The 185,319-nt window shown below is 37.5% G+C and carries 191 protein-coding genes, 7 tRNA genes, 3 rRNA genes, 4 pseudogenes and 4 other annotated features (1 of these 209 cut by a window edge); of the genes and pseudogenes, 172 read left to right on the top strand and 33 right to left on the bottom strand.

Annotated features, from left to right (window positions below):
• Positions 1–280, top strand: a sequence feature (16S ribosomal RNA rRNA prediction is too short).
• A 4-nt stretch (positions 281–284) separates the two neighbouring features.
• Positions 285–932: a sequence feature (16S ribosomal RNA rRNA prediction is too short), on the top strand.
• Between the two features lie 125 nt (positions 933–1,057).
• From CEF18_RS18505 to rpsI (CEF18_RS18145), 72 genes are all read left to right on the top strand, one after another.
• Positions 1,058–1,134: transfer RNA gene (locus CEF18_RS18505), tRNA-Ile, on the top strand.
• 19 nt (positions 1,135–1,153) lie between these two features.
• A tRNA-Ala gene (locus tag CEF18_RS18500) sits at positions 1,154–1,229 on the top strand.
• A gap of 310 nt (positions 1,230–1,539) precedes the next feature.
• Positions 1,540–4,479, top strand: a 23S ribosomal RNA gene (locus CEF18_RS18495).
• Between the two features lie 77 nt (positions 4,480–4,556).
• Positions 4,557–4,672: ribosomal RNA gene (gene rrf / locus CEF18_RS18490) — 5S ribosomal RNA — on the top strand.
• 731 nt (positions 4,673–5,403) lie between these two features.
• Positions 5,404–5,877, top strand: coding sequence for a CtsR family transcriptional regulator (locus CEF18_RS18480; RefSeq protein WP_110938017.1), 474 nt, complete (start codon positions 5,404–5,406; stop codon positions 5,875–5,877).
• A gap of 18 nt (positions 5,878–5,895) precedes the next feature.
• A complete protein-coding gene (locus CEF18_RS18475) occupies positions 5,896–6,438 on the top strand; it encodes a UvrB/UvrC motif-containing protein (RefSeq protein WP_110938016.1) in 543 nt (180 codons plus the stop codon).
• Positions 6,439–6,440: 2 nt separating this feature from the next.
• Positions 6,441–7,511, top strand: a complete 1,071-nt coding sequence (locus CEF18_RS18470; RefSeq protein WP_110938015.1) for a protein arginine kinase — start codon at positions 6,441–6,443, stop codon at positions 7,509–7,511.
• A gap of 22 nt (positions 7,512–7,533) precedes the next feature.
• A complete protein-coding gene (gene clpC, locus CEF18_RS18465; protein ID WP_110938014.1) occupies positions 7,534–10,002 on the top strand; it encodes an ATP-dependent protease ATP-binding subunit ClpC in 2,469 nt (822 codons plus the stop codon).
• Between the two features lie 181 nt (positions 10,003–10,183).
• On the top strand, positions 10,184–11,590 hold the full coding sequence (radA, locus tag CEF18_RS18460; RefSeq protein ID WP_110938013.1) for a DNA repair protein RadA: 1,407 nt from the start codon (positions 10,184–10,186) through the stop codon (positions 11,588–11,590).
• Positions 11,565–12,647 carry a DNA integrity scanning diadenylate cyclase DisA gene (disA, locus tag CEF18_RS18455; RefSeq protein ID WP_110938012.1) on the top strand — a complete coding sequence of 361 codons (1,083 nt, stop codon included), beginning with the start codon at positions 11,565–11,567 and terminating at the stop codon, positions 12,645–12,647. The genes radA and disA overlap by 26 nt, the downstream gene beginning before the upstream one ends.
• 192 nt (positions 12,648–12,839) lie before the next feature.
• On the top strand, positions 12,840–13,922 hold the full coding sequence (locus tag CEF18_RS18450; RefSeq protein ID WP_110938011.1) for a PIN/TRAM domain-containing protein: 1,083 nt from the start codon (positions 12,840–12,842) through the stop codon (positions 13,920–13,922).
• 209 nt (positions 13,923–14,131) lie between these two features.
• Positions 14,132–14,830 carry a 2-C-methyl-D-erythritol 4-phosphate cytidylyltransferase gene (gene ispD / locus CEF18_RS18445; RefSeq protein WP_110938010.1) on the top strand — a complete coding sequence of 233 codons (699 nt, stop codon included), beginning with the start codon at positions 14,132–14,134 and terminating at the stop codon, positions 14,828–14,830.
• On the top strand, positions 14,824–15,306 hold the full coding sequence (gene ispF / locus CEF18_RS18440) for a 2-C-methyl-D-erythritol 2,4-cyclodiphosphate synthase (RefSeq protein WP_110938009.1): 483 nt from the start codon (positions 14,824–14,826) through the stop codon (positions 15,304–15,306). Before ispD ends, ispF begins: the two co-directional genes overlap by 7 nt.
• A 156-nt stretch (positions 15,307–15,462) precedes the next feature.
• Entirely contained in the window at positions 15,463–16,917 is a 1,455-nt protein-coding gene (gene gltX / locus CEF18_RS18435; RefSeq protein ID WP_110938008.1) for a glutamate--tRNA ligase, read from the top strand.
• 50 nt (positions 16,918–16,967) lie between these two features.
• Positions 16,968–17,202, top strand: a binding site (T-box leader).
• Positions 17,203–17,295: 93 nt separating this feature from the next.
• The gene (gene cysE, locus CEF18_RS18430) at positions 17,296–17,979 is read left to right on the top strand and encodes a serine O-acetyltransferase (RefSeq protein WP_110938007.1); all 684 of its coding nucleotides are present in this window, start codon (positions 17,296–17,298) and stop codon (positions 17,977–17,979) included.
• Positions 17,976–19,379, top strand: a complete 1,404-nt coding sequence (gene cysS, locus CEF18_RS18425; RefSeq protein WP_110938006.1) for a cysteine--tRNA ligase — start codon at positions 17,976–17,978, stop codon at positions 19,377–19,379. The genes cysE and cysS overlap by 4 nt, the downstream gene beginning before the upstream one ends.
• Positions 19,379–19,792, top strand: coding sequence for a Mini-ribonuclease 3 (locus CEF18_RS18420; RefSeq protein ID WP_110938005.1), 414 nt, complete (start codon positions 19,379–19,381; stop codon positions 19,790–19,792). The genes cysS and CEF18_RS18420 overlap by 1 nt, the downstream gene beginning before the upstream one ends.
• Position 19,793: 1 nt before the next feature.
• Positions 19,794–20,549, top strand: coding sequence for a 23S rRNA (guanosine(2251)-2'-O)-methyltransferase RlmB (rlmB, locus tag CEF18_RS18415; protein ID WP_110938004.1), 756 nt, complete (start codon positions 19,794–19,796; stop codon positions 20,547–20,549).
• A 1-nt stretch (position 20,550) separates the two neighbouring features.
• On the top strand, positions 20,551–21,060 hold the full coding sequence (locus CEF18_RS18410; protein ID WP_110938003.1) for an NYN domain-containing protein: 510 nt from the start codon (positions 20,551–20,553) through the stop codon (positions 21,058–21,060).
• A gap of 175 nt (positions 21,061–21,235) precedes the next feature.
• Positions 21,236–21,889, top strand: a complete 654-nt coding sequence (gene sigH, locus CEF18_RS18405; protein WP_407690433.1) for an RNA polymerase sporulation sigma factor SigH — start codon at positions 21,236–21,238, stop codon at positions 21,887–21,889.
• A 141-nt stretch (positions 21,890–22,030) separates the two neighbouring features.
• Positions 22,031–22,186: a 50S ribosomal protein L33 gene (gene rpmG, locus CEF18_RS18400; protein ID WP_407690425.1), complete on the top strand. Its 156-nt coding sequence runs from the start codon at positions 22,031–22,033 to the stop codon at positions 22,184–22,186.
• 36 nt (positions 22,187–22,222) lie between these two features.
• The gene (gene secE / locus CEF18_RS18395; protein ID WP_110938801.1) at positions 22,223–22,405 is read left to right on the top strand and encodes a preprotein translocase subunit SecE; all 183 of its coding nucleotides are present in this window, start codon (positions 22,223–22,225) and stop codon (positions 22,403–22,405) included.
• A gap of 140 nt (positions 22,406–22,545) precedes the next feature.
• On the top strand, positions 22,546–23,079 hold the full coding sequence (nusG, locus tag CEF18_RS18390) for a transcription termination/antitermination protein NusG (protein WP_110938000.1): 534 nt from the start codon (positions 22,546–22,548) through the stop codon (positions 23,077–23,079).
• A gap of 222 nt (positions 23,080–23,301) precedes the next feature.
• On the top strand, positions 23,302–23,727 hold the full coding sequence (rplK, locus tag CEF18_RS18385) for a 50S ribosomal protein L11 (RefSeq protein WP_147422022.1): 426 nt from the start codon (positions 23,302–23,304) through the stop codon (positions 23,725–23,727).
• A gap of 123 nt (positions 23,728–23,850) precedes the next feature.
• Complete coding sequence (rplA, locus tag CEF18_RS18380) at positions 23,851–24,543, top strand: 50S ribosomal protein L1 (protein ID WP_110937999.1); 693 nt, start codon at positions 23,851–23,853, stop codon at positions 24,541–24,543.
• A gap of 37 nt (positions 24,544–24,580) precedes the next feature.
• Positions 24,581–24,728: a sequence feature (ribosomal protein L10 leader region), on the top strand.
• A gap of 45 nt (positions 24,729–24,773) precedes the next feature.
• Positions 24,774–25,277, top strand: a complete 504-nt coding sequence (gene rplJ / locus CEF18_RS18375; protein WP_110937998.1) for a 50S ribosomal protein L10 — start codon at positions 24,774–24,776, stop codon at positions 25,275–25,277.
• 70 nt (positions 25,278–25,347) lie between these two features.
• A complete protein-coding gene (gene rplL, locus CEF18_RS18370; protein WP_110937997.1) occupies positions 25,348–25,707 on the top strand; it encodes a 50S ribosomal protein L7/L12 in 360 nt (119 codons plus the stop codon).
• 95 nt (positions 25,708–25,802) lie between these two features.
• Positions 25,803–26,405 carry a class I SAM-dependent methyltransferase gene (locus CEF18_RS18365; protein ID WP_110937996.1) on the top strand — a complete coding sequence of 201 codons (603 nt, stop codon included), beginning with the start codon at positions 25,803–25,805 and terminating at the stop codon, positions 26,403–26,405.
• Positions 26,406–26,947: 542 nt separating this feature from the next.
• Positions 26,948–30,493, top strand: coding sequence for a DNA-directed RNA polymerase subunit beta (rpoB, locus tag CEF18_RS18360; protein WP_110937995.1), 3,546 nt, complete (start codon positions 26,948–26,950; stop codon positions 30,491–30,493).
• Positions 30,494–30,529: 36 nt separating this feature from the next.
• Positions 30,530–34,141, top strand: coding sequence for a DNA-directed RNA polymerase subunit beta' (rpoC, locus tag CEF18_RS18355; protein ID WP_110937994.1), 3,612 nt, complete (start codon positions 30,530–30,532; stop codon positions 34,139–34,141).
• A gap of 82 nt (positions 34,142–34,223) precedes the next feature.
• Positions 34,224–34,472, top strand: coding sequence for a 50S ribosomal protein L7ae-like protein (locus CEF18_RS18350; protein WP_110937993.1), 249 nt, complete (start codon positions 34,224–34,226; stop codon positions 34,470–34,472).
• 113 nt (positions 34,473–34,585) lie between these two features.
• Positions 34,586–34,999: a 30S ribosomal protein S12 gene (rpsL, locus tag CEF18_RS18345; protein WP_110937992.1), complete on the top strand. Its 414-nt coding sequence runs from the start codon at positions 34,586–34,588 to the stop codon at positions 34,997–34,999.
• A 50-nt stretch (positions 35,000–35,049) separates the two neighbouring features.
• Entirely contained in the window at positions 35,050–35,520 is a 471-nt protein-coding gene (rpsG, locus tag CEF18_RS18340; protein WP_110937991.1) for a 30S ribosomal protein S7, read from the top strand.
• Between the two features lie 96 nt (positions 35,521–35,616).
• On the top strand, positions 35,617–37,695 hold the full coding sequence (gene fusA, locus CEF18_RS18335; RefSeq protein ID WP_110937990.1) for an elongation factor G: 2,079 nt from the start codon (positions 35,617–35,619) through the stop codon (positions 37,693–37,695).
• A 104-nt stretch (positions 37,696–37,799) separates the two neighbouring features.
• On the top strand, positions 37,800–38,990 hold the full coding sequence (tuf, locus tag CEF18_RS18330; protein ID WP_110937989.1) for an elongation factor Tu: 1,191 nt from the start codon (positions 37,800–37,802) through the stop codon (positions 38,988–38,990).
• 333 nt (positions 38,991–39,323) lie between these two features.
• A complete protein-coding gene (gene rpsJ / locus CEF18_RS18325) occupies positions 39,324–39,632 on the top strand; it encodes a 30S ribosomal protein S10 (protein ID WP_110937988.1) in 309 nt (102 codons plus the stop codon).
• A gap of 37 nt (positions 39,633–39,669) precedes the next feature.
• The gene (rplC, locus tag CEF18_RS18320; RefSeq protein ID WP_110937987.1) at positions 39,670–40,299 is read left to right on the top strand and encodes a 50S ribosomal protein L3; all 630 of its coding nucleotides are present in this window, start codon (positions 39,670–39,672) and stop codon (positions 40,297–40,299) included.
• A gap of 26 nt (positions 40,300–40,325) precedes the next feature.
• Complete coding sequence (rplD, locus tag CEF18_RS18315; protein ID WP_110937986.1) at positions 40,326–40,949, top strand: 50S ribosomal protein L4; 624 nt, start codon at positions 40,326–40,328, stop codon at positions 40,947–40,949.
• Positions 40,949–41,239 carry a 50S ribosomal protein L23 gene (gene rplW / locus CEF18_RS18310; RefSeq protein WP_110937985.1) on the top strand — a complete coding sequence of 97 codons (291 nt, stop codon included), beginning with the start codon at positions 40,949–40,951 and terminating at the stop codon, positions 41,237–41,239. The genes rplD and rplW overlap by 1 nt, the downstream gene beginning before the upstream one ends.
• Positions 41,240–41,268: 29 nt before the next feature.
• Complete coding sequence (gene rplB, locus CEF18_RS18305) at positions 41,269–42,099, top strand: 50S ribosomal protein L2 (RefSeq protein ID WP_110937984.1); 831 nt, start codon at positions 41,269–41,271, stop codon at positions 42,097–42,099.
• A gap of 60 nt (positions 42,100–42,159) precedes the next feature.
• On the top strand, positions 42,160–42,438 hold the full coding sequence (gene rpsS, locus CEF18_RS18300) for a 30S ribosomal protein S19 (RefSeq protein ID WP_110937983.1): 279 nt from the start codon (positions 42,160–42,162) through the stop codon (positions 42,436–42,438).
• Between the two features lie 21 nt (positions 42,439–42,459).
• Positions 42,460–42,801, top strand: coding sequence for a 50S ribosomal protein L22 (rplV, locus tag CEF18_RS18295; RefSeq protein WP_110937982.1), 342 nt, complete (start codon positions 42,460–42,462; stop codon positions 42,799–42,801).
• 2 nt (positions 42,802–42,803) lie between these two features.
• Positions 42,804–43,463 (top strand): 30S ribosomal protein S3, encoded by a 660-nt coding sequence (gene rpsC / locus CEF18_RS18290; RefSeq protein WP_110937981.1) that lies wholly within the window; start codon positions 42,804–42,806, stop codon positions 43,461–43,463.
• A gap of 2 nt (positions 43,464–43,465) precedes the next feature.
• Positions 43,466–43,900, top strand: coding sequence for a 50S ribosomal protein L16 (gene rplP, locus CEF18_RS18285; RefSeq protein WP_110937980.1), 435 nt, complete (start codon positions 43,466–43,468; stop codon positions 43,898–43,900).
• Positions 43,890–44,093 carry a 50S ribosomal protein L29 gene (gene rpmC / locus CEF18_RS18280; protein ID WP_110937979.1) on the top strand — a complete coding sequence of 68 codons (204 nt, stop codon included), beginning with the start codon at positions 43,890–43,892 and terminating at the stop codon, positions 44,091–44,093. Before rplP ends, rpmC begins: the two co-directional genes overlap by 11 nt.
• A gap of 21 nt (positions 44,094–44,114) precedes the next feature.
• Entirely contained in the window at positions 44,115–44,378 is a 264-nt protein-coding gene (rpsQ, locus tag CEF18_RS18275; RefSeq protein ID WP_110937978.1) for a 30S ribosomal protein S17, read from the top strand.
• Between the two features lie 44 nt (positions 44,379–44,422).
• Positions 44,423–44,791 carry a 50S ribosomal protein L14 gene (rplN, locus tag CEF18_RS18270; RefSeq protein WP_110937977.1) on the top strand — a complete coding sequence of 123 codons (369 nt, stop codon included), beginning with the start codon at positions 44,423–44,425 and terminating at the stop codon, positions 44,789–44,791.
• A 63-nt stretch (positions 44,792–44,854) separates the two neighbouring features.
• Positions 44,855–45,166 (top strand): 50S ribosomal protein L24, encoded by a 312-nt coding sequence (rplX, locus tag CEF18_RS18265; protein WP_110938799.1) that lies wholly within the window; start codon positions 44,855–44,857, stop codon positions 45,164–45,166.
• Between the two features lie 29 nt (positions 45,167–45,195).
• Complete coding sequence (gene rplE, locus CEF18_RS18260) at positions 45,196–45,735, top strand: 50S ribosomal protein L5 (RefSeq protein WP_110937976.1); 540 nt, start codon at positions 45,196–45,198, stop codon at positions 45,733–45,735.
• Between the two features lie 29 nt (positions 45,736–45,764).
• A complete protein-coding gene (locus CEF18_RS18255; RefSeq protein WP_110937975.1) occupies positions 45,765–45,950 on the top strand; it encodes a type Z 30S ribosomal protein S14 in 186 nt (61 codons plus the stop codon).
• Between the two features lie 27 nt (positions 45,951–45,977).
• Positions 45,978–46,376: a 30S ribosomal protein S8 gene (rpsH, locus tag CEF18_RS18250; protein WP_110937974.1), complete on the top strand. Its 399-nt coding sequence runs from the start codon at positions 45,978–45,980 to the stop codon at positions 46,374–46,376.
• Positions 46,377–46,406: 30 nt separating this feature from the next.
• Complete coding sequence (gene rplF, locus CEF18_RS18245; protein WP_110937973.1) at positions 46,407–46,943, top strand: 50S ribosomal protein L6; 537 nt, start codon at positions 46,407–46,409, stop codon at positions 46,941–46,943.
• A 33-nt stretch (positions 46,944–46,976) separates the two neighbouring features.
• The gene (gene rplR, locus CEF18_RS18240) at positions 46,977–47,339 is read left to right on the top strand and encodes a 50S ribosomal protein L18 (RefSeq protein ID WP_110937972.1); all 363 of its coding nucleotides are present in this window, start codon (positions 46,977–46,979) and stop codon (positions 47,337–47,339) included.
• 25 nt (positions 47,340–47,364) lie between these two features.
• Positions 47,365–47,862 (top strand): 30S ribosomal protein S5, encoded by a 498-nt coding sequence (rpsE, locus tag CEF18_RS18235; RefSeq protein WP_110937971.1) that lies wholly within the window; start codon positions 47,365–47,367, stop codon positions 47,860–47,862.
• 13 nt (positions 47,863–47,875) lie between these two features.
• Positions 47,876–48,064 (top strand): 50S ribosomal protein L30, encoded by a 189-nt coding sequence (gene rpmD, locus CEF18_RS18230; RefSeq protein WP_110937970.1) that lies wholly within the window; start codon positions 47,876–47,878, stop codon positions 48,062–48,064.
• Positions 48,065–48,094: 30 nt separating this feature from the next.
• Positions 48,095–48,535, top strand: coding sequence for a 50S ribosomal protein L15 (rplO, locus tag CEF18_RS18225; protein ID WP_110937969.1), 441 nt, complete (start codon positions 48,095–48,097; stop codon positions 48,533–48,535).
• Positions 48,535–49,827 carry a preprotein translocase subunit SecY gene (gene secY / locus CEF18_RS18220; protein WP_110937968.1) on the top strand — a complete coding sequence of 431 codons (1,293 nt, stop codon included), beginning with the start codon at positions 48,535–48,537 and terminating at the stop codon, positions 49,825–49,827. The genes rplO and secY overlap by 1 nt, the downstream gene beginning before the upstream one ends.
• Before the next feature lie 61 nt (positions 49,828–49,888).
• A complete protein-coding gene (locus CEF18_RS18215) occupies positions 49,889–50,542 on the top strand; it encodes an adenylate kinase (protein ID WP_110937967.1) in 654 nt (217 codons plus the stop codon).
• Positions 50,539–51,294: a type I methionyl aminopeptidase gene (map, locus tag CEF18_RS18210; protein WP_110937966.1), complete on the top strand. Its 756-nt coding sequence runs from the start codon at positions 50,539–50,541 to the stop codon at positions 51,292–51,294. Before CEF18_RS18215 ends, map begins: the two co-directional genes overlap by 4 nt.
• 13 nt (positions 51,295–51,307) lie before the next feature.
• Entirely contained in the window at positions 51,308–51,610 is a 303-nt protein-coding gene (locus tag CEF18_RS18205; RefSeq protein WP_110937965.1) for a KOW domain-containing RNA-binding protein, read from the top strand.
• 4 nt (positions 51,611–51,614) lie between these two features.
• On the top strand, positions 51,615–51,833 hold the full coding sequence (gene infA / locus CEF18_RS18200; RefSeq protein ID WP_003322635.1) for a translation initiation factor IF-1: 219 nt from the start codon (positions 51,615–51,617) through the stop codon (positions 51,831–51,833).
• 45 nt (positions 51,834–51,878) lie between these two features.
• A complete protein-coding gene (rpmJ, locus tag CEF18_RS18195) occupies positions 51,879–51,992 on the top strand; it encodes a 50S ribosomal protein L36 (protein ID WP_003322638.1) in 114 nt (37 codons plus the stop codon).
• A gap of 20 nt (positions 51,993–52,012) precedes the next feature.
• Positions 52,013–52,378, top strand: a complete 366-nt coding sequence (gene rpsM / locus CEF18_RS18190; RefSeq protein WP_110937964.1) for a 30S ribosomal protein S13 — start codon at positions 52,013–52,015, stop codon at positions 52,376–52,378.
• Positions 52,379–52,396: 18 nt separating this feature from the next.
• Positions 52,397–52,789 carry a 30S ribosomal protein S11 gene (gene rpsK / locus CEF18_RS18185; RefSeq protein WP_110937963.1) on the top strand — a complete coding sequence of 131 codons (393 nt, stop codon included), beginning with the start codon at positions 52,397–52,399 and terminating at the stop codon, positions 52,787–52,789.
• A 178-nt stretch (positions 52,790–52,967) separates the two neighbouring features.
• Positions 52,968–53,912 carry a DNA-directed RNA polymerase subunit alpha gene (locus CEF18_RS18180; RefSeq protein ID WP_110937962.1) on the top strand — a complete coding sequence of 315 codons (945 nt, stop codon included), beginning with the start codon at positions 52,968–52,970 and terminating at the stop codon, positions 53,910–53,912.
• A 72-nt stretch (positions 53,913–53,984) separates the two neighbouring features.
• A complete protein-coding gene (gene rplQ, locus CEF18_RS18175) occupies positions 53,985–54,347 on the top strand; it encodes a 50S ribosomal protein L17 (RefSeq protein WP_110937961.1) in 363 nt (120 codons plus the stop codon).
• A 214-nt stretch (positions 54,348–54,561) separates the two neighbouring features.
• Complete coding sequence (locus CEF18_RS18170; protein ID WP_110937960.1) at positions 54,562–55,401, top strand: energy-coupling factor transporter ATPase; 840 nt, start codon at positions 54,562–54,564, stop codon at positions 55,399–55,401.
• On the top strand, positions 55,377–56,258 hold the full coding sequence (locus tag CEF18_RS18165) for an energy-coupling factor transporter ATPase (protein ID WP_110937959.1): 882 nt from the start codon (positions 55,377–55,379) through the stop codon (positions 56,256–56,258). The genes CEF18_RS18170 and CEF18_RS18165 overlap by 25 nt, the downstream gene beginning before the upstream one ends.
• A complete protein-coding gene (locus CEF18_RS18160) occupies positions 56,242–57,054 on the top strand; it encodes an energy-coupling factor transporter transmembrane component T family protein (RefSeq protein WP_407690424.1) in 813 nt (270 codons plus the stop codon). Before CEF18_RS18165 ends, CEF18_RS18160 begins: the two co-directional genes overlap by 17 nt.
• Positions 57,055–57,067: 13 nt before the next feature.
• Entirely contained in the window at positions 57,068–57,841 is a 774-nt protein-coding gene (truA, locus tag CEF18_RS18155; protein ID WP_110937958.1) for a tRNA pseudouridine(38-40) synthase TruA, read from the top strand.
• A 168-nt stretch (positions 57,842–58,009) separates the two neighbouring features.
• Positions 58,010–58,447, top strand: a complete 438-nt coding sequence (gene rplM, locus CEF18_RS18150) for a 50S ribosomal protein L13 (protein WP_110937957.1) — start codon at positions 58,010–58,012, stop codon at positions 58,445–58,447.
• Between the two features lie 19 nt (positions 58,448–58,466).
• Positions 58,467–58,859, top strand: a complete 393-nt coding sequence (rpsI, locus tag CEF18_RS18145) for a 30S ribosomal protein S9 (protein WP_110937956.1) — start codon at positions 58,467–58,469, stop codon at positions 58,857–58,859.
• Positions 58,860–58,959: 100 nt separating this feature from the next.
• On the opposite strand, the gene CEF18_RS18140 is transcribed toward rpsI (CEF18_RS18145), so the two are convergent.
• Entirely contained in the window at positions 58,960–60,120 is a 1,161-nt protein-coding gene (locus tag CEF18_RS18140) for a site-specific integrase (RefSeq protein WP_110937955.1), read from the bottom strand.
• 368 nt (positions 60,121–60,488) lie between these two features.
• Between CEF18_RS18140 and CEF18_RS18135 the strand changes: the two genes are divergently transcribed.
• The 8 genes and pseudogenes from CEF18_RS18135 to CEF18_RS18110 form a co-directional block, all read left to right on the top strand.
• On the top strand, positions 60,489–60,755 hold the full coding sequence (locus CEF18_RS18135; RefSeq protein ID WP_110937954.1) for a MerR family transcriptional regulator: 267 nt from the start codon (positions 60,489–60,491) through the stop codon (positions 60,753–60,755).
• A gap of 89 nt (positions 60,756–60,844) precedes the next feature.
• Positions 60,845–61,057 (top strand): hypothetical protein, encoded by a 213-nt coding sequence (locus CEF18_RS18130; protein ID WP_110937953.1) that lies wholly within the window; start codon positions 60,845–60,847, stop codon positions 61,055–61,057.
• Positions 61,044–61,253, top strand: coding sequence for a hypothetical protein (locus tag CEF18_RS18125; RefSeq protein WP_147422023.1), 210 nt, complete (start codon positions 61,044–61,046; stop codon positions 61,251–61,253). The genes CEF18_RS18130 and CEF18_RS18125 overlap by 14 nt, the downstream gene beginning before the upstream one ends.
• A gap of 217 nt (positions 61,254–61,470) precedes the next feature.
• Positions 61,471–62,307, top strand: coding sequence for a conserved phage C-terminal domain-containing protein (locus CEF18_RS18120; protein ID WP_110937951.1), 837 nt, complete (start codon positions 61,471–61,473; stop codon positions 62,305–62,307).
• Positions 62,258–63,001 carry an ATP-binding protein gene (locus CEF18_RS18115; RefSeq protein ID WP_263053812.1) on the top strand — a complete coding sequence of 248 codons (744 nt, stop codon included), beginning with the start codon at positions 62,258–62,260 and terminating at the stop codon, positions 62,999–63,001. Before CEF18_RS18120 ends, CEF18_RS18115 begins: the two co-directional genes overlap by 50 nt.
• Positions 62,998–63,162 carry a hypothetical protein gene (locus CEF18_RS26080; RefSeq protein WP_183041204.1) on the top strand — a complete coding sequence of 55 codons (165 nt, stop codon included), beginning with the start codon at positions 62,998–63,000 and terminating at the stop codon, positions 63,160–63,162. The genes CEF18_RS18115 and CEF18_RS26080 overlap by 4 nt, the downstream gene beginning before the upstream one ends.
• Positions 63,159–63,302 carry a hypothetical protein gene (locus CEF18_RS26075; protein WP_190238705.1) on the top strand — a complete coding sequence of 48 codons (144 nt, stop codon included), beginning with the start codon at positions 63,159–63,161 and terminating at the stop codon, positions 63,300–63,302. Before CEF18_RS26080 ends, CEF18_RS26075 begins: the two co-directional genes overlap by 4 nt.
• Positions 63,303–63,374: 72 nt before the next feature.
• A pseudogene (locus CEF18_RS18110) lies at positions 63,375–64,643 on the top strand (DNA primase family protein); the annotation flags it as partial.
• A gap of 277 nt (positions 64,644–64,920) precedes the next feature.
• Here the strand turns inward: CEF18_RS18110 and CEF18_RS18105 are convergent.
• Together CEF18_RS18105 and CEF18_RS18100 are read right to left on the bottom strand one after the other, a co-directional pair.
• Positions 64,921–65,553, bottom strand: a complete 633-nt coding sequence (locus CEF18_RS18105) for a hypothetical protein (protein WP_110937948.1) — start codon at positions 65,551–65,553, stop codon at positions 64,921–64,923.
• Positions 65,546–65,929 (bottom strand): helix-turn-helix domain-containing protein, encoded by a 384-nt coding sequence (locus CEF18_RS18100; RefSeq protein WP_183041206.1) that lies wholly within the window; start codon positions 65,927–65,929, stop codon positions 65,546–65,548. Before CEF18_RS18100 ends, CEF18_RS18105 begins: the two co-directional genes overlap by 8 nt.
• A 137-nt stretch (positions 65,930–66,066) precedes the next feature.
• Here CEF18_RS18100 and CEF18_RS18095 point away from each other — a divergent pair, with 137 nt between their 5' ends.
• The 19 genes and pseudogenes from CEF18_RS18095 (at position 66,067) to CEF18_RS18005 (ending at position 86,555) form a co-directional block, all read left to right on the top strand.
• Positions 66,067–66,387 (top strand): helix-turn-helix domain-containing protein, encoded by a 321-nt coding sequence (locus CEF18_RS18095; RefSeq protein ID WP_110937946.1) that lies wholly within the window; start codon positions 66,067–66,069, stop codon positions 66,385–66,387.
• Between the two features lie 260 nt (positions 66,388–66,647).
• Positions 66,648–67,730, top strand: coding sequence for a DNA/RNA non-specific endonuclease (locus CEF18_RS18090; protein WP_110937945.1), 1,083 nt, complete (start codon positions 66,648–66,650; stop codon positions 67,728–67,730).
• Positions 67,731–68,131: 401 nt separating this feature from the next.
• Positions 68,132–68,584 carry a GNAT family N-acetyltransferase gene (locus CEF18_RS18085; RefSeq protein WP_110937944.1) on the top strand — a complete coding sequence of 151 codons (453 nt, stop codon included), beginning with the start codon at positions 68,132–68,134 and terminating at the stop codon, positions 68,582–68,584.
• A 136-nt stretch (positions 68,585–68,720) separates the two neighbouring features.
• The gene (locus CEF18_RS18080) at positions 68,721–70,007 is read left to right on the top strand and encodes an IS110 family RNA-guided transposase (protein ID WP_110937943.1); all 1,287 of its coding nucleotides are present in this window, start codon (positions 68,721–68,723) and stop codon (positions 70,005–70,007) included.
• A gap of 495 nt (positions 70,008–70,502) precedes the next feature.
• The gene (locus CEF18_RS18075; RefSeq protein WP_110937942.1) at positions 70,503–70,736 is read left to right on the top strand and encodes a DUF3953 domain-containing protein; all 234 of its coding nucleotides are present in this window, start codon (positions 70,503–70,505) and stop codon (positions 70,734–70,736) included.
• 37 nt (positions 70,737–70,773) lie between these two features.
• Complete coding sequence (locus CEF18_RS18070) at positions 70,774–71,409, top strand: uridine kinase family protein (RefSeq protein ID WP_110937941.1); 636 nt, start codon at positions 70,774–70,776, stop codon at positions 71,407–71,409.
• Positions 71,410–71,587: 178 nt separating this feature from the next.
• Positions 71,588–72,700, top strand: coding sequence for a DNA polymerase III subunit gamma/tau (locus CEF18_RS18065; protein ID WP_110937940.1), 1,113 nt, complete (start codon positions 71,588–71,590; stop codon positions 72,698–72,700).
• A gap of 327 nt (positions 72,701–73,027) precedes the next feature.
• Positions 73,028–73,849, top strand: a complete 822-nt coding sequence (locus tag CEF18_RS18060) for a replication-relaxation family protein (RefSeq protein ID WP_110937939.1) — start codon at positions 73,028–73,030, stop codon at positions 73,847–73,849.
• A gap of 491 nt (positions 73,850–74,340) precedes the next feature.
• On the top strand, positions 74,341–74,718 hold the full coding sequence (locus CEF18_RS18055; protein WP_110937938.1) for a helix-turn-helix domain-containing protein: 378 nt from the start codon (positions 74,341–74,343) through the stop codon (positions 74,716–74,718).
• Between the two features lie 78 nt (positions 74,719–74,796).
• Positions 74,797–75,177 (top strand): hypothetical protein, encoded by a 381-nt coding sequence (locus tag CEF18_RS18050; RefSeq protein WP_110937937.1) that lies wholly within the window; start codon positions 74,797–74,799, stop codon positions 75,175–75,177.
• A gap of 582 nt (positions 75,178–75,759) precedes the next feature.
• Positions 75,760–76,284 (top strand): annotated as a pseudogene (locus CEF18_RS18045) (type I restriction-modification system subunit M N-terminal domain-containing protein); the annotation flags it as partial.
• A gap of 943 nt (positions 76,285–77,227) precedes the next feature.
• Entirely contained in the window at positions 77,228–77,980 is a 753-nt protein-coding gene (locus CEF18_RS18040; RefSeq protein ID WP_110937936.1) for a hypothetical protein, read from the top strand.
• A gap of 180 nt (positions 77,981–78,160) precedes the next feature.
• A complete protein-coding gene (locus CEF18_RS18035; protein WP_110937935.1) occupies positions 78,161–78,856 on the top strand; it encodes a hypothetical protein in 696 nt (231 codons plus the stop codon).
• Between the two features lie 407 nt (positions 78,857–79,263).
• On the top strand, positions 79,264–80,073 hold the full coding sequence (locus CEF18_RS18030) for a hypothetical protein (protein WP_110937934.1): 810 nt from the start codon (positions 79,264–79,266) through the stop codon (positions 80,071–80,073).
• Positions 80,027–81,073 carry a toll/interleukin-1 receptor domain-containing protein gene (locus CEF18_RS18025; RefSeq protein WP_183041166.1) on the top strand — a complete coding sequence of 349 codons (1,047 nt, stop codon included), beginning with the start codon at positions 80,027–80,029 and terminating at the stop codon, positions 81,071–81,073. Before CEF18_RS18030 ends, CEF18_RS18025 begins: the two co-directional genes overlap by 47 nt.
• 473 nt (positions 81,074–81,546) lie before the next feature.
• On the top strand, positions 81,547–82,878 hold the full coding sequence (locus CEF18_RS18020) for an AAA family ATPase (protein WP_183041167.1): 1,332 nt from the start codon (positions 81,547–81,549) through the stop codon (positions 82,876–82,878).
• The gene (locus tag CEF18_RS18015) at positions 82,879–83,805 is read left to right on the top strand and encodes a DUF4435 domain-containing protein (protein WP_110937931.1); all 927 of its coding nucleotides are present in this window, start codon (positions 82,879–82,881) and stop codon (positions 83,803–83,805) included.
• A 172-nt stretch (positions 83,806–83,977) separates the two neighbouring features.
• A complete protein-coding gene (locus CEF18_RS18010; protein WP_110937930.1) occupies positions 83,978–85,339 on the top strand; it encodes a hypothetical protein in 1,362 nt (453 codons plus the stop codon).
• Entirely contained in the window at positions 85,326–86,555 is a 1,230-nt protein-coding gene (locus CEF18_RS18005; RefSeq protein ID WP_110937929.1) for a TOPRIM nucleotidyl transferase/hydrolase domain-containing protein, read from the top strand. Before CEF18_RS18010 ends, CEF18_RS18005 begins: the two co-directional genes overlap by 14 nt.
• Positions 86,556–87,217: 662 nt before the next feature.
• On the opposite strand, the gene CEF18_RS18000 is transcribed toward CEF18_RS18005, so the two are convergent.
• The gene (locus tag CEF18_RS18000; RefSeq protein ID WP_110937928.1) at positions 87,218–87,766 is read right to left on the bottom strand and encodes a chlorite dismutase family protein; all 549 of its coding nucleotides are present in this window, start codon (positions 87,764–87,766) and stop codon (positions 87,218–87,220) included.
• Positions 87,767–88,216: 450 nt separating this feature from the next.
• Between CEF18_RS18000 and CEF18_RS17995 the strand changes: the two genes are divergently transcribed.
• The gene (locus CEF18_RS17995) at positions 88,217–88,582 is read left to right on the top strand and encodes a Fic family protein (RefSeq protein WP_110937927.1); all 366 of its coding nucleotides are present in this window, start codon (positions 88,217–88,219) and stop codon (positions 88,580–88,582) included.
• Between the two features lie 9 nt (positions 88,583–88,591).
• On the top strand, positions 88,592–88,756 hold the full coding sequence (locus CEF18_RS27265; protein WP_110938797.1) for a Fic family protein: 165 nt from the start codon (positions 88,592–88,594) through the stop codon (positions 88,754–88,756).
• A gap of 455 nt (positions 88,757–89,211) precedes the next feature.
• Here the strand turns inward: CEF18_RS27265 and CEF18_RS26890 are convergent, their stop codons facing one another.
• The gene (locus CEF18_RS26890) at positions 89,212–89,337 is read right to left on the bottom strand and encodes a hypothetical protein (RefSeq protein ID WP_259457962.1); all 126 of its coding nucleotides are present in this window, start codon (positions 89,335–89,337) and stop codon (positions 89,212–89,214) included.
• A 405-nt stretch (positions 89,338–89,742) separates the two neighbouring features.
• Between CEF18_RS26890 and CEF18_RS17985 the strand changes: the two genes are divergently transcribed.
• Positions 89,743–90,009, top strand: a complete 267-nt coding sequence (locus CEF18_RS17985; protein ID WP_110937926.1) for a hypothetical protein — start codon at positions 89,743–89,745, stop codon at positions 90,007–90,009.
• Between the two features lie 1,022 nt (positions 90,010–91,031).
• Positions 91,032–91,319, top strand: a complete 288-nt coding sequence (locus tag CEF18_RS17980; protein ID WP_110937925.1) for a hypothetical protein — start codon at positions 91,032–91,034, stop codon at positions 91,317–91,319.
• Positions 91,320–91,342: 23 nt separating this feature from the next.
• Here the strand turns inward: CEF18_RS17980 and CEF18_RS26070 are convergent, their stop codons facing one another.
• Positions 91,343–91,510, bottom strand: coding sequence for a hypothetical protein (locus CEF18_RS26070; RefSeq protein WP_183041168.1), 168 nt, complete (start codon positions 91,508–91,510; stop codon positions 91,343–91,345).
• Between the two features lie 522 nt (positions 91,511–92,032).
• Positions 92,033–92,245 carry a hypothetical protein gene (locus tag CEF18_RS17970; RefSeq protein ID WP_110937923.1) on the bottom strand — a complete coding sequence of 71 codons (213 nt, stop codon included), beginning with the start codon at positions 92,243–92,245 and terminating at the stop codon, positions 92,033–92,035.
• A 219-nt stretch (positions 92,246–92,464) separates the two neighbouring features.
• On the opposite strand from CEF18_RS17970, the gene CEF18_RS17965 reads away from it, so the two are divergent.
• From CEF18_RS17965 to rpsI (CEF18_RS17950), 4 genes and pseudogenes are all read left to right on the top strand, one after another.
• The gene (locus CEF18_RS17965; RefSeq protein WP_110937922.1) at positions 92,465–93,091 is read left to right on the top strand and encodes a hypothetical protein; all 627 of its coding nucleotides are present in this window, start codon (positions 92,465–92,467) and stop codon (positions 93,089–93,091) included.
• A gap of 568 nt (positions 93,092–93,659) precedes the next feature.
• Positions 93,660–94,136 (top strand): Panacea domain-containing protein, encoded by a 477-nt coding sequence (locus CEF18_RS17960; RefSeq protein WP_110937921.1) that lies wholly within the window; start codon positions 93,660–93,662, stop codon positions 94,134–94,136.
• A gap of 50 nt (positions 94,137–94,186) precedes the next feature.
• Entirely contained in the window at positions 94,187–96,169 is a 1,983-nt protein-coding gene (locus tag CEF18_RS17955) for a hypothetical protein (RefSeq protein ID WP_110937920.1), read from the top strand.
• 514 nt (positions 96,170–96,683) lie between these two features.
• A pseudogene (gene rpsI, locus CEF18_RS17950) lies at positions 96,684–96,749 on the top strand (30S ribosomal protein S9); the annotation flags it as partial.
• A 293-nt stretch (positions 96,750–97,042) separates the two neighbouring features.
• Here the strand turns inward: rpsI (CEF18_RS17950) and CEF18_RS17945 are convergent.
• A complete protein-coding gene (locus CEF18_RS17945) occupies positions 97,043–97,528 on the bottom strand; it encodes a DUF2798 domain-containing protein (protein WP_110937919.1) in 486 nt (161 codons plus the stop codon).
• A gap of 444 nt (positions 97,529–97,972) precedes the next feature.
• On the opposite strand from CEF18_RS17945, the gene CEF18_RS17940 reads away from it, so the two are divergent.
• Entirely contained in the window at positions 97,973–98,923 is a 951-nt protein-coding gene (locus tag CEF18_RS17940) for a glycoside hydrolase family 43 protein (RefSeq protein WP_407690423.1), read from the top strand.
• Between the two features lie 333 nt (positions 98,924–99,256).
• On the opposite strand, the gene mbcS is transcribed toward CEF18_RS17940, so the two are convergent.
• Positions 99,257–100,828 carry an acyl-CoA synthetase MbcS gene (gene mbcS / locus CEF18_RS17935; RefSeq protein ID WP_110937918.1) on the bottom strand — a complete coding sequence of 524 codons (1,572 nt, stop codon included), beginning with the start codon at positions 100,826–100,828 and terminating at the stop codon, positions 99,257–99,259.
• 555 nt (positions 100,829–101,383) lie between these two features.
• Complete coding sequence (locus CEF18_RS17930) at positions 101,384–102,388, bottom strand: DoxX family membrane protein (RefSeq protein ID WP_110937917.1); 1,005 nt, start codon at positions 102,386–102,388, stop codon at positions 101,384–101,386.
• Positions 102,389–102,768: 380 nt separating this feature from the next.
• Here CEF18_RS17930 and CEF18_RS17925 point away from each other — a divergent pair, with 380 nt between their 5' ends.
• Entirely contained in the window at positions 102,769–103,587 is an 819-nt protein-coding gene (locus CEF18_RS17925) for a hypothetical protein (RefSeq protein ID WP_110937916.1), read from the top strand.
• Positions 103,588–103,937: 350 nt separating this feature from the next.
• Here CEF18_RS17925 and CEF18_RS17920 read toward each other — a convergent pair whose 3' ends face one another.
• Positions 103,938–105,299 carry an FAD-dependent oxidoreductase gene (locus tag CEF18_RS17920; RefSeq protein WP_110937915.1) on the bottom strand — a complete coding sequence of 454 codons (1,362 nt, stop codon included), beginning with the start codon at positions 105,297–105,299 and terminating at the stop codon, positions 103,938–103,940.
• A gap of 231 nt (positions 105,300–105,530) precedes the next feature.
• On the opposite strand from CEF18_RS17920, the gene CEF18_RS17915 reads away from it, so the two are divergent.
• The 7 genes from CEF18_RS17915 (at position 105,531) to CEF18_RS17890 (ending at position 111,207) form a co-directional block, all read left to right on the top strand.
• Positions 105,531–106,514 (top strand): ABC transporter ATP-binding protein, encoded by a 984-nt coding sequence (locus tag CEF18_RS17915; protein ID WP_110937914.1) that lies wholly within the window; start codon positions 105,531–105,533, stop codon positions 106,512–106,514.
• Positions 106,492–106,743 carry a hypothetical protein gene (locus CEF18_RS26590; protein ID WP_223292399.1) on the top strand — a complete coding sequence of 84 codons (252 nt, stop codon included), beginning with the start codon at positions 106,492–106,494 and terminating at the stop codon, positions 106,741–106,743. The genes CEF18_RS17915 and CEF18_RS26590 overlap by 23 nt, the downstream gene beginning before the upstream one ends.
• Positions 106,744–106,748: 5 nt before the next feature.
• Complete coding sequence (locus tag CEF18_RS17910) at positions 106,749–107,279, top strand: ABC transporter permease (protein ID WP_259457964.1); 531 nt, start codon at positions 106,749–106,751, stop codon at positions 107,277–107,279.
• Positions 107,280–107,347: 68 nt separating this feature from the next.
• Entirely contained in the window at positions 107,348–108,265 is a 918-nt protein-coding gene (locus tag CEF18_RS17905) for a cell wall-active antibiotics response protein (RefSeq protein WP_110937913.1), read from the top strand.
• Positions 108,258–109,382: a sensor histidine kinase gene (locus CEF18_RS17900; protein ID WP_110937912.1), complete on the top strand. Its 1,125-nt coding sequence runs from the start codon at positions 108,258–108,260 to the stop codon at positions 109,380–109,382. The genes CEF18_RS17905 and CEF18_RS17900 overlap by 8 nt, the downstream gene beginning before the upstream one ends.
• Before the next feature lie 14 nt (positions 109,383–109,396).
• Positions 109,397–110,017: a response regulator transcription factor gene (locus tag CEF18_RS17895; RefSeq protein WP_110937911.1), complete on the top strand. Its 621-nt coding sequence runs from the start codon at positions 109,397–109,399 to the stop codon at positions 110,015–110,017.
• A gap of 206 nt (positions 110,018–110,223) precedes the next feature.
• A complete protein-coding gene (locus CEF18_RS17890; protein WP_110937910.1) occupies positions 110,224–111,207 on the top strand; it encodes an acrylyl-CoA reductase family protein in 984 nt (327 codons plus the stop codon).
• 69 nt (positions 111,208–111,276) lie between these two features.
• Here the strand turns inward: CEF18_RS17890 and CEF18_RS17885 are convergent, their stop codons facing one another.
• On the bottom strand, positions 111,277–111,618 hold the full coding sequence (locus tag CEF18_RS17885) for an ASCH domain-containing protein (RefSeq protein WP_110937909.1): 342 nt from the start codon (positions 111,616–111,618) through the stop codon (positions 111,277–111,279).
• Between the two features lie 699 nt (positions 111,619–112,317).
• Here CEF18_RS17885 and CEF18_RS17880 point away from each other — a divergent pair.
• The 4 genes and pseudogenes from CEF18_RS17880 (at position 112,318) to egtD (ending at position 115,684) form a co-directional block, all read left to right on the top strand.
• Positions 112,318–112,932: a polysaccharide deacetylase family protein gene (locus CEF18_RS17880; RefSeq protein WP_223292397.1), complete on the top strand. Its 615-nt coding sequence runs from the start codon at positions 112,318–112,320 to the stop codon at positions 112,930–112,932.
• Positions 112,920–113,155: pseudogene (locus CEF18_RS17875) on the top strand (MBL fold metallo-hydrolase); the annotation flags it as partial. The gene CEF18_RS17880 and the pseudogene CEF18_RS17875, both read left to right, overlap by 13 nt.
• Positions 113,156–113,463: 308 nt before the next feature.
• Positions 113,464–114,714: an ergothioneine biosynthesis protein EgtB gene (gene egtB / locus CEF18_RS17870; protein ID WP_110937907.1), complete on the top strand. Its 1,251-nt coding sequence runs from the start codon at positions 113,464–113,466 to the stop codon at positions 114,712–114,714.
• 1 nt (position 114,715) lies between these two features.
• Positions 114,716–115,684 carry an L-histidine N(alpha)-methyltransferase gene (gene egtD / locus CEF18_RS17865; protein ID WP_183041169.1) on the top strand — a complete coding sequence of 323 codons (969 nt, stop codon included), beginning with the start codon at positions 114,716–114,718 and terminating at the stop codon, positions 115,682–115,684.
• 107 nt (positions 115,685–115,791) lie between these two features.
• Here egtD and CEF18_RS17860 read toward each other — a convergent pair whose 3' ends face one another.
• Positions 115,792–117,147, bottom strand: a complete 1,356-nt coding sequence (locus tag CEF18_RS17860) for a C40 family peptidase (RefSeq protein WP_110937905.1) — start codon at positions 117,145–117,147, stop codon at positions 115,792–115,794.
• 264 nt (positions 117,148–117,411) lie between these two features.
• On the opposite strand from CEF18_RS17860, the gene CEF18_RS17855 reads away from it, so the two are divergent.
• The 3 genes from CEF18_RS17855 (at position 117,412) to CEF18_RS17845 (ending at position 120,539) form a co-directional block, all read left to right on the top strand.
• The gene (locus tag CEF18_RS17855; RefSeq protein ID WP_110937904.1) at positions 117,412–117,867 is read left to right on the top strand and encodes a MarR family winged helix-turn-helix transcriptional regulator; all 456 of its coding nucleotides are present in this window, start codon (positions 117,412–117,414) and stop codon (positions 117,865–117,867) included.
• 374 nt (positions 117,868–118,241) lie between these two features.
• Entirely contained in the window at positions 118,242–119,660 is a 1,419-nt protein-coding gene (locus CEF18_RS17850; protein WP_110937903.1) for a cryptochrome/photolyase family protein, read from the top strand.
• 87 nt (positions 119,661–119,747) lie between these two features.
• Positions 119,748–120,539 carry an HAD family hydrolase gene (locus CEF18_RS17845; protein ID WP_110937902.1) on the top strand — a complete coding sequence of 264 codons (792 nt, stop codon included), beginning with the start codon at positions 119,748–119,750 and terminating at the stop codon, positions 120,537–120,539.
• Positions 120,540–120,659: 120 nt separating this feature from the next.
• Here the strand turns inward: CEF18_RS17845 and CEF18_RS17840 are convergent, their stop codons facing one another.
• Positions 120,660–121,523, bottom strand: a complete 864-nt coding sequence (locus tag CEF18_RS17840) for a methyl-accepting chemotaxis protein (protein ID WP_110937901.1) — start codon at positions 121,521–121,523, stop codon at positions 120,660–120,662.
• A complete protein-coding gene (locus tag CEF18_RS17835; protein ID WP_110937900.1) occupies positions 121,487–121,966 on the bottom strand; it encodes a protoglobin family protein in 480 nt (159 codons plus the stop codon). Before CEF18_RS17835 ends, CEF18_RS17840 begins: the two co-directional genes overlap by 37 nt.
• A gap of 295 nt (positions 121,967–122,261) precedes the next feature.
• On the opposite strand from CEF18_RS17835, the gene CEF18_RS17830 reads away from it, so the two are divergent.
• From CEF18_RS17830 to CEF18_RS17820, 3 genes are all read left to right on the top strand, one after another.
• Positions 122,262–122,699, top strand: a complete 438-nt coding sequence (locus CEF18_RS17830; RefSeq protein ID WP_110937899.1) for a DUF2521 family protein — start codon at positions 122,262–122,264, stop codon at positions 122,697–122,699.
• A gap of 255 nt (positions 122,700–122,954) precedes the next feature.
• Positions 122,955–123,677 (top strand): N-acetylmuramoyl-L-alanine amidase CwlD, encoded by a 723-nt coding sequence (gene cwlD / locus CEF18_RS17825; protein ID WP_110937898.1) that lies wholly within the window; start codon positions 122,955–122,957, stop codon positions 123,675–123,677.
• A gap of 146 nt (positions 123,678–123,823) precedes the next feature.
• Positions 123,824–124,870, top strand: coding sequence for a P-loop NTPase (locus CEF18_RS17820; protein WP_110937897.1), 1,047 nt, complete (start codon positions 123,824–123,826; stop codon positions 124,868–124,870).
• Between the two features lie 194 nt (positions 124,871–125,064).
• Here CEF18_RS17820 and gerD read toward each other — a convergent pair whose 3' ends face one another.
• A complete protein-coding gene (gerD, locus tag CEF18_RS17815; protein WP_183041170.1) occupies positions 125,065–125,676 on the bottom strand; it encodes a spore germination lipoprotein GerD in 612 nt (203 codons plus the stop codon).
• Between the two features lie 182 nt (positions 125,677–125,858).
• Between gerD and CEF18_RS17810 the strand changes: the two genes are divergently transcribed.
• Positions 125,859–126,494 (top strand): KinB-signaling pathway activation protein, encoded by a 636-nt coding sequence (locus CEF18_RS17810; RefSeq protein WP_110937896.1) that lies wholly within the window; start codon positions 125,859–125,861, stop codon positions 126,492–126,494.
• Positions 126,495–126,573: 79 nt separating this feature from the next.
• Here the strand turns inward: CEF18_RS17810 and pdaB are convergent, their stop codons facing one another.
• Entirely contained in the window at positions 126,574–127,335 is a 762-nt protein-coding gene (pdaB, locus tag CEF18_RS17805) for a polysaccharide deacetylase family sporulation protein PdaB (RefSeq protein WP_110937895.1), read from the bottom strand.
• Positions 127,336–127,528: 193 nt separating this feature from the next.
• Between pdaB and rrf (CEF18_RS17800) the strand changes: the two genes are divergently transcribed.
• The 11 genes from rrf (CEF18_RS17800) (at position 127,529) to glmM (ending at position 134,181) form a co-directional block, all read left to right on the top strand.
• Positions 127,529–127,644 (top strand): 5S ribosomal RNA (rrf, locus tag CEF18_RS17800).
• 103 nt (positions 127,645–127,747) lie between these two features.
• Positions 127,748–127,822: transfer RNA gene (locus CEF18_RS17795), tRNA-Asn, on the top strand.
• A 1-nt stretch (position 127,823) separates the two neighbouring features.
• A tRNA-Thr gene (locus tag CEF18_RS17790) sits at positions 127,824–127,899 on the top strand.
• Between the two features lie 275 nt (positions 127,900–128,174).
• Positions 128,175–128,249 (top strand) — tRNA-Glu (locus CEF18_RS17785).
• Positions 128,250–128,391: 142 nt separating this feature from the next.
• Positions 128,392–128,466, top strand: a tRNA-Gln gene (locus CEF18_RS17780).
• Positions 128,467–128,601: 135 nt separating this feature from the next.
• Positions 128,602–128,677: transfer RNA gene (locus CEF18_RS17775), tRNA-Lys, on the top strand.
• Positions 128,678–129,029: 352 nt separating this feature from the next.
• Entirely contained in the window at positions 129,030–129,593 is a 564-nt protein-coding gene (gene sigW, locus CEF18_RS17770) for an RNA polymerase sigma factor SigW (RefSeq protein ID WP_110937894.1), read from the top strand.
• Positions 129,594–129,615: 22 nt separating this feature from the next.
• Positions 129,616–130,269 carry a zf-HC2 domain-containing protein gene (locus tag CEF18_RS17765; RefSeq protein WP_110937893.1) on the top strand — a complete coding sequence of 218 codons (654 nt, stop codon included), beginning with the start codon at positions 129,616–129,618 and terminating at the stop codon, positions 130,267–130,269.
• A gap of 198 nt (positions 130,270–130,467) precedes the next feature.
• Positions 130,468–131,295, top strand: a complete 828-nt coding sequence (cdaA, locus tag CEF18_RS17760; RefSeq protein WP_110937892.1) for a diadenylate cyclase CdaA — start codon at positions 130,468–130,470, stop codon at positions 131,293–131,295.
• On the top strand, positions 131,288–132,757 hold the full coding sequence (locus CEF18_RS17755) for a CdaR family protein (RefSeq protein WP_110937891.1): 1,470 nt from the start codon (positions 131,288–131,290) through the stop codon (positions 132,755–132,757). The genes cdaA and CEF18_RS17755 overlap by 8 nt, the downstream gene beginning before the upstream one ends.
• Before the next feature lie 62 nt (positions 132,758–132,819).
• Positions 132,820–134,181 (top strand): phosphoglucosamine mutase, encoded by a 1,362-nt coding sequence (gene glmM / locus CEF18_RS17750; protein WP_110937890.1) that lies wholly within the window; start codon positions 132,820–132,822, stop codon positions 134,179–134,181.
• 548 nt (positions 134,182–134,729) lie between these two features.
• Here the strand turns inward: glmM and CEF18_RS17745 are convergent.
• From CEF18_RS17745 to CEF18_RS17710, 8 genes are all read right to left on the bottom strand, one after another.
• Positions 134,730–135,866: a mannitol-1-phosphate 5-dehydrogenase gene (locus tag CEF18_RS17745; protein ID WP_110937889.1), complete on the bottom strand. Its 1,137-nt coding sequence runs from the start codon at positions 135,864–135,866 to the stop codon at positions 134,730–134,732.
• Complete coding sequence (locus CEF18_RS17740; RefSeq protein ID WP_110937888.1) at positions 135,867–136,304, bottom strand: PTS sugar transporter subunit IIA; 438 nt, start codon at positions 136,302–136,304, stop codon at positions 135,867–135,869.
• A gap of 3 nt (positions 136,305–136,307) precedes the next feature.
• The gene (locus tag CEF18_RS17735) at positions 136,308–138,431 is read right to left on the bottom strand and encodes a BglG family transcription antiterminator (protein ID WP_110937887.1); all 2,124 of its coding nucleotides are present in this window, start codon (positions 138,429–138,431) and stop codon (positions 136,308–136,310) included.
• Positions 138,432–138,465: 34 nt separating this feature from the next.
• Positions 138,466–139,887, bottom strand: coding sequence for a PTS mannitol transporter subunit IICB (locus CEF18_RS17730; RefSeq protein WP_110937886.1), 1,422 nt, complete (start codon positions 139,885–139,887; stop codon positions 138,466–138,468).
• A 510-nt stretch (positions 139,888–140,397) separates the two neighbouring features.
• A complete protein-coding gene (locus CEF18_RS17725; RefSeq protein ID WP_110937885.1) occupies positions 140,398–141,246 on the bottom strand; it encodes an ABC transporter ATP-binding protein in 849 nt (282 codons plus the stop codon).
• On the bottom strand, positions 141,246–142,277 hold the full coding sequence (locus CEF18_RS17720) for a FecCD family ABC transporter permease (RefSeq protein ID WP_110937884.1): 1,032 nt from the start codon (positions 142,275–142,277) through the stop codon (positions 141,246–141,248). The genes CEF18_RS17725 and CEF18_RS17720 overlap by 1 nt, the downstream gene beginning before the upstream one ends.
• Positions 142,274–143,314, bottom strand: coding sequence for a FecCD family ABC transporter permease (locus CEF18_RS17715; RefSeq protein WP_110937883.1), 1,041 nt, complete (start codon positions 143,312–143,314; stop codon positions 142,274–142,276). The genes CEF18_RS17720 and CEF18_RS17715 overlap by 4 nt, the downstream gene beginning before the upstream one ends.
• Entirely contained in the window at positions 143,307–144,416 is a 1,110-nt protein-coding gene (locus CEF18_RS17710; protein WP_110937882.1) for an iron-siderophore ABC transporter substrate-binding protein, read from the bottom strand. Before CEF18_RS17710 ends, CEF18_RS17715 begins: the two co-directional genes overlap by 8 nt.
• A gap of 122 nt (positions 144,417–144,538) precedes the next feature.
• On the opposite strand from CEF18_RS17710, the gene CEF18_RS26885 reads away from it, so the two are divergent.
• The 9 genes from CEF18_RS26885 to CEF18_RS17670 all read left to right on the top strand — a co-directional run bounded on the left by CEF18_RS26885 (position 144,539) and on the right by CEF18_RS17670 (position 158,215).
• A complete protein-coding gene (locus tag CEF18_RS26885; RefSeq protein ID WP_259457965.1) occupies positions 144,539–144,664 on the top strand; it encodes a hypothetical protein in 126 nt (41 codons plus the stop codon).
• A gap of 702 nt (positions 144,665–145,366) precedes the next feature.
• A complete protein-coding gene (gene glmS, locus CEF18_RS17705; RefSeq protein ID WP_110937881.1) occupies positions 145,367–147,169 on the top strand; it encodes a glutamine--fructose-6-phosphate transaminase (isomerizing) in 1,803 nt (600 codons plus the stop codon).
• 444 nt (positions 147,170–147,613) lie between these two features.
• Positions 147,614–148,420 (top strand): TnsA endonuclease N-terminal domain-containing protein, encoded by an 807-nt coding sequence (locus CEF18_RS17700; RefSeq protein ID WP_110937880.1) that lies wholly within the window; start codon positions 147,614–147,616, stop codon positions 148,418–148,420.
• Between the two features lie 18 nt (positions 148,421–148,438).
• Positions 148,439–150,625: a Mu transposase C-terminal domain-containing protein gene (locus tag CEF18_RS17695; protein ID WP_110937879.1), complete on the top strand. Its 2,187-nt coding sequence runs from the start codon at positions 148,439–148,441 to the stop codon at positions 150,623–150,625.
• Entirely contained in the window at positions 150,618–152,315 is a 1,698-nt protein-coding gene (locus CEF18_RS17690; RefSeq protein ID WP_110937878.1) for an ATP-binding protein, read from the top strand. The genes CEF18_RS17695 and CEF18_RS17690 overlap by 8 nt, the downstream gene beginning before the upstream one ends.
• Before the next feature lie 30 nt (positions 152,316–152,345).
• On the top strand, positions 152,346–154,202 hold the full coding sequence (locus tag CEF18_RS17685; RefSeq protein ID WP_223292437.1) for a TnsD family transposase: 1,857 nt from the start codon (positions 152,346–152,348) through the stop codon (positions 154,200–154,202).
• 70 nt (positions 154,203–154,272) lie between these two features.
• A complete protein-coding gene (locus tag CEF18_RS17680; protein WP_110937876.1) occupies positions 154,273–156,096 on the top strand; it encodes a TnsD family Tn7-like transposition protein in 1,824 nt (607 codons plus the stop codon).
• A gap of 122 nt (positions 156,097–156,218) precedes the next feature.
• Positions 156,219–157,007 carry a spr1630 family ClpXP-sensitive toxin gene (locus tag CEF18_RS17675; RefSeq protein ID WP_110937875.1) on the top strand — a complete coding sequence of 263 codons (789 nt, stop codon included), beginning with the start codon at positions 156,219–156,221 and terminating at the stop codon, positions 157,005–157,007.
• A gap of 23 nt (positions 157,008–157,030) precedes the next feature.
• Positions 157,031–158,215 (top strand): spr1629 family repressor/antitoxin, encoded by a 1,185-nt coding sequence (locus tag CEF18_RS17670; protein ID WP_110937874.1) that lies wholly within the window; start codon positions 157,031–157,033, stop codon positions 158,213–158,215.
• Positions 158,216–158,839: 624 nt separating this feature from the next.
• Here CEF18_RS17670 and CEF18_RS17665 read toward each other — a convergent pair.
• Positions 158,840–159,181 (bottom strand): nuclear transport factor 2-like protein, encoded by a 342-nt coding sequence (locus CEF18_RS17665; protein ID WP_110937873.1) that lies wholly within the window; start codon positions 159,179–159,181, stop codon positions 158,840–158,842.
• A 433-nt stretch (positions 159,182–159,614) separates the two neighbouring features.
• Here CEF18_RS17665 and CEF18_RS17660 point away from each other — a divergent pair, with 433 nt between their 5' ends.
• From CEF18_RS17660 to CEF18_RS17635, 6 genes are all read left to right on the top strand, one after another.
• The gene (locus CEF18_RS17660) at positions 159,615–160,205 is read left to right on the top strand and encodes a DNA-3-methyladenine glycosylase I (RefSeq protein ID WP_220693836.1); all 591 of its coding nucleotides are present in this window, start codon (positions 159,615–159,617) and stop codon (positions 160,203–160,205) included.
• Positions 160,192–160,506 carry a nucleoside triphosphate pyrophosphohydrolase family protein gene (locus CEF18_RS17655; protein ID WP_110937871.1) on the top strand — a complete coding sequence of 105 codons (315 nt, stop codon included), beginning with the start codon at positions 160,192–160,194 and terminating at the stop codon, positions 160,504–160,506. Before CEF18_RS17660 ends, CEF18_RS17655 begins: the two co-directional genes overlap by 14 nt.
• A 21-nt stretch (positions 160,507–160,527) precedes the next feature.
• Positions 160,528–161,445, top strand: a complete 918-nt coding sequence (locus CEF18_RS17650) for a helix-turn-helix transcriptional regulator (RefSeq protein WP_110937870.1) — start codon at positions 160,528–160,530, stop codon at positions 161,443–161,445.
• Between the two features lie 628 nt (positions 161,446–162,073).
• On the top strand, positions 162,074–163,114 hold the full coding sequence (locus tag CEF18_RS17645) for a saccharopine dehydrogenase family protein (RefSeq protein ID WP_110937869.1): 1,041 nt from the start codon (positions 162,074–162,076) through the stop codon (positions 163,112–163,114).
• A gap of 346 nt (positions 163,115–163,460) precedes the next feature.
• Positions 163,461–163,952 carry a DinB family protein gene (locus tag CEF18_RS17640; protein ID WP_190238704.1) on the top strand — a complete coding sequence of 164 codons (492 nt, stop codon included), beginning with the start codon at positions 163,461–163,463 and terminating at the stop codon, positions 163,950–163,952.
• Positions 163,953–164,385: 433 nt separating this feature from the next.
• Positions 164,386–164,934, top strand: a complete 549-nt coding sequence (locus tag CEF18_RS17635; protein ID WP_110937867.1) for a chlorite dismutase family protein — start codon at positions 164,386–164,388, stop codon at positions 164,932–164,934.
• A gap of 494 nt (positions 164,935–165,428) precedes the next feature.
• On the opposite strand, the gene ilvD is transcribed toward CEF18_RS17635, so the two are convergent.
• Together ilvD and CEF18_RS17625 are read right to left on the bottom strand one after the other, a co-directional pair.
• Positions 165,429–167,096: a dihydroxy-acid dehydratase gene (gene ilvD, locus CEF18_RS17630; RefSeq protein ID WP_110938794.1), complete on the bottom strand. Its 1,668-nt coding sequence runs from the start codon at positions 167,094–167,096 to the stop codon at positions 165,429–165,431.
• A 30-nt stretch (positions 167,097–167,126) separates the two neighbouring features.
• Positions 167,127–167,795 carry a GntR family transcriptional regulator gene (locus CEF18_RS17625; protein WP_110937866.1) on the bottom strand — a complete coding sequence of 223 codons (669 nt, stop codon included), beginning with the start codon at positions 167,793–167,795 and terminating at the stop codon, positions 167,127–167,129.
• A gap of 561 nt (positions 167,796–168,356) precedes the next feature.
• Between CEF18_RS17625 and CEF18_RS17620 the strand changes: the two genes are divergently transcribed.
• The 10 genes from CEF18_RS17620 to CEF18_RS17575 all read left to right on the top strand — a co-directional run bounded on the left by CEF18_RS17620 (position 168,357) and on the right by CEF18_RS17575 (position 173,275).
• Positions 168,357–168,860 carry a GNAT family N-acetyltransferase gene (locus CEF18_RS17620; RefSeq protein ID WP_110937865.1) on the top strand — a complete coding sequence of 168 codons (504 nt, stop codon included), beginning with the start codon at positions 168,357–168,359 and terminating at the stop codon, positions 168,858–168,860.
• Between the two features lie 388 nt (positions 168,861–169,248).
• Complete coding sequence (locus tag CEF18_RS17615) at positions 169,249–169,671, top strand: MarR family winged helix-turn-helix transcriptional regulator (RefSeq protein ID WP_110937864.1); 423 nt, start codon at positions 169,249–169,251, stop codon at positions 169,669–169,671.
• A complete protein-coding gene (locus CEF18_RS17610) occupies positions 169,662–170,009 on the top strand; it encodes a DUF3147 family protein (RefSeq protein WP_110937863.1) in 348 nt (115 codons plus the stop codon). The genes CEF18_RS17615 and CEF18_RS17610 overlap by 10 nt, the downstream gene beginning before the upstream one ends.
• A gap of 228 nt (positions 170,010–170,237) precedes the next feature.
• Positions 170,238–170,552 (top strand): MazG nucleotide pyrophosphohydrolase domain-containing protein, encoded by a 315-nt coding sequence (locus tag CEF18_RS17605; protein WP_110937862.1) that lies wholly within the window; start codon positions 170,238–170,240, stop codon positions 170,550–170,552.
• Between the two features lie 30 nt (positions 170,553–170,582).
• On the top strand, positions 170,583–171,155 hold the full coding sequence (locus CEF18_RS17600) for an LOG family protein (RefSeq protein WP_110938793.1): 573 nt from the start codon (positions 170,583–170,585) through the stop codon (positions 171,153–171,155).
• 276 nt (positions 171,156–171,431) lie between these two features.
• Complete coding sequence (locus CEF18_RS17595) at positions 171,432–171,632, top strand: hypothetical protein (RefSeq protein ID WP_147422011.1); 201 nt, start codon at positions 171,432–171,434, stop codon at positions 171,630–171,632.
• A gap of 133 nt (positions 171,633–171,765) precedes the next feature.
• On the top strand, positions 171,766–172,155 hold the full coding sequence (locus CEF18_RS17590) for a hypothetical protein (RefSeq protein WP_259457968.1): 390 nt from the start codon (positions 171,766–171,768) through the stop codon (positions 172,153–172,155).
• A gap of 114 nt (positions 172,156–172,269) precedes the next feature.
• Positions 172,270–172,530 carry a hypothetical protein gene (locus CEF18_RS17585; protein WP_110937859.1) on the top strand — a complete coding sequence of 87 codons (261 nt, stop codon included), beginning with the start codon at positions 172,270–172,272 and terminating at the stop codon, positions 172,528–172,530.
• Between the two features lie 52 nt (positions 172,531–172,582).
• Positions 172,583–172,948 carry a hypothetical protein gene (locus tag CEF18_RS17580; RefSeq protein WP_110937858.1) on the top strand — a complete coding sequence of 122 codons (366 nt, stop codon included), beginning with the start codon at positions 172,583–172,585 and terminating at the stop codon, positions 172,946–172,948.
• A 90-nt stretch (positions 172,949–173,038) separates the two neighbouring features.
• Positions 173,039–173,275, top strand: coding sequence for a DUF3953 domain-containing protein (locus tag CEF18_RS17575; RefSeq protein ID WP_110937857.1), 237 nt, complete (start codon positions 173,039–173,041; stop codon positions 173,273–173,275).
• 330 nt (positions 173,276–173,605) lie between these two features.
• On the opposite strand, the gene CEF18_RS17570 is transcribed toward CEF18_RS17575, so the two are convergent.
• The gene (locus tag CEF18_RS17570) at positions 173,606–173,734 is read right to left on the bottom strand and encodes an anti-repressor SinI family protein (RefSeq protein WP_110937856.1); all 129 of its coding nucleotides are present in this window, start codon (positions 173,732–173,734) and stop codon (positions 173,606–173,608) included.
• 404 nt (positions 173,735–174,138) lie between these two features.
• Between CEF18_RS17570 and CEF18_RS17565 the strand changes: the two genes are divergently transcribed.
• The 5 genes from CEF18_RS17565 (at position 174,139) to CEF18_RS17545 (ending at position 177,438) form a co-directional block, all read left to right on the top strand.
• Complete coding sequence (locus tag CEF18_RS17565) at positions 174,139–174,534, top strand: hypothetical protein (RefSeq protein WP_110937855.1); 396 nt, start codon at positions 174,139–174,141, stop codon at positions 174,532–174,534.
• A 112-nt stretch (positions 174,535–174,646) separates the two neighbouring features.
• Positions 174,647–175,099 carry a hypothetical protein gene (locus CEF18_RS17560; RefSeq protein WP_110937854.1) on the top strand — a complete coding sequence of 151 codons (453 nt, stop codon included), beginning with the start codon at positions 174,647–174,649 and terminating at the stop codon, positions 175,097–175,099.
• A 116-nt stretch (positions 175,100–175,215) separates the two neighbouring features.
• Complete coding sequence (locus CEF18_RS17555) at positions 175,216–175,602, top strand: hypothetical protein (protein ID WP_110937853.1); 387 nt, start codon at positions 175,216–175,218, stop codon at positions 175,600–175,602.
• A 305-nt stretch (positions 175,603–175,907) separates the two neighbouring features.
• A complete protein-coding gene (locus CEF18_RS17550) occupies positions 175,908–176,429 on the top strand; it encodes a sigma-70 family RNA polymerase sigma factor (RefSeq protein ID WP_223292436.1) in 522 nt (173 codons plus the stop codon).
• Positions 176,419–177,438: a DUF4179 domain-containing protein gene (locus CEF18_RS17545; RefSeq protein ID WP_110937851.1), complete on the top strand. Its 1,020-nt coding sequence runs from the start codon at positions 176,419–176,421 to the stop codon at positions 177,436–177,438. Before CEF18_RS17550 ends, CEF18_RS17545 begins: the two co-directional genes overlap by 11 nt.
• Before the next feature lie 451 nt (positions 177,439–177,889).
• On the opposite strand, the gene CEF18_RS17540 is transcribed toward CEF18_RS17545, so the two are convergent.
• Positions 177,890–179,164 carry an IS110 family RNA-guided transposase gene (locus tag CEF18_RS17540; RefSeq protein ID WP_110937850.1) on the bottom strand — a complete coding sequence of 425 codons (1,275 nt, stop codon included), beginning with the start codon at positions 179,162–179,164 and terminating at the stop codon, positions 177,890–177,892.
• 299 nt (positions 179,165–179,463) lie between these two features.
• Between CEF18_RS17540 and dfr the strand changes: the two genes are divergently transcribed.
• Positions 179,464–179,967, top strand: a complete 504-nt coding sequence (gene dfr / locus CEF18_RS17535) for a DfrD/DfrG/DfrK family trimethoprim-resistant dihydrofolate reductase (RefSeq protein ID WP_110937849.1) — start codon at positions 179,464–179,466, stop codon at positions 179,965–179,967.
• 630 nt (positions 179,968–180,597) lie between these two features.
• On the opposite strand, the gene CEF18_RS17530 is transcribed toward dfr, so the two are convergent.
• On the bottom strand, positions 180,598–181,872 hold the full coding sequence (locus CEF18_RS17530; RefSeq protein ID WP_110935630.1) for an IS110 family RNA-guided transposase: 1,275 nt from the start codon (positions 181,870–181,872) through the stop codon (positions 180,598–180,600).
• 185 nt (positions 181,873–182,057) lie between these two features.
• On the opposite strand from CEF18_RS17530, the gene CEF18_RS26065 reads away from it, so the two are divergent.
• The 3 genes from CEF18_RS26065 to CEF18_RS17520 all read left to right on the top strand — a co-directional run bounded on the left by CEF18_RS26065 (position 182,058) and on the right by CEF18_RS17520 (position 183,974).
• A complete protein-coding gene (locus CEF18_RS26065; RefSeq protein ID WP_183041252.1) occupies positions 182,058–182,213 on the top strand; it encodes a hypothetical protein in 156 nt (51 codons plus the stop codon).
• A 284-nt stretch (positions 182,214–182,497) separates the two neighbouring features.
• Entirely contained in the window at positions 182,498–182,998 is a 501-nt protein-coding gene (locus tag CEF18_RS17525) for a GNAT family N-acetyltransferase (RefSeq protein ID WP_110937848.1), read from the top strand.
• 178 nt (positions 182,999–183,176) lie between these two features.
• Positions 183,177–183,974, top strand: coding sequence for a class I SAM-dependent methyltransferase (locus CEF18_RS17520; RefSeq protein ID WP_110937847.1), 798 nt, complete (start codon positions 183,177–183,179; stop codon positions 183,972–183,974).
• Positions 183,975–184,299: 325 nt separating this feature from the next.
• On the opposite strand, the gene CEF18_RS17515 is transcribed toward CEF18_RS17520, so the two are convergent.
• Both CEF18_RS17515 and CEF18_RS17510 read right to left on the bottom strand, forming a co-directional pair.
• Positions 184,300–184,695 (bottom strand): RidA family protein, encoded by a 396-nt coding sequence (locus CEF18_RS17515; RefSeq protein ID WP_110937846.1) that lies wholly within the window; start codon positions 184,693–184,695, stop codon positions 184,300–184,302.
• Between the two features lie 36 nt (positions 184,696–184,731).
• Positions 184,732–185,319 carry the 3' portion of an oxidoreductase gene (locus CEF18_RS17510; RefSeq protein ID WP_110937845.1) on the bottom strand. 507 nt of this gene lie beyond the right edge of the window, so only the last 588 of its 1,095 coding nucleotides appear in the window; its start codon lies off the right edge, out of view; it ends in the stop codon at positions 184,732–184,734.

Here is a 185,319-nt window from a genome sequence, read left to right as displayed (position 1 = left end):
GATGTGAAAGCCCACGGCTCAACCGTGGAGGGTCATTGGAAACTGGGGGACTTGAGTGTAGGAGAGGAAAGTGGAATTCCACGTGTAGCGGTGAAATGCGTAGATATGTGGAGGAACACCAGTGGCGAAGGCGACTTTCTGGCCTACAACTGACGCTGAGGTGCGAAAGCGTGGGGAGCAAACAGGATTAGATACCCTGGTAGTCCACGCCGTAAACGATGAGTGCTAGGTGTTAGGGGTTTCGATGCCCTTAGTGCCGAAGTTAACACATTAAGCACTCCGCCTGGGGAGTACGACCGCAAGGTTGAAACTCAAAGGAATTGACGGGGGCCCGCACAAGCAGTGGAGCATGTGGTTTAATTCGAAGCAACGCGAAGAACCTTACCAGGTCTTGACATCCTCTGACCACCCAAGAGATTGGGATTTCCCCTTCGGGGGACAGAGTGACAGGTGGTGCATGGTTGTCGTCAGCTCGTGTCGTGAGATGTTGGGTTAAGTCCCGCAACGAGCGCAACCCTTGATCTTAGTTGCCAGCATTCAGTTGGGCACTCTAAGGTGACTGCCGGTGATAAACCGGAGGAAGGTGGGGATGACGTCAAATCATCATGCCCCTTATGACCTGGGCTACACACGTGCTACAATGGATGGTACAAAGGGCTGCAAGACCGCGAGGTCAAGCGAATCCCATAAAGCCATTCTCAGTTCGGATTGCAGGCTGCAACTCGCCTGCATGAAGCCGGAATTGCTAGTAATCGCGGATCAGCATGCCGCGGTGAATACGTTCCCGGGCCTTGTACACACCGCCCGTCACACCACGAGAGTTTGTAACACCCGAAGTCGGTGAGGTAACCTTTTTGGAGCCAGCCGCCGAAGGTGGGACAGATGATTGGGGTGAAGTCGTAACAAGGTATCCCTACCGGAAGGTGGGGATGGATCACCTCCTTTCTAAGGAGCATTTAAGCTCAACTTATTGAATCGAACTTTGTCTTGGACTTTTTGTTTAGTTTTGAGAGGTTACTCCTTTCAAAATAGGATTTATCTTAAACTCATTCATTATGGGCCTGTAGCTCAGCTGGTTAGAGCGCACGCCTGATAAGCGTGAGGTCGGTGGTTCGAGTCCACTCAGGCCCACCATAATTGAATTGGTTTTTTTGGGGCCTTAGCTCAGCTGGGAGAGCGCCTGCCTTGCACGCAGGAGGTCAGCGGTTCGATCCCGCTAGGCTCCACCAATTAAAATATCTTTTGTAATACCGCGATATATTGCGGAGTTGATCTTTGAAAACTGGATAACGAAATGACTGAAAAGAATCACCGGTTACACCCTTTGAATACGTTCAAAGAAAGTGAACCGAGTGTCTTAGATGTAGGCTAAGAAAGACGCCACCAATTGTGAACCTCTTCGGAGGTATTGGCAAGCAGGACCGAGAAGTTCGCGGAAGCAAGCAATGAGTCACCGGAACGTACTTAGGTACGTGAGGATGATGAAGAGTGCAGCTGACAAAGACATTCAAAGGTCATGTGTAGTCAAACGCAAAAAATGGTTAAGTTAGAAAGGGCGCACGGTGAATGCCTTGGCACTAGGAGCCGAAGAAGGACGGGACGAACACCGATATGCTTCGGGGAGCTGTAAGTAAGCTTTGATCCGGAGATTTCCGAATGGGGGAACCCCTTATCCGTAATGGGATAAGATCCACACTTGAATACATAGAGTGTGAGAAGGCAGACCTGGGGAACTGAAACATCTTAGTACCCAGAGGAAGAGAAAGCAAATGCGATTTCCTGAGTAGCGGCGAGCGAAACGGAAACAGCCCAAACCAAGAGGCTTGCCTCTTGGGGTTGTAGGACATTCCATATGGAGTTACAAAGAGTCTGTGTAGATGAAGCGACCTGGAAAGGTCCGCGAGACAAGGTAAAAGCCCTGTAGTCGAAATGCAGACTCCTCCGGAGTGTATCCTGAGTACGGCGGGACACGTGAAACCCCGTTGGAAACTGGGAGGACCATCTCCCAAGGCTAAATACTACCTAGTGACCGATAGTGAACCAGTACCGTGAGGGAAAGGTGAAAAGCACCCCGGAAGGGGAGTGAAATAGATCTTGAAACCGTGTGCCTACAAGTAGTTGGAGCCCGTTAATGGGTGACAGCGTGCCTTTTGTAGAATGAACCGGCGAGTTACGATCCCATGCAAGGTTAAGCTGAAAAGGCGGAGCCGCAGCGAAAGCGAGTCTGAATAGGGCGAATGAGTATGTGGTTGTAGACCCGAAACCGGGTGATCTACCCATGTCCAGGGTGAAGTCCAGGTAACACTGGATGGAGGCCCGAACCCACGCACGTTGAAAAGTGCGGGGATGAGGTGTGGGTAGGGGTGAAATGCCAATCGAACTCGGAAATAGCTGGTTCTCCCCGAAATAGCTTTAGGGCTAGCCTCGAGGGAAGAGTTTTGGAGGTAGAGCACTGATTGGACGAGGGGTCCCCACAGGATTACCGAATTCAGTCAAACTCCGAATGCCAAAAACTTATCCTCGGGAGTCAGACTGCGAGTGCTAAGATCCGTAGTCAAGAGGGAAACAGCCCAGACCATCAGCTAAGGTCCCAAAGTATACGTTAAGTGGAAAAGGATGTGGAGTTGCTTAGACAACCAGGATGTTGGCTTAGAAGCAGCCATCATTGAAAGAGTGCGTAATAGCTCACTGGTCGAGTGACTCTGCGCCGAAAATGTACCGGGGCTAAACGTATCACCGAAGCTATGGACAGACACCTTCGGGTGTCCTGTGGTAGGGGAGCGTTCCAAGGGCGTCGAAGCATGACCGGAAGGACATGTGGAGCGCTTGGAAGTGAGAATGCCGGTATGAGTAGCGAAAAGAGGGGTGAGAATCCCCTCCGTCGAAAGCCTAAGGTTTCCTGAGGAAGGCTCGTCCGCTCAGGGTAAGTCGGGACCTAAGCCGAGGCCGAAAGGCGTAGGCGATGGAAAACAGGTTGAAATTCCTGTACCACCACGTTTCCGTTTGAGTAATGGGGGGACGCAGTAAGGTAGGGTAAGCGCACCGTTGGTTGTGTGCGTCGAAGCAATTAGGCTGACAAGTAGGTAAATCCGCTTGTCGTGAAGGCTGAGTTGTGATCGCGAGGGAAATTTAGTACCGAAGTTCCCAATCCTACACTGCCAAGAAAAGCCTCTAGCGAGGAAGCTGGTGCCCGTACCGCAAACCGACACAGGTAGGCGGGATGAGAATTCTAAGACGCGCGGGAGAACTCTCGTTAAGGAACTCGGCAAAATGACTCCGTAACTTCGGGAGAAGGAGTGCTCTATTAGGGTGCAAGCCCGAGAGAGCCGCAGTGAATAGGCCCAAACGACTGTTTATCAAAAACACAGGTCTCTGCCAAGCCGCAAGGCGATGTATAGGGGCTGACACCTGCCCGGTGCTGGAAGGTTAAGAGGAGGGGTTATCCCGTAAGGGAGAAGCTCTGAATTGAAGCCCCAGTAAACGGCGGCCGTAACTATAACGGTCCTAAGGTAGCGAAATTCCTTGTCGGGTAAGTTCCGACCCGCACGAAAGGTGCAACGATTTGGGCACTGTCTCAACGAGAGACCCGGTGAAATTATATTACCAGTGAAGATGCTGGTTACCCGCGACAGGACGGAAAGACCCCATGGAGCTTTACTGTAGCTTGATATTGGATGTTGGAACAGCTTGTACAGGATAGGTAGGAGCCTTGGAAACCGGAGCGCTAGCTTCGGTGGAGGCATTGGTGGGATACTACCCTGGCTGTTTTGACATTCTAACCTCGGACCGTGATCCGGTTCAGGAACAGTGTCAGGTGGGCAGTTTGACTGGGGCGGTCGCCTCCTAAAGAGTAACGGAGGCGCCCAAAGGTTCCCTCAGAATGGTTGGAAATCATTCGTAGAGTGCAAAGGCATAAGGGAGCTTGACTGCGAGACATACAGGTCGAGCAGGGACGAAAGTCGGGCTTAGTGATCCGGCGGCACCGTATGGAAGGGCCGTCGCTCAACGGATAAAAGCTACCCTGGGGATAACAGGCTAATCTCCCCCAAGAGTCCACATCGACGGGGAGGTTTGGCACCTCGATGTCGGCTCGTCGCATCCTGGGGCTGAAGTAGGTCCCAAGGGTTGGGCTGTTCGCCCATTAAAGCGGCACGCGAGCTGGGTTCAGAACGTCGTGAGACAGTTCGGTCCCTATCCGTCGCGGGCGCAGGAAATTTGAGAGGAGCTGTCCTTAGTACGAGAGGACCGGGATGGACACACCGCTGGTGTACCAGTTGTTCCGCCAGGAGCATCGCTGGGTAGCTACGTGTGGAAGGGATAAGTGCTGAAAGCATCTAAGCATGAAGCCCCCCTCGAGATGAGATTTCCCATCACGTAAGTGAGTAAGATCCCTCAGAGAAGATGAGGTAGATAGGTCTCGTGTGGAAGCATGGCGACATGCGGAGCTGAGAGATACTAATCGATCGAGGACTTAACCAAATGTTTTACTCTAAGCAACGATTCTTTTCAGTCCATCACGTTATCCAGTTTTGAGAGGTCAACGACCACTCACTATGTCCAGTGACGATCGCGGAGAGGTCACACCCGTTCCCATGCCGAACACGGAAGTTAAGCTCTCCAGCGCCGATGATAGTTGGGGGTTTCCCCCTGTGAAAGTAGGACGCCGCTGGGCAATTATGAAAAGACATTCTCTTTGGAGAATGTCTTTTTTTGTGGTTTTAAAGGGTTGTGCGGCTATAATATTAGAGGTAGGTGCTACCGTCGTAGCACCTACCAGCGATACTGGAAGAAATCAAGAGCGAAAACTTAGTCTTAAATAAAAAGTACTCTTCGCCTACACTTATCTTTGAGCGACTTGATGCATAGGATAAGTCTGTAAGTAACTAACCTCATTACATAGTGACGCTTAATACAACTTCCTCATCTGACTATCATATCCATCCTAAGAAAAGAATTCAAACCTGCACTGCAGTATTTCTATCACACCTATGCATATAGATACCTAGGTACGAACGATAGATGAAAGGACTTAAAAGCACGTCTCATGTATTCCGAATTATATGAATCAGGAATTAATAAGCAGTTTTTTCGACAACCTATTTCAAAACTTGAATAAAATCATGAGATTGAACCTTGGTGTTTAGTGGAATAGATATAAGAAAGGTTTTGGAACGTGAGATACATACATGATGAATATAATTGAGAAAATTGTAGCTGATTTTAGTGCAAAACATTTTGAAATTTTAGTTCAAAATATTTGCTTAGGGAAAAAAAATAGTTATAATAGTATTAAAGTCAAATATAGTCAAAGTCAGATCTTTATTATGAATATTTTAATGAAGTACTGTTTTTTGCATATCATATATAATGGCATCAACTGTGCAAGGTGAGGAGTGCGATGCGATGAGAAATATTTCTGATCTAATCGAGCATTATCTGAAGGAAGTAATAGCAGGAAATGAGAAAGCTTTAATCGAAGTGAAAAGAAGTGAACTAGCAGAACAGTTTGAATGCGTACCATCGCAAATAAATTATGTCATTCGAACGCGTTTTACTGTCGAGAAGGGTTATATCGTGGAAAGTAAGCGCGGTGGTGGTGGTTATATTCGTATCATAAAAGTTCACCACCATAATCAGCTTGCTTTATATGATCAACTAATTGAATTAGTCGGGCAAGGGATTTCCCAAACGGCTGCAATGAATATGATCAAACGATTAGTAGAAGAAGAAGCGATCACCAAAAGAGAAGCAAACCTTATGGTCAGTTGCATGCATAGGGAAGTTATCGCTTTAAAATTACCATATCGGGATGAGTTACGTGCCAACCTTTTAAAAGCAATGCTGGCTACTTTGAAATATGAGGAAAAGAATGAGTAAAGATGAGGAGGGGAATCGATGCTTTGCCAGGAATGTCAATCGAAACAGGCGAGCTTACACTTTACAAAAATAATTAATGGCGAGAAGACTGAATTTCATATTTGTGAGACTTGTGCCAAAGACAAAGGGGATTATATCCCTGGATCAAATAGCTTTTCTATTCATCAATTACTATCTGGACTACTGGATACGGAGCAGCCTTTTTCTACGACAAAAGAAAGTCCTTCCTTAAAGACTCAGCGGGAAGAACTCACATGTAAAAACTGCGGGTTGACGTACCAGCAGTTTGCGGAGATTGGAAGATTCGGTTGCGCAGAGTGCTATCGGACTTTTGATGAAAAGTTAGACCCTATCTTCAGACGAATTCATGGAGGAAACGCGGAGCATGCGGGTAAAATACCTAAAAGAAAAGGGAAGGATTTGCATGTTCACCGGGAAATAGAGAATCTAAGAAGTACTTTGAAGACCCAAATAGAAAATGAGGAGTTTGAGCAGGCTGCTAAGATAAGAGATAAAATCCGTTCTCTGAAAAATAATTTGCAGGAAAAGGAGGGTGATTGATCATGTCTATCGAATCCTTTATGAACGATGCGATTAGCCCTTGGATGAAAAATGAAGGGCCAGAGTCAGATATTGTGATTAGCAGTAGAGTTAGATTAGCAAGAAACTTACAGCATATACCCTATCCAATTATTGCGAAAGAAAACCAATTAGGAGAAATTATCTCTCAGGTAAAGGAGAAATATGCTGGTCAAAACCATATAAAGTTTGGAGTGTTGGAATTACTCCAGATGAATGAATTAAAAGAAAATGAAAAACGTGTGTTAGTGGAAAAACATTTAATCAGTCCTAACCTTTCTAGAGAAACAAAAGCAGGCGCTGTTTTATTAAGCGAGGATGAGTCATTAAGTATAATGGTTAATGAGGAAGATCACTTTCGTATTCAATGTTTGCTCTCCGGGTTTCAACTTGATGAGTCATTGAGATACGCCAACGATATGGATGACTGGATGGAAGAAAAACTTGATTTTGCCTTTGATGAGAAACGTGGATACTTAACAAGTTGCCCTACAAATGTGGGAACAGGCCTTCGATCCTCGGTCATGATGCATTTACCGGCTTTAGTTTTAACAAAGAAGTTTAATCGAATTTTACCAGCAATTAATCAACTTGGCCTTGTTGTGAGAGGTATTTACGGCGAAGGTAGTGAGGCTCAGGGAAATTTATTTCAGATTTCAAACCAGACTACTTTAGGAAAAAAGGAACAGGATATTGTAGAAGATTTGCGTAGTGTTGTGAGTCAGTTGATCCAACATGAGCGTGCGGCCAGAGAATCACTTCTTCAGCAATCACAAATTTTATTGGAAGATCGTATTTACCGCTCATATGGTATTTTGGCTTATAGCCGCAGGATTGAATCTAAAGAAGCAATGAAGCGATTGTCAGATGTAAGATTGGGAATTGATATGGGTTTAATTAAAGACGTAAAAGGAAATATTTTAAATGAACTCATGATTTTAACTCAACCTGGGTTTTTACAGCAGTATGCAGGTGAGGCGCTATTGTCAGAAGATCGGGATCAACGAAGAGCAGCGCTTATTAGAGAGCGATTAAAACTGGAATTAGCAGATTGATTATATCACGGAGGTGCAGCATATGATGTTCGGGAGATTTACAGAGAGAGCTCAAAAAGTATTAGCATTAGCCCAAGAAGAAGCAAGTAGATTAGGGCACAGTAATATAGGGACAGAACATATTTTGTTAGGTTTAGTTAGTGAAGGTGAAGGAATTGCAGCAAAGGCCTTAACGGCTTTGGGCTTAGGTGCTGAAAAAATTCAAACAGAAGTAGAAAATCTTATAGGGCGTGGAGAAGAAACTACAAAGCAAGTTCACTACACTCCAAGAGCTAAAAAAGTTATTGAATTATCTATGGATGAAGCCAGAAAGCTTGGTCACTCATATGTTGGAACAGAGCATATTCTATTGGGCTTAATTCGTGAAGGAGAAGGCGTAGCTGCACGAGTTTTGAATAACCTTGGCGTAAGTTTAAATAAAGCAAGACAGCAAGTGCTTCACCTCTTAGGAAGTAGTGAGTCGGCGAACAGCCAACAACAATCTTCTTCAGGAGCAGGCTCATCAAATGTGAATACACCAACACTTGACGGCTTAGCAAGAGACTTAACGGCCATTGCGAAAGAAGATCAAATTGATCCGGTGATCGGAAGGGCTAAGGAAATTGAACGTGTGATTCAAGTGCTTAGTCGACGTACTAAAAACAACCCCGTTTTAATTGGGGAGCCAGGTGTAGGTAAGACGGCGATTGCGGAAGGACTTGCACAGCAAATTGTAGATAACGAGGTTCCTGAAACACTTCGCGGTAAACGCGTAATGACATTAGACATGGGAACTGTCGTTGCGGGGACAAAATACCGCGGTGAATTTGAAGATCGTTTAAAGAAGGTGATGGAAGAAATCCGTCAAGCCGGGAACGTTATCTTATTCATCGACGAATTGCATACGTTAATTGGTGCAGGTGGAGCAGAAGGAGCAATTGATGCTTCTAATATTTTGAAGCCATCCCTTGCAAGAGGCGAACTTCAATGTATCGGTGCTACTACGATTGATGAATACCGTAAATATATTGAAAAAGATGCTGCACTTGAACGTCGATTCCAGCCAATCCAAGTGGATGAGCCGACACCTGAGCAGTCTATTCAGATACTTAGTGGTTTACGTGATCGTTACGAGGCTCATCACCGAGTAACAATTACGGATGAAGCGATTGAGGCTGCTGTTCAAATGTCTGATCGTTATATTGCGGACCGATTCCTGCCGGATAAAGCAATTGATTTAATTGATGAAGCTGGTTCGAAAGTTCGTTTGCGTTCTTATACCGCACCACCGAATTTAAAAGAGAAAGAACAAACTCTTGATGAACTTCGCAAAGAAAAGGATGCAGCAGTGCAAAGCCAGGAATTTGAAAAAGCAGCATCTTTAAGGGATAAAGAACAAAAGCAGCGAGAAGAGCTGGAAACTCTAAAAAATGAGTGGAAAGAAAAGCAAGGACAAGAAAATTCAGAAGTAACAAAAGAAGATATTGCATCAGTAGTATCTATTTGGACAGGAGTTCCTGTTAACAAGTTAGCAGAGGAAGAAACAGAACGACTTCTGCGTATGGAAGAAATCTTGCACAATCGTGTAATAGGTCAAGATGAGGCAGTGACTGCTGTTTCTAAAGCCGTTCGTCGCGCAAGAGCTGGTTTAAAGGATCCGAAACGTCCAATTGGATCGTTTATATTCCTAGGACCTACTGGTGTAGGTAAAACAGAACTTGCAAGAGCAGTTGCGGAATCGCTATTTGGTGATGAAGATGCGATCCTTCGTATAGACATGTCGGAATATATGGAAAAGCATTCGACGAGCAGATTAGTTGGAGCCCCTCCAGGTTATGTAGGTCATGAAGAAGGTGGACAGCTGACAGAAAAAGTTCGCCGCAAGCCTTACTCTGTTATTTTGTTAGATGAGATAGAAAAGGCTCACCCGGAAGTATTCAATATTCTTCTTCAAGTGCTTGAAGACGGATTCTTAACAGATTCAAAAGGACGTCGTGTGGATTTTAGAAATACTGCAATTATCATGACTTCTAACGTGGGGGCTAGCACACTTAAACGATCTAGCCTTGGTTTTACTGCTCAACAAGAAGGCGCAGAGTACAAGGATATGAAGGGAAAGGTAATGGAAGAATTGAAGAAAAGCTTCCGGCCTGAATTCCTAAACCGTATCGATGAGATTATCGTGTTCCATTCCTTACAGAAATCTCATATTCAACAGATTGTCACACTTATGGCAAATCAATTGACCAAGCGATTAAAAGAGCAAGGAATTGGATTCGACCTTTCAGAAGAAGCGAAAACGAAAATCGCTGATGAAGGTTTTGATCCTGAATATGGAGCAAGACCATTACGTCGCGCTCTGCAAAAACAAGTAGAAGACCGGTTATCCGAAGAACTTCTTCGAGGAAATATTTCCAAAGGTGAATCCGTTAAGCTGGAACTAAAAGACGGAGAATATGTTGTTACCTCCCAAGGTAAACTTGAACCAGAACCAGAACCAGAAAAAAAATAAGAATTGAAACGGGAGAAGTCGCTTATTGAGGCTTCTCCCTTTTACATCTTTGAAACAAGCTCTAAAAGAAGATTCTTGTTATAATGAGAAAGAAAAGGTTGTTTGACAAGGTAAAAGGACATAGATTTTAATAAGATACTATCGGAAATCTGAAAATTCATCATGTAAAGGAGACAGCCAGATGGCAAAAAGAAAAACAAAATTTGTATGCCAGGACTGCGGGTATGAATCAGCAAAATGGATGGGGAAATGCCCTGGATGTCAAAGTTGGAACAGCCTTGTAGAAGAGGTGGAGGCTGAAACCACAGCGAGAAAAAGAGGGTTTGGTTCGGCAACCGCAACGAGGGTAACGAAACCTCAACCGATTACAAAAATTGAACGCACAGATGAAGAAAGAATAAGCACGCATATCAATGAACTTAACAGAGTTTTGGGCGGAGGGATTGTACCTGGCTCTCTTGTTTTAGTTGGTGGCGATCCGGGTATTGGAAAGTCCACATTACTTTTACAAGTTTCGGCAACATTATCTGAGCGGAAAGAGCGGGTTCTCTACATTTCCGGAGAGGAATCGGTGAAACAAACAAAACTCCGTGCCGACCGTTTAGGAATTGGGAATGATAATTTATTTGTACTAGCTGAAACAGATGTAGAACATATTGAAAAGGTAATCGATGAGATGAATCCTTCTCTTGTCATTATTGATTCTATTCAAACCGTTTATCTGGATGGTGTGACAAGTGCTCCAGGAAGTGTTACGCAAGTACGTGAATCTACGTCGGCCTTTATGCGTATTGCAAAAACAACAGGTATTGCCATATTCCTTGTAGGTCACGTGACAAAACAAGGATCTATTGCAGGACCGAGAATTCTTGAACATATGGTCGATTGTGTTCTTTACTTTGAGGGTGATCGTCATCATAGTTATCGCATTTTAAGAGCTGTGAAGAACCGGTTTGGTTCCACAAATGAGATCGGTATTTTTGAAATGAAAGAGTTAGGTTTAGAAGAGGTGTTGAACCCCTCCGAAATATTTCTTGAAGAAAGATCCTCAGGAGCTGCAGGCTCAGCAGTTGTTGCCTCCATGGAAGGTACTCGCACAGTCTTAGTGGAAATCCAATCACTTATATCTCCAACAAGCTTTGGTAACCCTAGAAGGATGGCTACTGGTGTTGATCACAATCGGATATCTTTAATTATGGCTGTATTAGAAAAAAGAGTAGGTATGATGCTCCAGAATCATGACGCTTATGTAAAAGTAGCGGGGGGAGTTCGTTTGGATGAACCGTCGATTGATCTTGCTATAGCCGTATCAATAGCTTCTAGTTTTCGTGATTCACCTACAGCACCGGCAGATGTGATCATTGGAGAAGTGGGGTTAACAGGAGAAGTCCGGCGTGTGTCTCGAGTAGAACAACGCGTGCAGGAAGCTTTAAAATTAGGGTTTAAGCGCGTCATTATTCCTAAAAAGTGCCTTGGAGGCTGGAAAGTACCTGATGGTATTGAAGTCATAGGTATTAACAGTGTAAATGAAGCACTAAATCTAACGTTAGGGGGAGTTTCAAGTGGATCACCAACGTTTGAATTATGATTCAAGTTTTATAAATAATGTCTTGAGACTCGTGGCGCCCGGAACAGCGTTGAGAGAAGGTATTGATAACGTTCTTCGAGCAAAAACAGGAGGACTAATTGTTCTAGGTTACAATAATGAGATGACGAGGCTTGTTGATGGCGGGTTCTTTATTAATAGTGACTTTTCACCTGCCTATTTATATGAGTTAGCTAAAATGGACGGGGCGATTATATTAAGTGAGGATGCGGGCAGAATTCTTTACGCGAACACGCAGCTCGTTCCAGATAACATGATCGAATCGACAGAAACAGGAATACGCCATCGAACTGCTCAACGTGTAGCCAGACAAACAGCAAACCTGGTGATTTCTATTTCACAAAGACGAAATGTGATCACGTTATATCAGGGGGAGTACCGATATGCATTAAAAGATATTGGTGTTATCTTAACGAAGGCCAATCAGGCTATTCAAACTTTGGAAAAGTATAAATCAGTCCTGGATCAAAGTATTACCAATTTAGGCGCACTCGAGTTTGAGGAATTAGTTACTTTCCAAGAGGTTTCTCAAGTCATGCACCGAATTGAAATGGTCCTTAGAATTAAGAGTGAGATCTTAAACTACGTCAATGAACTTGGGAATGAAGGAAGACTTATTTCGATGCAGTTGGAAGAACTCGTTATGAATACTGAAAAAGAAGCGATACTTCTGATCAAGGATTATAGGAAAGAAGGAAAGCATACCGCGGAAGATATATTGAAAAAGTTGACAAAGCTTTCTAATGATGAATTACTTGAGGATCAAGTAATTGTAAAATTGTTAGGTTACGGAAAAAATCTAAATTTATCCGAACACTCCATCTGTCCAAGAGGGTATCGCATTTTAAATAAAATACCTAGAATTCCTCCGTTGGTGGTAGAGAATCTTGTTGATCGATACAAAGATCTACCTAAAATTATGCGAGCGACCATTGAGGAATTGGATGAAGTGGATGGGATTGGCACGGCAAGAGCAAAGAAAATAAAAGAGGGTTTAAGAAGAATTCAGGAGCAGTTTTTTGTGGATAGACACATCTAATATTGGCTTGTCAAAAATAAACAAGTGTTGACGTAAGAACTAAATAACGATATAATTACTAATTTACTTTTATTGACAATTAAGTAAGCTGGTGATAAAGTATTACTATGAATTTAGTATTTTTTTGTAATTTTAATGTTTTATGTTTGGAAAATTTTCTATTGTCTATAATAAGTATAGGAGGTGAAGTATATGCTTCATAAAATTGTACAAATAGTGATTCTATTTATCGGTGGAACAGTCGGATACATTTTTATGCCTGAATTATTCCAGGTTATTGATGTAGACTCCATACCAAATTGGTTGGCAAACGCTTATACTGGCGCGATTTTAGGTGCACTTATATTATTCTTATTACTTTATTGGTTTGTTGACAGTATTGTTAACTTTATCCGGCTAATAGAGGAAACTCTTCTTAAGTTCCCGATAACAGATCTTTTGTTTGGAACAATGGGATTAGTGGTAGGTTTAATGCTTGCATTTGTAATTTCGTGGGCATTTAATCAAGTAGAAATTCCCATTTTGAGCTCTATCCTTCCAGTCTTGATTACTTTATTATTTGGTTATCTGGGTTTTCAGGTTGGGTTTCAAAAGCGTGACGAGTTATTGGGTTTATTCCCTAGGGCAGGATCCAAAAAGAATCCTGAAATCGAAGGAAATGATCATAGTAAACTTAAAATCTTAGATACAAGTGTTATTATTGATGGTCGAGTTGCGGATATATGTCAGACAGGATTTATTGAAGGTACGCTTATTATTCCAGAGTTCGTACTAGAAGAATTGCAGCATATCGCTGATTCATCTGATGTATTAAAACGCAATCGCGGAAGAAGAGGACTCGATATTCTAAACAAAATTCAAAAAGAACTTGATGTGAATGTGGAGATTTATGAAGGTGATTTTGAGGAAATACAAGAAGTAGATAGTAAGCTTGTTAAATTAGCTAAGCTTATGAACGGATATGTTGTAACAAATGATTTCAATTTAAATAAAGTTTGCGATCTTCAAGGGGTAGCTGTTTTGAACATCAATGATTTAGCAAATGCTGTAAAACCTGTTGTTTTACCCGGGGAAGAAATGGGTGTACAGGTAATCAAAGATGGAAAAGAACAGAATCAAGGCATCGCATATTTAGACGATGGGACAATGATTGTTGTGGAAGAAGGACGAAATTATATTGGTAAAAATATAGAAGTAGTCGTTACTAGTGTATTACAAACATCTGCAGGTAGAATGATATTTGCCCGTCCGAAACTAATGGAAAAAGCGCTATAAATTTTTAGAAAACCTGTTTATCGAAAAATAATTGTTTACGTTTAGACTGATGCAATAAACCTGGACGCTTTCTGCTCGTTAAGAGTATTTGCATGTATTACTTGCAAACTAGTGAGGTTTATTGCATTTTTTTGACTACAGACTTGCTATAAAGCTAATCTGCATGCGAGAATAAACATAGAAGTAAGTTTTAAAAAGGAATGGTACCGATGAAAAACTATCATGTTGTAATTCCTGCAGCTGGGCAAGGGAAGCGAATGAAGACGGGAAGAAACAAGCAATTTTTATTAATCGATCATATTCCCCTTCTCGTTCACACGCTTCGTGTGTTTGAGGAGGATCTTCTATGTTCGGAGATCGTTCTAGTAGTAAATCAAGAAGAAATAGCTATGATGAAAGACTTGATGAAAGAATACAGTATTGCTAAAGTGAGCCATTTCGTTGTTGGAGGAAAGGAACGACAAAACAGTGTCCATGAAGGCTTAAAAGTTTTGTCCGGAAACCCGGTCGTATTAATACACGATGGAGCGCGTCCATTTATCCGAATCCAAGTGATCAAAGAGTTGGTTGCTAGTGTAGAAGAAACAGGCGCAGCCATTGTTGGTGTCCCGGTGAAAGACACGATAAAACAAGTGAACGGAACTCTTGTAGCGAAGACGGTGGAACGCAACCATTTATGGTCAATACAGACCCCACAAGCTTTTTACTTAAAAAATATTCTTCAGGCACACGAAACAGCCGTGAAACAAGGTTACATAGGGACAGATGATGCAAGTTTAATGGAATACATGAACCAGCCGGTTTCGATTATTGAAGGCGGATATGATAATTTCAAAGTAACCACTCCCGAAGATCTGCTTTTCGCAGAAGCAATCATTCAAAAACGAAAGGGTGAAAAGGAATCATGAGAATTGGACAAGGTTTTGACGTTCATCAATTAGTAGAAGGAAGACCTTTAATACTAGGTGGAATTACCATTCCGCATCCCAAAGGTTTATTAGGACATTCCGATGCAGATGTGCTGCTACATACGATTGCCGATGCCTGTTTAGGAGCAATTGGAGAGGGAGACATAGGTAAACACTTCCCGGATACAGATGAAGCATTCAAAGGTGCAGATTCTGCAAAACTATTAGAGCACGTGTGGCAAATTGTTAAAAAGTCAGGTTTTAAACTTGGAAATATTGATTGTACAATAATGGCGGAAAAGCCAAAGATGGCTCCCCACATTCAGAAGATGCGGGAGCAAATTGCTGAATTACTACAAGCGGAGGTTTCGCAAATAAATGTGAAGGCAACAACCACAGAAAAACTCGGTTTTACCGGAAGAGAAGAAGGAATAGCAGCTCAGGCAGTGGTTTTACTTGTGGAAAACAACAAATAAAGAAAGTATCTTTGGAAAACAACTTGATGTTAGAATGTAATTACTGAAGAAAAGGGAAAGACTTGAAAGCTCTTAGCAACATGAAACAAATCTAATTCATTTCACCATTGAACATTTTAATACAGTAATGAATATAAGAATGGAAGGTGTCATACTATGAGTCAGGAAATTCGAGTAAGGTTTGCCCCTAGTCCTACGGGCCATTTACATATTGGAGGAGCTAGATCAGCACTCTTTAACTATCTTTTTGCCCGCAATCTAAACGGGAAGTTCATTGTACGGATTGAAGATACAGATCAAGCCAGAAATGTGGACACGGCAATGGAAAAGTTAATGGAAAGTATGAAATGGTTAGGGATAAATTGGGATGAAAGCATCGACATTGGCGGTCCCCATTCCCCTTACCGAAGCATGGAGCGTTTAGACATCTATAAAAAGTTTGTTGATCAGCTTTTAGATGAAGGCAAGGCTTATCATTGTTACATGACTACAGAAGAGCTTGAGGCAGAGCGTGAAGACCAACGATCTCGTGGAGAAACTCCGAAATATAGTGGGCGTGACCGTAATTTGACTGCTGAACAGAAGCAAGCCTATGAAGCGGAGGGACGGAAACCCGTCGTACGTTTTCTTGTGCCGGAGAAAGAAGAAATTCATGTGAATGATGCGGTGCGTGGAGATGTAACCTTTGAGTCCGACGGTGTTGGCGACTTTGTTATTGTTCGCCAGGACGGCATACCTACGTATAATTTTGCAGTAGTAATTGATGACCACTTGATGGAAATTTCCCATGTTATTCGTGGAGAAGAACATTTATCGAATGCTCCACGACAAGTCTTGCTTTTTCAAGCATTTGGATGGACGCCTCCGGAGTTTGCTCATGCTTCGTTAATCTTGAATGAAGACAAGCAAAAAATGAGTAAGCGTGATGAATCCATTATTCAGTTTGTCGAACAATATAGAGATCTCGGCTATTTACCAGAGGCAATCGTGAATTTCATTGCCTTATTAGGCTGGTCTCCAGGCGGAGAAGAAGAAATCCTGTCCATCGATGAACTAGCTGAACAATTTTCATTAGACAGAGTGATTAAAGCACCAGCTGTGTTTGACACACAGAAGCTAGCGTGGATGAATAACCAATACATGAAAGAAGCAGCAGAAGATAGAGTAGTAGCGCTTGCTCTTCCTCATCTTATTCAAGCAGGACGATTACCAAAAGATATGTCCGAAGCTCAAACACAGTGGGCGCATGACTTAATTATCCTCCATCAGGAGAAAATGAGTTATGGAGCGGAAATTGTTGAGTTAACAGAGTTGTTCTTCCGTGCAGAAATCGATTATAATGAAGAAGCAAAGGAAATTCTTGCAGAGGAACAAGTTCCGGAAGTTATTGCTGCATTAAAAACAAAACTAAATGATTTGGAAGAATTCACTGCAGAACATGTGAAAAAAGCCATTAAAGCAGTACAAAAGGAAACGGGACATAAAGGGAAAAAGTTATTTATGCCTGTTCGAGTTGCTGCAACTGGTCAAATGCATGGACCGGATTTACCTCAAGCTATTGCTTTATTAGGGAAAGCTGTTGTAAACCAAAGATTAGCCAAATTACTCTAAATGTGTTTCTTTTAATAGAGAGTCAATGACTAAATTTCATTATTTTTATAGTTAAATCGCTGAAGAGGAAAAGTAAAAAGGATGTGTCATCTTATTAGAGAGAGTCACCGTGGCTGAAAGTGACTTAAGATAATCTCCTTTCGAATGCCCCTCTGAGTCCTATTTCCAAACGGATAACTTTCCAAAGTAGTTTTAGGCGGGTGAAAGACCGTTATCTTTCAGAGTGGAGCACTTTGTTTTTTTGTGCTCAAACAGAGTGGAACCGCGCCAAAAAGCGTCTCTGTGTCCTATTAGGGCACATAGGCGTTTTTTGGCATTTTTAGAGGTTTTTAAACAATATTCTTCATAAATATTATAAGTAGAAAGGGGGGACCTTTCATGTTTAAGACGCTTAGAAACGATGTTGATGTTGTCTTAGAACAGGATCCTGCAGCAAGAAACAGATTTGAAGTCATGATAAATTATTCTGGAGTCCACGCAATATGGTCTCATCGCTTTGCTCATTGGTTATGGAAAAAGAGGTTATTTTTTATTGCGAGATTTGTTTCCCAAGTAAGCCGATTTTTAACTGGGATTGAAATTCACCCAGGGGCAGTTATCGGTCAGCGATTATTTATAGACCACGGTATGGGAGTGGTCATTGGTGAAACCTGTGAGATCGGCAATGATGTCACTATTTTTCAAGGAGTAACGTTAGGCGGTACAGGGAAAGAAAAAGGAAAACGTCATCCAACCTTAGAGGATAACGTCCTGGTAGCTACAGGTGCTAAAGTGTTAGGCTCTATGCGAATAGGGAAAAACTCTAATATTGGCGCGGGTTCTGTTGTATTAAAAGAGGTCCCGCCAAACTCAACAGTGGTCGGTATTCCAGGCAGAATAGTCGTTCAAGATGGCATAAGAATAGATCATGACCTTAATCACATCAATTTACCGGACCCGGTAGCTGATAAATTTAGATCTTTGGAACAAGAACTTATCCGATTGAAAAAAGAAGTGAAGGAATTGAAAGAAATAAACGAAAGACCAATGGTTACCGAGAATTCAGGGAGGAAAAATGGATGACGATACAATTATATAATACGTTAACAAGACAAAAAGAGACATTTAAGCCTATGGAAAAGGGCAAAGTAAAAATGTATGTTTGTGGACCAACTGTATACAACTATATTCACATTGGTAATGCAAGGCCCGCAGTCGTATTTGATATGGTACGAAGGTACTTTGAGTACCGAGAATATGAAGTGCAGTACATCTCCAACTTTACTGATGTGGATGACAAGATTATCAAAGCTGCCGAAGATATGGGTGAGGATGTTATGGGTATTGCAGAGCGATTTATCGAAGCATATCATCATGATACAGCATCTTTAGGCGTAAAAAAGGCCGATTTGCATCCACGTGTTACAGAATCTATGCCGGAAATCATTTCGTTTATTGAGCAACTTGTAGAAAAAGGATATGCCTATGAATCTGCTGGGGATGTCTATTTCCGTACACGCAAATTTAATGGTTACGGGAAGTTGTCCCATCAATCGATCGATGATCTTCGGGTAGGCGCAAGAATCCAGGTAGGGGACAAAAAAGAAGATCCATTGGACTTTGTATTATGGAAAGCTGCGAAGACTGGTGAAATCTCCTGGGAGAGTGAGTGGGGAAAAGGAAGGCCAGGCTGGCACATAGAATGCTCGGCGATGGTGAAGAAGTACTTAGGGGAAACAATTGATATTCATGCGGGTGGTCAGGACTTGTCGTTCCCGCACCATGAAAACGAAATTGCTCAATCAGAAGCTTTAAATGAGAAAAAAATGGCTAATTATTGGATTCATAATGGATATATTAACATTGACAATGAAAAAATGTCGAAATCACTGGGGAACTTTGTGCTCGTAAAAGACATCATTCAACAATTTGACCCGGAAGTCGTGCGTTTTTTCATCGTAAATTCGCATTATAGAAGTCCAATTAACTTTAATGATGACCAGCTTAGCAGTGCGAAAAGTAGTTTAGAACGCATTAAGACAACGTACTTCAACCTATCGCACCGTTTATCTGAAACAGTGGGACTTGGTGAAAAGAACGACCGTTGGTTGAAACAAATCACAGAACAAAGAGACCGTTTTACGGAAGCGATGGACGATGATTTTAATAGTGCAAATGCCGTTTCCGCAATGTTTGATTTAGTTAGAGTAAGTAATTCTTATTTGGAAGAAAAACATTCGAATCCGGAAATACTTCAAGCTTTCCTCACTCAATTTGATGATATGGCCTTCGTTTTAGGCATGCAATTAGGAGCGGAGGAGTTACTGGATGGTCAAATTGAAGCATTGATTGAAGAACGTATTCAGGCTAGGAAAGATCGTAATTTTTCTAGAGCCGACGAAATTCGCGATAGTTTAAAAGAGCAAAGTATTATTCTCGAAGATACGCCTCAGGGAACTCGTTGGAAGAGGGGTTCTGAGTGATGAAACTAAAAGAAGTTGTCCAAGAACCGGAACAGTTAAATGCCTTAGCCTTAGCGTACATGGGAGACGCCGTACTTGAGACGTATGTTCGCTACAGACTCATCTCTAAAGGGCGAGTGCGGCCAAATAGATTACACAAGGAAGCAACAAGCTATGTTTCGGCCAAAGCGCAGGCAAAGGTGCTTCACATCTTGCTGGAGGAGGGGTTCTTAGCGAAAGAAGAAGTGTCGGTAGCAATGCGTGGCAGAAATGCGAAGTCTGGCACAGTTCCTAAGAATACTGACCATACGACATACCGATACAGTACAGCCTTCGAAGCATTAATTGGTTATTTGTATTTAACGGAAAAACAGGAGCGAATGGATGAAATCGTTTCGATGAGTTTCGATATTTTAGAAAGGGAGGAGGGATAAAATGGCAGAGAACTCAGATTATATAGTAGGAAGAAATCCAGTATTGGAAGCTTTAAAAGGGAATCACCCGATCAACAAGATTTGGATTGCTGAGGGTTCCTTAAAAGGTTCGATGACGAATGTCATTCAAGCGAGCAAAACGAACAAGGTACAAATCCAAAGCGTTCCTAGAAAAAAACTAGATCATATGGTGCCAGACTCGAATCATCAAGGTGTTGTCGCGCAAATTGCAGCCTATGAATATCAGGATATATCGGTACTTTTAGAACGTGCTGCTGAAAGGGGAGAATCCCCCTTCTTGATCATGTTAGATGAGCTGGAAGACCCTCACAATTTAGGATCAATTTTAAGAACGGCAGACGCAGCGGGCGCGCATGGTGTAATCATCCCAAAGCGAAGGGCAGTCGGTTTAACATCGACGGTTGCCAAAGCTTCGGCTGGTGCAATTGAACATGTTCCAGTTGCCCGGGTAACGAATCTGGCGAGGACAATGGACGAGCTTAAAAAAGATGGAATGTGGTTTATCGGTACAGATGCCAAAGGGCAGGATGATTACAAAAAAGTTGAAGTAGATATGCCTTTGTGTCTGGTTATTGGGAGTGAAGGAAAAGGAATGAGCCGTCTCACGAAAGAGAAGTGTGATTTTCTTATTAGAATTCCTCTCATGGGTAAGGTGACATCCTTGAACGCCTCCGTTGCAGCAAGTCTTCTCATGTATGAAGTTTTAAGAAGGCGTCCGACTGCGGAGAACAGGTAGAATGAGAAAAGTATTACTAGTGGATGGCTACAATATTATTGGAGACTGGCCAGAACTTCGAGAATTACAAAAAAAGGATCTTGAAGGTTCGAGGGACATTCTTATTGAAAAAATGGCGGAATATCAGGCATTCACTGGAATAGAAGTAACAATTATCTTCGATGCTCACATGGTTCCTGGCGTTGGTAAAAAATATAGTAATTTTTCTTTAAATGTTATTTATACAAGAGAAAAGGAAACAGCGGACGAACGGATTGAGCGATTAGTCATTGAATGGAAGCGGATAGACACGCAAATCTACGTCGCAACTTCAGATTTCGTAGAGCAACGGGTTATCTTTGCCAGCGGTGCTTTCAGAAAATCTGCACGAGAGTTACGGACAGAAATGCTTCAAATTGAAAAAGGAATTGAAACAGAAGTAAACAATACGAAAAAAGTAAAAGCTAAAACAAAATTACCGATTACTGATGAAATGGCAGAAATTTTTGAAAAATGGCGCAGAGGTAACTGATAACACCTTGACGTTATCGATTTTACCCATGTATAATATTGTTATAATTAGACAATTAAAATAATTCGCAAAATATTCGCAAAAATTTTTCTTTGAACACTTATGAGTGGAGTCATGGGAGTGACTAACTTTTTCGAATGACAGAAAAAGATAGGTCGGAGGGATTGCGGTGGCTTTGAAATTCATCGAGAAGGGCATACTACAAGAGAATTTTCGCCATCTAGACGATGAAAGTCTTGTAGAATACGTACGTGAAGGCGACAGTGCTGCGCTTGAATATTTAATTACTAAGTACAAAAATTTTGTGCGTGCAAAATCGAGATCTTACTTCTTAATCGGAGCAGATCATGAGGACATTGTGCAAGAGGGCATGATCGGTTTGTATAAGGCTATACGTGATTTTCAAGGGGACAAGCTTTCCTCGTTTAAAGCCTTTGCAGAGCTTTGTATTACGAGGCAAATTATAACCGCCATCAAGACAGCAACTAGACAAAAACACATCCCGTTAAATTCCTATGTCTCTTTGGACAAGCCCATTTACGATGAAGAGTCAGATCGGACACTTCTTGACGTTATTTGTGGGACCAAGGTGAGCAATCCTGAAGAACTTCTAATCAATCAAGAGGAATTTGACCATATCGAGCTTAAAATGAGTGAAATTCTTAGTGACTTGGAGCGGAAGGTACTCATGCTTTATCTTGACGGCAGGAGTTATCAGGAAATATCCGTCGATCTAAAAAGACATGTGAAATCGATTGATAATGCGCTGCAACGTGTAAAAAGAAAACTCGAACGCTTTGTTGAAATAAAAGACATGAAATTATCTTAAGCAGGGGCGACCCTGTTTTTTTGTATTACATGTTATGAAATAATTCTCAGACGTCTATGCTGATGATGAACAAGCATTGACACCAAAGGAACCAATGTGATAAATTTTATGGGTATGTATTAAACGTGAAATAAAAGGAGAATGGTCATGTCACATAAAGTGACGCTTGCTTGCGAGTATTGTCATTCAAGGAACTATTCAACAACGAAAACAACTCAAGGTCGGACAGAGCGACTTCAGATAAATAAATATTGTAGCACTTGCGAAAAGCATACAACTCATTCGGAGACGAAGTAGTTACATATATTGGAGGTGGAATAAGTGGCCGACACAATGAAAAAGCCATTAAAGTTTTTGAAAGAAGTTTCAACTGAAATGAAACGAGTATCTTGGCCGAATCGAAAAGAATTAACTCGATATACCATCGTCGTTGTTTTTACAGTAATTTTTATTGCAATTTACTTTGCAATAGCTGATTATGGGATCTCATCCCTTATTCGATTAATTACGGAATAAGTTATGTTAGAAGAAGTTTTATACGAACATCAAGTAATGTTTCGGAAATGAATCGGTTATCATCCTTTTAGAGGGCGCTGGCTATACTATCAAATATGATTTGGTTAGAGGAGGGAAGGACTTTATTGTCCTGAACACACATGGAAATGAATTGGTATGTCGTTCACACTTACTCAGGTTATGAGAATAAAGTGAAAACAAATTTAGAAAAAAGAGTAGAAACAATGGGGATGACGGATAAAATTTTCCGTGTTCTAGTTCCGGTTGAGGAAGAAACAGAAATTAAGAACGGAAAGTCAAAGCAAGTTACGAAGAAAATATTTCCCGGTTATGTTATTGTAGAGATGCTCATGACAGATGATTCTTGGTATGTTGTTCGTAACACACCTGGTGTTACCGGATTTATCGGTTCTTCTGGCGGAGGTTCAAAACCTACTCCATTACTTCCTGAAGAAGTCGAGGCCATTTTACGACAAATGGGCGTGGAATCTCCACAACCGGAAATAGATTTCGAATTGAAACAATCGGTAAAAGTTAAAGAAGGACCATTTGCTAACTTTATCGGTACAATCGAAAATATATCTATTGAAAAACAGAAGCTAAAAGTGCATGTAAACATGTTTGGTAGAGAAACTCCAGTAGAGCTTGAATTCACTCAAGTAGAAAAACTTTAACTTTACAGAGAAAACTTCTTGCTATCTTGTCATTGAAGTGATAAAATTTGAATGTTGTTTAAACAACGTGGACATTCTGTTCACGTTTTTTCCTGCAAAAAAGTAGGATTTATGAGTGGGAGAGCAGTAATTGAAATCAGAGTTTCGACAGGCTTTGCCTCAGATCTTCTGAATAACTTATATGCTCGGTTACCACATCACGGACTTAAGGAGGTGTGTCGCGTGGCTAAAAAAGTCATTAAAGTAGTTAAATTGCAAATTCCAGCTGGGAAAGCGAATCCAGCACCACCGGTTGGGCCGGCTCTAGGTCAAGCAGGGGTTAACATTATGGGATTTTGTAAGGAGTTTAACGCTCGTACGCAAGAAGACGCGGGCTTAATTATCCCAGTTGAGATTACGGTATTTGAAGACCGTTCATTTTCTTTTATCACAAAAACTCCACCTGCAGCAGTTCTTCTAAAGAAGGCAGCTGGTATTGATTCAGGTTCTGGTGAACCGAATCGCAATAAGGTGGCAACGTTAAAGCGTGATAAAGTAAAAGAAATTGCAGAAACAAAGATGCCTGATTTAAACGCAGCTGATGTAGAAGCAGCGATGCGTATGGTTGAAGGTACTGCCCGTAGCATGGGAATCGTTATTGAAGACTAATGGACCGATGTTAGAAGATTGAGGTTGCGATTACAGGACATAGGTCCTGCCTGAAACTTTCAGGTTCGCAACCTTTAATAGTGGGAGGTCTAACCGCTAAAACCACATGAGGAGGAAAGAACAATGGCTAAAGGTAAAAAATATCAAGACGCGATCAAACAAGTTGACCGCGAGAAATTATATGATGTAGAAGAAGCAATTGAGCTTGTGAAAAAGACGGCTACTGCAAAATTTGATGAAACGGTTGAATTAGCAGCTCGTTTAGGAGTGGATCCTAAAAAAGCGGATCAACAAATTCGTGGAGCAGTCGTTCTTCCTAACGGAACAGGTAAGACACAAAGTGTTCTTGTTTTCGCTAAAGGAGACAAAGCAAAAGAAGCTGAAGCAGCTGGTGCTGATTTTGTTGGGGAAGAAGATATGATCAATAAAGTAACTCAAGGTTGGTTAGACTTTGATGTGGTTGTAGCTACTCCAGACATGATGGCTCAAGTTGGTAAACTAGGACGAGTATTAGGACCTAAAGGTTTAATGCCTAACCCTAAAACTGGTACAGTAACTTTTGATGTTGAAAAAGCTGTTAATGAAATCAAAGCAGGTAAAGTTGAATACCGCGTTGATAAATCAGGGAATATTCACGTACCAATTGGTAAAGCTTCCTTTGATAACGACAAGCTTGTTGAAAACTTCAAAACGATGATGGATACGTTGTTAAAAGTTAAGCCTTCAGCAACAAAAGGGACTTACATTCGTAATGTTGCAATTGCAGCTACAATGGGACCTGGCTTAAAAATTAACGCATCTAATTATAAACTGTAGTTGACTTCCCTGTCATAGGGAGTTATACTCGTAATTGTGAATTTAATCGATCATACCGTAGACAGTAGGTGCACACAGTGCTTAATTTCCTGCCGAGGTTTGTAGCGTCGAAAACCTATTAATACAATAGGGAATAGATTATACTTGCCTCCATGTCTATACATGGGGGCTTTTTTATAGCTTTCAAACGGTAAACGGTGTGTGACAAAATGTCATTGGGAGGTGTCAGTATGAGTACAGTGATCGAAAAGAAGAGTCAAGTTGTAAATGAGATCGCAGGTAAATTAAAAGATAGTGTTGCTACGATCGTAGTAGACTATCGCGGGTTAGATGTATCTGAAATTACAGAGCTTCGTAAGCAATTACGTGAAGCGAATGTTGATTTTAAAGTATATAAAAACTCTATGGTACGTCGTGCAACTGAAACAACAGACTTGTCAGGAATTGATGAGCAGTTAGTTGGGCCGACGGCGATTGCTTTTAGTAATGATGATGTTATTGCTCCGGCAAAGATTCTTAATAACTTTGCAAAAGACCACAACGCATTAGAACTTAAAGCAGGTATTATTGAAGGACGTGTTGCATCACTAGAGGAGATCAAAGCATTAGCATCTCTTCCATCACGCGAAGGTTTACTATCTATGCTACTCAACGTTATGCAAGCTCCAATCCGCGGATTTGCAGTGGCTACTAAAGCAGTTGCAGATCAAAAAGAAGAAGAGCAAGGTGCGTAAGCAATCTTGTAACACTATATTAAAAAAATTAGCCTAACGGCAGAACTATCAAAATAGGAGGAATAATATTATGACTAAGCAAGAAATGGTTGACGCGATTAAAGAAATGTCAGTATTAGAATTAAATGATTTAGTAAAAGCTATTGAGGAAGAATTTGGTGTTTCTGCAGCAGCTCCTGTTGCAGCTGCTGGTGGCGCTGCTGAAGCAGTTGAAGAGCAAACTGAATTTGATGTTATCCTTGAATCAGCTGGATCTGCTAAAATCGGAGTAATCAAAGTTGTTCGTGAAATCACAGGTCTTGGTCTTAAAGATGCTAAAGGACTTGTTGATGGTGCTCCAGCTCCAGTTAAAGAAGGCGTAAGCAAAGAAGACGCTGAAGAAATCAAAGCTAAGTTAGTAGAAGCAGGAGCTTCTGTAGAAGTTAAGTAATTTAGTTTTTAGATAAACAAAGAAAGCTCGCTTTGGATCCCAAAGCGAGCTTTCTTTATCCAAATGAATAGAGATGTAAAGGGCGTGAACGAAGGATGTCTGATCATTATTATTCTAAAAAACCTGCTGTTAAAAGCAATATTAAACATATCCAAGTAAATGTGAAAGATGAAACATTTAAGTTTAGTGTGGATAGTGGCGTATTCTCCAAAGGTGGACTTGATTTTGGAAGTAGATTATTAATTGAAGCTTTTCGTGAGCCCGATATTAAGGGACCAATACTAGATATAGGTTGTGGATGGGGGCCAATTGGAATTACTGTTGCAAAACTGATACCTGATCGAACAGTTCACATGGTAGATATTAATGAGAGGTCCGTATCACTATCAGAGGAAAATGCTAAATTAAATGGTGCGAAAAATGTCTCTATATATCAAAGTGATCTACTAGAGAACGTAAAAGAAGATTCTTTTGCAGTTGCGATAACAAATCCTCCAATTCGAGCCGGTAAAGCAGTTGTTTTTCAACTTTATGAACAAACCGCACTTGCACTTCATGAAAAAGGTGAAATTTGGGTGGTTATTCAAAAGAAGCAAGGTGCAGCATCTACCAAGAAAAAACTCGAACAGTTAAACTTTGAAGTTACGACGGAAGTGAAAGAAAAAGGTTATTTTGTTTTCCATGGAAAAAAATGTTGACTATGGATTTTGTTTGTGATAGTGTTATTTAATGCGTATGAACATAAAAATCGAGAATAGGGTTTTTATGCTCTATTAATGTCTCTAAAAGTAGAAAACGTTGAATTGTCGGTGAATTAAAGAGGTTTTTAATAAATATTGATGTATATAAAAAGGGTGATTTGGACAAACTATGAACGTCTTTTATGCAGGAAAGTGATAGGAGACTTTATAACCCTTTTTTTCTTTATTTAATAATCTAATTTTCTCACCACATATCAATATTCTACAAAGGTTCTCTTAAAACCTTTTATTTTGGTTATGTGAAAGATTCATGTTGATAGTGAAAGTAGAGTAACTAATTAGCGTTAGGCAAAAATCTGTCCGAATGCTAATTATTGGTTGCTTATCAGCGATGTTTTTTAACAGGACAAATTTTTTAGAAGTATGGCAAGCTATTCGGTAAGGTTAGCAAGAATTAATTACGTATCTGTCAAAGGAAGAGCCAAGTATCTTTGGATTCCTTTTGATGATAAAAACGTTAGGTTTGAGGGGTGAATAAGTTGACAGGTCAACTAGTTCAGTATGGACGCCACCGCCAGAGGAGAAGTTACGCAAGAATTAATGAAGTTTTGGATCTTCCAAACTTGATAGAAATTCAGACGGCTTCTTATCAATGGTTTCTTGATGAGGGTATACGAGAGATGTTTCAAGACATCTCACCAATTGAAGATTTTACAGGAAATTTAGTTCTTGAGTTTATTGATTATAGCTTAGGAGATCCAAAGTATCCTGTGGATGAATCGAAAGAACGTGATGTCACGTATTCTGCTCCACTTCGAGTAAAGGTTCGCCTTATTAATAAGGAAACCGGTGAAGTAAAAGAGCAAGAAGTATTTATGGGAGATTTCCCTCTCATGACAGACACAGGTACATTCGTTATTAACGGTGCAGAGCGAGTTATTGTTTCACAGCTTGTTCGTTCACCAAGTGTGTATTTTAGTCAAAAAATAGACAAAAATGGGAAGCGCGGCTTCACTACAACGGTAATACCGAATCGTGGTGCTTGGCTAGAATTAGAAACTGATGCCAAAGATGTTGTGTATGTTCGTATTGACCGTACACGAAAAATCCCGGTAACAGTTTTATTGCGTGCGCTTGGGTTTGGCTCTGATCAAGAGATCATTGACTTGTTAGGAGAAGATGAGTATTTACGTAATACGCTTGAAAAAGACAATACTGACACTGCAGAAAAAGCGTTGTTGGAAATCTATGAGCGTTTACGTCCGGGAGAACCACCAACTGTAGATAGCGCCAAAAGTCTACTAGAATCCCGCTTTTTTGATCCGAAAAGGTACGATCTAGCAAATGTAGGTCGTTATAAAATGAATAAAAAGCTTCATATTAAAAATCGTTTATTTAACCAGAAATTGGCTGAAACGTTAGTTGATCCAGATACTGGTGAAATACTGGCAGAAGAAGGTTCCCTAATTGATCGCCGTCTTTTGGATAAACTTATTCCATACTTGAATAACAATGTTGGTTTCAAACACATTACTCTTCAAGGCGGAGTTATTAACGATGAAGAAGTAGAGCTTCAGTCTGTTTTAATTTATTCACAGCAAGCTGGAGATGATGAATTACCAATTCGGGTAATAGCTAATGGCCAAATTGATGAAAAAATTAAAAACATTACACCGGCGGATATTATCTCGTCTGTCAGTTACTTCTTTAACTTGTTGCATGGCGTTGGTAATACCGATGATATTGATCATCTAGGAAACCGCCGTTTACGTTCTGTAGGGGAATTACTGCAAAACCAATTTAGAATTGGTTTATCTCGAATGGAACGTGTAGTTCGTGAGCGCATGTCGATTCAGGATGCAAATATGATTACACCACAAGCGTTGATTAATATTCGACCTGTTATTGCTTCTATTAAAGAGTTCTTCGGTAGCTCTCAGCTATCTCAATTTATGGACCAGACAAACCCATTAGCGGAATTAACGCATAAGCGTCGTCTCTCTGCCCTTGGACCTGGTGGTTTAACTCGTGAGCGTGCTGGCTTTGAAGTGCGAGATGTTCATTATTCCCACTACGGACGTATGTGTCCGATTGAGACACCTGAAGGACCGAACATCGGTTTAATTAACTCATTATCAAGTTTTGCGAAGGTCAACCCATTTGGTTTCATAGAGTCGCCATATCGTAAGGTTGATCATGATGCCGAACTCGTTTCCAAACAGGTAGACTACTTAACTGCTGACGAAGAGGATAACTATGTAGTTGCTCAGGCAAATGCAAAGTTAGATGAGAATGGTGCTTTTATGGACGATGATATTATTTGTCGTTTCCGTGGGGAGAACATTATTGTTCCTCGTGATCGAGTAGATTACATGGATGTATCACCAAAACAGGTTGTTTCCGCCGCTACTGCGTGTATTCCTTTCTTAGAAAACGATGACTCTAACCGTGCGTTAATGGGTGCCAACATGATGCGTCAAGCAGTTCCGCTCTTAGAACCACATTCTCCATTAGTAGGAACTGGTATGGAGTATGTGAATGCGAAAGACTCGGGTGCTTCTGTTGTTTCCGCGACGAAAGGTAGAGTTGAACGAGTATCAGCTAGATATATTGATATTCGCGTAATCGAAGAAGTAGATGGCAAAGAAGTAGAAGGTAATCTAAAACAATATAAATTAATGAAATTCGAACGTTCGAACCAAGGTACTTCCTATAATCAGCGCCCAATCGTAAGTGAAGGTATGATTGTAGAAAAAGGCGAAATCCTTGCTGACGGTTCTTCTATGGAAAAGGGAGAAATGGCACTAGGTCAGAATGTTCTAGTCGGATTTATGACATGGGATGGTTACAACTATGAGGATGCGATTATCCTTAGTGAGCGTCTTGTAAAAGATGATGTATATACATCTATTCATATTGAAGAATTCGAATCTGAGGCTAGAGATACAAAGCTCGGACCAGAGGAGATTACCCGCGATATTCCGAACGTAGGGGAAGATGCGCTTCGTAACCTGGATGAACGCGGTATTATTCGAACAGGTGCTGAAGTGAAAGATGGAGATATTCTATGCGGAAAGGTTACGCCTAAAGGGGTAACGGAACTAACTGCAGAAGAGCGATTACTTCATGCGATTTTCGGTGAAAAAGCAAGGGAAGTTCGTGATACATCACTAAGAACTCCACATGGTGGGGACGGTATCGTTCTTGACGTGAAGGTATTCAACCGTGAAGACGGGGATGAACTTCCACCTGGTGTAAACCAGCTTGTTCGTGTCTATCTCGTACAGAAGCGTAAAATTCACGAAGGAGATAAAATGGCAGGGCGACACGGTAACAAAGGTGTTATTTCCCGCATTTTACCTGAGGAAGATATGCCATATATGCCTGACGGTACTCCCATTGATATTATGCTTAACCCACTAGGGGTTCCATCGCGTATGAATATCGGGCAAGTATTAGAGCTTCACATGGGTATGGCTGCTAGACAACTAGGAATTCACATCGCTACACCAGTTTTTGATGGAGCAGAAGAAGAAGATGTATGGAGTACGATTGAAGAGGCTGGTATGTCCAGAGATGGTAAAACGGTCCTTTATGATGGTCGTACTGGAGAAGCATTTGATAACCGTGTTTCTGTGGGTATTATGTACATGATTAAACTTGCTCACATGGTTGATGATAAATTACATGCACGTTCAACAGGACCTTACTCTCTCGTTACACAGCAGCCTTTAGGTGGTAAAGCACAATTTGGTGGTCAACGTTTCGGTGAGATGGAGGTATGGGCATTAGAGGCATATGGTGCCGCCTATACACTGCAAGAAATCCTAACGGTTAAATCAGATGACACGATCGGCCGTGTGAAAACGTACGAGGCAATTGTCAAAGGAGAAAACGTTCCAGAACCAGGTGTTCCAGAATCTTTCAAAGTATTGATTAAAGAACTTCAAAGTCTTGGTATGGATGTGAAAATGCTATCTAGTAATGACGAAGAAATCGACATGCTAGAGCTTGATGATGATGATGATCAATCAAATGATAAGCTTAACTTAAACCTAGAGTCCAGTGGAGAATCCAACGGGTAACGTAAGAACTTGAATGCTGAAAGGGAGGTTAACCCCTTGATAGATGTGAATAATTTTGAGTATATGAAAATCGGTCTTGCATCCTCAGATAAGATTCGTTCTTGGTCTCGAGGAGAAGTCAAGAAACCGGAAACGATTAACTACAGAACATTGAAGCCAGAAAAAGACGGGCTTTTCTGTGAACGGATATTTGGACCTACAAAGGACTGGGAATGTCATTGTGGAAAATACAAACGCGTCAGATATAAAGGTGTCGTTTGTGATCGCTGCGGTGTTGAAGTTACTAGATCAAAGGTTCGTCGAGAGCGCATGGGGCATATTGAATTAGCTGCCCCTGTGTCTCACATATGGTATTTCAAAGGGATTCCGAGTCGTATGGGTCTTGTATTGGATATGTCTCCACGGTCACTCGAAGAAGTAATTTACTTTGCATCTTACGTTGTAACTGAGACTGGAGATACACCATTAGAGTTGAAACAGTTGCTCTCTGAAAAAGAGTACCGGGCTTACCGAGAGAAATACGGTCGTACATTCTCTGCACAAATGGGTGCAGAAGCGATTCGTAAACTTTTAGAAGACATTGAACTCGACAAAGAAGCAGTAAGTTTAAAAGAAGAGTTAGAAACAGCCCAAGGACAACGAAGAACGAGAGCCATTAAACGTTTGGAAGTTATCGAGGCTTTTCGACACTCAGGAAACGATCCTTCTTGGATGGTGCTAGATGTCCTTCCTGTTATACCACCAGAGTTACGACCAATGGTTCAACTTGATGGAGGAAGATTCGCGACATCTGATTTAAACGACCTTTATCGCCGTGTTATTAACCGTAACAATCGATTAAAGCGTCTGTTAGATCTAGGCGCACCAAACATTATCGTTCAAAATGAGAAGCGTATGCTGCAGGAAGCTGTAGATGCCCTTATTGATAACGGTCGAAGAGGTCGTCCAGTTACTGGACCGGGTAACCGTCCATTGAAGTCCCTTTCGCATATGTTGAAAGGTAAACAAGGACGCTTTCGTCAAAACTTATTAGGAAAACGTGTCGATTACTCAGGTCGTTCCGTTATCGTAGTTGGACCTCATTTAAAGATGTTCCAGTGCGGGCTTCCAAAAGAAATGGCGTTGGAGTTATTCAAGCCTTTCGTTATGAAAGAGCTCGTCAGTAAAGGGTTTGCTCATAACATCAAGAGTGCGAAAAGAAAAGTCGAGCGTGTCCACCCTGAAGTGTGGGATGTTTTGGAAGAAGTAATTAAAGAACATCCGGTTTTATTAAACCGTGCACCAACGCTTCACAGATTGGGAATTCAAGCTTTCGAACCAACGTTGGTTGAAGGTCGTGCGATTAAACTCCATCCACTCGTTTGTACAGCATATAACGCTGACTTTGACGGTGACCAAATGGCAGTGCACGTTCCATTATCTGCTGAAGCGCAAGCGGAGTCTCGTATCCTTATGCTTGCGGCTCAAAACATTTTAAACCCAAAGGATGGTAAACCTGTTGTTACACCATCTCAAGATATGGTATTAGGTAACTACTACTTGACCATTGAGAGAAAAGGTGCAATTGGCGAAGGAAGAATTTTTAACGATCCTAATGAAGTAATGACCGCATATACAAATGGATATGTACATCTTCATACAAGAATCGCTGTCCCTGTTTCATCATTAAGTAAATTAAACTTTAGAGATGAATTTGAAGACCAACTTATCCTTACATCGGTAGGTAAAGTGATTTTCAATGAAATTCTTCCAGAATCGTTCCCTTATATTAACGAACCTACGATTGAGAATCTTGAGTTAGAGACTCCGTCGAAGTTCTTTGTACCAAGAGGGACGGATGTGAAAGAAGAATTTAAAAAACGTGATCTTGTCCTACCATTTAAGAAAGGTTTCCTAGGTGACATCATTGCGGAGGTCTTTAAGAAATTCAAGATTTCTGAAACATCTGTGATGTTGGATAAGATGAAGGATTTAGGGTTCTTTTATTCAACGAAAGCTGGAATCACTATTGGGGTTTCCGATATTGTTGTTCTTGCTGACAAACAAGCGATCCTTGATGATTCTGAAGAAAAAGTACAGCGGATCTTAAAACAGTTTCGTCGTGGTCTAATCACGGAAGAAGAGAGATATGATAAAGTAATTGCTATCTGGAGTGCAGCAAAAGATGTGATTCAAAATAAATTGATGGGCACATTGGATATTAATAACCCTATCTTTATGATGAGTGATTCTGGAGCGCGTGGTAACGCCTCTAACTTTACCCAGCTTGCTGGTATGCGTGGTCTGATGGCTAACCCGTCCGGAAGAATTATTGAGCTTCCGATTAAATCCAGTTTCCGTGAAGGTCTAACAGTACTGGAGTACTTTATCTCCACTCACGGTGCTCGTAAAGGTCTTGCAGATACTGCTCTTAAAACAGCGGACTCAGGGTATCTCACTCGGCGCCTAGTAGACGTGGCTCAAGATGTTATTATTCGTGATGACGATTGTGGCACTGATCGAGGGTTAATTGTTAAAGCAATAAAAGAAGGTAATGAAATCATTGAAAGTTTATACGATCGTTTAGTTGGTCGCGTATCTTTCCAAAGACTTTACCATCCTGAAACGAATGAGATCCTCGTTGAACGTAACCAGGACATTACAGAAGACATGTCCAAAGTAATTGAAGATGCTGGAGTGGAAACGGTACTAATTCGTTCCGCATTCACATGTGATACGAAACATGGTGTATGTAAGAAGTGCTACGGTCGAAACCTTGCTACTGGTTCTGAAGTAGAAGTTGGTGAAGCAGTAGGTATTATCGCAGCGCAATCTATTGGTGAGCCAGGTACACAGTTAACAATGCGTACTTTCCACACCGGCGGGGTAGCTGGAGATGACATTACTCAAGGTTTACCGAGAATTCAGGAAGTCTTTGAAGCTCGTAATCCTAAAGGTCTTGCGATTATTTCCGAGATTGAAGGGGAAGTTATCGAAATTAAAGAGGTTAACGATAAGAAAGAAATCGTTGTACAGGGTGCTATTGAGGTACGGAACTATCCAACACTTTACGGCTCCAGGATGAAAGTAGAAGTCGGAGAGAAAGTGTTGCCTGGCCAAGAACTAACAGAAGGTTCTATCGATCCTAAAGAACTCTTGATTGTATCAGGTGTTCAGGGAGTTCAGGAGTATCTGCTGAGAGAGGTACAAAAAGTTTACCGTATGCAAGGTGTTGAAATCGGAGACAAACACGTCGAAGTTATGGTTCGTCAAATGATGCGTAAAATTCGTGTTATTGATGCAGGTGATACAAATGTATTACCAGGCTCACTCGTGGAAATCCATCAATTCAACGATGCAAACCGTGATATACTTCTAAGAAATGGCCGCCCTGCTTCAGGTCGTCCGGTTCTACTAGGTATTACGAAAGCATCGCTTGAGACGGATTCTTTCTTATCTGCAGCTTCCTTCCAAGAAACAACACGTGTTTTGACAGATGCGGCTATTAAAGGTAAACGCGATGAATTAGTCGGGTTGAAGGAAAACGTTATAATCGGTAAATTAGTTCCAGCCGGTACAGGTATGCAACGTTACCGCCAAATGTCAGCAGCTGATAAATCAAAAACAGATAAAAATGAAGTTGTTGAAGAAGTAGCAATGAAGGAATAAGTGAAATAGGTATTGACACTGAAATACGACGGTGGTACTATATCCTAGTGTGCCAAATACCTGATGCTTTGGAGGATTACAGATGTCTTATGAAAAAGTAGCCCAGGCAGCTAATAAAGTCGTAGGCACGAAGCAGACGCTTAAAGCACTGGAAAATGAGCTGGTAAAAGAGCTCTTTGTTGCAGAAGATGCTGATCATCAAGTGTTAGACAAGGTCATGACTTTGGCAAATGACAAAGGTGTTCAAGTTAATTCCGTTGATTCTATGAAAAGGCTTGGAAAAGCCTGTGGTATTGACGTAAATGCAGCAATCGTAGCTATTAAAAAGTAAAATAGTTTTTACCAACAGGCTCGCCCCTGTTGGTGAAAGCTTTCCTTTTACCCATTTGTGGACCACCTGGACCAGTGGTCTTGCATATTTCAATTAAGAGAGGAGGAAAACCAATGCCTACAATTAACCAATTAGTGCGTAAGGGACGTCAGTCGAAGATTAGAAAGTCTGACTCTCCAGCTTTAAATAAAGGTTATAACAGTTTTAAAAAGATTCAAACAGATGAGGATTCACCACAGAAACGTGGAGTTTGTACTCGTGTAGGTACGATGACACCGAAGAAGCCGAACTCGGCACTTCGTAAATATGCCCGTGTTCGTTTGACGAACCAAATCGAAGTAACTGCATACATCCCTGGAATTGGGCACAACCTGCAAGAACACAGTGTTGTACTTATCCGTGGCGGACGTGTGAAAGACTTACCGGGGGTACGTTATCATATCGTACGTGGAGCTCTTGACACAGCTGGTGTTGAGAACCGCATGCAAAGCCGTTCTAAGTATGGAACGAAGAGACCTAAGAAATAAAGATTTTCAGAAACAAAAACTACTATTAATTCGTGAAAGGAGGGACTTCAATGCCTCGTAAAGGACCCGTACCTCGTAGAGACGTACTAGCTGACCCGATTTATCAATCTAAATTAGTTACGCGTTTAATTAACCGTATTATGTCTGATGGTAAAAGAGGAAAAGCACAAACTATACTTTATAAAGCATTTGATCTTGTCCGTGAACGTGGAGGTAATGATCCACAGGAAGTTTTCGAACAAGCATTAAAGAATATCATGCCAGTACTTGAGGTTAAAGCACGCCGAGTAGGTGGAGCAACGTATCAAGTACCTATCGAAGTGAAACCTGAGCGTCGTACGACATTAGGACTTCGTTGGTTAGTAAGCTACGCTCGTCTTCGTGGAGAGAAAACAATGGAAGAGCGTCTTGCAAATGAAATTATGGATGCTGCTAATAACACTGGCGCAGCTGTTAAAAAGCGTGAGGATACTCACCGTATGGCTGAAGCGAATAAAGCATTTGCTCATTATCGCTGGTAGAATTAAAGGTTTGGATAAGGAATCAATTCAATTGCGAATTGGTTCCCCTTCAATACAACTAAACGTTTTCATAATAAGGGAAGGAGAAATTGACTAATGGCAAGAGAATTCTCCTTAGAAAAGACTCGTAATATCGGAATCATGGCTCATATTGATGCCGGTAAAACGACAGCTACAGAGCGTATTCTTTTCTATACAGGGCGCATTCACAAAATTGGTGAAACTCACGATGGCGGTTCTCAAATGGACTGGATGGACCAAGAGCAAGAGCGTGGGATCACAATTACGTCTGCTGCCACAACAGCACAGTGGAGAGGTCATCGGATAAATATTATCGATACTCCTGGACACGTAGACTTCACAGTCGAAGTTGAACGTTCATTAAGAGTATTAGATGGTGCAGTAGCAGTATTAGATGCTCAGTCCGGTGTAGAACCACAAACTGAAACAGTTTGGCGTCAAGCAACAACATATGGTGTGCCAAGAGTCGTCTTTGTAAATAAGATGGATAAACTAGGTGCAGATTTCGTATATTCACTCAAAACGTTAAAAGATCGTTTAGGAGCTAACGCTGCTGCGATACAGTTACCAATTGGTGCTGAAGACGATTTTGAAGGAATTATTGATCTCGTTACAATGGAAGCATTCTTCTATTTAGATGACCTAGGAACTCGTAGTGAAGCTCGTGAAATTCCAGAAGAGTATAAAGCTCAGGCGGTAGAGTATCGTGACAAACTTGTAGAAGCTGTGTCTGAATTAGATGAAGATCTCACTATGAAGTATTTAGAAGGAGAAGAGATTACGGAAGCTGAGTTAAAGCAAGCTATTCGTACTGCTACACTTAGTGTAGAGTTCTATCCTGTTCTATGTGGATCGGCTTTTAAAAATAAAGGTGTTCAACTGTTGTTGGATGGCGTTATTGATTACTTACCAGCTCCAACAGATGTTGAAGCTATCAGAGGTATCAAACCAGATTCTGAGGAAGAAGTTATCCGTAAAGCCGGGGATGACCAACCTTTTTCTGCTTTAGCATTTAAGGTTGCTACAGACCCGTTTGTTGGTAAACTAACATTCTTCCGAGTCTATTCTGGTAAAGTAGATGCTGGTTCCTATGTTCGCAATACTTCCAAAGGGAAGCGTGAGCGTATGGGACGAATCTTACAAATGCACGCAAACCACCGTGAGGAAATTCCTACTTGTTATTCCGGTGATATTGCTGCAGGGATTGGTTTGAAGGACACATCAACAGGGGATACGTTAAGTGATGAAAAAAATCACGTTATCCTTGAATCTATGGAGTTTCCAGATCCAGTTATCTCATTGTCTGTTGAGCCAAAATCAAAAGCCGACCAAGATAAGATGGGTATGGCACTTGCTAAACTCGCAGAAGAGGATCCAACTTTCAAAACGCACACAGATGACGAAACAGGTCAAACTATCATCGCTGGTATGGGTGAGCTTCACTTAGATATCCTTGTTGATCGTATGAAACGTGAGTTTAATGTAGAAGCTAATGTAGGTGCTCCTCAAGTATCTTATCGTGAAACAATTCGCCAAGCTGCGAAATGTGAAGGTAAGTTTGTACGTCAATCTGGTGGACGAGGTCAGTACGGTCACGTATGGATCGAATTCTCACCTAATGATGAGGGTGCAGGTTTCGAATTTATTGATAATGTTGTAGGTGGGGTAGTACCACGTGAATATATCAATTCAGTTCACGCCGGGGTTAAAGATTCTTTAGACAACGGTCTACTCGCAGGTTTCCCTGTAATTGATGTTAAAGCAAGATTATATGATGGTTCTTACCATGATGTTGACTCGAATGAGATGGCATTTAAAGTAGCTGCATCAATGGCATTTAAAGAGGCTAGAACTAAATGTAACCCAGCTCTACTTGAACCACTAATGAGAGTAGAAGTTGTTATCCCTGAAGAATACATGGGTGACATCATGGGTGATATCACTTCCCGTCGTGGTCGTGTAGAAGGTATGGAAGCTCGCGGTAATGCACAAACAGTTAAAGCGATGGTTCCTTTAGCAGAGATGTTCGGATATGCGACATCCCTTCGTTCAAACACACAAGGTCGCGGAAATTATACAATGACTTTCGACCACTATGAAGAAGTACCGAAAAGTATTTCAGAAGACATCATCAAGAAAAGCACAGGACGATAATCGTCCCTATCAGTGATTTATTGTAAGAAAAGAAAGGTGTTAAGATACAGTCTTTCATCTTTAAAAAATAAAAATATCTAAAAATATTAAGGAGGATTTCGATCATGGGTAAAGAAAAATTTGATCGTTCCAAAACGCATGCTAATATCGGTACAATTGGTCACGTCGACCACGGTAAAACTACACTAACAGCAGCAATCTCTTCTGTACTTTTCAAGAAGTCAGGTAAAGGTTCTGCAATGGCGTATGACCAAATTGACGGAGCACCAGAAGAGCGCGAGCGTGGAATCACTATCTCCACTGCACACGTTGAATATGAAACTGATTCTCGTCACTATGCACACGTTGACTGCCCAGGCCACGCTGACTATGTAAAGAACATGATCACTGGTGCTGCACAAATGGACGGAGCTATCCTAGTAGTATCTGCTGCTGATGGCCCAATGCCACAAACTCGTGAGCATATCTTGCTTTCTCGTCAAGTAGGTGTACCTTCAATCGTTGTTTTCTTAAACAAAACTGACCAAGTTGACGATGAAGAGCTACTTGAATTAGTAGAAATGGAAGTTCGTGATCTACTTTCTGATTATGATTTCCCTGGTGACGATGTTCCTGTAGTAAAAGGTTCTGCTCTTAAAGCACTTCAAGGTGACGAAGAGCACGAAAACATCATCCTAGAGTTAATGCAACAAGTGGATGACTACATTCCAACTCCGGACCGTGACAAAGATAAGCCATTCATGATGCCAATTGAGGATGTTTTCTCTATCACTGGTCGTGGTACTGTTGCTACTGGTCGTGTTGAGCGTGGAAAACTAAACGTAGGTGACGAAGTTTCAATCATCGGTCTTACTGAAGAACCTAAGAAAACTACTGTTACTGGTGTTGAAATGTTCCGTAAGCTTCTTGACTATGCTGAAGCTGGAGACAACATTGGTGCACTTCTTCGTGGGGTTGCTCGTGAAGATATCAACCGTGGTCAAGTACTTGCTAAGCCTGGAACAATCACTCCGCATACAAAGTTCAAAGCGGAAGTTTATGTTCTATCAAAAGAAGAAGGTGGACGTCACACTCCATTCTTCACAAACTACCGTCCACAATTCTATTTCCGTACTACAGACGTAACTGGTGTTACTCATCTTCCTGAAGGTGTAGAAATGGTTATGCCTGGAGATAACGTAGAAATGGTTGTTGAATTAATTTCACCAATCGCTATCGAAGAAGGTACTAAGTTCTCTATCCGTGAGGGTGGACGTACTGTTGGTGCTGGTGTCGTAGCTACAATCACTGAGTAAGATATTTGATTGAATAGCAAGAGACAAGTGAAAGCTGATCGGGGTGAGCAATCATCCTGATCAGTTTTTTTATTAGAAAATTTCTCCTTTCTAAAAAGACTTCTTGAATTATTTTAAATCACCTTGTATAATAGGCAAAGTGTGCTAATAAAGTTTTTTTAAATAAATGTTGCATGTGATCAATGAATCTTGTATAATATTTAATGTTGGTCACTGACAGGCATTGAATCGGAAGGTTGTCGACACACCAGGCCCCTTTGCCATGGGACGGCGTAGAGAAATTTCCGAGGAGCAAGTCTATTTCCAAAAATGGGCGAAAAAGGAGGTAATATTATGGCAAAACAGAAAATTCGCATTCGATTAAAAGCGTATGATCACAGAATCTTAGATCAATCAGCGGTGAAGATTGTGGAAACAGCTAGTCGTTCAGGCGCGAGTGTTTCAGGTCCAATCCCACTACCAACTGAAAAATCAATCTACACGGTTCTACGTGCTGTACACAAATACAAAGATGCTCGTGAGCAGTTTGAAATGCGCACGCATAAGCGATTAATCGACATCATTGACCCTACACCACAAACTGTAGATGCGTTAATGCGATTGGATCTTCCGTCAGGCGTAGATATCGAAATTAAATTATAAATAATATTATAGAATAGAATTATAGGAGGTGTAACTCATGACTAAAGGAATCTTAGGTAGAAAATTAGGTATGACTCAAATTTTCTCTGAAACTGGAGAGGCAATTCCGGTAACAGTTATCCAAGCTGAACCTAACGTTGTTCTTCAAAAGAAGACAATCGAAGGTGAAGGCTATGAATCAATTCAACTTGGTTTTTCAGACGAGAAACAAAATCGTGTGATTAAACCTGCAAAAGGTCATGCGGAAAAGGCGAAGACAACCCCTAAGCGCTTCGTTAAAGAGCTGCGTGATGTTACAGTTGCGGACTATGAAATTGGTCAGGAAATTAAAGTAGATACATTCACTGAAGGTGAAACTGTAGATGTAACTGGTACTTCTAAAGGGAAAGGTTTCCAAGGTGCTATCAAGCGTCATAACCAATCTCGAGGACCAATGTCTCACGGTTCGCGTTATCACCGTCGTCCTGGTTCAATGGGACCTGTTGCCCCTAACCACGTACGCCCTGGTAAATTACTTCCTGGTCGCATGGGTGGAGAGCAAGTTACCGTTCAAAATCTTGTAGTAGTAAAAGTAGATACAGAAACTAATTTGTTATTAGTTAAAGGAAATGTTCCTGGAGCTAACAAAAGTTATATTACTGTGAAATCAGCGATCAAAGCTGACTAATATTGAAAAGGAAAGGAGGAGCCCAGATGCCTAAAGTTACTTTATATAACCAAGCTGGCTCAGAAGTAGGCGATATTGAACTTTCAGCCGATGTTTTCGGTATTACACCAAATGAAAGTGTCCTATTTGAAGCAGTTTTGATGCAACAAGCATCTCAACGTCAAGGAACGCATTCAACAAAAGGTCGCGCAGATGTTCGCGGTGGTGGTAAAAAACCATGGCGTCAAAAAGGAACGGGACGTGCTCGTCACGGATCTATCCGTTCGCCAATTTGGGTTGGTGGTGGAGTTACATTCGGTCCAACACCGCGTAAATATGGTTTTAAAATGCCTAAAAAGCAACGTCGTTTGGCTTTAAAATCTGCTCTTTCTTCCAAGGTGAATGATGAAAACATTCGCGTAGTGGAAGGATTGAGCCTTGAAACTCCTAAAACGAAGGAAATGAAAGTAATTCTTTCAGGATTATCTGCAGAAAAGAAGACACTAGTTGTAACATCTGATTACAACGCTGCTGTTGCATTATCTGTTGGTAACCTTCCAGGAGTAAAATTCATAACAGCTGATGGAGTAAATGTACTTGATATTCTTAAACATGAGAAGCTAATCATTACTCAAGATGCTGTGAAACAGGTAGAGGAGGTGCTTGCATAATGGCAGACGTAAGAGATATTATTAAGCGCCCGCTCATCACTGAGCGAACAACAGACTTGATGGCTGATAAGAAATATACGTTTGAGGTAGACCCTCGTTCGAATAAATCTCAAATCAAAGATGCTATTGAAGAAATCTTCAGCGTGAAAGTAGTTAGTGTTCACACGATGAACTACAAAGGTAAATTCAAGCGTTTCGGCCGTCATTCAGGCTACACTCCAAAACGCAAGAAAGCAATTGTAAAACTTTCTGCTGATAGTAAAGAACTAGAGTTCTTTGAGAGTGTATAACAAATAATTAGAGAAGGAGGGAAAAGCTGATGGCTATCAAAAAGTATAAACCAACCACACCGGGTCGTCGTGGTATGACTACTCTTGACTTTCAAGAGTTAACTACAGATCGACCAGAGAAATCATTGCTCGCTCCAGTTAAGCGAAATGGTGGACGTAACAACCAAGGTAGATTGACAGTACGTCATCAAGGTGGCGGACACAAACGTCAATATAGAATAATGGATTTTAAACGTGATAAAGATGGAATTCCAGGGCGCGTTGCTACGATTGAATACGATCCGAACCGCACTGCAAATATCGCTCTTATCAACTACGCAGACGGAGAAAAGCGTTACATCATAGCTCCTAAAAACTTGAAGGTTGGTACTGTAATTCTGTCAGGTAAAGATGCGGATATCAAAATTGGTAACGCACTTCAACTGCAAGACATTCCGGTAGGTACTATTATTCACAACATTGAGCTTCGTCCAGGTAAAGGTGGACAGTTAGTCCGCTCTGCTGGTGCAGAGGCACAGGTTTTAGGTAAAGAAGGTAAGTATGTTCTTGTTCGCTTACGCTCTAGCGAAACGCGTTTAATCTTAGCAACTTGCCGTGCGACAATTGGTCAGGTTGGTAATGTTGAACACGAACTCGTGAATGTCGGTAAAGCTGGTCGTTCACGTTGGAAAGGTATTCGTCCTACTGTTCGTGGTTCTGTTATGAACCCGGTTGATCACCCACACGGTGGTGGTGAAGGACGTGCGCCAATCGGACGTAAATCACCAATGTCTCCTTGGGGCAAACCAACCCTTGGATATAAGACTCGTAATAAAAACAAAGACACGGATAAATACATTGTGCGTCGTCGTAAAAAATAACGCGGTTGTGCTACGGTTCTTCAGACGAACCGTAGGTCAATCACGAAGGGAGGTACACTTATGGGTCGCAGTTTGAAAAAAGGACCATTCGTCGATGATCATCTTATGAAGAAAGTGGAAGCAATGGGTGAAGGCGAGAGTCGTAGAGTTATCAAGACTTGGTCTAGACGTTCTACAATTTTTCCACAATTTGTCGGTCACACGATTGCAGTATATGACGGTCGTAAACATGTACCAGTTTATATTTCGGAAGATATGGTTGGACACAAGCTTGGTGAGTTTGCACCATCAAGAACGTACAAAGGCCATGCATCTGACGATAAGAAAACACGACGTTAATAAAGAGGGGAGGTACTATTCATGGAAGCAAAAGCAATTGCAAAACAAGTGCGTATTGCTCCTCGCAAAGTTCGCTTAGTCGTTGACTTGATTCGAGGCAAAAAAGTTGGCGAAGCCGTATCTATTTTACGTCTTACACCTCAGAAGTCATCAATTGTAGTTGAGAAACTTTTGAATTCAGCCATTGCGAACGCAGAGCATAACTATGAAATGGAACCTGACAATTTAATTGTTAGTAAAGTATTTGTAGATGAAGGTGTTACATTAAAGAGATTTCGCCCACGTGCTATGGGACGTGCGAGTCGAATCAATAAACGTACGAGCCATATCACGCTCGTTCTATCAGAAAAGAAGGAGGGATAAGTGTGGGTCAAAAGATAAATCCTAATGGACTTCGTGTCGGCGTTATTCGCGGCTGGGAGTCAAAGTGGTACGCTGATAAAGACTATGCTGACCTACTTCACGAAGATATTAAAATTCGTGAATACTTGGAGAAGCGTTTGAGCGAAGCTTCTGTCTCTACTATTGAAATCGAACGTGCAGCAAATCGTGTGAACGTAACGGTTTTCACTGCTAAGCCAGGTATGGTAATCGGTAAAGGTGGATCTGAAGTAGAAGCTCTACGTAAAGCTTTAAATCAATTAACAGGCAAAAAAGTTCACATTAACATCAACGAAATTAAGAGACCTGATCTTGATGGAAAACTTGTTGCTGAAAACATTGCTCGTCAATTAGAAAACCGTATTTCATTCCGTCGTGCGATGAAACAAACTATTCAACGTACAATGCGTTCAGGCGCTTTAGGAATTAAAACAGAAGTTTCTGGTCGACTTGGCGGTGCTGATATTGCTCGTTCTGAATCATATAACGAAGGAACTGTTCCTCTTCATACATTAAGAGCAGACATAGATTACGGATTTGCAGAAGCAGATACGACTTATGGAAAACTCGGTGTGAAGACTTGGATCTACAAAGGTGAGGTCCTTCCAACGAAAGGAACGAAACAAGAGGAAGGAGGAAAATAATCATGCTTATGCCAAAACGTGTTAAATACCGTCGTGAACACCGTGGTAAGATGCGCGGTCGTGCTAAGGGCGGAACAGAAGTAAACTTCGGTGAGTATGGTTTGCAAGCTTTAGAAGCTTCGTGGATCACGAACCGTCAAATAGAAGCTGCACGTATTTCCATGACACGTTATATGAAGCGTGGTGGTAAGGTGTGGATCAAAATTTTCCCAGATAAGCCTTATACAGCTAAACCTCTAGAAGTAAGAATGGGTTCCGGTAAAGGGGCACCAGAAGGTTGGGTTGCGGTAGTGAAGCCAGGGAAAATATTGTTTGAAATCGCAGGTGTATCTGAGGAAGTAGCTCGTGAGGCATTACGTCTTGCGTCTCATAAATTACCAATTAGAACAAAGTTCGTAAAACGTGAAGAAGTGGGTGGTGACGCAAATGAAAGCTAATGAGATTAGAAACCTAACCACTACCGAAATCGAACAGAAATCGAAATCGTTAAAGGAAGAGCTTTTTAACCTTCGCTTTCAGCTTGCGACTGGACAGCTTGATAATCCAGCCCGCATTCGTGAAGTGAAAAAAGCAATTGCTCGTGCAAAGACAGTTTTACGTGAACGAGAACTCGGAATCACGAACGAATAGTCCGGAGAGGAGGTTTGCACAGTGGAAGAACGTAATAACCGCAAAAGCTATGTTGGTCGTGTAACATCTGATAAGATGGATAAGACGATAACAGTAGTTATAGAAACTTATAAAACACACTCGCTCTACGGAAAGCGTGTTAAAGATTCTAAAAAGTTAAAAGCGCATGATGAAAATAACTCAGCGAAAATAGGTGACGTTGTACGTGTAATGGAGACTCGTCCATTATCTAAAGACAAGCGTTTCCGTCTTACTGAAATCGTTGAAGAGTCAGTCATCGTTTAACTTCATATTTATGTTTACTTACCTGAAGGGAGGTAAAGAAGTTTATGATTCAACAAGAAAGCCGATTAAAAGTAGCCGATAATTCTGGAGCTCGTGAAGTATTATGTATTAAAGTTCTTGGTGGCTCTGGCCGTAAAACTGCGAACATTGGAGACGTTATCGTCTGTACTGTAAAGCAAGCAACACCTGGTGGCGTTGTCAAGAAAGGTGAAGTTGTTCGTGCAGTAATCGTTCGTACAAAGAGCGGTGCACGTCGTCAAGATGGATCTTATATCAAGTTTGATGAAAACGCAGCGGTAATCGTCAAAGACGACAAAGGACCTCGAGGAACTCGTATCTTTGGACCAGTTGCACGTGAATTACGTGAAAACCAATTCATGAAGATCGTTTCTTTAGCTCCTGAAGTACTTTAATGTTAGATAAAATAAATGGATATATACGTCTTAAGAGGAGGTGCCCTCATGTCTCAAACTAAATTGCATGTCAAACAAGGAGATAACGTAAAAATTATTTCCGGTAAAGACAAAGGCAAAGAAGGTAAAATCCTTGAAGCATACCCGAATAGTTCTCGTGTGCTAGTGGAAGGCATTAACATGGTTAAAAAACATGCTAAACCATCCCAATCAAATCCTCAAGGTGGAATTCTTAATCAAGAAGCAGCTATTCATGTATCTAATGTGATGCCAATTGACCCTAAATCGGGTGAACCAACACGCGTTGGATATAAAGTAGAGAACGGTAAGAAAGTACGCATTGCTAAAAAATCTGGCGAATCTTTAGATAAGTAAGCGCTAGTGGCTGGAAGGAGGTTAACTCAATGAGTCGATTGAAAGATAGATTTAATCAGGAGATTACTCCTGTATTAACAGAGAAATTCAATTACACTTCTGTAATGGAAGTACCACATATTGAAAAAATTGTTATTAACATGGGTGTTGGAGAGGCTGTGCAAAACTCTAAGGTTTTGGATAAAGCTGTTGAAGAACTCAGATTAATCACTGGTCAAAAGCCTTTAATCACGAAAGCTAAAAAATCTATTGCAGGTTTTAAACTTCGTGAAGGTATGCCGATCGGTGCAAAAGTTACCTTACGTGGAGAGCGTATGTATGATTTCTTGGATAAGCTAATTTCAGTATCCTTACCACGTGTTCGTGACTTCCGCGGTGTTTCTAAAAAAGCATTTGACGGTCGTGGAAATTATACAATGGGAGTTAAAGAACAATTAATTTTCCCGGAAATCAATTATGATAATGTAGACAAAATTCGAGGTATGGATATCGTTGTTGTTACTACAGCGAACACTGATGAAGAAGCACGAGAGCTTCTCACTCAAATGGGCATGCCGTTTCAAAAATAAGATGATTGCCGAAGAAAGGAGTGAAGACCTTGGCGAAAAAATCTATGATCGCAAAACAAAAGCGCACGCAGAAATTTAAGGTTCAAGAATATACAAGATGCGAACGTTGTGGACGCCCTCACAGTGTTATACGCAAGTTCAAGCTTTGCCGTATCTGCTTCCGAGAACTTGCACATAAAGGTCAAATTCCGGGCGTAAGAAAAGCTAGCTGGTAATTCCGTTTAGGGAAGGAGGTAAATACGATGGTAATGACAGATCCTATTGCTGATATGCTGACTCGTATTCGTAATGCGAATACAGTACGTCATACAAGTTTGGAGCTTCCGGCTTCAAAGGTTAAAAAAGAAGTAGCAGATATTTTAAAGCGCGAAGGATTTATTCGCGATTATGAATTCATTGAGGATAGCAAACAAGGTATCCTTCGTATTTTCCTTAAGTACGGTGCAAATAACGAAAAAGTTATCACTGGACTTAAGAGAATTAGTAAACCAGGTTTACGCGTTTACGCAAAATCTGATGAACTACCAAGAGTACTTGGTGGATTAGGAATCGCGGTTATCTCTTCATCAACTGGAGTAATCACGGATAAAGAAGCTCGTCAACAAAAAGTAGGCGGCGAAGTACTAGCTTATATTTGGTAAGTAGAACGTAAGAGAATGGAGGTGTAAGGCATGTCTCGAATTGGTTTAAAGCCAGTTGAGATTCCTTCTGGAGTAGAAGTGAAAATCGACAATACGACAGTATCGGTAAAAGGACCAAAAGGTGAATTGACTCGTCAAATTCATCACGAAATGATTGTTAAAGTTGAAGACAATCAAGTCGTTGTAGCACGTCCTTCTGACCATAAAGATCACCGTGCTCTACACGGAACTACTCGCAGCGTCATCAACAACATGGTTGAAGGTGTAACAAAAGGCTTTCATAAGAAGCTTGAGCTTGTGGGTGTAGGTTACAGAGCGCAAATGTCAGGAAATAAATTAGTCCTTAATCTTGGACTTTCTCATCCAGTAGAATTCGTACAAGAAGATGGTTTGGAAATTGAAGTTCCGAAAAACACGGAGGTTATCGTGAAAGGTATCGATAAAGAACGTGTCGGAGCATTGGCTTCAAACATCCGTGCAACAAGAAAACCTGAACCTTACAAAGGTAAAGGTGTTCGCTACGAAGGTGAATATGTACGACGCAAAGAAGGTAAAACAGGGAAGTAATTCCTAATAACGGAAAGAAAGGAATGACGTTCGATGATCACAAAGACTGACAAGAACGCGGTACGTAAGAAACGACACGCACACGTTCGTCGTTCGATCACAGGAACTGCTGAACGTCCTCGCTTGAATGTTTTCCGTTCTAATAAGCACATTTATGCACAATTAATCGATGACGTTTCTGGTGTCACGGTTGCAGGTGCTTCAAGCTTAGATAAAGAACTAAACATAGAAAAAGGCGGGAACAAAGAGGCAGCGCAACAAGTCGGAGAACTTGTAGCTAAGCGTGCCCTTGAAAAGGGTCATGAATCCGTAGTATTTGATCGTGGCGGTTACCTCTACCACGGTCGCGTACAAGAACTTGCAGACGGTGCTCGTAAAGCTGGTCTGAAGTTTTAATCAAGGCTAAAAGGAGGGAAACACTTTGCATATCGATGCATCAAAATTGGAAATTGAAGAAACAGTTGTAACGATTAACCGAGTTGCTAAAGTAGTAAAAGGTGGACGTCGCTTCCGCTTTTCAGCACTAGTTGTCGTTGGTGATAAAAATGGTCACGTTGGTTTTGGAATGGGTAAGGCACTTGAAGTACCTGAAGCTATTCGCAAAGCTATCGAAGACGGTAAGAAAAATATGATTCGCGTACCTGTTCAAGGTACAACTATTCCTCACCAAATTACTGGGAAATTTGGCGCAGGTAGTGTATTTCTAAAACCAGCATCTGAAGGTACTGGAGTTATCGCAGGCGGACCAGTTCGTGCGGTGCTATTATTAGCTGGAGTAGGCGATGTCCTTTCCAAATCACTAGGGTCAAATAACCCAATTAACATGGTACGTGCTACTATCCAAGGACTTGAAAGCCTAAAAAGTCCGGAAGAAGTTGCGAAACTACGCGGCAAATCTGTTGAAGAGTTGCTAGGTTAAGGAGGGATTTGGCATGGCAAAGAAGTTAGAAATTACCCTCGTAAGAAGTCTGATCGGTCGTCCAGAAGATCAGCGTGTGACTGTGAAGACTTTAGGTCTTCGTAAAATGCACCACACGGTAGTTCAAGAGGATAACGAAGCAATGCGCGGAATGGTAAACAAAGTTTCCCATCTCGTTAAAGTAACAGAAGTAGAAGCGTAATTCAGAATTAACAGTTGAGGAGGTGTCAATATGCAACTTCACGAATTAAAGCCTTCAGTAGGCTCTCGTAAAGAACGTAAGCGTAAAGGTCGTGGAATCGGTACTGGTAATGGTAAAACTGCTGGTAAAGGTCACAAAGGTCAAAACGCTCGTTCGGGTGGTGGTGTTCGTCCAGGATTTGAAGGTGGTCAAATGCCTATCTTCCGTCGTTTACCAAAACGTGGATTTAACAACCCTAACCGTACAGAATACGCTATCGTGAACCTTGACACATTAAATCGTTTTGAAGATGGTACAGAAGTTACTCCGGCTCTTTTAGTAGAATCGGGTGTAGTGAAAAACGAAAAAAGTGGTATCAAGGTACTTGGAAAAGGAACTCTAGAGTCTAAACTTACAGTTAAAGCTCATAAATTCTCAGGATCAGCGAAGGAAGCGATTGAGGCTGCCGGCGGAACGACTGAGGTGGTTTAATGTTCCAGACGATCTCCAATATTATGCGAGTGGGTGATTTGAGAAATAAAATTCTCTTCACTTTAGCGATGTTAATCGTTTTCCGCATTGGTGCCCACATCCCTGCTCCGGGAGTGGATGCTGACATTTTGGATTTTCAGGGTGAGATGAATGCCTTTGGATTTTTAAATACCTTTGGCGGTGGAGCGCTTGAAAACTTTTCTATTTTTGCGACAGGTATAATGCCTTACATTACGGCATCCATTATCGTACAATTGCTACGAATGGATGTTGTTCCCAAGTTTGCCGAATGGTCTAAACAAGGGGAAGCAGGTCGTAAAAAGTTGGCACAGGTTACGAGATACGGTACAATCGGGATCGCGCTTATTCAAGCTTTAGGAATGTCTATTGGCTTTAATAACTTGTTTCCAGGTCTCGTACCGGACCCGACAATCTCAACTTACTTGATGATTGCTCTTACATTAACTGCAGGTACTGCTTTCTTACTTTGGTTAGGTGAGCAGATTACTGCACATGGTGTAGGGAATGGGATTTCGATTATGATTTTTGGTGGGATTGCTGCTGGGATTCCGAATGGAGTTAATCAAATTTATGTAACTCAATTCGAAGACGCAGGAGATGCCTTGTTTATAAACATCATAACCGTATTGTTACTTCTGTTGGCAACTTTAGCGATCATTGTAGGGGTTATATTTGTTCAACAAGCATTAAGAAAAATACCTGTTCAATACGCCAAGCGATTGGTTGCTGGGAAGCCGCAAGGAGGTCAATCGACCCACTTGCCGTTAAAGGTTAACTCAGCCGGGGTTATTCCAGTTATATTTGCAATGTCACTCTTTATTTTCCCTCCTACTGTGGCTGGATTTTTTGGAGATGATAATGCAATAGCCGGTTGGATTACGACGAATTTTGATTACAGTCAGCCATTTGGTTTGTTAGCCTATGCGATTTTAATCATTGGTTTTACGTACTTCTATACGTTCGTTCAGGTTAACCCTGAACAAATGGCGGATAACTTGAAAAAACAGGGTGGTTACGTTCCTGGCATCCGACCCGGTAAAACGACTCAGGTCTACATTACTCGTATCCTTTATCGTTTGACATTCGTCGGGGCCCTATTCCTAGCGACAGTAGCTACGATACCTGTGTTTTTTACTGAATTAGCAGGTCTTCCTCCAGCAGTACAAATTGGAGGAACCGGGTTATTGATTGTTGTTGGTGTAGCGTTAGATACGATGAAACAAATAGAAAGTCAACTAATTAAACGATCATATAAAGGTTTTATTAAATAAAAGGGACACTTTTCCCTTTGCCTTCGATCGTAGAATTAGAAAGACGATGGAGGAGAAGCAGATGAACTTAATCTTAATGGGACTTCCAGGCGCGGGAAAAGGAACACAGGCAGAAAAAGTTGTCGCTAAATACGGCGTTCCCCACATTTCAACAGGAGATATGTTTCGAGCTGCAATTAAAGATGGCACGGAACTAGGTCTGAGAGCAAAGGCTTTTATGGACGAAGGGAACTTAGTTCCTGATGAGGTCACTGTTGGAATTGTTGAGGAACGATTAAGTAAAGATGATTGCCAAAAAGGTTTTCTGCTGGATGGTTTTCCCCGGACTGTTGCACAAGCATCCGCACTAGAGGAAATTCTGAAAAGTCTAGATCGTCAATTGGATCATGTTTTATATATTAAAGTACCAGAAGAGGATCTTTTCAAACGTCTCACTGGTCGTTGGATTTGTCCAGAATGTGGCGCGACTTACCATGAGATTTATAATCCTCCTAAGGTACAAGGTAAATGTGATAAAGACGGAAGTGACTTGACTCAACGAAAAGATGATAAGCCTGATACAGTTAAAAAGCGAATAGATGTTAATATGGAGCAAACACAGCCCCTTGTTGACTTCTATAGTGAAAAAGGCTACCTTCGTAATATTAACGGGCAAAAAGATATTCAAGACGTTTTTGAGGATATTGATCAACTTCTGAAAGGAAGTCATCAATGATAATCTGTAAGACAGCTCGAGAGCTAGAGATCATGCGGCAGGCTGGTAATATTGTTGCACTCACGCACAGAGAACTTCAAAAACACATCAAGCCCGGTATTACGACGAAGGAATTGGATCACATTGCCGATACATTTATTCGATCGTATGATGCGATTCCATCTTTTAAAGGCTATAATGGATTTACTGGGAGTATTTGCGCTTCAGTGAATGATCAATTGGTACACGGGATTCCAGGAGATCGGGCTTTGAAAGACGGTGACATTATTAGTATAGATATTGGCGCTGACTTTCAAGGATACCACGGAGACTCCGCATGGACGTATCCAGTGGGAACGATTGATGATAAGACAAGTAAGCTCCTTGAAGTAACAGAAGAATCATTATACAAAGGACTTGCTGAAGCGAAACCTGGTGAAAGACTCTCTAATATTTCTCATGCGATACAAAAGCATGTAGAGGCTCATAACTTTTCTGTAGTGAGAGAGTATGTCGGTCATGGGGTTGGACAAAGTCTGCACGAGGATCCTCAAATTCCTCACTTCGGTCCTCCAGGGAAAGGACCACGCCTGAAAGAAGGTATGGTTTTAGCCATTGAACCAATGGTGAATGCTGGAAAGAGACATGTCCGGACGTTGAGAGACAATTGGACTGTTGTAACGACCGATGGAGAAATGTGTGCCCATTTCGAACACACAATTGCTATTGTTGACACAGGATATGAGATTTTGACAAAAGCCAAAGAAAGTTGAAGGTGGTCATTAAATGAAAGATCCTGACTCGATTCCACAAGTTGGTGAACTTGTGCGGATTCTTAACGGAAGGGACAAAGAGCAATTCGCTTGTATTATTGAAATTCTGGATGAACGTTTTATTCGGATCGCGGACGGGGATAAAAGGAAAGTTGACCGTGCGAAAAGAAAAAACCTCCAGCATGTAGAGCGAATGAACATTGTTGTTCCAGAAGTGAAGAATAGTATTGTAGAAACGGGCCGTGTTACTAATGCTAAATTGCGGTTTGCAATTTCAACATATATTGTTGGTAATTTACTGAAGGAAGGAGAGTAAATTCATGGCCAAAGAAGATGTAATTGAAGTAGAAGGAACGGTCATTGAGCCGCTTCCAAATGCTATGTTCCGCGTAGAGTTAGAAAACGGTCATAAAGTCTTGGCCCATGTTTCCGGAAAGATTCGAATGCACTTTATTCGCATTTTACCTGGAGACAAGGTTACTGTAGAATTATCTCCGTACGACTTAACTCGCGGTCGTATCACATATCGTTATAAATAAACTGGCAAGGTTATAGTCACTCCGTACTATAAGGAGGTAGAAAGCATGAAGGTAAGACCATCAGTGAAACCGATTTGTGAAAAATGCAAAGTTATTCGCCGAAAAGGTACCGTCATGGTAATTTGCGAAAATCCTAAACACAAACAGAAGCAAGGATAACAACCCAGGAGGTGTAAAGTATGGCACGTATTGCTGGTGTCGACATTCCTCGTGATAAGCGAGTTGTCGTATCTCTCACGTACGTTTTCGGAATTGGTAAGTCAAGATCTATCAAAATTCTGGAACAAGCTGGTGTCTCTGAAGACACACGCGTTCGTGATTTAACAGAAGATGAATTAGGTAAAATCCGTGAAGTAGTAGACGGAGTAAAAGTTGAAGGGGATCTTCGCAGAGAAGTATCTCTTAATATCAAGCGTCTCATTGAAATTGGTTCATATCGTGGTATTCGCCACCGTAGAGGACTACCTGTTCGTGGACAAAAGACGAAGAACAATGCAAGAACACGTAAAGGTCCTCGTCGAACTGTTGCGAACAAGAAAAAGTAAAGGAGGTCATGTTAGATTATGGCTAAACCAAAAACGACTCGTTCAAAGCGTCGTCAACGTAAAAATATAGAGTCCGGAATTGCGCACATTCGTTCAACGTTTAATAATACAATCGTCACAATCACTGACCCACAAGGAAATGCAATATCTTGGGCAAGTGCTGGTGCACTTGGCTTCAAAGGTTCTCGTAAATCGACTCCATTCGCTGCACAAACAGCTGCAGAAACAGCTGCTAAAGCTGCAATGGATCATGGAATGAAATCTGTAGAAGTCTCCGTTAAAGGTCCTGGAGCTGGACGTGAAGCAGCAATTCGTTCGCTTCAAGCTACTGGCTTAGAAGTGAACATGATTAGAGACGTCACCCCGGTTCCACATAACGGTTGCCGACCACCAAAACGTCGTAGAGTATAGTACATCAGAGGTATGAATATTCATGCCTATGTCAATAATGGTGTAAGAACCTAGGTCCATAAAATGGACACGAAAAGGAACTATAGTTTCGTGACAGGTCAAGGTGTGCCCAATGAGGGATTCCGGTTGTGCCTAATTCACAACCGGGGTTTCGACGTTTTGAAGGAGGGTTTGTTTAATGATTGAAATAGAAAAACCGAAAATTGAAGCTGTCGAAATGAGTGAAGACGTAACCTACGGTAAATTTGTCGTAGAACCTCTAGAACGAGGTTATGGAACAACGCTGGGGAACTCCCTTCGCCGAATCCTGCTTTCGTCATTACCCGGATCTGCAGTGACAAGCGTTCAGTTTAATGGAGTGCTTCACGAGTTTTCAACCATTGAAGGTGTCGTAGAAGATGTTACATCCATCATTCTCAGCTTGAAGAAACTCGCACTAAAGATTTATTCAGATGATGAAAAAACACTAGAAATTGATGCTTCGGGAGAAGGAATTGTTACTGCAGCAGATTTGATGCATGACAGCGATGTAGAGGTTCTAAACCCTGACCTGCACATTGCCACTCTTTCTAAAGGAGCACAGTTCCAGATGAAAGTGACGGCAAGTCGTGGAAGAGGATATGTTCCTGCAGAAGGAAACAACTCTGACGATTTACCAATCGGGGTTATCCCAGTGGATTCTATCTTCACACCTGTTTCACGTGTGAATTTCCAAGTTGAAAATACTCGAGTTGGTCAAATTACTAACTTCGATAAATTAACTTTGGACGTGTGGACAGATGGAAGTATTCGTCCGGAAGAAGCTGTGTCACTTGGTGCAAAAATCATGAATGAACATTTAAATATCTTCGTAGGTTTAACCGATCAAGCACAACATGCAGAGATCATGGTTGAAAAGGAAGAGGACCAGAAAGAAAAGGTTCTTGAAATGACCATCGAAGAATTAGACTTATCTGTTCGCTCATACAACTGTCTTAAGCGAGCAGGTATTAACACCGTACAAGAATTAACACAAAAATCAGAGGAAGACATGATGAAAGTTCGTAACCTTGGACGCAAGAGTTTAGAAGAGGTGCAAGAGAAACTTGCAGAGCTTAGTCTTGGTCTTCGAGACGAAGAATAAATCTACCCATGCCAGTTTGAGTGATCAAACTGTTCCTGTAGATGTATATTCACCTGAGAAGGAGGGACTAACATGGCATACAGAAAATTAGGTCGTAACAGTAGTGCCCGTAAAGCACTATTCCGTGACTTAGCTACTGATTTAATCATTAACGAAAGAATTGAAACTACTGAGCCTAAAGCGAAGGAGCTTCGTTCAATCGTTGAGAAAATGATCACATTTGGTAAGCGTGGTGACTTGCATGCTCGTCGTCAAGTTGCAGCATTTATCCGTAATGAGATTGCTGATGAAGAAACTGGACAGTACGCAGTCCAAAAACTTTTTGATGATGTAGCAAAACGATATGAAGACCGTCAAGGCGGTTATACTCGAGTTATGAAGCTTGGACCTCGCCGTGGAGACGGTGCAGAGATGGCTATTATTGAGCTCGTTTAACTCGTGATGCATTGATTCTTCAAAGGGCGAGACACCACGTCTGGCAACAGATGTCGGTCTTGGCCCTTTTTTAGTATTTACGTTGAGTGAGATTAGATACAATAATAAACATATTTTCTGAGTAGCACCTACGTATTTTAGTAGGTGCTACTGTTGAAAGTAGAGATTTTTTTTCAATGTTATTACACTTGCTTTCTTTAGAAGGAGTACTTTAATGCCTAATGAAATTAGTGTTTGTAATTTGAGTTTCAGATATCAGGATAGTACACCGTATGTGTTGAAGGATATCTCCTTAACTGTCAAAAAAGGTGAGTGGCTTACCATTCTCGGTCCAAATGGTTCTGGTAAATCCACCTTAGCGAAGTTTTTTAATGCCCTATTGATACCTCTGACAGGGGAAGTAGTTTCATGTGGTAAGAATACTGTTGACTCAGCAGAATGGTCTTCCATTCGAAGAGATGTATCGATGGTTTTTCAAAATCCAGATAATCAGCTTGTGGCACCGACTGTTGAGGATGATGTGGCGTTTGGGCTAGAAAGTGCGGGAATACCGTATGACGAAATGCATCAACGTGTAAAGGATTGTATTCAGCGGCTAGGTCTCGAAGGATTTGAGAAAACAGAGCCGCATAACTTATCAGGTGGACAGAAGCAACGTGTGGCTTTAGCTGGCGCACTTGCGCTTAAGCCGAAGGTTATTGTATTAGATGAAGCAACATCGATGCTGGACCCTCAGGGCAGAAACGAAGTGCTTACTATTGTTCGAAAACTGAATAAAGAGGACGGTGTAACCATCATTGCAATCACACATGATGTGAATGAGGCTATCGCTTCTGATCGGGTTATTGTGCTAAATGACGGGAGTATTGTCTATGAAGGAATACCCAGGGAATTACTTGCAAACAGAGAAATTTTGAGGGCAAACAATCTTTCGTCTCCATTTATAGTTGATGTTGCGAGGGAACTTCGAAAATATCAAATATTGATAGATGAGAATGTGTTAACTCATGAAGAGTTGGTGAATGCTATATGCAGTTACAAACGAATAATCTAAGTTATACGTATATGAAGGATACACCGTTTGAGAGACAAGCATTAAGTGGTCTAAATATAAAACTTGATTCAGGGCAATTCACTTCTATTATCGGTCATACAGGCTCAGGTAAGTCCACTTTCCTTCAACACATCAATGGTCTCATTAAACCATCCAAAGGTGAAATTAAGGTAGGAGATTGGACCATTAGCTCTGATACAAAACAAAAGCAACTCTTTGATTTACGTCGGCAAGTGGGGATGGTATTTCAATTCCCAGAGCATCAATTGTTCCATGAGACGGTATTACAGGATGTTGCATACGGTCCGATAAATTTTGGTCTATCAAAAGTAGAAGCCGAAAGAAAAGCTACTGAATATTTGGAATTGGTTGGTATCGGAGCTGATTTATTTACTCGTTCCCCTTTTGAATTAAGCGGAGGCCAAATGAGAAGGGTAGCAATTGCCGGTGTTCTAGCAATTGAACCTCTTTTACTTGTTTTAGATGAACCAACAGTTGGATTGGACCCTCAAGGTCAAGCTGCAATGATGGCATTGTTTTCAGAATGGTATAAAGCAAAAGAAAAAAGATCGATCGTTTTAGTGACGCATCGTATGGAGGATGCTGCAAAGTTTTCTGATCAGGTCATTGTGATGAGTTCGGGTAAGGTTCTGGAAATTGGGACGCCTGAAAAGATCTTTTCTCAAGTCGAGAAACTTAAGGAGAATGGTCTATCGGTACCAGAGTCTGTAAAGCTTCTCTCGGCTATTCAGTCCAAGTCAGGGATCGAACTGGAAACAGGTAAGTTTACGAAAGAGGCAACGGTAGAAAGTATCCTTTCATTTCTAAATGTGAAGGGTCGTGATCACGATTTTTGATAATGTGATTATCGGACAATACGTCCCTCGAGAATCGTTTATACACCGAATGGACCCCCGCGCGAAAATTATTGCGATTTTTATCTTTATCGTTTTTCTTTTTATCAGTCGTCACCCAGTTGTTTTAATGTTGGCAGCGATTCTTACAGGAGTAACATTTTTATTGGCAAATATACCTTTTCGTTATTACATAAAGGGAATGCATTTTATTGCTATTATTATACTATTAACATTTTTATTGCATTTATTTATGACTAATGACGGAAGGGTGCTTCTGGATCTCTCGTGGATTACTATTTATTCAGGTGGCGTAATCGAGGGAAGTTTAATAGCCTTGCGATTATTTTTGTTAGTGCTGATGGCTTCTCTTCTAACATTATCAACGATGCCTATGGATCTAACGGATGGATTAGAACGATTAATGAAGCCGTTAGCAGCTATGGGAGTTCCGACGCATGAATTAGCATTAATGATGTCTATTGCTTTGAGGTTTATTCCTACATTATTGGAAGAAACTTCTAAAATCATAAATGCACAAATGGCACGAGGCGCCAACTTCTCTAAGGGTTCGCTGTGGACACGATTAAAAGCGCTTATTCCAATTTTGGTGCCACTTTTTATACAGTCGTTTAAGCGTGCGGAAGATTTAGCAACAGCTATGGAGGCTCGTGGTTATAATGGTAGTAAAGGACGGACTAAATTTCGGCGGTTACAATGGAAGCGTAACGATACTATTGCAATAGGTGTATTGCTGATTTTTGCTTTAATAACGGTTATTTTTAGGGTCTACACATAAGGAGTGACGCTTCATGCAGAGAGTACTTGCGATCTTATCGTATGACGGGACAAATTTCCATGGGTATCAACGGCAGCCGGTATCACGTTCTGTGCAGGGAGAAATAGAAAAGGCATTACGTATTATTCATAAAGCAGAATTCTGGCCTTCTACTTCTTCAGGAAGAACGGATGCAGGAGTCCATGGGCTGAATCAACCAGTTCACTTCGATACACCCCTATCGATACCTGAGGATCGCTGGGCAGTGGCCCTGAATAGTATCCTACCAAATGATATGCATGTTAAGTCTTGTCAGTATGTCCCTTCCGCCTTTCATGCACGTTATGATGCGGTTGGGAAAGAATACGTTTATCGCATGAATACAGCTGTTCAACCAGATGTTTTTAAACGCAACTACGTCTATCATTTACCAAAAAATTTAGACCTGTCAGCTATGAGTGAAGCCGCTGAGTATTTATTAGGCACACATAATTTCACGAGCCTGTCGTCTCCTAAAACTGATGTGATAGATAAAGTACGTACGATCTTTAGAGTTAACATTACGAGATACGAGAATGAGTGGACGTTCCGGTTTATAGGCAGTGGCTTTTTATATCAAATGGTACGTATTTTAATGGGTACGATTATACAGGCTGGACTTGGAGACATTAAACCATCAGATATCTCTCAAATTATCGTAAGTATGGACAGAACGTTAGCTGGACCAACAGCTCCTGGCTGTGGGTTATATTTGGCACAAGTTTTTTATGAAAGAGATCATTTGGAAAAGTATATAGAAGAATTATAAAAAAATTGAATGACAACGAATCCTGGTGTAACATTTTGTTGACATCAGCTTTCAGATGTTATATGATGATCTATGGTATTCTTATGCCCACTAGCCCCGGGTACGGAATCGAACGTTGAAATGTTGGAAAGTTTTTGTGATAGTTATAGTTAATTAGGAGGGAAACACATGCGCACAACATATATGGCAAAGCCAAGCGAAGTTGAACGTAAATGGCATGTGGTTGACGCTGAAGACAAGACACTAGGTCGTTTATCGACTGAAGTAGCTAGCCTTCTTCGCGGAAAGCACAAGCCAATGTTCACACCGCATATTGATACAGGAGATCACGTAATCATTATTAATGCGGAAAAGATTCATTTAACAGGAAATAAATTACAGGACAAAATGTACTATCGTCACAGTCAATACCCTGGTTCATTGAAGTCAATGAGTGCAGGAGAAATGCGTGACCGTAAACCAGTTAAACTTCTTGAACTTTCTATTAAAGGAATGCTTCCTAAAGGATCTTTAGGTCGTCAAATGTATAAGAAGCTTAACGTGTACACTGGTACTGAGCATCCACACGCTGCTCAAAAGCCTGAAGTTTTTGAATTAAAAGGTTAATATAGAAGGAGGGATTTTCTTGGCACAAGTTGAATATTATGGAACAGGTCGTCGTAAGAACTCTGTCGCACGTGTACGTCTCGTACCTGGAGATGGTAAGATCGTGATCAACAATAGAAACATCGACGAGTACTTTGACCTTGAAACATTAAAAGTTATCGTTAAACAACCACTTAATGAAACACAAACAGAGGGTACGTACGATATCCTTGTTAAAGTTGAAGGTGGAGGTTACACTGGTCAAGCTGGAGCAATCCGTCACGGCGTTGCTCGTGCACTTCTTATTGCAGATCCAGAATACCGCGGATCACTTAAAAAAGCTGGTTTCTTAACTCGTGACTCTCGTATGAAAGAGCGTAAGAAATACGGACTTAAAGGTGCACGTCGTGCTCCTCAGTTCTCAAAGCGTTAATATCCCTTTTATATCAAGGGTTCAACCCTCTTTGCTCATTGCGAGCAAGGAGGGTTTTTTCGTGGTTGATTATAAATTCACCCACTTTTCACCCACTTTTCTATTCATCCATGTAATTCTGGAATTGTATGGCTGTTTTATCTTTTGCTTCGTTTGTTACGTGAGTGTATATATTCATCGTTGTTTTAATATCAGAATGACCTAGCTGATATTGGACATCTTTAATAGATGCTCCTGACACAAACAACAAACTAGCATTAGTGTGCCTAAAACCATGCACAGTAATTTTAGGTAGGTCTGGTTGGTCTTTGTATATACTGATCAGTTGGTCATTAAGGTAGGCTAATCTGCAGTAATCCATGCTTTTTGCAAAATAAGTTGTAAATACAGGTTGTAAGTGATCGGATTTTAAGAGAACAGCATGTTCCTTATAAAACTCAGTTTGTTCTTTTCGCCATTCTTTGAGGACATGAATTGTTTGATCACTAATTGCGATTCTACGATAAGATGACTTGGTTTTCGGAGTACATAGTTCTTTTTTGCCGTTTAGAGTACTTAATGTCTTATTGAATTCAATAGTTTTTAAATGAAAATCTATGTCAGACCAATGAAGCGATTGTAATTCCCCCTTACGAGCTCCTGTATATCCGAGAAGGTGAAACATGGTATAAGGCATAGGTTTATGTTTTATCACTTTCAAAAATAGCTTCAGGACGTCTTTAGTATAAAATCTCTCCTTACTATCACCCCCAAGGACAATGGTTGTTTCTTGTTTCCTCTTAGGTAATGTAACCTTATCCATGGGATTCCTATTAATGAATTCCATACGCAAGGCATAATTAAAGACCAAGTTAGCTTGTATCTTATAGTCTTTAAAAGTTTTTAACTCAAGTGCCCATTTGTTTATAACTCTCTGGCAATCAGTCCCTGAGATATTTTTAATTTTGAGGTGTCCGAATTCAGGTAAGATTCTGTTGAACTTAGACTTAATAGCATATTCAGTAGTAGGCTTAACTTCTTTTGAATGTTGAGTAAACCATTCTTCAAAGGCTTCTTGAAATGTAATATTTTCATTTGTAAAGCCCCCATAGTCTTCTAAATCCCTTTGCATCTGAGTTAAAAATAATTTAGCCTCTTTTTTAGTTTTAAATCCCATCTTTGTTGTTTGAACTTTTTCACCAGTTTTTTGGTTAATACCTATATATCCCTTTATCATATAAGCTGTCCCATTCTTCTTTTCGTATTTAGTGATCTTAGCCAATTTTCTCCTCCTCATGCTGGCGAGCAATAAAAGGAGAGGAATGAATAACATAGAATTCACTAAGTGTGCAATAGATCCAATGTTATTAAATAATAGTTTACAGTAATATCCATACTTTTATCAATGTATACAGCTTGGGACTTTTGCCTTGATTTATGAAATATAGCAATATCTAGTTGTAAATTCAAATGATAATCAATTATATTGGTAATAAGGAAACGATCACTTAAAGATATCTGATTAATCCTTTATTAATAGTAGTTACAAGCAACTACAATTAGTTTATAGCAGTTAATATTACTTTTAGTAATATAGATAAAGGAGGTGAAATATATCTACTTTATTACTAGGTAAAAGGAGGTGAGAAAATGGAAGAGTATATCCCACTACAAATTTCAGATGAATTTAAATCGAGTTACTATAATTTGTTTTATCAACTAAGTAAAGAAGCATTTGAAACTGCTAAGGAGCATGCAGGACATAAACGGTATATGACAAAGAAAGAGGCATGCGAATATATTGGAATTTCCTTTACACATTTAAAAAAGCTTGAAATGCCAATTATTGAAATTCGCGGAAAATTTTTAATCGATCGAGAGGACATCACTGCATTTATGAATAAGCATAAGAAATAACAAAAATGATATGCTGGCGGGCTAGATGATAAGAATGTGAAGACTAACTATTTTTAATAGTCTTAAGTTATTTAGAGAGGATGAAGTCATTGATAGATTCTACAAGTTTTTTGAAAGAGCTATATGAAGGACAAGAGGGATACGTTGTTATAAGTCCTGCTCTTATCGATGAAAGTGGCAACAAAGGACCAAGCAAGTTTTTAGAATCTTACTCATTTAAGATCGATAAATCATATGAAGCATCTATGATGATCCAGAAGCTTAAACTTAAGCACCATGTATATCGGTTTGAGGCAAAGTAAACCAATTGGTTATTCTAGAGGTGGAAATGATGAAGTACTTTCTATTCCAGCAGTATGGATTGATATAGATACTTCTGATGGGAAGCATTCAGCAATTAATTTACCGCAAAAAAAAGAAGGTTTATCCCTTCTAGAAAGCTTTGGGATAAAGCCGACAATGATTGTGGACTCCGGTGGAGGATATCATATTGTTTGAAGCGAAATGGGAAGAACCACCAATCATTTGTAAGAATTGTGGTGAATCGACAAAGTATGAAAGCTCGTACCCGAAAGACAATCCAAGTTTTTGTAATTCACACTGTTTTGAAAGGTATACAAAATAACCCTCTAACCACCAAGTAAGAGGGCGCAAGCTAAAACATTCTTAACTACATTTTACCACATTAAAAGGATTATATACAGAGGTGAGGACAATGGGCATCTACAGAGATAAAAAAGAAAATAACTACGTTGTAATGAATCGAACCGCATTAAATGACGTTGAATTAACTTGGAAGGCAAAAGGGTTACTTGCTTATATGTTATCCATGCCTGATGACTGGACATTTTATGATACCGAGTTAGAAAAACATGCTAGAGACGGTAAAGACTCCTTGAAATCAGCCATTAAAGAATTGAAGTTAATGGGATATATGAAGAGATACCGCAAGCGAAATAGTGAAGGTAAACTTGATTGGGAAACGTCAGTATTTGAAACACCATATAGGGATAAACCATACATGGATAAACCACTAGTGGATAAACCATACATGGATAAACCATCAATGGATAAACCATCAATGGATAATCCGCAACTACTAAGTACTGATGAACTAAGTACTGATGAACTAAGTACTGATGAACTAAGTACTGATGAACTAAGTATTGATGAACTAAGTATTGATAAACCAAGTAATGATATACCTTATGTCGAGATAGTCACCTATCTCAACGATGCGACTTCATCTAAATATAAACATACGACTAATAAAACGAAAGACTTGATAAAAGCAAGATGGAACGAAGGATTCAGACTAGAGGACTTTAAACGAGTGATCGATGTGAAATCAGGTGAATGGCTAAAGAAAGATGATATGAGTAAGTACCTTCGACCAGACACGTTATTTAGTTCTAAGTTTGAAGGATACCTAAATCAAAAGGGTGATGTAAATGGATGGAATGGAAAGAATGGAAAAAGTTATCCAAAGGATGAAAGAGAAGGTGCCATCCTCGGCAATAGAACAGGGTGGATCGGAAGAGATAGAGTGTGAAGAATGTAATGATTTCATGGGATTCATTATTAAAAATGCAGAGGGTTATGAGTTTTGGCATGATTGCGAATGTGTAGAAAGAAAACGCACAGAACGGATTATGAAGAACAGCGCTATAACGAAAGAGTTTGCTAAACTCGGATTTCAGAATTTTGACACAACGGATAAAGACTCTCAAATAAAAGACATGTATCAATGTGCGATGTCGTACCTCAAAGAATTTAAAGACATACGAGAAGACAGAGGTAACAGCATAGCTTTGTTAGGCCAATCAGGCGCAGGGAAGACGCACATACTCATGGCAGTATCCAACAACCTTATGCGTAAAAATGTATCTGTCCTCTACTTCCCTTATGTAGAAGGATTTAGCGACTTGAAGGATGACTTTCAAAAGTTGGAAGCAAAGATACACCGTATGAAAAAAGTGGACGTGCTATTCGTAGATGACTTATTCAAGCCGGTAAAGGGTACGCCACGCGCTACAGAATGGCAATTAGAACAAATGTACTCGGTCATCAACCACCGATACTTGAATCATATGCCCGTCCTTATCTCGTCAGAACTAATTATTGATGACATGTTCGAATTAGACGAAGCACTAGCAAGCCGGATATACGAAATGTGCAAGAAGTTCATCGTGGTAGTAAAGGGTGACCGAAAGAAACTCAACCACAGACTGAGGGGTTTGTCATGATTAAGTGCGATAAATGTAATGACCAAGGGAAAATAGTTGAAGATGCTTTCTTAGGTGCTTATCGATTGATCAGTTGTAATTGTGAGGGTGCGAAGGAATTGAGAAAGAAATCCATAGAACGATTCGACCGAAAATACAAACACTTGGTAGAAAAAGTATGAGAAGTTCAGAAGAAAAAGCACTCGACTCCATCAACTACCACATGAAATATAACTCTGGTGAAACGGCTATTGTTTTAGAAGATTTAGACTTCACCTTCACACGGTCACAGTTGGACCATATAAGAAAACTAGTTGGCTAGGTGGGTAAAACCACCAATGATAGCCCAAGAGATTCAGAGGGATGAATATAAAATTCGTTCTGCAATGAACGAGGTTGGCTAGTATGGTCTGGAAAAAGATGGGTTGAATATCGAAAAAAAGAGATCGAAACCATTACAAACCGGACATTTAGTCTAATTTATCAAGAAGCTAAAAGAGTTGATAATGATGATTATAGAAAAGCAATGTTTAAATGGGCAGAACGTTGTGAGACTAGAAGTCTTCGAATACACAGCATTCAAGATCTTAAGCCTATGGTAAGTGTAGTAAACGATTAGCCAGATGTAGACCCAGACTTGTTGAATGTTAACAATGGAATTATCGACTTAAAAACTGGAAACCTACTGCCACATGATCCATCAAAGTATATTACTAAAATTGCACCGGTAGATTATTATCCGAATGCGAAAGCTGATAGATGGGAGAAGTTTCTGAAGGAGGTTTTTATTAACAAGTTAGGTGAAACAGATTATGAACTTATACACTTTGTTCAGAAAGCAATAGGATACTCGTTATCTGCTAATACCTCAGAAGAAGTTCTCTTTTTCTTAATAGGTAATGGGGGAAATGGAAAATCAAAGTTTATAGAGGCTATTCAAGATATTTTAGGTGGATATGCTAAACAGACTAATCCAGAAACATTTATAACAAAGCAATATGAAAATACAATAAATAGTGATATTGCAAGACTAAATAAAACACGTTTTGTTGTAGCAGTTGAATCTGAAAAAGGTAAAGTTTTAGCGGAGGCGCAGGTTAAACAACTAACGGGAGGAGACAAAGTTACAGCTAGGTTCCTAAGAAAAGAATACTTTGAGTTTAAACCGGAATTCAAGATTTTCTTTAGCTCAAATTACAAACCTGTCATACTAGGTAATGATGAAGGAATATGGCGAAGACTCAGGATCATCCCTTTTAATATGAATCTAGAAACGGAGAAAAAAGATCGGAATCTCTCTGATAAGCTTAGAAGTGAACAACAGGGAATTCTAAAGTGGGCAGTAGACGGCTTCAAATTGTGGAAACAAGAAGGGCTAAATGAGCCTGAATCGATTATGCAGGAAGTAAACAAGTATAGAGAAGACATGGATCCACTCAAACAATTTCTAGATGAAATGTGCTCAATAGCTAATCTTGTTAATGTAGAAATTAAAGTACTGTATGAGCAATATAAAAGTTTTCGAGCAACTAATAACGAATCTGTTTTAACAAAGACAGAATTTATTGCTTCACTAGAAGAAAGGGGGTTTAAAAAGAAGGTCGGAGCAAAGAATAAACGATTTATGGTTGGATTGACCTTGAATACTAATACTACGATCTAAGAGAAATAGAAGGCAACAAAGTCGCAATGGCTTTGGTTGTCTTCTATTTTTATTTTTCTAGTGATAAGGTTAACAGGGTTAACAGGGTTAATGGTTTATATATTAAAGTTTAATAATAATTTATGATATTAAGTATAAAATATAATCTATAATATAAATGTGATTAACCTAATTAACCCAATTAACCTCTTGTCTTAGTTTCAATAGTATTAATGGTTTAAGCTCGAATTTAATTTAACTATAGAAATTGTATTGATAATTTCTCCCATTGTTACTCTTAATTAGATCCTTGTGTTTTAATACGGTTAATTAGAGTACTAATCTGTTCAACAAATGGGCGAATAGAGTCTTCTAGTAAGGGCTTTGAATATTGAATAGAGTCATTTATCACCATGCTAAACTTTTTTTTACTCTTAAACCATCCTAGGTCGTAATTTGTTAGGTTGAATAAGCTTGAGGGATAGTTACTGCCTTTTTTTATCGTGCGCTTCGATTTACTGTCCCATAGATTGGTGATTAGTGTTTCCGTTAAGAAAGGATTGAGGCTTTCTATCGTGTCTACTAAAACAACAGCACTCTCATAATCCCTTTCATGTTCTTTTATGCGTATGTCTATTTTACGTCGAGTCTGACCGAGATAATACTCATAGCCATTTGCAATATCGTAGTTAAGAAAATGCAATAAGTATACATGACCTAAGTGATATTGCCGATCATATTCTTCTTTGTGCTCGAAGAAAGTAGAAATGTTACCCGAAAATATTTTTCCTGTTTCACCAAATACTTCATAAAGAATAAAGTTTAGTTGTTTTTCTGTGAGGGATTCAGTGTGATAACGTATTAAAGATCGAACGAGTTCTATTACATTTTTGCTGACTAGGTTTATTTGAGGATCCACATTATTATTCAATAGCGACATTCCTACTAGATAGATAAATTCGTGCTAACAACTTTAATTCTTCTAGTGTTGCTTTTGTTAGTAGATTTCGTACAGAAGGTTCATTAATTAGTTTTTGCATTTCTGACGGTTCTTCAGTGACAGTAGAAGTTTTATTAGTTATAGCTAGTAGGTCACTCATTGAGACATCATAGAAAACTGCAAACTTGTATAACGTTTCGAGTGTTAATTCGCGTTTTCCCGTTTCCAACATATTAATATGAGATTGGTTATGTCCTATAGCTTTAGCTATTTGTCTCTGAGATAAATTGTGTGATTTTCTTAGATCAAATAATTTACGGCTAACATCCGATGAAACGTCTTTGTAAGTATAAATTGTATTATGCATATATATAATCATCCCTTTCTTTATTCACTAAAAGTGAACTTATATTAAATATTAGTTCACTTTTAGTATTATGTCAAACATTTAGTCCGTGTTAATAAGCTTCGTTTCGATTAGAATAGAAAGAGAAGGTGATATAGATGATAGGAAAAAAGGTTTCAATGTTAAGAAAAGAAATAAATTTGAGTCAAAAAGAGTTAGCGGATAAGTTAGAACTGAATAAAAGTCAAATAACTAGCTATGAGCTAGGAGATCGAACACCACCAATAGACAACTTGATTAAAATAGCAAATTTTTTCAATGTCTCCTTGGATTTCTTAGTTGGATTAAATGATGAGGAAATATCAAAAGAAATTGAACTAAATAATTTAAAGTATCGCCCGCTAAAGTATAAAGGAGAGAATTTATCCGAAAAAGATAAAAAGAAGCTTTTTGAGTTAATTGAAGTATTTATGAAATAAGTAGATTTGAGGTTTGCTCATCTTACAATGATTATTTGATTTATGGTTTTAAGTTATCCTCAGCATCTATTAATCAAGATTAAAAAGCTCAGAGATTAATAAAGAAATTCACATTTCGAAACGCATTGGATTTCACATTGGAATTCTCTTGCGAATGCTGATGTTCGTAAAGTAATTGGAAGTATCAATAGGTTAACTTATGTTAACCTTCCGAGATTTTTAGAATGAACAACATGAAACTATTATAGGAGAGTCCTAACATGAAAAAGAAAATGAACTATTTAATCTTACTTTTAACGACCATCTTTATGTTTGGTTGTACCAACGTAGAAGATGCATCCAATACAGATGGAGAAACAGATCTACAAGAAGTAACCACAGTTAATACAAATAACAATAGTCAAACAAATGGAGAACTAGATGGAGAAACAGATCTACAAGAAGATACCACTGCTAATACAAACAAAAATAGTGAAACAGATGGAGAACTAGATGGAGAAACAGATCCACAAGAAGTAACCACAGCTAATACAAATAACAATAGTGAAAAGGAAGAAGCTACCACTAAGGTTGTTGATGAACCAGTAGTAAAGGAAACACCACCTGAAACAAATGAAGATCTGTTCTCAGGATACAAACTTATTGAAGTTGATGGTGGTGATTTGTCTGGATATCGTGAATCTAACGTCGTCGTTGACATTGGTTATGGGGACCGTGAATATTGGGCATTTACTAATGAATACGGGCAACTAGTACGTGTCATTGCTGACGAAATCATTATACAAGATGACAATAACGAACCTGTATTATCGTCTGGTAGATACTACTCTGATGAGGCAAAGGTTCTTGGTGTCGAAAGTGACGTTTTAGATGAAGGACATATTATTGCTGATTCTCTCGGAGGGGTATCGAATGCTTATAATATTACCCCACAAGAAAGTACGCTCAACCGACATGGTGATCAAGCTTATATGGAAAATGCGATCCGTAGCGGAGGTGGAGCCACTAGTTTTGAAGCAATTATTACTTATCCGAATACGGAAACGCAGATTCCTTCAAGTTATCAGTATACCTATACTTTAATGGGTAACGAAATCGTTGATACATTTGACAATGTGAATCCTGATGAAGTAAACGAATCACTCGGTTTAACAGAGAGTGAGCCTTCCGATTCAACTACCTCAAGCACAAACGGTGATGTTTCTAGCGTTGATACTAACGGTAATGGACAGGTGACAATTAAAGAAGCAAAAGCAGGTGGTTTCAGTATGCCAATAACGAGTGATCATTGGTTATACCCCTATATGCGAGATAATGATGGAGATGGGATGGTTGGAGAGTAAGCCTCTAGAACTTTGAGACAAAATAAATGAATGAAAGAACATTTTCCGAATGGGTGTCTCAGGAACAATTGAAGTTAATGGTCATATCATCTAAATTTGTATGGTGAAAATATAATTATTTTGCACTAATGGGCAAGCGTTAGTGCAATAAGCTAGGTTACTTTTACCAAATTGCTAGCGATTCATTCTTCAACAAACAGGCGCAAATCTGTAATAAGATTTGCGTTCTTTCTTTGTGTATAGGGGCAAATGGTTGAAGAGTAGTTCCTAAGAGTTTGAAAAGTAATTAGGGGATTTATGTTAAAATGATACTAGAATATGTGAGAGTTTATAAAACTTTTCACTTAGACAAACTGGGAGAATAGTTCAACAAAAATTACGTAATTCGAAGGGTGGGTAAATTGGGGGAATATGAGGTAAAGCAAATAAATCTGTTGTATTGTGATTTGGATAGTTTGGTAAAGCAAAGCAAAGAAGATGGCTTTCGTTTTGTAGAAAGATTAGTAAATGATTATAAAAGTGGCAGTAATACTTTTAATCATTCTGGAGAAGGTTTATTTGGCGTGTTTAGTAAGGAAGGTGTTCTTGTTGCTATTGGTGGATTAAATAAAGACCCATTCTCAAATGAACAATCTATTGGTAGGTTGAGAAGGTTTTATGTTAGAAGAGAGTATAGGAGAAACGGTATTGGAAGCCTTTTAGTAAAAAAAATAATTGACGATGCAAAAAGACATTATAAAATTTTGGTGCTTCATACAGATACGGAACAGGCTGATAAATTTTATACTTCTTTAGGATTTTCGAAGGGAAATCTCTATCCCAATTCAAGCCACTTTATAGAGTTTAAAAGTTAACTAAACTAACGGGGAGCATTCCTGTAATTAAAGAATTTAGAGTTTGATAGAAAAAGAGTCCTCTTGGTATGATACGAGGTGTCCAAAGCTTTGCGCGCAAAAGGACCCTTAATTGATAACCAAGGAGGACTCACTAATGAATTATAACCAAAATCACAAAATTGCTCAAATCACAGCTGAAACACTAATTATAGGTGTTGATATTGCAAAGTTTAATCACGTCGCAAGAGCACAGGATTTCAGAGGAATGGATCTAGGGAAATCTATTACTTTTGAAAATACTCAATCAGGGTTTGATGGCTTAATAGGTTGGATTAAACAACTTCAAGTTGATAATCAAATGAATAAAGTCTTCGTTGGTATGGAGCCAACAGGACATTACTGGCTTAACCTTGCACATTATTTAAAAGAGTTAAATATCAAGTGTGTTGTGGTCAATCCATTGCACACTAAGAAAAGCAAAGAATTAGACGATAATTCACCAACAAAAAATGACGTGAAAGATGCCAAAGTCATAGCACAGTTGGTCAAAGACGGTCGCTACGCTGAACCAAGTATCCCTGAAGGTGTTTATGCAGAACTTCGAGGAGCAATGAAAGTGCGCGAGCTATTATCTACTGACCTACGTTCTGTACAAGGTAAGATTCACAATCGGCTAGACCGCTATTTCCCTGAGTTTTTTACAGCCTTTAAAGACTGGGAAGGAAAAGCTGCACTTCGTACTTTAAAGCTTAATCTACTACCACATGAGCTACTGAAACTATCTGATGGTGAAATTTTAAAACACCTCAAAAAGGGCGCCCAAAGAGGTGTTGGTTTAAGTAGAGTGAGGAGATTAAAAGAGGCGGCTTGTTGTTCAGTCGGCATTAAACAAGGAAATAACATGGCTAAATTAGAGCTTAAAACCTTATTAGCTCAATATGACTTATTGAAAGAAAAGTTCGAAGAACTAGATGCTCATTTAGATGAATTGCTTAAACAAGTTCCTGGTGTTCATAATATGGTGGCAATCACAGGAATAGGGAAAGATACGGTCGCTGCATTTTTAGCTGAAGTAGGCGATCTAAGAAACTATTCTCATCCAAAACAAATTATTAAACTAGCTGGACTAAACTTACGGGAAAATACATCAGGACTTCATAAAGGACGCACAACCATTACAAAACGAGGGAGAAAGAAGCTCAGAGCTCTCCTCTTTCGAGTTGTAATGCCGTTAGTCGCTAAGAACCAAGCCTTTAAAGATCTGCATGAGTATTATACGACCCGTCCAGACAATCCGTTAAAAAAAATGCCGTCTTTAATTGCCATATGCAATAAACTAATACGAATCTTATTTACAGTAGGCACTAAACAGTGTGAGTTCAGTGAAGAAAAGATGCTTAGTGATATTCCACACTTTAATAACTTACAGGAAGCTGCATAACTCAAATACCATGTTTTATTAAACTCTATTAACCTAAGTGATTTTAAACAACTTACTTATTATCAAAAGACATTTGAAGCACGGAGAAGTCAGAACATAAACTAAAACTACGGGCAGAGACCCTGGCGGGGAGCATATCTGACCTCCACCCTCATGGCAAGGTTGAACGAAGGAATGTAGGAGCATTGACTCTGGGAGACATGGGAGGGTTAACCCCATGAGAAACGTGGAGATCCATCGTTGCGATCATACGTAAAATTCCCCTCTACTTTTAAAAAATTACTTAAGTGGAGCTGGTCAATCAGCCCCCTAACATCCATTTTTTAAAAGATAAGTTAAAACTAACCATGTAAATAATGTCTAGTGGTAAAGAGTAGCTATGAAATCCTTAGATAAACGGAGTTTTCGTAAGAAAACAAAAAGATTATAGAGGGAGGATAGTTTAACAAGCAATTAGGACTTTATGATAACAGGAAAAAGGTGGTGAAAAATCAATTGTTAAAGATTTTGCACATTATTTTAACAATAACAGTTATTTTACTTGCAGGGTACAGTTTGATTACTGGGAATTTTAAACTCCTACCATATAACATGTTTTTTTTGAGTTTGACGATGTTAGTAATGGGATTAAGGGAGTTTCAAAAGGGGAATAAAGGTTACGGCTGGTTAGGAACAGTTACATTTTTATTTCTCTTTTTTGTATCCATCCGGGGTTTCTTATTGATGTAAAGGGTGCGATAGTTGAAGTAAAATAAGGGAGGCAATAATGGAAAAACTTTTATATAAGCTAGCCAATTTGATAAATAAGAAAGGTGAAAGAATTATCATTGGTATATCAGGACATGGTGCTTCTGGTAAGACAACATTTGCAAATAACCTTATAAAGCTCTTGGGGAATAATGTGAATTATATAAATACTGACCCATATATAATTACTGATGTCAGGAAGTACACGAGTATAGATTATGAATATAATAAAGAAAATCACTCTTATAAAATGACAGCTTGTCACCCAACGGCTCATAATTTGTTGGCTTTGAAAAGAGATATAATGATGATAAGAGATCCTTTAGATTTTTATACAATAGGTACGCATTACTTGAAGAGGACTTTAATTTCTACACAAAATAATATTAACATTGTTGAGGGCATGAGTGTTGCGTTTTTAAATCCAAGTTTGTTTGATTTAACAGTTTATTTATATACTGATGGAGAAACTGAGTTAATACGAAGACGAGTTCGTGATGTTTCTGAAAGAGGGACAGATCTTAATTATTTAAAACAATCTCACGTACAACGTAGAATTCAATATGATTTATTTATGCATCCTTATCATGAGAATTTTGATATTGTTATAAAAAACTCTAATGAAGAGTTCTACATAGAAAAATGCAAAATTTGAATTCATTACAAAATCAATCTTAATCTTCCATCCAACAACTGGAAGTCTAATTACGAATTAACGAAAGTATGTGAATAATTGTACTTAAAGTAACGGAGAGCGATAGTTTAAGAATGTTAAGTGTAAAATCGGTAGAAGGAAATCATTGAATATTACATAGTTTTGGGGTAGGTAAATCATGGGGAATTCTGCAATAGAAACAGCTTATTATGATCTTTGTGGCATAGCTTATTTAATTAGGTTAAAAGACAACAAAAAGTTTTCCAAAGTACCTGTGTATTCTCTTGCAAGGGATGCGTGCCTAATTATTTACCAAATTAATAAAGAAATTTTTAATAATGAATTCACCTTGCATCAGAATATTAAAAATATAAGACATAAGGTTAAACTTTATAACAAGGGTAATAATCGTCAAATATATGAGAATATTCTCCAAAACTCTATTAAACAATTTGGAGATGATGTTGACAATATTGGACTGTTTATAGAAAATGATATGCTTGTAGGTAGTACAATTTTTCAACAATACCTATTTATAGATACGAATATCTTAGAATCAAATCCAAGAATTAATCAAAGAAATGCATTAGAGTTTTTTAAATATGTAGGAGCAACTGCTTATGAGTTTTCAGTAAGTTTAGAAGGTATAACAAAATCAAATGTCATATCTTTTGAATTATTACCAACTTTTAACTATAGCGATGATTCTGATTATTCATCCAAAGATATTCATCATTCTCAGCTGTATAAAGAAGAAGAGTCTCTAAATATAATAATTACTCGTCTTTTGTTAATATTGCAAGAAACTACTTTTTGCTTATGGTTAAGTCATGGTGTTAGATTTGATAATGATGATTTAACTATAGATATATATATAACCTTACGCTTAATTTCAATAAAGTCAGATGAGGTTATGGATAACCTCTTAAATATGAAGAAATTTTTAAAAGAAGATTTTGATAAAATAGATCAATCATGTAATCAAGAACTCTCCAATATTATTGAGCATTATAATATAGAGTTAAAAGATGAGTGTAAAATACTTAGAAACTTTCTCCACTATAATTTTAAAGGTGAAAATTTTCTCGATTATGTTATAAAAAAAACAAAAGAAAATCCTGATTATAGTGAAGAGATAGTAGAAAAAATAAATCACGGTGTAATGAAGCCATTATCCAAAGTTTTATCACATTACTTTGAAATTGATCGCATGAAAAGTATGAGTGAGTGGGAAAAAATCCGGAATAGGATAATTACTTTATCTAAAAAAGCTTATAAGAGAAAAATATAGGTAGGTTAACATGGTCACTGACCTAAATGAGGTAAATATCATCTTAGATATAAAATAATTAATAAGTGGTTCATCTATCAGTGAATTTTAAGGCTAGTTCTAACGGGTAGCGGAAAATACCTGTCATTAAGAAGAGCTGAATTAAGAGAAGAACGATAGAAAGAGACTCAAGAGAAATGATGATTAATAATGGAGTCTGTGTAATATGAGTATTTAAGAGAAAAATCGAAGAAAAAATATAATTCATTAGCAATTTTCTATAATAAATGAATGCAATTAAGGCGTTATTATCTCCCGACTCAGCACTAATTGAAAGGGGGATTTTTTATGCTAATGGAACTCATTACTAGAGAAGATTTATCAGTTCAAGAAAAAATGATTTTTATTATGTTTGATTGTGGATTCGTTACGAGAAACCAATTGCAAGTTCTTCTGCAAGCAAATCAGGGTGAGGTTAACAATCAATTGTTTCGTTTAATGAAAACTCGTGGGGAATGGTTTAGAGTTATCGATCTCCAGACGAAAACTCGTGGGAGACCTACTAGAGCTTATGGACTTAGTAACATAGGAATAAATGAAGTTAAGATAGTGAGAGGGATCGATCAAAGAATTAGACCAGCCAAGGATTACCAAGTTGCGCATTATCTCGGGATTGTAGATATACTAGTGCGTATTCTTGAGAGCCTGTCCACGAATAACAGAAATAAAATAACATGGGTAAATGAATATCAAGCACAATCATTTATTTTTCGAAATTGGTCTAGAAAATTTCCAGACTATAAAGTAATAAAGAATCAAAAAAAACTTATGGTTTCGCCAGATGCTCTATTAAAATTAGGGTCTCAATCTTATTGGATAGAGTTCGATCGAGGGACTGAGCGAATAGATAAATTAAGAGAACGGTTTAAACGTTACATTAAAACAATCCGTCCGCACTATAATGGGGACTCATACCATGTGAAAGAGATTGATATTCCAATAGTTTGGATAACTATCTCAAAGACTCGTGCAAAACAAATGTTTACGATATACGAAGAATTGAAAAAGGAAATCAGTCGTGATCGAAGACAGTCTAGAACTATTTTTCCAGAAATGGAGTTTTGTGAAGTGGGCATGGAGATAGAGAAATATAAAAAAATAATGGATTAATCATAGTGGAGAGATAAGAAAAAGGATAAAATTAATAAAAAAACAATTGTAAGTCTAACGAATGTATAGAGTGTTAAAAAAAGCCCGTGATATAAGGTATAATTACGATATGTTCGTGTTGTACTCTTTACCATAGTAAATAGATATTATTCGCATTGTTAATCGTAGAGTCTTGCTTACTCAATTTAGCGTATATAAGTAGTGTATGGTTAAATAATTTTTGCGGATGATTATAAGTGAGTTAAAACAAACTAGTTATTATTTATTAATAGCTGGTTTGTTTAGCGTGAGGGTGAAACTCCAAAACTAAAACGCATTACGCACATAATGAAAAAACATATAAGCAGAGTTATATGTTTAATGTACTGGAGAATTGACAGTTGAAGATATACAATAAATATAATATTAACATTGAGGAAGTTAATGATATGAGTTTGGATGTATATAAATGGAAGGTGTCTCATGAAACATCTGGTAATAGGAGGTAAAGAATGAAATCTAGTGATGATACATTTGTTTATGTGAAAGAACGTATAAAAGATAATCTGATTAACCTGAGAAAAGAGAGAGGAATGAGTCAGCGTGATCTTGCAGGTGATATTGGTCTTTCACAATCTTTTATAAACATGATTGAACAAGGAAAAAGAGACTTACATATCAAAACTTTACACAAAATTGCTACTTATTATGACGTTCAAATTCATGATCTTGTTTGCATAGACAAGAATTATGAAAATCTGAATAATATAGATAATGATTTTAAAAATAAACAGTATTCAAATACTGTAGTAGACTTTTTGAACCAAGTTCCTGAGTCCACGCTTGAAGCTATTGCAAGAGCATACATATCGGGAAAGAAAGAACGTTAGGGATATTATTGACTATTAATTAATTTTAACTATCGTCTGCCTTTTGTTTTATGGTGATAGAACTAAAGGAGAGAGTTTATGAAAAAAATTGAATATGAAGATGATAAGTTGAAGCATCCATTTAAAATAAAAGGTATGTCCGCAGATTTCTATGGTTTAAACGTAGACCACATTCAGCTAATTTTAGAGAAACATATTTTACAAGTAGTAGTTAAAAAAGATAACGATAACATGTTCTATGGAAGCATTAAAGAACTTATGATAACAACACAAGGGAGTACTATTACTGATCTTGTTACTGACGTTGCTATTCAACTTAAAGAATATGCTGATGACTACTTTAATAACTTTGATAGGTATTATCATTCTCGAAATCGTAGATCTCACTTTCCTTTTTTATTAAAAGTAGTTGTGCAGAAGGATGTTAAGGCAATAGAGCAACTAATTATAATAGCATAGAGAAAGAGAGAAAGATAAAAGTAGAAGTTTTTAAATAACCAATCATAGGATTTATCCTATGATTGGTTATTTGTATTAAGTGCTTATTTATAAGGTTATTTTTGATTATTTTTCTATAATCCTATGATTAATCATAGGATTATATCTGATCCAAAAACCTTTAAATATGACAAAGTGGCGCATTAAAATATCGTAAAATAAGTTACTTAAAAAGTTGTTAAAAAATTAGATGTTTCTTCTTATCCAAAATTATTATATACAACAAAATGAAATGAAGTTACTCTAGTAAATCACTTTAATAATAAAGAATGAATTGTATGACCTTGAGAAAACATTTCATAATTATAGGTTATTTGGGAAAAAATAATAATATATGTTCCATTTATTGTAACGAAACAATTGGCTGAATTTATTTATCTATTAGAAGGAGTTTATCAGTTCATTATTCATAGAATCACATGGATCATTTACTAGTATTAAAAATGAACGTATAATAATAGTAAATATGTACTAAGAGAAAGTTGCATTAATTATGTTTTATTCATGATTGCGACAGATAGAGAAAATAGTGGAGGAATTAAAATGGCTAAAGTAACAGGAAATATAGGGTTTGAAGAAAAGTTATGGGGGATGGCAGATAAACTTCGGGGAAGCATGGATGCTTCGGAGTACAAGCACGTGGTACTTGGCTTGCTTTTTCTAAAATACGTATCGGATTCTTTTGAAGAAAAGCACAAAGAGTTAGAGGGAGATGAATATGCAGATCCTGAAGATAAAGATGAATACTTAGCAGAGAACATCTTCTGGGTTCCAAAAGAAGCACGTTGGACTTATATTAATGAGAGCTCAAAGAAGCCAGAAATCGGACAAGTTATTGACGAAGCAATGATTGCAATTGAGAAGGAGAATGACTCCTTAAAGGGGGTTCTTCCTAAAAACTATGCGCGTCCAGACCTTGATAAGACACGTCTTGGTGAAACGATTGATATGTTCTCATTCCAAGTAGGTGACAAGGAAAGTCGGTCAAAAGACGTTCTTGGTCGTGTATATGAATATTTCCTTTCGAAGTTTGCTAGTGCAGAAGGAAAGAACGGTGGAGAGTTTTACATATGGTAAAAGTATAGTTTGTACAATTAATTAGGTGGCAATACGTTAAATAAAAGCGGATAAGTTGAACAGTTAGAGTAGCAAGATGAGATATCTTAATTTGTTTTTTGTTTCAATGCTCTTTAGTTATTGAAATAAACAAGAGGTTGAGAATTTGATATAGTATCAGATTTAGATTGTGAATATTGTAGTACAGTTGTATCCAATGAAGAGGAGTACCTTTTTAAGGGATCGTGGTTGTGTCAAATGTTTATCACTCCTTACTTTGGATTATGAGTAAGACCCTTATGATATTTCCAACGTAAGCGTCAAATGATCACCACTTTCAATAGAAGATGATTTGACGCTTACTTAATTATAAATTTCATTAAAGATACTTTGCTAGATATTTGGTCACATAGATAGATGACATTTATTGAAAAAAGTAACCCCTCATGATAACACTAACGGTTTTACTTCAGAGGTACAAACAAGCCATTCACACTTCAAAACGCATGGGATTTCATATTGAAAACCTCACGCGTTTTTTCTTGTTATATCAAGTGATTTGAGCTTTTTCAAGAGAAATTACTTAGAAATTCACACCTATTTTCACTAGGCATGCAACAATTATTAGAAGCCATGTGAATTCACTGCGATATAGTATGTGAAGTGTCAACTTAATTTAAAGCAGTTTGGATATATATGTTAAAATAAAAGTAGAAATATAGTGACATTGTGAAGTCGTTCACTTAAACAAACGGGGAGAACCCTTGAATAAGGTATACCATTTTTTATTGAACTAATGAATCCTTATATGTTTAATGAGACTTTTTTGAAGGAGCCCATCAAATGGACAAGGAAACCGTATGTTCTTAGAAGATTTAATTGTATAGATAATAAAATTACTGTCTACAAAATAACAAATTAGTAATCCATGACAAAAATAGAAAGGATGTGCAGAATGAGTAAGAATCAAAAATACCAAGATAACATAGAGCAAACATGCTTGGATTTAGTAAAAAACAAAATAAATATGAAAGATTGTTTTGGTATGTCAAGTCAACAATATATTGAATTACAAAAATGGTTAAAGGATGCTAAGCCTAATCACAATAGTAATGAATTTCCAGATTTTATATTTGAAGATGGCTTTATTGAACAATTTGCAGTTACTTCATCATCAGAGAGGAGAAAAGGGGCAAAACAGAAGCAAGAATCCTTGATTTTTAAAAGGGAAAGTGAAACTACTTTTTTAAGTAATCTTGATAAGAGTGAAGAAGATACGCTAGTAAGCAAATCAATTTCTCGCCCATTTGAACAACACACACATCTTAATATTGTAAATTCAATAAAGAAAAATTGGCTAAAACATATAAAAAGTTATGAGAAAAAAATCTCTCCATCTAAACATGGTATTTTTCTACTTGATTATATAGATGTTAATATTCAAACTGCAATTAGCAGAGAAAATGAGCCAGCAGAAATTTTTGATTCATATAGAATAAGTGCAGACAAGAATTTATTAGAGTGGATACTTACATTTAAAGAAAAAATTGAATATGTAATCTTGAGTAATCCTTACTCTATTGAAGTAATAAGAATAGACCAAATACACAACATTATAGAGAGCATTCCCAGAGTTACATATGCACCTATTATAGGCATGGAATCTCATAAATATATAGGTTATAAAATTAAGAAAAGAGATATTTAGCAACATAAGGCAGACTTGTTTCATAAGATATGAAAAAAAGAAAAACATTTAATTACCTATTCCTAAAACTCTTTATTAATGAACAGAAAGTTAACAAAGACATTGTACTTTCGGTTGCGTTAGTTTAACAGGATAGAACTCTTATTGTTCTAAAGGGCAGGTATGGAGGGTCTAAAAACAATGGAAAGTGTTGAGACGTTAAAACCTATTGAGAAAAAAATTCAGCAGTGGATGTATTACGAAAATAACAAACCTAAAGTGCCATATAAAGGAAATGAAAAACTGCATGATAATTTTAGAAAAGAAAATGATTTGGATTGTCAATTAACAGATGGAAATTTAGAAGCAGACACAATTATTTCTTTGTGGTTACCACTAAGATTTTCATTAGTAAGACTCAATCAATATCCATTTTTAAAGAAAATAGGAAATATAAATAATAAAATGGCTTTTTTAAACGAATTTATTAAACATGATTTAGAAGAATTTCTCCCAGTTAATGAACCAATAGTTGTAAAACTCTCAGAATTATTTAGGCGAGGAATGAAAAGAGAAAATGTTATGATTTTACCTAATAGAAGAATAAATTGTGAACGTAGTGCAAAACCGTATTTTGATTATGTTCCCCATTTTCTTCATGATTGTTTTCAAGGTGGATATTTTGGTAAGTATTTTAGTAATGATAATGAATTGGATAAATGGATAGAAGAGGAAAACTTGAAAATGTTTTTTGAGAATGAAGAAAAAAGTAAATTCATGCTTAAGGATTTATCTGGAAGTGGAAGTGTGAAAAACAATAGACATGAGAAAGTAGAGACAATGTTGGATAATTATATTTGTGTACTTAAGGCAAGAGGTAGAGCTGAATCAGTATAATTTTAGCTTCAGTTATGTCGTGCTTTTCTTATATTATGATATAGTATCTCATTTAACTTCAAAAACGAGTTTGTGAAACAATGTACGTTAACTATAGGAGGAGCTTTAGTTGAATAAGGAGTATAAATGAAAACAATGAAAAACGCTTGGATACATAACTTATCCAAGCGTTTTTGCGTGTTAAATCAATTGTTAAAATGGTTGTTAAAAGGACTTCGAAACCATATGCTATTTGTTATGTGCTTTGATGTTTTCTCCACGGTAAATGAACTACTTAAAATATGCATCCTTTTTAATATTGTACTCTAACGAAGATAAGGTTTGTATGAATTTCAGTTCCAGATTATTTTCCCAAGTGGTACAATTATTAAAGAAACTAATAATAACACTTTCAGGGGGCATTTACGATGGACAATCTTCTAAACCGAGTAAAATCTCTAGATAGAAAGTTAACAGTTATGTTGGAGCTTGGCGAAGCACAGACTTCTTTACATACTACAAAAGAAATATCGGAATTATTATATGACACTTTAAGTTGTCTACATAAAGAAAGGCAGAAGAAAGTTGAAAGCAATATTCAATCGTTTATTACATCTAGGATAGATACTATTAAGAACAATGAACTTCCAATAGAATTTGAATCAGATACAAAAGCGATTTTTCATCTAATTCCTCTAAATGTGTTTGAACAAGAGGAACAGCAATTAGATATTTCAGTTCTGCAACATAAAGCACCACAACTCCCTCCATTCGGATATGGAGCATACGATTATCGGTATAATTACGATGGATATCTAACTCATAATAAAAATGTCTATACACAGGTGTTTAGAAATGGTTGTATCGAAGCTGTTAGTGACCGATTTTTTAATGTAAGTGAGAAAAAATTATTTGCATCAAGATTTGAATCATCGGTTATTGATATTACAAGTAAATATATTAAGGTTTTAAATGAATTAGGTATAAAGGGTCCATTCCGTATCCACATTACATTAGTTGGAACTCTAAACTATAACCTAGAACTTCCATTCGAATATTTTGTTGACCATTATAGGATTGATAAAAACGAAATTACTCTTCCAAGGGTAGCAATTGAAGAAGAACAACAAGAACAAGTGACTATCCCCCTAAAAAAAGCCTTTGATGTTTTATGGAATGCAGGAGGGGTGTTTGGGTCAATTAATTATAAGAATGGTGAGTGGAAACCAAGTTATTAAAAATATCATAGAAATAAGGGGAGTTTTGATGGAACAAAGTACAAGAACAGCATTTGTTAGTTATAGTTGGGATAGTGAACAACATAAACAGTGGGTAATGGATTTTGTTAATAAGTTAAGGGGAAACGGGGTGGATGCTACAATTGATAGGCATCTTACACAATCAAGTACGATAAATCTGAATCAAATGATGATAACCAATTTACAAAAGAATGACTTCATAATTATTGTTTTGACTGAAAAATACGCTGAAAAGGCAGATAGCTTTCAAGGGGGAGTTGGGTTCGAGACAATTTTATCCCTTCCACTTTTACAAGAAGACCCAGACAAAATAATCTTTATAACTAAGCATCAAGGGGAATTTCAAAAAGTGATTCCTTTTCATCTAAGAGGCTACTATGCGATTGATTTTTCGGATGAAAGTACATTCAATGAGGCTTTCGATGAACTATTACATCGAATATATGGGGAACTGTTATATGAGATAGAACCATTAGGTAAAGCTCCGATATTAAAACCTAGACAATCCACTCAACAACCAAAAAGCACTTTTTCGGACATGGAAATACCTAACTTAAAACGGTTCACAGATAAAGACATAGAAGAATTTATGAATCAAAGTTATAAGGACATTGTTCAATTGCTATCAGAGTTATTTGTACAAATAAAATCTTCAAACCCTAATTTTGAATTTCAAGAAAATCGAATGGACAATACAAAAACAGTCTTCAATTTATATGTAGATGGGGATTATAAAACGGGAATCAAGCTGTGGTTAGGAGGAATGTTTAGACAAAATACTATACATCTTTCTTATGGAAGGCATATGACTTTCTCTAATAATAACTCGTACAATGAAGCTATATCACACGAATTTGATAAAAAAAATAAAATTACCCTAAAGATGACAATGAATATAATGGGGAACAATGATGCTAATAGCCCTGAACTTATAGTGAAAGAAATATGGAAAAATCAAATTTCACTCCACTTAAAATAAGTGATTCAATATCAGACCAAATAAAAACCCTAGAAGTATTCTACGGTTTATGCCATCAAAAGTACATTTGATGGCATAAAAAAATGTCTCAATTTACGAATGGGTGTCTCAGGAACAACGGAAGTTAATGGTCATATCATCTAAATTTGTATGGTGAAAATATAATTATTTTGCACTAACCGGCAAGCGTTAGTGCCATAAGCTAGATTCCTTTTAGTACCTAATTCCTAGCGATTCAATCTGCAACAATCAGGCGCAATTCATAATAAGAATTGCGCTTTTTCTATGTGAATAGGGCCAGATTATCGAAGAAGTAGGTTATTTAAGTTTGAAATTAAACTGTTAAATATATGTTATATGATAATAGAGATAAGTTAATATAACTGCTAGAAAGAAATTAATTAACTAATTTGAGGTTAACATGTTAAAATTTACTATATAGAGATTATAAACATATGGGATGGGATGATGAGATGAAATTAAAAGAAATATCTGTGGCAAAATTATTTGGAATATTTGATCATGAAATAAAACTTAAAAATGAACGTGGGATAACAATTATAATAGGAGAAAATGGACTAGGTAAAACTATAATATTAGAAATGGTAGAATCATTCTTTAATGGTAATATTTTTCGTTTTAAAAATATTGATTTTAAAGAATTAATGTTTAAATTTGATGATGATACTTCTTGGACTATTTATAAGCAATATGAGAACGAAAAAGAGATTTCATTGGTAGTAAGTCAAAGTAATTTAGACGAACTATTTATAATGCGACTAGATGATTTGACTCCTGAGAGACATAAAAGGGATGCTATGCAAATCGCACGAGCGAAAAATGGATATTTAAGAAGAGCAGGCCCTACTCATTGGGAACATAGACATAGTGGAGAACTATATAATCATAGAGAAGTTATTGAAAAGTATGGTGCAGATTATTCAACATATATTAGTCAGGATCTCATTAAAGAATCACATCCTCCGGAATGGTTTCTGGAGAGGTATGAAAATTTAAATGTCACATTGATCGAGACTCAAAGGGTATTAGACTTTGATTATTCAGATAGAGCTCCTATTGAAACAGTTAAAAAAAATTCTAAAGAATTAACAGATTTGATAAAACAAAAGTTAACAGAATCCACAGAACTATCTTCTAAGTTAGATAGAACATATCCTAACCGGTTATTAGATAAACTTAAAAATGGAAGACATAATATTTCAGAAGATGATTTAAATAATAAACTTAAAGCATTGGAAGATAAGCGCAATTTACTTGATGAAGTGGGATTAGTTGAAACTGAAAAAAATTCAGATCTATTTTCAATTGAAAATACAGAGGAAGTTGTAAAGGATGTCCTTATGCTTTATGTTGAAGATAGTTTTGAAAAACTGAGTATATTCGATGAAGTAGCAGGAAAAATTAGATTACTTTTAAATATTATTAATGAACGATTTAAACATAAAACATTATACGCTAACAAGGATGATGGTTTTTTATTCAAGTCTAGTGTTATTTCGGATGAAAATAATAAATATAAATTAATACCCCTAGAACAACTTTCATCAGGAGAAAAAAATGAATTAATTCTATTTTATAAACTAATTTTTAATTCTTATCCTAACTCCCTAATATTAATTGATGAGCCAGAAATTTCTTTACATATTTCATGGCAAAATAAATTTATTTCAGATTTAAAAGAAATTCATAAATTAAATAAATTAGACATTCTTATAGCTACACATTCGCCTGATATAATTTCCAACAATTGGGACCTGCGAGTTGAGTTAAAAGGGGTGGAATAATTGTTTAAAGATATGACAGCAGATAGAACTGCAAATGCAATTATGCAAGATCCTACATTTGAAGGAACATACTTGGTGGTTGAAGGAATGAAAGATTATAAACTATATACTAAGTTTTTAAACATGGGTAATCAAGTTGAAATTAAACAAGTAGGTGGAAAAGATAAAGTTCAAACAGTTATTAAAATATTAAATAATCGTGGATTTAATAAAAAGGTTGGAATAATTGATTCAGATTTTTCTAAACTTACAAAAAATGAAGCGAATGTAGATAATCTATTTTTAACAGATTATCATGATATTGAAGTAATGATGTTTGAATCTCCAGCTTTAGAGACAGCTATAAATATGTACGTTACAACAGAAAAATTAGAAACCTTTTTAAATGGAATACAATTAAGAGTAATTATTTTGATTATTGCTGAGCAAATAGGTTTACTAAAACTAGCACATCATATTCATAATCTAGGATTAGCATTTAAACCTGAAAAAATAGATGGAAATGCTTTGAAATACAAAGATTTCATTGATGATAGAACATTGAAGTTTAGAGGAAGAGAAAAATTAATAAAGGCCGTTTGTAACTACTCATTTAACAGAGGTAATTCGGTTGCAGAAGCGAATTTCATTGAAGAAAAGATAGATGAACTATTAAAAAACAAATATGACTTATTACAGTTAGTAAATGGTCATGATTTATCGAATATTGTATTTTACTTATTAAAGAAAGTTTTAAGAAGTCAGAATAAATCATTATATGACTACAATTCCATTGAGGATTCATTTATTATGTCTTATGAAGCAAGATATTGGATCAAAACACAGCTGTTTAAAAATATATATGATTGGGCAGAGTTAAACGATTCAAATTTATTGAAAGAAGATATTAAAGACTTGTATATTAAAATGTTCCCTGAAGAAGTTTAATCAAACTTTATTCCAAATCAAGAATCCCTTCATATATAAAGGAAAAATGAGTGCAAAAGATAGCACCAAATGAGAAATGTTCAGGTGGAAGTAAAAAAAATTGAAAAAGGTGTTGTGAGTAAAAACAGCACCTTAGCTGATGGATATTAGATTAAAGGTGAGGTGGGAAAAAATGCAGTATGATTTTCTAAATAAGTTCGAAAACATTTCAAAGTTGGAAGAAGTGTTCGATGTTATTGAAAATATTTTTCGTGAGAATTTTGTTAATGCTTATATTCCTAGTCTTATTAATGAGGGGAAGTTTATCGGAGAAGATGGAAAAGATTTTTATTTAAAATTAGTTTTAATGCATCAAAACAACAAAATTAATAGGACATGGCTATTAAATAATTTAATTTTTAACTTACCTGATCCAGATCATATGGATGAAGAGAGCCCCTTCTTGTATAACTTAATAGTCTATAGAAATTACAAGAATAAAAAAATTTATCAATTGCATCCTCTGTTAACTAATGATGAGAGATATGTTGAATACGGAGTAGCAAACAACAAGTATGTAGAAGCCTATTTTAATAGTGAATATCATGAGAGACAAGGTCAGCCAATATTTTTTGTGAACAATGATGATAATTATTACATTTTAAAAGAATTGCTATCTGATTATGTAAATGAACCCCAAAGTAATGTGTATCCTAAATACGAATTAGTAGCAGAGTTTGAGTATAGAAATACCAATAAACATATAGTGAGTGATATATCAGAAATAAGGAACGAAAAGGGATTTATAGATTTTAATTCGAATGAGAAAAATATATGGGTGCGTGGAAGTATAAGAATTCCGTTAAAAGAAATTAAATCAGAAAATCATCGGAACATTCAAGTAATAGACCTAGGAATAGGTCATATAAGAATTCATAACCCTAGTAACTATACAGGGGACAAGGAAGATGGTTTTGTTGTTTTCAAAAAAGAAGTAATAAAAATATTGACTCAATTTTATTATTTATACGACATTGAGCTAATTGAAAAAGAAAATAATGGTAATCGAATTCTTGTAGATTATTTTGAGGATAAAGTAGTTTTATGGGAAGGTGAATATAATAAATTACCAAATGAAATAAAAGACAAAATAGATGTTTTTAATTATGTTCCTTCAGATGAAGACAAAGAATTAATTAGCCCCGCAATGTATACAATGCAGATAGAAGGTAGTTGGAACTGGGATGAAAAGCTGTTACCAGATAAAAAACTTGCCTATGAAATAAAAAGTATGTTTTTTGAGAGAGCAATAGATATGCAATTATCATTCTTGTATCCAGAACAGTTAATAGATTTACAGAATTTCATAAGAAAAATAGAAAGACTTACAGATATAAAATTGGAGAATTTTAATTTAGTGAAGGATGTACGATCTCTTATTCAGATAAGAGACAGTGAATTAAAAGAAGAGAGGTTGCAACGAGTGGATATTTTAGAATTATATATGAAATATTGTCATGCTGTTGCAAAAAGGTTGGAAAATGTTAGAAAGTAAAGCTTTACCGCTATATTTTTTAGTGGGTAAAAATGGTTGTGGAAAATCATACGTACTTCGAGAGTTTTTACGTAATAATTCCTACACTGTTTTAATTGATGAGGAAGGGTTACCAAATTTTTCGACTTCTAAAAAGAGTGTGAAAATAGATTATGCTGAGTGGGATTACATTTTCCAAAATGAAGAGAATCGAGGATTAAGTGAGGAACTCTTCGAATTAGAAAAGATACAGCCAAATATTATCAATGCAGTTAATTATGCTAACGATGTTAAAAAGAAGCTCAGTATATTCAAGACCAAATCGAGAGGGCAAGAAAAATTATATAATTTGATGTCAATTTTTACAGATTATAGTTTTAATAATGTAGAATATATTTGTTTTGATGAACCTGAAAATTACTTAGATGAAGACTTTATTAAAGTGATAGGTAAATTTGTGAAAATTCTCATTCAAAATAACTTCTGTGTCCGTATAGCAACTCATAGTGTAAGGTTGCTATCGGAATTAAAAGCTGATTTAAAAGAAGTTATACTCTTTAATAATTTTAAAATGAATCAGTTATCGTTAGAAGATATTAAAGGTATGTTCAGAGAAACTAAAAATAAAATTGAAAGTATTCGAAAAAGAGATGGATATAACGAAGATGCTAATATTCGGAGTAAATTAAATATCGATGAAAATGAAATTTTCTTTAGGATATTTTTAGAACAAACATTAAAATCTGAAAATTTTTATAGATGTCTTTTTAATGAAACAATTGTTATTGTCGAAGGAGAATCAGAAGTAATAGCTTTACAAAATATAAAAACAAAATTTGAAACTTCCGTAGAAATATATTCTCCTTATGGAAAAGCTCATATTCCTTTCTTTACAAAGTTATTTTTATCCATAAATAAAAGAGTCGTTGTAGTAATTGATGAGGATACTCATAGTGAAAAACATCCAATAGTTCTTACAAAATATTTAACAGAAATAGAGGCACAATTACAAGGTTTAAAATTAATTATACATGCTCCAGATCTTGAAAATTTCTATGGTATAGACTTGCAGTTAATTGCTAGTGAAATAGGTATGAGTAAAAATGCGAGTAAAATTAATCAAGGATGGCTTAAGACTCTTTCTTCTATGATTTTCTTCGAGCATGAAGAAAACCGAATGAAATTAGAGGAATATATTTGGAGAAAAGAAGAAGATTATTCGTTTGAATTTGAATGAGTCAAATTATTTTTAATCTTAAATATTACCATTGGAATGTAATATTGTATACAGTAACTAAAAAGTAAGTATTTTTTGTCGGTGGTTTTAGACTTTTTTAATATGAAAAGCGAACAAAGATCCCAATAGAGTACACCCTATTGGGGTTATTTTTATGAATTAGTCGTCACTCTTAAGGGAGACAGAGAAAAATAAGATTTTTAGATTTTAAATTTCATGAAGATTTAATTATTTAGTTATGGATAATTTTGTATGGTTCGACAGCGAAAGTATATTATTGAATGTAAAAAATATACAATAAATAAAATTTTAAGACATGAAAATCAAAGATTTCATTAAGGAGTAAAAAACGAACAAGCAAATTCTAGTATTTTTTTTTACTATCACTACTTTCACAAACCAATCTATCGTTTATGCTTGATTACAGCCAAGTAAATTTACCACCTACGCCATGTTTTTTACCACCAAATGACAAGTATTTTACCAAACATCGCCAATACATTTACCAATGAAATAAAAAGCATTCCTGAATAACTAAAAAGCCCAAAATGCATAAAATAATGCATATTTGGGCTTCTTTGAAATTTAAGGTTATATCACTAACGCCTTCTTATTTTTAAATTATACTTTTAAAAACGATTATTGGTTTATCTTATGGAAAATTAGTCTAAAACCAATCTAATATCAACTTCTCGCTCTACATACTTCCACTCAAGTGTAGTACGAAGACTTGATACTAACTCTTCGAACTCCCTAGAATAATCTGGAGAATACTCAAACCAAGTGACAAAATCAAAAGGTTCACCAAGGTCACGCGAGTGGTGTAATCTTCGTGCAATGGCAGGCAAGTATCGTAGTCCTAGTTTAATATGTTGAGACTGTTCCTCCAAAATCTCACGTCTTTCGTCCTGTGCAAGCTCCCACCATTCGACTGATTTCTTTATTGGTATCAATGCAGCACAAGTATCTTCTTTTCTACCAAGTGTCGGTGAATGTTTATTTAAATGTTCTTTCTCTTGACTTGTGGTATAACGCAAGTTGCTTGTTACACCCCGTAGTATCCAATTTGTGTTGAAAGAAGGAATTTCTATAGAACCATCAACTATTTGGATTTTCTCAACTGGTTCCAAGGGTTTTCCAACTACATTTTCAATTCGGACAACTTTCCAAGGTCCTTGAACTCCACCAACAAATGAAACTATTTTTGACATTTTCTACTCCAATCCCTCAATAAATGAGAACCTAATAATATGGGTTCATACTACTATAATCTGGAAAACATATCTATTTTGTTGTAAGTAAATCTACCAATTATTTTAAGTAACCAGTTGTCAGTATCCATACTTATGAATCGCTTTTACAATGTGACCTATCAATGAAGGTATTGTTGCACAGTATTTAGTTTACTTTGTAATACAAGAGTTACTGTTACCCTATAATCAGTAGGAGTGCAGTGGTAAACAACCTGTCATTCTTTGGTACATTTCTTGTCATTTGGTGGTAAATACTTTGTCAGAGGTGGTACATTTCAATGGCTGTAATCAATGCTAACTAAGCATATTATTATCCGATGATAGGGAAAATTGTAAAGTGTATTTGTTAGAAGTGATTAGATTAATCTTAATCGAGCTTTATAACTGTTTAAAAAGGGAGTATATGCGATGTTGAATTTAATTGAAGATTATGTAGACGATATTTTAGTCAGGTCTACCCACCACTCCTTGGCGATTGAGAATAATACTTTAAAATTAGATGAAATAATTTCAATTTTTCTTCATCATACAATCACAGGAAAAACGTCAGTTCGGAAGTTTTATGAAGTCGATAATCACCGCATAGCTTTTCACTCTTTAATCGATATTCTTAACCAAGAATTTAACTTATCTACTATTCTTAATACTAACTCGATTTTGTTAGACCGACTACACCATGAAAGAGGGAAATTTAAGTCACAGGATAATGCCATTGTTGGTTCATACTTCAGAACCTCCTCCCCATCCGAAACTCCTATACTAATGCATAAATAGGTTGACAATATTAATTATCGGATTGAATCTGCAACTTCTGATGAAGAAGTCATTCAAATCGTTTGTGAGAGCCATATTGAGTTTGAGAGGATTCATCCCTTTGCAGATGTGAATGGGCGCACAGGGAGATTGCTGATGGTCTATTTATTGATAAAAACAACATTCCACCATTAATTATTAACAATGAGGACAAATATAAGTACTTCACATTCCTTTCTGATCAAGATGGTGAAAGTTTTAGTGCATATACTAAAAAACTTATTTGCACAGAAAGAGTAAGATACCTGTCTTTTAAAAAAACTGAACCGTTAGAATAACATTGGATCGTTGTTTGTGGGTATAATGAGTTAAAGTATATTTTGATTAGCAGGCAAATCATTAAAAGAAAAGGGGTGCCTATTATAGATAAAAAGGTTAACACCAATGAGAAAAAAGAATATTTCAAGAAAGAAGTCAGGGAGGGGGGAGGACAGAAAAGAAAACAGATCTCTGATTAGTAAGGTACGTCCAAGGGTTGTAGAGGCTAACAACACATTGAAGAAATATGGTACAGTTCTGCGGAAAGAACGCGACAGGTAGGTCATAACTGGTTTAGTTATGATGGACATTCGCAAAAACTAGTACTGTCACTAAATTTTTTCTTCTCCTTGAACGTCTGAAAATATTTCTTCATGTTGGTTGTCTTCCGTGATTCTTTCCATGAGTTCTTTTAATTGTTCATACTTATCGCTTTTATCCTTTTTTTCGTTTTTCAAGTTACTAGCTCCTTATGCAACTGTTTTTGTTTTTACTATTTATAACTATCTTAATTATATATGATATTTCTTTTTTGGTGTTCTTGAGCAACGATTTTTTCCATATCCCTTTAAGGTAAAAGGTTTTATTTTCGGTTGTGACATCGGTAAATAGGTGATCAATGTATTATCTTCAAAGGTAAATTAATCCTTTATACAAAAAAAGTGATACAATAATATAAAGATCGCCAGTGTTCCACCACTAGCGATCTGCAATAGTTCAGTTCCCTTAAAAGGGGATTGGCTAAAAGAGAGAAAAAAGTAAGTCTCCGAATTTTTGAGCCGGTTACTCAATAGGGGCTTATTTTTTTATGAGATGCTATCAAAATATAGATATAAAAAATGAAGGAGAAAGTGATACATACAATGATTAAATACAAACTTAAAATCGGAGATCTTGTCCTAACGACAACTAATGATGATGGTAAAGTAGAGGAAATTATCTTTGAATCTTTTAAACAAAGTAAAGAAATTGTAGATAAATTAAAGGCATGTTCTCCTAAACTCGATGTTGAGATGGTTGGTTACGACGGAGAAGATAGTTCTACTCGAATAAAGGAAGAAACTATTGATGCAATGATAAAAAGTATGACCAAATATGATACAGCTTTAAGGAATCTCAAACATAGGTAAAAATCTTGCTGTTCTAATAGAAATGTTGAGTTAAAGTAATCAAAATATGTGATAAGATGGTAGTATGGGAGGGGTAATTTCCCCTCCTCTTGGTTTAGGATCTTTTTCTTTTGCGTCGGACGGGACGCTTCCACAAGGATGGATTTTTCCTATCCTTCGGGTAATTTTAGAATCTCTTTCTTTTGCGTCGTACAGGACGCTTCTGAAAGAGATTCTTTTCCTTTTTACGGTTTGTTAGGTTTTTTTCTTCGTTGATCCGAACCCTCAAACAAACAAACAAAATCCCTTTTAAATGATCAGCGTGATTGTAGTGATCTTCAAAACATTTTTGATTTCAGGTTAAACTGATTTTCACTCTTGAAGTTATAAATAATGAAAGAAGTGTAGCTAAAAAGAGAAGAGGTCACCTTAGAAACTATTGATCAGTTACAAGGGTATATGGATTGTTTCGATTCAGGAAATCTATCCATAAAAGGGATAGCATGTGCACCCAAAATTTCTCCTAAAATCGACCTTTCCTTGATACCGCATAACATCGATGTGAAAAAATGAATGAATTCATATATATACCTTCGAGAGTAACTGTATCCAATTCAATAAGCATAGACGCGTGGAATAAACTCGAAGAACTTTTAGAAACTATAAATCGCACCTTCTTGAAGATGGAATTAAAGACTTAGCAAAGAAACTTCTTCAAGATGAAAATATGATCAAATTTAAACTGTTATTTCATATGTAACACTCCTAGCGATGTTTGGATAGATATATCATTTATCTCTTTATCTCTTTATCACTTTTTGTGTTTTAGTAATTTCTATCGTGATACAATAAAAAAGACCGCTAGTGTTAGACCACTAACGGTCAGTAATAGTTCAGTTCCCTTCAAAGGGGATTGGCAAGTGTTAAGGATGAAAAATAAGCCCTTTATCTTCTGAGCCTTCAACTCAATAGGGGCTTATTTTTTTATGAAATGCTATCAAAGTATAGCTATATAAAAAATGAAGAGAAGGTGAATAAATACAATGATCTTGAAATACAAACCTAAACTCGGAGATCATGTCCTAACGACAACTAATGATGATGGTAAAGTAGAGGAAATTATCTTTGAATCTTTTAAACAAAGTAAAGAAATTGTAGATAAATTAAATGCATGTTCTCCTAAACTCGATGTTGAGATGGTTGGTTACGACGGAGAAGGCAGTTCTACTCGAATAAAGGAAGAAACTATTGTGAGTTTAGGATCTCTTTCTTTTGTGCCGTACAGGGTGCTGAAAGAAATTTTTTTATTTTTACGATTTAACATTGGATAAAAGGTTGGATAGTTAAACTAGAATTAAATATCATAGTTTTCATCTTTTTCAAACCACTCTCGATCATTAGGATTCTCTTTATCCAAAATGATTTTACCATTCTTAACAGGCAGTTTTTCTTTATTGATTCGTACCTTCTCTAAATCCTTGACTACGTCGGTATATTCTTTGGTGAAAGGTTTTTGTTCCATCTTAACACCTCATATCTTTATTATTTTGAATCTCCTATTATAACTTTTGATAGTGATATTATGGAGAGAAGAATAAACTATCTTCCTCTTTCGGTAATTGCATACATTTTATATCAAGTTTCAAAAAAATACATACCCATTTTGATTAATGTAGGCTATAATATTTTCAAGTACTTCCTCGATTTAAACAAACTAACCTCGAAAGGAGCCACGCTCATGCGTGAAAATGATTTTGATTACACGACCTCAGCTTATAGAATGCTCTATGAAGTAGAAACACTTTTAGAATACAACATTCACTCAACCCTATGAAAAAACATTGCTGAAGATAGGAGGAATACCTCGACATTAACAAAACTCTTGATGATATATTCTTCCGTGAAGTCCTCTCGTTTTACCGAAAAAACCCTTACCGCGAAAAACTATATATTTTTCACTCTTTAAGCAGATCGTTAATAACATTGCAAATATGAGAGTAATAACCTCAACGGTTAAAGAAAAATTCAATACTTCAAAAGTTACTTATAAGACTCTTTCTTTCCTTAATGCTACATCCCTAGTTTTCTTTTTATCCCACCATATTATTTCCTGCTCCACTAAACTCTGTAATACCAAATTTAAACCTTTCTCATCACGTCCAGTTTTCCGTAGTAATTCATTGTATTTTGTGTATCTTTGCTGAGTTAAATTAATGTTCCAAACGATCCGATATACTTTTCTTTCGATATCAGTCATATGAATCCCACCTTATTATTATACAAGAACAAATGTTTTCTCTATCAAGTGATTCTACTTTCAATTTTTTATATTCTATTTAAACTCTCTTTGATAACATAGTAATTTTTTAACTTTGCTTCTCTTCTTGTAGTTTAGTTTAAAGTATTTTAAACGCTTGATAAGAGAATATACTACAACAGTTAAAAAATAAATAAATTTTATTTTGGAGGTCTTAGTATGATTGAGAAACTGGGGACTAAAGAAGTTGTTTTTGAAGGTAAATCTCTCAAGATGTGTGACAGAATGCTAGAGCAAAAGATTAACCCATACCAATATCACACCGGCATTAAATTAACAAGACAGTTAATTGAGCAGGGGATAAAAACATATGGTGATTTACCTCACAATTTAGCTGAGTTAGAAAAAATAGATGGAGTAACATTGTGGAAAATAGGAACCATGTTTCAGGGTATGGTTACACTTAATAAGAACTTAAGAGACCAAATATATTACGACCATGGCACCCTTGAAAATGAAATTGTAGCTTTTGATCACTGGCTTTTTACAGAATCTCATTTGGAACCAAGCAGGCTTGATCCAAGATATATAATTCTCAATAAAGAAAAATACTTAGGTTTTCTTGAAAAAAGAAAAATTACATTAAAATTGCTAGGCGAATTAATAGGAGTAACTCCAGAACGAGCAAGACAAATTCTAAGGTCTGGCGACCGCAAACTTAGAAAGTACACTCCAAAGTACTTTCCTCGATTAACCCAAGCAATGATGGAGCCTATAGAAGCTTCTATTATAGGAGAACCTTTTATGCACTATTTGCTACTGAGAGTTTTTAATCATTTAAAATAATAGTGTTGATCCCATAGCGTCATATCTTCACATATTGAAACGAAAGTTATGGTAAGAGGTGAAACCCCATACCAAATACATAAGCAAATATTAATTAACACAAAGCTTTAATATTTTGAGCTCATTAAATGTGATTTTAATTCCTATCTGAACTAGATAGTTTTTCCGATCATGGTAAAGCTTATTGAGTATCTCTAATCTCAGCTCATCTTTACCATGATGTATAAAATAGTGAAAGCCTTAAAACATCACATCTAATTAAACCCCATATTTGTACTGGAATTAATGATGTGCTTCCACAAAAGGTTTTCCTGTCCGTTTCGAAATGAAGGTAGGAATACTATCTTCGTAAGCACAATGGTATGAGAGTCCCTCACCTCAAATTTATAGCAGAGAAATTGTCTTTACTTCCCAAGGATAATATCCGTGAATTATATTTTTACTACCTATATAGGGGGGAATTTAGTGACATTTTAAGTTATTTATAGTAATATGTAAGTATAGACATTGAGTTGACTTACATGTCAGTTGGTGGTAAAATACCTGAATTTATGAGGAGGTTGATAGGATGAGCTTCTTGACGAAAGCTAAATACTTGAATGCAACCGATGTAGCTCGTTATTTTTTACATCTGTCTAGTCTGAATAATATTAAGGTTACCCCTCTGAAATTGCAGAAACTTGTATATTTTGCGCAGGCTTGGCATTTGGCAATAAAAGAAAAAGAATTATTTAAAGATAAGATTGAGGCTTGGACACATGGACCTGTAGTACCTTCTTTGTATCAAGAATATAAGTCATACGGTTTTGGAACTATTACTCCCCTACACGATATAGATTCTGATAAATATAAAGATGAAGAAGAAGAAACTTTTAATTTAGTTTGGGAATTGTATGGAGAAATGGATGGGAAAGCATTAGAAAATATTACTCATTCAGAAGATCCTTGGATAAAAGCAAGGGAAGGATTATCGTTAAATGATCCATCAAATAATGAAATAACTACTGTCTCATTAAAAGATTATTTTAAGGAATATATGAATTAAGTAGCAGAGATTTCATAATCTCTGCTATTATTTATGTAGAGGTGGTAAATTTGATCTGGGTACTAATTAGTATGGTCTTTTTAATTATTTTGGTTAAAAAAAGTAGGTATTTAAATAGAATTATAAATAGTAAGTTTAACAAGTTTTATCAATTAAAAATGAGCAATATTATTGATCCAATATATAATATATTGAATGTATGCAAAGCTAAACTTTTTGTTTTATGTGAAAAATTCAATAATTTATTAAAGAGTATAGTTATACTATTCCTTACATTTACAGGGGTATTTTGGATACTATATTTCGTGTTGCCAAGTAATTTTAACGGTATAAATATACTTGGTTACTTTAATTTTAATTATTTAATTTTAAACAGTATACTTACAACGGTTCTCACAGTATTAGGAGTAATTATATCTATAAGTATTACGCTATTATTGTTCACTTATAGACAATACTCATCCTTTGCACTCTCGATAAATAATATTGTTTCTAGAGCTAGAATGCCTATCTTGTTTTTCTTTATAACAGGACAATGCATAGCCTATCTTGCTCTTATTACTTTTGAGTTTCCAACTAAAATAAATAATACATATATAGAACAATACTATATAAATAATATAGCGAGGTTCGATGTAGCTATAATTTTAATCGTAATAGTGATTTTTTTAACTTTTAGATTATTTAAAAATTTAATTCTAGAATCTAATGTAATAAGTAATGTCAGATCTTTAAGTGTGCAGATAGATTCGCAACATAAAAGGATCATTTTTTATAATAATAAGAATATGAAAAAATTAATGGGCGTATATGAAAATGTACGTTTTTCATTAGAGGGTTTTTTTCAATTGCTTATAATTTTAGGGAAAAATAATATGGATACAGAGTTAGACAAAGAGCTTAAAAAATGGATAGGAAATAGGGTGTCTTATATATTAAATGATCCTATCCATCCTATTTTTAATAAAAAACAAGTACTAGTTCATTTGCTAGAAGTTCACTCATTTGTTTTCGTTAATTATTATAAAGATATCTTAAATCAACATATGTATTTAGTGTTAGAATTGTACAACAAAGATAAAATTGATTTAGCTAATAGCGTGTTAGCCGAGTATTTTAACTTGTTACCTAGTATAGATCCTAAAACGGAAAGCAAAGAAATAAGGTCAGAGCTAAAACAGTTGAGAGGTGATTATTTCACTTCATTAGATCAGTTGGCTGTTTATTTGTATCAAAAAAAAAGGTATTCACTTAGTTACTTTCTAAATGAAATAATAGAGAAAATTAGTTTGGGTAGAGTTAAGAAAAAAGAAAATAACGGATACTTTAGTATAGTTTCAACTATATTACAACTAGCAGTTGAAAATAAAGATCTTAAAACTACCATTGATATTTCTCATGTACTAGCAAGGAAAGCAAATACGGCGATTGATGAGGACGAGGAAGTTCAGACTGGTTTTAGAGAGAAATACAATATTAAAAGCGCATTTAAGAGAATAGAAAGCAAAAGTGTTATTGAAAGTAAAAAATCAAGCGTTTTGATTATGCTTCAAGGATTACTAAAAAGTATTGAAATATCAAATCATGAAACTGTTGGTTTTTTTATAAAGTTCTTGTCAAATAATATTGAACCAAAAATAATTGAGCCTGCTATTAACGAATTCATTAATCATATAAACAATGGAATAGCAATAGAATATTATGATGAGTTTGTAAGAGAAGGTACAAAACTAAAATACACTTTTGATTACAATCAAAATACAAAAGAGTATTGTTTGAAAAAGATGATCTTACTACTATATAGCCAGAACATGCACATTATCGAAAATAAAATTAATTTGAATTATGAAAAAGCAATTGCAATAAATACTGAACCTTTACGTATAGATAATAGATATTTGAAGCATCTAATTAATAGAATTGTTTCATGCAGTGAATATTATGCGTTGAATTGTTTAGACGATCGCATATTTATGGACGGCATTTATAGGGATCTGACTTATAAAAACTTGGTGGATTTAGGAAAATCATAAACTTAATTTTTACTCATTCTAGTAACAGTAAAATGAGTTGCCTCTTTTGAATTGCCCAAAGAACTGTTATTTAATTTACTTGAGCACCGAAAGGTTGAAAGGTCTTATACAGCAACTGTTATCCAATAACTTAAAAGAATTGAAGTTACAAGAGATAAAGAGGTTATGTTAATTGTTTAAATGAAAGAGTTTGCCAAATCATTTGATGGGAAAAGACCTAAAATTCTGGTCAGCGATTTTAATACTTAAATCTTATCGTATTTTAAGGATAAAGGATGGATAACGAATTACTATGAAGATGATAAAATAGAGGGGTATTACTGAGCAATTGGTAAAACTCGCAAATATTTATAAAGTATCTTTTCTATTGCCCGCCAGCATTATATTATTGTTTTTCACCCACTTTTCACCCACTTTTTTAGAAGTCAGGAATAATTGAGTGATGTGATAAAACTTTAAATCCCTTATGCAGTAAGCCATACATAACGCTACCTAACTGAGTGTTATGGTAGGTATGAAAGAGCGTAAGAAATACGGACTTAAAGGCGCACGTCGTGCTCCTCAGTTTTCAAAGCGTTAATATCCCTTTTATATCAAGGGTTCAACCCTCTTTGCTCATTGCGAGTAATGAGGGTTTTTTTTTTGTTTCAGAAGAAATGCCGAAAAACAGGGATTTAATCTTTTCTTTATAGATAATAAAGTATAGATTCAGACCGTTTTTTTTTGTACTAGAAAAGATTAGCTGATCTAGTAAAAAACACATTTGTATTTAGAATTTCACCCTTCATTCATATTCATTAGCAAGAGGAAACGAAAACGATTATCGCAGTTAAATATAAAAACAAGCAAGCTACTATTGGTAGCTTGCTTGTTTTACGCGATTATCCCAGGTTTTTGTGTGGATGGTTTAATGTATTTTGTTAACAATTTTCGTGAGATTGGACCAACAATTAGTAACTGCGCTGGGAAAGCTACGATAAAGTTTAGACCAACAATTTTAAGGTAGGCTGTGAAAATAGAACCCTCCACTCCTGACATGAACGACATTAAAATAAGGCCGTATCCTGACATAATAAGAACCATCATCGGGACCATGCAGACAGACATCGCCAAAATAAAGTTGAGTTTTTTCGATTTATCGTAAGGTAATGATAATGCAATTTTACGCGCTTGCGGTTCGACTATTGATTCTACGATAAAAGCGATGATAAACGTAATGACAAATTGAATCACTAAACTTCCTATCGTAGCCGATGAAAATTCACCGTGTAAAGCTGTGTTATAAGCAGACATAATTAGTACCATTCCGAAACACATAAAAAGTCCAAAAATGATCCCTTCTTTTTTATTGCTAGGCAAGTATAAACATCCTTTCTTTTTAGAACATAGATGTAATTATATATCCCTAGATTTTTTTTCATAAGTGACGTTTTTGTGAACCTTTTCCGAAAAAAGTATCGCTCTTTTTTGATTTTTTTCTTGACTTATTTGAATTTTCTTCTTATTCACCTTGCTATATGGTTAAGAAAGATGTAATATAATTAATGAATACGCTTACTATTCGGAATATTTATAAATATCAAAAAGTTATAGCGTTCTAAGGGCGGTGTGAAGTGATTCAAATCATATTAAATAATACTCCTTGTAGACTATTTATAGAATTACATATTAGTTAATAAATATATTAATTAACTATATTAGTATTTACCGTTAAGGGGGTGGTTTTATCGAGGCATGATAAAAATCCTGTTACTACTTACCGAAGATGAAAACCAAGCACTATATTTAAAGGAGGAGATAAACTTGAAAAGAAAAAAGTCATTGATCGTTTTAATGATACTTGGTATTTTACTTTCAGTTGGTTCACCAGCTTCCGCCGCATTTTGGGAGATGAATGGTAATACGTTTACTCATGATCCTACTTTAATTAAAGAAGATAACTATTGGTACCAGTTTTATACAGGGGAAGGTTTGAAAGTTTCGCAAGCAGGTGACAATATGAATTGGCGGGAAGTCCCTCAAATATTCCCAGAGCCTTTGTCTTGGTGGAGTGATTATGTTCCTAACCAAAACTATAATGACGTCTGGGCACCTGACATTCAGTACTATAACGGGAAGTATTGGCTATATTATAGTGTGTCAGAGTTTGGTGAAAATACATCTGCAATTGGTCTCATGTCAGCCGATCGGATTGATGCAGGGAATTGGCGAGACGAAGGAATGGTGATTAATTCTTCATCTAGCGACAATTTCAACGCACTGGATCCAAATTTGGTAATAGATGAGAATGGTGAACCTTGGCTAGCTTTTGGGTCCTTTTGGAGCGGATTGAAAGTGACAAAGCTAGACCCTGCGACAATGAAGCCGAACGGCGGTGCCTATCATTCGATAGCAGCAAGGCCTAATAATAACGATGCAATTGAAAATCCTAATATTACCTACAAAGACGGTTACTATTACTTATTCACTTCCATTGACAAGTGTTGTGATGGTGTAAATAGCACATATAAAATCACTGTTGGACGTTCAGAAAACATTACTGGCCCTTATTATGATAAGAACGGTGTCAACATGCTTTATGGCGGAGGTACTATTTTTGATGGGGGAAATGAACGTTTTCCAGGCGTAGGTGGTCAATTTGTTTATAATAATAACATATTTGTCAGACACGCCTATGATGCGGATGACAATGGTGTTCCAAAACTATTAATAAATGATTTATACTGGGATAATCAGGGTTGGCCGAGATATTAACTTTATAGAAGGACATTGCTAAAAGCGTAAATGATTATTGGTACTTATAAAATAAGGCAAGTTTTATGAGATAAAACAGAGCAGGTTTGCTCGTTCTCAATGGTGGAACAGTCTTATTGAACAGAAGGTGTCCGAAAAGGTTAAAAACCTTATGAGACAAAATGCAATGGACGAATTCGTTCCATTTGTTTAAATTCCGCTATGAGAATCCTTATAGTTGGTGCGGAGCGAACGAAGTAATTGCCATGTTTCATTCAGAAAGAAGCTGACTTTTTAGACAGCTTCTTTCTTTGTATTAAGATTTTGCTTTAGAAGTTGAGATTATTTCGATTTCTATTCATTATTTTCCTTTAACCGCAATTCAATGCGTCTTATTTTCCCTGAACTAGTTTTTGGAAGCTCATGAGTAAAAGTTACTTTTCTTGGATATTTATATGGTGCTGTCAGCGTTTTGACGTGGTTTTGAATGTCAGTAACGAGTTCGTCCGATTCCTGACCGGGGTCTTTCAGCACAACAAACGCTTTAACGATATTACCTCTTACCTCATCGGGGCTTGCAATGACGGCACACTCTTTCACAGCTGAATGCTTCATAATGGCATCCTCGACTTCAAAAGGTCCAATTGTATAACCAGAGCTTACGATAATATCGTCGGAGCGACCTTCAAACCAAAAGTATCCGTCAGAATCTTTTTTAGCTTGATCCCCGGTTATGTACCAATCGCCTCGATAAGCCATAGAAGTTCGCTCGGGATCCTTGTAGTATTCCTTGAATAATGCCGGCGTGCTTTTATGGAGGGCAATATCTCCTTGTTCGCCAATTTTCACAGGCAAGCCACCTTCATCAATAATCTCTACTCTGTTCCCAGGTGTAGGTATCCCCATGGATCCAGGTTTAATTTCCATTCCGATCATTGTACCTACTAGCAAGGTACTTTCCGTTTGGCCATAACCGTCTCTTACATTGACATTGAAATGGTGCTTAAACGTTTCAATGACCTGTCTGTTCAACGGTTCTCCGGCTGAAACGGTACTTCGAAGGTAGGGTAACTGGTAATCATCAAGGTTATCCAGCTTAGCCATAAACCGGTATTCCGTTGGCGTGCAGCATAAGACTTGAATCTGATGATCTTGAAGGAGTTGCAAGTAAAGTGACGGATTAAACTTGCCGTCATAAACAAAAGCAGTGGCCCCCATACCGATCGTTGATAGGAAGGGACTCCATACCCATTTCTGCCATCCCGGTGCGGCTGTTGCCCAAACAACATCACCCGGTTCAACACCAAGCCATTCTTTGGAAGCTGTTTGTAAATGGGAGTAGGCCCAACCGTGTGTATGCACAACAGCCTTTGGATTCCCTGTAGTTCCGGATGTATATGGAAGAAAGGCAGTTTCATCACGGTTAGTCGGAATGGCATCAAATGAAGAAGACTTTGGTTCTGCCAGCATGGATAAGGAATCCCAACCTGTTACATTCTCTCCAACTGAACACTTCAAACGGAGGGAAGGCATTGTTTCTTGAATGGCATCTACTTCTGTTGTAAATGCACTGTAAGCAATGACTGCTTTGGCTTCAGCATGATTGATTCGGTAGCTTAAGTCCTTTGCCCGTAGCATTTCGGAGCAAGGTATGATAATCAAACCTGCCTTAATGCATGCTAGATAAATAAAATAAGTTTCCGGCAATCTTGGGAAGATTAACAGGACCCGATCTCCTTTTTCAAGACCTTGGCTAATTAATGCATTAGCAAATTTATTCATCTGCTCGATCATTTCCGCATATGTAATGTTTCGAGAGTCCCCTTCGTCATTGAGCCACTTAATGGCAAGACGTTCAGACCTAGAATTATGATTTTCGATTTCCTGTGCTAAGTTATACATTTCTGGAGCAACTAAATCTTGCATGTCTAAATTCCCCTCTTCCAAATATCATAATAGGTAACTAACTTATCCATCCATTATACAGAAAATCAACATACAAAAGAATTAATACGATTTTGAAAAATGGGAAAGTGTTTACGAACCAAATCGTGTAACTGAAAGGTGATTTTGCGTAGAGTCGATATCTTTTGAAAGTACTCAAAGAAGCGAGGCATGACTCACCTTTGTTTTAAGTAAAACAGCACCCTATTAGTACAGGCAAATTAAAAATCCTTACTTTTGATACAAAGAGCAGGGGTTGCAGCCTTCGCTTCTTCGAGTAAATTTTTTAAAAAGTCAATGTTGACAGCTATCTTTACGCCACTCGTGTCAAGGGAAACCCACCCTTAACACTTAAATGATTGTGGCGAAAGATCACGCTATATATTAAAAAAGACGATGCACGTTTTTCTTAGGAGAATTTATAAAATTGGCAGCTACCTTCACACCGCACGTATCAAGGAAAACCCACCCTTGATACTTAAAAGATAGCGGTGGAAGCTGACGCTGTACTAATAAAAGACGGCTATGCCGTTTTTCTTAGGCAAAGCGGTAATAAATGAGAAGGATTGTTGCCAAGACAAACAAAAAGTTTAAAAAGACGAATACGATTTTTTCTATAGGACTCTGATGCATGCCAATCGGTGGCTTGTAAAATGAGACGCCTTCGATGATAAATGTAATTAAAATAATATGAATCATCAGGTGTCCGATAATTTCCGTTGTTCCAAACAGCATCGTTGTCGACACGAATATAATGGTAAGTACAAGTGCTAACAAGCGGTTGAGAATCCCTACAACGAGAAGGTAACCTACGACAAATTCAATGTAGGCACTAAGAATAACGAACGTCTCCGGAGAGAAACCAAATGTTGGAACACCATGGTTTAAAATCACATCAGTAGCCATGGTAGGATAGACGAATTTTTCAACGGCAACCCAGCAAAGGGATAATCCGGTTGCCAAGTATAAAACAGGAAAACCCCAGGCTTGTAGTTTGGTACCTTGAAACAGCAAAATGAAAATGACAGCAAGGTAAAAAGCGTAATCGAGCATATGGAAGATCCCGTACTCCAAGGTTGTTATGGAAAACAAAAGTAGAAGTATGATTCCAGCTGCTCTCGTAGCAAATAAGTGTGGAATGAGCAAAAGTATAATAGCAGCCCATGGCAGGATCGTCCACATTTCGGTAGGGGCCAATAACTCCGGCGCAAACAGTCCACCTGTGAACACTTGAACGAGAATAGCGAGAGCTGCCCCATACTTAATGATCCAATAGGTGTAAGATCTAAAACTTCCTAAGCTCTGTTCAACTTTTTTTAATGGCTGATAAGCCATAATTTTTGGAACAAGCTGCGGTAAAACGGCTAATATTACTGCGGTAATAAAGGCTAAAGTGACAAATAAAGGACTAATGATTTGTTCGATGGGTGCTCTCTCGGCTTCAGCCTCTGTAAACCATTTCACGTGCGCATGCACCATCACCGAAGGTATGAAAAGTAAGAATAGAAATACATAACTGAACATTAAAAATGGATTCTTCATCTGACAGTCAACTCCTTTAGTCTAAAGCCTTTGTATTAGTGTGTGTAGGAAGTGTACATATCACTTATTAAAACTGCAATTTTATTACTCAATAAGTTAATTAACTTTCATATTTAAGTATGGACATCATTTCACTACCCTGCGTTAATCTCCTTTTCTAACTCTCATATCACTCGAAAAAAGAAGAGGAAATTATAGGATTAATAAGATAAAAGTCCCTTTAACTTAATTTATCTAAACTGTATATATATTGGTCCTTGTGGTAGTTTGATACAAGAGGCAATAAATGTGAGCGCTTCTTTCTGTAAGAGCCTGAACAAAAGCTGTAAGAGGATTAAAAAGTTAGTTAAAAACGCTAAATCATTTTTTGGAGGTTGATTATGCTTGAAAAAAATATAAAGAAACACAAAAAATTTCTCGAAACCCACCAACTATTTAGTTATAAAACGGAATTAGATGGGAGCACGTATTCCTTTATTCAATATTTCCGTTTTAATAAACCGACAGATGCCTTGGTATTAGATTACCAAGGGGCAGTTGTAGAAAGAAATCTAGCCCAAAAAGTTACTGGTATCCTATTACCCTTCAACAGCAGTTTGTTAAATGCACCAAAATTAGATTTAATGAGACAAAAAGAAGATAAACTTCCTAATGAAATGACTGAGATATTGGGTAGTGTTAAGTTGATAAATGGACTTGATGTAGAAATGCAAGAAGAAATATTACAAGTTTACAATGCATTCTCTTATCAAAAGGAAGGGCAAGAAAAATTAGATCAAATCCGAAAAGAAATGGACGTTAAAATTGAAGTCGTAAAAAAAACTAGGGTGTTGACACTCAAGATATCTCAGGATATGAATACCCTGGAAAATGAGTTTGCCAAAACAGTTTATAAACAAGCACTACTAATGGATTATACAACAAGTTCACGGGAAACCATTTTAAATTGGATTATTGAGAATAAAGAATCGTACGATGGATCTGAGTTGGAATATTTAATTAAGTCTCAAAATCTATTGAAAGATTCAGTAAATGGAAGAGTACTTAATACGCTAAAAACTTCTGTTGAAAAATTTGAAAAAGATGTGCCGCCTTTACAATATACTGAAGTTGAAGCGAGAGTGAAAGAATTTACTCTGAAAAGAAATGAGGTAGAAAGAGAAAAATACTCTCAGTACATGCAATTATTAAGGAACTAGTAATAACATAGATGATAGAGTAAAAGAATTTATTCAAAAGAGAGAGAAAGGATATGAAAACAATATTGAAAGAGATAGTGAGTTGCTTAGGAATCCTTAGCATAAGAAGGATGGTTCCTCTCCTTTTAGATGCTCTTGATCATTTTACAGTCTTTGTGGCGGGGTAGACAGGGGCCAACGGAGCAACAAAGGTGTATGCGGCTACGAGTAGCCACTTTCTTTTTCACGATTTGGTATGTCCAAGTTAAAACTAATAAGCATTTGAAATAAAAAATAGCTTATAAAGTTTATTCATTAAAACAATTAAAACAGAAACCCCCGATTTCAATAAATCGGGGGTTTCTGTTTTCCTAAACTCCAACAGGAGCTAAGGTTTTCGTATTTTGTTCTGCAGCTGCGAGACCGGCTTTATTAATGAAGTTAAACGGTTGATTAAAGTGTGGTTGGAAAAAGAAGTCCACGTAGCCGAGTTCATCAATGGTCATACCTGATTGAATACAAACACTAAGAGTATTAATAGATTGTGTGACATCTGCTTTTGAAAGAACTTGTGCGCCTAGAATGCGGTGGCTGTCCGGATCAAAACTGACTTTGAGTTGAACGTTCTCGGAAGTAGGCATGAATTCAGGACGATGATTATCATTGATTGTGATACTTTTCACATTAATAGCCATCGCTGAAGCGCTCGTTTCCGTTAGACCAGTAGAAGCCATGTTTAAGTCATAGATGTGAAGACCTGATGTTCCTTGAGTACCGACATTTTTGATGGTTGGTTCTAAAATATTACGAGCAACTAGTGTACCCATTCGAACCGCATTCGTAGCTAACGGAATATAGGCATGATCTCCGGTTGGATTGTACTTCACTGCACAGCAGTCTCCGGCAGAGAAAATGTTGGGATCACTGGTTTGCATAAAGTCATTTACTTTAATCGCTCCGTTTGGAAGCATATCGACTTTTCCTGTAAGCAGTCCTGTATTAGGTTTGAATCCAACGCAGAGGATGACGAGGTCTGTTTGAACGCGTCCTGTGCTAGTGACGACCGCTTCAACTTTGCCATTCCCTTCGAACTTCTCAACAGATTCACCGAGTCTCAATTCAATCCCTCGTGAACGGAAATCTGCTTCCACCGGATCTGTGAATTCTTGATCAAGATATTTGTTGAGTATCCGGTCTACGCCATCGATAAGAGTCACTTTTTTGCCAGACTTTTCAAAGGCTTCGACGAGTTCGACGCCAATATAGCCAGCGCCGACAACCGTGATATGTTCGGCTTCTTTACTTTTTTCAATGATTGTATTTGATTGCACGTAATTTTTTGCTAACAATACGTTCTCAAGATTGACGCCATCAAGAGGCGGAATTACCGGCCAAGAGCCTGTTGTGAACACGAGTTTGTCATAACGATCATAGACCGTTTCATTTGTAAGCAAGTTGAGTGCTTCGATTGTCTGTTTCTCTGTGTCTATTTCTTTCACTTCGTGTTGCATGTTGACTTGAATCCCGAGTTTACGTAGCTCCTCTGGTGAAGAATAGAACAAGCTTTGTGCATTTTCTACTACTCCTCCGACATAAAGTGCAAGTCCACAAGATAAAAAGGAAACATTGTCATTTCGTTCATATACGGTAATCTGGGCTTCTGGATAAAGAGTAGCCATATTTTTTAAAGCGGCAGTGCCAGCGTGTGTGCTTCCAATAACTGCGATTCTCATAAAATAATTCCTCCTATTATTTCACTTGTGATTAATTTCACATATTAACTATAAACATAGTTTAAACCGTAATTAAAAAAAGCGCAACCCCTTTTGCTCACATTTTCACAAAATTTTTAAACTTAATAAATCAGCCCTAAGACTTAGATGGAAAACAGTCTGCCGCCGGTTCATGGAGTGAAGTACGGAAGCTATGATTAAGTTAGATAAAAAGTATAGGGAGGCTAATTCATGACGCAGGCACTCTTTGAAATAGAAATGGTATCGAAGACTTATAAGAATGGGACGGTGAGGGCAAACGAAGATATTTCATTTGTGATTAATAAAGGGGAAATTCTTGGACTTCTCGGACCAAATGGAGCGGGTAAGTCAACGTTAATTAAGCAAATCGTTGCCCATGTAAAGCCAACAAGTGGAGAGGTTCGTTATGAGGGGAAAAGCGTCCTCAAACAACTGAAACAGATAGCGAAAGATGTTGCTTACTACTCACAGGAACCGAACTCGCTTACGAGTCTCAAAGTGAGAGAAGCGATTTATTTCACAGGACGTTTGAGAGGAATGAAGAGAAAAGCGGCGAAGGATGAGACGGAAACGTTGATAGAAGAACTGGAGCTAACAGAAGTGGCAAATAAACAACTTAAGAATCTTTCTGGCGGACAGAAACGGCTAACTGGACTTGGAACAACACTCATCGGTAATGCAAAAGTATACATTTTTGATGAACCTACAAATGAACTTGATCCAAAAAAACGAAGACTCGTGTGGGACATTATCCAAAAGCGGAACCGAGACGGTGCGACGGTGATTCTGGTGACTCATAATATTTTGGAGGCGGAGCAAGTCGTGGATCGTGTAGCGGTTGTTAACCATGGTCGACTACTAGCTATTAATCATGTAGGAGAGCTCAAAGATGAAGTGGATCAACGTCTCAAATGTGAGGTTACAACTAAAAGGTCTTTCGATAATGAGCTTCTTGAAAAACTAAAAAAATGGGGTACGGCCACAACGGTATCAGACCAACGTTTTCGACTGTTAATTTCAAAAGAAGATGCACCTAGTATGCTCACTTACTTAAATCAGACATACGGGAATTCCGTTCTCAACTATTCCATTGTGCCTCCTAGCTTAGAGGACGTGTATTTTCATATTGACAGGGACCAAGAATTAGAAACGAAAGAAGAGGTGAAGTCGCATGCAGCAGCCATCGATTCATGAACGATATGAATCTTCGACGTTAAAACAGTTGTCTGTAGAAGTGTGGATCTTACTTCGCATCCAATTTTCAATTATCTGTGAGCAATGGGCATTAATATTTATTCTTGCTTCTTTATTTCCTTTCACCACACTCATGTTTTTACATTTTTTCACAGTGAAACCGACAGATGAAATGAGATCCGTATTATTACCGGAAATATGCTCTTTGCGCTCATTATTATGGGTATGAACTTGATGGCTCAAGACATCTCCTGGCAAAAGCATCAAGGTCACTTTACTTTTTACGCGTCATTGCCAATTGAAAAGGTGAACTTTGTTTTTGCGAATCTCCTTCGGGGGATGATGATGAGTTTTCCTTCGTTTGTTATTATGGCATTTGTTGGACAATGGGTATACGGCATCCAGTTTATTTTTAGTTTATGGCTTATTCCACTCGTTGTGTTGACGATTCTAAGCGTAGTAGGAGTTGGCGTGTTTCTTGGATTTTGGTCACCAAATGTGCAGCTTACGAATCTCCTTGTGCAAGGATTGATGATGATTGTCAGTTTTATGACACCTATCCTTGTTGACATGGCAAAGCTTCCAGTTGTCCTTCAAGGGTTCTCTTATTTGGTGCCAACAACGTATGCGGCGGAAGCTCTTCGTGAGATGCTATCGATTGGGTTTACTACAAATGTCGGAAAAAATATGCTTATCCTTCTCGCTTATACAGTCATTTCTTACACGTTGATTTTGAAAAAAATTCATTGGCGCGGGGAGGGATAACCGCTAAACTAAAGGAAGAATACTAGTTTTTATCTGATGGTAGGCGAAGAAGAAACGAGGGAGCAAGGATGAATAAATTATTTGGGATGCTGTTACTGGCACTCGGTATTCTATATTTATTAAATAATACAGGAGTTATCGATGCGAGTTTCGGGGAAATGTTTTCCACCTACTGGCCTTTAATCATTGTCATTTTTGGGTTAAAAAAGACAATGGAAGGCTTGTGGGAAACCATTCAATCTGCGAAACGCGACAGCTGGCGATTCAGTAAATTGTTTTGGGGACTCATCATCACTGCAGCAGGAATGATTCTTCTCGGGAATCGCACGGGCTGGTTTTACTATACATTTGCGGACCTTTGGAGCTGGACATGGCCACTTTTAGTGATTTTTATCGGTTTTCAAATTTTGTGGAGTCGGGATAACCGCGATGAACAAATCCATTATCCTAGAAATAACAAGAATATCTCAGAAGAAAAGGAATGGGAAGACATTTGGGAAGATGATTCCCAAACTGACGCCACTGAGAAAAAGTCTAAGAGTTCAACGAAACATGCCCATCACCATGCAAAAGAAGCCAGGAATCAGGCTCGGGAATCGAGACAAAGGGAGCACCACAGTCATGGGGGGCGTGGTAAAATCCGGCAGTTTATCGGTGAAGTGAGTCTCGGAAAACGTCCTTGGAAGCTGGCTGATACAGATATTCACACGACAATTGGAAGTGTAGAAGTGGATTTGACTACAGCCATTTTAAAAGATGGCGAAAACTATTTGGATATCAATGTATGGATCGGCTCGGTCGAAGTAACAGTGCTGAAGGATATGGCTATTAAAGTCATCGTCGATGTAAATATTGGAGATGCCAACCTCTTTAATGACGGCTATTCAGGTGATTATATAAGTGATAACTTTGAGGAGGCTGAACAAAAAGTCATCCTTCATATTCGAACAAATATAGGCAGTGTGGAGGTTATGGGCGTTGACTAAAAAAACAGATGACAAGCCAAACGCTCCTAAAGAAAAGAAACTTCACGGTGTTATTTGGGACGGTCTTCGTCTGCAATTGAAAATCGCAGGAACTACTGTCCTAACTGGTTGGGTTGTTCTTTGGGTTATAGCTTTGTTTTATACTGGACCGGAAATAGGTTCCTCTCTACCTAGAAGACTTTATCTTTTTGCTTCTGATGTTGAACTCGTACTTGTCGTGATAGCTTTGGGAACGCTCTTTTATTTAATGATCAGCTTTGCTTTTTCATTTTCCTATACGAGTGAGTTGAAGCGTGCGGTAACGCATTTAATTTTTCAAATGAAACAAGTGCAGCGGGGCTCATTAGATAAGCGGATTCAGTTGAACCGGGAAGATGAGATGAAACGTCTTGCAGGAGAATTAAATGATATGACCGATGGCTATGAAAAACAAATACGCTCGATGCATCGGGTGTTAAACGAAAATGCTGCGTTAATTAGTGAGAAAGAACGGGCTGCTGGTTTAGAAGAACGAAGAAGGCTGGCCCGAGATCTACACGACGCGGTAAGTCAGCAACTGTTCGCCGTTTCCATGAGCCTTGGTGCAATTCCAAGAATGATTGAAAATGAACCTGAGAAATCCAAACAGCTTATTGGTCAGGTGGAGAAAATGATTCATGCGTCTCAACAGGAATTAAGGGCCTTAATTATGCACCTGCGTCCCATTACATTAGAAGGAAAAGGATTAAAGGAAGCCTTAAATGCTCTTTTTTCAGAAGTACAACAAAAGAACCAGCAAATCATATTTAACTGGAAGACCGATTCGCTGCCGGAACTCGATCCTGGAGTAGAAGATCAGTTGTTTCGTGTGATACAGGAAGCTTTATCAAACACCCTGAGACATGCAAAAGCAGAGACGGTGACTTTTTCAATCGATCACAGTGAACAGAAGATTCTTGTCACGATGGCTGACGACGGAACAGGGTTTGATCAGGAAGGTAAAAAAGCAGAAACGAATATCTCTTATGGATTAACGACGATGGAAGAACGAATCAAAGAGTTAGGCGGGCACTTTTCCTTGTTATCTTATCGAGACAAAGGAACGACCATTAAAATACGCGTGCCTTTGGGCGCCTAAAAAGGGAGGTCATTATGAAAAATATTCGCGTATTGATCGTTGATGATCATGAAATGGTTCGTATGGGACTAAGTACTTTTTTACAGACGGAACCAGACATTGAGGTGGTCGGAGAAGGTAAGAACGGACGGGAAGCCATCGCAAAAGCAAATGAGCTTATGCCCGACGTGATTTTAATGGATTTAATAATGGATGAAATGAATGGGGTAGAAGCAACGAAAGCCCTGGAAGGACACCTGGCCAAAATTATTGTATTAACAAGTTATTTAGACGATGAAATGCTGTTTCCTGTGATGGAAGCGGGAGCGTTCAGTTATATTTTAAAAACGACGAGTGCCAGTGGTATTGCCAATTGCATACGAAAAGCATTTAAGGGAGAGGCGACATTTGAAGGACAAGTGACACAAAGAATGTTTCATCAAATGCGCCATAAACCAAAACACGATGAGTTAACTCGCCGGGAAAAGGAAGTTTTGGCACTTGTTGGTAAAGGACAGACAAATAAAGAAATCAGCGAAAACCTACATATCGGGATTAAAACAGTGAAAACTCATGTGAGTCACATTTTAATGAAGCTAGAACTTGATGACCGTACGAAAGCAGCAATTTATGCGAATAAGCATTCATTGGTCTAGTTGCCGGGCCGAAGTATTGCCCGATGAAAGCGTCAACCGTGGAGCAAATCGGGTGTCGTGCTTTCTAAAGGGAACTTTCTTTTAGAAGATTAGCAAAGCAACCTTCTTGCATCAAAAGGAATCATTAAAGTAAACTAGTGAAAACTCGGATTGATAAGAATTGTTAAAATAACCTATCTCAATAGAAAACAAGGAGTATGATATGTATGAGTTTTAAAGCTTTTGTTATTCAAAAAGAGAATGATCACGTTTCATCCAGCATCGAAACTTGGGAAGAATCGCAGCTTTCTGAAGGGGAAGTGACGATAGCTGTTTCCTATTCAAGTGTAAATTACAAAGATGCAGTGGTTGGGAAGACAGGTCAGCTTGCTGAGTTTTTCCCATTGATTCCGGGTATAGATTTAGCAGGGAAAGTCATATCTTCCGCAGATTCTCGTTACAAAGAGGGTGACAGTGTCATTGCAACAAGTTATAAGATCGGTACTGGACAGCACGGTGGTTTTAGTGAAGTTGCGCGGGTTCCGGCTGATTGGGTTGTACCTTTACCAGAGGGCCTGACGTTAAAAGAAGCGATGTCTCTAGGTACAGCGGGTTTAACCGCTGCTCTATCTATCCAACGTTTGGAGGATAACGGGTTAACTCCTGAGGACGGACCAGTTCTAGTTGCGGGCGCGACTGGAGGAGTTGGAAGTCTTGCTGTAGCGATGTTAGCCAAAATTGGTTATGAAGTTACTGCTAGTACTGGCAAAAAAGAAGAACACGATTTTTTATATCAATTAGGTGCGAAACACGTCATCGATCGAGCGGAGATTACAGCAGAGGATAATAAACCTACTCGTAAGCAGCAGTGGGCAGGTGCTGTTGATCCAGTAGGGGGACCGATTCTTTCTTACATTCTTTCCACATTGAAACGAGGCGGATCAGTAGCTACAAGTGGTTTCACAGCTGGCGCAGAGGTAGAAACGAGTGTCCTTCCGTTTATTGGCAGAGGGGTGAACTGGCTAGGAGTTGATTCTGTAACATGTGACATGAAGCGGCGTAAACAGGCATGGAGCAGGTTAGCCACAGACCTAAAACTAGATCAGTTAAACACGATTGCTCATGAAGTTGGCCTAGAAGATTTAGACCAAGTTTTTTCACAAATGTTAGCGGGTCAAGCAAAAGGAAGAACCTTTGTGTCATTTAAATAAATTGCAAAGGGGATGTTCCGAAAGGTATTTTTGACCTTTTGAAACATCCCCTTCTTCTTATTGGTATAACTATTCTTGTATTTGTGAGAACTCATGGACCCAAACTTGCATATCAGCTTTCCATGGCATACCCGGATGGAAAGATAGGATCGAATTTTTATATTCCTCCAAAGTATCATATCCCTCTTGCACAGCAATCTCGTCTGTAACGTCACCTAAAGTTTGCTTGTACACACGTTCTACTTTAAATGATTTTCCTTCCAGCACCATGATTTCACCAGGATCAGCATATCTGCCATTTCTTCTTGTTGCGGTCTTTTTCCCTTTAAGCACCTTTTGAACATCTTCTTTTTTTGTAACCAGTAGATCGATCTCACAGGTTTTAGGTGGTAATTCATTGTTGTTAGTCACTATTTATTCCCCTCTTTTCTCTTTCCTCTATTTTATACTATTAAAGGTCAGACTGGAACATTTTCGAGGTGATTATTACTATAAAATACGAGATGATTGTAGGATTCGCTATTTTAAAGTTTTTACTAGGACTATTTATTACCAGTTGAAACTAGATTGCCGTCAGGGTCAAAGGTTTTAAGTTTTGTAATACTATGTTTTAGTTATTTGATATTGTTGTAAGATATAAAACGAAAGCAATATTCATTTGAAGGATAACTTAGGGCTAGAGTGAAATATCGATGGTACTAACTCTGATAACAATTACTCCTTATACATACTTTGAAAATGGAGTTTGACAATTATACCCCAATGAGTACAAGATAAAAGTATTGATTATAAGCATCAGTATCAAGCAAAATTTAAAGCATGACCATATAATAAAAGGGTATCACTTAAAATAGAACCTTAGAAATAAAGGACCAATGGATCAAACAGGGACTTTCATGGAATACACTACCCAAGTGGGAAATAGAATTAGTCGAGTGAAGGATTAGGTAAACAGCAACTTCGAAGATTACATTAGTGAAAAAATTGATAGGGAAGATACAGAACCTTTTAGTCAGAAGCAATTAATCTGTTAGTCAAAAGCAGATAATAAATTTTTATCAAGGAGACGATTAAATGAGAAAATCTCCATGAATTATTACAACTGAGGTTGTGTACAACTTCAATGATGAACGTGCCATTACTACTGCAAAAAATCGGAGTAATAAAAAAGAGAAAATCGTCCATTTAACATTTGATGATGGACCGAGTAAATATTTAGAAGATATTTTAGATGTTTTAGCCGCGGAGGGTGTCGTCGCACATTTCTTTTGGCAGTCGCGACTACTGCATCATCAAAGACCCTGGAAACGCGTATTAGCAGAAGGTCATATGATAGGATCTCATTCACACTCTCATCCTGATTTAACAAAATTAACGTATGAAGAACAGAAGAAACAGCTGGTCACTAGTAAAAAAATAATAGAGGAAGTCACAAAACAACCTGTACATTATTTTCGACCACCATTCGGTCAGTATAATAGTGATACGTTGGATATTGCAAGTAACCTTGAAATGGAAACGATCCTCTGGAACGTCGCTTCGTTGGATTGGACATTAAAAGACGATCCTGAAAAGATTATTCAAAACGTAAACGATTATGTTCTAGATGGATCGATTGTTCTTCTTCATGAAGTTGAGCAAACACTTTATGTACTACCGAGATTAATCAAGACGTTAAAGAAAAAAGGTTTTACCTTTTCTACAATTCGAGCATCAATGAATTAAATGAGGATGATAGTGTTTCTGAAAAACTAGGAACTTTATTGAAAAAAATCATGGGTTAAATATAGAGGATGAAGAGACGTTTAGAAAAATGGTAACAGAAAACCTACCACCACAACCAAACGCTTACCATGAAATACGCGAGACAAATATGGGGAAAACTAATCCGGAAGATGAAAAGCAACGGGAAATGGAAATTGGACCAAATCGTTGTGCAGTAAGGTAATTGTCAGATCAAATGAAATGCATAGTAAGACCCCAAAAGCCTATTTGGGCTTTTTTGGTTTCTTTTTCAAGAGATACACCAGAATTTATAAAATTAGCAGCTACCTTCACACCGCGCGTATCAAGGGAAAATCACCCTTGATACTTAAGAGATGGCGGCGGAAGCTAACGCTGTTTTTAATAAAAGACGGCTATGCCGTTTTTCTTATATATCTTAAATTAATATTAAATAATGTAAGCTAACTTACGCTCATTATAGTTTAAGGATAGGAATTTTAGGATAGATAATAGAAAAAGGAGGCGATTGGAATGAGTACATTAACGATGAAATCAATGCTGGAACAATATGTATACACTCGGGATTTAACTTTAAAAATAGTTGAGCCCTTAGAAATTGAAGATTACGGAATTCAAGCAAATGCTGACGTAAGTCCTCCTAAGTGGCATTTAGCACATACAACGTGGTTTTTTGAAGACTTTATTTTAATGCATTATAAGCAGGATTATCACTATTACTTAGAAGATGCACGGAAACTATTTAACTCTTATTATGAGACGTTAAGTAAGCCATTCCCCAAATCAAAACGAGGACTGGTGTCCCGGCCAACCGTGAAAGAGATTATGGAATACCGGCATGCCGTAGACAAAGAAGTTATTGCCCTTTTGTCAGAGGGGGACGATTTAGATGATGAATTTTACAAATTAATAGAACTTGGTATTAATCATGAACAACAACACCAGGAACTTTTAATCACGGATATGAAATATAACTTTTCAGAGAACCCTATACAACCAGCCTACAAGAAAGCTAGTAGCCTGAGAGAATCAAAACAAACAGTTGCACCGATAAATTGGAGCTCTTTTGAGGAAGGACTTGAAACAGTCGGTTCAAATGAGGAGCGTTTCAAGTTTGATAACGAGGAACCTGCACATAAGCATTATCTTTATCCGTTTTCGATCGCGGACAGACCAGTAACAAATGGAGAATTCATGAAGTTCATAGAAGATGGAGGTTATTCCAGTCCGGAATATTGGCTGTCAGACGGATGGGCAACGGTCGGAAAAGAACAGCTTGAAGCACCTCTTTATTGGGGAAAACATGAGGGGGCATGGTATACCTATACGTTACTTGGCTTAAAAGAAGTTAATCAATATGAGCCTGTTACACACATAAGTTTTTATGAAGCGGATGCGTATGCAAGATGGACAGGATTTCGGCTTCCAACAGAACAAGAATGGGAACACGCTTTTAAAGAGGAGAAAATAGAGGGACATTTCTTAGAGAATTTCATTTTGGACGAAGCGTCAGATCCGGAAAAAACAGTATTTGGTTCTGTGTGGGAATGGACAAAAAGTCCTTACGTAGCCTATCCCGAGAGCGCAAGGCCAGAAGGTGCCTTAGGAGAATATAATGCAAAATTCATGAGTAATCAGATGGTGTTACGGGGTGGGTCTTGTGCCACACCGCGCAATCATGTGCGCTTAACCTACCGCAACTTCTTCCATCCGGATAAGCGATGGCAGTTTTCAGGATTACGTCTTGCAAAGGATGGAAAATAACATGAAGCAAACGATGAGTCCGATTAGAGATCTTAAACCATCCCTGGCATCTTTAGAAGAGGATGTAATGAGTGGGTTGAAAAAAGACCAAAAGAGTTTACCTCCGAAGTTATTTTATGATGCAGAAGGCAGTCGATTATTTAATCAAATTACGGAGTTACCTGAGTATTATTTGACACGAGCTGAAAAGGGAATTCTTATAACCCATCAGAATGATATTGCCACATTTATAGGGAGTAGCTCCACACTGGTGGAATTAGGGTGTGGAAATGAAGAAAAAATCAGCCTCATTCTTTCTGGATTAGAAAACGTTAGTGATTATATTCCTGTAGATATTTCGTTATCAGCACTCCAAGAAACTGCGGATAAAATTAAGAACGACAATCCCCTGCTTAGCGTTCAAGGGATTCGGGCCGATTATACAGAGTCCTTATCGTTCTTATCTGGTATTTCTCAAAATAAGAAAGTCATTTCGTTCTTAGGTTCAACACTTGGAAACTTTGAAGCTGAGCCTCGAGAACTTTTTTTAAATCAATTGGCACAGGAATTAAGACTTGAGGATGGTCTTTTAATTGGAATAGATTTAAAGAAACCTAAGCGTATTTTAGAAGCGGCTTATAATGATTCAAACGGCATTACAGCTAGATTTAATAAAAATGTTTTGCAACGAATCAACAAAGAGTTAGACGCTAATTTTCAATTGAACAACTTTAGTCATCTAGCTTGTTATAACGAAGAGGACCAACGGATTGAAATGTACCTTGTTAGTGAAAGAATTCAAACAGTTGAAATTTGCGGCGAGTCATTTCATTTCCAAAAAGGGGAACGAATTCATACCGAAAACTCTTATAAATTCAGCGTTGATGAATTCGAAAAGACACTTCATCATATAGGATTGAGACTACGTAAAGTGTGGACAGACCAAGAAAATCATTTCGCTGTTACCTATGTTGAACCGTTAAATGTATAAGAGTAACTGCATGACAGACTTCTAAAAAATGAAGAAATTTTATAAATTTTCATATAAAAAAGGGATGCCTCACTAGGTTTTTAAAAACCTAGTGAGGCATCCCTTTTTTATTCATACCGCCTTGCTCCTGCATAAATATCAGAGAAAAACTCACTATTTTCAAGGTGACGGGTTGTTACGCCTGATGATTCACTGGCAATCATAAATTGATCATGACCAATATAAATTGCTGAGAGGTAGCTGCCGGAACCATCGAAAAAGAGAACATCGCCAGGTTGAAGTTCATCAAGTTCGATTTCTGTACCGCTGTCCCACTGATCATTTGCGGTATTTGGAAGCTGAATTCCTAAGCTTTCCTGATACACATAGCTGACGAAACCGGATGTATTAAAGCCTTCTTCAGGGGATGAACCACCTGATTTAAATGGTGTAGTGAGATGACGCGCAGCTTCTTGGACGACAGGCTCTTCGTCATGAAGAGAAAGGGCATCGTAACGCTGCACGCTAGTAAAAGCATCCGACCAATACTCGTTGATGTAAGAGATCTGCGTCATCGCTTCGGTTCGGCTTGCGTGAATCATAAAATCATTCCCAACATAGATTCCAGCGTGGGTAACTTCTCCATTTCCACGGTTTTCCTCTTCAAGGTCAATAGCTGAGAAAAATAACACATCCCCAGGCTGTATGTTTTCTAGATCAATTTCCTCACCAAGTTTATGCTGGTCAACGGTCACTCGAGGCAAATATACATCAGAACTTTCCCGGAACACCTGTTGAATTAAAAAGGAACAATCGAAACCGTCCAAGGTATTGCCGCCAAAAACATAGGGCGTATCCAAATACTGCATAGCATGTTCCACCGCAGGATGTTCATGATCTTCATAGGTGCTAGGATGCAGTGATTTGGCTTCTTCTTCTGTGAGCCGTTTAGCACCGATATAATTATCAGCCCAGAAGTTGCTGCCTTTAAGACTTAACGTTTCCACTCCATTAGTTTCTGAAACTGTCATAAATTCACCATGACCTAGGTATATACCACTCATAAGTGTATTTGCTTTGAAAAAAACCATATCTCCAGGATATAACTCGTCCAAGGAAATACTTTCACCTAAATCAAATTGGTGCCCGGCGATACGTGGTAATCTGATTCCTATAGACTCTTGATAGACATACTGTACAAATCCAGAAGAATTAAACCCTTCATCAGGATTAGTCCCATCTGTAAGAAAAGGAGTGTTTTCAAGGCTAAGAGCTTCAGAGAGGATGGCCTCGATATCAGGCTCAAGATCACCATACTCTTTTCCCGTAAATACGGTTCCTGACCCATTATCCAAAGACTGACTTGATTCATCTGTCCCGATGAACTCCCATGGACGAAACATAAGGATCAAGACAATAAAAAGGGCAGATGTAAATAACATAGTTATCGGGTGTTGATTTTGTTTTTTTCTATTAGAAGCCATTTAAAACACCTCTTTAGTTTACTCTTCTCGTAGTCTATCAAGGGTTTGTTATTAATGCAAAAACAAAAATGAACGGGTTAATTTCCTGTATAAAAGACCTATACTAGGAAGAGACAACATGTATAAGTATCCCGATTATAAAACGGGTATTTTGATAGAGTAGATGCAGAACTATAAACGTTACAGTGAATATTATTGACATCAACAAAAGAAGTATTATATAATTATCTCGAATTCGAGACTTTAAACAAAGGATTGGTATTGATGGAGCAACAGACAAACAAGCAAAAAGAAGAGGATGTATCGCTAAAGTTATTTGTTGTGTTATCCCGGGCATTAAAATCGATTGAAAGACGGGCTGAAGAAGACATAAAAAGCTATGGACTTAACCCAACTGAATTTGCGGTATTGGAGTTAATTTATAGTAAAGGCGATCAACCGATTCAGAAAATAGGCGAAAAGGTTTTGATTGCGAGCAGCAGTATTACGTATGTCGTGGATAAATTAGAGAAAAAGAATTATTTGGAAAGAAAATCCTGCCCAACGGACCGCCGTGTGACTCACGCAGGGATAACTGCAGAAGGAACCGAATTAATGAATGAGATCTTTCCCAAACACAGGGAGGCTATTTACGAAATATGTGGCGGATTAGACTCTAATGAAAAAGAGTTTTTGATTCACCAGCTTAAAAAATTAGGCTATCATGCGCTAAAAAAATAGTCTTTTAACATATATCTCGAATACGGAATAAATGACTTAGCAATATATAAATTAAAGGGAAATTTCGCCTACTTTAGCTTTCTAATATGGAAGAATCAATTTTACAGATCCTGTACAAATTGCCTCCGGCGGAAATCCATATGGAGTCAGAGCCAATCGAAATTCGATTGGCCCATTTTAGTTTTTTATTATAGATTGCTCTTTTATTTTCATAGTGAAACAGCTTTTTTAAACAATTGATTAAAAATAGAAGCTAAACGATTGTTTAAGTTCAAATTATAATAGCGAAAGCGAATTAATATAAGAGAAAATATTGATACAACGAGGTATTCACCTTTAAATATCGGGTATAAGATAAGAAGGAGGTGTGATATATGGCTAAAACGTATGCAGTATGGTTTCGAAGTGACTTTCGATTTGAAGACAATACGGCTCTTTACCATGCGATAGAAACAGCAAAACACGATGATGGGAAATGGATTGCTTTTTTTCATCTTGATCCAATTTTTACGTCATCGATTGATTTACACCATGATTACTTTTTTCGTACCTTGGAGGACTTTCGAAAGAGGTGTGTAGAACGAGGTATTCATTTACATATCATATACGGGAAATTAGAAGAAGCACTCCATCAACTTAGACAAGCTTTTCCGGATCTTAAAGCAGTGTTTTATAACCGAGATGAGGCAGGAGATGCTCACAGTAGAGACAAACAAGCAGAATCGTGGATGGAAGATAACGGGGTTGAATTATTTTCCTATGAGGATGCCCATATTCATGGACCACAAGAAGTGAAAAAAAAGGATGGCACGCTATATAAAGTATTCACTCCATATTTCAGAGCATGGGGCAGGCAAGAAAAACCTACTTCTTACAAATTAGATAAGGACGCTTTGAGGAGTTATTATCAAATGACTGATTCGATCGATCACGAAGGAGAAAACTATTTCGAGAAAAGTATTCTGTCAAGGTGTCTTCATGATTGGCAGGCAATTGGAGAAGGTGCCGCTCTTGAACGGCTTGAGAGCTTTGCGGACACTCGGCTCAACTATTATAAAGAAAACCGTGACTTTCCAAAAACGGCGGGGACAAGTCGCCTCTCGCCATTTTTGAAGACCGGAGTACTTTCCCCCCGGCTTGTATATCGAACTGCTGTGACTCGCCTGGAAACAGGAGGAGCGGGAGCAGAAACATTTATTCAGGAACTGGCATGGCGGGACTTTTACTATATGATTCATGCACATTTCCCTGAATCGAAGAATAAAGAACTTACGGAAAAGTATCAATCCATGGAATGGGAAACAAATGAAGAAAGACTCGACATGTGGAAAAAAGGCAAGACAGGATTTCCTATTGTTGATGCAGGGATGCGACAACTCAATGAACTAGGCTGGATGCACAATCGATTAAGGATGGTCACTGCTTCTTTTTTAACGAAAGATTACATGCTGGACTGGCGGTTAGGGGAGCGATATTTCCAAGGAAAATTGATTGATTACGATGCGTCATCGAATATTGGAGGCTGGCAATGGGCAGCTTCAGTTGGTACCGATGCTGTTCCTTACTTTCGTGTGTTTAATCCGACAACACAAGGAAAAAGATTTGATCCAGACGGAAGTTTTATCCGTAAATACGTAGCTGAGCTCGCGAAAGTTCCCGATCAATTTATTCACGAACCGGCGAAAATGACGGGAGATTTAAAAGAAGAAACGAAAAGTGAAAGTTACCCTGAACCAACTGTTGATCATGGACTACAACGTAAGAAAGTGATTGCTAAGTTTAAAATGATCTAGTGTTTAGTTGAATGGTCCTTTTAAGTAATTGGCCGATATCATGCTATACTAATGATAAAATTTCCAAGAGACGCAAAGGAGTTCATGATGACTAATCAACAAATTTTATTTTTAGATATTGATGGAACGATATTAACCCCCGATGACCGAATTGAAGAATCTACAAAAGAAGCAGTGAGGCAAGTTAAAAAAAGAGGAATAGAAGTTTTTCTGGCAACAGGGCGCCCACTCCACGAGATTATGGAAATTGGAGAAGAATTAAACGTGGAGTCTTTCATAGGCTACAATGGTGCGTATGCTATCCATCAAGGGAAAGACATATTAATTGAGCCGATGGATGCGGAAATCGTAGATAGCTTCTTTCAAATTATGAGAGGGAAAGAGCATGAGGCGGTATTGTACACGAATGGAAAAAACTTATTGTCTTCAGAGAAAACCGGAGCAATAAAGGATTTCGCTAAACACTTTCATTTGAAAAGTACAGAAGCCTATCATGAAAAATACAGCGATGAGATTTTAGGCATATCGCTAATGAACATTGGTAAAGAGGAGGTAGCCCTTTATGAAGAAGCTGGTGATCTTTCCTTATCACCAATCAATGTGGAGGGTTTCAAAGAACATGCATATGATGTTATTCGTGACAAGGTCAACAAGGGATTTGCCGTTCAAAAGGTTTTAGATGTTCTCGGTTTAGAGAAAGAACAGGCGATTGCCTTTGGGGATGGGATGAATGACAAAGAAATGCTTTCTTTAGTAGGTGATGGTTTTGCCATGGGTAATGCGCAACCAGAGCTTTTCCCATATGCGAAGCATAAAACTACCGATGTCACGAATTCCGGTATTTTTAATGGATTAAAGACATTGGGATTGGTGGAGTAACTCTACATCATAAAAGAAGCCCTCATCCGTGATTAAATCGGAGAGGGCTTTTCTGCGGAAAGGAAGCTATGGAAAAGGCATCCCGGTCCCTGTAAAAAACAAAGAGTTATTCAGAAGCACCTACATACTCTTTACATGATTGACTAAATCATCTGCTGAGTGGGCGACTTGATTAGAAGCTTCTGCAATTTCACGGACGGAAGTAGAAAATTGATTTAATTCTTTTTCAATAATTTCATTAAAATTACGAGTTTCACTCATTTTAGCAACAATTTCCGAAAATGAAATTTCAAGATTACCGACTGTTTTATTATTGGAGTCAATCGACTGCGTGACTTCCGTAATGAGAGAAGAGTTTCCTTCTACTTCTTTGTTCGTTTGGTTAAGTAAGTTACGGACTTTTTCAACGGATTCTTTCGTTTGCTCCGATAATTTTCGAACCTCGTCAGCAACGACGGCAAATCCTTTTCCATGTTCACCGGATCTGGCAGCCTCGATTGCTGCATTTAATGCAAGCAAATTCGTTTCATCAGCAATACCTTGAACGATTTGAACAATTCCTTGCACTTCCTTGAAGATACTAACAAGTGACTTCATATTTATTCTCATTTTATCAACAGAATCAGTGACTTGAATCATCAATCCTTTTAGTTCATCCAATTCCTGTTTGCCTTCGATCGCTTTGGCTTCAGAATCTACAGCAAATTGAGTTCCGTCTTGCGACTTTTTAACAATGTCCGCAACCTGTTGATTCACTTCATCAACTGTGGCACTCGTCTCTTCAGAAATAGCACTAAGTTCTTCAGAAGTAGACATGACTACCGTTTGAATTTGCTGATTAAGCTTTTCTTGGCTTTCTCGAATGCGGTCATTTTCTTTATCAAATGCTTCTAAAACAATCTGCTGTTCCAAACCTATTATTTTCGAAACTGCCTGAACGCATAAAGCTACATCTTCCGCATGTTTATAGTGATTATGAACCATTTAAATATCTCTAGTTGAAGACCTTGATAAGCACACATATACCATTTTTGTTCCAAGCCAATTCGAACTTGTGTGTGGGCAACCGTGAACCGTTTCGCAATAAACGTTTCATCAATAACACCATTAAACATTTCAACGAGGTGGATGATGAGTGTTTTTTTTAATCTTTCTATGGAGCTATGGTCATTAATTATTTCCAACAATATCGGTGAATGAGCAATGTTATCGTAAAAAGTTGATACTAAAAACTCAATATTAGGTGAGATTAATTCGTCTTTTAATATCTTTAATATCTTTATATCTTGATCTTCAATATTGTTCATAAGTATTTGTTTCTTTAGATCACTGTGATCTCCCACGTCTATTGGTAGGACATTAACCTCTGCTAATTTTTTCGAAATGACTGACTCCGTTTTTCTTGCGCCTCTTTCTATTCCAAACATAAAAATTCCCCACCCATGGTTATGTTAGTTCTATAGTTCTATATAACTAATACCATGGATAGAAAGAGTGTGCGAGGGGAATTTATACATATTAATATTATTTCCCGTTAAAAAAGATATATGCTAAAAGATGAAGTGAGAAATTATAATTTTACACAAATTTATTATACGGTTTATTAATCTTACCCTAAAGAAATCATGTTCCTTGAATGGGATATATTTGCCCTTATGAAAATCGCTAATAAATGAACAATAAGAAGGAATTAAGGCGAAATTCAAAGGGGAAGCGATAATAATGAATGTCATATTTACATTAGGAGAGCGGCGGAAAGAAAAGCAGTGGAAGTACCAACGCGGGATGTTACGCTCGCTTTCCATTACTGATATGAAAAAAGATGTCCAAAGACGGTTTTTCGCTCATGAAGTGGAAGAGACAGTCTCAAGGTTATATTTATCCGATTTATGCCTTGATATGGGAATTGATGCTTATTTATTAGGAGCGGAATATGCTCGATTTGGTCACTATGGGGAATCAGAATTTTCGGCGATGCAACGATGCAGAGAAGAAATTCAAGCAGTCATTGATCAGACAGTTGCTCAATTCACAGCATGGTTAAAATTAGATGATGCACAGGAATCACTTTACAAAGAAGTGTCTACAGGTTATATCCATGAATGGTGGCGTCAAGGATTCACTGAAGGGAAGAAAAAATACTCCATGCGATTACATTAAATAGAAAAGAGGATGTCTAAAGATTGGAGAAATGCCTTTTAAAAGAGATAAGAATGTATAAGTTGACAGCTATCTTTACGCCACGCGTGTCCTTCTTTCGAGTAGCACCTACACGCACTACGCAGGTGCTACTTGGGGGTGGCGAAAGATCGTGCTGTATTTAATAAAAGACGCTATGCGTTTTTCCTGAAAAAACACACTCATATTTTTACCCTTGTCCCATATATATATTACATGTGGGGAGGGACGGACTTTATGAAAAGTAAGATTGGCATTATTTTGATAGCCGGTATATTTGCAATACTTTTAGCAATCGGACCATTATTTTTAAAAACTGAGGACTCCATGAGCTGGAGCTTGCCACTTTCGGGAAAAATTATAATTTTAGATGCAGGTCATGGTGGAATCGATGGAGGCGCAACCTCAGCAAGTGGATTGCTTGAAAAGGATATAAGTCTAGAATTGGTATTGAAACTCCGGGATTACCTTCAGGAGGCAGGGGCATTTGTGATTTTAACCCGGGAAGAGGACCGTGATTTAGCACAGGTAGATACCGCTAAAGTTCGCTCCAGAAAAGTAGAGGACCTTAAAGAACGGGTAAGAATGATTAATACGTCCAATGCCGACTTTTATCTTAGTATACACCTTAATGCGATTGGTGCTTCGCAATGGCGAGGTGCTCAATCATTTTATAATCGGGCTATTGAAAACAGTGATATCTTGGCAAAACACGTTCAGCAGGAAATGGTACGTAATTTAGAAAACACAACTAGAAAAGCGAAGCCAATTCACAATGTATATCTTCTTCAACACGCGGAAATACCGGGCACTCTAGTGGAGATAGGTTTTTTATCAAATCCTAATGAGGCTGAGGAGCTAAGTACGGAGAAATACCAGCAAAAAGTAGCTGCTTCTATCTATGAAGGTGTTCTTCGCTATGCAGGGAACGAACGACTCCCTGAAGGGGCAGAGGAGTAAACCTGAGACTGTATGTGTTCATACATCCTCGTTCATACTATGCCAAGGGATTCGTTTCAAGAAAACGAATGGCTATATATGTTATAATTGTATACGAAGTGTGAACGAATACATACTTGATCATATATAAAAGGATGGTGCGCCCTATGTTAACAGAAGAGCAAGTCCTGAAAGCGTTAGAGACGGTTCAAGATCCGCATTTAAATAAGACATTGATTGAATTAGGGTCTGTAAAAGAAATGAAAATTAAGGACAAATTAGTCAGTCTGAAATTAGCCATTGCAGAACCAGGAACAGCAGAGCAAATGGCTCTTCAACAGGACATTGTGAACAAAGTAAAAGAAGCAGGAGCGGAATCTGTTGGGCTGCGTTTTGAGAAATTATCGGATGAAGTCATTCAAAAGCATGGTGGAGCAGCTGAAGAAGAGGAAGAAAAATCCTTATTAAACAGTGATACTACATTTATTGCAATCACTAGTGGTAAGGGGGGCGTGGGTAAGTCCACCGTCTCTGTGAACCTTGCGACGTCACTAGCACGTGAAGGGAAAAAGGTTGGTATTATCGATGCGGACATTTATGGTTTTAGTGTTCCGGATATGATGGGCATTGAAGAGCGTCCGAAGGTTGTAGGAGAGCGCATTTATCCTGTGTCGCGTTTTGGTGTTCAGGTTATTTCCATGGGCTTTTTTGTGGAGGATAATTCCCCAATTATTTGGCGAGGTCCAATGCTTGGTAAAATGTTAAACAACTTCTTTAATGAAGTCGAGTGGGATGATTTAGACTACTTAATTCTTGACTTGCCACCGGGTACAGGAGATGTTGCTTTGGACATTCACTCCATGTTGCCACAATCAAAAGAAATTGTTGTCACAACCCCTCACGCTACAGCCGCATTTGTTGCAGCGAGAGCTGGGGCGATGGCAATCAAAACAGACCATGAAATTCTCGGTATCGTTGAGAATATGGCTTACTTTGAAAGTAAAACAACTGGAGAGAAAGAATACGTCTTTGGAAAAGGTGGAGGACCTAAGCTTGCAGAAGAGCTGCGATCAGAAGTACTTGCCCAAATTCCTTTGGGACAGCCAGTAATTGATGAAGAGGATTTTGCACCATCTGTTTATGGCGCCGACCACCCGATCGGAAAAATTTACACTGAAATGGCGCAAAAAGTTATCTCTAAAATCGGAAAGTAAATAAGAAAAACGCAAAGCGTCTTTTATTGTAAAAAAGGTATGTCATAAGGTAAATAACCTGTGACATACCTTTTTTTAGAAATTTCCTTTCAAGCGGAGGGGCTCGTCTTATGGGGTCTTTGCAGCTATTGTTTTTCCCGTAAGACCGTGCTATTACGGGCTTTTAAAAATCAAGGGTTTGGAAAGAAGTTATTTTAACCGCCATCTTCTTTTTTGGACTCACCGCCACCACCTTCACTGCTCTGTAACTCCTTTTTAGCTATTTCAGTCAAAAGTTCGTTTACTCGGGCGACAAAGAAAGGACTTTCCATGGCTTCTGTGACGACATTCATGACTTCTTTTCGATAATCCGCGCTTTTCATCAGTTCTACATAATTTTTTTCAAGTGCAGGGTCTTTAAGGATTTCCGCCATCATTTTTTGATACTCTGGATCTTTCATGAGATCCTTTAACAACTTTTCGTTTTCTTCTTGCATACTGGTTGCGAATGTTTTGGAAAACTCCGGATCTTTCATCACTTCTTGCCAATATTTTTTCCCTTCTTCAGATGCAAGTGTTGTTTGGATAGTATCTTTAATAAATTCTTGTTCCATAACTAATTCTTCTTTCACTTTTTCATCCTGAAGAATTTCTCGTACAGCCTTCTTTCCTTCCTCAGTCTGAAGCATGTCAACCATCATTTCCTTTGTTTTTTCATAATCCGGGGGTTCTTGACCAGTGTTATCGGCGCAGCCAACTATGAAAAAAGAAAGACAAAGGGTGGAAAATATAAACAGTATCGTTTTATTAATATAAAGGCGTTTCATCGACTGAATCTCCTCTCTTTTCTTGCGATTCTTCTTGTTATAATATGAGATTTTATCGATGTTTTTATACAATACTGATGTGTAAACCGAGAAAGTTTTTAATCATATAGTAAAAAACTGGCGTGATAAATACCTCTTTTGATACAATAAGACAGTATGTATATGTAGTAGGAGGAAAAGAAGTGAATTCTAGAAAAGTCGTTTATTTATTTTACACAACATTTTTAATCGGGACAGTCGCTGGTTTTATTTTCGGCTTGATTTTAGATTGGCAAACACATTTAGATGATATTACCAGCTTTGCCTTCGGTGGTCTTTTTATGTTGGCAGTTACCGCAGCTATATGGGCAGTCATTGCACAAATGGGTTTCTTTGCTTATTTAACGATTCATAGGTTTGGATTAGGGATTTTTAAGTCTTATCAACTATGGAATAAAGTTCAAATTGTAATTATTGCATTCGCTTTATTTGATTTAATGTTTTTTAGACATTACTTTTTTGCAGCAGAGGATGTGTCTTTGACTGGTTACATTATTATGCCACTCTTGCTGTTAGCATACGGGCTTCTTATAGCTTGGGTAAAAAGTAAGGAAACGGATCGATCTGCGTTTGTACCGACTGTATTTTTCATGGTGGTTGTAACTACGATTGAGTGGATACCTGCACTTAGGGAGAATGATTACGGGTTTTTGTTAACCGCAATTGTGTCTCTTTTAGCCGCAAACACATGGCAAATTCTAGTGTTGCATCGCCTTCACGATCAACCGAACGGTAAACAGCCTGGGGTAAAGAAAAAGGGACGCCCTGAAATAAATTAAAGTGAAAGCTCCGCACCCAATTATATGGGAGCGGAGCTTCTTTGCTATTTTGTCTCCTAAAACTAGAAAAACCGATGGATTACTTAATCTCTTCAGTATCAACTTTAACGCCTGTTACGAGTTGAGAAATAGAAACAAAGGAAAATCCATCATCCTTTAATTTTCTTAAAGCAATTGGTAAGGCTTCAGAAGTCTGTTCTGCGGAATCGGATGCGTGCATGAGTATAATATCTCCGTTATTAACGTCGGTGGTAACATTTTCAACGATAGCATCAACACCCGGGTTCTCCCAGTCATGGGAATGGACACTCCAATGAATGACGTCATAATTCAAGGAAGCGGCTACATCCAAGACTCGTTGATCAAAACTTCCGTTAGGAGGCCGCAAGTATTGTGGTACTGCTTCTGTTAATTCTGAGAGGACCTGATGAGCATGTTGAATATCGTTCTTTATTTGATCATCTTCCCAACGCGTGTAATGCTCGTGTCTATAACCATGACTTCCGATTTCATAGCCTGATTCTACGATAGATTCAAGTAAATCGGGATGACGTTCTGCCCAAGCCGCTGACACGAAAAAGGTGGCATACTCGACCCCTTCTTCTTCCAAGGTTTCAAGTATAGGGCTTAATTGTTCTTCACCCCAGCTGATATCAAACGTGAGTGCTAACTCTGGTCTTTCGGCTTCCACGCGGTGAATAGCAACAGGATCGTCGTCTGGCGAAAAAACAGGAAGAAACGGCGCTTCCACATATAAAATTCCCGCTGTAAAAAAGGCCGCTAATCCAATAATCATATATCTTTTCACCGTTTTAACATTCCAAATCCAAATAAAATTCATTATGCTCTCTCCCCCTTGTCCATCCTTTATTCCATATGTATTCACTGGACAGGCGTTTATGTTAATTGTTGTTAATAAAGTTCTAAGTTAAAAATATTATCGGGAATTTAGTTAAAGCTCTTGCAATTTTTTCTTATAAATAGTAAGATAGCAATTGTCTCACTAATGAGGAGTCTTTCATTAGCGAACAGAGTTTAGTGACGATCGCGGAGAGGTCACACCCGTTCCCATGCCGAACACGGAAGTTAAGCTCTCCAGCGCCGATGATAGTTGGGGGTTTCCCCCTGTGAAAGTAGGACGTCGCTAAGCTCGATTTATTTTTTATGTATATAAAAGTATATGTGTGTACATAATAGTATAGGTGTCTCAAAGTGACGAAGAGATTCGCTGCTTATTGAGAATCATCCATTATTCCACAGTAGCTCAGTGGTAGAGCTATCGGCTGTTAACCGATCGGTCGTAGGTTCGAATCCTACCTGTGGAGCCATGCTTCCTTAGCTCAGCTGGTAGAGCGCAGCCATGGTAAGGCTGAGGTCAGCGGTTCAAGCCCGCTAGGAAGCTCCACGAGTACCATAGTAGAAGAAGTCTTAATTACATAAAAAACTATAAGCCATGTTTCCTGAATAATTAGGATACATGGTTTTTTGTATCTGTGTATCGTGAGGGGAATTCTCACTATGGACAAGGAAAACTAATAAAGATGTCGAAAAAAATAAGTTTTTGTAAAATAATAGTTGCACAGTTACTCAAAGTTTGATATTATCAATTTTGGCAATACGTTGTTATGTACAACAATTTATTAATTCATAGATCGAATAGCATATTCAATCAAACTAGATGGCCCGTTGGTCAAGCGGTTAAGACACCGCCCTTTCACGGCGGTATCACGGGTTCGAATCCCGTACGGGTCACCAAATTTTTTTCGAATCGCATAATTGTCGAAGAGTTTTTTCTACATAGGGAATAATTTTTTTGGGAGAAGGGTATCGTAATTATTACAGCTTCACCTAATAACTTTTTGCTACATTCAAGAAAGTAATTATTAAATGTAATGATAGGGCTATAGCCAAGCGGTAAGGCATCGGATTTTGATTCCGTGACCCGCAGGTTCGAATCCTGCTAGCCCTGCCATATTTTAAATTAACAGGACCTATATATAGAAGTAATTGAAGAAAGAAAGAGCCGGAGTGTACATAAGTACATGAGAAGTGAACGAAAGCAGTTGACGAAGAAGATTCACCGCTTATTGACAATCACACACGTAGAGAGCCATTAGCTCAGCTGGTAGAGCATCTGACTTTTAATCAGAGGGTCGAAGGTTCGAGTCCTTCATGGCTCACCACTTTTATAAATAATTTAAAAACACTAATAACCATGACATCATACATTACTAACTAACTGATTACCTCCAAATTGATATAATGGAGGTTTTTTTGTTAGGTGAATTTTAAATTTAAATGCTATGTACAATCGCACAGACGAACAGGGTCTATCCATTTTGTCTTGTAGAAAATCAAAGATCTAGTGACTTTTTTCAACAAAAAATATCAAATATGTGTAAATTTGGACTCTTTTTCATTTAAGTTACGTTTCCCCTCCTAAATAATGTTAAAATTAAAAATGTAAATGAAATGAAACCTTTCATTGGTGGTATGCGTATAGAAGGTAACCGCAGTGAAGCGGAGGGTAGCAGCATGGACATTATTGTAAGAAAGATTATATTAGAAGTGAAAAAAGGTAATCAACAGGCATTTGCGGAATTGATGGATTTATATAAGGACAAAGTCTACCATATTGCGTATCGCATGCTTGGAAATGTCCATGAAGCACAAGATGTTTCTCAAGAGGCATTTTTAAGAGCATACACAAATATCGATTCCTACGATATGAATCGAAAGTTCTCCACGTGGCTGTTTCGTATTGCGACGAATTTAGCGATTGATCGTATTCGAAAGAAAAAGCCGGACTTTCATCTGGAAGACCAGGTAGCTGGAACAGAGGATCTTACATATTACACACAAATCTCTGCAGACGAAGAATTACCGGAGGACCAGGTGGTACAGTTGGAAATGCAGGAATGGATTCAGCAGGAAGTAATGCAACTTCCTCCGAAATACAGATCTGCAATTATTCTTAAGTATCTACAGGACTTATCGTTGAAAGAGATCAGTGAAATATTAAATCTTCCAGTAGCAACGGTTAAAACACGTATTCATCGTGGCAGAGAAGCGTTGCGAAAGCGACTGAGAAACTCATAGTCGTGGAAAGGGGATACAGTTTATGGCTTGCTCAAAAGAAAATAAAGCTTTTATTCATAAATATTTAGATGAAGAATTGACATTGCTTGAAAAAAAGCAATTTGAGAACCATATATTAACATGCGGCGATTGTTATGAGCACTTGCGTGAATTAAGGAAAACTGTTGCTATCATTCAAAGTACATCCCATATCGAAGCTCCCAGTTCTTTAACGGCGAATGTAATGAAGCAGTTACCGAAACAGTCGAAATCGAATAAATGGAAATTCTGGATGAAGAAACATCCATTCATGATAACTGCAGCAACATTCTTTTTCGTATTTATTGTAAGTGTTGCTTCTGCTTTGAGTGGAGAGAATGAAGAAATTGTCGTTCAGGGAGACGGTCAATTCATTGTTGATAAAGAGCGAAATGTTGTTGTCATTCCCGAAGGCGAGAGTATTTCAGGAGACTTACTTATTCGAAACGGGAATATTGAAATTAGCGGTGAGGTTTTAGGAGACATTACAGTCATCAATGGCGAACATGTGATGGCATCGACGGATCAAGTTTCTGGAGACATCAATGAGATCAATCAAACGATGGAATTAATTTGGTATGAGATGAAGTCATTTTTCTCCGATGTTGTTGATCTTTCAGATAACGAAAGCAACGCAGAAAATCAAAAGGAAGATTAGATAAAGATAATAGAAAGGCATATGGAGCGTTGGGCATATGTCTTTTTATCTGTAAGGTAAAACCGGATGGAACTCGAAAAAAGCATAGGTCAACCTCACATAATAGTAAGTATGTTGTAGAGTAATAATAGGACAATATATGTTATAATAAACATGCTATAAACGATGGGAAGAAATGTGACCTTTGGAGGAACGATTATGTTTGAGGTGTTTAATGATTTTACTTTTCTGAGTGCACTAGCAATTGTGGTAGACATTGCATTAGTGGCTTTCGTGATATATAAATTAATCATGGTTATTCGCGGTACCCGTGCTGTTCAGCTTGTCAAAGGCATCACGGTCATTTTGGCTGTGTGGTTTTTAAGTGGCTTCTTAGGATTAAATACCCTTCAATGGATTATGCAACAGGCAGTTACATATGGTTTGTTAGCCATTATAATAATTTTTCAACCTGAGTTAAGGCGTGCGCTTGAACAACTTGGTCGTGGGCGTTTGTTTCAGTCAACTTCCACAGCCGCAGAGGAAGAGATACAGGAAGCAATTGAACACATTATTAAAGCTTCTAATTACATGGGGAAGCGTAGAATCGGGGCATTGATTTCTATAGAAAGAGAAACTGGAATGAATGATTATGTGGAGACTGGCATTGTCATGAATGCAAAACTTACATCTGAGTTGTTAATTAACGTGTTTATTCCAAATACACCTCTTCATGATGGGGCTGTAATTTTGAAAAATAACGAAATTGTTGCGGCCGGATGTTACTTGCCCTTGTCGGAGAATCCCTTTATTTCAAAGGAATTGGGAACAAGACACCGTGCTGCACTTGGTGTAAGTGAAGTAACGGATGCCATCACTTTAGCAGTGTCTGAAGAAACTGGAGGTATTTCCGTGACAAAAAATGGAGAACTCCACCGAAGTTTAGATGAAGAAGCACTTCGCAAATTATTAGAAAAAGAAATGCTAAAGGAAGCCTCGAATGGCTCAAACTCCCGTTGGCAGTGGGGAGGAAAGAAAAATGGATAAATTGTTTAATAAAGGGTGGTTTATTAAACTAAGTTCTATCGTTATCGCAGTTATGCTATTTTTTATGGTAAATATGGACGGAACTCCTAATCAGCCAGGGGGACTGCCCACGGTAACAGACTCCACAAATATTTTAGAAGAAGTAGATTTAAATGTATATTATGATGACGAAAATTATGTATTAATGGATGCACCTGAAACTGTCCAAGTTACGCTTGAAGGTCCAAAAAATGTGTTAACAGTGTCTGAAATCACACATCCTCAGCAGGAGTTATATATTGATCTCACAGGTAAAGAGGCGGGCACTCACTATGAACAAGTAAAGTATCGGGAGTTCCCATCTAATGTTGATGTTTCCGTTAATCCTGCATATGTTGAGGTGACTATTCAAGAGCGTCAGACAGTTTCTTTCCCTGTGGATGTGCAATTACAAAATGAGGGTGAAGTAGAAGACGGTCATTCGATTGGTACTCCAACAGTAGAACCTTCAACAGTGAATATTACTTCAGCGCAAGGAGTACTTGAACAAATTGACTCTGCAAGGTCTACTGTAGATATGGCCGGTAGAAAAACTAATTTCGAGGATTCCGTGCCGGTAGTTCTCTATGACAAAAACGGGAATGTTCTAGACGTTAACGCGGATCCACCGGCGGTAGAGGTAGTCGTACCTGTTACGAGTCCAAATAAAGAAGTACCTGTAAGAATTAATCGAACAGGAGAACTTCCGGATGGCGTCGCTATTGAATCTATTACTACTGATCCTGAAGTAGTAAGTGTATTTGGACCGGTAGATGTCATTAATGAAATTTCTTTTATTGATGGTGTGACATTGGATCTCAGTGAAATTGAAACAGCTGGGGAAGACTCTTTTGAAGTGGATATTCCACTGCCTGAGGGGATTGAAAGTATCGATCCTGAAACAATAACGGTAACTGTAGATGTCACTGTTGAACAGGAAAGAGAATTTACCGATTTTGAGATTGATGTCACTGGTTTAGGGGATGCACAATCGATAGATTTTATTGATCCCGAAGAAGGAACACTAGATTTGCTCGTTAGTGGAAGTTCAGAAGCACTTAACCGATTAGAGCGAGAAGATTTGCAAGTAACGTTAGATGTAGAAGGACTGGAGGAAGGGGAGCATGACGTTAGCCTGGAATTCATAGGACCTCAAAATCTAAAGTTTGAGCAAACAGGAACTTCAGCTATTTTCATCCTTTCTGACGAAAGTACAGCTGTTAATAATCCTTCCGGTCAGCAAGAGGAAACCGATGAGTCAATTGATAGCGGAAGTGAAAATGAGAATACTGATACTGATACTGATACTGGCACTGGAACCAATTCTGATCCAAGTGATGATTCCGATAACGAAATAAATACGGAAACCGAAATGAATGGAATTGAAGAAGAGGAGATCACTGAGTCCGAACCTGAGGACGAAACGGATTCTAGTAGTTCTTAAATTTTATGAGTTTTTGGTATGAATATATCGATGAAAAAGATGAATGTTAGGAGCGATTGTTAATGGGAAAGTTTTTTGGAACTGATGGAGTAAGAGGGATAGCAAATAAAGAATTAACTCCGGAACTAGCTTTTAAACTAGGTAGATTCGGAGGCTATGTCCTCACGAAAGAAACAACAAAGCCAAAGATTTTAATTGGCCGAGATACAAGAATTTCCGGACATATGTTAGAAGGGGCTCTTGTAGCTGGATTACTCTCCATTGGTGCTGAAGTTATGCGTCTTGGTGTTATTTCTACACCAGGGGTAGCTTATTTAACAAAAGCATTAAGTGCAGACGCGGGTGTCATGATTTCTGCATCCCACAATCCTGTAGAAGATAATGGCATCAAGTTCTTTGGATCAGATGGCTTTAAATTAGTTGACAGGCAAGAGGAAGAAATAGAAGCTCTGCTAAATAAAGAAGACAACATGGAAGATGAACTACCTCGACCGGTTGGTGCTGACATTGGAACAGTGAATGATTACTTTGAAGGTGGTCAAAAATACTTACAATTCTTAAAACAAACGATTGTTGGAGACTTCTCCGGAATGCATATTGCACTAGATTGTGCACACGGGGCAGCTTCACCTTTAGCAAATCATATATTTGCTGATTTAGACGCAGATAAAATTTCGGTCATCGGAGCCTCTCCGAACGGGATAAATATTAATGATGGTTTCGGATCAACCCATCCAGAAGAGTTAGTCAAAATAGTCAAAGAAAAAGGTGCTGATATTGGTCTTGCTTTTGACGGAGATGCTGATCGACTTATTGCTGTGGATGAAAATGGTGATATTGTTGATGGGGACCAAATTATGTACATATGCGCTAAGTATATGAAGAACACAGGTCGTTTAAATCATGATACAACAGTCACAACGGTGATGAGTAACCTCGGTTTCTACAAAGCGTTGGAAATGGAAGGTATCGAAACGAAACAGACTGCTGTGGGAGATCGATATGTAATGGAAGAAATGCGTAATGGAGGGTTTAACCTAGGCGGAGAACAATCCGGACACGTCATCTTTCTTGATTACAGTACAACTGGGGATGGTCTCTTAACGGCGCTTCAGCTCGTTCAAATCGTGAAAGCTTCAAATATGCCGTTATCAAAACTTGCAGGAGAAATGAAGAAATACCCGCAAAAGCTCGTTAATGTTCGTGTAGCAGATAAAAATGCTCTCCATAATAGCGAAGTGATTGCGGCTGAAATTCTTGCAATTGAAGGAGAATTAGAAGGGGAAGGACGAATTCTAGTTAGACCTTCTGGTACAGAATCATTAGTTCGTGTGATGGCAGAAGCGCCTACCGAGGAGCTTTGCGATAAACATGTGCAAACAATTGTGGATGTAATTAAAAGAGAGTTAGGATCGTTAGAATAGAAAGTAAAAGCTCATCCGAATGCGGATGAGCTTTTTTTAACAGATAAGAATTTATAAAATATCGGTTTTTTAAAGATTGTTGTTTTCGTCGAACAAAGATGCTCGAATCCGCTCTAGGTGGACGCTTTCCGCGGGCAACGACTTCAGCCTCCTCGGGTAGTTCGCCCTGCGGGGTCTTCAGTCCTTGCTAATTCCGCAGGAGTCGCCACCTTCGCTACTTCGAGTTGTTTTTTCAAAAAAATAGCCTGTTAAGTGCAATGGCTACACACACTGCTCGCCTGTACTGAGAAAACCACTCAGACCAGGCTTAAACAATGCAGCGGCTTCGCTCATCCTCTATAAAAAATTGTTGTTTGGAAGAATCCGCGAGACTCCTGTGGAAGAATGATCCAAGCGAGACCCCGCAGAGCGTCAGTATGCTCGAGGAGGCTCGCGGATCATCCACGGAAAGGGAGCGGTAATTCTTCCAAACAACCTTCCTTGATAACAAAAGCAACAAAATAGAGAAAAAAAACAAAGTTTTTTTATGACTGTAAACGGGAGAATAGCTACTGTGCATATCTTCGTGCGACTTCTTTTACGATGGTATGATCCTCAGCTAATCCGGATATGGAACTAAATGCTTTTTGAATACCACTATCGTTAAGTTTCTTTTGTAACTCTTCTGCCTCATCGTCTTGAGGATAATCAAATTTTAATGCAGCAACGATCACATCGTATAAGGCATCTATTTCGATACCTTTGTCTAACAACTGCACAGCTGGACTAACAAGACGTTCATTATGACCGAGTTTTTTGATTGGCTGCCTAGCAACCCTTGTTACTTCATCTACAATAAATGGATTTAGGAACCTTTGAAGAATCTTTTCAATATAACGTTCATGATCTTCACTATCAAAGGTATGCTTCTCGCAAATTAACCTTCCCGTCTCTTCAAGAACAGACCTGACTTGTCGTTTGATTGCTTCGTCCTCTAACACTTCCTGGATTGTCTTTTTATTATCTAGGTAGCCAAAATATGCGGTTGCCGCATGACCAGTGTTTACCGTGAACAACTTCCGTTCAATATAAGCTTCTAAGGCATCAACGAAATGAATGTCAGTTACAGGAGGAAGGTCACCCTTCATATTTTTTCGTTCGACGACCCATTCAAAAAACGGTTCTACTAATACATCCAAGAGATTTGTTTGGTTTTGGATGGGAACGATCCGATCAACAGCCGCGTTTGGAAAACCAACAATTTCCAAAACGTAGTCCCAGTCCTCTGAGGAGAGGTGTTTTTCGACTTCTGCTTTTAATAGATCCGTTCCACCCAAAGCATTTTCACAAGCGATGACATTTAAGGGGGGCTGTGAAGTAGGCCTGGCAATCAACCCCTTTGCTAAAGTGGCCGCGATATGGGGAAGAATATGTGCACCTACCGCAGTAGTCACTAAATCCGCAGAAGCAATAGCTTCGATAACTTGGGCTTCGTCTTTTTGTGAATGCAGTCCTTGAACGTTCGTAATTTCAAAGGAACGTTTGTCTTCTTCCGCATAGTGTACATGATAAGAATTCATCTCGTTTAAGGCATCAATGACTTCGTGATTCACATCCACAAAAGTAATACTGTAACCTGCATCAGCTAGGATTTTACCAATAAAACCGCGTCCGATATTTCCGGCGCCAAAGTGTAAGGCCTTCATTTATTCCACCTCGCTAAATAAAGCTAGCAATTCATCTTCTGAAGTAGCGTTGACAATTTTTTCGACATTCTCCATTTCAGAGCATAGGATCGCAATCTGAGAAAGGATCTCAAGGTGTTCGTTATTTTTGCCGGCAATACCAAAGACAACTTTCACTTCATTCCCGTTTCCAAAATCAATGGCTTCAGGAATTTGGAGGATAGATATTCCAGAGGCTAGAACACTCTCTTTGGCATCCTCAGTCCCATGAGGAATAGCGATTAGATTCCCCATATAGGTGGAAGTAATCTCTTCTCGTTCAAACATTTTGTCTACATAGGATGGGTCTACATATCCACCATCCACTAAAAGTTGGCCGGCTTTTTTAATAGCCTCTTCTTTAGACGATACCTTTGCATTAAGAATTACGTTTTCTTTTGCTAAAACTTGTTTAGTCATATTTTAACTCTCCTTCTTTAAATGATTTTGATAAAAAACGATCATTTTACGACTTATATGATTGGAAATTTCTTTTTCAGTTCCGGATTCAAACAAAGCCGTACTTTCCTCACTGTCGATGATCATACTACTGATTGAGCTTAGTACTTCTGTTTCTTCTTCGGACATGTCAGTTGGCCCAAGCATTAATAAGATTCTTGTCATCTCTATCGTCTCCCCATCCATTGAGTCAACTCTAGAAGAATTCGTTAAATCATTGATAATAAATACCGGTTTTTCGACATGATCACTTCGTGCATGAAAGAGTGCCATCACGGTGTTTGGGATACCAAGACCCGACATTTCTTCTCGAACTTTCAGATGATCAACAACTTCCTCCGGGTTAGTTATTATCCCTTGCTCTTTCAAATGCAGCACAACATCAAATACCGATTTCCACATATCTTTTTTATGGGTATTTACATAAACTTTAAAGTGATGAAGCAAGTCGATCGTAACCGGAAGACTACGGTGCATTTGTGTCAACATTGTGGTTGCTTCTGCGGTATTAATCATATCTGCGCCTTTTTCATTGGTTATCTTTCTGCCCATATGTTCATTTACTGATGACAGGTGTTCTTTCCTTTCAATGTAATCTTCAATTTTTCGAACATCCTCATCCGTCAAAAATGGATTCACTTGCACATAATCGATTGAATGATCGACTAGTGGAATGGTTGATATCACCAAATCGAGCTCTTCAGAATTTTTCTGATCTAATTCAAACATCGATATATTTTTCACATCAATAATGTTTGGAAACTCATTTTGCAATCTACTCGCGATCATTTTTGAAGACCCAATACCACTGGAGCAAATAACGAGTGCTTTATGTCTGCGTCTGTTGTCATCTCTTTCGATGGCTGAGCCGAAGTGCAGGACAAGAAATCCAATTTCTTCATCTGGAATAGAAAGGTGGGGTAAAACGTCATTAAATGCTTGTTTTACTTTATCAAATAGCTTCGGGTAGTTATGCTGTATTTTATCTTGCAAAGGATTGTGAATATGCATCCCTTGTTTTAACCGGTAAAGTGCGGGATCCAAATGTGCCAACAACCCTTGATAAAGTGAATTGTCATTTGCTAGATCGACGTCGTACCCTTTGCAAACATGAGTCATTAACTGCTTGGCAATCATGGCTGTATCAAGGTTGTCTTCATTAAAGGAAATATGTTGATCATGGCGGAACTTGGCTCCCCTAAGATGCATCGTAATATAGCAAACTTCGGCTTCAGGTATATGAAGTCCAAACTTCATTTCCAATTCTGTAGCAAGATCGTTTGCCAGGGTGTACTCTTTTTTTACTTTTAAATGACTCGAAAGCTCCTTGTTTATTGTAATTCTTTCGCCTTTTGTAATACGCTCTATTGCTAATGCGAGGTGAACAACCAAGGCAATATAGGCAGAATCAGCAATTTTATAAGGAAGGGATTGGTTAATCTTTTTTACAGCTTCCTCGACAACCTTAAGTTTATCAACATTAATAAAACCAAGTAGCTGCCCGGCTATTGATTGGGAAACGTCAGTATCATTGCTTGGAATTCGTCGCCTAATGTATTGTAAAATATCTGATTCATTAAAGTTTTCCGCTAGTATTCTGCTGATTGCACGTCTTTTTGCAGACTCTGTTCCAGTAATTTGAATGCCTAGTCCTCGTCGTTTTTCAGTGGTAACACCGTGTGTTAACAACCAGGCATCCACTTTTTCCAAGTCACTGCTGACGGTTGCAACGGTCACATTCAAGTCAGTTGCTAAAGATTGAAGTTTGAGGGGTTCCAAGGATTCTAATAATTTACAGGCGATCAGTACTTGTCTTTGTTCGGGTAAAAAATCAAAGTAGTTAGCATCTTGTAAATCCTGGTTAAATTGATCGACTTGTTCCTTAGCCCCTTTTAATATAACTCCCTTTCCAGCCTTTTTTTCTAATACAAGTTCGTAAGGCTGAAGAAGGGAGGTAAATGTATTTAAATCTCGATGAATGGTTCTTTCACTAACATGGAGAGAGTTAGCTATCTCTCGGACAGTAACTCCCTCTCGTTGCTGGATGAGAAGCTCTAGAATTAGTCGGTCTCTCGCAGAAACATACATGTTTTTATCACTCCGCTACAGTCGTTTGACTGCGTTACTTTAGCTTTTCCACAAGGTTATCATACTCGGGACTACTTAAGAAATTTTCAACCGAAATGTGTTCTGCATCCGGGCGTTTTTCTTTTGCACGTGGCGTTAGATCCTTGTGTGTAATGACAACATCAGCATCTTCCGGTATATTACTAATCGACGTGTTGGAAACATCAACCTCAAGATCGGCTTTCTTTACTTTGTTCTTTAAAATAGAAGCTCCCATTGCACTTGATCCCATTCCGGCATCACAGGCAAAGATAATTTTGTTTACTTCTTTGTAATTGAACTCTTTTTCCGATTTCTCAGTTGATGCTCCAAGGGAAGAAGAGACACTGCTTTTCTTTCCTTTCATTTCTTCCATCTTTGAGGTTGCTTCTGTGATATCGTCTTCACCTTTGTCTTTACTAGCTTTCAAGATAACAGCCGCAACTACAAAGGAAACGATGGTTGCAACTAGGACTCCGGAGAATACGGGAATATAATATCCAGGCTGGGTTAAGAGCGCGTAGGCGATAATACTACCTGGTGACGGACTTGCAGGCAAACCTGCTCCAAGTAGGTTGAAGGTGAAAATACCACTCATACCACCAGCGATAGCTGCTAGTATTAATGCAGGTTTCATGAGAATATACGGGAAGTAGATTTCATGAATCCCTCCAAAGAAGTGGATGATCACAGCACCTGGTGCTGAACGCTTTGCCATCCCTTTGCCAAAGAAACAGAAAGCTAGTAATATTCCCAAGCCGGGACCAGGGTTTGTTTCTAATAGGAAAAGAATTGATCTTCCTACATCAGAAACTTGCTCTAATCCAAGTGGTGTTAGTACACCATGGTTAATCGCATTGTTTAAAAATAATACTTTTGCTGGTTCAATGAGAATACTTGCAAGTGGTAATAGACCAGCATCTACAATAACTTCTACTCCTGCCCCCATTGCTTGACTAAATGCCGATACAATAGGGCCGACACCTAGTAACCCAAAGATTGCTAACGCACCACCGAAAATACCAGCAGTGAAGTTGTTAATGAGCATTTCAAATCCGGGCTTAATTTTACCTTCAACTAGTTTATCCAGTTGCATGATGACAAAACCACCGAGAGGTCCCATGATCATCGCACCGATGAACATCGGTATGTCTGCGCCTACGATGACACCCATCGTAGCTGTGGCACCGACGACTCCACCACGTACTCCGTGAACGAGTTTACCACCAGTAAAACCAATTAATAGAGGTAAAAGATAAAGGATCATAGGATCAACGAGTTGAACAAGCGTTTCATTTGGGAAATAGCCATCTGGAATAAAAAGTGCAGTAATAAGTCCCCAAGCGATGAAAGCCCCAATATTCGGCATGATCATACTACTTAAAAAGTTACCGAAATGTTGAACTTTTGTACGAATCGTACTTTTTTCTTGTGCCATTGTTTGTTCCTCCTTTTAAATTATCTGAGATTGTTTATCTCTGTACTTCTATAGTAAAGCGCTACCAACATATAAACAATCTAATGTACAGCTAATTTCGTCACAGGTATTGTTGACATCATTTCATATAATGTCAGACAAGATTTGTATTTAAGGATTGTTGTTTGTTTTCGAGCAGAGGGAGCGAATCCGAACAATAGAGTGGTGTCTTGAAGGGCTCTCCTTTAGTCGAATAGCATTTGAGTTAGCAAGAATAAAAGTGTTATAAGGTCGGAAAAAAGGCGCAAGAATTTACCGTAAAAGTAATTCAAGCTGACGAAATTCGACCTGATGGAGGGGTGTAAATCATGGGTTTTGGGCTGTATGAATATGGGTGAAGTTACTAAGGTATATTGAGGGGGGATAAAATCAACAAGGATACACCTGTTACGTTAATTGATGCTTGAATTTATGAAAGGAAATTATACTGCCCTTTCTAATACAGGAAAAAAGTTCCTGGTCCCCAATGTTTTAAAATAGTGGGGCAGGAACTTTTTTTTCGATATTCGTTTTTTTAAGGCCATTAACATGATATCTGCCTATTGGTACCACAGAAGGAGAGCCTGAAACGGGGTCTTCTATTACTGTGCAATGAAGCCCGAAAATGTCTTCAATCAATGTGCTTGTAATAACCTCTGACGGGTCACCCTCTGCCACAAGCTTCCCTTCATGAAGAGCAAATATATTGTTAGCATAGCGTGCGGACAAGTTGATGTCATGAAGAACCATGACAATCGTTGTACCGTGTTTTCGGTTAAGGTCTGTGAGCAGGTCAAGAATTTCGACTTGATACGTGATATCTAAAAAGGTTGTCGGTTCGTCAAGAAATAGAATATCAGTTTGTTGCGCCAGAGCCATTGCAATCCAGACACGCTGTCTTTGTCCGCCTGAAAGTTCATCAATATGATGATTAGCGAGTTCCGTAATATTCATGATTTCCATCGCTTCAGCTACTGCTTCGTAATCCTTTTTATTCCACCCGCTAAACATCGATTGGTGTGGAAACCTTCCTCGACCGACTAAATCAGCAACAGATATTCCTTCCGGGACAATAGGAGATTGCGGAAGAAGTCCTAAAGTGCGAGCCAACTGTTTAGGTGGAATTTTGCTAAGTGGCTTTTCGTCAAGGGTTATTTTGCCGGATATAGGTTTGATAAGTCTTGCCATTGTTTTTAACAGTGTAGACTTTCCACAGGCATTGGCTCCAATAATCACGCTTATTTTATTACTGGGGATCACAAGACTTATTCCTTTGATAATAGGTTTATTATCATAGCCCGCAATGACTTGTTCAGCTTGAAAAAGATGCGTCGGTTTCATTAAAAGTCTCCCTTTCGATTCATTCGGATTAGCAAGTAGATTAGATATGGCGCTCCTAGTATTCCGGTTATGATGCCCACTGGGTACCTGACTTCAAAAGCAAATTGTCCAATTAGATCTGATGCCAAAACCAAATTCACGCCAACAAGACCTGCCGGAATTATGTTTGAGAAGCCAACTCCGACTAATCTTTTCGCAATTGGTCCCGAAAGGAAAGCGATAAATGCGATAGGACCCGTGGTTGCTGTAGCCAAAGCAATCATGCAGACGGCACTTAAAATTAGCGCAATTCTGGTCTTGTCGGTATTGACTCCGAGAGAAGTGGCCGTTTGATCTCCGAGCTCCAATGTGCTTAGATGTTTCCCCAGCACAATAGTGATAGGTGCAAAGACCAAAACCGATATAACAAGAGGCGGAAGCGTATGTAATTGAGAGCCGTTGAGGCTGCCGCTGAGCCATCGGAGTGCTGCTGGAATATCCTGTTGTGCGCTAACAAGTAGAAGGTAGGATATCACGGCGTTTAGCATGGCTTGTATGCCTATACCAACTAGGATTAACCGACCGATTGAAAATGTTGTTCCTCTGGAAAACAGATAAAGTAATATGACTGTAGCAAGACCTGCAATAACCGAAGCAATGGAAACAATAGCATTGCTAGACTGAAGAATGACTATACAAAAAACAGCCGCAGCACTCGATCCGGAGGTTATACCGATTACATTTGGGTTTGCGAGAGGATTACGCAACATCGTCTGGAAGACAGTACCTCCAATACCGAAAGCAAACCCGGCAAAAAGACCTGCCAGCATTCTCGGTAGTCGTATGGTACTCACCGCGAAAGATACACCTTCAACCTTCTCTCCCGTAAGCACTCGGATGACATCTTTTATCGGATAAATGGTGTTTCCAAGTATAAGCATGGCACAGCATAATATGCATGCAAGTACCGTAAGGAAGCTAGTAACAACTATCCATCGGCGACGTCTTTGACGCCTGCCCGCTATAATAAACTCAACCGATGTATTATTCATAATGAACTCACTTTCACTTTTGTAGCTAGGATGATCAATATCGGAGCTCCTATAAATGCCGTAACAACACCAACCTCCAGCTCTCCAGGACTACCTATGAGTCTGCCGCTTACATCTGATATAGTTAAAATGATTGCTCCTACAGCTGCTGACATCGGTATAACAAATCGTAGGTCAGGCCCAAGAATAAGCCGTATGACATGAGTAGATAAGAGTCCAATAAAACCAATAGGCCCTGCCAGTGCAGTAGTCGCCCCACACAAAAGAACCCCTGCAAGAGCCGCTACGAGCCTCAAAACTCCAGTTCGGACACCCAATCCTGTCGCAAGTTCATCTCCGAGTGCTAATGCATTTAGTGCCGAAGACGAAATAATACCTATTACGATTCCAATGATCAGAAACGGGATAAACGTCGTGATATCGTTCCAGTTTGCTGAGCCTACGCTGCCCACTTGCCAGAACCTAAATTGATCCATGACATAAGAGCGAGGAAGCATAATTGCGATGACTAGAGAAGAAAGGACGGCGCTTGTGGCGGCACCTGCCAGAATAAGTTTAAGGGGGGTAGCACCGCCGCGTCCCATGGAGCCTATTCCGAATACAAAAACGGCGGTAATCATTGCTCCAGCTAAAGCAAACCAAATATATTGATTTGCAGTGCTTATGTTAAAGAACGCAATCCCACTAACAACAAACAAAGATGCACCTGTGTTCACTCCCAGTATACTCGGGTCTGCAATTGGGTTACGAGTGACCGCTTGCATAAGTGCTCCGGATACACCGAGTGCTGCACCACATAATAAACTAAAAACGGTTCGGGATACCCTTTTACGAACGACGTTTGCTCCGTAGGAATCAACATTAGGGTTAAATAATCCATCGATTAGCTCATTAAAACTCACTGGTCTAGAACCAAAGACCAGTGATGCAACAATGCATAATCCTAGCAAAACCAAACAAATCACTAATACTGCCGTCATATGCTTTGGAATATAGGAGTGTAGCAGGTTATTTTTTAAAACTGGTAAACTATTCATCGAGCTTTTTAACGGCTCCTCCAATTAGTTCCAAAAGTTCATCAAGAGTATACTCTATCGAAAGTGGATTTGGATTTCCGGATGCTGCCAACGGAGTTCCGTTACCAATAAATACTACCGAATCTCTTTCTATTGCTGGGATTTTACCAAGCACAGGATCAGCCTTAACTGCTTCTAATAAACTATCATCACCATAGCCAATTAAAATATCAGCATCATTTAAAGCTTCCGCATTCTCGGTACTTAATGTCAAGACGAAACTAGTAGGATCCGTAATTTCATTTGTAACACTTTCAGGATATTCCATTCCTAGCTCGACTAGAAATTCACCCCGAGGATCTACTGGTGTATAAACGTGTATTTTAGATAAATCATCGGCAGAGAAGTTAGCGAAAGCTACTTTTTTACCTTCGAGTTCAGGATATTCACTTGCTTTATCCTTTATGAGTTGTTCGGTGTCCTTAACAAGTTGTTCGCCTTCCGCTTTCATGCCCATACCTGTTGCATTATTAATAACTTGCTCACGCCATGTAGTTACCCAAGGACTAGTTTCGTAGGCCACAACCGGTGCAATTTCACTAAGAATATCATAGTCTTCCTGGGTAATACCGGAGTAAGCTGCAAGGATGACATCTGGGTTTGAATCTGAAATTGCCTCGAAATCAAGTCCGTCTGTATCCTGATATATATTAGGATCTTCTTCACCAAGTACATTGAGCTTTTCAGCTGTCCAAGGTAACATTCCGCTATCATCTTGAACACCATAATTCGCCGCCGAGAAACCTACAGGCACAACTCCGAGAGCGAGAGCGACATCATGATTAGCCCATTGAATAGTAGCAACTCGTTCAGGCTTGCTTTCAATGACAGATTCGCCAAAAGCATGCTCGATCACAATCGGATATTCAGAAGTCTCTTCTTCAGAAGAAGATGTTTCCGTTTCTGTTTCTGTTTCTGTTTCAGTCGCGTCTGTAGTCGACGAATTATTCTCAGCTGGAGTTTGTGTTGCAGTGGATTCCTGGTCTGAACAACCAACTAATATTAACATGATCGCAGCTGACATAAATAAAGTGATTAATGAGATTTTTCGTTTTATATTCATTTAACATACCAATCCTTTTCATAAGTTTTATTTTTAAGTATTACTGACTAACATAGCAGAGGACTTTCGACACTCTATGTAGCTTTCAGCTTCTAGGTAAACAGGTTCGAGAGGTGTTCCGTTTGGGGCTAATTGATGATGAGTATCAGCAAGCCGAGTGGCTGATGTTTCGATTCGAGCTCCCTTCTTTTTCGATGATAACGATTCTCATTATCAATGATATAAACTATTTACCTAGTTGTCAATGAAAATTTTAACTGTGCTTACAATGTACGGAAAAGGAATTTTCTTAATTACAGTTATGTGCTATCGAGCAGTTGAGCTGTTGAGGGTGGTCACATCAAACTCGTAAAAGCTGATAGTAAGAGATAATTGAGAGTGAATTGGTTATGAGTGAGTTTATGAAGAGTAATGAATTTAAGAGTGACCGAATAATTCAATTAGATTGAGGAGTAGGGCACTAATTTGTTCATATATTTGAATGGATCAAATGAGAAAGTTGAAGCATAGTATATAGAAGCATCGAGTTATTTTTGAGTTAAGAATTTACCAAGGAGTTCACGTGTTTTTCCCTCGATGCTTCTGGGTATATAAAAGAATTGACCGAATTTCCCAACTTGTAGTATGATTAGACGTATTCAAGGGAAAAAAGGAGGACAGAAGGGTCAATTGGTGACGAAATATTATAGCGCCTGGACTACGATACGGACGGAAAATTATCGTAGTTGACGAGGAGGAGGATTATCGAAAGTTTCGGCGGATACCTCCCGGTTGCCACATCACAACCGAAAACTGAGGCCTAAAACGAAGAGGCGACTCATCGAACAAAAGCCAAAGTAATAGATGCTTTAACAACAATTAAAACGAAGAACAAACAAATATAAATGAAGAGTGGGGCAAGTTATGCCCCTAAAGCATTTCTTGTCCCACTATGGGAGGAAATGATTGTTATGTGTGGAATTGTCGGATATGTAGGAACAAAAGATGCAAAGGAAATCCTATTGCGGGGATTAGAAAAATTAGAATATCGAGGTTATGATTCTGCGGGTATTGCGATCGCTAACGAAACAGGAGTCCACGTCTATAAAGAAAAAGGGCGTATTGCAAATCTTCGTGAAGCAGTTGATGAAACAGAAGCGGGGTTCACTGGAATTGGGCACACGCGCTGGGCGACCCACGGCGTTCCAAGCAAATTAAATGCTCACCCTCATCAGAGCTCAAGCTCTCGATATACAATTGTTCATAACGGAGTCATCGAAAATTACGAACAGTTACGAAGAGAACACTTGGTAGGCGTAGAGATGGTCAGTGATACGGACACAGAGATCATCGTTCAGCTTGTAGAGAAGTTTGCTTCTGAAAGTAAAACAACAGAAGAAGCTTTTCGTAAGTCATTAAGCGTCTTAAAAGGCTCTTACGCAACGGCTTTGTTAGACAACCAAGATCCAAATACTATTTATGTAGGGAAAAATAAAAGTCCGCTCCTTGTCGGACTAAGTGATAGTGTGAATGTTGTGGCAAGTGATGCTATGGCGATGCTTCAAGTGACTAACGAGTTTGTGGAATTATACGACGAAGAAATTGTTGTGGTTACACAAGAAAAGGCGACAATTAAAACGTTAGACGGAGAAGAGGTATCTCGTGCTTCTTATGTGGCTGAGCTAGATTCATCAGACATAGAAAAAGGTACGTATCCTCACTTTATGCTTAAAGAAATTGATGAGCAACCATTTGTTATTCGAAACATTATCACGAAATACAAGGACGACAATGAAAGCATTAAATTAGACGAGAACATTCGACAAGCAATGGCAGAAGCTGACCGTATTTACATTATTGCAGCAGGTACCAGTTACCACGCAGGTCTCGTTGGAAAAGAATTTATCGAGAAGATCTCGGGAATCCCAACGGAAACGCACATTGCGAGTGAATTTCTCTATAATATGCCATTACTAAGTAAAAAGCCACTCTTTATTTTTATATCACAAAGCGGAGAGACTGCGGATTCTCGCGGAGTACTCGTGAATGTTAAAAAATTAGGATTACCATCTTTAACGATAACAAATGTACCTGGATCAACGTTATCTCGTGAGTCTGATTTCACGCTTCATACATTTGCAGGTCCTGAAATAGCAGTTGCATCAACAAAAGCATATACTGCCCAAATGGCTGTATTGGCAATACTCGCTGTGGATAGCGCGATTGCCAGAGGTGTGAAAATGGATTTTGATCCTTTGCAGGAATTAGCAATCGTTGCAAATGCGATGGATATCTTCACGAACCAAAAAGACACTCTCGAGCAAATTGCACGAGACTACTTGAGTCTATCAAGGAATTGCTTCTTTATTGGACGTTCAATGGATTTCCACGTTTGTATGGAAGGATCACTTAAGTTAAAAGAGATCTCCTACATTCAGGCAGAAGGATTTGCCGGTGGGGAACTAAAGCACGGAACAATTGCATTAATTGAGGAAGGTACACCAGTTATTGGTCTTGCGACGCAAGAAAACGTACACTTAAACATTCGTGGAAACATGAAGGAAGTAGTCGCTCGTGGTGCTAATCCATGTATGATCAGCATGGAGGGATTCGCAGAAGAAGACGATAAAATCGTTATGCCAAAGGTACACAAATACCTCACTCCACTAGTGAGTGTGATCCCACTCCAGCTTATCGCTTACTATGCCGCTCTTCACAGAGGCTGCGACGTAGATAAGCCAAGAAATTTGGCTAAAAGCGTGACTGTTGAGTAGGGTAATGAAAGAATCCACAACTTGTGTTAAACGACAATAAAGTTGGATACTAACAAAAAAAGTTAGATACTAACTAAAAAAGTCGGATACCAACAAAAAAAGTTGGATACCGACAAGTTGTTACACACTATGTACTTCTTCTCAAAGTTGGGAATTCCCAGAATATATAATGGATATTAATTGATTAAACCAATAAGAAAATGGTTATGATGCTATTAAATTTACAGTTTTATAAAAAGGATGGAGTTCCCAATGTATATTCAAAATGAAAAAAATAGCTACATTAATTGGTTAAAGAAGAAATTATCCAGTTATTTACAAAATCCAATAAAGAAAATAGTAACTTTTAGAAACTGCCCATTTACATTGGGGCAGTTTTTTTTCGTTTTTGGTTAAAATGGTTAATTTGTTTTTCGTATTGTCACCAAAAATAGGAGGGGTTTTATGGCTAAAAGAGAACGTTCATCTACAGCTAAAAAGATAGAAAAATGGATTGAGGAGGGGAGAGGCAAAGGAGAAGGTTCAGAGTATAAACCTTGGCTAACTATAAGAGATGTTCCCTCAAAAGGTATTGTGACTCGAACTAAAGGGTGGAAATCAAATCGAATACACCATTTATTATCTCACGAGGAGTTAGATTATCTTTATATATTGGAATGGTCAGACTCCGTAGTTGATATAAGAGAACAGTATCCTTTGTTGCCACAAGAAAGGACATTAGAAATAGCTGATTCATTAGGAATTAAGCATCCCTATGACCCCAAATCGAAAGACCCGATAGTTATGACTACAGACTTTTTAGTAACAAGAGATACCGAAAAAGGCAAAGAAATTCAAGCTCGGACAATAAAACCATCTTCAGAATTAAAAGGAAGAGTACTTGAAAAGTTTGCGATAGAGCAGCAGTTTTATCACGAACAAGGAATTGACTGGGGTATTGTGACTGATGAAGACAAACCGAGTGCTTTTTTAAAAAATATGGACTGGTTATATGATAGTAAACGGTTAGATAAGGATTCAATTTTAGATAATAACTTGATATATAAAATTTCCGAAACCTTATTAAAAGAAATAGTTAATAGAAGAGATGGACTATCTACAATATGTTTAGATTCAGATGAAATGTTAGGTTTCACTCAAGGGACTTGTCTATTTGTTGTTAAGTATATGATTGCAAATAAAAAGTGGTATGTGAATATGAACAAAAAAATAGAAACCTTAAGTGATGTTGATATATATCCAAATAATTAATTTGAAAAGGTGATAACAGTGGAAAATATTTTAGTGAATTCAATTTTTGAATGGTGTAATGATGAAAATAATTTACTTTCTACAGAAAGAGTACTTTGGATTTCACCGAATTTTGAAGATGTTGTTCTAATTAGGATAGATGATCCTAGGCATTTACCTCATGTTAGAGATATTTCAGAAATTACAGAAGGGTTAAAAACGCCTTTTGTGAGACGATTAAGTATAGACCCTTATAGTGATCTATTAAATATAAATGAAGAATTTATCAATAAACACAAAAAGAATCGTGATCGAGCATGGGATGTGATAAAAGACATAGTTAATTTAGAACCTTCTATTTTCACTGAAGAAAATCGCGGTCAATTAATTAAGGAATGTATGGAAAAAAACAATATAGGAAAAATGTATATTTATAAAAAGTTAAAGCAGTATTGGGTAGGAGGAAAAGTCAAAAATGCATTGTTACCTCATTACAATAAAAGTGGAGGATATGGTAAGACAAAAAAACTAACAAACAAAAAAATTGGACGTCCATCATATCAAGCACAAGAAAATCCAGAAATGACTGGGATAAATGTAACTGAAGAAGATAAGAGAATTTTTAAAATAGCTATTAAAGGATTCTATGAAAAGTCTAATAATCCTGAATTAAAATTCACGTATGAGCAGATGATCAGAAATTACTATCATGTAGGATATCACCTTACAAAAAGTGATGTTTTGGCCCCAATTTTACCTAATACTAATGAAGTACCAACCTACAGACAGTTCAGGTACTGGTATACTAACGAATTTAACCCTAAGGAAAGGTATTTACAAAAAGAGGGGGAGAAAAAATACAATCTATTAGCAAAACCAAATGTAGGGGATACATCAGAAAGGGCTTCAGGTCCTGGTTCTATATTTGAGATCGATGCAACTATTGCTGATATCTACTTGGTTAGTTCTCTAAGAAGGAATCGTATTATAGGTCGACCTGTAGTATATATTGTGAAGGATGTATTCTCTAGACTAGTCACAGGAGTTTATGTGGGATTAGAAGGTCCATCATGGTTGAGTGCAATGTTAGCTTTGGAAAACACGTACACAAATAAAAAAGAGTATTGCCGTTCACTCGGTCTAAATATAGAAGACTCAGAGTGGCCAGCACATCATTTGCCTCATAAGATTCTGGCAGATAGAGGAGAAATGGAAGGGTTTAATGCCGATAAATTAACAGATTTTTTAGGTATACAAGTGAAAAATGCACCGCCTTTTAGAGCGGATTTAAAAGGAATTGTAGAACAGCACTTCAGAACAATTAACACTAAAATCAGAAATTGGACACCAGGAGCGGTCCATAAGGATTACAAGGAGCGCGGGTCAAAAGATTATCGCTTAGATGCTACATTAACACTGAAAGCTTTCGAACAGATTATTATTACATCCATTTTGGAACATAATCAAAAAATTATATCTAATTACCCTTTGTCATCAGAGATGATTGCCAATAATGTAACTCCAACCCCAATAAATTTATGGAATTGGGGGATAAAACATAAACAGGGTGTTCTAAAAGAAAGCAACATAGACTTAATACGTTATACTTTAATGCCAAAAGGATCAGCTTCCATTACTAGACAAGGTGTTTATTTTAATAAACGGTATTATTCTTCAAAAGATGCAATTGAAAAGGGCTGGTTTGAAGATGCAAGTATAAAAGGCAGAAAAAAATTAATTATTTCTTTCGATCCACGCAGTATAAACCATATATATTTAAAAAATGAAGAAGGAAAACTTATTCAATATAATATGATAAATAAATTAACTTCTGAAGATGAACTTGAACCTAGAATGGAGGATTATCAAGAATATATCTATGCAAGGATGATCGAGGAGGATCAAAAAAAGAGTCAGCAAATGCAAGCATCTTCTGATTTTAATTCACAAATTAGTGCAATTATTGAAGAAGAAACGGCCAAAACAAATAAGGAAAAAATTCCGGGCGAGAGCAAAGTAAGTAGAACAAAACAAATCCAACAAAATCGTAAGGATGAAAAGACATATCATAGAGAAAGTGAAAATTGGGACAATACCTTAAAACAAAAAGAATCATTTAGTCGAAAAGTAAATTCTACGAGTGAATCCGAACAAATTGATGATGATCAATTTATTTTAGACATGTTAATAAATAAAAGTAACAAGAGGAGAAGTTCAAATGAGTAAAGAAATAAATCTTGATGGAAATATTGTTTCCGTTCTAATGGGGAGACAATGTCAGGCTAAATATATTGATCCAGAAATTGGTTCGTATAAGGGGAATCCTTTAATTGAGGCCCTGCCCCCAATTAAAACACTAAACGAAGTATCAGAAACTATTCTAAACTTACCACTTTTCTCTGAGAAGGATATAGATAAGCCACCTGAGAAAAGAATTCATTATGTTGAGCAAATAAGAGATTATATGCAACCATTACCTATCCACATACAAATTGAAAGTACACTATCACTTATGATTAGAAGGGGCTACCTTGGTAGGAACCCTCTTTCACCTTTTTACGCTCGGCAATTTGCTGTTGGGATAAAAGACATTATGGAAAAAGACCTTGATTTAAATGGTGAAAATTTAATTGGAAACAAGTCAACAGCTAAATCCTATTCGGTAATAGGAATAAGTGGTATTGGAAAAACAACAGCAGTGGAAACAACTTTATTAATGTACCCTCAGGTAATTACCCATTCAAAATATCAAAAAAATGGATTGACACTGGGTTACTTAAAACAAATTGTTTGGTTGAAGTTGGAGTGCCCTTTCAACGGATCAAGGAAATCCTTCTGCCAGCAATTCTTTCTAACCGTGGATCAAATTTTACAAACTAATTATTATCATAAATTCGTTAATAGTAGAACGACGGAAGAGGAATTGATCACAAAAATGGCGCATATCTGTTCACTGCATTGTGTTGGGGTACTCGCTATTGATGAGATACAAAGGATGAAAAGGGGTGAAGAGGCTCAAAAAATGCTCGATTTCTTTGTAGAATTAAGTACTAAATTAGGTGTTCCCTTATTATATATTGGAACTTATAAAGCTATACCCATGTTCAGTATGTTATTAGCCAACGGAAGAAGGGCAAGTGGAATGGGTGCAGAATTTATGGATCCAATGAAACAAGACAAACAGTGGAATTTGTTTTTAGAAGATCTGTGGGAATACCAATGGACTAAAAAGAAGGTTCCTTTAACAGAAGATCTCAATAATGCAATGTATGAATTAACGCAAGGTGTTACCGATTTTGTTATCAATTTATTTATTAAATCGCAACAATACGCAATAGCGTATGGACAAGAGAAATTAACTGTGTCTTTGATTCGAAAAGTAGCAATACATAATTTAAGGCTTGTTCAAGATATTATTGACGCCTTAGCGTCAGGAGAAAAAAAAGCAATTGAAAAATATGATGATTTAAGTCCTGGGTGGGTTGAGACTAATAATTATATAAAAGCTTTAGGGGTTAGAATTGGATTACATGGTAAGATCAGTGATCAACATAAAAGAACAAGGAACGTAAGCAAGAGTAAAGAAAATTTTAAATACCTTGTCACTTTTGCCATGAATTTTGATCTATCTGAAACAGCAGCTATAAAAATTGTGACGAAAGCGATGGATACAAATAAAGGAATGTTAGATCTCGATGCCCAACAAGTAATTGTGACCCAAATGATATTAGATAAAGCAAAAGAGCATTCAAACAAGAATGAGATTAAAGAAAAAAGGCCAAAAAAAGTGGTTTATTTCCCTTATCAGCAGGATGTACGACTAATTGAAAAGAATGCGAAAAAGGATAAAATTTCTATTGTCCAAGCATTAAAAGAAGAGGGTATAGTGAAATCATTTACAGAGTTTCTTGATTGATTAATTAAGGGGGTGAATAAGTTGATTGGTATGTTTCCTCAACCATATGAAGATGAAATGTTGTATAGCACGATGGCAAGATATCACATAAAAAGTGGCAATAATAGCTATAAAAGAACGTTGATAGATCTATTAGGATCGAATTCAAAAGTGGCAACACCGGATCTACCCAGCAATTTAAACAGTATTAATGAACATACCATATCTAACTTAAATCCAGATTACCTTATTACAAACCATACCCTATATCCATATTATAATCCGTTTATTGCAAGTGCGAGTGGAGAGAAAGTTAGAGAATACATGAGTGGCAATGAGAATCATAATGTACATATGCTTTCGGGGATTACGGCGAGTGGAGTTAAAAACACGCAGTTTTTTAGATTTTGTATAAAGTGCTATGAAAATGATTGTCATAAATTTGGAGAGCCCTACTGGCGTAGAGTACATCAATTACCTCATGTATTTATTTGTCCCATACATTCTGAACCGCTAAAACAATCCAATGTACCATTTACTCACCAACCTAAAAAACAGAAATACTACGCGCTTAGTGAAATAAATATTGGATATGCAAAGGATATTAATATATCACCAAATCATTGGCACTACTATGACTTTTTGTCTCGTCAATCTGCTCGACTGTTATGGAATGAAAGTGATATTCCAACGTTAGGATTAGCTAGACTCAGAAGTTTCTACCAAAACAGGCTTAATGAAAAGGGCTTTATAACCTTATTTTCCACAATAAGATTTAATAAATTATTGCCTAATTTTATTAGCATTTTTGAAGAAAATTTTCTTAGAAATATAAATTGCCTTATATTCAAAAATAGTGAAGATACATGGTTGCATAAAATATTGCGAAAACCTCGTGGTTCTAGTCATCCCCTGCGACATCTTTTACTCCTATATTTTTTGGGAGAAAATGTTGATGCTTACGGACAAATGAATACGAAAAATCTGAAGAATGAACCTTTTGGATCATCGCCTTTCCCTTGTTTAAATCAAGCAGCAGAGCACTACCATGAAGACGTTGTTGATGATTATAATGTAACGAAATGTTATGAAACAGGAAAGCCTGTAGGAACATTCACTTGTAGTTGTGGCTTTGTATATTCGAGAAGAGGACCAGATAAAGATTATCAGGATCGTTTTAGAATAGGACGAATTAAAAGTTTTGGAGATGTTTGGAATAAAAAGTTGAGTCATTTACATCAACAAAATTTAACTATAACTCAAATTGCTAAAGAATTAGGCGTGGATAGAGGGACAATAAAAAAATATCTATTAAAGCTAGAAGATGCTTGTCAACAGAATCAGGAGAATTTGATGGAACCAAGTATGGATTCAGAAGAATACTACAAGAAAAGGTGGATGGATCACTTAGCTACTAATTCTAAATTAAGTAGAACGGAATTAAGAAAACAACTTCCTTCAGTATATACATGGCTCTATAGGCACGATAAACAGTGGTTATTTAATAATTTGCCGCCAAAAATGAAAAGAGGCTCTAATAACCAAAAAAGAGTGGATTGGACTAGGAGAGATGAAGAGTTATCAGTGTTGATTGATAAGGAAGCTGAACTTATAAAAACAAAAGAAGGTAAATTACAAAGAGTTACAATCAGCAGAATCGGCAAACAGTTAGGGGCTAGTTCTTTATTGGAGAAGAATTTAAATCACTTGCCGCTTTGCAGAGACAAGCTACAAAATATTACTGAATCCATTGAAGAGTTTCAAATGAGACGTTTAAAAACAAATGCATTAGAATTACGGAATTTGAGTATTGAAGTCAGTGAATGGAGATTAATTAGGGAATCTGGCTTAAAAATACCTTTGGCTAGTTCTCTTCAAGAAGCAATATTAAAAGAAGTTAGAGAATAAATTTGCAAAAAGTTAGTTCGTTTGACAAAAACAGAGTTTTGCATAGAAAGTTGTAGGTGAAAAGAAAATCATGTTAAGTTTCTTTCCAATTATATATAAAGATGAATTATTATATAGTGTCTTTGCAAGGTACCATATTAAGTCTGGAAATACATATCCATCGCAAACTTCAATGGACTTATTCGATGAAGAGTATATGAGATCTTATGCTCATTTACCAAGAAAGATAGAGACGACGTATAATAAAATACAATACAATCAAATGAGTCTCATTGATTGGATATTTAATCATACTTTATACTTTTATATGTTTAATTTTTCAACTGAAAAGACAAGGGGAAATTTAAGTCCCTTCATAGAGACTGGAAAGGGTGCAAATAGCTTTGGAAATGTAATTATTAAAACAAATGAGTTTTTTAAGTATTGTCCTAAGTGTTTTAAAGAAGATTCAATGAAATTTGGTGAATCCTTTTGGCGAAAAGATCATCAACTATTTGGAGTTAAGATATGTCTTAAACACCATGTTTGGCTGTTAGATAGTAAAATAAATTGGCAACCTCGTTATAAAGTAAAGCACTTTAGCCAGTTTGAAGTTCCAAATGAAGAAAATTGTCCTGAGTTACATGCTAAAGAAGATTTGATAAATATAGAATTGAAAGATAAACTAATTAAAATTGCAAATGAGTGCACTAAAGTAGGAAGTAAAAACTTACATATAAACTTTGAAAATGTACCTTTAATGTACAGACATTTATTGTACAGGGAAGGATACATAAAAGGGCAAGCAACTAATAACCAGAAGTTATACAAAGATTTTAGAAAATACTATGGAAACGAATTAATTACGTTATTAGAAGCAGACTTTGATGAATCTAAAAGAAGTAATTGGCTGGCTACTATAATTAAAAAACATAAACAAGTCTTTCATCCGCTTAAACACGTGCTTCTTTCAATATTTTTAAATGAAAGTGTAGATGAACTTTATAAATATTCAAATAAATTCAATCCATTTGGTGAGGGTCCTTACATATGTTTAAACCCATATGCTAATCATTATAAAAGAAAAGTTATTCGTAACGTAGAGTTAGCGTTGTGTTTAAGTGAAAAAGAGCAAATAGGAATATTCGAATGTTCATGTGGTTTTACTTTTTCTAGATTAAGTAAAGAACCTAGGGGTACATTAGTTAAAGAAATAATACATGTAAATAAGACTCATAGTCATAAATTTGAAGGTTTATTAATCTCAAATGACACATTAAAAAACGAAGAAATCAAAAGATTAAAAACTAAGTACAAACATTATAAAAATCGTTTAGCTCGAAAGAACAAATATATTTCGGATGAAGTGATCGAATATTATAGGAGTAAATGGATTAATCTAATCAATGAATATAAAAATCGAGATCCAAATATTTCTTTAGGTAAACTAAAAAAACAAGATCCGATTACTTATAAATTCTTATACATAAATGATAAAGAGTGGCTCAATAAAATCACACCTAAATCTAATAAATCAGGTGCTAAAATTGTTGATTGGAAGGCTAGAGATCAAGAGTTATTAACTTGTGTTAAGGATGGATATAACTCGTTGATAAACAAAGAAACTCCAACAAGAATAACTTATTATTCGATTGGACGAGAGATTAACCATCTTAATTTAATAACTCTCAAGGCATTAAAAAAACTTCCGAAAACCAAAGCATATTTTGAGACAGTGGTTGAAAGCACGGAACAATTTCAAGTTAGAAGAATTAATTATGTAATAAATCACTCGTTTCATGAAAATGAAGAGATTACGGTAAACAAAGTTAGGCTACGGGCACGAATTGCAAAAGGGAAGTCTGATTATATAGAACAATATATTGAAGAGAAGGTTAGAAGTATATTAGTTTAATAATTTTCATATTCCTTTACTTTCACTTTAAGTTTTTTGCGATTTTATCAGTTTATCTTTAAAATATTATCATAATAGTATAAAGTATAGAGATAAGGATAAAACAGAGGGTGAGGGGTATAATGAAAGAATATCGTTTTAATCGACAGGTCAATCAAAAGATTGTTAATGGTGTGCTTCAAGGTTACAAGAACTACATTCAGGAGCGTATTGAAAAAGATTTGCAAATGAAGATTAGTTCAGCATATGCATGGGTTAAGGGGAATCACATAGATGATCAAACGGCAGTAGAGTGTGAAGAAATTGGAATCAATTATAAAAAGGCTAGAGCTGGTTATACATGGGGGTATTTACAGTTCATCGCAAGTAATGACCAGAGTATGTTTATTATAAAAAACAATAAATATTTTGATCAAGATAACTTTCCGGATGGTAAGGGAGTTAACGGGAAAAAAAGATCTCATAACGATGAAAATTATCTAAAAAAATTATCTCGAATCAATAATAAGGTTGACTTTCCAACTCCACTCACACTTTTATCAGAAGAAAATGTTCCGCATAGTATGAGTATTTTAGATGATGCCGTACTTAAATCTCTTGAGGACAGTGATGTAAGTAATCTGCAGGAAGTTTACAATAAATTTTATATTTTTACCTATTCTTTAGACCAAGCCAATATGGTATCTAGCATAAAAATGTGGATGCCTAATCCTGCGAATGATAAGGCCTATTTAGTAGAGGATCTCACAGAACTTATTGATGCAAGTTCAGTTGATATTTCTGGTATTGATACATCTGTTCTTGAAGATGATCAATCTGAATTTGATTTTGATTCACCTGCTGCGATTGAATATGATATTTTCCACGAAGAAGATCTTCCAAGTGAAAATGAGGGAAATGATGAAAGATGAAGTGAAATGGGAGGTAGATATTAATGTTTGTTGGTAATAATTTAACCAACATTCGAATTCTCCATGGTTATACAAGGAAACAGCTGGCAGACTTACTTCAAGTTACTGAGCAATCCGTTTGGCAATATGAAAATGGTTATACGTCTCCTAAAATGGAAATTTTGAACGAATTAAAGAGAATTTTCAGTGTTAAAAGTAAATATTTCTATTCAGTAGATTTTTTGGAACTAAATGGATTAGATAATATTGATCAGAATTTTATCGCATATAGGGCAACAACAATAAATAGTGTGCAAAAAACACAAACTGAAGCTAAGCATGTTGGATTTATAAGTGCATTTTTAAAGATAATTGAAAAAAAACTTCATTACCCTATCAATGAAATAAAGTTACTAAGAGAAAAAACAATAGAAATTATAAATGATGATAGACAGGATAGAAAACTAAATATTGAACAGGCGGCTAACTATGCAAGGGAGTTTCTTGACCTTAACAATAATGGAAATGGAAACTTATTATTTATGCTTGAAAAAAAAGGTGCTATTGTATTAGAAAAAGCAATAGGTGAAAAAATTGACGCTTATAGTGTTTGGACAAGTGAGGAAAAACCTTTTATTATTTTGGGAAACTTAAAAAAATCCGCCGTTAGACGTAATTTTGATCTAGCACATGAATTAGGACATTTATTGTTACACTATAAGGTTGAATTTTCTTCTTTAGATAAGAAGTCTCATCGAGAATATGAAATGGAAGCAAATTTGTTTGCAGGAATATTCCTATTGCCTGAAGAAGAGTTCACAAGAGATTTTTTAAGCCTTACGAAAATTTCCAACCCAAATTCTTACTTAGATTTAAAGAGAAAATGGGTCGTTTCGATACAAGCATTGGCTCATCGTGCACATTCGTTAAGGTTATTAGATTATCAGCAATATAGGTACTTTCATATGATGATTAACAAACAGGGCTATAAAGTTACTGAGCCACTTGATGAGGAAATAAAGATAATGAAGCCAGGGAAAGTTAGAAGCATTCTGCAACTTCTATTTGAAAAAAACTATATTTCATTAGATTATTTATTAAATACAATCATGGTTGATACTGAGTTTTTAACGAAAATACTAGGTATAGAAAAAGCTTTTTTTGATAAGTATCAAAAGAACACTGCTATGCAGTATGATATTACTGATCTGAATTTAAAGTATAAATAGAACTTTTGTAATAGCACATTCCTTCTACGAAGGGGATGTGCTTTCATTTTATGAATATTGCATACTTTTGAGCCACCAAGTGCGGCGTAGAGAGCCAGTAATAGAACTATTCATTTATGAAATAAAGCAAAAGACATAGCGAAAATGCTTTCTGTTGACTGTAAGTTAAGTCAATGGTGGTGGTGGACTACCGAAATTGCAATGTCTTAGGCAAACTGTTTGTCAAAGTTTCTTTTGTATTTTACTGAAAGTTAATTGCAGCCAATGAATTACAGAGTGTTTACCACTTCATACCGTCTGGATAGTCAAAGATATAAATGCGTAGTTTTTTGGATCGAAAATGTTATAGTTATTCTACAAATTTGATGGACTTTCAATAAGATCAGTCCTCCACAAACGGGCCAGATTGTTGCAGATTAGCCATACAAATAAGAGTGGTAATTAGAAAATTTATGTTAACATGATACTAGAAAATATAAGAATTTGTGAAATTAAGATACAGTTAAAAAACAGTATCCCTTCTACATTCTATGTTAACATTCCATGAATTGTTCTTCTACCGAAACTCAACTCTCTGTTTTCCACTATTTGTGCTACATTTTTTACGCATACACCATGATTACATTATTCTAAGTCGGCTTCTAAATAAGTGATATAACCATCATGTAGTATGAATTTAAATGAACCATATATTTCTCCTCCTGGAAAATCTCCTGTAAAGAAAACACGCACGTTAACTTTGTCATAGTTTTCATTGGTATGACTAACAAGTTTGGTTTGTGTATTGTAGCCGATAAAATAATTGGTGAAATATTCTTTGATTTCTTCTTTTCCTTCATAATTGCGCCCTACTGAAATTTCATTAATAACTGCATCTTTGGAAAAAGTTTCTTCGTATCCTTCTGTATTATGAAGATTTAACATCTCCATAAACTTTGAAATAATTGGATGTAATCCTTCTGGCATTCGTATCTCCCTTTCTTAAATCTCTTTAGTATGATTTTTTTTGCCACACATGAACAATTGATTCGCTTTGTTCTTAGTATAAAGATTGAAATATGACAACGTTCCGTCTTATTTTTTAAAAAAATTAATTTCTCTATTAATTTTCCACACAGTTAAGAGTAATCAGTTGGTTATTCGAAATAGCTATTCTTTGTAAAAGATGAGATATGTTAAATAATCTAAAACAAGAATAAAAAAACTTTAATATGACAAGCTGTTGTCAAATTAAGGAGTGTATTCTGGCAATGTAGGAAGGAGGTGAGATTAACACGGTAGTAAATGTGACATTGCATTTTCATTATTATGAAAAAATACGATGCGCGATAATATTTTTAAATATGACAGACCCATGTCATATTTAGGGTGATATAGTAATCACATACTGAATGGGGGAATGAAAATGGAATGTTCCTGGCCGGGCAATAATCAGCTTATGCAAGCGTATCACGACAAAGAGTGGTGTGTACCAAACACTGACGACCAATATTTATTTGAAATGCTGACATTGGAAGGTGCACAAGTTAGGTTATCCTGGAGTATTGTATTATCTAGGAGAGAGGCTTATCAAAAAGCTTTTCATAATTTTGATATTAGTTATTGCTCGACACTAACGGATAAAGATTTGACGAATTTGCAAGAGCAATATAATGTCATTAAACATTTTTCTAAGCTTCAATCGGTGAGAAGTAACGCACAAGCAGTCATAAAGATACAACAGGAGTTTGAAAGCTTGTCATTATTTTTATGGCGTTATGTCGATTTTAAACCAATAATCAATCATTGGCATTCAGAAGAGGAAATCCCTGCTCAAACACCACTATCAAATGAGATTAGTAAGGATTTGAAAAAAAGGGGATTCAAATTTATTGGTCCAGTAACAATGTACGCCTTTATGCAAGCTATTGGCATGGTGGATGACCATGGGACAAGCTGTCCATACACTTCAAACAAAGAGAGGAAGATGAAAGAAAATGGATTTCACTAACGCAGTTAATCGTTCGTTACAAATTAGAAAAGCATACCACCAGCTTGAGAAAAAACATCATGGCTCAGAATGGGAAGTAGAGGAAGATGCACTTGCATTTCTTACCGATGCGGCACTTGTTGGAAGATTAGCAATGGCTCACCAAGAAAGATGGCCAACAGGGACTGATCCAGAAGCTGACTTAGAGCATAAGATCGCGGAGTCTTTTTGGTGGCTTATGGTATTAGCAGAGCGAATGGACATTGACAGTGAACAAGCATTGGAGAAGTTTTTAAAGAAAAAAGAAGAACAATTCTTGTAAAGCGAAGTAGGAGGATTTCACATGACCATTAGTCGGAATTTTGAAATCATCTATCTCTTATTGGATAGAAAAGTGGTTACTGCGAAGGAATTTGCCGAGCATTTTGAGGTTTCCACAAGAACGATCTATAGAGATGTGGATGTGTTAAGTGGAGCAGGAATCCCTATCTATGCTAATAAGGGAAGAGGGGGAGGAATTTCTCTATTAGAGGGATACACCTTCAATGCTTCCATGTTAACGAGTGATGAACAAGTAGACATATTAGTTGGCCTGCAAACGTTAGCAATCACTGATTTTCCAAATACAGACCTCATATTAAAGAAAGTGGCTCGGCTGTTTAAAAAAGAAACAGTAAACTGGATCGATGTTGATTTTTCACCATGGGGAAGTGGAGAAAAGAAGAAACAGTTATTTACCTTATTAAGAAATGCAATGATCCAACAACTTGTCATTCAATTTCGTTACTTTAATTCACAGGGTGAGCAAACTCTACGAGAAGTTGAGCCGATTCAATTATTATTCAAACAAAATGCTTGGTATCTTTCTGGATATTGTTTGTGGCGAAAGGATTATCGTATTTTTAAAATTAGTCGCATGGATCAAGTTTGTGTTTCAAACCAAACATTCACCTTGAGACCCACAGCAGATGCAATAAAAAATGCAGAAAAACAAGTAGGGGAATCCTCCATACCTATGAGGATTAGAATTGCCTCTCAAGGGGCGTATCGGGTCTTTGATGAGTTTGATGACCATATGATTACGAAAAATAAAGATGGCTCATACACGATTGTAGCAAATTTCCCCGTTGGCACATGGCTAGATAGCTATCTTTTGTCCTTTGGTACACTAATTGAAGAGGTTCATCCTGTTTATTTACGTGAACGATTGGTAAAAAAGCTTGAGGAACTAAAGCATAATCTTGAAATAAATACCAGCTAAAGCTAAGCTTTAAAAAAGCAAGGACGTGTATTCTACTATGAATAAAGACTTTAATATTTTATATGAACCACCTCATTCACTTGAATATAATGCTTAAGATTAGAAGCTAGGATTAGCGGTAATCATAAGAGGTAGCCGAGAACGGATTAAAAACCTCATTATTTGCTATGTCTATCTATGAAATTCCACCTTCATCGGAATGGGGCGAGTGATTGGGATGGCGATGCGTTTTTCAAGTAGTTGATATTGTCGTCAAACCAAGCTACCAAGGTAATGCACTCGGAAAAAATTATGCAGAAAATAGTCTATCTAACAAATCAAACCTATCGTGGTTCCTATGTAGCTTAATTAACGACGATCCAGCAAATAAGATATATGAACAATTTGGATTTACAAATACCTATCCTAAATCTCATGGCATGAAACTTTCTTCATACTCGAATTACTTTTTTTTATAATATGACATACTGTTGTCCAATTAAGGGTTGTATATTGGGAATGTGGCTGAATCTTATTCCGGACGACGACAAAAATGGGGCACAACCGAATACTGCGTCCATTCTGTTTCTAAACGGGACTACAATCCGATTCAGTAAACAACGATTAACATTTTATAGGAGGTTTTTTTATGTCACTCGATTCTTACGTTACGCTTAGCCATTCAGGTGCGAAGATTCTGATATACGGAGCCAGCGGCTACACCGGCAAGCTCATCAGCGCACGGGCACAGCAGGCTGGTCTAGACTTTGAGATCGCTGGACGCAGCGAGGCAAGTGTTAGTGCACTTGCCCGTAGCCTTGGCGTCTCCTATCGCATCTTCGCGGTAGAGGATGCACAGGCGCTGCGATCTGCCCTGAAGGGCGTCACCGCCATCCTTAACTGCGCGGGACCGTTCGCGGTAACGGCGCGGCCCATCATGGAGGCCTGCATCGATAGCGGAGTCCACTATCTGGATATCACTGCGGAGTTCAAGGTCTACGAACTGGCCCAGTCTTTGTCGAAGAAGGCGGCCGCTGCCAGCGTGATGCTGTTGCCGGGCGTAGGTTGGGACGTGGTTCCCAGCGACTGCCTGGCCGTGTATACCGCGAGCAAGGTTGATAAACCACGACGTTTGCGAATTGCGTTGGAGGTGGCTGGGGCGATGTCCCGAGGCTCAGCGACTAGTGCTGGGGAAATATTGAGCGTGGGATTACTGGTACGTTCCGAAGGCAAGCTTGTCGCTGCGCCTAATGCCGATACGTCCGTTTTCGATTTCGGCGAGGGTAACGTGGAATGCGCCCGCCTGTCCTTTGGCGATTTAGTGACGGCATGGGCATCGACCAACATACCTAATATCGAGATGTTCGTGCATGTGAAAGGTGACGCCTTTCCTGAAGGCGATCTGTCGCTCCTCCCGGATGGTCCTACGCCGGAGGAACGAGATGCCAACCGTGCTAAAGTGGTGGCCGAAGTAACGGGAGAGGATGGTTCTATTGCCCGTGCTCGAATCGAGACGGTCAATGGCTATTCTTATACGGCGCTGTCATCGGTCGAGGCCGCCAGACGCGTGCATGCCGGTCATTTCCTCCCCGGCTTCCAAACACCTGCTTCGGCATTCGGCGCCGAGTTCGCGGCGAGTATCCCGGATACTCGCATCATCGACCTAGATCCGATCGTTCCTTCCCGGTGAGCCTCGTCCAATTAAGGGTTGTATATTGGGGATGTGGCTGAATCCTATTCCGGGAGACAGCGAACAACTATTATCAACAGCCTCTCGGAATTCGAGTGGTGCTGAAGTGGGGAAACCGGTTAAAAGCAGACGTTTTTGAACTGGGAAAAGTGGAAAATGAAAACCGTTTTCAAATTAACGGTGAAAGATAACTTACCTAAACTTCAATCTAAATATATTACTTCGCTATGGGTGGTTTATTAGAATATAAGAAACTGTAAAAATAATGAATTTTAGTCTTGCTTTTTTCATGTTTTACTGACAATGACAATGATTGATTAAAATAAACATAAGAAATGGTGATTATGTGTTAAATACATTCCTATTGGTTCGTAAAGAATTATTGAATGAGATAGATGCTTTATCAGATAAACAATTAAACATGAAACCAAGTGAAGATAAGTGGAGTGTATCTCAAGTTATACGGCATCTTGCTTTTATAGATGAAGCAATTTTGCGTGCATTGAGGAAAGCTGTGCAAGAAGAAAGTAAACGGGTAACGGAGAAAAATTTAGATTCTGCTCTAGACCGCACAAACAAGATAAAATCACGCCTTCCAGAACCATCAACTGAATTTACAAACAAAGAAGACCTCTGGAAAATTTTAAATCAAGCAAGAACTCCACTACTGGAATATATAAACGAAATTATTGATGGAACCGTTATAGAGGACAAATCAATGATACATCCTGTATTTGGACCGATTAGCATCAAACAAATGATTGAATCTATTGGTCTCCATGAAAAACGTCACATTGAGCAAATTAAAGAGATTAAAGAAAGTATATTAAATTGTTAACCGATGCAGTTGCACTAACGGGTGCTTTTGTTTAATAAAATATCAGCAATGATCTTCAACAATCAGGCGCAATTCTGTAATAAGAATTGCGTTCTTTCTTTGTGTATAGGGCCAGATTCTTGCAGATTAGTGTGATTTTTTATCAGAAAATCAATACAAATAAAAGTGATAATTGGAAAATTTATGTTAACATAATACTAGAAAATATAAGAGTTCGTGAAACTTTTCACTTAAACTAAACCAGCTAATAGTACAAGAATCAATATTTAGATACTCTTTACAAAGAATTACGATTCATAAGTATGGATACTGACAACTAGTTACTTAAAATAATTGGTAGATTTACTTACAACAGAATAGATATGTTTTCCAGATTATAGTAGTATGAATCCATATTATTAGGTTCTCATTTATTGAGGGATTGGAGTAGAAAATGTCAAAAATAGTTTCATTTGTTGGTGGAGTTCAAGGACCTTGGAAAGTTGTCCGAATTGAAAATGTAGTTGGAAAACCCTTGGAACCAGTTGAGAAACTTCAAATAGTTGATGGTTCTATAGAAAATCCTTCTTTCAACACAAATTGGATACTACGGGGTGTAACAAGCAACTTGCGTTATACCACAAGTCAAGAGAAAGAACATTTAAATAAGCATTCACCGACACTTGGTAGAAAAGAAGATACTTGTGCTGCATTGATACCAATAAAGAAATCAGTTGAATGGTGGGAGCTTGCACAGGACGAAAGACGTGAGATTTTGGAGGAACAGTCTCAACATATTAAAATAGGACTACGATACTTGCCTGCCATTGCACGAAGATTACACCACTCGCGTGACCTTGGTGAACCATTTGATTTTGTCACTTGGTTTGAGTATTCTCCAGATTATTCTAGGGATTTCGAAGAGTTAGTATCAAGTCTTCGTACTACACTTGAGTGGAAGTATGTAGAGCGAGAAGTTGATATTAGATTGGCTTTAGACTAATTTTCCATAAGATAAACCAATAATAGTTTTTAAAAGAATAATTTAAGATTAATTGTTTTTTAAGTAAAGGGTGGCGTTAGTTTAATAAGCAAGCTGCCTTTTAGTACCTAATTCCTAGCAAAATTATTTCTGCAACAATCAGGCGCTATTCTGTAATAAGAATTGTGCCCTTTCTTTCTGTATAGGGATATTAAGGAAATTTTTTAAAGAAAATATAAACGATAGACAATCGCGTACTTTAATGGAATGATCCCTTAATATCGAGGGCCGTATCAACTGGTTCAATCATTTATACCCATTATACTTTCATCACCCACCATCTCCTACTCATCAATGGTGGGTGATGAAAGGGCAAAAAGATTTAAACTTTCATCGGTATTACCCTTATTTATCAGATGCTCATCTAATCTTAGGGACAAGCTTTCACTTATCCCTTCTTGATAACGAGTGCTATAGATAGTTATTCATTACTTTTCCTAATCTTCGTCCATTAGTTATATTTTCATGACTGCGCCAGTGTTGGCAGAGGTGACTAACTTCGAATAGCGGGCAAGATATCCCTTTTTCACTTTTGGCTCAGGCTCCGTCCATTTTTCTTTACGTTTCGTATGCTCTTCCTCGCTAACGAGCCATTCAATTGTCCGGTTTGTTAAGTCGATTCGTATACGATCACCATTTTTCACAAATGCAATTGGTCCGCCTTCTGCTGCTTCTGGTGAGATGTGACCAATAGAAATCCCTCTTGATGCACCTGAAAATCGACCATCAGTGATAAGAGCGACTTTAGTGCCTAGACCCCGACCCGCTATCGCTGAAGTTGGTGCAAGCATTTCTGGCATCCCCGGTCCTCCTTTTGGACCTTCGTGGCGGATAACCACAACATGCCCTTCTCTTACTGCGCCTTTATTAATCTCTTCCTGTGTTTCTTCCTGGGAATCGAATACAATAGCTTCTCCTTCAAATATTTTAATCGAAGGGTCAACAGCGCCAACTTTAATTACAGCGCCATCCGGTGCAAGGTTTCCGTAAAGAATGGATAGACCACCAACCGGGCTATACGGATTGTCCTTTCTACGAATTACCATATCATTCGTAATTTCGGCATCTTTTACGGTTTCATACAAACTTTTTCCTGAAATCGTTAGCCTATCTGGATGGATAGCGCCTTCGATACTGCAAAGTTCTTTAATGATAGCACTAACACCACCCGCTTTATGGACATCATCCATAGAATAATCAGACGCAGGGCTTATTTTACATAAGTACGGAACACGTTCTGCAATCTCATTAATTCTATTTAAGTCATAATCAATCTCTGCCTCATGTGCAATGGCAAGCGTGTGTAAAACTGTATTAGTCGAACCGCCCATTGCCATATCAAGCGCAAATGCATCGTCGATTGTTTGTTTGGTAACAATATCGCGTGGCTTAATATCCTTCTCAATCAAATTCATTAAATGCTTCGCAGCATCTTTTATCAATTTGTGTCGTTCCTGAGACGTTGCCACAAGCGTTCCATTCCCTGGTAATGCAAGACCAAACATTTCCATTAACGAATTCATCGAGTTGGCTGTAAACATACCTGAGCAAGAACCACAGGTTGGACAGGCTAACTGCTCAATTTCAAGCAATTCTTCACGTGACATCCTCCCTGAGGAGAATGCACCAACACCTTCAAATACAGAAGCAAGGGAAAGGCTCTGTCCATCTTTTGTCCGCCCTGCTTCCATTGGTCCACCTGAAACAAATACAGATGGAACATTGGTACGCATTGCTGCCATCAACATACCTGGCGTAATTTTATCACAGTTAGGAATATAGAAAACCCCATCAAACCAATGGGCATTAATCACTGTTTCCGCTGAATCACAAATGATTTCCCTGCTCGGCAAAGAATAGCGCATGCCAATATGGCCCATTGCTATTCCATCATCAACACCGATTGTATTAAATTCAAACGGAATACCTCCCGATTCAATAATGGCTTCTTTTACGACCTCTGCAAATTTATTAAGATGCATATGTCCTGGAATAATATCAATATAAGAGTTACAGACACCGATAAATGGCTTATTCATGTCTTTTTCCTTTACCCCTGCTGCCCGTAGTAAGCTACGGTGAGGAGCACGATCAATTCCTTCTTTTATCATGTTCGATCTCATTTTAATATTCAAATGAATCACCCCTTTTTGTTATTGAATAAATGTATACAGTTCTTGCATTGGTCTGATAATGTTTTGTTTCATCCTCGCTGCCGCGGCTTCCGCGTCTTGTTGTTCCAAAGCTGTGATGAGTGAATCATGTTCTTCGACAGAGGTCATCGTTGCGTGAGGCTTTTGTTTTAAGAACACATACTTGAATCTGCGAATGTGAATTTGCAGCGATGCGCTAAATGAAGCAATGTATTCATTTTCGGATAGATCCACAATCAGGTTGTGGATTTGCTCGTCCGTTTCCATGGCTTCGAACGTCTGCCCGCTTTCAATTGCTTGACGGAACCGCATGTTAAGATTTTTCAACTGATCAATGTGTTCTGGTAAAATACGTTGGGCTGCATACTCGGCTCCCAAAGCGTGAAGTGATGCTAGAGTTGGATACAATTTTAAAATGTCGTGTTTTTCAATTTGTTTCACCCGGGTTTCTTTGCCGGGATGCATCGATACAAGACCTTGTATTTCCAACAGTTGTAGCGCTTCCCTGATCGGTGTTCGGCTTACAGCAAGTGTTTCCGCCAGTTCCGCATCGATGATTTTCTCACCCGGTTGAAGTGTGCCGTCAATGATCCATTTTTGAATTTGTACGAATGATCTCTCTTTTGCTGACATTCGTGCCGGTACTGCAAAATTTTTGGGAACAGGCATGATGAACCTCCGTTCTAAGTAATATATTGCATTCAATATATCGCATACGGAATAGTATTGCAACTTCTTTAAAGGAATTTTCAAATAATGTTCATTTATTGATGAGCCTCACACTCGTGATATTAGCGGTAATCCTGTATAATCATATTCAAATAAACGTTTGAATGTAATTGCATTTTGAGAGGAGTGAATTAGAGAGATGTTAAATTATGAAGTTGTGATTATCGGTGGAGGTCAAGCACTTCAACGGAGTAGCGTTAGATCAACAAGCAAGCCGCCTGAGTATCTAATTCTTATCGATTCTATCTTCAACAATCAGGCGCAATTCTGTAATAAGAATTACGACCTTTCTTTGTGTATAGGGCAAGATAGTTAAATAAGCAAACTGGCGTTAAGTCGGTCTTTTCTTTTGTTTTTTTAGTTCAGAAACTCTCGATTACTAATTGGTAAAAATTAAATTTATAAAGATTGAAATAACGTAGCAGATTAGTGTAATTACAGGAATCAGGATTTTTATATAGAATTATTACAATAATAAATAACAGTAAAGTTGGTGCTCAAATGGACAGAACAATACATATTGATAAAATGTTCTCAAAAGACTGGGAACAAGTTCGAGAAATCTATCTTGAAGGAATTGCTACTGGAAATGCAACCTTTCAAAAGGATGCTCCTTCCTGGGAAACGTGGGATAATGGTCATATATTAGAGTGTCGAATTGTTGCTCGTTCAGAAGGTGAAATTTTAGGGTGGGCTGCTTTAAGCCCCATCTCAAGTCGCTGTGTTTATACAGGTGTTGCAGAAGTAAGTGTTTATGTTAGTCAAAGTAGTAAAGGAAAAGGAATTGGTAGCTCACTTCTAAAATCCTTAATTAAAATAAGTGAACAGAACGGAATTTGGACATTACAAGCTGGGATCTTCCCTGAAAATACCTCAAGTCTTATATTACATAATAAACATGGGTTTCGTGAATATGGACGGCGAGAGCGTATTGGTAAAATGGATGGGGTATGGCGTGATATTATCTTGTTAGAAAGAAGAAGTAATAGAGTTGGAAATAACTAAAGTTGTTAAGCTAACGGGGCTGCGTTAGTTCAACAAGCAACCTGCCTTTACCTAATTCCTATCGATACAATCTTCAACAATCAGGCGCAAATCTGTAATAAGAATTGCGCCCTTTCTTTGTGTATAAGGCCAGATTGTAGAAAAAGTAGGTTCTTTAAAATTGAAATTAAATTGGTAAATTTATGTTAATATTATTATAGAATACCCAATAATTTGTGAATTTTTTCACTTAAACAAAAGGGGAGGTTTGCAGAAGAAGCTAATAAGAAGAAAAAATTGCTTCTTTTATTGAGCCACCAAAACGGTGGCTTTTTTAATATCGAAATTTATTTAGTCTTTACATAAGAATATATCGTAATGTAAGATATAGTAAAGGAGGTTTGTTTTTGTGACTTTAAAGAACACAATTAATAATATAAATCAAAATTGGACTGATATTTATCATTTATTACATTTCGTTCATCAAGAGAATATTTCGCACCAAGCTATAAGATTATTACAACACATAGAAAAGAAGCAAAAAACAACGATAGGTCATTTAGCTACATTCTTAGGTGTGACTCATAATACTGCTTCAGAACACATTAAAAGACTAATTAAAAAGGGCTATGTATCCAAAGAAAGGAGTATTGTAGACGAAAGGAAAGTATTTGTGATTTTGACTGAAGAAGGTAGTAAAGTATTGTATAGACATACACGATTAGATAATGAAAAATTAAAAAATGTATTAGATAATCTTGATGGATCTGAAATTGAAATGATAGAAAAGTCATTTGATCTTCTTAGTCAGGAGGCAAGGAAATGTTTTTAATTACAAAAATTCTTGTCTCAGCAATCATTATTGCCTTAGTAACAGAAGTGGCAAGAGTTTTTCCAAAGTATGGTGGGATAATTGCCGCTTTACCCTTAGTGAGTTTGCTAAGTTTGTTTTGGCTTTATATTCAAGGAGAACAAACAACTAATCTAAGTAAATTTGCTTCGGGTGTCCTATGGGGGTTTCCTGCTACTACTGTGCTATTAATCATAGTTGTAATTTCATTGAAAGCATCTTTATCATTATTTATATCGTTAGGATTTGGAGTTGGTGGATGGATAATATTTTTGGCAGTCCAAGATTTTCTTGTAAAGAAGTTAACACCTTTCTTATAATTTAATGTGAACTAATGTACTTAAACAAACGGAGTAGCTTTTCTTCAATAGTAAAACATAAGTGATCTTCCGCAATCAGGCGCTATTCAGTAATAAGAATTGTGCCCTTTCTTTGTGTTAGGGACAAATAATTGAAGATGATTAAAAGAAACTCTATTCTACTTAACAATATATTGTGTTATCATTCTATAGATTTAACTATATACATATGAAGGAGTGAGCTCTAAGATGGAAGCAAAAGAATTTCAAAAATGGATTGCTGAATACTACAAATCGAGAGGTTGGGCTGATTTAGATATTTTTGTACGTATTGGCTTTTTATCAGAAGAGACTGGAGAAGTGGCTAGAGCTATAAGAGCCCTTGAAATTGGACGAGATCGTCCGGATGAATGTGCCAGTTCATTCAGTGAGGGTAAGATACATTTAACAGAAGAACTTGGTGATGTATTAGGTAATGTAGTTATCATTGCGAACAAATATAATATCGATTTAGAAGAAATCTTTTTAGAACATAAAAATAAACTATCCAATAGATATCGTTAAATAATTGAATAAGGGGTAAAGGTGATTGCGATGGAAATCAAAAATCTTGCTGTATTTTGTGGATCGAGTACAGGTACAGACAGTATTTATATTGAAAATGCAGAGAAGCTCGGAGAAGAATTAGCGATTAGCAATAGGACTTTGATTTATGGAGGAGCTCAAGTTGGATGTATGGGCGCTTTGGCTGATACATCTCTATACTATGGAGGTAGTGTAGTGGGTGTGATCCCTAAAAAACTGAAGGATGTGGAAATCGCCCATGGGCAATTAACGGAACTTCATGTAGTTGAAACAATGCACGAACGCAAATCGAAAATGGCGGAGTTAGCTGATGGATTTGTTGCTCTGCCTGGAGGTGCAGGAACATTAGAAGAGTGGTTTGAAGTATTTACTTGGTCACAGCTGGGTTATCATGCAAAGCCATGTGGCTTATTAAACGTGAATGGCTTTTTCAATCCGTTAATCACGATGTTAGACCATACAATTGAACAGGGTTTTATGAATAAAAATTACCGAGAAATGATACTTATTGCTTCTGACCCTAAAGAGTTATTGCATAAAATGGATTCTTATAGTCCAAGTTACATATCAAAATGGACTTAATCGATAAGACTTACACTTCAACAATCAGGCGCTATTCTGTAATAAGAATTGCGCCCTTTCTATGTGAATAGGGCCAGATGGTTGAAGAGTAGTTCCTAAGATTTTGAAAATAAATTAGGAAATTTATGTTAAAATGATAACAGAAAATGTGAGAGTTTGTGAAATTTTACACTTAAACTAAAGGGGAGAATACTTCAACAAGGAAATGCCATAATTATTAAACTAACGAGGCAGAAGAGTTTAAGAAAATTTATAATTGTTTTTAAGGTGGTGTATTTGATGAACAAAAAAACAAAAGGACTTATTGGACTGATTGGTTCCCTTATTGTATGTCTTTTTGGGGTATATCGTTTAATTACAGAAACTCCATCAACTGTTAGTCTATTGATTATTCCAATAGTATTTGCGGTCACAGGATTTATAGGAGTTATTGGCAATTTGATTACTTTGAAGAAACTAAACAAGGATGCTTATTAAATTAACGGTTAGCAATAGTTGCACAAGCCGTATCTCCCGTTATGACGCTAACGGGACGGTTCCTTCGATAAGGAGATGCTATTTTTATTCAACTAACGAAGCGATATTTTATGAAGAAATTTAATAGGAGGTAATGGAAGTGGATTTTATCTACATATCATCTGTCATTGTGGCAATTTTGTTTGTGTCCATTGCAGTGTTTCAAGTGGTACTTTCACTTGGCTATCCTTTTGGTGAATTTGCCATGGGTGGATATTATAAAGTTTTACCAAAAAAATTACGTATTGTGAGTGCTGTTAATACTTTGATTCTCTTATTTATGGGTTTTATTTTTCTGCAACACACTAATGTCATAAATGGTTTAAATTTTTTATCTACAAATATATTAGTATGGGTTATTACAATTTTCCTCGGCATTAATACAATAGCAAACCTAATATCTCGGAGCAAAAAAGAGAGATTTCTTATGACACCATTATCTGGTATCACTTTCATATTCTGTTTATTTATTGCTTTATCATAAATTATTTCTTTTATTCTTCTTCACCAAACGGGGTAGCGATAGCATAAGAAGCTATTGCTACTTTTGTTGAAGAAACGCGGAGGTTTGCTGAAAAGTTTTTAAGGAGGAATTGATATGAACGATGAGAAAAAAAGTTTTTATTTATATATGGCAGTTGGATATACTGGTCTTCTCCTAATTGGATTAGCAGCTATAAGGTATATTTCAGTTTTCCACGACACGCTAGGACAGAGCCTTGCTTTGTTTGGCTTTATATTCGTAACAGTGTATATAAGATTTGCGGAAAAGAAGTTAGGTATTAGCAAAAAAGAATCCATTATAAGTAACGCTATCTTAATTGTTGTATTATTTGCATTTTGGTTATATTTTAAATAGTTATTATTCAACAAACGGAGTGCAATACTTTAAATAACAGGGAGTGGTAGCATTGAACTTATATCTTCATAATTATTTAGATGTATTTAAAAGGAACTTTATGTTGATTGTTATGGCATTGGTATTATTAGCTGTAACATTCTTTGTTTGGGCTGGAGTTCCATTTTTTATAATCGGAAGTTTAGTTGCAGACTTTACTTCTAACTTTGTAATTATTTACTTCTGCATTGCATTATCAGGAGGGTTTCTATTTTCATTCTATTTTGTTCCGTTCAACGTAAAAGTTGCTAAGAATATAGCCAGAATAAAGAACCTTAGTGTAGCAGTAGCTTTCGTGTATTTACAAACAGTATGGATATTAGTAAGTTCACTTATTTTTGGCACAGCGTTAATCTTGATGAATGCTCTTCAACTATAGGAGTAGCGTTAGTACAATAAGTTCTCGCTGCTCTTGTTCAACAAAAAGGGAGAATATTTTAAGAAGAAATTTGCTTTAGGGGGAAAGAATTTGCTGAAAGTATTAAGAATTATCTTATCAATATCCGTTGTCACATTAGGTAGCTATATTTTAATAACTCGAAAAATGGAATTATTGCCTTATTCTTTATTTTTAGTGGGTGTCCTAACGTTGGTATTAGGCTTAATTGAACTTAAAAAAGACAAAAAGTCATTTTGGGGATATATAAACATTGGTGCATCTGCGTTTGTATTTTTCGTTGTTATTTATACTTCACAATTCAGCTAACGGGTGACTTTACTTCAATAACGATCTTCCGTATAGCAATATTCATTCTAAGTTTTGTGAGAGGCACAATTACGACATATTTTAATTTTTCCTTGCCAAAAACTTTGTATTATTGGCTAGGGGGGATTAATAATTTTACGGCTGTCTGTTATTTGTCATTTAAATCATGGAACGTTTCAGGTAGTAGTCAGTAAAAATTCACTAACGGGTGCAATTCTTGAACAAGGAATTGTGTCCTTTTTTGTTATCATCGTGAGATTTCTATGTATCTTTTAGAGAGATTAAATTGAGAAAGTAATTTATTCATCAATTTCAACAACTAAAAAAGACTTATGATGGTCTGGAAGATTGATTGAAGAAAATACGTATCTCTTCAGTTGATATTCCAATCTCTAGAGCTTGTAAGATTAATTCTACCCATTCTTTATCGAGATCTTTAATAGATAATTGTCTATTCATATATTCTCCCATCTTATGTAAAATATAGGACATTAGTTATATTATTTACTAGTTACAAATAAATTGCAATAACTTTTGTTCGACAAATATTTGTTTCATATTTTGCAAATGCTGTGCATTAAATTTAAACCACTTCTTCAACAATCAGGCGCTATTCTGTAATAAGAATTGCGCCCTTTCTATGTGAATTGGGCCAGATTGTTGCAGATTAGTGTGATCTTTTATCAGAAAGTCAATACAAATAGAAGTGGTAATTGGAAATTTTATGTTAACATGAGACTAGAAAATATAAGAGTTTGTGAAACTTTGCACTTAAACTATCGGGGAGAATCGTTACATAAAAGATGCAATTTTTTTATTAAACTAACGTAGCATTTACTTCAATAATAAGAAGGGGGTATTATGTGAAAAAAACAACGGTCTTATCTATTATAATTGGAATAATTATCTTAATGCTAATAGGACTAATTCTTCCCAAATATGAAGAAATGCTTGATTTTTTTAATGTTAAATGGATTTTAATTTATTCAATTTTATTAAGTCTTTTGTATTTCTTATTTGGCATTTTGATTGAGACTAAAAGGTTAATTAAAGTGTTTTCTAAGAAAGTAAGAGTTAATTGGTTACAATTTAGTTTTGTAGTTATTTTAATTTTATTAGTTTTCGTTCCCACAGCATATTGGTTAATGCTGTTTCCTCATAATTTTTTAATTAGTTTTATTTCGAAGCTTGAAATTCAAGTTATTTTAAACGTTCTCGCAGGAATTTTATTTGTACGGTCATTTTATAAAGAAATTTAACTTGGCTTAAATTTTAACTAAGGGAAGCGATAGCACAAGAACTCTCGCAGCTCTTATTGAAGTATTGGGGAGAATAGTGGAAGAAGTAAATAATTAAAAGATGGTGGTTATTATGGAATGGAAAGAACTTAAAGATAGTAATGATATTGAAAATCTCTTAGATACATTTGGTGGGTTTCATGATAGTTGCTTAAAGGAATTATATATGTGGACGGAAAGCTATGTAGATGAAAATTTATCAATGGGTATGTCAACAGAGCTTGATACTAATGTACGAATCCTTTTCCAAAGACAGTGTGATAATCCTTCTGCAATTGAACTGCTTTTTGAAGGAGTAACTCAATTTCACATCATTCCAAGTCCGATAAACTATGACCCAATCATTTATGAAGCAAAACTTATTTTACACGAAGGTCTTTTTTATTGGGCTGATGATTATGATTGGGAATCAAATGATTTTACTCATGGTACAAATAGCTGGGTTTCTGCAAAGGGTCTTAAATGGCGTGATGTGAGTTCATGGATGGGTAAAAAAAGCAGATACGGTTTAATCACACAAGATTAAATTTCTTATTCAACAAACGGGTGAGCAATAGCTCAATAAGCCTTTGGTGCTGTTGCGGCGCTACTCGGAGTTAGTAAAAATAAAGAACAATTATAAAAAATATTCAGGAGGTATATATGAAGAATATTATTTCGATGTTTTTAATGATGATATTATTATTTTTAGTAGCTTGCAGTCACAGTGGTCTTTCGACATACGATGAAATGCTATCGGAAAGTGATGAGGAATTCACCTATCATTCCCTTCTTGCAGAAAATGAAGGTTCTTATGCTGCTTATGCCGTTGTAGAAACGGAAGAGGAGGTAAGAGAGTTGAAAGAAATCTTGCAAAGACCTTTTATCGAAGCTTTCCTAACGTCTCAAGAAAACCACGTGGATAATATCAAATATGGTGGATTAGAAGTTTCTCAAATACCGTCATATTATGTGTTTGATACGGAAACGCTCATATATCAGACACATGAAAAAGAAGAATTAATAACTTATTTAGACGAAATGGAATAGTTGGAAATGACTGAGCAATAAACATATCGACAAATTGATGTGTTGATTGGCTATATTAGATTTAGTCATCGTTAGTAAATGTGAGTGATTACACTTAAAGTAACGGGTGCGTTAGCAGAAGAAGCTGTTACTGCTCTTGTTACACAAATGGGGAGAATAGTTGATCAAGAGATTTAAAATATATAATGTAATCGTCCTTAAAATTGGACGATTATTTTGTTTGTAAAAAAATGAAAAAATTTAAGCCAAATAAGACTTTGGTTTGTCTAATAAGTGTAAGACAAAAAAAGAAAGGGTGAATTCCAATCATTAGATTAGTAAAAAAAGCTCAAAAAGGAAATGACAAAGCCTTTTTAAAGCTTTTCCAGCAGTATGAAGAAGATATTTATCGAATGGCTTATGTATATGTAAAAAACAAAGACGATGCTTTAGATGTTGTTCAAGAAGTAGCTTATCAATCATTTAAGAAGATAAATACATTGAAAAAACCAGAATATTTCAAAACGTGGTTAATGAAAATCACAATGAACTGTGCAAGGAATGTAGTAAGGAAAAATAAAAAAGTTGTTCATTTAAAATCAGAATATGAGGAGTTTATAGGAACAGAGAATGAAGATATTCCCCTTTCTATAACACTCCAAGACTTGATAGAAGCATTGGAAGAGGATGAAAAAAGCATAGTTTTACTAAGGTTTTATCATAATCATACATTTAAAGAAATATCGGAGGTATTGGAAATACCACTTGGAACGGCAAAATCAGTTCTATATCGTGCATTAGATAAACTTCGTAAACAATTTAAGGAGGGTGATATTTGTGAACAATAAAATAAATCAAGAGTTACAAAAAATAGAATTTCCAAAAGAATTACATGAAAGGTCTATAATGGGCGTGAAAAAAGCCACAGCAGAGCAACAAAAAAGGAAATTTAAAAATCCATTAGTAGCGGCAGCAATTATTATAGTGTTATCTACTACTTCAGCTGCTTTTGCCTTTCCGTCTATTGCAGCACAAATTCCATTTATGGATAATGTCATTAGTTTTTTTTATGATGAGGAGAGAGACTACAATAATTTTGAAGCCTTCTCAACAGAAATAGGTCTTGCACAGACTAGTAATGGTACGACTGTTATGATAGATAATGCGGTATATGACGGAACAAATATTACTATTTCATTCGCAATCGAAACAGAAAAAGAAGTTGAAAAAGAAATTGAAATCCGTGCAACAAATTGGTTTGATGTTGTTGGAGCAAGTGGTATGGGAGGAAGTGAAAAAATTACAAAGATTAGTGACAATCACTATGTAGGATTGGCAACTTTTACTCCTAATTTCAAAAATGAAGAATATCCTGAAACAGTTGAAATTACTTGGAACCCTGAAGCCTTTAATAGTTTATCAAATGATTTAGCAGTAGAAGGCGATTGGTCATTTGCTTTTTCACTCAATCGTTTAGAAGGTGATGTAGATTTGTTAAATGAAACTGTACAGAATGATAATGTGAATTTCACGCTTAAATTTGTTGAGTTCACTGATGTATCCACTATTATTAGCTATGAACAAGTTATATCAGAAGAACTTCTAAAAGACTGGGAAAGTGTTACACCTGTTTTCAATGTAAAAGATGACCTTGGTAATGTGTATATGAATGGAACTAGCGGTGGCGGAGAGACATCTAATGACTATAAAACATTTAAAGGAACAAGTGACTTTGGTACAATTCAAGAGGGTGCTACCAAGCTCTTCATTCAACCTATCCAGATTGCAAGTCTCAATTCTGGAAAAGGTCATACAATAATTGAGCTTGAGCCTGTTGTCATAGAGTTAAAAAAATAGGAACCATTTAGTTAAAGATTGTGAGTTATTGTACTTAAACTCCCTCAGTGTGATTGTTATATCTCTTGAATGCTCACTTATTCGCAGGATTCCATAACCCTTCATAAGGGACAGCGGAGGATTGGAATGAGTGATGATGGTTTAGGCTACATGAAGGCGTGCTCGAATAAAGGAGTTAGATGAAACTCCATTTTTTACCATATACTGCACGTATTCTCCACGCCGCCCCTGGAGGCTAGCCCTCCCATGTCTCAACGGGTCTTATAAATAAGCCCTCTCATTCCTTCGTCACGCCTATCCAAGGGGTGGAGGCCGGTTTTGCTATAGGTATGGGTCAAAGCCCTTTTGTTTAAGTCATCCAGTACTCCGTGCTTTCTTTGGATCCTGCGAATAAGCCAACATTCAAAATTTTAAAAGGTGATTAATGTATAAAATAAATCTGTCTTCGTCATTATGCAGCTACTGAAGTTGAGGCTTGTACTTTTTCTGGGCAATAGGATTCATTGCGACGGGCCATGCTTACCAATATTCTTGCCAGTTTACCGATCAATTTCATGATAGATTTCATCCCTTTCATTTTCTTGACATGAATATTATTGTAGTGAAGATCTTTGAACTCAGGGTTGTTCATGACAAGACTCAAGGTTGCTAAGTAAAGAAAGCGCCGTAGGCGGGACCTTCCTCGTTTAGAGATCACCACCTTTCCTTTCCATTTACCAGAGCTTGCTTCTACTAGATGTAAACCTGCATGTCGCAGTAAAGCATTTCCATGAGCGAATCCACTTAGATCACCAGCTTCGCCTAATATGCCAGATAGTGAGATTTTACTAATACCTTTCATGGCCAGTAGTTTCATAGCGAAAGGGATCTGGTTCAAGCACTCCGTGACTTCGTTTTCCACTCTTTCGAGTTGTATGGAAGCAAGGTCGTATTCCTCTAGTAATTGTGATAAGTGAAAGGTATACGCATCGATTGCTGTCTGGCTACCGATAGATTCTTTAGCCAATTCACTTAATAGACGGGCTTTCTGGAACCCAGGCTGTCTCTTCATGATGGATCTCCAACCTTGAACAATGTCTTGCGGAGATAAGCTTTTAAGTTCACCTGGAGTAGGGAATAATCGAAGAGTCGCAATGGCTCCTTTACATGTTACGTTTTTGAAAACTTCTCGCAACTCAGGGAAAACGACATCTACCCAGCGGTTGATTTGATTCACAGAACTGACCAGTCGTTTGACAACAACGTCTCGATTCGACATCAGTACTTGGAGCTTTTCGAAGGATTCAGGCGTCTTGTGAATGAACGTATAATAGCCGTTTTTGACCATATCAGCTATCACAACTGCATCTTTTTTATCACTCTTGGATTGGGTATTATCCCGATTTTCTTTATTACGTTTGACTAAATGAGGGTTAACTGTGACAGCCTCAATGGTTTGATTTAATAGCCACTTAGACAAGTTGGTCCAGTAATGTCCCGTTGGTTCCATCCCAACGATCGTTGAATGTAGATTGTTTTTACGATTTAGCTCGTTGATCCACTCTTTTAACCTATGAAATCCATCCTCATTATTTTCAAAGGATAGGGGATCACCTACAACAATACCGCGGAAATTTACAGCACGAGCCACATGAATATGTTGGGCAATATCAACACCAACAACGAGATGACTGTCTGAAATTCTTTCAATCAATTGATTTTGTTTGTTTTGCATTTTATACTTCATATAGAGCTTCCTCCTTAGAATGATTTGTGTTCGTGTCTATAATCATTTTACTGAGGGGCTCTTTTTTTATCAAACCTGATAAATAACGATCTACAGGAATGCTAATGGAGTGCGTTAGTTTAAGAAGCACGTTACCTTTTAGTACCTAATTCCTATCGATTATATCTTCAACAAACAGGCGCAAATCTGTAATAAGAAATGCGTCTTTTCTTTGTGTATAGGCATTAGTGGAACAAACAATTATTTCAATAGAAATAAAAATTACATGGTAATATAGTTTAAAAAGGCTGTGTTACATTATGAAAGTTTCTTTAATTGTTGCGATGGATCAGAATAGAGTAATTGGAAATGAGAACGACATTCCATGGAGAATTCCTAAGGATTGGGAGTATGTTAAAAATACTACACTGGGACATCCAATCATATTGGGTAGAAAGAATCTTGAGTCAATTGGAAGGGCATTACCTAACAGAAGGAATATTATTTTAACAAGAGACAGGAATTTTAACTTTGAAGGTTGTGAAATTGCCCATTCAATAGAAGATGTTTTTGGGCTAGGTAAAGATGAGGAAGAGATTTTCATTTTTGGGGGAGAACAGATTTATAATATGTTCATGCCTTATGTTGAGAAGATGTATATTACAAAAATTCATCATGAATTCAAAGGTGATACATTTTTTCCGAAGGTTAATCTCGATGAATGGAAAGAAGTATCTATAGAAAAAGGGGTTATGAATGACAAAAACCCATATAACTACTATTTTCATATTTATGAAAGAAAGGGTATTAAGGTAACGAGGTAATCTGCGTTAGTGCAAAAAGCTAGCTGCCTTTTAGTACCTAAGTCCTATCGATCCTTTCTTCAACAATCAGGCGCAATTCTGTAATAAGGATTGCGATCTTTTTTGTGTATAGGGCAAATGGTTGAAGAGTAGTTCCTAAGAATTTGAAAATGAATTGGGAAATTTATGTTAAAGTGATAATAGAAAATATAAGATTTGTGAAATTTTCGCTTAAACTCCCTCAGTGTGATTGTTATATCTCTTGAATGCTCACTTATTCGCAGGATTCCATAACCCTTCATAAGGGACCAGCGGAGGAATGGAATGAGTGATGATGGTTAAGGCTACATGAAGGCGTGCTCGAATAAAGGAGTTAGATGAAACTCCATTTTTTACCATATACTGCACGTATTCTCCACGCCGCCCCTGGAGGCTAGCCCTCCCATGTCTCAACGGGTCTTATAAAATAAGCCCTCTCATTCCTTCGTCACGCCTATCCAAGGGGTGGAGGCCGGTTTTGCTATAGGTATGGGTCATAGCCCTTTTGTTTAAGTCATCCAGTACTCCGTGCTTTCTTTGGATCCTGCGAATAAGCCAACATTCAAATTTTTAATAAGGTAATTAGGGTATAAAATAAATCTGTCTTCGTCATTATGCAGCTATAGAAGTTGAAGGTTGTACTTTTTCTGGGCAATAGGATTCATTGCGACGGGCCATGCTTACCAATATTCTTGCTAGTTTACCGATCAATTTCATGATAGATTTCATCCCCTTCATTTTCTTAACATGAATATTATTGTAGTGAAGATCTTTGAACTCAGGGTTGTTCATGACAAGACTCATGGTTGCTAAGTAAAGAAAGCGCCGTAGGCGGGATCTTCCTCGTTTAGAGATCACCACTTTTCCATTCCACTTACCAGAACTTGCCTCTACTAGATGTAAACCTGCATGTCGCAATAAAGCATTCCCATGGGCGAATCCACTTAGATCACCAGCTTCACCTAATATGCCAGAAAGTGAGATTTGACTAATACCTTTCATGGCCAGTAGTTTCATAGCGAAAGGGATTTGGTTCAAGCACTCCGTGACTTCCTGTTCAACTCTTTCGAGTTGTATGGAAGCAAGATCGTATTCCTCTAGCAATTGTGATAAGTGAAAGGTGTACGCATCAAGTGCTGTCTGGCTCCCGATAGATTCTTTAGCCAATTCACTTAGTAGACGGGCTTTTCGGAACCCAGGCTGTCTTTTCATGGTGGATCTCCAACCTTGAACAATGTCTTCCGGAGATAAGCTTTTAAGTTCTCCTGGAGTAGGAAATAACCGAAGTGTGGCAATGGCTCCTTTACATGTCACGTTTTTGAAAACTTCTCGCAACTCAGGGAAGACGACATCTACCCAGCGATTGATTTGGTTCACAGAACTGACCAGTCGTTTGACAACAACGTCTCGATTCGACATCAATACTTGGAGCTTTTCGAAGGATTCAGGCGTCTTGTAAATGAAGGCATAGTAGCCGTTTTTGACCATATCAGCGATGACGAGTGCATCTTTTTTATCACTCTTTGATTGAGTATTATCCCTATTTTCTTTATTTCTTTTGACTAAATAAGGGTTGACTGTGACAGCCTCAATGGTTTGATTTAATAACCATTTAGACAAGTTCGTCCAGTAATGTCCCGTTGGTTCCATCCCAACGATCGTAGATTGTAAGTTGTTTTTACGTTTTAACTCGTTGATCCAAACTTTTAACCTATGAAATCCATCCTCATTATTTTCAAAGGATAGGGGATCACCTACAACAATACCGCGGAAATTCACTGCACGAGCCACATGAATATGTTGGGCAATATCAACACCAACAACGAGATGACTGTCTGAAATTCTTTCAATCAATTGATTTTGTTTGTTTTGCATTTTATACTTCATATAGAGCTTCCTCCTTAGAATGATTTGTGTTCGTGTCTATAATCATTTTACTGAGGGGCTCTTTTTTTATCAAACCTGATAAATAACGATCTACAGGAATGCTATAGGTGAGTTTAGTTCAATAATATGATTATGTTTGATGCTAAAATTATTCTAACAATGATTTGTTAATGAGGAGGATAATTATGGATAAGGTAATTGGTACTTTTAAGAATATGTTCTTAGACTTATTCTCTATGGGTAAAGGTTTTTTATATGGATTTGTAATGGTAGGGTTATTTATTGTGATCTGTGGTGCTTTGATATATGGATTTTTGTTTCTTAAAAGTTTCATATTTTAATTAAGATAAATTTAAATATAAACGTTACTTATTCAACAAACAGGCGCAATTCTGTAATAAGAATTGCGCCATTTCTTAGTGAATAGGGGCATATTGTTGAACAACTAGGTTCTGTAAAATTGGAAAATTTATGTTAATATGTTAATAGAGTGTCTAAGAGTTTGTGGATTTGTCACTTAAACTAGAAGCAGGTTGCTTCAAGAATGATAGATTAAAACAATTGAATAAACAATCAATTAATTAATAATAAGAATATATATTTATCGGAAATAGGGGGGAATTAAATGAAAGAATACGAAAAAATTATTTGGGCAAATAATGATGAAATTACAATCAGTACCAACAAGAGTTTTTTAGATACAGATGTAATACATAACTTCCTAAGTAACGATTCTTATTGGGTAAAGGGTATTTCTAAGGAATTAATAGAAGCATCCATTGAAAATTCTATTCTTTGTTATGGGGTTTACGATGGTAATCCCAATAATATTTCTGCTAAACAGGTTGGTTTTGCACGGGTTGTTTCTGACCTTGTAAGATTTTCTTGGATTGGTGATGTTTTTATCCTTCCTGAATATAGAGGCCGAGGACTAAGCAAATGGTTAATGAGTGTCATTACAGAACATCCAAAATTAAAAGGAACAAGTTTTCAACTTGCTACAAAAGATGCACATTCACTTTACGCACAATATGGATTTAAACCATTAGGACAAATTGAAAACAGAATGAATAGACCTCTTGATTGGGAAGTTATATATGAAGGTTATAGAATAAAAATCTTATAGTACAGACTTCTTCAACGGGTTAGCATTAGTTGAACAAGCAGCTACCTTTAAGTACCTAATTCCTACCTTTTGGTAACAGAGAAGAGATTACTAAAGAAATTTAAAAATGATATTTGTTATTAAAGTAACGTGAGTAGTGGAACCAATATTCAAATGAGAAGAGAAGGGTTGAGATTAGATGAGTAGAGAAGAGAGCAAATATGATTTGATTGGAAAAACTTATAACCAAACAAGAAGACCAGATAAGAGAATAGTAAAAACTTTAATGGCAAAATTGAACCTTGATGCTCCTGCAACTATTGTAGATGTTGGAGCAGGAACAGGTAATTATAGTTTTGAACTTGCTGAGAGTGGTTTTAATGTTCTGGCAGTGGAACCATCAAAAGTAATGAGAGAACAAACAAACGCACATTCAAATATTAAATGGGTAAATGGAGTTGCAGAAAGTATTCCTCTTGATGATGCTATTGCAGATGCCGTGATATGTATTCTTGCAACTCACCACTTTCAGGACTTAGAAAAATCCTTTTATGAGATGAAACGAATATTAAAAGAAAATGGAAAGTTAATCATATTATTAGCAGACCCACGTTTGTGTGGTAGCGACTGTTGGTTAGTTGACTACTTCTCACCAGTATTTGAGAAAGCTTATAAAGTTTATAAGCCACTAAACGAAGTGTCAGATTCTTTGAGCAAGGTTTTTAATAACCAGGTTCAGATAGTACCATTCATTATCCCTCATGATATTGAAGATAAATTCTTTGTTTCAGCATGGAGAAACCCAGAATTATATTTACAATCTAGCTTCCGAGCTGGAGTTTCCCCATTGGCAAATGTACCAACGGAACTTCTAAACCCAATCTTAGAAAAATTGGAATTTGATTTAGAAAGCGGACAGTGGGCAAAGAAATATGGTCACTATTTAGAACATGATTTCTATGAAGGTGGTTATCGTTTCTTAGTTACAGCAAAATAAAACAAATTTCCAATGTCTCCAATCAAGACTGATTGGGACATTTTCTTCTTCAACAATCAGGCGCAATTCCGTAATAAGAATTGCGCCCTTCGGTACGGAAATTATTCAAAACGGTCTCTTTCAATAAAATGAAATTTTTGCTAAGCATTTAAAAAATGAAATAGAAATTTTTAAAATGTTTGCGAAAGAATTGAAGGTAGTTTTCGGAAAGCTAAAGTTCAATAAAATTTGAATATTAATTCTACTGATGGTGTATATTGGTAGGAAATGCTGAATAAATAAAGTAGCAGGCAGATTATTAAGTAAATTCTGCCTGCTTATATATTTAATTACTTTTTACAGCGATTACCTCAATTTCAATAAGTGCATCTGGATGAAACAAGCGACTAACCTCCACAGTGGAATCTGCTGGATAAGGAACGGTGAAATACTTTTCTCGTAATGCGATAACTTCTTTGAAATTAGACATGTCACTTAAGAAGATGGTGACCTTACAGACATTATCTAATGATGATCCTCCTGCTTGCAGAACTTTATCAAGATTCTTAAAAGTCTGCTCAGCCTGCGCAATAAAGTCCCCCGCATGTATGATTTCACTATTTTCATTAGTACTGGTCTGACCGGAAATAAAGAGCAATTCCCCAAAAGAAATACCTTGTGATAGATGGAAAGATGCATAAAAATCAGGTGTAATCTTAATTTGCTTTATTTCTTTTTTCATAGTTAACTCCTCTTGAAAATTTGATAATTCAGTAGTTCATGTTAATTCTTCATCACGTATCACAGCAATTGGATTAAATAGAGTCGGATCAAAGGCTTGAATACTTTTATTTTCCTTCACTTTATTGGGCCAGTCATAGTTTGCTAAAGCACTCGTCCCTAAAGCTACAAAATCTGCTTCTTCATTTTCGACCAATCTATTTGTTTTGTTTGGCTCGCCAAGTTGACCGTTAGCTATCACTGGAAGATTTGAGTATTTCTTAGCAAGATAGGATAACGTTGCCCCTTTTTCATCGAAGGCAGGTTGATCTGCGTGGAACTCCGTAGTATGAATATAATCCGGTTTAGCAGAAGCTAAATTTCCGAAAATTATTTGAGCCTCCTTTTCTTTTTCGCTCCATTTATGGTAAAAATCGTTTACTTTTCCTTGAGAAACTCGAATACCAACAACAAAATCTTTACCTACCTTTTTCCTAATGGCTTTTAATACGAGTACACTTAAACGAACCCGGTTCTCCGAAGTACCACCATACTCATCTGAGCGTTGATTTGTGTAATCTGTATGGAATTGATCGAGCAAATATCCGTTTGCTCCATGAACTTCGATCCCATCAAAACCTACATT

The sequence above is a fragment of the Salipaludibacillus neizhouensis genome (genome assembly GCF_002886185.1).
GTDB lineage: Bacteria > Bacillota > Bacilli > Bacillales > Salisediminibacteriaceae > Salipaludibacillus > Salipaludibacillus neizhouensis.
This window is presented reverse-complemented; position numbering and strand designations above follow the sequence as displayed.

Coding starts and splice junctions, on each gene's coding strand:
- CEF18_RS18005 (WP_110937929.1), top strand. CDS start 85,326: ATGTTAGAAAGTAAAGCTTTACCGCTATATTTTTTAGTGGGTAAAAAT.
- CEF18_RS18090 (WP_110937945.1), top strand. CDS start 66,648: ATGAAAAAGAAAATGAACTATTTAATCTTACTTTTAACGACCATCTTT.
- CEF18_RS18120 (WP_110937951.1), top strand. CDS start 61,471: ATGGGCATCTACAGAGATAAAAAAGAAAATAACTACGTTGTAATGAAT.
- rplO (WP_110937969.1), top strand. CDS start 48,095: ATGCAACTTCACGAATTAAAGCCTTCAGTAGGCTCTCGTAAAGAACGT.
- CEF18_RS17710 (WP_110937882.1), bottom strand. CDS start 144,416: ATGAATATAAAACGAAAAATCTCATTAATCACTTTATTTATGTCAGCT.
- CEF18_RS17700 (WP_110937880.1), top strand. CDS start 147,614: ATGGCTAAAAGAGAACGTTCATCTACAGCTAAAAAGATAGAAAAATGG.
- rpsG (WP_110937991.1), top strand. CDS start 35,050: ATGCCTCGTAAAGGACCCGTACCTCGTAGAGACGTACTAGCTGACCCG.
- CEF18_RS17755 (WP_110937891.1), top strand. CDS start 131,288: ATGGATAAATTGTTTAATAAAGGGTGGTTTATTAAACTAAGTTCTATC.
- CEF18_RS17850 (WP_110937903.1), top strand. CDS start 118,242: ATGGCTAAAACGTATGCAGTATGGTTTCGAAGTGACTTTCGATTTGAA.
- CEF18_RS18010 (WP_110937930.1), top strand. CDS start 83,978: ATGCAGTATGATTTTCTAAATAAGTTCGAAAACATTTCAAAGTTGGAA.
- CEF18_RS17930 (WP_110937917.1), bottom strand. CDS start 102,388: ATGAAGAATCCATTTTTAATGTTCAGTTATGTATTTCTATTCTTACTT.
- CEF18_RS18470 (WP_110938015.1), top strand. CDS start 6,441: ATGTCTATCGAATCCTTTATGAACGATGCGATTAGCCCTTGGATGAAA.
- CEF18_RS18450 (WP_110938011.1), top strand. CDS start 12,840: ATGCTTCATAAAATTGTACAAATAGTGATTCTATTTATCGGTGGAACA.
- CEF18_RS26075 (WP_190238705.1), top strand. CDS start 63,159: ATGAGAAGTTCAGAAGAAAAAGCACTCGACTCCATCAACTACCACATG.
- rplN (WP_110937977.1), top strand. CDS start 44,423: ATGATTCAACAAGAAAGCCGATTAAAAGTAGCCGATAATTCTGGAGCT.
- rlmB (WP_110938004.1), top strand. CDS start 19,794: ATGGCAGAGAACTCAGATTATATAGTAGGAAGAAATCCAGTATTGGAA.
- CEF18_RS17690 (WP_110937878.1), top strand. CDS start 150,618: ATGAGTAAAGAAATAAATCTTGATGGAAATATTGTTTCCGTTCTAATG.
- CEF18_RS17540 (WP_110937850.1), bottom strand. CDS start 179,164: ATGAAGTATAAAATGCAAAACAAACAAAATCAATTGATTGAAAGAATT.
- rplA (WP_110937999.1), top strand. CDS start 23,851: ATGGCTAAAGGTAAAAAATATCAAGACGCGATCAAACAAGTTGACCGC.
- CEF18_RS17910 (WP_259457964.1), top strand. CDS start 106,749: ATGGCTCAAGACATCTCCTGGCAAAAGCATCAAGGTCACTTTACTTTT.
- CEF18_RS18000 (WP_110937928.1), bottom strand. CDS start 87,766: ATGTCAAAAATAGTTTCATTTGTTGGTGGAGTTCAAGGACCTTGGAAA.
- CEF18_RS17745 (WP_110937889.1), bottom strand. CDS start 135,866: ATGAAGGCCTTACACTTTGGCGCCGGAAATATCGGACGCGGTTTTATT.
- CEF18_RS17610 (WP_110937863.1), top strand. CDS start 169,662: ATGTTTTTAATTACAAAAATTCTTGTCTCAGCAATCATTATTGCCTTA.
- CEF18_RS17660 (WP_220693836.1), top strand. CDS start 159,615: ATGAAAATGGAATGTTCCTGGCCGGGCAATAATCAGCTTATGCAAGCG.
- CEF18_RS17965 (WP_110937922.1), top strand. CDS start 92,465: ATGATTGAGAAACTGGGGACTAAAGAAGTTGTTTTTGAAGGTAAATCT.
- CEF18_RS18070 (WP_110937941.1), top strand. CDS start 70,774: ATGGAAAAACTTTTATATAAGCTAGCCAATTTGATAAATAAGAAAGGT.
- CEF18_RS18165 (WP_110937959.1), top strand. CDS start 55,377: ATGCAGTTACAAACGAATAATCTAAGTTATACGTATATGAAGGATACA.
- CEF18_RS17605 (WP_110937862.1), top strand. CDS start 170,238: ATGGAAGCAAAAGAATTTCAAAAATGGATTGCTGAATACTACAAATCG.
- rplR (WP_110937972.1), top strand. CDS start 46,977: ATGATCACAAAGACTGACAAGAACGCGGTACGTAAGAAACGACACGCA.
- CEF18_RS17920 (WP_110937915.1), bottom strand. CDS start 105,299: ATGAGAATCGCAGTTATTGGAAGCACACACGCTGGCACTGCCGCTTTA.
- CEF18_RS17720 (WP_110937884.1), bottom strand. CDS start 142,277: ATGAATAATACATCGGTTGAGTTTATTATAGCGGGCAGGCGTCAAAGA.
- rpsK (WP_110937963.1), top strand. CDS start 52,397: ATGGCTAAACCAAAAACGACTCGTTCAAAGCGTCGTCAACGTAAAAAT.
- CEF18_RS17520 (WP_110937847.1), top strand. CDS start 183,177: ATGAGTAGAGAAGAGAGCAAATATGATTTGATTGGAAAAACTTATAAC.
- rplE (WP_110937976.1), top strand. CDS start 45,196: ATGAGTCGATTGAAAGATAGATTTAATCAGGAGATTACTCCTGTATTA.
- pdaB (WP_110937895.1), bottom strand. CDS start 127,335: ATGAATTTTATTTGGATTTGGAATGTTAAAACGGTGAAAAGATATATG.
- CEF18_RS17670 (WP_110937874.1), top strand. CDS start 157,031: ATGTTTGTTGGTAATAATTTAACCAACATTCGAATTCTCCATGGTTAT.
- rplJ (WP_110937998.1), top strand. CDS start 24,774: ATGAGTACAGTGATCGAAAAGAAGAGTCAAGTTGTAAATGAGATCGCA.
- ispD (WP_110938010.1), top strand. CDS start 14,132: ATGAAAAACTATCATGTTGTAATTCCTGCAGCTGGGCAAGGGAAGCGA.
- rpmJ (WP_003322638.1), top strand. CDS start 51,879: ATGAAGGTAAGACCATCAGTGAAACCGATTTGTGAAAAATGCAAAGTT.
- CEF18_RS18080 (WP_110937943.1), top strand. CDS start 68,721: ATGAATTATAACCAAAATCACAAAATTGCTCAAATCACAGCTGAAACA.
- rpsH (WP_110937974.1), top strand. CDS start 45,978: ATGGTAATGACAGATCCTATTGCTGATATGCTGACTCGTATTCGTAAT.
- CEF18_RS17895 (WP_110937911.1), top strand. CDS start 109,397: ATGAAAAATATTCGCGTATTGATCGTTGATGATCATGAAATGGTTCGT.
- CEF18_RS18100 (WP_183041206.1), bottom strand. CDS start 65,929: ATGCATAATACAATTTATACTTACAAAGACGTTTCATCGGATGTTAGC.
- CEF18_RS17685 (WP_223292437.1), top strand. CDS start 152,346: ATGTTTCCTCAACCATATGAAGATGAAATGTTGTATAGCACGATGGCA.
- CEF18_RS18095 (WP_110937946.1), top strand. CDS start 66,067: ATGATAGGAAAAAAGGTTTCAATGTTAAGAAAAGAAATAAATTTGAGT.
- CEF18_RS18030 (WP_110937934.1), top strand. CDS start 79,264: ATGGACAATCTTCTAAACCGAGTAAAATCTCTAGATAGAAAGTTAACA.
- radA (WP_110938013.1), top strand. CDS start 10,184: ATGGCAAAAAGAAAAACAAAATTTGTATGCCAGGACTGCGGGTATGAA.
- CEF18_RS17645 (WP_110937869.1), top strand. CDS start 162,074: ATGTCACTCGATTCTTACGTTACGCTTAGCCATTCAGGTGCGAAGATT.
- nusG (WP_110938000.1), top strand. CDS start 22,546: ATGGAAATGAATTGGTATGTCGTTCACACTTACTCAGGTTATGAGAAT.
- rpmG (WP_407690425.1), top strand. CDS start 22,031: ATGGTCATGTCACATAAAGTGACGCTTGCTTGCGAGTATTGTCATTCA.
- rplD (WP_110937986.1), top strand. CDS start 40,326: ATGCCTAAAGTTACTTTATATAACCAAGCTGGCTCAGAAGTAGGCGAT.
- CEF18_RS18035 (WP_110937935.1), top strand. CDS start 78,161: ATGGAAAGTGTTGAGACGTTAAAACCTATTGAGAAAAAAATTCAGCAG.
- CEF18_RS17765 (WP_110937893.1), top strand. CDS start 129,616: ATGGCTTGCTCAAAAGAAAATAAAGCTTTTATTCATAAATATTTAGAT.
- rplP (WP_110937980.1), top strand. CDS start 43,466: ATGCTTATGCCAAAACGTGTTAAATACCGTCGTGAACACCGTGGTAAG.
- CEF18_RS17555 (WP_110937853.1), top strand. CDS start 175,216: ATGAAGAATATTATTTCGATGTTTTTAATGATGATATTATTATTTTTA.
- CEF18_RS18475 (WP_110938016.1), top strand. CDS start 5,896: ATGCTTTGCCAGGAATGTCAATCGAAACAGGCGAGCTTACACTTTACA.
- CEF18_RS18410 (WP_110938003.1), top strand. CDS start 20,551: ATGAGAAAAGTATTACTAGTGGATGGCTACAATATTATTGGAGACTGG.
- rplB (WP_110937984.1), top strand. CDS start 41,269: ATGGCTATCAAAAAGTATAAACCAACCACACCGGGTCGTCGTGGTATG.
- cysS (WP_110938006.1), top strand. CDS start 17,976: ATGACGATACAATTATATAATACGTTAACAAGACAAAAAGAGACATTT.
- CEF18_RS17675 (WP_110937875.1), top strand. CDS start 156,219: ATGAAAGAATATCGTTTTAATCGACAGGTCAATCAAAAGATTGTTAAT.
- cysE (WP_110938007.1), top strand. CDS start 17,296: ATGTTTAAGACGCTTAGAAACGATGTTGATGTTGTCTTAGAACAGGAT.
- rpsJ (WP_110937988.1), top strand. CDS start 39,324: ATGGCAAAACAGAAAATTCGCATTCGATTAAAAGCGTATGATCACAGA.
- CEF18_RS17530 (WP_110935630.1), bottom strand. CDS start 181,872: ATGAAGTATAAAATGCAAAACAAACAAAATCAATTGATTGAAAGAATT.
- egtD (WP_183041169.1), top strand. CDS start 114,716: ATGAAGCAAACGATGAGTCCGATTAGAGATCTTAAACCATCCCTGGCA.
- ilvD (WP_110938794.1), bottom strand. CDS start 167,096: ATGAGATCGAACATGATAAAAGAAGGAATTGATCGTGCTCCTCACCGT.
- rpmC (WP_110937979.1), top strand. CDS start 43,890: ATGAAAGCTAATGAGATTAGAAACCTAACCACTACCGAAATCGAACAG.
- CEF18_RS18020 (WP_183041167.1), top strand. CDS start 81,547: ATGAAATTAAAAGAAATATCTGTGGCAAAATTATTTGGAATATTTGAT.
- map (WP_110937966.1), top strand. CDS start 50,539: ATGATAATCTGTAAGACAGCTCGAGAGCTAGAGATCATGCGGCAGGCT.
- egtB (WP_110937907.1), top strand. CDS start 113,464: ATGAGTACATTAACGATGAAATCAATGCTGGAACAATATGTATACACT.
- truA (WP_110937958.1), top strand. CDS start 57,068: ATGCAGAGAGTACTTGCGATCTTATCGTATGACGGGACAAATTTCCAT.
- CEF18_RS17515 (WP_110937846.1), bottom strand. CDS start 184,695: ATGAAAAAAGAAATAAAGCAAATTAAGATTACACCTGATTTTTATGCA.
- rplC (WP_110937987.1), top strand. CDS start 39,670: ATGACTAAAGGAATCTTAGGTAGAAAATTAGGTATGACTCAAATTTTC.
- CEF18_RS17735 (WP_110937887.1), bottom strand. CDS start 138,431: ATGTATGTTTCTGCGAGAGACCGACTAATTCTAGAGCTTCTCATCCAG.
- CEF18_RS26070 (WP_183041168.1), bottom strand. CDS start 91,510: ATGGAACAAAAACCTTTCACCAAAGAATATACCGACGTAGTCAAGGAT.
- CEF18_RS17620 (WP_110937865.1), top strand. CDS start 168,357: ATGGACAGAACAATACATATTGATAAAATGTTCTCAAAAGACTGGGAA.
- CEF18_RS18055 (WP_110937938.1), top strand. CDS start 74,341: ATGAAATCTAGTGATGATACATTTGTTTATGTGAAAGAACGTATAAAA.
- mbcS (WP_110937918.1), bottom strand. CDS start 100,828: ATGCAAGATTTAGTTGCTCCAGAAATGTATAACTTAGCACAGGAAATC.
- CEF18_RS17995 (WP_110937927.1), top strand. CDS start 88,217: ATGTTGAATTTAATTGAAGATTATGTAGACGATATTTTAGTCAGGTCT.
- CEF18_RS17970 (WP_110937923.1), bottom strand. CDS start 92,245: ATGACTGATATCGAAAGAAAAGTATATCGGATCGTTTGGAACATTAAT.
- CEF18_RS18060 (WP_110937939.1), top strand. CDS start 73,028: ATGCTAATGGAACTCATTACTAGAGAAGATTTATCAGTTCAAGAAAAA.
- CEF18_RS17905 (WP_110937913.1), top strand. CDS start 107,348: ATGAATAAATTATTTGGGATGCTGTTACTGGCACTCGGTATTCTATAT.
- sigW (WP_110937894.1), top strand. CDS start 129,030: ATGGACATTATTGTAAGAAAGATTATATTAGAAGTGAAAAAAGGTAAT.
- CEF18_RS18420 (WP_110938005.1), top strand. CDS start 19,379: ATGAAACTAAAAGAAGTTGTCCAAGAACCGGAACAGTTAAATGCCTTA.
- CEF18_RS17585 (WP_110937859.1), top strand. CDS start 172,270: ATGAACGATGAGAAAAAAAGTTTTTATTTATATATGGCAGTTGGATAT.
- rpsL (WP_110937992.1), top strand. CDS start 34,586: ATGCCTACAATTAACCAATTAGTGCGTAAGGGACGTCAGTCGAAGATT.
- secY (WP_110937968.1), top strand. CDS start 48,535: ATGTTCCAGACGATCTCCAATATTATGCGAGTGGGTGATTTGAGAAAT.
- glmM (WP_110937890.1), top strand. CDS start 132,820: ATGGGAAAGTTTTTTGGAACTGATGGAGTAAGAGGGATAGCAAATAAA.
- CEF18_RS17625 (WP_110937866.1), bottom strand. CDS start 167,795: ATGCCTGTTCCCAAAAATTTTGCAGTACCGGCACGAATGTCAGCAAAA.
- rpmD (WP_110937970.1), top strand. CDS start 47,876: ATGGCAAAGAAGTTAGAAATTACCCTCGTAAGAAGTCTGATCGGTCGT.
- fusA (WP_110937990.1), top strand. CDS start 35,617: ATGGCAAGAGAATTCTCCTTAGAAAAGACTCGTAATATCGGAATCATG.
- CEF18_RS18135 (WP_110937954.1), top strand. CDS start 60,489: ATGGAAGAGTATATCCCACTACAAATTTCAGATGAATTTAAATCGAGT.
- CEF18_RS17890 (WP_110937910.1), top strand. CDS start 110,224: ATGAGTTTTAAAGCTTTTGTTATTCAAAAAGAGAATGATCACGTTTCA.
- CEF18_RS17740 (WP_110937888.1), bottom strand. CDS start 136,304: ATGACTAAACAAGTTTTAGCAAAAGAAAACGTAATTCTTAATGCAAAG.
- CEF18_RS18040 (WP_110937936.1), top strand. CDS start 77,228: ATGAGTAAGAATCAAAAATACCAAGATAACATAGAGCAAACATGCTTG.
- CEF18_RS17845 (WP_110937902.1), top strand. CDS start 119,748: ATGACTAATCAACAAATTTTATTTTTAGATATTGATGGAACGATATTA.
- CEF18_RS17960 (WP_110937921.1), top strand. CDS start 93,660: ATGAGCTTCTTGACGAAAGCTAAATACTTGAATGCAACCGATGTAGCT.
- rplQ (WP_110937961.1), top strand. CDS start 53,985: ATGGCATACAGAAAATTAGGTCGTAACAGTAGTGCCCGTAAAGCACTA.
- CEF18_RS17715 (WP_110937883.1), bottom strand. CDS start 143,314: ATGAATAGTTTACCAGTTTTAAAAAATAACCTGCTACACTCCTATATT.
- CEF18_RS17655 (WP_110937871.1), top strand. CDS start 160,192: ATGGATTTCACTAACGCAGTTAATCGTTCGTTACAAATTAGAAAAGCA.
- CEF18_RS18365 (WP_110937996.1), top strand. CDS start 25,803: ATGTCTGATCATTATTATTCTAAAAAACCTGCTGTTAAAAGCAATATT.
- rpsS (WP_110937983.1), top strand. CDS start 42,160: ATGGGTCGCAGTTTGAAAAAAGGACCATTCGTCGATGATCATCTTATG.
- rpsM (WP_110937964.1), top strand. CDS start 52,013: ATGGCACGTATTGCTGGTGTCGACATTCCTCGTGATAAGCGAGTTGTC.
- clpC (WP_110938014.1), top strand. CDS start 7,534: ATGATGTTCGGGAGATTTACAGAGAGAGCTCAAAAAGTATTAGCATTA.
- CEF18_RS17680 (WP_110937876.1), top strand. CDS start 154,273: ATGTTAAGTTTCTTTCCAATTATATATAAAGATGAATTATTATATAGT.
- CEF18_RS17985 (WP_110937926.1), top strand. CDS start 89,743: ATGATTAAATACAAACTTAAAATCGGAGATCTTGTCCTAACGACAACT.
- CEF18_RS18050 (WP_110937937.1), top strand. CDS start 74,797: ATGAAAAAAATTGAATATGAAGATGATAAGTTGAAGCATCCATTTAAA.
- rplL (WP_110937997.1), top strand. CDS start 25,348: ATGACTAAGCAAGAAATGGTTGACGCGATTAAAGAAATGTCAGTATTA.
- CEF18_RS18215 (WP_110937967.1), top strand. CDS start 49,889: ATGAACTTAATCTTAATGGGACTTCCAGGCGCGGGAAAAGGAACACAG.
- CEF18_RS17725 (WP_110937885.1), bottom strand. CDS start 141,246: ATGAAACCGACGCATCTTTTTCAAGCTGAACAAGTCATTGCGGGCTAT.
- CEF18_RS17860 (WP_110937905.1), bottom strand. CDS start 117,147: ATGGCTTCTAATAGAAAAAAACAAAATCAACACCCGATAACTATGTTA.
- rplW (WP_110937985.1), top strand. CDS start 40,949: ATGGCAGACGTAAGAGATATTATTAAGCGCCCGCTCATCACTGAGCGA.
- CEF18_RS18065 (WP_110937940.1), top strand. CDS start 71,588: ATGGGGAATTCTGCAATAGAAACAGCTTATTATGATCTTTGTGGCATA.
- CEF18_RS17820 (WP_110937897.1), top strand. CDS start 123,824: ATGTTAACAGAAGAGCAAGTCCTGAAAGCGTTAGAGACGGTTCAAGAT.
- CEF18_RS17635 (WP_110937867.1), top strand. CDS start 164,386: ATGTCAAAAATAGTTTCATTTGTTGGTGGAGTTCAAGGACCTTGGAAA.
- cdaA (WP_110937892.1), top strand. CDS start 130,468: ATGTTTGAGGTGTTTAATGATTTTACTTTTCTGAGTGCACTAGCAATT.
- CEF18_RS17600 (WP_110938793.1), top strand. CDS start 170,583: ATGGAAATCAAAAATCTTGCTGTATTTTGTGGATCGAGTACAGGTACA.
- CEF18_RS26065 (WP_183041252.1), top strand. CDS start 182,058: ATGGATAAGGTAATTGGTACTTTTAAGAATATGTTCTTAGACTTATTC.
- CEF18_RS17840 (WP_110937901.1), bottom strand. CDS start 121,523: ATGGTTCATAATCACTATAAACATGCGGAAGATGTAGCTTTATGCGTT.
- CEF18_RS18480 (WP_110938017.1), top strand. CDS start 5,404: ATGAGAAATATTTCTGATCTAATCGAGCATTATCTGAAGGAAGTAATA.
- tuf (WP_110937989.1), top strand. CDS start 37,800: ATGGGTAAAGAAAAATTTGATCGTTCCAAAACGCATGCTAATATCGGT.
- CEF18_RS17835 (WP_110937900.1), bottom strand. CDS start 121,966: ATGTTTGGAATAGAAAGAGGCGCAAGAAAAACGGAGTCAGTCATTTCG.
- CEF18_RS18170 (WP_110937960.1), top strand. CDS start 54,562: ATGCCTAATGAAATTAGTGTTTGTAATTTGAGTTTCAGATATCAGGAT.
- gerD (WP_183041170.1), bottom strand. CDS start 125,676: ATGAAACGCCTTTATATTAATAAAACGATACTGTTTATATTTTCCACC.
- glmS (WP_110937881.1), top strand. CDS start 145,367: ATGTGTGGAATTGTCGGATATGTAGGAACAAAAGATGCAAAGGAAATC.
- gltX (WP_110938008.1), top strand. CDS start 15,463: ATGAGTCAGGAAATTCGAGTAAGGTTTGCCCCTAGTCCTACGGGCCAT.
- CEF18_RS17980 (WP_110937925.1), top strand. CDS start 91,032: ATGATCTTGAAATACAAACCTAAACTCGGAGATCATGTCCTAACGACA.
- dfr (WP_110937849.1), top strand. CDS start 179,464: ATGAAAGTTTCTTTAATTGTTGCGATGGATCAGAATAGAGTAATTGGA.
- CEF18_RS17830 (WP_110937899.1), top strand. CDS start 122,262: ATGAATGTCATATTTACATTAGGAGAGCGGCGGAAAGAAAAGCAGTGG.
- CEF18_RS17570 (WP_110937856.1), bottom strand. CDS start 173,734: ATGAATAGACAATTATCTATTAAAGATCTCGATAAAGAATGGGTAGAA.
- CEF18_RS26080 (WP_183041204.1), top strand. CDS start 62,998: ATGATTAAGTGCGATAAATGTAATGACCAAGGGAAAATAGTTGAAGAT.
- CEF18_RS17560 (WP_110937854.1), top strand. CDS start 174,647: ATGGAATGGAAAGAACTTAAAGATAGTAATGATATTGAAAATCTCTTA.
- CEF18_RS26590 (WP_223292399.1), top strand. CDS start 106,492: ATGCAGCAGCCATCGATTCATGAACGATATGAATCTTCGACGTTAAAA.
- cwlD (WP_110937898.1), top strand. CDS start 122,955: ATGAAAAGTAAGATTGGCATTATTTTGATAGCCGGTATATTTGCAATA.
- CEF18_RS18180 (WP_110937962.1), top strand. CDS start 52,968: ATGATTGAAATAGAAAAACCGAAAATTGAAGCTGTCGAAATGAGTGAA.
- CEF18_RS17925 (WP_110937916.1), top strand. CDS start 102,769: ATGCTTGAAAAAAATATAAAGAAACACAAAAAATTTCTCGAAACCCAC.
- rplF (WP_110937973.1), top strand. CDS start 46,407: ATGTCTCGAATTGGTTTAAAGCCAGTTGAGATTCCTTCTGGAGTAGAA.
- rplM (WP_110937957.1), top strand. CDS start 58,010: ATGCGCACAACATATATGGCAAAGCCAAGCGAAGTTGAACGTAAATGG.
- CEF18_RS18205 (WP_110937965.1), top strand. CDS start 51,308: ATGAAAGATCCTGACTCGATTCCACAAGTTGGTGAACTTGTGCGGATT.
- CEF18_RS18350 (WP_110937993.1), top strand. CDS start 34,224: ATGTCTTATGAAAAAGTAGCCCAGGCAGCTAATAAAGTCGTAGGCACG.
- CEF18_RS17665 (WP_110937873.1), bottom strand. CDS start 159,181: ATGCCAGAAGGATTACATCCAATTATTTCAAAGTTTATGGAGATGTTA.
- CEF18_RS17730 (WP_110937886.1), bottom strand. CDS start 139,887: ATGGCACAAGAAAAAAGTACGATTCGTACAAAAGTTCAACATTTCGGT.
- CEF18_RS17590 (WP_259457968.1), top strand. CDS start 171,766: ATGGAAGTGGATTTTATCTACATATCATCTGTCATTGTGGCAATTTTG.
- CEF18_RS17915 (WP_110937914.1), top strand. CDS start 105,531: ATGACGCAGGCACTCTTTGAAATAGAAATGGTATCGAAGACTTATAAG.
- infA (WP_003322635.1), top strand. CDS start 51,615: ATGGCCAAAGAAGATGTAATTGAAGTAGAAGGAACGGTCATTGAGCCG.
- secE (WP_110938801.1), top strand. CDS start 22,223: ATGAAAAAGCCATTAAAGTTTTTGAAAGAAGTTTCAACTGAAATGAAA.
- CEF18_RS17650 (WP_110937870.1), top strand. CDS start 160,528: ATGACCATTAGTCGGAATTTTGAAATCATCTATCTCTTATTGGATAGA.
- CEF18_RS17855 (WP_110937904.1), top strand. CDS start 117,412: ATGGAGCAACAGACAAACAAGCAAAAAGAAGAGGATGTATCGCTAAAG.
- rplV (WP_110937982.1), top strand. CDS start 42,460: ATGGAAGCAAAAGCAATTGCAAAACAAGTGCGTATTGCTCCTCGCAAA.
- CEF18_RS17525 (WP_110937848.1), top strand. CDS start 182,498: ATGAAAGAATACGAAAAAATTATTTGGGCAAATAATGATGAAATTACA.